Source organism: Peptacetobacter sp. AB845 (genome assembly GCF_047528295.1).
Lineage (GTDB): Bacteria > Bacillota > Clostridia > Peptostreptococcales > Peptostreptococcaceae > Peptacetobacter.
In genome coordinates this window covers 230686-461371 of record NZ_CP180001.1, presented here as the reverse complement: position 1 = coordinate 461371, position 230686 = coordinate 230686, and the positions used below count along the sequence as shown (strand labels likewise).

At 33.4% G+C, this 230686-nt stretch carries 199 protein-coding genes, 51 tRNA genes, 15 rRNA genes, 1 other RNA gene, 1 pseudogene, 1 CRISPR repeat array and 4 other annotated features (2 of these 272 running past the window's edge); of the genes and pseudogenes, 250 read left to right on the top strand and 17 right to left on the bottom strand.

What is annotated here, in order from left to right; translation table 11 throughout:
• The 17 genes from ACK2WO_RS02340 to ACK2WO_RS02260 all read left to right on the top strand — a co-directional run.
• On the top strand, positions 1 to 124 hold the 3' portion of the coding sequence (locus tag ACK2WO_RS02340; RefSeq protein WP_178412378.1) for an anti-sigma factor antagonist. It extends 194 nt beyond the left edge of the window; 124 of the gene's 318 nt are visible here — the last part of the coding sequence; its start codon lies beyond the left edge, outside the window; the stop codon is at positions 122 to 124.
• A gap of 24 nt (positions 125 to 148) precedes the next feature.
• Positions 149 to 535 carry an ATP-binding protein gene (locus ACK2WO_RS02335; protein WP_300528165.1) on the top strand — a complete coding sequence of 129 codons (387 nt, stop codon included), beginning with the start codon at positions 149 to 151 and terminating at the stop codon, positions 533 to 535.
• On the top strand, positions 535 to 1302 hold the full coding sequence (locus tag ACK2WO_RS02330) for a SigB/SigF/SigG family RNA polymerase sigma factor (protein ID WP_178412379.1): 768 nt from the start codon (positions 535 to 537) through the stop codon (positions 1300 to 1302). The genes ACK2WO_RS02335 and ACK2WO_RS02330 overlap by 1 nt, the downstream gene beginning before the upstream one ends.
• Positions 1303 to 1510: 208 nt before the next feature.
• Positions 1511 to 1861: a carboxymuconolactone decarboxylase family protein gene (locus tag ACK2WO_RS02325; RefSeq protein WP_040410701.1), complete on the top strand. Its 351-nt coding sequence runs from the start codon at positions 1511 to 1513 to the stop codon at positions 1859 to 1861.
• 227 nt (positions 1862 to 2088) lie between these two features.
• Positions 2089 to 2205, top strand: a 5S ribosomal RNA gene (gene rrf, locus ACK2WO_RS02320).
• Between the two features lie 6 nt (positions 2206 to 2211).
• A tRNA-Leu gene (locus ACK2WO_RS02315) sits at positions 2212 to 2301 on the top strand.
• Between the two features lie 15 nt (positions 2302 to 2316).
• Positions 2317 to 2393: transfer RNA gene (locus ACK2WO_RS02310), tRNA-Ile, on the top strand.
• Between the two features lie 196 nt (positions 2394 to 2589).
• Positions 2590 to 4092, top strand: a 16S ribosomal RNA gene (locus ACK2WO_RS02305).
• 52 nt (positions 4093 to 4144) lie between these two features.
• Positions 4145 to 4220, top strand: a tRNA-Ala gene (locus ACK2WO_RS02300).
• Between the two features lie 103 nt (positions 4221 to 4323).
• A 23S ribosomal RNA gene (locus tag ACK2WO_RS02295) occupies positions 4324 to 7225 on the top strand.
• A gap of 68 nt (positions 7226 to 7293) precedes the next feature.
• Positions 7294 to 7410 (top strand): 5S ribosomal RNA (gene rrf / locus ACK2WO_RS02290).
• The 16S, 23S and 5S rRNA genes sit together here with 3 tRNA genes alongside, the layout of an rRNA operon.
• 61 nt (positions 7411 to 7471) lie before the next feature.
• Complete coding sequence (locus ACK2WO_RS02285) at positions 7472 to 8278, top strand: mechanosensitive ion channel family protein (RefSeq protein ID WP_414698243.1); 807 nt, start codon at positions 7472 to 7474, stop codon at positions 8276 to 8278.
• 165 nt (positions 8279 to 8443) lie between these two features.
• Positions 8444 to 8657 (top strand) — a binding site (T-box leader).
• A 127-nt stretch (positions 8658 to 8784) separates the two neighbouring features.
• Complete coding sequence (gene serS, locus ACK2WO_RS02280) at positions 8785 to 10056, top strand: serine--tRNA ligase (RefSeq protein ID WP_414698242.1); 1272 nt, start codon at positions 8785 to 8787, stop codon at positions 10054 to 10056.
• Positions 10057 to 10330: 274 nt separating this feature from the next.
• Positions 10331 to 11167, top strand: a complete 837-nt coding sequence (locus ACK2WO_RS02275; protein ID WP_414698241.1) for a transporter substrate-binding domain-containing protein — start codon at positions 10331 to 10333, stop codon at positions 11165 to 11167.
• A 76-nt stretch (positions 11168 to 11243) separates the two neighbouring features.
• On the top strand, positions 11244 to 11918 hold the full coding sequence (locus ACK2WO_RS02270; protein ID WP_414698240.1) for an amino acid ABC transporter permease: 675 nt from the start codon (positions 11244 to 11246) through the stop codon (positions 11916 to 11918).
• Between the two features lie 16 nt (positions 11919 to 11934).
• Positions 11935 to 12681: an amino acid ABC transporter ATP-binding protein gene (locus tag ACK2WO_RS02265; protein WP_414698239.1), complete on the top strand. Its 747-nt coding sequence runs from the start codon at positions 11935 to 11937 to the stop codon at positions 12679 to 12681.
• A gap of 545 nt (positions 12682 to 13226) precedes the next feature.
• Positions 13227 to 14372 (top strand): deaminase, encoded by a 1146-nt coding sequence (locus tag ACK2WO_RS02260; RefSeq protein ID WP_414698238.1) that lies wholly within the window; start codon positions 13227 to 13229, stop codon positions 14370 to 14372.
• 117 nt (positions 14373 to 14489) lie between these two features.
• On the opposite strand, the gene ACK2WO_RS02255 is transcribed toward ACK2WO_RS02260, so the two are convergent.
• On the bottom strand, positions 14490 to 15680 hold the full coding sequence (locus tag ACK2WO_RS02255; protein ID WP_414698237.1) for a hypothetical protein: 1191 nt from the start codon (positions 15678 to 15680) through the stop codon (positions 14490 to 14492).
• 10 nt (positions 15681 to 15690) lie between these two features.
• Positions 15691 to 16902, bottom strand: coding sequence for a hypothetical protein (locus ACK2WO_RS02250; RefSeq protein ID WP_414698236.1), 1212 nt, complete (start codon positions 16900 to 16902; stop codon positions 15691 to 15693).
• Between the two features lie 141 nt (positions 16903 to 17043).
• Here ACK2WO_RS02250 and ACK2WO_RS02245 point away from each other — a divergent pair, with 141 nt between their 5' ends.
• On the top strand, positions 17044 to 18258 hold the full coding sequence (locus tag ACK2WO_RS02245) for a cell wall-binding repeat-containing protein (protein WP_178411307.1): 1215 nt from the start codon (positions 17044 to 17046) through the stop codon (positions 18256 to 18258).
• 335 nt (positions 18259 to 18593) lie between these two features.
• On the opposite strand, the gene panC is transcribed toward ACK2WO_RS02245, so the two are convergent.
• The 3 genes from panC to ACK2WO_RS02230 form a co-directional block, all read right to left on the bottom strand.
• Positions 18594 to 19439 (bottom strand): pantoate--beta-alanine ligase, encoded by an 846-nt coding sequence (panC, locus tag ACK2WO_RS02240; RefSeq protein ID WP_178411308.1) that lies wholly within the window; start codon positions 19437 to 19439, stop codon positions 18594 to 18596.
• A gap of 131 nt (positions 19440 to 19570) precedes the next feature.
• A complete protein-coding gene (gene panB / locus ACK2WO_RS02235) occupies positions 19571 to 20398 on the bottom strand; it encodes a 3-methyl-2-oxobutanoate hydroxymethyltransferase (protein ID WP_270840258.1) in 828 nt (275 codons plus the stop codon).
• On the bottom strand, positions 20398 to 21288 hold the full coding sequence (locus ACK2WO_RS02230) for a Rossmann-like and DUF2520 domain-containing protein (RefSeq protein WP_414698235.1): 891 nt from the start codon (positions 21286 to 21288) through the stop codon (positions 20398 to 20400). Before ACK2WO_RS02230 ends, panB begins: the two co-directional genes overlap by 1 nt.
• A 342-nt stretch (positions 21289 to 21630) precedes the next feature.
• Here ACK2WO_RS02230 and ffs point away from each other — a divergent pair.
• The 5 genes from ffs to ACK2WO_RS02205 all read left to right on the top strand — a co-directional run bounded on the left by ffs (position 21631) and on the right by ACK2WO_RS02205 (position 25015).
• Positions 21631 to 21896: signal recognition particle sRNA large type (ffs, locus tag ACK2WO_RS02225), an RNA gene on the top strand.
• Positions 21897 to 22044: 148 nt separating this feature from the next.
• Complete coding sequence (gene dnaX, locus ACK2WO_RS02220) at positions 22045 to 23727, top strand: DNA polymerase III subunit gamma/tau (protein ID WP_414698234.1); 1683 nt, start codon at positions 22045 to 22047, stop codon at positions 23725 to 23727.
• Positions 23728 to 23859: 132 nt separating this feature from the next.
• A complete protein-coding gene (locus ACK2WO_RS02215) occupies positions 23860 to 24213 on the top strand; it encodes a YbaB/EbfC family nucleoid-associated protein (RefSeq protein WP_178411312.1) in 354 nt (117 codons plus the stop codon).
• Between the two features lie 8 nt (positions 24214 to 24221).
• Entirely contained in the window at positions 24222 to 24821 is a 600-nt protein-coding gene (recR, locus tag ACK2WO_RS02210) for a recombination mediator RecR (protein WP_040410758.1), read from the top strand.
• Positions 24821 to 25015, top strand: a complete 195-nt coding sequence (locus tag ACK2WO_RS02205) for a hypothetical protein (protein ID WP_006441195.1) — start codon at positions 24821 to 24823, stop codon at positions 25013 to 25015. The genes recR and ACK2WO_RS02205 overlap by 1 nt, the downstream gene beginning before the upstream one ends.
• Before the next feature lie 90 nt (positions 25016 to 25105).
• On the opposite strand, the gene ACK2WO_RS02200 is transcribed toward ACK2WO_RS02205, so the two are convergent.
• Positions 25106 to 26350, bottom strand: a complete 1245-nt coding sequence (locus ACK2WO_RS02200) for an MGDG synthase family glycosyltransferase (RefSeq protein ID WP_414698233.1) — start codon at positions 26348 to 26350, stop codon at positions 25106 to 25108.
• Between the two features lie 473 nt (positions 26351 to 26823).
• Between ACK2WO_RS02200 and ACK2WO_RS02195 the strand changes: the two genes are divergently transcribed.
• The 65 genes from ACK2WO_RS02195 (at position 26824) to ACK2WO_RS01875 (ending at position 59872) form a co-directional block, all read left to right on the top strand.
• Positions 26824 to 28326: ribosomal RNA gene (locus ACK2WO_RS02195) — 16S ribosomal RNA — on the top strand.
• 151 nt (positions 28327 to 28477) lie between these two features.
• Positions 28478 to 31379: ribosomal RNA gene (locus ACK2WO_RS02190) — 23S ribosomal RNA — on the top strand.
• Positions 31380 to 31510: 131 nt separating this feature from the next.
• Positions 31511 to 31597 (top strand) — tRNA-Leu (locus ACK2WO_RS02185).
• 12 nt (positions 31598 to 31609) lie between these two features.
• Positions 31610 to 31685: transfer RNA gene (locus ACK2WO_RS02180), tRNA-Met, on the top strand.
• An 11-nt stretch (positions 31686 to 31696) separates the two neighbouring features.
• A tRNA-Glu gene (locus ACK2WO_RS02175) sits at positions 31697 to 31771 on the top strand.
• Between the two features lie 9 nt (positions 31772 to 31780).
• A tRNA-Gly gene (locus tag ACK2WO_RS02170) sits at positions 31781 to 31854 on the top strand.
• 4 nt (positions 31855 to 31858) lie between these two features.
• Positions 31859 to 31934, top strand: a tRNA-Val gene (locus ACK2WO_RS02165).
• An 8-nt stretch (positions 31935 to 31942) separates the two neighbouring features.
• Positions 31943 to 32019, top strand: a tRNA-Asp gene (locus tag ACK2WO_RS02160).
• A gap of 29 nt (positions 32020 to 32048) precedes the next feature.
• A tRNA-Asn gene (locus ACK2WO_RS02155) sits at positions 32049 to 32124 on the top strand.
• 4 nt (positions 32125 to 32128) lie between these two features.
• Positions 32129 to 32204 (top strand) — tRNA-Thr (locus ACK2WO_RS02150).
• Positions 32205 to 32209: 5 nt separating this feature from the next.
• Positions 32210 to 32294, top strand: a tRNA-Tyr gene (locus ACK2WO_RS02145).
• A 13-nt stretch (positions 32295 to 32307) separates the two neighbouring features.
• Positions 32308 to 32391: transfer RNA gene (locus ACK2WO_RS02140), tRNA-Leu, on the top strand.
• A gap of 34 nt (positions 32392 to 32425) precedes the next feature.
• Positions 32426 to 32500: transfer RNA gene (locus ACK2WO_RS02135), tRNA-Gly, on the top strand.
• A gap of 16 nt (positions 32501 to 32516) precedes the next feature.
• A tRNA-Arg gene (locus tag ACK2WO_RS02130) sits at positions 32517 to 32593 on the top strand.
• Positions 32594 to 32596: 3 nt separating this feature from the next.
• A tRNA-Gln gene (locus tag ACK2WO_RS02125) sits at positions 32597 to 32672 on the top strand.
• Between the two features lie 40 nt (positions 32673 to 32712).
• Positions 32713 to 32785 (top strand) — tRNA-Lys (locus tag ACK2WO_RS02120).
• Positions 32786 to 32798: 13 nt separating this feature from the next.
• Positions 32799 to 32887: transfer RNA gene (locus tag ACK2WO_RS02115), tRNA-Ser, on the top strand.
• 3 nt (positions 32888 to 32890) lie between these two features.
• Positions 32891 to 32966, top strand: a tRNA-Phe gene (locus ACK2WO_RS02110).
• Positions 32967 to 32974: 8 nt separating this feature from the next.
• A tRNA-Met gene (locus tag ACK2WO_RS02105) sits at positions 32975 to 33051 on the top strand.
• 9 nt (positions 33052 to 33060) lie between these two features.
• Positions 33061 to 33137 (top strand) — tRNA-Ile (locus tag ACK2WO_RS02100).
• A gap of 13 nt (positions 33138 to 33150) precedes the next feature.
• A tRNA-Pro gene (locus ACK2WO_RS02095) sits at positions 33151 to 33227 on the top strand.
• 6 nt (positions 33228 to 33233) lie between these two features.
• Positions 33234 to 33310, top strand: a tRNA-His gene (locus ACK2WO_RS02090).
• 10 nt (positions 33311 to 33320) lie between these two features.
• Positions 33321 to 33393: transfer RNA gene (locus ACK2WO_RS02085), tRNA-Lys, on the top strand.
• Between the two features lie 6 nt (positions 33394 to 33399).
• A tRNA-Cys gene (locus ACK2WO_RS02080) sits at positions 33400 to 33473 on the top strand.
• Between the two features lie 16 nt (positions 33474 to 33489).
• Positions 33490 to 33576: transfer RNA gene (locus ACK2WO_RS02075), tRNA-Leu, on the top strand.
• Positions 33577 to 33588: 12 nt separating this feature from the next.
• Positions 33589 to 33664, top strand: a tRNA-Met gene (locus ACK2WO_RS02070).
• 11 nt (positions 33665 to 33675) lie between these two features.
• Positions 33676 to 33750, top strand: a tRNA-Glu gene (locus tag ACK2WO_RS02065).
• Between the two features lie 9 nt (positions 33751 to 33759).
• A tRNA-Gly gene (locus tag ACK2WO_RS02060) sits at positions 33760 to 33833 on the top strand.
• 4 nt (positions 33834 to 33837) lie between these two features.
• A tRNA-Val gene (locus ACK2WO_RS02055) sits at positions 33838 to 33913 on the top strand.
• An 8-nt stretch (positions 33914 to 33921) separates the two neighbouring features.
• Positions 33922 to 33998: transfer RNA gene (locus ACK2WO_RS02050), tRNA-Asp, on the top strand.
• 29 nt (positions 33999 to 34027) lie between these two features.
• Positions 34028 to 34103 (top strand) — tRNA-Asn (locus ACK2WO_RS02045).
• Positions 34104 to 34107: 4 nt separating this feature from the next.
• A tRNA-Thr gene (locus tag ACK2WO_RS02040) sits at positions 34108 to 34183 on the top strand.
• Positions 34184 to 34188: 5 nt separating this feature from the next.
• A tRNA-Tyr gene (locus ACK2WO_RS02035) sits at positions 34189 to 34273 on the top strand.
• A gap of 13 nt (positions 34274 to 34286) precedes the next feature.
• Positions 34287 to 34370, top strand: a tRNA-Leu gene (locus ACK2WO_RS02030).
• Between the two features lie 22 nt (positions 34371 to 34392).
• Positions 34393 to 34469: transfer RNA gene (locus ACK2WO_RS02025), tRNA-Arg, on the top strand.
• Between the two features lie 28 nt (positions 34470 to 34497).
• Positions 34498 to 34572, top strand: a tRNA-Gln gene (locus tag ACK2WO_RS02020).
• 14 nt (positions 34573 to 34586) lie between these two features.
• Positions 34587 to 34662, top strand: a tRNA-Lys gene (locus ACK2WO_RS02015).
• Positions 34663 to 34675: 13 nt separating this feature from the next.
• Positions 34676 to 34764, top strand: a tRNA-Ser gene (locus tag ACK2WO_RS02010).
• Positions 34765 to 34771: 7 nt separating this feature from the next.
• Positions 34772 to 34855 (top strand) — tRNA-Leu (locus ACK2WO_RS02005).
• Between the two features lie 29 nt (positions 34856 to 34884).
• Positions 34885 to 34960: transfer RNA gene (locus ACK2WO_RS02000), tRNA-Phe, on the top strand.
• Positions 34961 to 34968: 8 nt separating this feature from the next.
• Positions 34969 to 35045: transfer RNA gene (locus ACK2WO_RS01995), tRNA-Met, on the top strand.
• 9 nt (positions 35046 to 35054) lie between these two features.
• Positions 35055 to 35131 (top strand) — tRNA-Ile (locus tag ACK2WO_RS01990).
• 6 nt (positions 35132 to 35137) lie between these two features.
• A tRNA-His gene (locus ACK2WO_RS01985) sits at positions 35138 to 35214 on the top strand.
• Positions 35215 to 35225: 11 nt separating this feature from the next.
• Positions 35226 to 35298, top strand: a tRNA-Lys gene (locus tag ACK2WO_RS01980).
• Between the two features lie 6 nt (positions 35299 to 35304).
• A tRNA-Cys gene (locus tag ACK2WO_RS01975) sits at positions 35305 to 35378 on the top strand.
• A gap of 29 nt (positions 35379 to 35407) precedes the next feature.
• Positions 35408 to 35481: transfer RNA gene (locus tag ACK2WO_RS01970), tRNA-Arg, on the top strand.
• Between the two features lie 7 nt (positions 35482 to 35488).
• Positions 35489 to 35564 (top strand) — tRNA-Val (locus tag ACK2WO_RS01965).
• A 66-nt stretch (positions 35565 to 35630) separates the two neighbouring features.
• On the top strand, positions 35631 to 36032 hold the full coding sequence (locus ACK2WO_RS01960) for a hypothetical protein (RefSeq protein ID WP_006441222.1): 402 nt from the start codon (positions 35631 to 35633) through the stop codon (positions 36030 to 36032).
• 254 nt (positions 36033 to 36286) lie between these two features.
• Positions 36287 to 37789 (top strand): 16S ribosomal RNA (locus ACK2WO_RS01955).
• Between the two features lie 52 nt (positions 37790 to 37841).
• Positions 37842 to 37917 (top strand) — tRNA-Ala (locus tag ACK2WO_RS01950).
• Positions 37918 to 38020: 103 nt separating this feature from the next.
• Positions 38021 to 40922, top strand: a 23S ribosomal RNA gene (locus ACK2WO_RS01945).
• Positions 40923 to 40990: 68 nt separating this feature from the next.
• Positions 40991 to 41107 (top strand): 5S ribosomal RNA (gene rrf, locus ACK2WO_RS01940).
• A 453-nt stretch (positions 41108 to 41560) separates the two neighbouring features.
• Positions 41561 to 45004 (top strand): pyruvate carboxylase, encoded by a 3444-nt coding sequence (locus ACK2WO_RS01935; protein WP_414698232.1) that lies wholly within the window; start codon positions 41561 to 41563, stop codon positions 45002 to 45004.
• Positions 45005 to 45267: 263 nt separating this feature from the next.
• Positions 45268 to 45768 carry a flavodoxin family protein BilS gene (gene bilS / locus ACK2WO_RS01930; protein ID WP_414698231.1) on the top strand — a complete coding sequence of 167 codons (501 nt, stop codon included), beginning with the start codon at positions 45268 to 45270 and terminating at the stop codon, positions 45766 to 45768.
• Between the two features lie 195 nt (positions 45769 to 45963).
• Positions 45964 to 47889: an elongation factor G gene (locus ACK2WO_RS01925; RefSeq protein ID WP_414698230.1), complete on the top strand. Its 1926-nt coding sequence runs from the start codon at positions 45964 to 45966 to the stop codon at positions 47887 to 47889.
• A gap of 132 nt (positions 47890 to 48021) precedes the next feature.
• Positions 48022 to 49401, top strand: a complete 1380-nt coding sequence (radA, locus tag ACK2WO_RS01920) for a DNA repair protein RadA (protein WP_178411913.1) — start codon at positions 48022 to 48024, stop codon at positions 49399 to 49401.
• Positions 49402 to 49408: 7 nt separating this feature from the next.
• Positions 49409 to 50479, top strand: a complete 1071-nt coding sequence (disA, locus tag ACK2WO_RS01915) for a DNA integrity scanning diadenylate cyclase DisA (protein WP_178411914.1) — start codon at positions 49409 to 49411, stop codon at positions 50477 to 50479.
• Positions 50480 to 50642: 163 nt separating this feature from the next.
• Positions 50643 to 51764 (top strand): PIN domain-containing protein, encoded by a 1122-nt coding sequence (locus ACK2WO_RS01910; protein ID WP_178411915.1) that lies wholly within the window; start codon positions 50643 to 50645, stop codon positions 51762 to 51764.
• 55 nt (positions 51765 to 51819) lie between these two features.
• Positions 51820 to 52668: a transketolase gene (locus tag ACK2WO_RS01905; RefSeq protein WP_414698730.1), complete on the top strand. Its 849-nt coding sequence runs from the start codon at positions 51820 to 51822 to the stop codon at positions 52666 to 52668.
• Complete coding sequence (locus tag ACK2WO_RS01900; protein ID WP_414698229.1) at positions 52668 to 53582, top strand: transketolase family protein; 915 nt, start codon at positions 52668 to 52670, stop codon at positions 53580 to 53582. The genes ACK2WO_RS01905 and ACK2WO_RS01900 overlap by 1 nt, the downstream gene beginning before the upstream one ends.
• A 363-nt stretch (positions 53583 to 53945) precedes the next feature.
• Positions 53946 to 54629, top strand: a complete 684-nt coding sequence (ispD, locus tag ACK2WO_RS01895) for a 2-C-methyl-D-erythritol 4-phosphate cytidylyltransferase (protein WP_414698729.1) — start codon at positions 53946 to 53948, stop codon at positions 54627 to 54629.
• A 147-nt stretch (positions 54630 to 54776) separates the two neighbouring features.
• On the top strand, positions 54777 to 55670 hold the full coding sequence (locus ACK2WO_RS01890) for a radical SAM protein (protein WP_414698228.1): 894 nt from the start codon (positions 54777 to 54779) through the stop codon (positions 55668 to 55670).
• 113 nt (positions 55671 to 55783) lie between these two features.
• A complete protein-coding gene (gene ispF, locus ACK2WO_RS01885; RefSeq protein WP_414698227.1) occupies positions 55784 to 56266 on the top strand; it encodes a 2-C-methyl-D-erythritol 2,4-cyclodiphosphate synthase in 483 nt (160 codons plus the stop codon).
• An 81-nt stretch (positions 56267 to 56347) separates the two neighbouring features.
• Positions 56348 to 56560, top strand: a binding site (T-box leader).
• Positions 56561 to 56636: 76 nt separating this feature from the next.
• Positions 56637 to 58085 carry a proline--tRNA ligase gene (gene proS / locus ACK2WO_RS01880; RefSeq protein ID WP_178411734.1) on the top strand — a complete coding sequence of 483 codons (1449 nt, stop codon included), beginning with the start codon at positions 56637 to 56639 and terminating at the stop codon, positions 58083 to 58085.
• Positions 58086 to 58177: 92 nt separating this feature from the next.
• Positions 58178 to 59872 (top strand): proline--tRNA ligase, encoded by a 1695-nt coding sequence (locus tag ACK2WO_RS01875; RefSeq protein ID WP_414698226.1) that lies wholly within the window; start codon positions 58178 to 58180, stop codon positions 59870 to 59872.
• Between the two features lie 150 nt (positions 59873 to 60022).
• Here the strand turns inward: ACK2WO_RS01875 and ACK2WO_RS01870 are convergent, their stop codons facing one another.
• Complete coding sequence (locus ACK2WO_RS01870) at positions 60023 to 60391, bottom strand: hypothetical protein (protein WP_414698225.1); 369 nt, start codon at positions 60389 to 60391, stop codon at positions 60023 to 60025.
• A 471-nt stretch (positions 60392 to 60862) separates the two neighbouring features.
• Here ACK2WO_RS01870 and gltX point away from each other — a divergent pair, with 471 nt between their 5' ends.
• The 59 genes and pseudogenes from gltX to ACK2WO_RS01575 all read left to right on the top strand — a co-directional run bounded on the left by gltX (position 60863) and on the right by ACK2WO_RS01575 (position 106215).
• A complete protein-coding gene (gltX, locus tag ACK2WO_RS01865; protein ID WP_118549469.1) occupies positions 60863 to 62359 on the top strand; it encodes a glutamate--tRNA ligase in 1497 nt (498 codons plus the stop codon).
• Positions 62360 to 62461: 102 nt separating this feature from the next.
• Positions 62462 to 63856 carry a cysteine--tRNA ligase gene (gene cysS / locus ACK2WO_RS01860; protein ID WP_414698224.1) on the top strand — a complete coding sequence of 465 codons (1395 nt, stop codon included), beginning with the start codon at positions 62462 to 62464 and terminating at the stop codon, positions 63854 to 63856.
• A gap of 3 nt (positions 63857 to 63859) precedes the next feature.
• A complete protein-coding gene (locus tag ACK2WO_RS01855; RefSeq protein ID WP_118549471.1) occupies positions 63860 to 64255 on the top strand; it encodes a Mini-ribonuclease 3 in 396 nt (131 codons plus the stop codon).
• Between the two features lie 181 nt (positions 64256 to 64436).
• Positions 64437 to 65195 carry an FAD-dependent thymidylate synthase gene (gene thyX, locus ACK2WO_RS01850; RefSeq protein ID WP_414698223.1) on the top strand — a complete coding sequence of 253 codons (759 nt, stop codon included), beginning with the start codon at positions 64437 to 64439 and terminating at the stop codon, positions 65193 to 65195.
• Between the two features lie 13 nt (positions 65196 to 65208).
• On the top strand, positions 65209 to 65943 hold the full coding sequence (gene rlmB, locus ACK2WO_RS01845; RefSeq protein ID WP_329982973.1) for a 23S rRNA (guanosine(2251)-2'-O)-methyltransferase RlmB: 735 nt from the start codon (positions 65209 to 65211) through the stop codon (positions 65941 to 65943).
• A complete protein-coding gene (locus ACK2WO_RS01840; protein WP_178411739.1) occupies positions 65943 to 66506 on the top strand; it encodes an NYN domain-containing protein in 564 nt (187 codons plus the stop codon). Before rlmB ends, ACK2WO_RS01840 begins: the two co-directional genes overlap by 1 nt.
• Before the next feature lie 45 nt (positions 66507 to 66551).
• Positions 66552 to 67202, top strand: a complete 651-nt coding sequence (gene sigH, locus ACK2WO_RS01835; protein WP_118549487.1) for an RNA polymerase sporulation sigma factor SigH — start codon at positions 66552 to 66554, stop codon at positions 67200 to 67202.
• 81 nt (positions 67203 to 67283) lie between these two features.
• Positions 67284 to 68477, top strand: a complete 1194-nt coding sequence (gene tuf, locus ACK2WO_RS01830; protein WP_201416580.1) for an elongation factor Tu — start codon at positions 67284 to 67286, stop codon at positions 68475 to 68477.
• Between the two features lie 279 nt (positions 68478 to 68756).
• Positions 68757 to 68906: a 50S ribosomal protein L33 gene (rpmG, locus tag ACK2WO_RS01825; RefSeq protein ID WP_006440482.1), complete on the top strand. Its 150-nt coding sequence runs from the start codon at positions 68757 to 68759 to the stop codon at positions 68904 to 68906.
• Between the two features lie 28 nt (positions 68907 to 68934).
• Positions 68935 to 69153 (top strand): preprotein translocase subunit SecE, encoded by a 219-nt coding sequence (gene secE, locus ACK2WO_RS01820; protein ID WP_178411726.1) that lies wholly within the window; start codon positions 68935 to 68937, stop codon positions 69151 to 69153.
• A gap of 18 nt (positions 69154 to 69171) precedes the next feature.
• The gene (gene nusG, locus ACK2WO_RS01815) at positions 69172 to 69714 is read left to right on the top strand and encodes a transcription termination/antitermination protein NusG (RefSeq protein WP_414698222.1); all 543 of its coding nucleotides are present in this window, start codon (positions 69172 to 69174) and stop codon (positions 69712 to 69714) included.
• A 15-nt stretch (positions 69715 to 69729) separates the two neighbouring features.
• The gene (gene rplK, locus ACK2WO_RS01810) at positions 69730 to 70155 is read left to right on the top strand and encodes a 50S ribosomal protein L11 (protein WP_006440485.1); all 426 of its coding nucleotides are present in this window, start codon (positions 69730 to 69732) and stop codon (positions 70153 to 70155) included.
• A gap of 139 nt (positions 70156 to 70294) precedes the next feature.
• Entirely contained in the window at positions 70295 to 70993 is a 699-nt protein-coding gene (gene rplA, locus ACK2WO_RS01805) for a 50S ribosomal protein L1 (RefSeq protein ID WP_414698221.1), read from the top strand.
• A 56-nt stretch (positions 70994 to 71049) separates the two neighbouring features.
• Positions 71050 to 71176 (top strand) — a sequence feature (ribosomal protein L10 leader region).
• Between the two features lie 42 nt (positions 71177 to 71218).
• Positions 71219 to 71719, top strand: coding sequence for a 50S ribosomal protein L10 (gene rplJ / locus ACK2WO_RS01800; RefSeq protein ID WP_006440487.1), 501 nt, complete (start codon positions 71219 to 71221; stop codon positions 71717 to 71719).
• 100 nt (positions 71720 to 71819) lie between these two features.
• Positions 71820 to 72185 carry a 50S ribosomal protein L7/L12 gene (rplL, locus tag ACK2WO_RS01795; protein ID WP_178411729.1) on the top strand — a complete coding sequence of 122 codons (366 nt, stop codon included), beginning with the start codon at positions 71820 to 71822 and terminating at the stop codon, positions 72183 to 72185.
• A gap of 293 nt (positions 72186 to 72478) precedes the next feature.
• Positions 72479 to 76192: a DNA-directed RNA polymerase subunit beta gene (rpoB, locus tag ACK2WO_RS01790; protein WP_178411733.1), complete on the top strand. Its 3714-nt coding sequence runs from the start codon at positions 72479 to 72481 to the stop codon at positions 76190 to 76192.
• Between the two features lie 122 nt (positions 76193 to 76314).
• Positions 76315 to 79803 carry a DNA-directed RNA polymerase subunit beta' gene (rpoC, locus tag ACK2WO_RS01785; RefSeq protein ID WP_414698220.1) on the top strand — a complete coding sequence of 1163 codons (3489 nt, stop codon included), beginning with the start codon at positions 76315 to 76317 and terminating at the stop codon, positions 79801 to 79803.
• A 237-nt stretch (positions 79804 to 80040) separates the two neighbouring features.
• On the top strand, positions 80041 to 80460 hold the full coding sequence (gene rpsL / locus ACK2WO_RS01780; protein WP_040410588.1) for a 30S ribosomal protein S12: 420 nt from the start codon (positions 80041 to 80043) through the stop codon (positions 80458 to 80460).
• A gap of 162 nt (positions 80461 to 80622) precedes the next feature.
• Complete coding sequence (gene rpsG, locus ACK2WO_RS01775; RefSeq protein ID WP_178411731.1) at positions 80623 to 81093, top strand: 30S ribosomal protein S7; 471 nt, start codon at positions 80623 to 80625, stop codon at positions 81091 to 81093.
• Between the two features lie 63 nt (positions 81094 to 81156).
• The gene (gene fusA / locus ACK2WO_RS01770) at positions 81157 to 83223 is read left to right on the top strand and encodes an elongation factor G (RefSeq protein WP_414698219.1); all 2067 of its coding nucleotides are present in this window, start codon (positions 81157 to 81159) and stop codon (positions 83221 to 83223) included.
• A gap of 122 nt (positions 83224 to 83345) precedes the next feature.
• Entirely contained in the window at positions 83346 to 84539 is a 1194-nt protein-coding gene (gene tuf, locus ACK2WO_RS01765) for an elongation factor Tu (RefSeq protein ID WP_414698218.1), read from the top strand.
• A gap of 384 nt (positions 84540 to 84923) precedes the next feature.
• On the top strand, positions 84924 to 85235 hold the full coding sequence (rpsJ, locus tag ACK2WO_RS01760) for a 30S ribosomal protein S10 (RefSeq protein WP_006440495.1): 312 nt from the start codon (positions 84924 to 84926) through the stop codon (positions 85233 to 85235).
• A gap of 92 nt (positions 85236 to 85327) precedes the next feature.
• Positions 85328 to 85957: a 50S ribosomal protein L3 gene (gene rplC, locus ACK2WO_RS01755; protein WP_178412896.1), complete on the top strand. Its 630-nt coding sequence runs from the start codon at positions 85328 to 85330 to the stop codon at positions 85955 to 85957.
• A gap of 28 nt (positions 85958 to 85985) precedes the next feature.
• Positions 85986 to 86609, top strand: coding sequence for a 50S ribosomal protein L4 (gene rplD, locus ACK2WO_RS01750; protein WP_414698217.1), 624 nt, complete (start codon positions 85986 to 85988; stop codon positions 86607 to 86609).
• Entirely contained in the window at positions 86609 to 86899 is a 291-nt protein-coding gene (gene rplW, locus ACK2WO_RS01745) for a 50S ribosomal protein L23 (protein ID WP_178412897.1), read from the top strand. The genes rplD and rplW overlap by 1 nt, the downstream gene beginning before the upstream one ends.
• Positions 86900 to 86929: 30 nt before the next feature.
• Positions 86930 to 87760: a 50S ribosomal protein L2 gene (rplB, locus tag ACK2WO_RS01740; RefSeq protein ID WP_006440499.1), complete on the top strand. Its 831-nt coding sequence runs from the start codon at positions 86930 to 86932 to the stop codon at positions 87758 to 87760.
• 42 nt (positions 87761 to 87802) lie between these two features.
• Positions 87803 to 88082: pseudogene (gene rpsS / locus ACK2WO_RS01735) on the top strand (30S ribosomal protein S19).
• 24 nt (positions 88083 to 88106) lie between these two features.
• Positions 88107 to 88439 (top strand): 50S ribosomal protein L22, encoded by a 333-nt coding sequence (gene rplV / locus ACK2WO_RS01730; protein ID WP_006440501.1) that lies wholly within the window; start codon positions 88107 to 88109, stop codon positions 88437 to 88439.
• A 17-nt stretch (positions 88440 to 88456) separates the two neighbouring features.
• Positions 88457 to 89248, top strand: coding sequence for a 30S ribosomal protein S3 (gene rpsC / locus ACK2WO_RS01725; protein ID WP_178412898.1), 792 nt, complete (start codon positions 88457 to 88459; stop codon positions 89246 to 89248).
• Between the two features lie 33 nt (positions 89249 to 89281).
• Entirely contained in the window at positions 89282 to 89710 is a 429-nt protein-coding gene (gene rplP, locus ACK2WO_RS01720) for a 50S ribosomal protein L16 (RefSeq protein ID WP_040410589.1), read from the top strand.
• A gap of 1 nt (position 89711) precedes the next feature.
• On the top strand, positions 89712 to 89915 hold the full coding sequence (rpmC, locus tag ACK2WO_RS01715; protein ID WP_006440504.1) for a 50S ribosomal protein L29: 204 nt from the start codon (positions 89712 to 89714) through the stop codon (positions 89913 to 89915).
• A gap of 24 nt (positions 89916 to 89939) precedes the next feature.
• Positions 89940 to 90194, top strand: a complete 255-nt coding sequence (gene rpsQ, locus ACK2WO_RS01710; protein ID WP_040410590.1) for a 30S ribosomal protein S17 — start codon at positions 89940 to 89942, stop codon at positions 90192 to 90194.
• Positions 90195 to 90218: 24 nt separating this feature from the next.
• Positions 90219 to 90587 carry a 50S ribosomal protein L14 gene (gene rplN, locus ACK2WO_RS01705; RefSeq protein WP_006440506.1) on the top strand — a complete coding sequence of 123 codons (369 nt, stop codon included), beginning with the start codon at positions 90219 to 90221 and terminating at the stop codon, positions 90585 to 90587.
• A gap of 23 nt (positions 90588 to 90610) precedes the next feature.
• A complete protein-coding gene (rplX, locus tag ACK2WO_RS01700; RefSeq protein ID WP_006440507.1) occupies positions 90611 to 90916 on the top strand; it encodes a 50S ribosomal protein L24 in 306 nt (101 codons plus the stop codon).
• Between the two features lie 25 nt (positions 90917 to 90941).
• Positions 90942 to 91484 carry a 50S ribosomal protein L5 gene (rplE, locus tag ACK2WO_RS01695; RefSeq protein WP_178412899.1) on the top strand — a complete coding sequence of 181 codons (543 nt, stop codon included), beginning with the start codon at positions 90942 to 90944 and terminating at the stop codon, positions 91482 to 91484.
• 17 nt (positions 91485 to 91501) lie between these two features.
• Positions 91502 to 91687: a type Z 30S ribosomal protein S14 gene (locus ACK2WO_RS01690; protein ID WP_178412900.1), complete on the top strand. Its 186-nt coding sequence runs from the start codon at positions 91502 to 91504 to the stop codon at positions 91685 to 91687.
• A gap of 31 nt (positions 91688 to 91718) precedes the next feature.
• Positions 91719 to 92117, top strand: coding sequence for a 30S ribosomal protein S8 (gene rpsH / locus ACK2WO_RS01685; protein ID WP_178412901.1), 399 nt, complete (start codon positions 91719 to 91721; stop codon positions 92115 to 92117).
• A 29-nt stretch (positions 92118 to 92146) separates the two neighbouring features.
• Positions 92147 to 92689 carry a 50S ribosomal protein L6 gene (gene rplF, locus ACK2WO_RS01680; RefSeq protein WP_178412902.1) on the top strand — a complete coding sequence of 181 codons (543 nt, stop codon included), beginning with the start codon at positions 92147 to 92149 and terminating at the stop codon, positions 92687 to 92689.
• A gap of 44 nt (positions 92690 to 92733) precedes the next feature.
• Positions 92734 to 93102 carry a 50S ribosomal protein L18 gene (gene rplR / locus ACK2WO_RS01675; protein ID WP_178412903.1) on the top strand — a complete coding sequence of 123 codons (369 nt, stop codon included), beginning with the start codon at positions 92734 to 92736 and terminating at the stop codon, positions 93100 to 93102.
• Positions 93103 to 93120: 18 nt separating this feature from the next.
• Positions 93121 to 93627: a 30S ribosomal protein S5 gene (gene rpsE / locus ACK2WO_RS01670; protein ID WP_006440515.1), complete on the top strand. Its 507-nt coding sequence runs from the start codon at positions 93121 to 93123 to the stop codon at positions 93625 to 93627.
• Between the two features lie 14 nt (positions 93628 to 93641).
• Positions 93642 to 93827: a 50S ribosomal protein L30 gene (rpmD, locus tag ACK2WO_RS01665; protein ID WP_414698216.1), complete on the top strand. Its 186-nt coding sequence runs from the start codon at positions 93642 to 93644 to the stop codon at positions 93825 to 93827.
• Positions 93828 to 93860: 33 nt separating this feature from the next.
• Positions 93861 to 94304, top strand: coding sequence for a 50S ribosomal protein L15 (gene rplO / locus ACK2WO_RS01660; RefSeq protein WP_006440517.1), 444 nt, complete (start codon positions 93861 to 93863; stop codon positions 94302 to 94304).
• 43 nt (positions 94305 to 94347) lie between these two features.
• Positions 94348 to 95616 carry a preprotein translocase subunit SecY gene (gene secY, locus ACK2WO_RS01655; protein WP_178412904.1) on the top strand — a complete coding sequence of 423 codons (1269 nt, stop codon included), beginning with the start codon at positions 94348 to 94350 and terminating at the stop codon, positions 95614 to 95616.
• A 24-nt stretch (positions 95617 to 95640) separates the two neighbouring features.
• Positions 95641 to 96282 carry an adenylate kinase gene (locus tag ACK2WO_RS01650; RefSeq protein ID WP_006440519.1) on the top strand — a complete coding sequence of 214 codons (642 nt, stop codon included), beginning with the start codon at positions 95641 to 95643 and terminating at the stop codon, positions 96280 to 96282.
• A 3-nt stretch (positions 96283 to 96285) separates the two neighbouring features.
• Complete coding sequence (gene map / locus ACK2WO_RS01645) at positions 96286 to 97032, top strand: type I methionyl aminopeptidase (protein WP_414698215.1); 747 nt, start codon at positions 96286 to 96288, stop codon at positions 97030 to 97032.
• A 161-nt stretch (positions 97033 to 97193) separates the two neighbouring features.
• On the top strand, positions 97194 to 97412 hold the full coding sequence (infA, locus tag ACK2WO_RS01640) for a translation initiation factor IF-1 (RefSeq protein WP_040410592.1): 219 nt from the start codon (positions 97194 to 97196) through the stop codon (positions 97410 to 97412).
• 27 nt (positions 97413 to 97439) lie between these two features.
• Positions 97440 to 97553, top strand: a complete 114-nt coding sequence (gene rpmJ, locus ACK2WO_RS01635; protein WP_002509257.1) for a 50S ribosomal protein L36 — start codon at positions 97440 to 97442, stop codon at positions 97551 to 97553.
• A 136-nt stretch (positions 97554 to 97689) separates the two neighbouring features.
• Positions 97690 to 98061, top strand: coding sequence for a 30S ribosomal protein S13 (rpsM, locus tag ACK2WO_RS01630; protein WP_040410593.1), 372 nt, complete (start codon positions 97690 to 97692; stop codon positions 98059 to 98061).
• A 47-nt stretch (positions 98062 to 98108) separates the two neighbouring features.
• Complete coding sequence (gene rpsK / locus ACK2WO_RS01625) at positions 98109 to 98507, top strand: 30S ribosomal protein S11 (RefSeq protein ID WP_006440523.1); 399 nt, start codon at positions 98109 to 98111, stop codon at positions 98505 to 98507.
• A 42-nt stretch (positions 98508 to 98549) separates the two neighbouring features.
• On the top strand, positions 98550 to 99173 hold the full coding sequence (gene rpsD / locus ACK2WO_RS01620) for a 30S ribosomal protein S4 (RefSeq protein ID WP_178412907.1): 624 nt from the start codon (positions 98550 to 98552) through the stop codon (positions 99171 to 99173).
• 87 nt (positions 99174 to 99260) lie between these two features.
• On the top strand, positions 99261 to 100208 hold the full coding sequence (locus tag ACK2WO_RS01615) for a DNA-directed RNA polymerase subunit alpha (protein ID WP_178412908.1): 948 nt from the start codon (positions 99261 to 99263) through the stop codon (positions 100206 to 100208).
• A 50-nt stretch (positions 100209 to 100258) separates the two neighbouring features.
• Positions 100259 to 100600 carry a 50S ribosomal protein L17 gene (gene rplQ, locus ACK2WO_RS01610; protein ID WP_006440526.1) on the top strand — a complete coding sequence of 114 codons (342 nt, stop codon included), beginning with the start codon at positions 100259 to 100261 and terminating at the stop codon, positions 100598 to 100600.
• Between the two features lie 470 nt (positions 100601 to 101070).
• Positions 101071 to 101910, top strand: coding sequence for an energy-coupling factor transporter ATPase (locus ACK2WO_RS01605; protein ID WP_414698214.1), 840 nt, complete (start codon positions 101071 to 101073; stop codon positions 101908 to 101910).
• Positions 101895 to 102755, top strand: a complete 861-nt coding sequence (locus ACK2WO_RS01600; protein ID WP_178412771.1) for an energy-coupling factor transporter ATPase — start codon at positions 101895 to 101897, stop codon at positions 102753 to 102755. The genes ACK2WO_RS01605 and ACK2WO_RS01600 overlap by 16 nt, the downstream gene beginning before the upstream one ends.
• Positions 102755 to 103552, top strand: a complete 798-nt coding sequence (locus tag ACK2WO_RS01595; protein ID WP_414698213.1) for an energy-coupling factor transporter transmembrane component T family protein — start codon at positions 102755 to 102757, stop codon at positions 103550 to 103552. Before ACK2WO_RS01600 ends, ACK2WO_RS01595 begins: the two co-directional genes overlap by 1 nt.
• 22 nt (positions 103553 to 103574) lie before the next feature.
• Positions 103575 to 104306, top strand: coding sequence for a tRNA pseudouridine(38-40) synthase TruA (gene truA / locus ACK2WO_RS01590; protein ID WP_414698212.1), 732 nt, complete (start codon positions 103575 to 103577; stop codon positions 104304 to 104306).
• A gap of 122 nt (positions 104307 to 104428) precedes the next feature.
• Positions 104429 to 104857 (top strand): 50S ribosomal protein L13, encoded by a 429-nt coding sequence (rplM, locus tag ACK2WO_RS01585; RefSeq protein WP_178412774.1) that lies wholly within the window; start codon positions 104429 to 104431, stop codon positions 104855 to 104857.
• A 22-nt stretch (positions 104858 to 104879) separates the two neighbouring features.
• Entirely contained in the window at positions 104880 to 105272 is a 393-nt protein-coding gene (gene rpsI / locus ACK2WO_RS01580; protein WP_178412775.1) for a 30S ribosomal protein S9, read from the top strand.
• Between the two features lie 184 nt (positions 105273 to 105456).
• Entirely contained in the window at positions 105457 to 106215 is a 759-nt protein-coding gene (locus tag ACK2WO_RS01575; protein ID WP_414698211.1) for an EFR1 family ferrodoxin, read from the top strand.
• A 116-nt stretch (positions 106216 to 106331) separates the two neighbouring features.
• Here the strand turns inward: ACK2WO_RS01575 and ACK2WO_RS01570 are convergent, their stop codons facing one another.
• A complete protein-coding gene (locus tag ACK2WO_RS01570) occupies positions 106332 to 107192 on the bottom strand; it encodes a LysR family transcriptional regulator (protein ID WP_178411886.1) in 861 nt (286 codons plus the stop codon).
• Positions 107193 to 107541: 349 nt separating this feature from the next.
• On the opposite strand from ACK2WO_RS01570, the gene ACK2WO_RS01565 reads away from it, so the two are divergent.
• From ACK2WO_RS01565 to rrf (ACK2WO_RS01490), 16 genes are all read left to right on the top strand, one after another.
• Positions 107542 to 107814 (top strand): Veg family protein, encoded by a 273-nt coding sequence (locus tag ACK2WO_RS01565; protein WP_178411898.1) that lies wholly within the window; start codon positions 107542 to 107544, stop codon positions 107812 to 107814.
• Positions 107815 to 108028: 214 nt separating this feature from the next.
• Positions 108029 to 108910 carry a 4-(cytidine 5'-diphospho)-2-C-methyl-D-erythritol kinase gene (gene ispE, locus ACK2WO_RS01560; protein ID WP_414698210.1) on the top strand — a complete coding sequence of 294 codons (882 nt, stop codon included), beginning with the start codon at positions 108029 to 108031 and terminating at the stop codon, positions 108908 to 108910.
• Complete coding sequence (locus tag ACK2WO_RS01555) at positions 108894 to 109565, top strand: FCD domain-containing protein (RefSeq protein WP_178411888.1); 672 nt, start codon at positions 108894 to 108896, stop codon at positions 109563 to 109565. Before ispE ends, ACK2WO_RS01555 begins: the two co-directional genes overlap by 17 nt.
• A gap of 27 nt (positions 109566 to 109592) precedes the next feature.
• Positions 109593 to 110396: a glutamate racemase gene (gene murI / locus ACK2WO_RS01550; RefSeq protein ID WP_414698209.1), complete on the top strand. Its 804-nt coding sequence runs from the start codon at positions 109593 to 109595 to the stop codon at positions 110394 to 110396.
• 24 nt (positions 110397 to 110420) lie between these two features.
• Entirely contained in the window at positions 110421 to 110828 is a 408-nt protein-coding gene (locus ACK2WO_RS01545) for a DUF1934 domain-containing protein (RefSeq protein ID WP_414698208.1), read from the top strand.
• A gap of 148 nt (positions 110829 to 110976) precedes the next feature.
• Positions 110977 to 112362, top strand: coding sequence for a tRNA lysidine(34) synthetase TilS (tilS, locus tag ACK2WO_RS01540; protein WP_414698207.1), 1386 nt, complete (start codon positions 110977 to 110979; stop codon positions 112360 to 112362).
• A gap of 27 nt (positions 112363 to 112389) precedes the next feature.
• Positions 112390 to 114405: an ATP-dependent zinc metalloprotease FtsH gene (gene ftsH, locus ACK2WO_RS01535; RefSeq protein WP_414698206.1), complete on the top strand. Its 2016-nt coding sequence runs from the start codon at positions 112390 to 112392 to the stop codon at positions 114403 to 114405.
• Positions 114406 to 114510: 105 nt separating this feature from the next.
• Complete coding sequence (locus tag ACK2WO_RS01530) at positions 114511 to 115500, top strand: biotin--[acetyl-CoA-carboxylase] ligase (RefSeq protein ID WP_414698205.1); 990 nt, start codon at positions 114511 to 114513, stop codon at positions 115498 to 115500.
• 119 nt (positions 115501 to 115619) lie between these two features.
• Complete coding sequence (locus ACK2WO_RS01525) at positions 115620 to 116399, top strand: type III pantothenate kinase (protein WP_178411894.1); 780 nt, start codon at positions 115620 to 115622, stop codon at positions 116397 to 116399.
• Between the two features lie 149 nt (positions 116400 to 116548).
• Positions 116549 to 117517: a tRNA dihydrouridine synthase DusB gene (dusB, locus tag ACK2WO_RS01520; RefSeq protein WP_414698204.1), complete on the top strand. Its 969-nt coding sequence runs from the start codon at positions 116549 to 116551 to the stop codon at positions 117515 to 117517.
• A 113-nt stretch (positions 117518 to 117630) separates the two neighbouring features.
• A complete protein-coding gene (greA, locus tag ACK2WO_RS01515; protein ID WP_414698203.1) occupies positions 117631 to 118110 on the top strand; it encodes a transcription elongation factor GreA in 480 nt (159 codons plus the stop codon).
• Positions 118111 to 118163: 53 nt separating this feature from the next.
• Entirely contained in the window at positions 118164 to 119690 is a 1527-nt protein-coding gene (gene lysS, locus ACK2WO_RS01510) for a lysine--tRNA ligase (protein WP_414698202.1), read from the top strand.
• 659 nt (positions 119691 to 120349) lie between these two features.
• Positions 120350 to 121852, top strand: a 16S ribosomal RNA gene (locus tag ACK2WO_RS01505).
• Between the two features lie 52 nt (positions 121853 to 121904).
• A tRNA-Ala gene (locus tag ACK2WO_RS01500) sits at positions 121905 to 121980 on the top strand.
• 103 nt (positions 121981 to 122083) lie between these two features.
• A 23S ribosomal RNA gene (locus ACK2WO_RS01495) occupies positions 122084 to 124985 on the top strand.
• A 68-nt stretch (positions 124986 to 125053) separates the two neighbouring features.
• Positions 125054 to 125170: ribosomal RNA gene (gene rrf, locus ACK2WO_RS01490) — 5S ribosomal RNA — on the top strand.
• Positions 125171 to 125303: 133 nt separating this feature from the next.
• Here the strand turns inward: rrf (ACK2WO_RS01490) and ACK2WO_RS01485 are convergent.
• The gene (locus tag ACK2WO_RS01485) at positions 125304 to 126491 is read right to left on the bottom strand and encodes a pyridoxal phosphate-dependent aminotransferase (protein ID WP_414698201.1); all 1188 of its coding nucleotides are present in this window, start codon (positions 126489 to 126491) and stop codon (positions 125304 to 125306) included.
• A gap of 484 nt (positions 126492 to 126975) precedes the next feature.
• On the opposite strand from ACK2WO_RS01485, the gene cas9 reads away from it, so the two are divergent.
• From cas9 to ACK2WO_RS01395, 18 genes are all read left to right on the top strand, one after another.
• Positions 126976 to 131118: a type II CRISPR RNA-guided endonuclease Cas9 gene (cas9, locus tag ACK2WO_RS01480; RefSeq protein WP_414698200.1), complete on the top strand. Its 4143-nt coding sequence runs from the start codon at positions 126976 to 126978 to the stop codon at positions 131116 to 131118.
• 3 nt (positions 131119 to 131121) lie between these two features.
• Positions 131122 to 131997 carry a type II CRISPR-associated endonuclease Cas1 gene (cas1, locus tag ACK2WO_RS01475; RefSeq protein WP_414698199.1) on the top strand — a complete coding sequence of 292 codons (876 nt, stop codon included), beginning with the start codon at positions 131122 to 131124 and terminating at the stop codon, positions 131995 to 131997.
• A gap of 4 nt (positions 131998 to 132001) precedes the next feature.
• Complete coding sequence (gene cas2 / locus ACK2WO_RS01470; protein WP_201416593.1) at positions 132002 to 132307, top strand: CRISPR-associated endonuclease Cas2; 306 nt, start codon at positions 132002 to 132004, stop codon at positions 132305 to 132307.
• Complete coding sequence (gene csn2, locus ACK2WO_RS01465; protein ID WP_414698198.1) at positions 132304 to 132984, top strand: type II-A CRISPR-associated protein Csn2; 681 nt, start codon at positions 132304 to 132306, stop codon at positions 132982 to 132984. Before cas2 ends, csn2 begins: the two co-directional genes overlap by 4 nt.
• A gap of 83 nt (positions 132985 to 133067) precedes the next feature.
• Positions 133068 to 134689: a CRISPR direct-repeat array (repeat unit 36 nt; unit sequence GTTTGAGATTGATGTAATTTTAGATGAGTATCAAAC).
• Positions 134690 to 134874: 185 nt separating this feature from the next.
• On the top strand, positions 134875 to 135705 hold the full coding sequence (locus ACK2WO_RS01460) for a formate/nitrite transporter family protein (protein WP_414698197.1): 831 nt from the start codon (positions 134875 to 134877) through the stop codon (positions 135703 to 135705).
• A 466-nt stretch (positions 135706 to 136171) separates the two neighbouring features.
• On the top strand, positions 136172 to 138538 hold the full coding sequence (locus tag ACK2WO_RS01455) for an anaerobic ribonucleoside triphosphate reductase (protein WP_414698196.1): 2367 nt from the start codon (positions 136172 to 136174) through the stop codon (positions 138536 to 138538).
• A gap of 41 nt (positions 138539 to 138579) precedes the next feature.
• Positions 138580 to 139131, top strand: coding sequence for an anaerobic ribonucleoside-triphosphate reductase activating protein (nrdG, locus tag ACK2WO_RS01450; protein WP_414698195.1), 552 nt, complete (start codon positions 138580 to 138582; stop codon positions 139129 to 139131).
• A 369-nt stretch (positions 139132 to 139500) separates the two neighbouring features.
• Positions 139501 to 141003, top strand: a 16S ribosomal RNA gene (locus ACK2WO_RS01445).
• 52 nt (positions 141004 to 141055) lie between these two features.
• Positions 141056 to 141131, top strand: a tRNA-Ala gene (locus ACK2WO_RS01440).
• A 103-nt stretch (positions 141132 to 141234) separates the two neighbouring features.
• A 23S ribosomal RNA gene (locus tag ACK2WO_RS01435) occupies positions 141235 to 144136 on the top strand.
• Positions 144137 to 144204: 68 nt separating this feature from the next.
• Positions 144205 to 144321, top strand: a 5S ribosomal RNA gene (gene rrf / locus ACK2WO_RS01430).
• Positions 144322 to 144360: 39 nt separating this feature from the next.
• Positions 144361 to 145869, top strand: coding sequence for an aminotransferase class I/II-fold pyridoxal phosphate-dependent enzyme (locus ACK2WO_RS01425; RefSeq protein ID WP_414698194.1), 1509 nt, complete (start codon positions 144361 to 144363; stop codon positions 145867 to 145869).
• A 104-nt stretch (positions 145870 to 145973) separates the two neighbouring features.
• Entirely contained in the window at positions 145974 to 146648 is a 675-nt protein-coding gene (locus ACK2WO_RS01420) for a dTMP kinase (RefSeq protein WP_414698193.1), read from the top strand.
• Between the two features lie 116 nt (positions 146649 to 146764).
• The gene (locus tag ACK2WO_RS01415; protein ID WP_414698192.1) at positions 146765 to 147700 is read left to right on the top strand and encodes an ATP-binding protein; all 936 of its coding nucleotides are present in this window, start codon (positions 146765 to 146767) and stop codon (positions 147698 to 147700) included.
• Positions 147697 to 148569: a stage 0 sporulation family protein gene (locus ACK2WO_RS01410; protein WP_414698191.1), complete on the top strand. Its 873-nt coding sequence runs from the start codon at positions 147697 to 147699 to the stop codon at positions 148567 to 148569. The genes ACK2WO_RS01415 and ACK2WO_RS01410 overlap by 4 nt, the downstream gene beginning before the upstream one ends.
• 93 nt (positions 148570 to 148662) lie before the next feature.
• On the top strand, positions 148663 to 149418 hold the full coding sequence (locus tag ACK2WO_RS01405) for a methyltransferase (RefSeq protein ID WP_178412713.1): 756 nt from the start codon (positions 148663 to 148665) through the stop codon (positions 149416 to 149418).
• A 59-nt stretch (positions 149419 to 149477) separates the two neighbouring features.
• Complete coding sequence (rsmI, locus tag ACK2WO_RS01400; RefSeq protein ID WP_178412714.1) at positions 149478 to 150311, top strand: 16S rRNA (cytidine(1402)-2'-O)-methyltransferase; 834 nt, start codon at positions 149478 to 149480, stop codon at positions 150309 to 150311.
• Positions 150312 to 150344: 33 nt separating this feature from the next.
• Positions 150345 to 151067 carry an HD domain-containing protein gene (locus tag ACK2WO_RS01395; protein WP_414698190.1) on the top strand — a complete coding sequence of 241 codons (723 nt, stop codon included), beginning with the start codon at positions 150345 to 150347 and terminating at the stop codon, positions 151065 to 151067.
• Between the two features lie 61 nt (positions 151068 to 151128).
• Here the strand turns inward: ACK2WO_RS01395 and ACK2WO_RS01390 are convergent, their stop codons facing one another.
• Positions 151129 to 151581 (bottom strand): AsnC family transcriptional regulator, encoded by a 453-nt coding sequence (locus ACK2WO_RS01390; RefSeq protein WP_178412716.1) that lies wholly within the window; start codon positions 151579 to 151581, stop codon positions 151129 to 151131.
• 392 nt (positions 151582 to 151973) lie between these two features.
• Positions 151974 to 152198: a binding site (T-box leader), on the top strand.
• Between the two features lie 115 nt (positions 152199 to 152313).
• Here ACK2WO_RS01390 and metG point away from each other — a divergent pair.
• The 10 genes from metG (at position 152314) to ACK2WO_RS01340 (ending at position 161411) form a co-directional block, all read left to right on the top strand.
• Positions 152314 to 154248, top strand: a complete 1935-nt coding sequence (metG, locus tag ACK2WO_RS01385; RefSeq protein WP_178412717.1) for a methionine--tRNA ligase — start codon at positions 152314 to 152316, stop codon at positions 154246 to 154248.
• 16 nt (positions 154249 to 154264) lie between these two features.
• Positions 154265 to 155035: a TatD family hydrolase gene (locus ACK2WO_RS01380; protein WP_040410742.1), complete on the top strand. Its 771-nt coding sequence runs from the start codon at positions 154265 to 154267 to the stop codon at positions 155033 to 155035.
• A 364-nt stretch (positions 155036 to 155399) separates the two neighbouring features.
• Positions 155400 to 155708, top strand: a complete 309-nt coding sequence (locus tag ACK2WO_RS01375) for a PTS fructose-like transporter subunit IIB (protein ID WP_414698189.1) — start codon at positions 155400 to 155402, stop codon at positions 155706 to 155708.
• Between the two features lie 47 nt (positions 155709 to 155755).
• Entirely contained in the window at positions 155756 to 156721 is a 966-nt protein-coding gene (locus tag ACK2WO_RS01370; protein WP_414698188.1) for a type I phosphomannose isomerase catalytic subunit, read from the top strand.
• Between the two features lie 75 nt (positions 156722 to 156796).
• Positions 156797 to 157450, top strand: coding sequence for an HAD family hydrolase (locus tag ACK2WO_RS01365; protein ID WP_414698187.1), 654 nt, complete (start codon positions 156797 to 156799; stop codon positions 157448 to 157450).
• Positions 157435 to 157881, top strand: coding sequence for a PTS sugar transporter subunit IIA (locus ACK2WO_RS01360; RefSeq protein ID WP_414698186.1), 447 nt, complete (start codon positions 157435 to 157437; stop codon positions 157879 to 157881). The genes ACK2WO_RS01365 and ACK2WO_RS01360 overlap by 16 nt, the downstream gene beginning before the upstream one ends.
• Before the next feature lie 181 nt (positions 157882 to 158062).
• Positions 158063 to 159079, top strand: coding sequence for a Gfo/Idh/MocA family protein (locus ACK2WO_RS01355; RefSeq protein ID WP_414698185.1), 1017 nt, complete (start codon positions 158063 to 158065; stop codon positions 159077 to 159079).
• Between the two features lie 36 nt (positions 159080 to 159115).
• A complete protein-coding gene (rnmV, locus tag ACK2WO_RS01350; RefSeq protein ID WP_178412723.1) occupies positions 159116 to 159652 on the top strand; it encodes a ribonuclease M5 in 537 nt (178 codons plus the stop codon).
• Positions 159653 to 159702: 50 nt separating this feature from the next.
• Complete coding sequence (rsmA, locus tag ACK2WO_RS01345) at positions 159703 to 160563, top strand: 16S rRNA (adenine(1518)-N(6)/adenine(1519)-N(6))-dimethyltransferase RsmA (RefSeq protein WP_414698184.1); 861 nt, start codon at positions 159703 to 159705, stop codon at positions 160561 to 160563.
• A 41-nt stretch (positions 160564 to 160604) separates the two neighbouring features.
• Complete coding sequence (locus ACK2WO_RS01340; RefSeq protein WP_414698183.1) at positions 160605 to 161411, top strand: hypothetical protein; 807 nt, start codon at positions 160605 to 160607, stop codon at positions 161409 to 161411.
• 48 nt (positions 161412 to 161459) lie between these two features.
• Here the strand turns inward: ACK2WO_RS01340 and murC are convergent, their stop codons facing one another.
• Positions 161460 to 162827, bottom strand: coding sequence for a UDP-N-acetylmuramate--L-alanine ligase (murC, locus tag ACK2WO_RS01335; protein WP_414698182.1), 1368 nt, complete (start codon positions 162825 to 162827; stop codon positions 161460 to 161462).
• Between the two features lie 208 nt (positions 162828 to 163035).
• On the opposite strand from murC, the gene purR reads away from it, so the two are divergent.
• From purR to ACK2WO_RS01280, 11 genes are all read left to right on the top strand, one after another.
• Complete coding sequence (gene purR, locus ACK2WO_RS01330) at positions 163036 to 163884, top strand: pur operon repressor (protein WP_414698181.1); 849 nt, start codon at positions 163036 to 163038, stop codon at positions 163882 to 163884.
• 92 nt (positions 163885 to 163976) lie between these two features.
• The gene (glmU, locus tag ACK2WO_RS01325; RefSeq protein WP_414698180.1) at positions 163977 to 165380 is read left to right on the top strand and encodes a bifunctional UDP-N-acetylglucosamine diphosphorylase/glucosamine-1-phosphate N-acetyltransferase GlmU; all 1404 of its coding nucleotides are present in this window, start codon (positions 163977 to 163979) and stop codon (positions 165378 to 165380) included.
• Between the two features lie 90 nt (positions 165381 to 165470).
• A complete protein-coding gene (locus tag ACK2WO_RS01320; protein ID WP_118548704.1) occupies positions 165471 to 166421 on the top strand; it encodes a ribose-phosphate diphosphokinase in 951 nt (316 codons plus the stop codon).
• A gap of 428 nt (positions 166422 to 166849) precedes the next feature.
• Positions 166850 to 167011 (top strand): hypothetical protein, encoded by a 162-nt coding sequence (locus ACK2WO_RS01315; protein ID WP_414698179.1) that lies wholly within the window; start codon positions 166850 to 166852, stop codon positions 167009 to 167011.
• 68 nt (positions 167012 to 167079) lie between these two features.
• The gene (locus ACK2WO_RS01310; RefSeq protein ID WP_118548703.1) at positions 167080 to 168234 is read left to right on the top strand and encodes a radical SAM/SPASM domain-containing protein; all 1155 of its coding nucleotides are present in this window, start codon (positions 167080 to 167082) and stop codon (positions 168232 to 168234) included.
• A 4-nt stretch (positions 168235 to 168238) separates the two neighbouring features.
• A complete protein-coding gene (locus ACK2WO_RS01305; RefSeq protein WP_414698178.1) occupies positions 168239 to 168859 on the top strand; it encodes a hypothetical protein in 621 nt (206 codons plus the stop codon).
• Complete coding sequence (locus ACK2WO_RS01300) at positions 168808 to 170679, top strand: ABC transporter permease (protein WP_414698728.1); 1872 nt, start codon at positions 168808 to 168810, stop codon at positions 170677 to 170679. Before ACK2WO_RS01305 ends, ACK2WO_RS01300 begins: the two co-directional genes overlap by 52 nt.
• 37 nt (positions 170680 to 170716) lie before the next feature.
• On the top strand, positions 170717 to 171718 hold the full coding sequence (locus ACK2WO_RS01295) for a radical SAM/SPASM domain-containing protein (protein ID WP_118548701.1): 1002 nt from the start codon (positions 170717 to 170719) through the stop codon (positions 171716 to 171718).
• A 40-nt stretch (positions 171719 to 171758) separates the two neighbouring features.
• Complete coding sequence (locus ACK2WO_RS01290; RefSeq protein WP_118548700.1) at positions 171759 to 173507, top strand: ABC transporter ATP-binding protein; 1749 nt, start codon at positions 171759 to 171761, stop codon at positions 173505 to 173507.
• A 25-nt stretch (positions 173508 to 173532) separates the two neighbouring features.
• On the top strand, positions 173533 to 174201 hold the full coding sequence (locus tag ACK2WO_RS01285; RefSeq protein ID WP_329982132.1) for an ABC transporter ATP-binding protein: 669 nt from the start codon (positions 173533 to 173535) through the stop codon (positions 174199 to 174201).
• 151 nt (positions 174202 to 174352) lie between these two features.
• Entirely contained in the window at positions 174353 to 175552 is a 1200-nt protein-coding gene (locus ACK2WO_RS01280; RefSeq protein ID WP_414698177.1) for a type IV pilus twitching motility protein PilT, read from the top strand.
• A 50-nt stretch (positions 175553 to 175602) separates the two neighbouring features.
• Here ACK2WO_RS01280 and ACK2WO_RS01275 read toward each other — a convergent pair whose 3' ends face one another.
• Positions 175603 to 176073, bottom strand: a complete 471-nt coding sequence (locus ACK2WO_RS01275) for a hypothetical protein (RefSeq protein WP_414698176.1) — start codon at positions 176071 to 176073, stop codon at positions 175603 to 175605.
• Positions 176074 to 176368: 295 nt separating this feature from the next.
• Positions 176369 to 176791: a hypothetical protein gene (locus ACK2WO_RS01270; RefSeq protein WP_329982135.1), complete on the bottom strand. Its 423-nt coding sequence runs from the start codon at positions 176789 to 176791 to the stop codon at positions 176369 to 176371.
• A gap of 394 nt (positions 176792 to 177185) precedes the next feature.
• Between ACK2WO_RS01270 and ACK2WO_RS01265 the strand changes: the two genes are divergently transcribed.
• The 32 genes from ACK2WO_RS01265 (at position 177186) to ACK2WO_RS01110 (ending at position 209966) form a co-directional block, all read left to right on the top strand.
• Positions 177186 to 177848 carry a prepilin peptidase gene (locus ACK2WO_RS01265; RefSeq protein ID WP_414698175.1) on the top strand — a complete coding sequence of 221 codons (663 nt, stop codon included), beginning with the start codon at positions 177186 to 177188 and terminating at the stop codon, positions 177846 to 177848.
• A gap of 71 nt (positions 177849 to 177919) precedes the next feature.
• Entirely contained in the window at positions 177920 to 178480 is a 561-nt protein-coding gene (gene pth / locus ACK2WO_RS01260; RefSeq protein ID WP_006441159.1) for an aminoacyl-tRNA hydrolase, read from the top strand.
• A 131-nt stretch (positions 178481 to 178611) separates the two neighbouring features.
• A complete protein-coding gene (gene mfd / locus ACK2WO_RS01255) occupies positions 178612 to 182028 on the top strand; it encodes a transcription-repair coupling factor (protein WP_414698174.1) in 3417 nt (1138 codons plus the stop codon).
• 101 nt (positions 182029 to 182129) lie between these two features.
• Positions 182130 to 183143, top strand: coding sequence for a peptidylprolyl isomerase (locus ACK2WO_RS01250; RefSeq protein ID WP_414698173.1), 1014 nt, complete (start codon positions 182130 to 182132; stop codon positions 183141 to 183143).
• 222 nt (positions 183144 to 183365) lie between these two features.
• The gene (locus tag ACK2WO_RS01245; RefSeq protein ID WP_414698172.1) at positions 183366 to 184979 is read left to right on the top strand and encodes a putative polysaccharide biosynthesis protein; all 1614 of its coding nucleotides are present in this window, start codon (positions 183366 to 183368) and stop codon (positions 184977 to 184979) included.
• Between the two features lie 32 nt (positions 184980 to 185011).
• Complete coding sequence (mazG, locus tag ACK2WO_RS01240) at positions 185012 to 186610, top strand: nucleoside triphosphate pyrophosphohydrolase (protein WP_414698171.1); 1599 nt, start codon at positions 185012 to 185014, stop codon at positions 186608 to 186610.
• A gap of 225 nt (positions 186611 to 186835) precedes the next feature.
• A complete protein-coding gene (locus ACK2WO_RS01235) occupies positions 186836 to 187114 on the top strand; it encodes an HU family DNA-binding protein (RefSeq protein WP_178411531.1) in 279 nt (92 codons plus the stop codon).
• 144 nt (positions 187115 to 187258) lie between these two features.
• Positions 187259 to 187501: an RNA-binding S4 domain-containing protein gene (locus ACK2WO_RS01230; RefSeq protein WP_178411532.1), complete on the top strand. Its 243-nt coding sequence runs from the start codon at positions 187259 to 187261 to the stop codon at positions 187499 to 187501.
• 19 nt (positions 187502 to 187520) lie between these two features.
• Positions 187521 to 188429, top strand: coding sequence for a Ppx/GppA family phosphatase (locus ACK2WO_RS01225; RefSeq protein WP_414698170.1), 909 nt, complete (start codon positions 187521 to 187523; stop codon positions 188427 to 188429).
• A 488-nt stretch (positions 188430 to 188917) separates the two neighbouring features.
• Positions 188918 to 189835, top strand: a complete 918-nt coding sequence (gene galU / locus ACK2WO_RS01220; protein ID WP_178411534.1) for a UTP--glucose-1-phosphate uridylyltransferase GalU — start codon at positions 188918 to 188920, stop codon at positions 189833 to 189835.
• Between the two features lie 198 nt (positions 189836 to 190033).
• Positions 190034 to 191434 (top strand): transcription termination factor Rho, encoded by a 1401-nt coding sequence (gene rho, locus ACK2WO_RS01215; RefSeq protein ID WP_178411540.1) that lies wholly within the window; start codon positions 190034 to 190036, stop codon positions 191432 to 191434.
• Between the two features lie 102 nt (positions 191435 to 191536).
• Entirely contained in the window at positions 191537 to 191737 is a 201-nt protein-coding gene (rpmE, locus tag ACK2WO_RS01210) for a 50S ribosomal protein L31 (protein ID WP_040410747.1), read from the top strand.
• 192 nt (positions 191738 to 191929) lie between these two features.
• The gene (locus ACK2WO_RS01205) at positions 191930 to 192829 is read left to right on the top strand and encodes a DUF1385 domain-containing protein (RefSeq protein ID WP_414698169.1); all 900 of its coding nucleotides are present in this window, start codon (positions 191930 to 191932) and stop codon (positions 192827 to 192829) included.
• Between the two features lie 52 nt (positions 192830 to 192881).
• Entirely contained in the window at positions 192882 to 193748 is an 867-nt protein-coding gene (gene prmC / locus ACK2WO_RS01200; RefSeq protein ID WP_414698168.1) for a peptide chain release factor N(5)-glutamine methyltransferase, read from the top strand.
• 52 nt (positions 193749 to 193800) lie between these two features.
• Entirely contained in the window at positions 193801 to 194868 is a 1068-nt protein-coding gene (gene prfA / locus ACK2WO_RS01195; RefSeq protein ID WP_006441172.1) for a peptide chain release factor 1, read from the top strand.
• Positions 194869 to 195010: 142 nt separating this feature from the next.
• Entirely contained in the window at positions 195011 to 195694 is a 684-nt protein-coding gene (locus tag ACK2WO_RS01190; RefSeq protein WP_414698167.1) for a ZIP family metal transporter, read from the top strand.
• Positions 195695 to 195798: 104 nt separating this feature from the next.
• Positions 195799 to 196845 (top strand): L-threonylcarbamoyladenylate synthase, encoded by a 1047-nt coding sequence (locus tag ACK2WO_RS01185; protein WP_414698166.1) that lies wholly within the window; start codon positions 195799 to 195801, stop codon positions 196843 to 196845.
• Between the two features lie 129 nt (positions 196846 to 196974).
• Entirely contained in the window at positions 196975 to 197427 is a 453-nt protein-coding gene (gene rpiB / locus ACK2WO_RS01180) for a ribose 5-phosphate isomerase B (RefSeq protein WP_270839822.1), read from the top strand.
• Positions 197428 to 197579: 152 nt separating this feature from the next.
• Positions 197580 to 198029, top strand: a complete 450-nt coding sequence (locus ACK2WO_RS01175) for a deoxycytidylate deaminase (RefSeq protein ID WP_414698165.1) — start codon at positions 197580 to 197582, stop codon at positions 198027 to 198029.
• 514 nt (positions 198030 to 198543) lie between these two features.
• Positions 198544 to 198975: an ATP synthase subunit I gene (locus tag ACK2WO_RS01170; protein ID WP_414698164.1), complete on the top strand. Its 432-nt coding sequence runs from the start codon at positions 198544 to 198546 to the stop codon at positions 198973 to 198975.
• A 3-nt stretch (positions 198976 to 198978) separates the two neighbouring features.
• Positions 198979 to 199731: a F0F1 ATP synthase subunit A gene (gene atpB, locus ACK2WO_RS01165; protein WP_414698163.1), complete on the top strand. Its 753-nt coding sequence runs from the start codon at positions 198979 to 198981 to the stop codon at positions 199729 to 199731.
• Between the two features lie 102 nt (positions 199732 to 199833).
• Positions 199834 to 200079 (top strand): ATP synthase F0 subunit C, encoded by a 246-nt coding sequence (gene atpE, locus ACK2WO_RS01160; protein ID WP_178411376.1) that lies wholly within the window; start codon positions 199834 to 199836, stop codon positions 200077 to 200079.
• 54 nt (positions 200080 to 200133) lie between these two features.
• Positions 200134 to 200634, top strand: a complete 501-nt coding sequence (atpF, locus tag ACK2WO_RS01155) for a F0F1 ATP synthase subunit B (RefSeq protein WP_414698162.1) — start codon at positions 200134 to 200136, stop codon at positions 200632 to 200634.
• Positions 200631 to 201170, top strand: a complete 540-nt coding sequence (locus ACK2WO_RS01150; protein ID WP_178411374.1) for a F0F1 ATP synthase subunit delta — start codon at positions 200631 to 200633, stop codon at positions 201168 to 201170. The genes atpF and ACK2WO_RS01150 overlap by 4 nt, the downstream gene beginning before the upstream one ends.
• 18 nt (positions 201171 to 201188) lie before the next feature.
• Positions 201189 to 202682: a F0F1 ATP synthase subunit alpha gene (gene atpA, locus ACK2WO_RS01145; protein ID WP_414698161.1), complete on the top strand. Its 1494-nt coding sequence runs from the start codon at positions 201189 to 201191 to the stop codon at positions 202680 to 202682.
• Positions 202683 to 203576, top strand: a complete 894-nt coding sequence (gene atpG, locus ACK2WO_RS01140) for an ATP synthase F1 subunit gamma (RefSeq protein ID WP_414698160.1) — start codon at positions 202683 to 202685, stop codon at positions 203574 to 203576.
• Positions 203577 to 203591: 15 nt separating this feature from the next.
• Positions 203592 to 204986 carry a F0F1 ATP synthase subunit beta gene (gene atpD, locus ACK2WO_RS01135; protein WP_178412972.1) on the top strand — a complete coding sequence of 465 codons (1395 nt, stop codon included), beginning with the start codon at positions 203592 to 203594 and terminating at the stop codon, positions 204984 to 204986.
• A gap of 31 nt (positions 204987 to 205017) precedes the next feature.
• Positions 205018 to 205281, top strand: coding sequence for a F0F1 ATP synthase subunit epsilon (locus ACK2WO_RS01130; protein ID WP_178412971.1), 264 nt, complete (start codon positions 205018 to 205020; stop codon positions 205279 to 205281).
• A 333-nt stretch (positions 205282 to 205614) separates the two neighbouring features.
• Complete coding sequence (locus tag ACK2WO_RS01125; protein ID WP_178412009.1) at positions 205615 to 206994, top strand: MFS transporter; 1380 nt, start codon at positions 205615 to 205617, stop codon at positions 206992 to 206994.
• Positions 206995 to 207114: 120 nt separating this feature from the next.
• The gene (locus tag ACK2WO_RS01120) at positions 207115 to 208389 is read left to right on the top strand and encodes a transposase (RefSeq protein WP_414697469.1); all 1275 of its coding nucleotides are present in this window, start codon (positions 207115 to 207117) and stop codon (positions 208387 to 208389) included.
• Positions 208390 to 208479: 90 nt separating this feature from the next.
• On the top strand, positions 208480 to 208707 hold the full coding sequence (locus ACK2WO_RS01115) for a hypothetical protein (protein ID WP_414697468.1): 228 nt from the start codon (positions 208480 to 208482) through the stop codon (positions 208705 to 208707).
• A 239-nt stretch (positions 208708 to 208946) separates the two neighbouring features.
• Positions 208947 to 209966, top strand: a complete 1020-nt coding sequence (locus tag ACK2WO_RS01110) for an FUSC family protein (protein ID WP_178412008.1) — start codon at positions 208947 to 208949, stop codon at positions 209964 to 209966.
• A 67-nt stretch (positions 209967 to 210033) separates the two neighbouring features.
• Here the strand turns inward: ACK2WO_RS01110 and ACK2WO_RS01105 are convergent, their stop codons facing one another.
• On the bottom strand, positions 210034 to 210783 hold the full coding sequence (locus ACK2WO_RS01105; RefSeq protein ID WP_414698159.1) for a GntR family transcriptional regulator: 750 nt from the start codon (positions 210781 to 210783) through the stop codon (positions 210034 to 210036).
• A 403-nt stretch (positions 210784 to 211186) separates the two neighbouring features.
• Here ACK2WO_RS01105 and udp point away from each other — a divergent pair, with 403 nt between their 5' ends.
• From udp to ACK2WO_RS01075, 6 genes are all read left to right on the top strand, one after another.
• Complete coding sequence (udp, locus tag ACK2WO_RS01100) at positions 211187 to 211972, top strand: uridine phosphorylase (RefSeq protein WP_414698158.1); 786 nt, start codon at positions 211187 to 211189, stop codon at positions 211970 to 211972.
• 32 nt (positions 211973 to 212004) lie between these two features.
• Positions 212005 to 213207 (top strand): nucleoside transporter C-terminal domain-containing protein, encoded by a 1203-nt coding sequence (locus ACK2WO_RS01095; protein ID WP_178412005.1) that lies wholly within the window; start codon positions 212005 to 212007, stop codon positions 213205 to 213207.
• Positions 213208 to 213285: 78 nt separating this feature from the next.
• Entirely contained in the window at positions 213286 to 214470 is a 1185-nt protein-coding gene (locus ACK2WO_RS01090; RefSeq protein ID WP_414698157.1) for a phosphopentomutase, read from the top strand.
• 25 nt (positions 214471 to 214495) lie between these two features.
• Complete coding sequence (deoC, locus tag ACK2WO_RS01085) at positions 214496 to 215131, top strand: deoxyribose-phosphate aldolase (protein WP_178412003.1); 636 nt, start codon at positions 214496 to 214498, stop codon at positions 215129 to 215131.
• A gap of 376 nt (positions 215132 to 215507) precedes the next feature.
• Positions 215508 to 215894 (top strand): holo-ACP synthase, encoded by a 387-nt coding sequence (gene acpS, locus ACK2WO_RS01080; protein WP_414698156.1) that lies wholly within the window; start codon positions 215508 to 215510, stop codon positions 215892 to 215894.
• Positions 215891 to 216358 (top strand): CBS domain-containing protein, encoded by a 468-nt coding sequence (locus tag ACK2WO_RS01075; RefSeq protein WP_414698155.1) that lies wholly within the window; start codon positions 215891 to 215893, stop codon positions 216356 to 216358. The genes acpS and ACK2WO_RS01075 overlap by 4 nt, the downstream gene beginning before the upstream one ends.
• Positions 216359 to 216402: 44 nt before the next feature.
• On the opposite strand, the gene ACK2WO_RS01070 is transcribed toward ACK2WO_RS01075, so the two are convergent.
• A complete protein-coding gene (locus ACK2WO_RS01070) occupies positions 216403 to 217047 on the bottom strand; it encodes a 5-formyltetrahydrofolate cyclo-ligase (RefSeq protein WP_414698154.1) in 645 nt (214 codons plus the stop codon).
• A gap of 182 nt (positions 217048 to 217229) precedes the next feature.
• Here ACK2WO_RS01070 and ACK2WO_RS01065 point away from each other — a divergent pair, with 182 nt between their 5' ends.
• The 5 genes from ACK2WO_RS01065 to cobS all read left to right on the top strand — a co-directional run bounded on the left by ACK2WO_RS01065 (position 217230) and on the right by cobS (position 221271).
• Complete coding sequence (locus ACK2WO_RS01065) at positions 217230 to 218384, top strand: S41 family peptidase (protein ID WP_178411841.1); 1155 nt, start codon at positions 217230 to 217232, stop codon at positions 218382 to 218384.
• A 179-nt stretch (positions 218385 to 218563) separates the two neighbouring features.
• Positions 218564 to 218689 carry a hypothetical protein gene (locus tag ACK2WO_RS01060; RefSeq protein WP_414698153.1) on the top strand — a complete coding sequence of 42 codons (126 nt, stop codon included), beginning with the start codon at positions 218564 to 218566 and terminating at the stop codon, positions 218687 to 218689.
• A gap of 127 nt (positions 218690 to 218816) precedes the next feature.
• Positions 218817 to 219863, top strand: a complete 1047-nt coding sequence (gene cobT, locus ACK2WO_RS01055) for a nicotinate-nucleotide--dimethylbenzimidazole phosphoribosyltransferase (RefSeq protein ID WP_178411840.1) — start codon at positions 218817 to 218819, stop codon at positions 219861 to 219863.
• Positions 219864 to 220421, top strand: a complete 558-nt coding sequence (cobU, locus tag ACK2WO_RS01050; RefSeq protein ID WP_414698152.1) for a bifunctional adenosylcobinamide kinase/adenosylcobinamide-phosphate guanylyltransferase — start codon at positions 219864 to 219866, stop codon at positions 220419 to 220421. It abuts the gene before it with no gap.
• Positions 220422 to 220479: 58 nt separating this feature from the next.
• Positions 220480 to 221271: an adenosylcobinamide-GDP ribazoletransferase gene (gene cobS / locus ACK2WO_RS01045; protein ID WP_414698151.1), complete on the top strand. Its 792-nt coding sequence runs from the start codon at positions 220480 to 220482 to the stop codon at positions 221269 to 221271.
• Positions 221272 to 221381: 110 nt separating this feature from the next.
• Here the strand turns inward: cobS and ACK2WO_RS01040 are convergent, their stop codons facing one another.
• On the bottom strand, positions 221382 to 222890 hold the full coding sequence (locus tag ACK2WO_RS01040; protein ID WP_414698150.1) for a helix-turn-helix domain-containing protein: 1509 nt from the start codon (positions 222888 to 222890) through the stop codon (positions 221382 to 221384).
• Positions 222891 to 223102: 212 nt separating this feature from the next.
• Between ACK2WO_RS01040 and ACK2WO_RS01035 the strand changes: the two genes are divergently transcribed.
• The 3 genes from ACK2WO_RS01035 (at position 223103) to hcp (ending at position 228601) form a co-directional block, all read left to right on the top strand.
• The gene (locus tag ACK2WO_RS01035; RefSeq protein ID WP_414698149.1) at positions 223103 to 226123 is read left to right on the top strand and encodes a cell wall-binding repeat-containing protein; all 3021 of its coding nucleotides are present in this window, start codon (positions 223103 to 223105) and stop codon (positions 226121 to 226123) included.
• Between the two features lie 105 nt (positions 226124 to 226228).
• A complete protein-coding gene (locus tag ACK2WO_RS01030; RefSeq protein ID WP_414698148.1) occupies positions 226229 to 226840 on the top strand; it encodes a histidine phosphatase family protein in 612 nt (203 codons plus the stop codon).
• A 126-nt stretch (positions 226841 to 226966) separates the two neighbouring features.
• Positions 226967 to 228601, top strand: coding sequence for a hydroxylamine reductase (gene hcp / locus ACK2WO_RS01025; RefSeq protein ID WP_414698147.1), 1635 nt, complete (start codon positions 226967 to 226969; stop codon positions 228599 to 228601).
• Between the two features lie 21 nt (positions 228602 to 228622).
• Here hcp and ACK2WO_RS01020 read toward each other — a convergent pair whose 3' ends face one another.
• Positions 228623 to 229309 (bottom strand): Crp/Fnr family transcriptional regulator, encoded by a 687-nt coding sequence (locus ACK2WO_RS01020; protein WP_414698146.1) that lies wholly within the window; start codon positions 229307 to 229309, stop codon positions 228623 to 228625.
• A gap of 154 nt (positions 229310 to 229463) precedes the next feature.
• Between ACK2WO_RS01020 and ACK2WO_RS01015 the strand changes: the two genes are divergently transcribed.
• Positions 229464 to 230189, top strand: coding sequence for an ATP-binding protein (locus ACK2WO_RS01015; protein ID WP_414698145.1), 726 nt, complete (start codon positions 229464 to 229466; stop codon positions 230187 to 230189).
• 149 nt (positions 230190 to 230338) lie between these two features.
• On the top strand, positions 230339 to 230686 hold the 5' portion of the coding sequence (locus ACK2WO_RS01010; RefSeq protein ID WP_414698144.1) for a helix-turn-helix domain-containing protein. 237 nt of this gene lie beyond the right edge of the window; 348 of the gene's 585 nt are visible here — the first part of the coding sequence; the start codon lies at positions 230339 to 230341; its stop codon lies off the right edge, out of view.

The window sequence follows — 230686 nt, the reverse complement described above, 5'->3', positions numbered from 1 at the left end:
GGTAGGCGTGCTAAAAAGATTGAAAGTCAATGGTAAGGGTATATACCTTAGTAATCCTAAAAGTAACGTAAGAAAGATATTAGAAATTACGGGACTTGATAAAATTTTTAATGTGGAGGGATAAAAATTGACTTATGAAACTATAAAAATGGAGATAAGTTCAAATCCAGAATATGTGAGTATTATAAGACTTACTACTTCAGGAATAGCTAATAAAATTGGTTTTTCAATAGATGATATAGAAGATATGAAAGTTGCTGTTTCTGAAGCATGTACTAATGCTATAAAGCATAGTGATGATGATAAATTTTTTATAACATTTAAAATGTTTGAATCTGGAATTTGTATAGAGATAAAAGACAACGGAAGAGGTTGTGATGTTGAGGCTATAAAGGAGCCTGATTTAGATATGCCTAAGGAAAGTGGTTTAGGTCTGTTTATAATAAAGACATTAATGGACGAAGTAAGTATAGAATCAATAGAAAATGAAGGTACAGTTATTAGAATGACTAAATATTTAGGAGCTGATATTTAATGAAAAGTGTAGCAGGAGCTGCAAACTACCTGGACATGGATACAAAAGAGCTTTTCAGACTGTACAGCGATAACAAGGATATTGATATAAGAAATATTCTAATAGAAAGACATCTTTATCTAGCTAGAATACTTGCTAAAAAATATATAAATAAGGGTGTAGATTATGAAGATATATACCAAGTAGCTTCACTTGCTCTTATTTATGCAATTGATAGATATGATATTAGTAAAGGGTTTGAATTTTCTAGTTTTGCTACTCCTACTATAATAGGAGAGATTAAAAAGTATTTTAGAGATAAAGTATGGACGATGAGAGTTCCTAGAAGAATTCAAGAACTTAGCAAAAAAATAAGTAATGCTAAAATAGCAATTGAGCAAGAGAAAAAAAGACATCCATCAGTTAAGGATATAGCTGAATATATAGGATGTAGAGAAGAAGATGTTCTTGAAGCTATGGAAGCTTCATATAGTTATCAGCCTGTATCACTTGATGCTTCGGGTGGAGATGATTCTGAGGACGATCTTACTCTTTCAGATAGAGTAGGAGTTGAGGAAAAGAACTTTGGCAGCATAGAACAAAAGGATTTTCTTGATAGATTTATGCAGACTTTAAATGAGCTAGAAGTTAAAATTTTAGAAGATAGATTCTTCCATAATAAAACTCAGTCTGTTATAGCAACAGAACTTAATATTTCGCAGATGACAGTATCGAGATTAGAAAAAAAGGTAGTAGAAAAGTTAAAAAAAGAATATGAAAAAATATAAGAGCTTTTGAGTGCTATTCAGTTAATGGATAGCACTTTTTATTTTATTTTTAATTTTAAAGTAATAATAGGTAAAAAATATAAGTTTTTATCTATATATAAATCGATGGTTATAATTTTAAACTATACTTATGCTAAAGTATTGAAGATAAGGTTTTCAAGTGGTAATTTCATAGTTAGAGATTATAATTTTTTAGGGGGTTCTAACTATGAAAGATGTAAGAGCAATGGCAGAAGCAACATCAAAAGGTATGGCAGATTTTGCAGCTAATAAACCAGAAATAGCACAGGGATTTGGGCAGTTTGCAGGAGCAGTTTTATCAGATGGAGCTGTAGATTTAAAAACTAAAGAACTTATAGCAGTAGGTATAGCAGCTTTCAGTAGATGTGAATACTGTATAGTAGGACATGTAAATAATGCATTTAAAGCTGGTTGTACAAAAGAAGAAATATTAGAAGCAGCTGGTGTAGCTATAGCATTTGGTGGAGGACCTGCTTCAGCATATGTAGCAACTACATTAATGGATGCTGTTAATGAATTTGAAAAAGATTACAAATAAATTAAAACTAGTTAATATGTAATTAATATAAAATATAGGTCAATGTGAAATTAATACTTTACATTGGCCTTCTTATATTATAGAATATATTTCATCACTTCAAATAATTGTAAAAATTAACTTTAAAAATTTTTAAAAAAACTTTTAAAAAAGTATTGACGATTAATAAAGAAGATGATAATATAATACTTGCGACGGCGATAAGTCGCAAAAATAAATAAAGAATATGTGGTTATTATAGAAGAGAGGATACACCTGTTCCCATTCCGAACACAGAAGTTAAGCTCTCTATCGCTGATGGTACTTAGGGCGAAGGCCCCTGGGAGAGTAGGACGTAGCCACGTATATGTGCCGAAGTGGCGGAACTGGCAGACGCACAGGACTTAAAATCCTGCGGGACTTATCCTCCCGTACCGGTTCGATTCCGGTCTTCGGCACCATATTTAATATATAGTGGACCATTAGCTCAGTTGGTTAGAGCGCCCGGCTCATAACCGGTAGGTCTGGGGTTCGAGTCCCTGATGGTCCACCACTTTAAATGAACTTTGAAAACTGAACAGCAGATATATTTAGTTCGAATAAATAATTCGAACGCCATACAAACCATGCCAGATATTTTGAGATAACATCTGAGCGGATTCAACATTGTAGAAATTTTATTTGAGCGATGGATATTTCGAATGAAAATGAGAAATATCATCGGCGACATAAATTTTCTTCGAAAATTTATTTTTGAGAGTTTGATCCTGGCTCAGGATGAACGCTGGCGGCGTGCCTAACACATGCAAGTCGAGCGATTCTCTTTGGAGAAGAGCGGCGGACGGGTGAGTAACGCGTGGGTAACCTGCCCTGTACACACGGATAACATACCGAAAGGTATGCTAATACGGGATAATATATAAGAGTCGCATGACTTTTATATCAAAGATTTTTCGGTACAGGATGGACCCGCGTCTGATTAGCTTGTTGGCGGGGTAACGGCCCACCAAGGCAACGATCAGTAGCCGACCTGAGAGGGTGATCGGCCACATTGGAACTGAGACACGGTCCAAACTCCTACGGGAGGCAGCAGTGGGGAATATTGCACAATGGGCGCAAGCCTGATGCAGCAACGCCGCGTGAGCGATGAAGGCCTTCGGGTCGTAAAGCTCTGTCCTCAAGGAAGATAATGACGGTACTTGAGGAGGAAGCCCCGGCTAACTACGTGCCAGCAGCCGCGGTAATACGTAGGGGGCTAGCGTTATCCGGATTTACTGGGCGTAAAGGGTGCGTAGGCGGTCTTTCAAGTCAGGAGTTAAAGGCTACGGCTCAACCGTAGTAAGCTCCTGATACTGTCTGACTTGAGTGCAGGAGAGGAAAGCGGAATTCCCAGTGTAGCGGTGAAATGCGTAGATATTGGGAGGAACACCAGTAGCGAAGGCGGCTTTCTGGACTGTAACTGACGCTGAGGCACGAAAGCGTGGGGAGCAAACAGGATTAGATACCCTGGTAGTCCACGCTGTAAACGATGAGTACTAGGTGTCGGAGGTTACCCCCTTCGGTGCCGCAGCTAACGCATTAAGTACTCCGCCTGGGGAGTACGCACGCAAGTGTGAAACTCAAAGGAATTGACGGGGACCCGCACAAGTAGCGGAGCATGTGGTTTAATTCGAAGCAACGCGAAGAACCTTACCTAGGCTTGACATCCTTCTGACCGAGGACTAATCTCCTCTTTCCCTCCGGGGACAGAAGTGACAGGTGGTGCATGGTTGTCGTCAGCTCGTGTCGTGAGATGTTGGGTTAAGTCCCGCAACGAGCGCAACCCTTGTCTTTAGTTGCCATCATTTAGTTGGGCACTCTAGAGAGACTGCCAGGGATAACCTGGAGGAAGGTGGGGATGACGTCAAATCATCATGCCCCTTATGCCTAGGGCTACACACGTGCTACAATGGGTGGTACAGAGGGCAGCCAAGCCGTGAGGTGGAGCAAATCCCTTAAAGCCATTCTCAGTTCGGATTGTAGGCTGAAACTCGCCTACATGAAGCTGGAGTTACTAGTAATCGCAGATCAGAATGCTGCGGTGAATGCGTTCCCGGGTCTTGTACACACCGCCCGTCACACCATGGGAGTTGGAGACACCCGAAGCCGACTATCTAACCTTTTGGGAGAAGTCGTCGAAGGTGGAATCAATAACTGGGGTGAAGTCGTAACAAGGTAGCCGTATCGGAAGGTGCGGCTGGATCACCTCCTTTCTAGGGAGAATTATCTGCTGTTCAGTTTTGAAAGTTTATACAAACTTAATATGGGGGTGTAGCTCAGTTGGGAGAGCACTTGCCTTGCAAGCAAGGGGTCAGGAGTTCGAATCTCCTCATCTCCACCATTTGTACTTTGAAAACTACATATATATTATGATATGACATCATTTATTTCCTTAATGTGATAAATAAGGACGACAACCTTATTAAAAAATGTCAAATGTAACTGGTCAAGTTATTAAGGGTGCAGGGCGGATGCCTTGGCACCGGGAGCCGATGAAGGACGTGATAAGCTGCGATAAGCTATGGGGAGTTGCACGTAAACTTTGATCCATAGATTTCCGAATGAGGAAACTCACCATGAGTAATGTCATGGTATCTTCGAGTGAATACATAGCTCGTTGAGGGGAACTCGGGGAACTGAAACATCTAAGTACCCGAAGGAAGAGAAAGAAATTCGATTCCGCTAGTAGCGGCGAGCGAACGCGGAACAGCCCAAACCTAAGAAGTTCGCTTCTTAGGGGTTGCGGACATATCATCAGGAAGAGGTTATTACAGACGAAGAGTTTTGGAAAGCTCCGCCACAGAAGGTAACAGCCCTGTAGTCGAAGTGAGAAGACTTCCGATATGATCCAGAGTACCACGGGACACGTGAAACCCCGTGGGAAGCAGGAGGGACCACCCTCCAAGGCTAAATACTACCCGGTGACCGATAGCGCATAGTACCGTGAGGGAAAGGTGAAAAGAACCCCGGGAGGGGAGTGAAATAGAACCTGAAACCCTGTACTTACAAACTGTGGAAGCACATTTCTTGTGTGACCGCGTACTTTTTGTAGAACGGGCCAACGAGTTACGTTATGCAGCAAGGTTAAGTACTTCATGTATGCAGCCGCAGCGAAAGCGAGTTTTAACTGAGCGTTTAGTTGCATGACGTAGACCCGAAACCGGGTGACCTATCCATGAGCAGGTTGAAGCGAAAGTAAAATTTCGTGGAGGACCGAACCCACGAGCGTTGAAAAGCTCGGGGATGACTTGTGGATAGCGGTGAAATTCCAATCGAACCCGGAGATAGCTGGTTCTCCCCGAAATAGCTTTAGGGCTAGCCTCAGATTCAGAGATACGGAGGTAGAGCACTGAATGTCCTAGGGGGTATTGCACCTACCGAAGACTATCAAACTCCGAATGCCGTCATCTTTTATCTGGGAGTCAGACCGTGGGTGATAAGATTCACGGTCGAGAGGGCAACAGCCCAGACCGTCGGCTAAGGTCCCCAAATGTAGGTTAAGTGGTAAAGGATGTGGGATTGCACAGACAACCAGGATGTTGGCTTAGAAGCAGCCACTCATTCAAAGAGTGCGTAATAGCTCACTGGTCGAGTGATCCTGCGCCGAAGATTTCCGGGGCTAAAACCTACTACCGAAGCCACGGCATCATTTATGATGGGTAGGGGAGCTTTCTTTACTGGGCAGAAGCATGACCGTAAGGACATGTGGACTGTAAAGAAGTGAGAATGTTGGCATGAGTAGCGAGATGTGGGTGAGAATCCCACAGGCCGTAAACCCAAGGTTTCCAGGGGAAGGTTCGTCCTCCCTGGGTTAGTCGGGACCTAAGCCGAGGCCGAAAGGCGTAGGTGATGGACAACAGGTTGAAATTCCTGTACCGCCAATAAGCGTTTGAGAAATGGGATGACACAGTAGGACAGGATGAGCGTGCTGTTGGTTATGCACGTCCAAGCACTGAGGCAGTATCCGGAGGCAAATCCACGGATACAATGCTGGGGTGTGACGGGGAGCGAAATTTAGTAGCGAAGCATCTGCATTCACACTGTCGAGAAAAGTCTCTATCGAGTTTAAAGGCGCCCGTACCGCAAACCGACACAGGTGGGTGAGGAGAGTATCCTAAGGCCAGCGAGAGAACTGTTGTTAAGGAACTCGGCAAAATGACCCCGTAACTTAGGGATAAGGGGTGCCATCGAAAGATGGCCGCAGAGAATAGGCCCAAGCGACTGTTTACCAAAAACATAGGTTTCTGCTAAGTCGCAAGACGATGTATAGGAGCTGACGCCTGCCCGGTGCTGGAAGGTTAAGGGGATCTGTTAGAGCAATCGAAGCAGTGAACTTAAGCCCCAGTAAACGGCGGCCGTAACTATAACGGTCCTAAGGTAGCGAAATTCCTTGTCGGGTAAGTTCCGACCCGCACGAAAGGCGTAACGATTTGGGCACTGTCTCAACAACAGACTCGGTGAAATTGTAATTCCGGTGAAGATGCCGGATACCTGCGACAGGACGGAAAGACCCCATGGAGCTTTACTGTAGCTTGGCATTGGGTCTTGGTACTACATGTACAGCATAGGTGGGAGGCTTTGATTCCAGGACGCCAGTTTTGGATGAGCCACCGTTGGGATACCACCCCTGTAGTACTGGGACTCTAACCAGAGGCCTTGAATCAGGTCTTGGGACACTGTCAGGCGGGCAGTTTGACTGGGGCGGTCGCCTCCCAAAAGGTAACGGAGGCGCTCAAAGGTTCTCTCAGCACGGTCGGAAATCGTGCACAGAGTGTAAAGGCATAAGAGAGCTTGATTGCAAGACATACAGGTCGAGCAAGGACGAAAGTCGGACTTAGTGATCCGGTGGTTCTGAGTGGAAGGGCCATCGCTCAACGGATAAAAGCTACCCTGGGGATAACAGGCTTATCTCCCCCAAGAGTCCACATCGACGGGGAGGTTTGGCACCTCGATGTCGGCTCATCACATCCTGGGGCTGTAGTAGGTCCCAAGGGTTGGGCTGTTCGCCCATTAAAGTGGTACGCGAGCTGGGTTCAGAACGTCGTGAGACAGTTCGGTCCCTATCCGTCGCAGGCGTAGGAAATTTGAGAGGATCTGCCCTTAGTACGAGAGGACCGGGGTGGACGTACCGCTGGTGTACCAGTTGTCTCGCCAGAGGCATGGCTGGGTAGCTATGTACGGAACGGATAAGCGCTGAAAGCATCTAAGCGCGAAGCCAGCCTCAAGATAAGATTTCCCATTCCTCGGAAGTAAGACCCCATGAAGACTACGTGGTTGATAGGTCGGAGGTGGAAGTGCAGTAATGTATGCAGCTTACCGATACTAATAGGTCGAGGACTTGACCAAGTAAATATTTGGTAATTTGATTAATATGTATGTAGTTTTCAGAGTACAATCTCTGAAAATAAAGATTATGTGGTTATTATAGAAGAGAGGATACACCTGTTCCCATTCCGAACACAGAAGTTAAGCTCTCTATCGCTGATGGTACTTGGGGCGAAGGCCCCTGGGAGAGTAGGACGTAGCCACGTAATCTTTTTTTTATGTAAAGAATAGATAGAAAATTTAAAAATTAGAGGAGAAAATTAGACGATGACAAACACGTTACAGGCATTTTTAGACACTGGTATAGAAAAAATACCTTCGCTTATATATGCTATAATATTCTTCCTTATAGGATTAATTATTGCAAAAATATGTAGAAGAACAGTTTCTAAGGTATTAAAAAAATACACTAGTGGAAAAGGATTCACTAACTTTATAGTTTATGGAGTGTATATATCTATAATAGTTGTATCTACATTAAACAGTTTAGAGATGATAGGAATAAAGACAACATCTGTTGTAACTGTTGTAGGGGCTGCAGGGTTCAGTATAGGGCTTGCATTTAAAGAGGTACTATCTAATCTAGCATCTGGATTTTTAATACTATTTTTCCAACCATTTAAAATAGGTGATTATATTCAGACATCGGATACTAATGTAGAAGGTACTGTACATGATATTCAGATATTTAGTACTATACTAAAAACAGTGGATAATAAGACAATAATAATTCCAAACTTCCAGATAACAAGTAATAATATTATTAACTATACTAATCAGAATATAAGAAGAATAGATTTCTCATTTACAGTTGATTACAATACGAATATAGGAGTATTAAAAGGTATTGTAGAAGAAATATTTGAAAAAGATTCAAGAGTATTATCAGATCCTAAACCATTAATAGGTATAAACTCTATGGGAAATAATTCGATGGAATTTGTCAGTAAGCCTTGGGTTAAGACAGAAGATTATTGGGATGCTTATTACGACCTAATGGAGGAAATAAAGAAAAAATTCGATGAAAACCATATTGTTCTTCCGCAGGTTAATGTAGTAATAAAAGGAAAATAAATGTAATAAAAACCAATTAAAAAAATTTTTTGATTGCGAAAATAGATGTAATAAAAATATAAAAAATAATATCAAAAAATTTGTAAGAAAATAAAAATAGACTAAAAATTCTCATTTTCTCTTGAAAAATAGAGATTATTATAATATAATTGGATACATAATAGTGAAAAGGCAATGAAGGAGCTAAGTAAAAAACAGTTCTGTTTTCAGAGAGTGAGTGGTCGGTGTGAACTCATATCAGTGGTTTTTGAATCTACTCTGGAGCTTCTAATCTGAAATAAGTTAGACGTATTCCTACGTTACAGGATTTTGAGAGGAATGTGCTTTTTGGTGCATTCAATTAGGGTGGCAACGCGGATAACAGATTTTCGTCCCTTTTGTAAGGGGTGAAAATCTTTTTTTATACAAAAAAACGCCCCTGAAAAACCAAATCTGTAAATTCAATACAATATAATTGAAAATTTTATATGATTTTCAGAAATTTTTATTTGGGGAGGAGCAGAAAAATGCTAGATATCAAAAGAATAAGAGAAAATTTAGATGAAATCAAACAGGCTATGCAGATAAGAGGAGAAAAAGAATTCGACCTTGATGGAGTTGTAGCACTTGATGACCAGAGAAGAGATTTATTAAAAGAAGTTGAAGTATTAAAACAGGAATTAAATGTAGAATCTAAAAAAATACCTCAGCTAATAAAAGAAGGAAAAGACGTTACAGAAGATAAAGCTAGATTAAAAGAATTATCTGATAAAATAAAAGGAATAGACGTACAGGTTAAAGAAGTAGAAGATAAATTAAACTACACATTAATGAGAATACCAAACGTTCCTCATCCAGATGTACCACAGGGAGAAACTGATGAAGACAACGTAGAAGTTAAAAAATGGGGAGAACCTAGAAAATTTGACTTTGAACAGAAAGCTCACTGGGATATAGGAACTGATTTAGGAATATTAGATTTCGAAAGAGCTGGTAAAATAACAGGATCAAGATTCACATTATACAAAGGTTTAGGAGCTAGATTAGAAAGATCTTTAATAAACTTCTTCCTAAACACTCATACAGCTGATCATGGATATACAGAAGTATTACCACCTTTCATGGCTAATAGAGATAGCTTCTCAGGAACTGGACAGCTTCCAAAATTTGAAGAAGACATGTTCAAACTAGAAGGATTAGAATACTTCTTAGTACCAACAGCAGAAGTACCAGTAACAAACATACACAGAAATGAAATATTAACTGCAGATCAGTTACCAATAAAATACTGTGCATACACTCCATGTTTCAGATCAGAAGCAGGGTCTGCAGGTAGAGATACAAGAGGTCTAGTAAGACAGCATCAGTTCAACAAAGTTGAATTAGTTAAATTTGTATTACCAGAAAACTCTTATGATGAATTAGAAAAATTAACTATGGATGCAGAAGAAATGCTTCAGTTATTAGGATTACCATACAGAAGAGTTAAAATATGTACAGGTGACTTAGGATTTACTGCAGCATTCAAATTTGACTTAGAAGTATGGATGCCAAGCTACGGAAGATACGTTGAAATATCTTCTTGCTCAAACTTCGAAGACTTCCAGGCTAGACGTGCTAACATAAAATTCAAAAGAGATAAAAAGTCTAAAGCAGAATTCGTTCATACATTAAATGGATCAGGACTTGCAGTAGGTAGATGTTTAGCAGCTATACTTGAAAACTATCAGCAGGCTGATGGTTCAGTAGTAGTTCCAGAAGTATTAAGACCATACATGGGTGTAGATGTTATAAAATAATAAAATTTAAAATGTAGTATATAAAGAACTGCCGAGAAATTGGTGGTTCTTTTTTTATTTTTAAGAAAATTACAATAAATTAAAACTATAAAAAGTTTGAATAAGAATTGAGTTGAGAGAAATTAAAAATATTCACTAGATTGTTTGTTATTTATATTAATAGAGTTTATCTATAAAAAAAATTAATTTTATAGATAATAACAATTGGCTATTTTTTGTAATATAAACTACAATTAAAATGTTTAATACTTAATTGAGAGAGAGGAGAAATAAAATGAAAACAAATTTTTTTAAAAAAATTATTAGCATGGGATTAATTGCAATGCTTACAGTTGGATTAACAGCATGTGGTGGAGAGGACACTTCTAAGAAAGACGAAAGTGCAGCGGAAAATAATAAGGAAAAACAAGTAGTTCAAATTGGTGCCTATGGTTCACATGTACCATTTAACTATATGGAAAATGATGAATTAGTTGGTTATGAAGTAGATATTTGGAAAGAAATTGCAAAGAGAAATAATCTTGAATTAAAATATACAATTTCATCTGATGTAGCAGGTCTTTTTACTATGCTTGATACAGGTAAAATAGATACAATTTTATGTCAAGTAAGTGCTACAGAAGAGCGTGCAGAAAAGTATGATTTTACTGAACCATATATGTATAGTCCAGGAGCATGGTTTGTAAAAGAAGATTCAGAAGATGTCAATACAATAGAAGATCTTTATGGGAAAAAAGTTGGTGTAATTGCTGGTGGAGTAGATATTGATATGTATAATGCTGCTGATCCAGAAGGAAAAATTGAGCAGGTTGTATATTCAAATGTAACTGCAGCTTATAAAGATATTGAAGTTGGAAGATTAGATGCAACAGGTGTTTCTCGTCCTCAGGGATTATATCTTATTAAAAAAGGAGATGTAACTGGCTTAAAAGTAACAGGATATAATGGAATTACAGAAACAGATATTTTCCCAATTCTAAAAGGAAAAAATAAAGAATTACTTGAAATGGCTAACAAGACAATTAAGGAAATGAAGGAAGATGGAAGTCTTGCTGAACTAGCAGTTAAATGGTTCGGTGATGATGTTACTGTTAATCCTGATAATAAGTAAATATTATATAAAAGAAATAAAACGGAGTGGCTAGCAACAGTCCTCCGTTTTTTATATGAAAAGGGTGTGAACAACTATGTCTATGTTTGAAAATTTGGATATTGAATTTATGATTGAAACGATGCCTTTATTATTGAAAGCGACACAAATGACATTGTTTTTAGCAATTGTTTCATTAGTTATAGCGTTTGTACTTGGATTAATTATAGCAGCAATACGATATTTTAATATTAAGGTGTTGTCTCAAATTGCTAAGTTTTATGTATCTTTCTTTAGAGGAACTCCATTAATTGTACAGTTATTTCTTATTTACTTTGGTGTTTTTACAATGTACCCTATGTTAACCCAATTACCTGGTACAGTTGCAGCAATTGTTACTTTAAGTTTAAATAGTGCAGCATATATGAGTGAAACTATACGAGCGGCATTTGAATCGGTTGATAGAGGGCAGATAGAAGCAGCATTATCCTTGTGTATGACAAAATTACAATACATGCGTCGTATTGTTTTACCACAATCTATGAGAGTAGCATTACCTTCTCTATTTAATTCTCTGATTGATTTAATTAAAGGAACATCCATTGCTTTTACAATTGGTGTTTCTGAAATGATGGCAATGGGAATTTATGAGGGAAGTAGACAGTTTAATTATTTTGAAATATATTTTGATATAGCAATTATTTATTATATTATGTCTATTATACTTGGATTTTTACAGAAAAAATTAGAATATAAAATGAGCAAATATTAAATGAAAGGAATAAACAATGATACATATTGAACATCTATATAAAAAATTTGATTCGACAGAAGTATTAAAAGATATCAATTTGGATGTTGAGCGAGGAGATGTTGTTGCTATTATTGGACCTTCAGGAACTGGAAAATCAACTCTTCTTCGATGTATTAATTATCTTGTAACACCTTCAAAAGGTAAAATTACAGTAGATAATGTTACAATAGATGCAGCTCAATATACAAAAAAACAAGTTATGAGTTTACGTAGCCATTTATCAATGGTATTTCAAAATTATAATTTATTTAGAAATATGACAGCATTGGATAATGTAATGGAAGCATTAGTGACTGTTCATAAGAAAAGTAAAGAAGAATCAAGAAAAAAAGCTATTCAACTTTTAAAGAAAGTTGGTATGGAAGAAAGAAAAGATTATTATCCATCTGAACTTTCAGGAGGACAACAACAACGTGTTGCTATAGCACGTGCGCTTGCTGTAGAACCAAGTGTTGTGCTGTTCGATGAACCAACATCAGCATTGGATCCGGAGTTGGTTGGAGAAGTTCTTTCAGTAATGAAAAATTTGGCGAATGATGGAACAACTATGATTATAGTTACACATGAAATTGAATTTGCTAGAAATGTAGCAAATAAGGTTGTGTTCATGGATCAAGGAACTATTTCTGAAATAGGAACACCAGAACAAATTTTATCAAACCCAACAAATCCTAGATTGATTCAATTTTTAAATATTGTTAAGCCGGAGGAGATAGTTTAGAGGATATAATTAGCATCAGAATAAAAAATGAGAAGAATTTTTTTAATAGAAGTAATTGATTATATACCTATAAATTCATATATAAAAAATTTTATATGTGTGTTTTGTAATGCTATAAATTTAGTAAAAAGTATTGAGGAAATATTTTACACTAAATGAATTTAGAAATTTAATAAAATAAAGTATGAAAACGTAAAATAGATATTGTTAATTTTAAATAATTTACTATGTTTATTGCATTAAATTAATTAATATGATGTACATTTTTAATTATAATTTTTTAGAAAATATTAATAAATAGGAATTAAAGAGATGTTATATAAATTATAGCATCTCTTTTTAAATATAAATTAATCCACAATAGGTATTGAAATAACATTAAATTTAAACTAAGCTAGATTATATGATTAGTTAAAAGTGTATGAATATGTAGTTAAAAAGTACTAAAATAATAGAAAAAATTAAATATCCAAGTAAAAATAGTGGATAAGTGGATAAAATTTCTGTGTTTTTAAAAATATAAACAAGAAAGGCTGTGGATAGAATTGAATAAATCTAAAATAATATCTTTTGATATGAGCAATCGAGCAAAGGATAAAGAAGTAGAAATAGTTAAAAATAGAGAAGATGAGATAATAAACAAAGAGATTTTAGACATATACAACAAAGATTTTGAAAAGATTGGAACTGCTACAAGAGGAGAAATTCACGAAAAGGGACATATACATAAGGTAGTTCACTGTTGGTTTGAAGAAGATACAGAAGATGGAAAATACTGCTATTTCCAACAAAGAGCGATGTATAAAAGTTACCCAGGGTTATACGGTGTGATGGTCGGTGGGCATATAGATTCTGGAGAGGATGTATTTGAAGCACTTAAAAGAGAAATCTCAGAAGAAGCTGGGATAGTGGCTAAAGAAGAAAATATTTCGTTTATCAATGAGATTTTTGAAAATATAGTGGACGGAGATTTTATAGATAATGAAATTTGTGAGGTATATAGATATAAGGTAGATAAAGATACAGAATTTAATCCTAACAAAGAAGTTGCAAAAGTTGTAAGAATGAATGAAGAAGAGTATAAAAAATGTGTGTTTGGAATAACTGAAACCGTTGAAGCTGAAGTTGTAGCTGTGTCTAATCAGAAGGGAATGAAAGAATATGCAGTAGGTGATAAATTCCTTATAAATACAGAGGATTTCTGCGAGTATGATCGCCAGTATGTAAGAATGGTTACAGGAATGAGGGATGACGAGTATTTTATGATGGAGGCACTTAGAGAAGCTAAGAAGGCCTATGATAAAGAAGAAACTCCAATTGGTGCGATAATTGTAAAAGATGGAGAGATAATAGGAAGAGGACATAATTTAACTGAGCATTTAAAAGATGCAACTGCACACTCTGAAATACTTGCGATAAAGAATGCTGCTAAGAAGTTAAAAGGATGGAGATTGTTTGGCTGCAAGATGTATGTAACTATGGAGCCATGTATAATGTGTTGTGGAGCTATTGTAAATTCGAGAATCAGAGAAGTTGTCATAGGAGCTAAGAGGGTAAAGAATGCCAAGATAGAGAAACAGTCTGACTTTAAGAAGGAGTATTTTGAAGATTCTAAGGTTGAATACAAGTATGGGGTGTTAGAAGAAGAGTGTGCGGGTATGTTAGGAAGTTTCTTTAAGAGATTGAGATAATACTATTATGAGTTTTTTAGAAAAGTAATAATTAAAAAATAGATATAAAGATAAATAAAAAACCACCATAATCTACTAAATTATAATAGTGGATAATGGTGGTTTAAATTTTATATTTTAAGAAACAAAATAGCTTTGGTCAACTGGAGCAAAAGTTTTATCCATTTCTTCAAAAATAGAATCTATTCTATCCTTATGAGAGTGATAATAACTAGATGTAAATGATAAGCTAAAATTAAATATAACAAGCTCATCTACTAGGTAACAAGATAGATAAATTTTATCTGGATTTTCAGAGCTTCTTTGAGCTATATATAATTTTTTACCATTTATTTTACTGTATATTGTTTCTGATAAAGAGCTTAAATAGTTTAAATAAGATTCAGCGGTAAAATCTTCTATAACTTGATTAAAACTATACCCCATATTTACATAAAATTGTTCATCACGAGAAATAAAGTCAATATTTTTACCATTACCAGGAACAAGACCTGGTAGCATAAAATCAGGGTAGTTAATACTTCCACACTCATGATAGACCTTATTATAAGTAATTGGATCATCAATAGTTTTATCGTTTATTATATTTTTACCTAAAATTTTGCAATATTGAAGGTCATAATCTTTTCCCTTAACATAATCACCTAAAAGAATTAGATTTGTAGGGTAAGGTGCGTATTCCCCAGGCTCTCTAGCCTCAATTGTAGCAACTTGCAATCTGTTGTTAGAAATAGTATCATTATTAGAGTTATTTTCTGATACATTATTATTCTGGATATTATTATCCAAATTAGCTACAAAAGCTTTATAAACATTTGTAACTATACTATCAAACTCATCTAAATATTCTATAGGATAAATCATCATAAAACTAAAAATATCACTTCCCAAAAGAATACTAGACTTATAATATTCAAAATTATTATTAGTTCCAGATACACTAAAACGAATATCCTTATAACTATCATAATTAATATTTTTTAGACTCGACATATCATAATTATAAAGATTTCTAAAATTTGTTCCAGGCTTTTCCTTATATACCTTTAAAGATACTGAATTATCTTGAGTAGCTAAAGCAATATAATCATCACCTTCCTTAGAAACTCCTAAAAAACTAGGATAATTAAAGGTTACGCCTTCAAAAGTATAACTATTGTAATCAACATTAGAAAAATCTATATTATCACAAGATTCAACAGAATTAGAGACATCAGATTTTTTAATATCTTTACTTTTGCAAGCTACTAGATTAAAAGATAATGCAAAACAAAGAGTTAATACTGAAAATTTTTTCAAATATTTCATAATCTACCTCCTAAAGCCCACCGTTATGTCTAAATGATGCTTTTATGTTTTCAAAAATATCTAAGAACATTTTTTCATTATTATAATAAAAATCTGGTTCAACAGAAAGTGAAACATAATCATTTTCATTTTCATCTATGTAGTGAATTTTCATAGAAACATGAGAACGTGGTTGAGAACCAGCTTCTATTATATAAAGGAAATTATCTGAAAGCTCTTTTTTTATGATATTTGAATATTTATTATCTGAACAATATTTATTAAAGAAAGCGACCGCATTAGGACATTCAGCTGGTTCTAAATTTTCTGTAGAGATAACAGAAAACTCAGCAAAGCCAGCTTCATTTTCATTAGTTCTAAAATTAATTCCGTATTTGGCATCAGGAACCATTAAGAATTGCAGAAAATCAGGATATTTTACAGAGCAACCAGGTATATTAACTGTATTATATCCAAAATCTCCATCAATATGAGAAGTTCCATATACATTTTTTCCTATAATAGAGCAGTAGTCTATATTATAATTTTTGTTTTTATCATAATCTCCTAAAAACTCCATCTGCTCTTCATCTGAAATAGACAAAATCTTATCTTTCCCATCTAAGCTAGGAAGATTTGATTGACTTTTTTCTTCTTCAATAAATTCATCAGGACCTGCATATTTAACAAAACTATGATAAACTCTAGTAACTATTGGATCAAATTCTTTTTCATATTTTTTAGGATAGACCATCAATAAATTTTGAAGATAGTATCCATCTACACCTTCAAATATAATAGAACATTTGTAGTATACAGTTTTTCCATCATCTCCGGAAATTCTGTATTCATAGTCCTCAAATACATTAAATCCAACATTTTTAGAATTAGCTAAATCCTTGTCATAAATAGTTTTAAAATCAGAAATCTTTCCTGCATATTCTACACTCATATAGCAAGACTTGTTAGCAGTAAAAAATTCGACTTTGTTATCATCTAAAGAATCAGAAGTATACTCTAAAAAATCTGGTATATCAAAAGTAATACCATTAAAACCACCATAGTCATTATAACTTACATTTGAAAAATCAATAGACTCACAGTCAGGATAATTATCATTAGAAGAACTCTGATTTTGTGAGGAAGATTTCTTTGAACCTTTAGAAATATTTTTTGATGCACAAGCAGAAAGATTAAATGCCAAAAGAGCAGCAAGAGAAATTGAAACAAACTTTTTAAACACAAGAATCACCTCTATTTGTAATAATATTGTAATTTAAGGTTATCATATAAAATATTTAATTTCAAACTAAATTACTATAAACATTGAAGAAGAAAATTTTATATGCTATATTTAAATTAAAATAAAAAGGAGGTAATAGATATGAATAAGAAAAAAGTAATTTCATTTTTATTAGCTGGAATGATGATTATTCCAAGTTTCTCAACGCCAATTCATGCTTTGACAAAAGGTGATAGAGAATATATAAGAGAACTAGCAAAACAAGAGGCTGAAAATGAATATGGTAAAAAATATAAATCAGTTATATTAGTAAATGAAAACTCTCTAACATCCGATGGTTTATGTGCTAGTGGATTAGTTGGAGCAACTGAAGGATTATTTATTCCAATAGATGAAAGTAATTTATCTGCTAAAAATTTAGATAAGTCTCTAAAAAAGAATAATAGAAATTTAAAAAATGTATATATTATAGGTGGAGTAAAGGCAATATCAGATAAATATAAAAATGAACTAGAATCTCTAGGATATGAATGTAAGAGAATAGAAGGAAAGGATAGAATAGAAACTAGTTTTAAAATAGCTGATGAAATAAGTAAAATTAGTGAAGTTAAAGAATATGCTGTTGCAAGAGGCTTCAAAGGAGATGCAGATGCTGTAAGTATAGCATTTCAATCCAAACTAAGAAAAATGCCGATAATTCTTTCAAAAGATGGAAAAACATTAAACTATAATACAAAAGGGAAAAAAGTATATGCTATAGGTGGAACAGCTGTTTTATCAGATTCATTAGTGAATAGTTTAAATGCAAAAAGACTAGCTGGAAAAGATAGATTTAGAACTAATGAAGCTATAATAAAACACTTCAAAGAAACAAATATTTGTCCGGTAGATGGAATTAATGAAAGATTAGGAATAGCTATTATGGCATCTAATTATGGGTATGATCAACCAGTATTAATTACAGAAAATAGTTATAAAGGAATGTTTATAGGAAGACATTTTAGTTCAGCATATTTTCCAGATGATAAGAGAAGTATGACGTTACACAACTTGGCAGTACATGCTAGATATGGAACAGATAAATACTTGGATACTTTACATAAAAAAACTAAAGTTAAAAAATATGATTATATTTTTGGAAGAGAAGAGTATCCTATAACTCCTATGCGGAATAGTAAACGTATAAAAGATTTTGAAAAGAATTACTATCCATTTGGATTATATAAGGTTGTAGATTATAAAGCATATTGGGGAGTAGATGAAAATGACAATAGCCGTAGTTATTACCTTGTAAATAAAGAGAATGGAAAAATATATAAATATGATAAAAAGAAAGATACTTTAAGACAGGTATAATAATATAAAGGGTGTTGTTTTTTTACAGCACTCTTTTTTATTAACTATATAATAATTACCTTTTCAAAAAAATAATAAAGCCCCAGGAAAAAATGTGTGGAATTCCCGGAGCTTTGAGAAAAGAAATAAAAAAGAGTTGTATAAAATAATACTAGTACATTATAACATATAAAAAAGGGAAATGTAAACAAAATATAGAAATAGTTTACAGACAAATAAAAAACGAGGAAAACATTGAAATTTCAACAATGTATTGTCCTCGTTAAAAAAATTAAAATAATTATAAAAAAAATATATAACGATAAAAATAAAAATAGTTAAAATTAATTCAGAAGCTAAGCTAATCTAAAAGTAAAATTATCTATAAGTCTAGTCTTACCTATAAACACAGCTATAGCAACAAGAACATCTCCTTCAACAGATTCTACAGGCTGAAGAGTTTCACTATCAACTATTTCTATATAATCTGCTTTAGCTAGAGGTTCTTCCTTTATTTCGCTTTCTATAAGATCTCTTATTTCACTTACACATCTTAAACCACCTTCCATAGCAGCTTTAGCTTTTGTAAGGCTTCTATTAAGTACAAGAGCAGCAACTCTTTCTTCAGCAGAAAGATAAGTATTTCTTGAACTCTTAGCAAGACCATCAGCTTCTCTAACTATTGGGCATCCTACTATTTCAACATCCATGCTTAAATCTCTAACCATTCTTTTTATTATAGCTAACTGCTGTGCATCTTTTTCACCGAAATATGCTCTATCAGGAGTAACTATATTTAAGAATTTAGAAACAACTAAGCAAACTCCACCGAAATGAACTGGTCTTTTAGCTCCACATAAACCTTTTGATAATCCTTCAACATTTACAGTTGTGCATTTATCAGGGAAGTACATTTCTTCTGGTTCTGGATTGAAAACTAAATTAGCTCCAGCATCTGTACAAAGAGCGTAGTCTTTTTCTATATCTCTTGGATAGTCTTCAAAATCTTCATTTGGTCCGAACTGAGTTGGGTTTACGAATACGCTGACAACTACTCTATCATTTTCTGAAACAGCTTTTTCTATTAATGATCTATGTCCTTCGTGAAGGTATCCCATAGTAGGTACGTATCCTACAGTAAGACCTTCTTTTCTCCAAGCTTTAACCTGTTCTCTAACTTCTTTTATTGTATGTACTAACATTTTAATTCTCCAATCTAATTTTTATAAAGTTGTAATTTTATTCCTTATTTTAATTTCAATTAAATAAATTTCTAAATCTAATAATTATATGCTTAATAATATATAACTCAATCAATTTAATTTATATCTAATTAATAAAGTTTTTTAAGTTCTTCTTCATCTATTTTAAAAGTATGTTTCTGTTCTGGGAATGAGCAGTTTTCAACTTCTTCTATATATTCACATATAGCATCTCTCATTACCTTACCAGTATTTGCATACTGTTTAACGAATTTTGGAACGAAGTCATCAAACATTCCAAGCATATCCTGATAAACAAGTATCTGTCCGTCACAATCAACACCAGCACCGATTCCTATAGTAGGTATTGAAACAGCTTCAGTTATTAATTTTGCTATTGCAGCAGGAACACCTTCAAGTACTATTGAGAAAGCTCCAGCTTCTTCAAGAAGTTTAGCATCTTCTATTAATTTTCTAGCTGCTTCTTCAGTTTTTCCCTGAACTTTAAATCCACCAAATGCGTTTACAGACTGAGGAGTAAGTCCTAAATGTCCCATAACTGGTATCTGAGCATCTACTATTGCTTTAACCTGTTTAGCTACTGTTGCACCACCTTCAAGTTTAACTGCGTGTGCGCCGCCTTCTTTAACTATTCTTCCTGCGTTTCTTACAGCATCTTCTATAGATACATGGTAAGAAAGAAATGGCATATCTCCAACTATTAATGCATTTTTAGCACCTTTTTTAACTGCTCTAGTGTGGTAGATTATGTCTTCAACAGTAACTCCAAGAGTATCTTCGTCTCCTTTTATAACCATTCCAAGAGAATCCCCAACTAGTATTCCGTTTATTCCACAGCTATCTATTATTTTAGCCATTGAATAGTCGTATGCAGTTAACATACTTAATTTTTTACCTTCTTCTTTTGCTTTTTTGAATGATAATACAGTGTTTTTCATTATTCTTTACCTCCGAGTAAGTTTAAAAGTTTGCGGTATTTTTCTGATGATTCTACAAGCTTTTCGAGAGAATCTTTGTTTTCACCAAATTCCCTTTCAGCTTTAAGTTTTAATAAATTCATAGAAAGATTTTTATATATTTCTATATCGCTATCCTTTAATACAGATAGATGTTTTTCTACAGGAGATACATCACCTCTAGAAACAGGTCCTGTTAAAGAAAGTCTATATCCTTTTTCTTTTATATTTTGTATATTTCCTGTAATAAGAGGATATAGTGCTTCAAAGGCTTCATCTTCAGAAAGTCCTAAATCTGTTAAATATCCAGTTCCTATATTAAATAGAGATAAAGCTAGATTAGAAACTACTACACTAGCTAAATGGTATTTAGCAGATGAATCTGAGCCTCTAGTGAAGTATTTATTGCCTAAAGAATCCATAAGTTTTATAACATCAGAGTCTTTAGATACATTTTTACCTTCTACTGAGAAATACACGCTATTTAGTTGTTCTAAGTTTGTGAATTTATTAGAAAATGCAAACATTGGATGTATAGAATAGATTGATGCACCTGAATTTTCTGCACTAGAAAGAACATCTGATGGAATAGAGCCACTTGTATGGCAAACTGATTTTCCAGTCAGATTGTATTTTGAAATTTGATTGCTTATTTCTGAAATTATGTCGTCGGGAGTGGTAATTATTATAATATTACTTTTATTGATTAAACCTTCTAAGTCCGAAAAAGATTTTGAGTCTGTTAGACTAGCAGCTTCTTCTAATGATTCTGGATTACGACCGTAAAAACCAGAGATAATTATATTTTTAGTTTTAAAATATCTAGCAAGCGAAACGCCTACTTTTCCAGGTCCGATAAATCCTATGGACATAATGGTATCACCTCCAAAACTAGTGTGATCCTAACCCCGATTTTCAGAAATAAGTTTTTAATGCTTAAAAATAGGTACAGTTCTATAATATAGATACTATCCAAATAATATTTTAGCACCATAATTATTTAATAACAATATGAACAAGTAAAGTAACGTTATCATAAGAAATAATAAATTTATAGGCATATACTTAAAAAATAAATTTTAAAATTTTTCAAAGAAACAAGTTTTTTTATTTTTCTTGATGAAAGTATATCTTTGTGATATTATAGTATAGTAATTCACAATGACATTTTAATAAAAAGTGTTGTTTGAAAATTAAATACGGTTATAATTTTGCTGTACTAGATGGGGAGGTAGCGGCACCCTGTAACCTGCAATCCGCTGTAGCAGGGTTGAACTCCATCTGGAGGATTTGTAATTGAAGTGCAGTCTCTATTTATTTGGTGTTGACGCTCAGGTCCTGGGCAATGGAAGCTCGTGAATCCCGTCAGATCTGGAAGGAAGCAGCGGTAAGCGATCCCTTCTGTGTGACCCAGGGATGCCTTGGCTGAGCTGAGTAGTAGGGCAACGGCTTTGAGGAGAAGACGATAGATGGTGTACAGCTTATTTTTTTAATAGCAAATCCCACATTATATTAATGAAGGGATTTTTTTTTATTCTTATTTTTATAAATTATAAAATCAAAATAGTAAAAAATACAGTTTATAAAATATAAGATTATCAATAAATTATTGTAAAGGGGTGTAGTATATGCACAAGGCATTGTACAGAGAATATAGACCTCAAAAGTTTTCTGATGTTGTAGGACAAGAACATATTATAAGAACTTTGAAAAATGAAATTATGTCAGGAAATATAGCACATGCGTATATGTTCAGTGGAACTAGAGGAACAGGTAAAACTACAGCTGCTAAGATTTTTGCTAGAGCTGTAAACTGTTTAAACCCTCAAAATGGAGAACCTTGTAATGAGTGTGAATCTTGTAAAGCTATATTGAATGATAGTACAGTAGATATTTTTGAAATAGATGCGGCATCAAATAATAGTGTAGATGATGTTAGAGAAATTAGGGAGAGTGTAAAATATACTCCAGCTAATTCAAAATATAAGGTATATATTATAGATGAGGCTCACATGCTTTCTAAGGGTGCGAGTAATGCACTTCTAAAGACTATTGAAGAACCACCAGAATACGTAGTGTTTATTTTTGCTACAACAGAGCCAAATAAGATGATACCTACAGTTCTTTCAAGATGTCAGAGATTTGATTTTAAAAGAATTACTGTTGAAGAAATGAAAGATAGAATGAGATATATCTGTTCTAAAGAAGGGGTAGAGGCTGAAGAAGATGCACTTTCTGTAATAGCTAGAAACTCTCAAGGTGCACTTAGAGATGCACTTAGTATTTTGGATAGATGTATTTTGTTTGGAGATACACATTTAAAATATGATGATGTAGTTGAGATTTTGGGTATTGTAAATATAGATGAAATATTTGGGTTGGCTGATGATATTATAACTCATAATGTAGCAGCTGCACTAAAAAAAATAGATTCGTTTATTTCCAGTGGTAAAGATATAGAGATTTTATCTTCTGAACTGCTTGAGCATATGAGAAGTTTGATGATATGTCTTGCAGCTAGAGATAGTGCTAAAGAAATGATATCTGTATCTGATGATGAATTTGAAAGAATGAAGAAAAGTATATCAAATACAGATATAGATAATATTATAAGAATTATAAATATTTTATCTGAGATTCAGAACAATTTAAAATATGCAACAGATAAAAGAACAATCTTTGAGGTTGGAATTATAAAAACAATTAAGCCTACTTATGATACAAGTAAGGAGGCACTCGAAGAAAGGGTAAAATATTTAGAAAAGGTTATAGAAAGTGGCAAGATAACTGTTTCATCAAGACGTGCTGATTCAATAGATGAGGGTACAGATGAAGCTGATGATAAGTTAGAAGAGGATTCTAAGCCTAAAAAAACTAAAGTATCTCAGAATAAGTCTGGCAATAAGAAATCAAAGAAATACGAAGAGATGAAGAGCGACGACCTTAAAAAAATCGAGCGGCTGTGGGATAAGATTCTTGATAAGATGAAACAAGATAGAAAGATGCCTGTTAGAGCAATGCTTCTTGAAAAGAAAAATCTTAAAGAGCATAATGGTGTGCTTTATATAATTTTTGGCGAAAAATTTGCATTTGCTAAAAAAAGTCTTAGCGACCATGGAAATTCAGAGTATATAGAAAGTGTTGTTAGAGATATTGTACATAAGAATTTTTCTGTTAAAGTAATTTTAGAATCTGAGGCTGATATGATTAATATGGATATTGATAAAGAGGCTGACAAGGGTGAAGAGTTATTAAAGCAGGTTGTAGATCCAGAGCTTATAGAGGTAAGAGATAGCATGGATGATGAATAAAATTTATTATTATTGCTTAAAATATAAATAAGTAATAAAATAAATTATGATTGAATTAGTACTGCTGATAGATTCAGCTTACAAAGAATATAATAAATAGAATAAATAAATTTTAATTAGGAGGAATTTGGAATGGCTAAAAAAGGATTCCCAGGTGGAATGCCTGGTATGGGCGGAATGAACATGAATAAAATGTTAAAACAGGCTCAGAAAATGCAGGAAGATATGGCAAAAGCTCAGAAAGAGTTAGAAGAAAAAGAAGTAGAAGCATCAGTAGGTGGAGGAGCTGTTACTGTTAAAGTAAACGGTAAAAAAGAAGTGGTTTCTATAAGTATAAAAGAAGAAGTTGTAGACCCAGATGATGTGGAAATGTTAGAAGATTTAGTTTTAAGTGCTGTTAATGAAGCTCTTAGAAATATAGACGATCTTCAGGCTAATCAGATGAACAAACTTACAGGTGGAATGAATATACCAGGATTATTCTAGGTGATATGATGCAGGTATATACAGAACCGATTACTAGATTAATAGAAGAATTTTCAAAATTACCTGGAGTTGGAAGAAAGACAGCTCAGAGATTAGCTTTTCATGTTGTTAATATGAACAATAATGATGTTGAAGCATTGGCAAAGGCTATTGTCGATGCAAAGAGAGAGATTAGATACTGCTCGATTTGTTGTAATATAACTGATACAGATCCATGTAGTATGTGCTCAAATAAAAATAGAGATAAAAGTGTTATTTGTGTTGTTGAAGACCCAAGAGATGTAGCAGCTATGGAGAGAACTAAGGATTACAATGGTCTTTATCATGTTCTTCATGGGGTTATTTCGCCTATGGATGGAGTAGGGCCAGATATGATTAAGATAAAAGAACTTTTGGTTAGACTTTCTAATCAGGATGTTAAGGAGATAATCATGGCTACAAATCCAACTGTTGAGGGTGAGGCTACAGCTATGTATATTGCTAGACTCGTTAAGCCAATGGGAATTAAAGTTACTAGAATTGCACATGGGCTACCAGTAGGTGGAGATTTAGAGTATGCAGATGAGGTTACAATTTCGAAGGCGCTTGAAGGAAGAAGAGAGATATAATGAATATCGGAAAAGAATACGATTTTGATGAAGGCTTAGCTATGGATATTATCACTAAAAAGAGAGTGAATAAACCAAAGCAGAAAGCATCTTCTAAGAAGAAGTATAAAAATGTCGAAGGTTCTTTTAGAAATAATGCTAAGAATTATCAATATGATTATGAAGAGGATTATTATGAACCTGAGAATAAATAATTTTTTAGATTTAGATATTATTTAAGATTTAGATATTATTTAAGATATTAAGAAAGGGACTGTTATCTATTAAGATTTCAGTCCCTTTTATTAGTTATTTTGTTCTTTTATTGCTTCTTCATTTTCCATTATTTCCTGAGATAGATTAGCTATGTTTAGAGCTGAATTTACTTTTTTTATAGATTCAATATTTTTCTTTAGTAATTCTACTCTTTCAGGATAATCTAGTAACACTTTTAATAATACAGGCAATGTATATTTTTTAGTTACTCTTATTACAGCGCCACAGTTAGAAAGGAAATCTAGATTTTCTTCTTCTTGTCCAGGTATGTAATAAGGCACTATCATAGGTATTCCTTTTAGCATTGTTTCAGTAGTAGTTAATCCACCAGGTTTTGTTACTATTAAATCTGCAGCGTATAATATGTCGTTCATTTTATCAGTAAATCCTAGAACCTGAACATTTTTATTATGGTCTGCTATTGCGAGTCTTTTGTCTATTTTTTCTTTTAATACTTTATTTCTTCCAGTTATAACTAAAATTTGGAAGTCTCTATTTATTTCTAGAAGCTCGTCCAATGTTTCTTTTATATTTCCCGCTCCGAAACTACCTCCCATTAAAACAATAGTTTTCTTTTCGGGATCTAAGTTTAGTTCTTTTAGAATAGTATCTTTATCTCTATGGAGTAAGAAAGATTTTTCTACTGGTATACCATAAGGTTTTATTTTTTCAGGAGCTTCACCTTCAGATACTAATAATTCTTTTACATATTCGTGTCCAACTATATAATAGTCTATTTCGTTCTGAATATGTGTAGAATGAACAGTATAGTCTGTAAGTATTGAAATTAATGGTGGTATTTCAATGGGTTCCTCTGACCAGTGGAAATAACTAGAAAGTTCTTCAGGTTCATTAATTGAGTTTTCCGCTATTTTTTTATCATTTGCCATTTTTTTCAATTTACATAAAGCAATCATAGGAAATGGATGTGTTCCTATAATTAAATTAGGTTCTTCATTTTTTATTAAAGTTTTTAATTTTCTAGCTAATAAAGATGTTAAAGGATTATCTTTGTATTCATTTTTTGAAACAAGTTCAGAATCTGAAAGTCTATATATACTTCCGTAAGCTTCTGGAGTATACATAGCAGATTTTTCATATCCTCTAGAAATTAGTTTATCTGTAAAGCTATTTATTAACTTTAAGCTGTCTATTATTTTACATTCTATTGGTTCGCCATTTATATTTTTTAACTCAAGTTCCTCTTGAATTGCTTTAGCAGCGCGGTTATGTCCACCACCTGTAGAAGCTGACATAATAAGTACTTTTTTCATAAAATCCTCCTAATTTCAACAAATAGATTAATTTTATAAAAGTATTTGCTGATAAAAAAACTAATATTTTTTCGTTTAAAAATATTTTTATTTATTAATTTCAATATTAATCTAATACATTAATCGAAAAATTACAAGTAATATGAAGGAAATATCATATTGGAAAAAAGATTGTTTTTAAGTTGGAGAAAAATAAATTAAAAAAAATGAAAAAAAGTGTTGACCATAAAAACAAAAGATGATAATATAATACTTGTCCTTGAGAGAGGGCAGTGAAACAAAACAGAAATGAACTTTGAAAACTGAACAGCAGATATATTTAGTTCGAATAAACAATTCGAACGCCATACAAACCATGCCAGATATTTTGAGATAACATCTGAGCGGATTTAACAAACTAATTTTATTTTGAGCAACGGAATTTTGAGCATTAGCGAAAAATTCGTTGGCGATATAAAATTTCGAAGAAATTTTATTTTGAGAGTTTGATCCTGGCTCAGGATGAACGCTGGCGGCGTGCCTAACACATGCAAGTCGAGCGATTCTCTTCGGAGAAGAGCGGCGGACGGGTGAGTAACGCGTGGGTAACCTGCCCTGTACACACGGATAACATACCGAAAGGTATGCTAATACGGGATAATATATAAGAGTTGCATGACTTTTATATCAAAGATTTTTCGGTACAGGATGGACCCGCGTCTGATTAGCTTGTTGGCGGGGTAACGGCCCACCAAGGCGACGATCAGTAGCCGACCTGAGAGGGTGATCGGCCACATTGGAACTGAGATACGGTCCAAACTCCTACGGGAGGCAGCAGTGGGGAATATTGCACAATGGGCGCAAGCCTGATGCAGCAACGCCGCGTGAGCGATGAAGGCCTTCGGGTCGTAAAGCTCTGTCCTCAAGGAAGATAATGACGGTACTTGAGGAGGAAGCCCCGGCTAACTACGTGCCAGCAGCCGCGGTAATACGTAGGGGGCTAGCGTTATCCGGATTTACTGGGCGTAAAGGGTGCGTAGGCGGTCTTTCAAGTCAGGAGTTAAAGGCTACGGCTCAACCGTAGTAAGCTCCTGATACTGTCTGACTTGAGTGCAGGAGAGGAAAGCGGAATTCCCAGTGTAGCGGTGAAATGCGTAGATATTGGGAGGAACACCAGTAGCGAAGGCGGCTTTCTGGACTGTAACTGACGCTGAGGCACGAAAGCGTGGGGAGCAAACAGGATTAGATACCCTGGTAGTCCACGCTGTAAACGATGAGTACTAGGTGTCGGAGGTTACCCCCTTCGGTGCCGCAGCTAACGCATTAAGTACTCCGCCTGGGGAGTACGCACGCAAGTGTGAAACTCAAAGGAATTGACGGGGACCCGCACAAGTAGCGGAGCATGTGGTTTAATTCGAAGCAACGCGAAGAACCTTACCTAGGCTTGACATCCTTCTGACCGAGGACTAATCTCCTCTTTCCCTCCGGGGACAGAAGTGACAGGTGGTGCATGGTTGTCGTCAGCTCGTGTCGTGAGATGTTGGGTTAAGTCCCGCAACGAGCGCAACCCTTGTCTTTAGTTGCCATCATTTAGTTGGGCACTCTAGAGAGACTGCCAGGGATAACCTGGAGGAAGGTGGGGATGACGTCAAATCATCATGCCCCTTATGTCTAGGGCTACACACGTGCTACAATGGGTGGTACAGAGGGCAGCCAAGCCGTGAGGTGGAGCAAATCCCTTAAAGCCATTCTCAGTTCGGATTGTAGGCTGAAACTCGCCTACATGAAGCTGGAGTTACTAGTAATCGCAGATCAGAATGCTGCGGTGAATGCGTTCCCGGGTCTTGTACACACCGCCCGTCACACCATGGGAGTTGGAGACACCCGAAGCCGACTATCTAACCTTTTGGGAGAAGTCGTCGAAGGTGGAATCAATAACTGGGGTGAAGTCGTAACAAGGTAGCCGTATCGGAAGGTGCGGCTGGATCACCTCCTTTCTAGGGAGAATTATCTGTTGTTCGGTTTTGAAGGTTCATTCCTTCAAAACTGTACTTTGAAAACTACATATATATTATGATATGACATCATTTATTTCCTTAATGTGATAAATAAGGAGGATAACCTTATAAAAAAATATCAACTGTAACTGGTCAAGTTATTAAGGGTGCAGGGCGGATGCCTTGGCACCGGGAGCCGATGAAGGACGTGATAAGCTGCGATAAGCTATGGGGAGTTGCACGTAAACTTTGATCCATAGATTTCCGAATGAGGAAACTCACCATGAGTAATGTCATGGTATCTTCGAGTGAATACATAGCTCGTTGAGGGGAACTCGGGGAACTGAAACATCTAAGTACCCGAAGGAAGAGAAAGAAATTCGATTCCGCTAGTAGCGGCGAGCGAACGCGGAACAGCCCAAACCTAAGAAGTTCGCTTCTTAGGGGTTGCGGACATATCATCAGGAAGAGGTTATTACAGACGAAGAGTTTTGGAAAGCTCCGCCACAGAAGGTAACAGCCCTGTAGTCGAAGTGAGAAGACTTCCGATATGATCCAGAGTACCACGGGACACGTGAAACCCCGTGGGAAGCAGGAGGGACCACCCTCCAAGGCTAAATACTACCCGGTGACCGATAGCGCATAGTACCGTGAGGGAAAGGTGAAAAGAACCCCGGGAGGGGAGTGAAATAGAACCTGAAACCCTGTACTTACAAACTGTGGAAGCACATTTCTTGTGTGACCGCGTACTTTTTGTAGAACGGGCCAACGAGTTACGTTATGCAGCAAGGTTAAGTACTTCATGTATGCAGCCGCAGCGAAAGCGAGTTTTAACTGAGCGTTTAGTTGCATGACGTAGACCCGAAACCGGGTGACCTATCCATGAGCAGGTTGAAGCGAAAGTAAAATTTCGTGGAGGACCGAACCCACGAGCGTTGAAAAGCTCGGGGATGACTTGTGGATAGCGGTGAAATTCCAATCGAACCCGGAGATAGCTGGTTCTCCCCGAAATAGCTTTAGGGCTAGCCTCAGATTCAGAGATACGGAGGTAGAGCACTGAATGTCCTAGGGGGTATTGCACCTACCGAAGACTATCAAACTCCGAATGCCGTCATCTTTTATCTGGGAGTCAGACCGTGGGTGATAAGATTCACGGTCGAGAGGGCAACAGCCCAGACCGTCGGCTAAGGTCCCCAAATGTAGGTTAAGTGGTAAAGGATGTGGGATTGCACAGACAACCAGGATGTTGGCTTAGAAGCAGCCACTCATTCAAAGAGTGCGTAATAGCTCACTGGTCGAGTGATCCTGCGCCGAAGATTTCCGGGGCTAAAACCTACTACCGAAGCCACGGCATCATTTATGATGGGTAGGGGAGCTTTCTTTACTGGGCAGAAGCATGACCGTAAGGACATGTGGACTGTAAAGAAGTGAGAATGTTGGCATGAGTAGCGAGATGTGGGTGAGAATCCCACAGGCCGTAAACCCAAGGTTTCCAGGGGAAGGTTCGTCCTCCCTGGGTTAGTCGGGACCTAAGCCGAGGCCGAAAGGCGTAGGTGATGGACAACAGGTTGAAATTCCTGTACCGCCAATAAGCGTTTGAGAAATGGGATGACACAGTAGGACAGGATGAGCGTGCTGTTGGTTATGCACGTCCAAGCACTGAGGCAGTATCCGGAGGCAAATCCACGGATACAATGCTGGGGTGTGACGGGGAGCGAAATTTAGTAGCGAAGCATCTGCATTCACACTGTCGAGAAAAGTCTCTATCGAGTTTAAAGGCGCCCGTACCGCAAACCGACACAGGTGGGTGAGGAGAGTATCCTAAGGCCAGCGAGAGAACTGTTGTTAAGGAACTCGGCAAAATGACCCCGTAACTTAGGGATAAGGGGTGCCATCGAAAGATGGCCGCAGAGAATAGGCCCAAGCGACTGTTTACCAAAAACATAGGTTTCTGCTAAGTCGCAAGACGATGTATAGGAGCTGACGCCTGCCCGGTGCTGGAAGGTTAAGGGGATCTGTTAGAGCAATCGAAGCAGTGAACTTAAGCCCCAGTAAACGGCGGCCGTAACTATAACGGTCCTAAGGTAGCGAAATTCCTTGTCGGGTAAGTTCCGACCCGCACGAAAGGCGTAACGATTTGGGCACTGTCTCAACAACAGACTCGGTGAAATTGTAATTCCGGTGAAGATGCCGGATACCTGCGACAGGACGGAAAGACCCCATGGAGCTTTACTGTAGCTTGGCATTGGGTCTTGGTACTACATGTACAGCATAGGTGGGAGGCTTTGATTCCAGGACGCCAGTTTTGGATGAGCCACCGTTGGGATACCACCCCTGTAGTACTGGGACTCTAACCAGAGGCCTTGAATCAGGTCTTGGGACACTGTCAGGCGGGCAGTTTGACTGGGGCGGTCGCCTCCCAAAAGGTAACGGAGGCGCTCAAAGGTTCTCTCAGCACGGTCGGAAATCGTGCACAGAGTGTAAAGGCATAAGAGAGCTTGATTGCAAGACATACAGGTCGAGCAAGGACGAAAGTCGGACTTAGTGATCCGGTGGTTCTGAGTGGAAGGGCCATCGCTCAACGGATAAAAGCTACCCTGGGGATAACAGGCTTATCTCCCCCAAGAGTCCACATCGACGGGGAGGTTTGGCACCTCGATGTCGGCTCATCACATCCTGGGGCTGTAGTAGGTCCCAAGGGTTGGGCTGTTCGCCCATTAAAGTGGTACGCGAGCTGGGTTCAGAACGTCGTGAGACAGTTCGGTCCCTATCCGTCGCAGGCGTAGGAAATTTGAGAGGATCTGCCCTTAGTACGAGAGGACCGGGGTGGACGTACCGCTGGTGTACCAGTTGTCTCGCCAGAGGCATGGCTGGGTAGCTATGTACGGAACGGATAAGCGCTGAAAGCATCTAAGCGCGAAGCCAGCCTCAAGATAAGATTTCCCATTCCTCGGAAGTAAGACCCCATGAAGACTACGTGGTTGATAGGTCGGAGGTGGAAGTGCAGTAATGTATGCAGCTTACCGATACTAATAGGTCGAGGACTTGACCAAGTAAATATTTGGTAATTTGATTAATATGTATGTAGTTTTGAAAGTACAATACTTTTAAAAAATATATTGACACATTCAATTGGATATGTTAATATAATACTTGTCCTTAACAAGAAAAGAGGACTAAATAAGCCGAAGTGGCGGAACTGGCAGACGCACAGGACTTAAAATCCTGCGGGACTTATCCTCCCGTACCGGTTCGATTCCGGTCTTCGGCACTCAAATAATATCGCGGGGTGGAGCAGTTGGCAGCTCGTCGGGCTCATAACCCGAAGGTCGTAGGTTCAAGTCCTACCTCCGCAACCAAAATAAAATATGGCCCGTTGGTCAAGCGGTTAAGACACCACCCTTTCACGGTGGTAACAGGAGTTCGATTCTCCTACGGGTCACCAACTAAATATGCGGGTGTAGCTCAATGGTAGAGTTCTGGCCTTCCAAGCCAGCTGTGAGGGTTCGATCCCCTTCACCCGCTCCAAAATGGGGTTATAGCTCAGCTGGGAGAGCATCTGCCTTACAAGCAGGGGGTCACAGGTTCGAGCCCTGTTAACCCCACCAAATAAAGTGGCTCGGTAGTTCAGTTGGTTAGAATGCCAGCCTGTCACGCTGGAGGTCGTGGGTTCGAACCCCATCCGAGTCGCCACTTTATAAAAAAATAAATACTAAAAATGTGGGAATATGGCTCAGTTGGTAGAGCAAATGACTGTTAATCATTGGGTCACAGGTTCGAGTCCTGTTATTCCCGCCAATGTGCTGGTGTGGCTCAATTGGTAGAGCAGCTGACTTGTAATCAGCAGGTTGTAGGTTCGAGTCCTATCACCAGCTCCAAATATGGAGGATTTCCCGAGTGGCCAAAGGGGGCAGACTGTAAATCTGTTAGCATCGCTTTCGGTGGTTCGAATCCACCATCCTCCACCAAAATAAAATATACGCGGATGTGGCGGAATTGGCAGACGCACTAGACTTAGGATCTAGCGCCTACGGCGTGGGGGTTCGACTCCCTTCATCCGCACCATGTAAAGTGCATATCAAAAAATATAATATAATGTGCGGGAATAGTTCAGCGGTAGAGCGCGACCTTGCCAAGGTCGAAGTCGCGAGTTCGAATCTCGTTTCCCGCTCCAAAAGCATTGTTGATGTGGGTGCATAGCTCAGCTGGATAGAGCAACGCCCTTCTAAGGCGTGTGTCGAAGGTTCGAATCCTTCTGCGCTCACCATGTTGGGGATTCGCCAAGTCGGTAAGGCATAGCACTTTGACTGCTACATTCGTAGGTTCGAGTCCTGCATCCCCAGCCAATATAATGTTATAAATAAATTAAAAAATGATGATTAATCTGGTTCATTAGCTCAGTTGGTAGAGCACCTGACTCTTAATCAGGGAGTCCTGGGTTCGAGTCCCAGATGAATCACTTTTGTAAATATGGAGAGGTGTCCGAGTGGTTTAAGGAGCTGGTCTTGAAAACCAGTGATGCTTAACGGCACCGTGGGTTCGAATCCCACCCTCTCCGCCAAATGCCCAGATAGCTCAGTCGGTAGAGCAGGGGACTGAAAATCCCCGTGTCGGTGGTTCGATTCCGCCTCTGGGCACCATATAGTGTGGCGGTATAGCTTAGTTGGCTAGAGCGTTCGGTTCATACCCGAAAGGTCACAGGTTCGACTCCTGTTACCGCTACCAAGATAATGAGGACCATTAGCTCAGTTGGTTAGAGCGCCCGGCTCATAACCGGTAGGTCTGGGGTTCGAGTCCCTGATGGTCCACCAAGTAAATATTTTTCGAGGTGTAGCGCAGTTTGGTAGCGCACGTGGTTTGGGACCATGGGGCCGGGGGTTCGAGTCCCTTCACCTCGACCATTTGTGGTGGATGTAGCCCAGTTGGTTAGAGCGCCAGATTGTGGCTCTGGAGGCCGTGAGTTCGAATCTCATCATCCACCCCAAAAAATATATGGTCTATTAGCTCAGTCGGTAGAGCACTTGACTTTTAATCAAGGTGTCCCGCGTTCGAATCGCGGATAGATCACTTTTCGGCGACATAGCCAAGCGGTAAGGCAATGGACTGCAACTCCTTGATCTCCAGTTCGAATCTGGATGTCGCCTCCAACTAAATATGATTTAAGCCGAAGTGGCGGAACTGGCAGACGCACAGGACTTAAAATCCTGCGGGACTTATCCTCCCGTACCGGTTCGATTCCGGTCTTCGGCACTCATACAATATCGCGGGGTGGAGCAGTTGGCAGCTCGTCGGGCTCATAACCCGAAGGTCGTAGGTTCAAGTCCTACCTCCGCAACCAAAATAAAATATGGCCCGTTGGTCAAGCGGTTAAGACACCACCCTTTCACGGTGGTAACAGGAGTTCGATTCTCCTACGGGTCACCAACTAAATATGCGGGTGTAGCTCAATGGTAGAGTTCTGGCCTTCCAAGCCAGCTGTGAGGGTTCGATCCCCTTCACCCGCTCCAAAATGGGGTTATAGCTCAGCTGGGAGAGCATCTGCCTTACAAGCAGGGGGTCACAGGTTCGAGCCCTGTTAACCCCACCAAATAAAGTGGCTCGGTAGTTCAGTTGGTTAGAATGCCAGCCTGTCACGCTGGAGGTCGTGGGTTCGAACCCCATCCGAGTCGCCACTTTATAAAAAAATAAATACTAAAAATGTGGGAATATGGCTCAGTTGGTAGAGCAAATGACTGTTAATCATTGGGTCACAGGTTCGAGTCCTGTTATTCCCGCCAATGTGCTGGTGTGGCTCAATTGGTAGAGCAGCTGACTTGTAATCAGCAGGTTGTAGGTTCGAGTCCTATCACCAGCTCCAAATATGGAGGATTTCCCGAGTGGCCAAAGGGGGCAGACTGTAAATCTGTTAGCATCGCTTTCGGTGGTTCGAATCCACCATCCTCCACCAAAATAAAATATACGCGGATGTGGCGGAATTGGCAGACGCACTAGACTTAGGATCTAGCGCCTACGGCGTGGGGGTTCGACTCCCTTCATCCGCACCATATTTTATTAATTCAGTTTTGTGGGTGCATAGCTCAGCTGGATAGAGCAACGCCCTTCTAAGGCGTGTGTCGAAGGTTCGAATCCTTCTGCGCTCACCAAAACACATAACTTAATATTTACCAATGTTGGGGATTCGCCAAGCGGTAAGGCACATGACTCTGACTCATGCATGCATAGGTTCGAATCCTATATCCCCAGCCATTTTTATTTTTTGTGGTCTATTAGCTCAGTCGGTAGAGCACTTGACTTTTAATCAAGGTGTCCCGCGTTCGAATCGCGGATAGATCACCATTTTTTTATACATGGAGAGGTGTCCGAGTGGTTTAAGGAGCTGGTCTTGAAAACCAGTGATGCTTAACGGCACCGTGGGTTCGAATCCCACCCTCTCCGCCAAGCATATGCGGATGTGGCGGAATTGGCAGACGCACTAGACTTAGGATCTAGCGCCTACGGCGTGGGGGTTCGACTCCCTTCATCCGCACCATACTTTATTTTTATTTTTTGATAAAATATGCCCAGATAGCTCAGTCGGTAGAGCAGGGGACTGAAAATCCCCGTGTCGGTGGTTCGATTCCGCCTCTGGGCACCATATAGTGTGGCGGTATAGCTTAGTTGGCTAGAGCGTTCGGTTCATACCCGAAAGGTCACAGGTTCGACTCCTGTTACCGCTACCAAGATAATGAGGACCATTAGCTCAGTTGGTTAGAGCGCCCGGCTCATAACCGGTAGGTCTGGGGTTCGAGTCCCTGATGGTCCACCATTTGTGGTGGATGTAGCCCAGTTGGTTAGAGCGCCAGATTGTGGCTCTGGAGGCCGTGAGTTCGAATCTCATCATCCACCCCAAAAAATAATATGGTCTATTAGCTCAGTCGGTAGAGCACTTGACTTTTAATCAAGGTGTCCCGCGTTCGAATCGCGGATAGATCACTTCTCGGCGACATAGCCAAGCGGTAAGGCAATGGACTGCAACTCCTTGATCTCCAGTTCGAATCTGGATGTCGCCTCCACTAACTATTTGATAATATAATATTAATATGCGCTCATAGCTCAACCGGATAGAGTGCCTGACTACGAATCAGGAGGTTGCGGGTTCGAGTCCCTCTGGGCGCATTTTTATGGGGTTATAGCTCAGCTGGGAGAGCATCTGCCTTACAAGCAGGGGGTCACAGGTTCGAGCCCTGTTAACCCCACCAGTAAAAGTCTTTAGCGAAAGTTAAAGACTATATTTTTAATAAAAATTTGTTTTGAGGTAAAAGGATATGTATGTAGTTTTTGGTGATGAAGTATTAGATAGTAATGAGATTATAGATTTATTTAATAATGAATCAGATTTTATTGTAGAAACTGATTTGACGAAATCTACTAAAAGAGAAGATGTAATAGCTTTAAAATTAAGAATAGGTGTAGAAGATATATATTCTGATTCTAAATTTGATCAATATAATGAAGATATATTTGAAGAATATTTAGATAATGCAGAGGAAATGATTACAGATTTTGCAGATATTAATTTTGATTATAAAAAAAGGTTTGTAACAAGTGCATATAAATGGGAAGAGCTAAATAATAGTATATATTTAATAGTTGCACTTTCAGATATTAGTCTTCCATTGTTAAAGTTAAATGATGTCCTTAATAGATTGTTAAAACAAAATGATTAAAAATAATAAAAAAAGTGTTGACATTATATAATATGAATGTTATTATATTACTTGTAGATAAGAAATGAACTTTGAAAACTGAACAGCAGATATATTTAGTTCGAATAAATAATTCGAACGCCATACAAACCATGCCAGATATTTTGAGATAACATCTGAGCGGATTCAACATTGTAGAAATTTTATTTGAGCGATGGATATTTCGAATGGAAATGAGAAATATCATCGGCGACATAAATTTTCTTCGAAAATTTATTTTTGAGAGTTTGATCCTGGCTCAGGATGAACGCTGGCGGCGTGCCTAACACATGCAAGTCGAGCGATTCTCTTCGGAGAAGAGCGGCGGACGGGTGAGTAACGCGTGGGTAACCTACCCTGTACACACGGATAACATACCGAAAGGTATGCTAATACGGGATAATATATAAGAGTCGCATGACTTTTATATCAAAGATTTTTCGGTACAGGATGGACCCGCGTCTGATTAGCTTGTTGGCGGGGTAACGGCCCACCAAGGCGACGATCAGTAGCCGACCTGAGAGGGTGATCGGCCACATTGGAACTGAGACACGGTCCAAACTCCTACGGGAGGCAGCAGTGGGGAATATTGCACAATGGGCGCAAGCCTGATGCAGCAACGCCGCGTGAGCGATGAAGGCCTTCGGGTCGTAAAGCTCTGTCCTCAAGGAAGATAATGACGGTACTTGAGGAGGAAGCCCCGGCTAACTACGTGCCAGCAGCCGCGGTAATACGTAGGGGGCTAGCGTTATCCGGATTTACTGGGCGTAAAGGGTGCGTAGGCGGTCTTTCAAGTCAGGAGTTAAAGGCTACGGCTCAACCGTAGTAAGCTCCTGATACTGTCTGACTTGAGTGCAGGAGAGGAAAGCGGAATTCCCAGTGTAGCGGTGAAATGCGTAGATATTGGGAGGAACACCAGTAGCGAAGGCGGCTTTCTGGACTGTAACTGACGCTGAGGCACGAAAGCGTGGGGAGCAAACAGGATTAGATACCCTGGTAGTCCACGCTGTAAACGATGAGTACTAGGTGTCGGAGGTTACCCCCTTCGGTGCCGCAGCTAACGCATTAAGTACTCCGCCTGGGGAGTACGCACGCAAGTGTGAAACTCAAAGGAATTGACGGGGACCCGCACAAGTAGCGGAGCATGTGGTTTAATTCGAAGCAACGCGAAGAACCTTACCTAGGCTTGACATCCTTCTGACCGAGGACTAATCTCCTCTTTCCCTCCGGGGACAGAAGTGACAGGTGGTGCATGGTTGTCGTCAGCTCGTGTCGTGAGATGTTGGGTTAAGTCCCGCAACGAGCGCAACCCTTGTCTTTAGTTGCCATCATTTAGTTGGGCACTCTAGAGAGACTGCCAGGGATAACCTGGAGGAAGGTGGGGATGACGTCAAATCATCATGCCCCTTATGCCTAGGGCTACACACGTGCTACAATGGGTGGTACAGAGGGCAGCCAAGCCGTGAGGTGGAGCAAATCCCTTAAAGCCATTCTCAGTTCGGATTGTAGGCTGAAACTCGCCTACATGAAGCTGGAGTTACTAGTAATCGCAGATCAGAATGCTGCGGTGAATGCGTTCCCGGGTCTTGTACACACCGCCCGTCACACCATGGGAGTTGGAGACACCCGAAGCCGACTATCTAACCTTTTGGAAGAAGTCGTCGAAGGTGGAATCAATAACTGGGGTGAAGTCGTAACAAGGTAGCCGTATCGGAAGGTGCGGCTGGATCACCTCCTTTCTAGGGAGAATTATCTGCTGTTCAGTTTTGAAAGTTTATACAAACTTAATATGGGGGTGTAGCTCAGTTGGGAGAGCACTTGCCTTGCAAGCAAGGGGTCAGGAGTTCGAATCTCCTCATCTCCACCATTTGTACTTTGAAAACTACATATATATTATGATATGACATCATTTATTTCCTTAATGTGATAAATAAGGACGATAACCTTATAAAAAAATATCAACTGTAACTGGTCAAGTTATTAAGGGTGCAGGGCGGATGCCTTGGCACCGGGAGCCGATGAAGGACGTGATAAGCTGCGATAAGCTATGGGGAGTTGCACGTAAACTTTGATCCATAGATTTCCGAATGAGGAAACTCACCATGAGTAATGTCATGGTATCTTCGAGTGAATACATAGCTCGTTGAGGGGAACTCGGGGAACTGAAACATCTAAGTACCCGAAGGAAGAGAAAGAAATTCGATTCCGCTAGTAGCGGCGAGCGAACGCGGAACAGCCCAAACCTAAGAAGTTCGCTTCTTAGGGGTTGCGGACATATCATCAGGAAGAGGTTATTACAGACGAAGAGTTTTGGAAAGCTCCGCCACAGAAGGTAACAGCCCTGTAGTCGAAGTGAGAAGACTTCCGATATGATCCAGAGTACCACGGGACACGTGAAACCCCGTGGGAAGCAGGAGGGACCACCCTCCAAGGCTAAATACTACCCGGTGACCGATAGCGCATAGTACCGTGAGGGAAAGGTGAAAAGAACCCCGGGAGGGGAGTGAAATAGAACCTGAAACCCTGTACTTACAAACTGTGGAAGCACATTTCTTGTGTGACCGCGTACTTTTTGTAGAACGGGCCAACGAGTTACGTTATGCAGCAAGGTTAAGTACTTCATGTATGCAGCCGCAGCGAAAGCGAGTTTTAACTGAGCGTTTAGTTGCATGACGTAGACCCGAAACCGGGTGACCTATCCATGAGCAGGTTGAAGCGAAAGTAAAATTTCGTGGAGGACCGAACCCACGAGCGTTGAAAAGCTCGGGGATGACTTGTGGATAGCGGTGAAATTCCAATCGAACCCGGAGATAGCTGGTTCTCCCCGAAATAGCTTTAGGGCTAGCCTCAGATTCAGAGATACGGAGGTAGAGCACTGAATGTCCTAGGGGGTATTGCACCTACCGAAGACTATCAAACTCCGAATGCCGTCATCTTTTATCTGGGAGTCAGACCGTGGGTGATAAGATTCACGGTCGAGAGGGCAACAGCCCAGACCGTCGGCTAAGGTCCCCAAATGTAGGTTAAGTGGTAAAGGATGTGGGATTGCACAGACAACCAGGATGTTGGCTTAGAAGCAGCCACTCATTCAAAGAGTGCGTAATAGCTCACTGGTCGAGTGATCCTGCGCCGAAGATTTCCGGGGCTAAAACCTACTACCGAAGTCACGGCATCATTTATGATGGGTAGGGGAGCTTTCTTTACTGGGCAGAAGCATGACCGTAAGGACATGTGGACTGTAAAGAAGTGAGAATGTTGGCATGAGTAGCGAGATGTGGGTGAGAATCCCACAGGCCGTAAACCCAAGGTTTCCAGGGGAAGGTTCGTCCTCCCTGGGTTAGTCGGGACCTAAGCCGAGGCCGAAAGGCGTAGGTGATGGACAACAGGTTGAAATTCCTGTACCGCCAATAAGCGTTTGAGAAATGGGATGACACAGTAGGACAGGATGAGCGTGCTGTTGGTTATGCACGTCCAAGCACTGAGGCAGTATCCGGAGGCAAATCCACGGATACAATGCTGGGGTGTGACGGGGAGCGAAATTTAGTAGCGAAGCATCTGCATTCACACTGTCGAGAAAAGTCTCTATCGAGTTTAAAGGCGCCCGTACCGCAAACCGACACAGGTGGGTGAGGAGAGTATCCTAAGGCCAGCGAGAGAACTGTTGTTAAGGAACTCGGCAAAATGACCCCGTAACTTAGGGATAAGGGGTGCCATCGAAAGATGGCCGCAGAGAATAGGCCCAAGCGACTGTTTACCAAAAACATAGGTTTCTGCTAAGTCGCAAGACGATGTATAGGAGCTGACGCCTGCCCGGTGCTGGAAGGTTAAGGGGATCTGTTAGAGCAATCGAAGCAGTGAACTTAAGCCCCAGTAAACGGCGGCCGTAACTATAACGGTCCTAAGGTAGCGAAATTCCTTGTCGGGTAAGTTCCGACCCGCACGAAAGGCGTAACGATTTGGGCACTGTCTCAACAACAGACTCGGTGAAATTGTAATTCCGGTGAAGATGCCGGATACCTGCGACAGGACGGAAAGACCCCATGGAGCTTTACTGTAGCTTGGCATTGGGTCTTGGTACTACATGTACAGCATAGGTGGGAGGCTTTGATTCCAGGACGCCAGTTTTGGATGAGCCACCGTTGGGATACCACCCCTGTAGTACTGGGACTCTAACCAGAGGCCTTGAATCAGGTCTTGGGACACTGTCAGGCGGGCAGTTTGACTGGGGCGGTCGCCTCCCAAAAGGTAACGGAGGCGCTCAAAGGTTCTCTCAGCACGGTCGGAAATCGTGCACAGAGTGTAAAGGCATAAGAGAGCTTGATTGCAAGACATACAGGTCGAGCAAGGACGAAAGTCGGACTTAGTGATCCGGTGGTTCTGAGTGGAAGGGCCATCGCTCAACGGATAAAAGCTACCCTGGGGATAACAGGCTTATCTCCCCCAAGAGTCCACATCGACGGGGAGGTTTGGCACCTCGATGTCGGCTCATCACATCCTGGGGCTGTAGTAGGTCCCAAGGGTTGGGCTGTTCGCCCATTAAAGTGGTACGCGAGCTGGGTTCAGAACGTCGTGAGACAGTTCGGTCCCTATCCGTCGCAGGCGTAGGAAATTTGAGAGGATCTGCCCTTAGTACGAGAGGACCGGGGTGGACGTACCGCTGGTGTACCAGTTGTCTCGCCAGAGGCATGGCTGGGTAGCTATGTACGGAACGGATAAGCGCTGAAAGCATCTAAGCGCGAAGCCAGCCTCAAGATAAGATTTCCCATTCCTCGGAAGTAAGACCCCATGAAGACTACGTGGTTGATAGGTCGGAGGTGGAAGTGCAGTAATGTATGTAGCTTACCGATACTAATAGGTCGAGGACTTGACCAAAAAAATATTTGGTAATTTGATTAATATGTATGTAGTTTTCAGAGTACAATCTCTGAAAATAAAGATTATGTGGTTATTATAGAAGAGAGGATACACCTGTTCCCATTCCGAACACAGAAGTTAAGCTCTCTATCGCTGATGGTACTTGGGGCGAAGGCCCCTGGGAGAGTAGGACGTAGCCACGTAATCTTTTTTTATTCTAAAAATTTAATGAGATTAGAATAAAAATAGTATTTTTATGGGATTGTTAATAAAATGTTATATATTTTTAATATTGGATAAAAAACATAATATTAAAATGATAAAAAGCTTATATATTAAAATGATTAATAATACAAACTCTCTTATCTAAGAGGGTTATTTTTTTTTGAAAATTTCAAAAAAATTATTTATTTATTAATAAATTTAAAAATAAAAGTAAAAAGCCGTTTAATTAGTGTTATAATAAACAAGACACTAAAAAAAATGCTATTTACTTTATTTTTGAAAATATAAATGATATTCTTATAAGAAAGTGAGTAACAAATAACTAATATATAAAAAATTACACTTTAGATTTATATAGTATAATCTAATATTTTATAAAAGGTTAAAAGTGATATTATCAATTTAAGATTAAATAAAGGGGGAATAATCTGATGACTAAAAAGTTTAATAAAATACTTGTGGCTAACAGAGGTGAAATAGCTATAAGAATATTTAGAGCATGTTCAGAATTAGGAATTAAAAGTGTAGGTATATACAGTAAAGAAGATAAATATGGATTATTCAGAACTAAAGCTGATGAATCTTACTTAATAGGAGAAGGAAAAGGTCCTATAGATGCATATCTTGATATTGATGGGATAATAGCTCTTGCTAAAAGAAAGAAAGTAGATGCTATACATCCTGGATATGGATTCTTAGCTGAAAATGCAGAATTTGCTAGAAAATGTGAAGAAAATGGAATAACATTCATAGGTCCATCTTCAGAAATAATGGATCTTATGGGAGATAAAATAAATTCTAAAAAAATAGCTCACGAGGTAAATGTTCAGACTATACCTGGTGTAGAAAAAGCTATAAAATCTACAGCTGAAGCTAAAGAAGTTGCTGCACAAATAGGTTATCCAGTAATGATAAAAGCTTCTAACGGTGGTGGCGGTAGAGGTATGAGAATCGTTCACCGTGAAGAAGACCTAGAATTAGAATATGAAACAGCTTGTAGTGAATCAAGAAAAGCATTTGGTGAAGATATAATATTCATAGAAAAATATATAGAAGATCCAAAACATATAGAAGTACAGATATTAGGTGACCAGTATGGAAACTTAGTACATCTTTATGAAAGAGACTGCTCTGTACAGAGAAGACATCAGAAAATAATAGAATACGCACCAGCATTCTCTTTAAGTGAAAAAACTAGACAGGAAATATGTGCTGATGCAGTAAAACTTGCTAAACACGTTGGATACTCAAGTGCAGGTACATTAGAATTCCTTGTTGATAAACATGGAAATCACTACTTCATAGAAATGAATACAAGAATACAGGTTGAGCACACTGTATCTGAAATGGTAACAGGAATAGATATAGTTCAGAGTCAGATATTAGTTGCAGAAGGATATTCTTTAGATAGCCCTGAAATAGACATAAAATCTCAGGATGACGTACAGCTTAGAGGATACTCTATACAGTGTCGTGTTACTACTGAAGACCCTAAAAACAACTTCATGCCTGACACAGGAAAAATACAGGTATATAGAACTGGTTCAGGATTTGGTATAAGACTTGACGGTGGAAATGGATTTACAGGTGCAAACATAAGCCCATATTACGATAGCTTACTTGTTAAAACTATTTCTTATGATAGAACATTCAAAGGAGCTATAAACAAAACTCTAAGATCTATAAAAGAAATGAGAGTTAGAGGGGTTAAAACAAATGTAGGATTCCTTGTAAACGTACTTAACAACCCTCAGTTTGAAAAAGGTCTATGCTCAACTAAATTCATAGATGAAAACCCAGAACTATTTGATATACAGGAAAGTAAAGACAGAGGAACTAAACTATTACAGTACATAGGAAACGTAATAGTAAATGAAAATAAATGTGCAGAAAAACCAAGATTTGATGCATTGCACGAGCCAGACTTATCAAGAGAAGTTCCTATAATAGAAGGAAGTAAAGCTAAATTTGAAAGACTAGGTAAAAAAGCATACATAGAAGGAATAGCAAACGATAAAAAAGTATTATTAACTGATACAACTATGCGTGATGCTCATCAGTCATTATTAGCTACTAGATTTAGAACTAATGACTTCTTAAACGTAGCAGAAGCAACTGATAAATATCAGAAAGACTTATTCTCACTTGAAATGTGGGGTGGAGCTACATACGATGTTGCATACAGATTCTTAAAAGAATCTCCATGGAAGAGACTTCAGAAATTAAGAGAAGCTATACCGGATATAAACTTCCAGATGTTACTAAGAGCTTCTAATGCTGTTGGATACAAAAACTATCCAGACAATGTAATAGAAGAATTCATAAAAGCATCTGCAAGAGAAGGAATAGACGTATTTAGAATATTCGACTCATTAAACTGGGTAGAAAACATGAAACCATCTATAACAACAGCTCTAGAAACTGGAAAAATAGTAGAAGGTACAATGTGCTACACAGGAGATATATTAGATAAGAGTAAATCTAAATATAACTTAGAATACTACATAAAAATGGCTAAAGAATTAGAAGCATTAGGTTCTGATATAATAGCAATAAAAGACATGTCAGGTCTATTAAAACCTTATGCTGCATATACTTTAGTAAAAGAACTTAAAAAAGAAGTAAAAGCTCCTATACATCTACATACACACGATACAAGTGGAAATGGTGTTGCACTTTGCTTAATGGCATCAGAAGCAGGAGTCGATATAATAGACTGTGCATTAGAATCAATGGCAGGATTAACAAGTCAGCCTTCTCTAAATGCTATAGTTGAAGCATTAAAACACACAGAAAGAGATACAGGAATAGACTTATACGGATATGATCAGCTTGGAAGATACTACAAAGATTTAAGAAAAGTATACAAAAGATTTGAATCAGATCTTACAAACTCTTGTGCAGAAATATACAACTTCGAAATACCGGGTGGACAGTACACTAACTTAAAACCTCAGGCAGACAGCTTAGGATTAGTAGGTAGATTTGATGAAGTAAAAGAAAACTACAAAGTTGCAAATGAAATAGTTGGAGATATAATAAAAGTTACTCCATCATCAAAAGTAGTTGGGGACTTAGCAATATTCATGTCTAAAAACAACTTAACAAAAGAAAACATATACGAAGAAGGAAAACACCTTGCATTCCCAGACTCAGTAGTTGACTACTGCAAAGGTATGATAGGACAGCCAGAAGGTGGAGTACCAAAAGAATTATCAGAAGTAGTACTAAAAGGTGAGGAAGCTATAACTGTAAGACCAGGTTCACTTCTACCACCAGAAGATTTCGATGCTATAAAACAGCACTTAAAAGAAAAATTCGAATTAAAAGAAGTAACAGACCTTCAGGCAATAAGTTATGCATTATATCCAAAAGTATATGAAGAATACTTAACACATATACAGGAATACAATGAAATATCTAAACTAGAAAGTGATGTATTCTTCTATGGATTAAACAAAAATGAAGAATGTGAAGTTGAAATAGAAGAAGGTAAAAACTTAACTATAAGACTTACTGATATAGGAGATGTTAAAGATGACGGATTCAGAACAGTTGATTTCGAATTAAACGGAATGATGAGATCTGTTGAAATCAAAGATAACAACTTCTCAGGAGCTATAAACCATGTTGAAAAAGCTGACATGGGAGACCCACTTCAGATAGGTGCAAGTATACCAGGTAAAGTAGTTAAACTTCTTGTAAAAGAAGGAGATGAAGTAACTAAGAACCAGCCATTAATAGTAATAGAAGCTATGAAAATGGAAACTAACATAGTTGCTAAGACTGATGGTGTAATAAAATCTATCAAAGTTGCAGATGGTGATATGGTAATAGACAAACAGTTACTGATGATAATGAAAGAAGCAGAATAATTTAATAAAAATAATATATCTAGGGGATAAGTTATTAAACTTATTCCCTATTTTTATTTTTTTTGAATATAATATATATAACATTGTCATAAGTAAAACTCAGATAAAAAATAATATATATATATATATATCATAGAAAAACTCAGATAAAAAATAATAATATTATCATAGGTAAAACTTAGATAAAAAGATTTTAAAAAATAATTATTAAAAAGTGATATAATTTAGTTAATAAAATTATTAATAGAAAAGAGGAATTTAATATGAGTTATTCAGTTGTTTATGCGACATCTACAGGAAATACAAAACTATTAGCAGATAATGTAGCAGAGGTACTAGATTCAGAATGTGTTTATTTTGGGCAGCCAGATGAAAAAGCAAAAGAATCAGATGTAATATTTGTAGGATTTTGGACAGATAAGGGAACTTGTAATGAAGAAATAAAAGAATTTATGACAGGTTTAAAAGACAAAAAAGTAGTATTATTTGGCTCAGCTGGTGCTGGAAGTGAAGACTATCTAAATAAGGTGTTAAATAATGTAAAAGACGAATTAGATGAAAGTTGCGAGGTAGTAGCTGAATTTATGTGTCAGGGAAAGATGCAACAGAATGTGAAAGCTAGATACGAACGTATGCTAGAAGAAAAACCAGGAGACGAACAAATACTAAGTTTAATTAAAAACTTTGAAGAAGCTTTAAATCACCCTAATGAAGACGATTTAGCTAGACTTAAAAATACAGTTAAAAAAGCCATTGAGAAATAAAAATTTATTATAAAATAACAAAAAATTAATTGGTAAAAATATTTTTCAAAAAAATTAAAAAATTTTTAAAATAAAAGAGGAAAACGTATTTATATATAGAATTTAATACATTGTAGAGTTGTTCTTCGACTTTATTCAAAAGGCAAATTATTTTATAAAATTAAAAAATTACTATTCTCAAAGGTGGGTGTTCATATGAAAGTATATGATAGCAAAATGATAAGAAATGTAGCAATATTAGGTCACAGTGGATGTGGGAAAACAAATCTTATAGAAACAATATCTCACGTAGCAAACACAAAAAAAATACCTAAACTTACTGCAAAAGCAAATATGACTTATAGTATGGGTCTTATTCCTATAGAATATGACGACTATAAATTCAATTTACTGGACACTCCAGGTTATTCTGATTTCAGTGGTGATGTTATATCAGCTCTAAAAGTATGTGATTTAGCTGTTATAGTAATAGATGCAACAGATCCATTACAGGTAGGAACTGAAAAAGCAATAGAGCTTACTGAAGGAATACCAAAATTAATGTTTATAAATAAAATAGATAATGAAAAAGCTAGATATAAAGACGTTATAGAAATGCTAAACGGAAAATTCGCACATAAAATAATAGCTATGATAAGTCCAATATACAAAGATAAAAAATTCTGTGGACTACACAATGTTTTTGAAAATGTAGATGACTTAGAAGGCGAATTCAAAGAACAGGCAATAAGCATGAAAGAAGCTCTTATGGAATTAATAGCTGAAACTGATGATGAAACTTTAGAAAAATACTTTAGTGGAGAAGAATTAACTAAAGAAGAAATACAGAAAGGTATAATCATAGGAGTTCACAAAGGCGATATAATACCAGTTATATCTGGATCAACTATAAACAATGTAGGAACAAAAGAAATAATAGAAACTATATCAAGTTATATAGAACCTACATATCTTGACAATGAAAGTCCATTTAAAGGACAGGTATTCAAAACTGTAGTAGACCCATTCGTAGGAAAAATGTCTTACATAAAAATAGTTCAGGGTACAGTTAAGAAAGAAACAGAAGTATACAATCTAAACAGAGAAGTTAAAGATAGATTAGCTAATATATACTCTATAAACGGAAGCGAACTTATAGAGCTTGAATCAGCAAAAGCAGGAGATATAATAATAGTTGCTAAATCTCCAACATTAAAAACAGGAGATACTATCTCTACTTGCAAAGATGAAATACCAGAAGATGAAATAAACTTCCCTAAACCACAGATATACTACGCTGTTAGTCCTAAAAATAAAAACGACGATGAAAAAGTTGGAACAATATTATCAAAACTAACAGAAGAAGATCCGACTCTTGACTTCTACAGAAATGCTGAAACAAAACAGGCTCTTCTAGGTGGACAGGGTGAACTTCATCTAAAAACTGTAATAAATAAAATGAAAGATAAATTCGGTACAGAAGTAGAACTTAGCGACCTTAAAGTTGCATATAGAGAAACAATAAAAGGTAAATCAGATGTTCAAGGAAAACATAAAAAACAGTCTGGTGGACATGGACAGTACGGAGATGTAAAAATCAGATTTGAAAGAAGTGATAAAGAATTTGAATTTGATGAAGAAATATTCGGTGGTTCAGTTCCAAAACAGTACATACCAGCAGTTGAAAAAGGACTAAAAGAAAGTATGGTAAAAGGTATACTAGCAGGATACCCAGTATGCAATATAAAAGCTACTCTTTATGATGGTTCTTATCACGATGTTGACTCTTCTGAAATGGCATTCAAGATGGCAGCTTCAATAGCATTCAAAAAAGGTATGGAAGAAGCACAGCCAGTACTTCTTGAACCAATCATGAAACTTACTATAACAATACCAGATGAATACATGGGAGATGTTATGGGAGATATAAATAAGAGAAGAGGTAAAATACTAGGTATGGAACCTACTGACAATGGAAAACAGTTATTAATAGCTGAAGCTCCTCAGGCTGAAACATTCAAGTATGCAATAGATTTAAGAGCTATGACTCAGGGTAGAGGATACTTTGAAATGGAATTTGCTAGATATGCAGAAGTTCCTAACCAGATAGCTGAAAAAATAGTTGCAGCAGCTAAAAAATAAGATAAATATGAATAAAAAACTTGTAGTTTAACATAATATTTTAAGATATTGTCCTATATATATGATAAAATTATATAGGACAATATTTTTTTGTAGAAATATTTGTAGAAATACAGAAGAAGGAAATTTATAATGGCAAAAATAAAAACAAAATACGTATGTCAGTCATGTGGATATGAAAATCCAAAATGGCTTGGAAAATGTCCAGAATGTATGAAATGGAATACATTTGTGGAGGAAATAGAAGATAAAAGTACTAAAAGTAATAATAGAGAAACTTTTGTAATAGATAAATCATCACAGAAACCTGTAAATATAAATTCAATAACAATAAAACACGAGGAGAGATTCTCTAGTGGAATAAACGAGTTAAACAGAGTATTAGGTGGTGGAATAGTTAGAGGTTCACTTGTGCTAGTAGGTGGAGATCCAGGAATTGGAAAATCTACATTACTTTTACAGGTATCTGAAAGTGTTGCACAATCGGGAAAGAAAGTGCTATATATATCAGGAGAAGAATCAGAATCTCAGATAAAAATGAGAGCTGAAAGATTAAATGCTAAATCAGAAAATTTATATATAATGGCAGAAAATAATTTAAATATTATAGAACATCATTTAGAAGGGTTTGACCCAGACCTTATAATATTAGACTCTATACAGACTGTATTTACACCGGATATAGCTTCGGCACCGGGTACAGTGAGTCAGATAAAAGAGGGTACTTCAAGATTTATGAGGATTTCCAAAAAAATGGGAATATCTACATTTGTAGTTGGCCATGTTACAAAAGAAGGCTCTCTTGCAGGGCCAAAAATAATGGAGCATATGGTTGATACAGTACTTTATTTTGAAGGTGAAAGATATAATACATACAGACTTGTAAGAGCTGTAAAAAATAGATTCGGTTCTACTAATGAACTAGGTGTATTTGAAATGAGTGAAAAAGGACTTCAAGAACTTGAAAATCCTTCAAAGGCTCTTATTTCAGAAAAACCAGAAGATGCATCTGGCTCTGTAATAGTATCTACTGTAGAGGGGACAAGACCGATGTTACTTGAACTTCAGGCACTTGTATCTCCTACTAGCTTTGGTATACCTAGAAGAACAGCAACAGGTATAGATTTTAATAGGGTAAATCTATTACTTGCTGTACTTGAAAAAAGAGCAGGAATGCAGATACAAAATCAAGATGTATATTTAAATATAGTTGGTGGAATAAAAATAAACGAGCCATCTATGGATTTAGGAGTGATACTAGCTGTTGCATCTGGATTTAGAAATATACCGATAAGCGGAGAGGTGGCTGTTACTGGAGAAGTTGGACTTACAGGAGAAATAAGAGGTGTAAGCTACATTGAAAAAAGAATATCTGAGTGTAGAAAACTAGGATTTAAAAAAATAATAATTCCAAAATCAAACTATGAATCTGTAAAAGATGTAAAAGGAATAGAAATATGGCCGGTTGAAAATGTAAGACAGGCTATAAATATGGTATTGAGGGGAGAGTAGTTAGTACATGGATGTATATGTAACAGATAAAACAATGAGAAAAGAAGTACTTAAAATGATTTCTCCAGGGACTCCTCTTAGACAGGGACTGGATAATGTCCTAAAGGCTAAAACAGGAGGACTTATTGTAATAGCTAGTGATGAAAGTGTTATGGATTTAGTAGATGGTGGATTTGCTATACATGTTGAATACACACCATCATACCTTTATGAGCTTGCAAAAATGGACGGTGCAATAGTACTAAATTCTGATGTGGATGAGATATTATATGCAAATACGCAGCTTATTCCAGATTATTCAATAAAAACTTCTGAAACAGGGACTAGACATAGAACTGCTGAGAGGGTTGCAAAACAGACTAAGGCAATTGTAATTGCAATATCTCAGAGAAGAAATGTTATATCTGTATATAGAGGAGACCAAAAGTATGTAGTTGAAGATATATCAAAAATATTTACAAAGGCAAATCAGGCACTTCAAACACTTGAAAAATATAAATCAGTATTAGACCAAGCTGTTGCTAGTTTAAATACGTTAGAATTTAATGGATTTGTAACTATATACGATGTGGCATTAGTACTTCAAAAGATAGAAATGGTAATGAGAGTAACGGATATAATTGAAAGTTACCTATTAGAATTAGGAGTAGAAGGTGCACTTATAAAAATGCAGCTTGAAGAACTTATGGGGAGTACAAGAGAGGACCGGGAGCTAGTATTAAAAGACTATGGAACTCAGGTATCATCTAATGAATTTAAGGAAAAATTGGCAAACCTTACAGAAGATGAGCTACTGGACTTAACAAATATAGCTAGACTTCTTGGATATACAGGTGTATCAGAAAATATGGATATGCCTATAAAAACAAAAGGATATAGAGTTCTTAATAAGATTCATAGATTACCTAGAACAATAATAGAAAACCTAGTAAATTATTTTGACAATTTCCAGGATATACTAACAGCTTCAATAGAAGAACTTGATGAGGTTGAAGGTATCGGTGAAATAAGAGCTACTTATATTAAAAATGGACTTGTAAAAATGAAACAGTTAGCATTACTTGATAGACATATTTAATAGTAAAATGAAATTATACAATTTATATTAAAAATGATATAATAGACTGAGTTGGGGAAAAGTGCAACAAATTTGGTGAAATTTTGGTGAAGTTTGCTATTTTTGTTGTACATAAGCAAAAATTTAGTCTATAATAATAAAATATAATAGGGGAGGTGATACATTGATTAAGAAGATAGTAAGATTTTTAATTGGTGGATTAGGTTTAATCGTAGGTTCTTCTACTTACGTATCGGTAACACAGAATTTTCAAATATTAACATACAATAATAAAACATATGAAGCAATAGCGTCAGTTGTAGCTGGTTTAGTAATAGGAATTATATTTTATTTAATTGAGCCTTGGTTTATGAATAAAATCAAGAAAATAGCAAGAGCAGCAGAAAAGGAAATCTCTAGATACCCTCAGGTCGATATATTACTTGGGTCTGTAGGTCTTATAGTAGGTTTTGTAATAGCGTATCTTGTAAGTGGAATTATAAACTCTATACCGATAGTAGGTAAAGTAATATCAGTACTTGTATATCTTGTACTTGGATATTTAGGAGTTAGAGTAGCACTTAAGAGTAAAAATGATCTTGCAAACTTTGGTAAATTAAATAAAAAACTAGCAGCTAGCCTTGCAAAAGAAAAAGAGCAGGAAAAAGAATGCGAAAAATTAAAAGAAGAAGTTAAAGAATGTGGAGCTTCTATTCCTCCAAAAGTATTAGACACAAGTGTAATAATAGATGGAAGAATAGCTGATATATGCCAGACTGGTTTTATAGAAGGTAAGCTTATAATACCAGCATTTGTATTAGAGGAGCTAAGACACATAGCTGATTCTGCTGACGATTTAAAAAGAGTAAGAGGTAGAAGAGGGTTAGATATATTAAATATAATCCAGAAAGAATTAAATATAGAAGTTGAAATAAGCGAACAGGATTTCCCAGAAATAGCTGAGGTAGATAGTAAATTATTAAAATTAGCTCAGGTATTAGGAGGAAAGGTTGTTACAAATGACTTCAATCTAAACAAAGTTGCCCAGTTCCAGGGTGTTGAGGTTCTAAACATAAACGAACTTGCTAATGCAGTTAAGCCAGTTGCTATACCTGGTGAAGATATGGTGGTTCAGGTTGTTAAAGAAGGTAAGGAAGCTCAGCAGGGTATTGCATATTTAGATGATGGTACTATGATAGTTGTCGATGGTGGTAAAAAATACATGGGACAGACTATAAAAGTATTAGTAACATCAGTACTTCAGACTCCAGCGGGAAGAATGATATTTGCAAAACCTAAGAATTAATTGTAAAATAAAAAAGAAAATAGGAAATCGTGTATTCGGTTTTCAAATAGAGAAAATAAAAAAGAGAAAGGAAATTAGTGAAATGAACAATAATGAATTAAAAGCTATTGCAAAAGAAGTAAGAATTGACATTATTAAGTCAGTTTCAGAAGCAAAATCAGGTCATCCAGGAGGATCATTATCAGCAGCAGATATACTAACAGTATTATACTTTGATGCTATGAATATAGACCCTTCTAACCCAAAATGGGAAGACAGAGATAGATTCGTTCTTTCTAAAGGTCATGGTGCACCAGCTTTATATGCAGTATTAGCTGAAAGAGGATATTTCCCTAAAGAAGAATTATTAAAACTTAGAAAATTTGGTGCTATGCTTCAGGGACATCCTGATATGAAAAAAACTCCAGGTGTTGATATGTCAACAGGTTCTTTAGGACAGGGATTATCAGCAGCAAACGGAATGGCTTTAGCAGCTAAATTAGATGGTAAAGACTACAACGTTTACGCTCTTCTTGGAGATGGAGAAGTTCAGGAAGGTATGATATGGGAAGCTGCAATGAGTGCTGCTCACTACAAACTAGACAACATAATAGCTTTCTTAGACCACAATGGTTTACAGATAGATGGTTCTAATGATGAAGTTATGAGTCTTGGAAAAATAGCTAAAAAATTCGATGCATTCGGATGGAATGTAATATCTATAGACGGACATGATTTCGATCAGATAAAAAAAGCTATAGAAATGGCTAAAGAAGAAGAAGGAAGACCTTCTATAGTTATATGTGAAACAGTAAAAGGTAAAGGAGTTTCATTCATGGAAGACCAGGCTGGATGGCATGGTAAAGCTCCAAACGCTGAAGAAACAGCTAAAGCATTAGAAGACTTAGAAGGAGGACTTAAATAATGGAAAGTATAGCAACTAGAGAGGCTTATGGAAAAACACTAGTAGAATTAGTTGAAAATAAAGATATAGTAGTTCTTGATGCAGACTTAGCAGGAGCTACAAAAACTGCAATGTTCAAAAAAGCATGCCCAGAAAGATTCTTCGATATGGGTATAGCAGAAGGTGATATGATGGGTACAGCAGCAGGTCTTGCAGTATCTGGGAAAATACCTTTCGCAAGTACTTTCGCAATATTCGCAGCAGGTAGAGGATTTGAACAGATAAGAAACTCTATATGCTACCCAAATATAAACGTTAAAATAGCTGCTACTCATGCAGGTGTTACAGTTGGGGAAGACGGAGGAAGTCACCAGGCAATAGAAGATATTTCACTAATGAGAAGTTTACCAAACATGGTAGTATTAAACCCAGCAGATGCTGTTGAAGCTAGACAGATGGTATTAGCTGCAGCTGAATACGTTGGACCAATGTACTTAAGATTCGGTAGAGCTGCTACTCCAGTTATACACGACGAATCTTACAAATTCGAATTAGGAAAAGGTGAAGTAGTTAAAGAAGGTAAAGATGTATCTATAATAGCTACAGGTATAATGGTTGCTAAAGCATTAGAAGCTGCTGAAACTTTAAAAGCAGAAGGAATAGATGCAGAAGTAATAAACATATCTACAATAAAACCTTTAGACAATGAACTTGTTTTAACATCAGCTAAGAAAACAGGAAAAGTTGTTACAGCTGAAGAACACAGTATAATAGGTGGATTAGGTTCTGCAGTATGTGAATTATTAGCAGAAGAACATCCAGTAAAAGTAACTAGAATAGGTGTTAAAGATTGCTTCGGACAGTCAGGATCACCAGCTGCATTATTAGAATACTACGGATTAACTGCAGCAGATATAGTTAAAGCTTGTAAATAAATAGTTTAAAATAGAAACGTAAAAAGGAAACGAATTAACGCTCCAGGCAATCAAGTTGCATTGTCGCTGTTAATTTCGTTTCCTTTTTTACGTTCATATTATAAATTATTTACATAATTAAAAAATTAGGTTGGAAATAAGAAAAAGTAGAAAAATATTAATGTTCATGGCTTCGACATGTGCAAAAGCGGAGCTTTTTAGAGGTTGCACATGTCTGCAGATAATCACTATTAATATTTTTCTACTTTTTCTTATTAGTGTGTAATTTTATTAACCGTAGAGGAGTTATAGAAATATATACAATGCTTAATAAATAATGATAAAATAAAGATAGACGATTATGTTTTGGAAAGGATATATGATATGAATACTGTTATGATTGTTGCCGCGGGTAGTGGTAAGAGGATGAATGCAGGGATGAATAAGCAGTTTATAAAGATAAATGATAAAGAGATTGTTGCTCATACAATAGAGAAATTTTATAATTCTCCTCTGATAGATGAGATTGTTCTTTGTATTAAGGAAGAGGAAGAGGATTTTGTTAGGGAGAATATAATAGAAAAGTATGGATTTAAGGATATAGTTATATCTTACGGGGGTAAGGAGAGACAGGATACGATAAACAATGGTCTTGAGAAAGTTAGTCCTGATTGTGATATTTTACTTATCCACGATGGAGCAAGACCTTTTGTTACAGATGAGATTATAGAGAATGCTGTTAATGAAACTAAGAAGTTAAAGGCAACTGTTGTAGGTGTTATGGTCAAGGATACTATAAAGGTTGTCGACGGAAATGAGATAGTAGATACTCCAAATAGGGCAAATCTTTGGGCTGCTCAGACACCACAATCTTTTGATTTTAACTTGATAAAAGAAGCCTATGAGCTTGCATATAGAGATGGTTTCTATGGAACTGATGATGCTATGATTGCAGAACACGCAGGTCATAAGGTGTATATGATTCAGGGAAGTTATGATAATATTAAGATAACTAGTCCTGAGGATCTGCCTATATCAGAAGTTATTTCCCGGAAAATAATTGGATAATGATATAGTAAAAAAGATAAAATATTTTTAAAGAGATAAAATATTAAAAAATAATTTCGAAAGTAGATTTAAAACAAAACGTAAAAATCAAATTCGAAAAATGAAAATAATAAATAAAAAGCTAAGATACTAAAAGTAGGTGATTCTATGAAATACACAGGAACGACTTATAGACCTCCATTTGAAGCTAATTCTCTTTTGCTTCAAGTAACAGCAGGGTGTAGCCACAATAAGTGTACGTTCTGTACTATGTACAAAGATGTTCCTTTTGAAGTGGAAAGTATGGAACAGATTGAAGCTGATTTAAGAGAAGCGAGAGGCAGAAGAAAAAGAATAAAGAAAGTCTTTCTAGAAAATGGAGATCCTTTTGTTTTAAGTGCAGATAAGTTAAAACAGATTGCTGAAAAGATAGAGGAGATTATTCCAGAAGTAGAGAATATCTCCATGTTTGCAACAATAAAGAATATCATTGATAAAACGGATGATGAGTTAAAAGCGCTTAGAAAACTTAAAATAAACAATTTAAATGTAGGAATAGAGTCTGGATTAGAAGAAGCGGTCGAATTTATGAATAAGGGATATACTGTAGAAGTTGCAAAGAGAGAACTTAAAAGACTTGAAAATGCAGGAATGGACTATAGTGTAAACATAATAATTGGCTGTGGTGGAAGCGATAAGAGTAGAGAAAATGCGATAAAAACAGCAGAACTTGTCAACGAATTAAACCCAAAGATAGTATTTGTGGGGAGTATTCACGCTGATGAGGGAAGTAAGTTGGAAAAATTAAAGGCAACTGGAAAATTCAATGAAAATACTCTTAGAGAAAACATAGAAGAAGAAAAATTGTTTATCGAAAAACTAGATGAAAGAGATATAGAATTCTTTGGATTACATCCATCAAATGCTGTAAGGCTACATGGAAACTTATCTAAAGATAAAGAAACTATGATTGAAAAATTAAACAATGCATTAAAAGAAATACCAGATGAAATCTTGGATAAAGTAAGTAAAAGAGGTTTTGAAGGAACAGTAGAATTTTAATAAATATGGAAATGAGTTATACAGAAAAATTAATGTATTTGTTTTGAAGGAAAAGTAGAAATTTTATACACAGAAATGAATGGAAATTTATAAAAAGATAGGAGAGATAATATATGAGAGTTGGAATGGGATATGATGTACATAGACTTGTAGAAGATAGAAAGCTTATAATCGGTGGAGTTGAAATTCCTCACGAAAAAGGATTATTAGGACATTCTGATGCGGATGTACTTACACACGCTGTTATGGACTCAATACTTGGTGCTATGGCTATGGGAGATATTGGTAAACACTTCCCAGACACAGATCCAAAGTTTAAAGGAGCAGATAGCTTAAAACTTATGGAACATGTATATGAAATTATGAAAGAAGAGGGGTATGTTCTTGGAAACATAGACTGTACTATAATTGCACAGGCTCCAAGGATGGCTCCACACATACCACAGATGAGAGAAAACTTTGCTAGAATAATGCACACAGATATAAAAAACATAAACGTAAAAGCTACAACAGAAGAAAAATTAGGATTTACTGGAAGTGGAGAGGGAATTTCTTCTCAAAGTATATGTTTGTTATTGACAGAATCTAATAAATAATATATCATTTAGGGTATAAGTGAAACAAATAACATAATTACAAGTTATAGAATAAAACAATAATTTGTATAGAAAATCTATATAATTGCAATGATAAAGAAGTAGTAGGTAGTGAAAGTCTTACAGAGAGGAAATGACGGTGGAAAGTTTCCAGATAGAAGCAACTGAACCAATCTTTTAGCTTAGAGGGGTAACAACCTCTACGGATGGAGCCGTTATACTCCGGCAAGAGAATCACAATATTTTGTGATTAACTAGAGTGGTACCGCGGAAACTATGCCTTTCGTCTCTATTAAGAGATGAAAGGCTTTTTTTATTATAAAAATAATTATTAAAAATTAATCTATAAAATCAAAAGGAGAGTACAAAGATGGCAAAAAAAGATAAACAGTTCGTTGAAGAAATTACACCTATGGAGGTAGACTTTGCTCAGTGGTATACAGATGTTGTTACTAAAACTGACTTAGTTGATTACGCTCCAGTAAAAGGATTTATGGTTATAAAACCTTATGGATACGCATTATGGGAAAAAATACAGGGATTCTTCGATGCTAAAATAAAAGCAACAGGACACAAAAACTGCTATTTCCCACTATTAATACCAGAAAGTCTATTAACTAAAGAAGCAGAACACGTTGAAGGTTTCGCTCCAGAAGTTGCTTGGGTAACTCAGGGTGGAAACAAAACTTTAGAAGAAAGACTATGCGTTAGACCAACTTCTGAAACAATAATATGTACAATGTACGCTAAATGGTTAAAATCATACAGAGAATTACCATACCTATACAACCAGTGGTGTTCAGTTGTAAGATGGGAAAAAACTACTAGACCATTCTTAAGAACTTCTGAATTCTTATGGCAGGAAGGTCATACTCTACATGAAACATACGAAGAAGCAGAAAAAGAAACATTAGATATACTTCAGATGTACAAAGAATTATGTGAAGAATTATTAGCTATGCCAGTTATAGATGGACAGAAATCTGAAAGTGAAAAATTCGCTGGTGGAGAAAGAACTTACACAATAGAAGCTATGATGCACGACGGTAAAGCATTACAGTCAGGAACAAGTCATTTCTTAGGACAGCACTTCACTAAAGCATTTGATATAACATTTGCAGATAGAGAAGGTGGATTATCTCATCCATACCACACTTCTTGGGGTATATCAACTAGATTAATAGGTGGACTTATAATGACTCACTCTGATAACAGAGGTCTTGTACTTCCTCCAAGAATAGCTCCAACTCAGGTTATGATAGTTCCAATAGCTGCTAACAAAGGTGGAGTAATGGAAAAAGTTGATGAATTATACGCTGCATTAAAAGAAAAAGGTGCTAGAGTAGAAGTTGATGATAGACCAAACTACTCAACTGGATACAAACTAAACGACTGTGAAATGAAAGGTATACCAGTAAGAATAGAAATAGGGCCAAAAGATATAGAAAACAACCAGGCTATGGTATTTAGAAGAGATACATTAGAAAAAGAAGCTATATCATTAGACAACTTAGTTGAACATGTAACTGGATTATTCGATACTATACACAATGATATGTTAGAAAAAGCTAGACAGCACAGAGAAAACAGAACTTCTGTTGCTAAAGATATGACTGAATTCAAAACAGCTCTAGAAGAAAATCCAGGATTCATAAAAGCTATGTGGTGTGGATGCCCAGAATGTGAAGCTAAAATAAAAGAAGAAACAGCTGCTACAATAAGATGTATACCATTCGTACAGGAAGACCTTGGAACAAATAAATGTGTATACTGTGGAAAAGAAGCTAAAGAAATGGTTATAATAGCTAAAGCATACTAAGAATAGAAATTAAATAAAAGCCTGAAAAGTCTGCCGGATTCTTTGATGGCAGGCTTTTTATGTGTGTATAAAATATTATTGAGGTGATGCAAATGAGATTTTCAAAAATGTTTATACCTACAAAAAGAGAAATACCTACAGATGTGGAAATAGAAAGCCACAAACTTATGATAAGATCTGGAATGATAAAAAAATCTGCTTCTGGAATATACAACCGGTTACCTCTAGGATTAAAGGTTGAGAGAAAAATAGAAAGTATAATAAAAGAAGAAGTAGAAAATGCAGATTTTCGGGAAATGCTTTGTTCTGCGCTTATTCCGTCAGAATTATGGCAGGAATCAGGAAGATGGGCTAGAAGAGGAGCAGAAATGTTTAGACTAGAGGACAGAACAGGTAGAGAGTTTTGTCTAGGGCCTACACATGAAGAAGTATTTACAGATATAGTTAGACAGGAAATCAGTTCATATAAGCAGTTACCCGTAAAACTATATCAGATTCAGAGTAAATATAGAGATGAAAGAAAACCTAGATTTGGGACAATGAGAACCAAATCATTTACAATGTTTGATGCATACAGCTTTGATAAAGACGAAGAAAGCTTAAACAAATCTTATGAAGAAATGATAGCATCATTCAAAAGAATATTTGATAGATGTGGTGTTAAATATAGCTTAGTTGAGGCAGAATCAGGAATAGAGGGAGCTCCATCTTCAATAGAATTTATGGTTAAATCTGAAATAGGTGAAGATGAGTTAGCTATATGTTCTGATTGTACTTATGCAGCAAATAGAGAAAGTGCAGAATGTATGCCAAGAGAATTTGAAGCTGAGGAATTAGGTACACTTGAAGAAGTGCACACTCCAGATGCTAGAACAATAAAAGATTTAGAAGAATTCTTTGGCGCTGGAGGAAATAAATTTGCAAAAACAATAATATACTACGCCGATGGAAAAACTGTAACAGTTGTTGTAAGAGGCGATAGAGAAGTAAACGAAAATAAAGTAAAAAGAGCTATTGGTGAAGTGGAAGAATTTGGACTTGCTACAGACGAAATGGTAAAAGATGTAACAGGATCTGAGGTTGGATTTGCTGGGCCAATAGGAATAAACTCTGACATACTACTTATAGATGAAGAAATAGCAAACGGTAAAAACCTAATAACAGGTGCAAATAAAACTGGATACCACTTCAAAAATGCAAACTTTGGAAGAGATTTTGAAGGAACTGTTGGCGATTTTAGAAATGTAAGAGAAGGGGATAAATGCCCTAAATGTGGTGCTCCTTTAAAAATAAGAAGGGGAATCGAAATAGGACATATATTCAAAGCAGGTCAGAAATTCTCTGAAAATATGAACGCAATGTACAGAAGTGAAGAGGAAACTGATGAATATATTCATCTTGGATGCTATGAAATAGGTACAGAAAGACTAACTGCTACAATAATAGAGCAGAACTTTGATGCAGACGGAATAGTTTGGCCACTTAGTGTAGCTCCATTTGAAGTAGAGATAATTCCTGTAAACTTAAAAAATGAGGATGTTGTAAATACTGCTGAAAGAATTTATAAAGAACTTAAACTTATGGGAGTAGATGTACTAATAGACGATAGAGATGCTAGACCGGGAACTAAGTTTAAAGACTCTGATTTAATAGGAATTCCTGTGAGAATAACTGTTGGAAGAGATTTAAAAGAAGGTTTAGTTGAAATGAAGTTTAGAAATAGCGAAGAAAGAGAACTAATATCTGCAGTAGATGCAGCAGAAATAGTAAGAGATAGATTATTATAAGAAAAGAGGGAGTAACTCAACTAACACTTGCGCCTATACAGGCGACGATCGTGTTAGTCGAGTTATCTCCCTCTTTTTGTATAAATCTATACTTTTGGGAGTTTTCTTAAATGTATGTAGATTGAATATAAAACACTTTTGGCTAATATTTTATTCAAGAACTTTTTTAGATTTAATATACAAATATATTGCCATTGGTACTACTAAAACAAGATATATATTTATTATAATTTTTCCTATGAATATATAAGCTATTGAAGCAACTATTCCAAGAATGAGCCAAAACATACAAAGAGAATTATTATTTTTTTCTGAAAATACATTTCTACGAATTATTCCAGATATTATGGAATATGTGATTATTAATAATACATATATATCTACTATTTTAAATGCTATTTTATCTATATTTTTTACATTAAATTTATCTAAAATAAATATAAATACAGGTATTAATATAGCAAGAATTAGTATATAGTAAAGCAATTTTTTGTAATCTTTTTTATTGAAATCTAGCATTGTCTACAACTCCTTAATCATATTTATTTTAAAAACGTTTTTAAGTTGTTTTAATAATACTATTTTTCTATTTTTGCTACAATATAAAACTAATATTTGTAATTATATTGTCATTAATTTAACTAACTATTTTTTTCCTATTTTTATAACTTTAGAATATTTATATCTCTTAATAATAAAGAATTTTATATAAAAAGAAAATGAAAATTTATAGAATAAATTGGCTGTTACAATTAAATGTAGCAGCTTTTTTATTTGGGTGGGAGCTAAGAAGAGGGATTGTGAACTTTTAGAGATGTCATTGCTTTTGCGTCTAGAAAAGAAACTTCTCCTATTTAAAAAAATTACGCAAAATGCGATGCCTCTAAAAGTTTACAACCCTCTCTAGCTCCGATTTATGTTATAATAAACTGTATAATAATGAGATTTTAGGCAATTTTGCCGAATTAGTTTAATTTTAGGAGGAATTTTATGAGCAACGTAAGAGTAAGATTTGCACCAAGTCCAACAGGATTTGTACATATAGGTAGTTTAAGAACAGCTCTTTACAACTATTTATTCGCAAAACACGCAGGTGGAGAATATATACTAAGAGTAGAAGATACTGATAGAACTAGACTTGTTGATGGTGCTATAGAAAACATGCTTAATGCAATGAAATGGGCAGGAGTAAACCACACAGAAGGTGTTATGTTAGATGAAAATGGAAATGTAACACAGAAAGGTGAATACGGTCCATATATACAGTCTGAAAGATTAGACATATACCAGAAATACATAAAAGAACTTTTAGATTCTGGTAAAGCATACTACTGCTTCTGTACAAAAGAAAGATTAGATGCAGTTAGAGAGCAGCAGAAAGAAGCTGGAGAAACTCCAAGATACGATGGACATTGTAGAGATTTAACTCCAGAAGAAGTACAGGCTAAAATAGATGCTGGTGAACCATATGTTATAAGACTTAGATTACCAGAAGACCACAAAATAACATTCACTGACTTAGTAAGAGGTGATATGGAATTTAACACAAATGACTTAGATGATCAGGTACTTATAAAAACTGATGGATTCCCAACATATCATTTTGCAGTTGTTGTAGACGACCATTTAATGAAAATAACTCATATAATAAGAGGGGAAGAATGGGTTTCTTCAACTCCAAAACACGTATACCTATACGAAGCTTTTGGATGGGAAAAACCAGTATTTGTACACCTTCCAAACATATTAAATACAGAAAAGAAAAAATTAAGTAAAAGACAGGGTGACGTAGCTGTTGAAGACTTCAAGAAAAAAGGATACCTTCCAGAAGGTCTTGTAAACTACGTAGCTCTAGTTGGTTGGTCACCAGAAGACAATCAGGAAATATTCTCTATGGAAGAATTAGAAAAAGCCTTCTCTATAGAAAGAGTATCTAAGAGTGGAGGAGTATTCGATACTGAAAAATTAAACTGGGTTAACCACCACTACATGAAAGAAGCAGATGATGCTGTTTTAGCTGAGTTATGTATGCCATACTTAGTAGAAGCTGGATACATAGCAGAAGATGAAAAAGAAGCTAAAATGGATTTAGTTAAAGAAATAGTAAGTGCAGTTAAAGAAAAACTACACTACGCAAAAGAAATAACTGACCACGTTTCTATATTCTTTGGAGATAAATTCGAAATAGAAACTGAAGAAGGTATGGAATTCTTAAAATTAGAACATATACCAACACTATTCGATGCTTTAAGAGAAAAAATAGAAGCAGCAGAAAGCTTTGATGCAGATAGCAACTTCGCTATACTAAAATCAATACAGAAAGAATACAAAATAAAAGGTAAAAACCTATACATGGGATCAAGAATAATGTTAACAGGACAGATGCATGGTCCAGACATCCCAAAAGTTATGGAAGTATTAGGTAAAGAAAACTGCCTAAGAAGACTTGACTATGTAAAAGCTAACGTACTAGACAAATTAAACTAGTATTAAAATAGAGATTAGTTACAATATAAGAAAAGTCTTGATATATTAAAGAATGTTTGGGTATATACTTAGACATAACAAAAAGCCAAAGAGGTGATAAGGATGAAAGTATACAATACATTAACAAATAAAAAAGAAGAATTTGTGCCATTAGAAGAAGGAAAAGTGAAAATGTATGTGTGCGGGCCTACAGTGTACAACTATATACATATAGGTAATGCAAGACCATTCATAATGTTTGATACTTTAAGAAGATACTTAGAATACAAAGGTTATGATGTAACTTATGTACAGAACTTTACAGATGTAGATGATAAAATAATAAAAAGAAGCCACGAAGAAGGAATATCTCCAGAAGAAGTAGCTGAAAAATATATAAAAGAATACTTTGTTGACTGCGATGGACTAGGAATAAAAAGAGCTACAGTTCATCCACAGGTTACACAGAATATTCCACAGATAATAGAATTTATCAAGGAATTAGAAGAAAAAGGATACGCTTATGCAGTAAACGGAGATGTATACTTTGACACTAGAAAATTTGAAGGATATGGAAAATTATCTGGACAGAATATAGACGACCTAGAAGCTGGAGCAAGAATAGAAGTAAATGAACAGAAAAGACATCCAATGGACTTCGTTTTATGGAAAGCTAAAAAAGAAGGCGAACCAGGATGGGATAGTCCATGGGGCGAAGGTAGACCAGGGTGGCATATAGAATGTTCTGTTATGTCTAAGAGATATCTTGGAGAAACTATAGATATACACGCAGGAGGACAGGACTTAACATTCCCTCACCACGAAAACGAAATAGCTCAGAGTGAAGCTAGAAGTGGTAAACCATTTGCTAAATACTGGATGCACAATGGTTATATAAATGTAAACAACGAAAAAATGAGTAAATCAAAAGGAAACTTCTTCACTGTAAGAGATATATCTAAAAAATACGATCTTGAAATAGTTAGATTCTTCCTATTATCAGCTCACTACAAAAGCCCAGTAAACTTCAGCGACGACTTATTAGCACAGGCTGGAGCAGGACTTGAAAGACTTTACAATACTAAAGAAAAATTAGTATTTACATTATCTCACTTAGAAGGTGAAATGACTGATGCAGAAAAAGCATTAGTTGAAGAACTTGACGGATTTAGAAAGAAATTTGTTGAGGTTATGGATGATGACTTAAATACTGCAGATGCTATAACTGCTATATTTGAATTATCTAAATTTATAAACTTAAATGTAGACGAAAATTCTTCTAAAGAATTTGCAGAAAAATGCTTAGCTGAATTTAACGAACTTACAGGAGTTTTAAATATAGTAAATAAAGAAAAAGACAACTCTGTAGATGCAGAAGTAGAAGCTTTAATACAGCAGAGAACTGATGCTAAAAAGAACAAGGATTTCGCAAAAGCAGATGCTATAAGACAGCAGCTTCTTGATATGGGAATCGTTCTTGAAGATACTAGACAGGGTGTTAAATGGAAAAGAGTATAGAAAATGGAAAAAAGTGAATTAATAACTATGTCTCCATTGGTACTTGCTTATCTTGGGGACACTGTGTATGAATCTTATATAAGAGAATATTTAATCAAAAAAAATTGCAATAACAAAGTGAACACTCTTCACAAGCAGGCGATAAAATATGTAAATGCAAACGCTCAGTCTAAGGTTATTCACACTATAGAGAATGATTTAACTGAGGAAGAGATGAGGATCTTTAAGAGAGGAAGAAACCAGAAGTCTAACACTGCTCCAAAGAATATGGATATAGTAGACTACAAACACGCTACTGGTTTTGAAGCTCTGATTGGTTATCTTTATCTTGATAAGCAGATAGATAGACTTGAAGAGATTGTTAGAAGAGGAATTGCGATAATAGAAGAAGATATGTAAATTTTAAAGGTGCTACTAACTAAACATTTTATGTTTATGGTAGCACCTTTTTTATTTGAAAATATACATTTTTTTGGAAGATGTCTTTTATTATTGATTTCTATTTTTATAAAAAACTGCGACAGAATATTATTTTAATGATATAATATAGATTGGACTATTATATTTTAGGGGTGATAAAATGAAAGTTAAATTACTTGCACATACACCTGAACCAGAGAAAGTTGTATCAATGGCTGCAAAGCTTTGTTACTCTAAAGTTGGTGTTGAAGGAATAGAAGAAAATCTTACAGATGAAAAGATAGAAAATTTTTTAAAAATGTTAACTGATATAGGACACGAGTCTCCACTTGAGCATGTGTCATTTACTTTTGGAGTAGAGGGGATATCTAGAGCATGTTCTCATCAGATTGTTCGTCATAGAATAGCTAGTTATTCTCAGCAATCTCAGAGATATGTAAAACTAGATCAGTTTGAATATATAATTCCACCAGAAATAGAAAAATCTGAGGAAGCTAAAAAGATATTTGTAGAAGCTATGGAAAGAGATCAGAAAGACTACGATAGAATAGTAGATATATTATCTGAAAAACATAAAAAAGAATTTATGGAAGAGGGAAAATCAGAAAAAGAAGCAACTAGATTAGCTGAAAAAAAGGCTATAGAAGATGCTAGATATGTTTTCCCAAATGCTTGTGAAACAAAAATAGTAATGACTATGAATGTTAGAAGTCTTTACAATTTCTTTGACCACAGATGCTGCGAAAGAGCTCAGTGGGAAATAAGGGAAATGGCTACACAGATGCTTAAAGAAGTGAAAAAAGTAGCTCCTATAATGTTTAGAAACTGTGGACCAAAATGTGTGAAAGGGCCTTGTCCAGAAGGAAAGATGACTTGTGGTAAGGTTGTTGAGATAAGAGAAAAATTTAAGAATTTATAGGAAGGAAAATATTATGGCTATAATAGAAGGAAGAAATCCGGTAATAGAAGCGATAAAAAACGATAGACATATAGAAAAATTGCTTATATCTAATTCTTCAAAAGAAGGATCTATTAAAAAGATAATAGCTATGGCAAAGGAAAAGAAGATAGTTATTCAGTATGTTGATAGACATAAGCTAGATGAGATGAGTACTAGCCACGCCCATCAAGGTGTTATAGCTACTATAAGCGATTATATCTATAAAGATATAGAAGATGTAGTAAGAGAAGTTAAAGAAAAGGGAGAAGATCCATTTATCATCATATTAGATGAGATAACAGATCCTCACAACTTAGGTTCTATAATAAGAACAGCAGATGCAGTAGGTGCTCATGCTGTTGTAATTCCTAAGAGAAGATCAGTAGACATAACTCCTGTAGTTGCAAAAGCATCTGCTGGGGCAGTAGAGTATGTTCCTGTGTGTAAGGTAACTAATATTGTAAATACTATAAAGATGCTAAAAGAAGAAGGTCTATGGATTGCAGCTGCAGACATGGATGGAGGAGTGTTCTATAAACAGGATTTAACAGGTCCTTTAGGATTAGTAGTAGGAAGTGAAGGATTTGGTATATCAAGACTTGTTAAACAGAACTGTGATTTTGTAGTTAGTATGCCTATGGTAGGTAATGTAACGTCTTTAAATGCATCGGTAGCAGGTGGAATACTGCTTTATGAGGTATTTAGACAGAGAACTTCGGGTAAATAATGGCTGCAAAGTTTAAAAAGAAGAAAAAGAAAAAAATTCTTATAGTTGATGGATACAATATAATTAACGCATGGGATGATTTGAATGAATTATCTAAGATAAACCTTGAAAGCTCTAGAGAGAAGTTAGTAGATTATATGATAGAGTTTTCTAAGTATATGGGATACAAAACAACTATAGTATTTGATGCTTATAATGTAAAGAATTCTGCTGGATATGAAGAAAAGAGATCAGATTCTGTTGAGATAGTATTTACTAAAGAGCATCAGACAGCGGATAGTTATATAGAAAAGTATATTGCAGAGCTGCCTAATAAGGAGTTTATCGACTTAAAGGTTGCTACAAGTGACTACGCTGAGCAGCAGATTGTACTAGGTAAAGGAGCTGCAAGAATTTCTGCTAGGGAACTTCAGTTAGATGTTATGAAGTCTAAGGAGAAGATAGGAGAAAAAAACAGCAGTCATAAGAAAACTATACAGAGAAATACTATAGGTGATAGGTTGAGCCACGAAAACAGAGAGGTTTGGGACAAATTAGAAAGAATGAGAATTAATAAAAAGTAAATAATATATGCCTTTGAATATAAAATATTTATTGGGGGAGATTAGATGGAGCTAGTGGAAGAAAAAAACGTAGAACAGAATGAAAATCAGCAACAAAAAGAAGAATATGAAATAGTTAAAAGAGCAGCTAACGGGGATAGAATGGCTCTTGAGTACATAATGGCAAAATACAAAAATTTTGTAAGGGTTAAAGCGAAGTCTTATTTCCTAATAGGAGCAGATAGAGAAGATATAATACAAGAGGGTATGATCGGACTTTATAAGGCTATTAGAGATTTTGATGAAACCAAAGCTCATTCGTTTAGATCTTTTGCTGAAGTTTGTATAACTAGACAGATAATAACCGCTATAAAGACTGCTACCAGACAAAAGCATATTCCTCTAAATACTTATGTATCATTGAGCAAACCAATATACGATGAAGAGTCAGAAAGAACACTTCTTGATATAATAACAGCTAGTATGGTCACTAACCCAGAAGAGCTTATTATAAGTAAGGAAGAGTTAAAAAATATAGAAGATAAGATAAATAAACTGCTTAGTGAATTAGAGCAGGAGGTTCTTGGATTGTACTTAAACGGCAAATCATATCAAGAAATCGCCGATATAATAGGTAAGGAACCAAAATCTATTGACAATGCATTGCAGAGAGTGAAGAGAAAATTAGAGAAACATCTTGAAAATGTAAATGATTAATAGTAAAATACATAACATAGACATATTGCAACTGCAATAAGGTAAATAAAAAATAATATTATTAAGGGAGGAATTTAGACAATGGCTAAAGCTAAATTTGAAAGAAGTAAACCTCATGTTAATATAGGTACTATAGGACACGTTGACCACGGTAAAACTACATTAACAGCAGCAATAACAAAAACATTATTCGACAGATATCACTTAGGAGAAGCAGTAGATTTCGCTAACATAGATAAAGCTCCAGAAGAAAGAGAAAGAGGAATCACAATATCAACTGCACACGTTGAATACGAAACTCCAAACAGACACTACGCACACGTTGACTGCCCAGGACATGCTGACTACGTTAAAAACATGATAACTGGTGCTGCACAGATGGATGGTGCTATATTAGTTTGTTCAGCAACTGATGGACCAATGCCTCAGACAAGAGAACATATACTATTATCAAGACAGGTTGGTGTACCTTACATAGTTGTATTCTTAAACAAATGTGATATGGTAGACGACGAAGAACTTCTTGAATTAGTTGAAATGGAAGTAAGAGAATTATTAAACGAATATGATTTCCCAGGAGATGATACTCCAATAGTAAGAGGATCTGCATTAAAAGCATTAGAAGATCCATCAAGCGAATGGGGAGACAAAATAGTAGAATTCTTCGAAATGATAGATGAATATATACCAGCTCCAGAAAGAGACGTTGACAAAGACTTCTTAATGCCAGTAGAAGACGTATTCTCTATAACAGGTAGAGGAACAGTTGCAACAGGTAGAGTTGAAAGAGGAGTACTAAAAGTACAGGACGAAGTTGAACTAGTAGGATTAGCAGAAGCTCCAAGAAAAGTAGTAGTAACAGGAGTAGAAATGTTCAGAAAATTACTAGATCAGGCAGAAGCTGGAGATAACATAGGAGCATTATTAAGAGGTGTTCAGAGAAATGAAATAGAAAGAGGACAGGTTCTTGCAAAACCAGGAACAGTTAATGCTCATACAAAATTCACAGCAGAAATATACGTACTTAAAAAAGAAGAAGGTGGAAGACATACTCCATTCTTCGATGGATACAGACCACAGTTCTACTTCAGAACAACAGACGTTACAGGAGCTTGTAAATTACCAGAAGGAACAGAAATGGTAATGCCAGGAGACAACGTAACAATAGAAGTTGACTTAATAAACTCTATATGTGTTGAAGAAGGATTAAGATTCGCAATAAGAGAAGGTGGAAGAACTGTAGCATCTGGTGTAGTTGCATCAATAATAGAATAATTAATTGATAGATAATTACTTAAGTGTTATAGATAAAAGAGAGATCATTACGGTCTCTCTTTTTTTAGAGTTTTTAAAGTGAGAATGTGTGTGTTACGCCAGGATGAGTGTTTACAAAAAAATAACGCAAGAAATTAATAAAATTGTTGACATATACCGCTAGTTTGTGGTAATTTATACAGAGTAATGTTTATGGAAGGTAATGGTATTTCCAAAACACCGGATATATCATATTATTCAATATATATATTTATTGTATAAACAAATGGAGGTGTAACGATGAGAGTAAAAGTTACTTTAGCATGTACAGAATGCAAACAGAGAAATTACAACACTACTAAAAATAAGAAAAACAATCCAGACAGAATAGAACTTAAAAAATATTGTAAATTCTGCAAAAAACATACTCTACATAAAGAAACAAAATAATTTCGTTTTACTTTAAGGGGTGAAATTAATGGCAGAAGAAAATCAGGCTGTTGAAAAGAAAGAAAAAACTGGTCTGTTTGGTTACTTCAGAGAAACAAAAGCTGAGCTTAAAAGAGTAACTTGGCCGACTAGAAAAGAACTATTCCGCAACACAGGTGTGGTTTTAGCAGTAGTTATATTTTCAACTTTAGCAATATGGGGGATAGATACAGTATTATCTGGTGCCCTTGCATTATTGCTAAAGTAAAGTAAAGGAGTAAGAATTATGTCAGAATTACAAGAAGCAAAATGGTACGTTGTTCACACTTATTCAGGACATGAAAATAAAGTTAAAGCTACTATAGAAAGAGCGGTAATAACAAGAGGTATGGAAAATATCATAACTCACGTTGTTGTTCCTACTGAAAATGTAGTAGAAAAAACTCCAAAAGGAAATGAAAAGATAAGACAACGTAAAGTTTATCCAAGTTATGTATTAATAAAAATGATTATAACAGATGAATCTTGGTACGTAGTTAGAAATACTAAAGGCGTTACTGGATTTGTTGGCCCTGGATCAAAACCTGTACCATTAAGCGATGAGGAAGTAATTGCTATGGGAATAGAATTACCTACTCAGGAAGTTGTAGGTGGTGACGTAGATTTTGAACCTGGCGACGTTGTTAAAATCATAAATGGATCTTTTGCAGGCAATATGGGTACTGTAGAAGAAGTTAACGCGGAGAAAAAAGAAGTAAAATTATTAACAGAAATATTCGGTAGAAAGTCCCCAGTAACTATAGGGATTCAAAGTATAGAGAAAATCTAAGGAGGTGCACTTTAAATGGCTAAAAAAGTAATAGGTCAGATAAAATTACAGATACCTGCTGGAAAAGCTACACCAGCACCACCAGTTGGTCCAGCACTAGGACAGCACGGTGTCAACATAATGGGATTCACAAAGGAATTTAATGCAAAAACTGCAGATCAGGCTGGAATGATAATACCAGTTGTTATAACTGTATATCAGGATAGATCATTCAGTTTCATAACTAAAACTCCTCCAGCTGCTGTTTTAATAAAGAAAGCTTGTAATCTTAAATCAGCATCAGGAGAACCTAACAAAAAGAAAGTTGCTAAAATAACATCTGCACAGGTAAGAGAAATAGCAGAATTAAAAATGCCTGACTTAAATGCAGCTAACGTTGAAGCAGCAATGAGCATGATAGCTGGTACAGCTAGAAGTATGGGTGTAGAAGTAGTTGACTAATTATTAGTTGATTAGCTTTTAAACATCAAAGACCGATTTATCGGAAATTAAAAAATATTAAATTAGAAATTAAAACACTTTGTTTTATATGAAGTGGGAGGTCTAAAGACCGAAATTACCACAAGGAGGAAAATTAATAATGGCTAAAAGAGGTAAAAGATACGCAAACGCGTTAAGCAAAATAGACAGAAGTAATTTATACGATGCAACTGAAGCTTTATCATTAGTATGTGAAGTTGCAGAAGCTAAATTCGACGAAACAGTTGAAGCACACATAAGATTAGGTGTTGACTCAAGACACGCAGATCAGCAGGTTAGAGGTGCTGTTGTATTACCAAACGGTACTGGTAAAACTAAAAAAGTTTTAGTTTTCGCTAAAGGTGAAAAAGCTAAAGAAGCTGAAGCTGCTGGAGCTGATTTCGTAGGTGCTGAAGAAATGGTACAGAAAATACAGGGAGAAAACTGGTTCGATTTCGATATAGTTGTTGCTACTCCAGATATGATGGGTGTAGTTGGTAGACTAGGTAGAGTATTAGGACCTAAAGGTTTAATGCCTAACCCTAAATCAGGAACTGTTACATTCGACGTAACTAAAGCTGTTAACGAAATAAAAGCTGGTAAAGTTGAATACAGATTAGACAAAACTAACATAATACACGTTCCAATAGGAAAAGTATCATTCGGTGGAGAAAAACTTGCTCAGAACTTTGCAGTTTTAATGGAAGCTATAATAAAAGCTAAACCATCTGCTGCTAAAGGTCAGTACTTAAGAAGTATATCAGTTGCTTCTTCAATGGGACCTGGTGTAAAAGTTAACCCAGCAAGAGTTACTGATTAATTTTAAAAAACTGTTGACACAGGTTGACAAAAATGATATTATATCATAGTCAATGTAAAAAAAGAATAGATTTGCCGTAGACAGTGGGTGCGTAAGCTTAATTTCCCGCCGAGGTTTTAGATATATTATTTAGAATATTTAAGCCTCTGCGTCCGTCGATACAGAGGCTTTTTAAATGATACGGTAAATAAATAACATCTATTTGATAAGGAGGTGCGCAGATTAATGAGAAAAGCTTTAGAAGTTAAATCATTAGTTGTTTCTGAAATAGTAGAAAAATTAAATAATTCTTCTTCTGCAGTTGTAGTTGACTACAAAGGATTAACAGTTGCTGAAGTTACAGAATTAAGAAAAGTTATGAGAGAAGCTGGTGTTGATTACAAAGTATACAAAAATACTTTAGTAAGAAGAGCTGCTCAGGAAGTAGGAATAGAACAGTTCAACGATGAATTATTAGTAGGAACTAACGCTATAGCATTTGGATACGATGATCCAGTTGCTCCAGCAAGAATACTTAAAAAATTCATAGAAACTCATCCTAAAATGAAATTAAAAATGGGTGTAGTTGAAGGTGAATTCTACGATGAAGCTAAGATAATGGAATTAGCAAACATACCATCAAGAGAAGAACTTATCGCAAAATTACTTGGAAGCTTAAAAGCTCCAGTATCAAACTTCGTATACTTAGTAGATGCGATAGCAAAGAAACAGGAAGAAGAAGCTTAATAGCTGCTTAATCCAAACAAACAAACGGGAAAAAGTCGAAACGACTTACCAGAATATAATTAATTAAATTAACAAGAGAGAAAATTCGGAGGTGCTTAAAATGACAATAGAACAGATATTAGAAGCTATAGAAAACATGAAAGTTTTAGAATTAAATGAATTAGTTAAAGCTGCAGAAGAAAAATTCGGTGTTTCTGCTTCAGCTCCAGTTATGGTAGCTGGTGCAGCTGGTGGAGCTGCTGCTGCAGAAGAAAAAACTGAATTTGACGTAATATTAGCAGATGCAGGATCTTCAAAAATAGGTGTTATAAAAGTAGTTAGAGAAATAACTGGATTAGGATTAAAAGAAGCTAAAGAAGTAGTTGACAACGCTCCTAAAGCAGTTAAAGAAGGAGCTTCTAAAGAAGAAGCTGAACAGATAAAAGAAAAACTAGAAGCTGCTGGTGCAAAAGTAGAAGTTAAATAGTTTTAATTTTACTGAATAATTAACTAGACGACAAAAGTGTCCATAATTTAATGGACACTTTTTTTTTACAAAAAAATAGAGTTTTTTCTGTTATATTGCATTGTAATGAGTTATTATATAGATAAGCATTCTGTATTTTAAAAAATTTTTGATTGAAAAATATCCGTTGTCAAGAATTTTTCGTTCGGAGAAAAAAATACTTGGAAAAAGTTTGAAAATGTGCTATAATCATTAGATGCGTTATAGAATGAACTTTGAATAATAACTTTGAAAAATGAGAGGTGAAGAGTGAAATGCCACATCCTGTCACGATAGGTAAAAGAAAAAGAATGAGCTTTTCTAAGATAAAAGAAATAGCTGACGTGCCAAATCTTATAGAAATCCAGGTGGATTCTTATAAGTGGTTTTTAGAAGAAGGGTTAAAAGAAGTATTCGATGATATTTCACCAATAGAAGATTATACAGGTAATCTTATATTAGAATTTGTCGATTATTCTTTAGATGAAAATCCAAAATATGATATAGAAGAATGTAAGGAAAGAGATGCTACATATTGTGCACCTCTAAAAGTTAAAGTTAGACTTATAAATAAAGAAACAGGCGAAATAAAAGAACAGGAAGTATTTATGGGTGACTTCCCACTTATGACAGAAAGAGGAACTTTCGTTATAAATGGTGCGGAAAGGGTTATAGTCAGTCAGCTTGTAAGATCTCCTAGTGTTTATTACGCTGAAGAAAGAGATAAAACTGGTAAGAGACTAATATCTTCTACTGTTATCCCTAATAGAGGGGCATGGCTTGAATACGAAACTGATTCAAACGATGTTATATCAGTAAGAGTTGATAGAACTAGAAAACAGCCAGTTACTGTATTATTAAGAGCTTTAGGAATAGGAACAGATGCAGAAATAATAGAACTTTTAGGTGAAGATGAAAGATTATCAGCTACACTTGAAAAAGACAACACTAACACTGTTGAAGAAGGTCTTATAGAAATATACAAAAAACTTAGACCAGGTGAACCACCAACAGTAGAAAGTGCGTCTTCACTAATAAATGCACTATTCTTTGATCCAAAGAGATACGACCTTGCAAAAGTAGGTAGATATAAATTTAATAAAAAACTAGCAATATGTTATAGAATAATGAATAGAGTTGCTGCTAGAGATATAGTAAACCCAGAAACAGGTGAAGTATTTGTAAAAGCAGGCGAAACTATAGGATACAATGTTGCTAAAGATATACAGAATGCAGGTATAAATGTTGTTCATCTATTAGTAGATGATGAAAAAGAAATAAAAGTAATAGGTAATAACTTTGTTGATATAGAAGCTCATGTAGATTTCGATATATCAGATCTTAAAATAAAAGAAAAAGTACATTACCCAACATTAAAAGAAATATTAGACAACTACGATGATGAAGAAGAAATTAAAGAAGTTATAAAATCAAGAATGAAAGAATTAATACCAAAACATATACTTCTTGACGATATAATAGCTTCTATAAGTTACGAATTCAACTTATTCTACGGTGTTGGTACTATAGATGATATAGACCATTTAGGAAACAGAAGAATAAGATCAGTAGGTGAATTACTTCAGAATCAGGTTAGAATAGGTCTTTCAAGAATGGAAAGAGTTATAAAAGAAAGAATGACTGTTCAGGACATGGAATCTATAACTCCACAAGCTCTTGTTAATACAAGACCAGTTTCTGCTGCGATAAAAGAATTCTTCGGAAGTTCTCAGTTATCACAGTTCATGGACCAGACTAACCCATTATCTGAATTAACTCATAAGAGAAGATTATCAGCACTTGGACCAGGTGGTCTTTCAAGAGAAAGAGCTGGGTTCGAAGTCCGTGACGTTCACCATTCACACTATGGTAGAATGTGTCCGATAGAGACTCCAGAAGGACCCAATATAGGTCTTATAAACTCACTTGGAACATATGCAAAAGTAAATGAATATGGATTTATAGAATCTCCATATAGAAAATACGACAAAGAAACAGGAAGAGTAACAAATGAAATACATTATCTAACAGCTGATGAAGAAGATTTATTCGTCAGAGCACAGGCAAATGAGCCTTTAACTGAAGATGGTGAATTCATAAACAACAGAATAGCATGTAGAACTGTAAATGGTGCTCTAGAACTTCTATCTCCAGATAAAGTTGACTACATGGATATATCACCTAAACAGGTTGTATCTGTTGCAACAGCTATGATACCATTCCTTGAAAACGACGACGCCAACCGTGCCCTAATGGGATCAAACATGCAGCGTCAGGCAGTGCCTCTAGTAAGAAGAGAAGCTCCAATAATAGGAACAGGTATAGAATACAGAGCAGCAAAAGACTCTGGAGCAGTTGTTGTTGCTAAAAATGGTGGGGTTGTAGATAGAGTATCTGCAGATGAAATAATAATCAAAAAAGAAGATGGTACTAAAGATAAGTACAAACTTCTTAAATTCAAACGTTCAAATGCAGGAACTTGTATAAACCAGACACCTATAGTATCAAAAGGTGAAGAAATAAAAGCAGGGGATGTTATAGCAGATGGACCTGCAACAGACCTTGGAGAAATAGCACTTGGTAGAAACTGTTTCATAGCATTCATGACTTGGGAAGGTTATAACTACGAAGATGCCGTTTTAATAAATGAAAGATTAGTAAGAGAAGATAGATTATCTACTATACATATAGAAGAATACGAATGTGAAGCTAGAGATACTAAGCTTGGACCTGAAGAAATAACTAGAGATATACCAAATGTTGGAGAATCTGCAATTAAGAATCTTGATGACAGAGGTATAATCAGAATAGGGGCTGAAGTTGACTCTGGAGATATATTAGTTGGTAAAGTTACTCCAAAAGGAGAAACTGAGCTTACTGCAGAAGAAAGACTTCTAAGAGCTATATTCGGTGAAAAAGCTAGAGAAGTAAGAGATACTTCACTTAAAGTACCTCATGGTGAATCAGGTATAATAGTAGACGTTAAAGTGTTTACAAGAGAAAATGGAGACGATTTATCTCCAGGTGTAAACGAACTTGTAAGATGTTACATAGCTAAGAAGAGAAAGATAAAAGTCGGAGATAAAATGGCCGGTCGTCACGGTAACAAAGGGGTTATCTCAAGAGTATTACCAGAAGAAGATATGCCATTCATGGAAGACGGAACACCTATGGATATAGTACTTAATCCACAGGGGGTACCTTCTCGTATGAACATCGGACAGGTACTTGAAGTTCACTTAGGTTTAGCAGCTAAAAAACTTGGTTGGTATGTAGCTACATCAGTATTTGATGGTGCAAACGAGTACGACATAATGGATGCTCTTGAAGAAGCTGGATACCCAAGAGATGGTAAACTTACTTTATATGATGGTAGAACAGGTGATTCATTCGACAACAGAATAACTGTTGGTTACATGTATTACTTAAAACTACATCACTTAGTTGATGATAAACTTCATGCAAGAAGTACTGGACCTTACTCACTAGTAACTCAGCAGCCTCTAGGAGGTAAAGCTCAGTTCGGTGGACAGAGATTCGGGGAAATGGAGGTTTGGGCTCTTGAAGCATACGGAGCAGCTCATATCCTTCAGGAAATATTAACAGTTAAGTCAGATGACGTTGTAGGACGTGTAAGAACTTACGAAGCAATAGTTAAGGGTGAAAATATACCTGAACCAGGTATACCAGAATCATTCAAAGTTCTTATAAAAGAACTTCAGTCATTATGTCTTGATGTTAAAGTTCTTACAGCGGAAGATCAGGAAATAGAAGTAAAAGAATCTGTTGATTACGAAGATGACGGTATATCAGTAGCAGATTTCGAATTAGATGTTATACCAGATGACATAGAAGATACTCATGTCATAGAAGAAGTAGAAGACGAATTCGGAGATAATGAAGAAATAGACTTTGATGGTCTATCTGACGGATTCGAAAACGACGATATGGATTATGGTGATGATTCATTCGACGATGACGATATGTAATAACAACTAAAATATAAGCTTTAATTTAATAGTAATTTCAGGATTATAGCTGTCTGGAATTCAGGCAGCTATAATCAAATATAGGAATAAAAATAAATCTCAAATAGAAGGGAGAGAACTCCTTGTTTGAATTAAACAATTTCGAGTCGATAAAAATAGGATTGGCTTCTCCGGAGAAAATAAGACAGTGGTCGAGAGGGGAAGTAAAAAAACCAGAAACTATAAATTACCGTACGCTGAAACCAGAAAAAGATGGTCTTTTCTGTGAAAGAATATTCGGACCTCAGAAGGACTGGGAATGTCACTGTGGGAAATACAGAAGAGTTAGATATAAAGGCGTAGTATGTGATAGATGTGGAGTTGAAGTAACAAAATCAAAAGTTAGAAGAGAGAGAATGGGTCATATAGAGCTAGCAGCTCCAATGTCTCATATATGGTACTTCAAAGGAATACCTAGTAGAATGGGTCTTCTTTTAGATATGTCTCCAAGAGCTCTTGAAAAAGTACTTTACTTTGCTTCATATGTAGTAACAGATCCAAAAGAAACTGGATTAACAGCTAAACAGCTTTTAACAGAAAAAGAATACAGAGATGCTGTAGACAATTACGGATATGGTAGCTTTGAAGTTGGTATGGGTGCTGAAGCTGTAAAAAAACTTTTACAGGATATAGACCTAGAACAGCAGAGTAAAGAATTAAGAGCTGACTTAAAAGATAGTACAGGACAGAAAAGAATAAGAACAATAAGAAGACTAGAAGTAGTTGAAGCATTCAGAAAATCAGGAAATAAACCTGAATGGATGATACTTGATGCTATTCCAGTTATACCACCAGACATAAGACCAATGGTTCAGTTAGACGGTGGTAGATTCGCGACTTCTGACCTAAATGATCTTTACAGAAGAGTTATAAACAGAAACAACAGATTAAAGAGACTTCTAGAATTAGGAGCTCCAGATATAATAGTAAGAAATGAAAAAAGAATGCTTCAGGAAGCAGTTGATGCACTTATAGATAATGGTAGAAGAGGTAGACCTGTTACAGGACCAGGAAACAGACCATTAAAATCTTTATCAGATATGCTTAAAGGTAAACAGGGACGTTTCAGACAGAACTTACTTGGTAAACGTGTTGACTACTCAGGACGTTCTGTTATAGTAGTTGGGCCAGAACTTAAATTCTATCAGTGTGGTCTTCCTAAGAAAATGGCACTTGAATTATTCAAACCATTTGTTATGGATAAATTAGTAGAAGAAGGTTATGCACACAACATAAAGAGTGCAAAATCAATAGTAGAAAAAGTTAAAACTGAAGTATGGGACGTTTTAGAAGACGTTATTAAAAACCATCCAGTTTTACTTAACCGTGCCCCTACTCTACATAGACTAGGAATACAGGCTTTCGAACCAGTACTTGTTGAAGGTAAAGCTATAAAACTACATCCATTAGTTTGTACAGCGTACAATGCCGACTTCGACGGTGACCAGATGGCCGTTCACGTTCCACTATCAGTAGAAGCACAGGCAGAAGCAAGATTCTTAATGCTTTCTGTAAACAATATACTTGCTCCAAAAGATGGTTCTCCAATAACAACTCCTTCTCAGGATATGGTTCTTGGAAGTTACTACTTAACAATAGAAGCACAGGATGGTGCTAAAGGAACAGGTATGATATTCAAAGACTACAATGAATTATTACTTGCTTACTACAATAAAGCAGTTGAATTACATGCTTTAGTAAAAGTTAGAAAAGTTCTTCCTGATGGAAGATCTGCTCTAGTAGAGAGTACTGTAGGTAGATTCATATTCAATGAAGGAATACCTCAGGATTTAGGATTTGTAGATAGAGAAAAAGATCCATTCAGTCTAGAAATAGATGAAGTTGTTACTAAGAAATATCTTGGTAAAATAATAGATAAATGTTTCAGAAAACATGAAAATACAATAACAGCTGAATTACTTGACTATGTAAAAGGTATAGGATTTAAATATTCTACTGTAGGTGGTATAACAGTTGCAGTTGCTGATATGGCGATACCTAAAGAAAAAGAAATATACATATCAGAAGCTGAAAAAGAAGTTGAAAAATTAGGTAAGGCTTACAGAAGAGGTCTTATATCTGATGAAGAAAGATACGAAAAGGTTATAGCTACTTGGACAGAAACAACTGATAAAGTAACTAATGCCCTAATGGATAATCTTGATAGATTAAATAACATATTCATAATGGCTCACTCTGGAGCCAGAGGTTCTAAAAACCAGATAAGACAGCTAGCAGGTATGCGTGGACTTATGGCCAATGCATCTGGTAAAACTGTCGAAATACCAGTTAAATCTAACTTCCGTGAAGGTCTATCAGTACTTGAATACTTCACATCTGCGCATGGGGCTAGAAAAGGTCTTGCCGATACAGCTTTACGTACAGCCGACTCTGGTTACTTAACAAGAAGACTTGTTGACGTCAGCCAGGATGTTATAGTAAGAGATATAGACTGTGGAACTACAGAAACTACAGAAATACTTGCTATAAAAGATGGAAACGAAGTAATAGAAGAAATATACGATAGAATAGTTGGTAGATATACTATAGATCCTATAGTACATCCAGAAACTGGTGAAGTATTAGTTCCTGCAGATTCTATGATAAAAGAAGATGCAGCTGAAAAAATAGTTGCAGCAGGAATAGAAAAAGTAAACATAAGAACAGTTCTTAACTGTAAAACTAAACATGGTGTTTGTTCAAAATGCTATGGTAGAAACCTTGCTACAGGTAAAGAAGTTAATATAGGAGAAGCAGTTGGTATAATAGCAGCTCAGTCAATAGGTGAACCGGGTACACAGCTTACAATGCGTACATTCCATACTGGTGGGGTTGCCGGTGGAGATATAACTCAGGGGCTTCCAAGGGTTGAAGAGTTATTCGAAGCTAGAAAACCAAAAGGACTTGCTATAATAACTGAAGTAAGTGGACAGGTTAAAATAGATGAAACAGGTAAGAGAAAAGAAGTAATCGTTGTTCCAGCTGAAGGTGAAGCTCAGACATATCAGATACCTTATGGTTCAAGAGTAAGAGTTAAAGATGGACAGATGGTAGAAGCCGGAGATCCAATAACTCAGGGCTCTATAAATCCTCATGATATAGTAAGAGTTAAAGGAATCGGTGGGGTTCAGGATTACATAGTTAAAGAAGTACAGAGAGTCTACAGACTACAGGGGGTTGATGTTAACGATAAACATATAGAAGTTATTGTTAGACAGATGCTATCTAAAGTTAAAGTAGAAGATCCAGGAGATACAGATTTACTTCCAGGTGGATATGAAGATGTTCTTGTATACGAAAAATGCAATGAAGATGCAATAGCTCAGGGATTAAGACCTGCAGTTGCTAAGAGAGTTTTACTTGGTATAACTAAAGCATCTCTTGCTACAGAATCATTCTTATCTGCCGCTTCATTCCAGGAAACAACAAGAGTTCTTACAGAAGCAGCTATAAAAGGTAAAGAAGACCACTTAATAGGACTAAAAGAAAATGTTATATTAGGTAAACTTATACCAGCTGGTACAGGAATGAAGAAATACAGAAATATAGCAGTAGAAAAAATTGAAGATTAATCAAAAATGTAAAATATCAATTGTTGACAACTGTTATATTAGGTGATAAAATAATAAAAGTGTGATTTAAAAGTACACTAAGGGCTTTATATAAAGCTCTTAGTGCTTTTAAGTTATAGAGAAAGTAACAAAGAACTAAAAGCATCAAGCTAAAAGCACAGCAAATCAATCGTAAAGAGACGATTGTAGTTGGCGATCACTGAAAGATCGAAAATAAAAAAGAAGGAGGTGCAGATGATGCCAACAATTAACCAATTAGTTCGTAAAAGTAGAAAAGACATACTAAAAAAATCTACTGCTCCAGCTCTACAGAAGGGGTATAACTCATTAAACAAAAAAACAACTGACGCAAGTTCTCCACAGAAAAGAGGAGTTTGTACTTCAGTTAAAACAGTTACTCCTAAAAAACCAAACTCAGCTTTAAGAAAAGTTGCCAGAGTTAGATTAACAAACGGTATAGAAGTATCTGCTTATATACCAGGTGAAGGACACAACTTACAGGAACACTCTGTTGTTCTTATAAGAGGTGGTAGAGTAAAAGACTTACCAGGGGTTAGATACCACATACTAAGAGGTACATTAGATACTGCTGGTGTAGACAAAAGAAGACAGTCTAGATCAAAATACGGTGCTAAGAGACCTAAAGACAAAAAATAAGAAACGTTATATAGTATAACGAAAAAACAAAAACAGACATAGATTATAATGTGATTAAAGAAGTTAGGTGCTTTAAATATAGATATATTTATGGCATCACGGCTGACTATTCGATGTCGAGTACCTATGATTTAAATTTTAATAATTAAGGAGGGAAGCGAAATGCCAAGAAAAGGTAACGTTCCAAAAAGAGAAGTATTACCAGATCCAATGTACGGAAGTAAGGTAGTTACTAAATTAATAAACAATTTAATGTTAGACGGAAAAAGAGGAAAATCTCAGAAAATAGTATACGATGCATTTGAATTAATAGCTGAAAGAACAGGAGAAGACGCTTTAGAAGTTTTCGAAAAAGCTATGGAAAACATAATGCCAGTATTAGAAGTAAAAGCTAGAAGAGTTGGTGGGGCAAACTACCAGGTTCCAATAGAAGTTAGACCAGACAGAAGACAGACATTAGGTCTTAGATGGTTAGTAAGATACACTAGAGCTCGTGGAGAAAAAGGAATGGTTGAAAAGCTAGCTAAAGAAATAATGGACGCAGCTAACAACACAGGAGCTTCAGTTAAGAAAAAAGAAGATACTCATAAAATGGCAGAAGCTAATAAAGCATTTGCTCACTACAGATGGTAGGATTTTAAAATTCGGATTAAATAGAAATCTTCCAATTAAATTCGTAAATTAAGGAGGAAAAAGATGGCTAGAGAATTTTCATTAGAAAATACTAGAAATATCGGGATAATGGCCCATATAGATGCAGGAAAAACTACTACTACAGAAAGAATCCTTTTCTATACAGGGAAAACTCATAAAATAGGAGAAACTCACGAAGGAGCTTCTCAGATGGACTGGATGGAACAGGAAGCAGAAAGAGGTATAACAATAACTTCAGCTGCTACAACTGTTACATGGAAAGGTAATAGAATAAACGTTATAGATACTCCAGGTCACGTCGACTTCACAGTTGAAGTTGAAAGATCTCTAAGAGTTCTTGACGGTGCTGTTGCTGTATTCTGTGCTAAAGGTGGGGTTGAACCTCAGTCTGAAAATGTATGGAGACAGGCAGAAACTTACGGAGTACCAAGAATAGCATTCATAAACAAAATGGATATACTTGGTGCAGACTTCTACAATGCAGTAGATATGATGAAAACAAGATTAAGTGCAAACGCTGTTGTTCTTCAGTTACCAATAGGTAAAGAAGATGACTTTGTTGGTATAGTTGACCTATTAAACATGGACGCTATAATATACAAAGACGACAAAGGTGTTGAAATGGAAGAAACTGATATACCAGAAGATATGAAAGAAATGGCTCAGGAATGGAGAGAAAAAATGGTTGAAGCAGTAGCTGAAACTGACGAAGAGCTAATGATGAAATATCTTGAAGGTGAAGAAATATCAGTTGAAGAATTAAAAACAGCTATAAGAAAAGCTACAATAGCTTGTGAAATGAACCCAGTATTCTGTGGTACTGCTTACAGAAATAAAGGTGTTCAGCCTCTTATAGATGCTATAATAGACTACTTACCAGCTCCAACAGATATACCATCTATAAAAGGTATATTAGAAGATGGAGAAGAATCTGAAAGACATGCTTCTGATGACGAACCATTCTCAGCATTAGCATTTAAAATAATGACTGACCCATTCGTTGGTAAATTAGCATTCTTCAGAGTTTACTCTGGTACTCTTGAATCTGGTTCATATGTATTAAATGCAACTAAGAACAAGAGAGAAAGAATAGGACGTATACTTCAGATGCACGCTAATACAAGAACTGAAATAACTGAAGTTTACGCTGGAGATATAGCTGCAGCAGTTGGTCTTAAAGATACAACTACTGGGGATACACTTTGTGATCCAGCAGCTCCAATAATACTTGAATCAATGGAATTCCCAGAACCAGTTATATCTGTTGCTATAGAACCAGCTTCTAAAGCAGCTCAGGAAAAAATGGGTATAGCTCTTCAGAAACTTGCTGAAGAAGACCCTACTTTCACAGTTAAAACTGATGAAGAAACTGGACAGACTATAATATCAGGAATGGGTGAATTACACCTTGATATAATAGTTGACAGACTTTTAAGAGAATTCAAAGTTGAAGCTAAAGTTGGTAACCCTCAGGTTGCTTACAGAGAAACAATAACTCAGCCAGTTGACGTTGAATACAAATACCAGAAACAGTCAGGTGGTAGAGGACAGTACGGTCACGTTAAAATCAGAGTTAACCCTACTGAACCAGGTGAAGGATATAAATTCGAAAACAAAACTGTTGGTGGATCAGTTCCTAAAGAATACGTTGGTCCAACTGATATGGGTATACAGGGAGCTATGCAGTCTGGTATAGTTGCTGGTTATCCAGTTGTTGACGTTGCTGTTGAATTATACGATGGTTCTTACCATGAAGTCGATTCATCAGAAATGGCCTTCAAAATGGCTGGTTCTATGGCGTTCAAAAAAGCTATGCAGCAGGGTAACGCAGTATTACTAGAACCATACTTCAAAGTTGAAGTTGTTACTCCAGAAGATTACATGGGTGACGTTATGGGTGACTTAAACTCAAGAAGAGGTCTTATACAGGGAATGGAAGCTAGATCAGGTGCTCAGGTTATAAACGCATTTGTTCCACTTTCTGAAATGTTCGGATACTCAACTGACCTAAGATCTATGACTCAGGGTCGTGCAACATACACAATGATATTCGACCACTACGAACAGGTTCCAGCATCAGTTGCTAAGAAAATAGTAGATGGTAAATAATATATAAAACAAAATAAACAAACACACAAATATTAAAAAAGCACAAAATAGAAGGGTGGCAACTTCTTGCCACCCTGATAAATAAATAAAAAATAATAATATTACTAGGGAGGATTTTTAAAATGGCTAAAGCTAAATTTGAAAGAAGTAAACCTCATGTTAATATAGGTACTATAGGACACGTTGACCACGGTAAAACTACATTAACAGCAGCAATAACAAAAACATTATTCGACAGATATCACTTAGGAGAAGCAGTAGATTTCGCTAACATAGATAAAGCTCCAGAAGAAAGAGAAAGAGGAATCACAATATCAACTGCACACGTTGAATACGAAACTCCAAACAGACACTACGCACACGTTGACTGCCCAGGACATGCTGACTACGTTAAAAACATGATAACTGGTGCTGCACAGATGGACGGTGCTATATTAGTTTGTTCAGCAACTGATGGTCCAATGCCTCAGACAAGAGAACATATACTATTATCAAGACAGGTTGGTGTACCTTACATAGTTGTATTCTTAAACAAATGTGATATGGTAGACGACGAAGAACTTCTTGAATTAGTTGAAATGGAAGTAAGAGAATTATTAAACGAATATGATTTCCCAGGAGATGACACTCCAATAGTAAGAGGATCTGCATTAAAAGCATTAGAAGATCCATCAAGCCCATGGGGAGATAAAATAGTAGAATTCTTCGAAATGATAGATGAATATATACCAGCTCCAGAAAGAGACGTAGATAAAGACTTCTTAATGCCAGTAGAAGACGTATTCTCTATAACAGGTAGAGGAACAGTTGCAACAGGTAGAGTTGAAAGAGGAGTACTAAAAGTACAGGACGAAGTTGAACTAGTAGGATTAGCAGAAGCTCCAAGAAAAGTAGTAGTAACAGGAGTAGAAATGTTCAGAAAATTACTAGATCAGGCAGAAGCTGGAGATAACATAGGAGCATTATTAAGAGGTGTTCAGAGAAATGAAATAGAAAGAGGACAGGTTCTTGCAAAACCAGGAACAGTTAATGCTCACACAAAATTCACAGCAGAAATATACGTACTTAAAAAAGAAGAAGGTGGAAGACATACTCCATTCTTCGATGGATACAGACCACAGTTCTACTTCAGAACAACAGACGTTACAGGAGCTTGTAAATTACCAGAAGGAACAGAAATGGTAATGCCAGGAGACAACGTAACAATAGAAGTTGACTTAATAAACTCTATATGTGTTGAAGAAGGATTAAGATTCGCAATAAGAGAAGGTGGAAGAACTGTAGCATCTGGTGTAGTTGCATCAATAATAGAATAATTAATTGATAGATAATTACTTAAGTGTTATAGATAAAAGAGAGATCATTATGGTCTCTCTTTTTTTTATGGACAAAATTTCAAAAATAGTTGACATGTATACAAAAATTTTGTATACTAAGGAAAGTGTTTGAAAGAAAGAAAAGTAGCCAGTAAGATTTTTAAAAATAGATTAAAATAAATTTGAAAAGCACAAAAAAAGTCTTGCAAAAGTTGTTGAGATGAGGTAAAATATACTAGTGTGCTTGAGAGATATATTTAGTTAAAGTTTTGGCTGAACGCTGCAAAATGCTAAAAATGGGTTATGAGAACACCCGGAAGAGTGTATCGGAGGCGGCGGGATATCAAAATTATAATAAATATTTATAGAAGGAGGGAAATCAAGATGGCTAAAAATGAAAAAATAAGAATAAGATTAAAATCATATGATCACAAATTATTAGATTTTTCTGCTGGGAAAATAGTAGAAACTGCTAAAAAAGCTGGTTCTCAGGTTTCAGGTCCTGTGCCACTACCAACAGAAAAGAAAATAGTTACTATATTAAGAGCTGTTCATAAATATAAAGATTCTAGAGAACAGTTCGAAATAAGAACTCACAAAAGACTTATAGATATAGCTAACCCAACACAGAAAACAGTTGATTCTCTAATGAGATTAGATTTACCAGCTGGTGTTGATATAGAAATAAAATTATAAGAACATATAAACCGCCTAAGATAGAAATATCTTAGAATGATTACTCTTTACGAAGGGCAATCCGCTGTAAGAAAATAATAGGAGGTGCTAATATGAAAGGAATATTAGGGAAAAAAGTTGGTATGACTCAGATATTCACTGAAGAAGGTGTTGTTATACCAGTTACAGTAGTAGAAGTTGGTCCAGTTGTTGTAACTCAGGTTAAAACAGTAGAAAATGATGGATACAACGCAATACAGGTTGGTTTTGAAGATGCAAAAGAAAAATCATTAAACAAACCAGCTAAAGGACATTTAGCAGCAGCTAATGTACTTAAAAAACATTTAAAAGAATTCAGAGTAGAAAACGCTGCAGAATATACAGTTGGACAGGAATTAAAAGCTGATATATTTGAAGCAGGTGCTAAAATAGATGTTACTGGAATATCAAAAGGTAAAGGATTCCAGGGACCAATAAAAAGACACGGACAGTCAAGAGGACCAGAAACTCACGGTTCTAGATACCACAGAAGACCAGGTTCAATGGGAGCTTGTTCTTATCCAGGTAGAGTTTTCAAAAATAAAAAACTTGCAGGACACATGGGTAGCGTAAAAGTTACTATACAGAATTTAGATTTAGTAAGAGTAGATGCTGAAAAAAATCTTATGTTAGTTAAAGGTGCTATACCAGGAGCTAAAGGTTCAGTAGTAACAATAAAAGAAGCAGTTAAGGCTTCTAAATAACTACTAAGATAGGAAAGGAGGAACAAAAATGCCAAAGATAAATGTTATGAATATTAACGGACAGAATGTTGGTGAAATAGAATTATGTGATTCTATATTCAACGTTGAAGTTAACGAACATGTGCTTTACGAAGCAGTTAAATGTCAGTTAGCAAATAGAAGACAGGGTACTCAGTCAGCTAAAACAAGAGCAGAAGTTAGAGGCGGCGGAAGAAAACCTTGGAAACAGAAAGGTACAGGAAGAGCTAGACAGGGTTCTACTAGATCTGTACAGTGGGTAGGTGGAGGAGTTGCCTTCGCACCAAAACCAAGAAGCTACAAATACACATTACCTAAAAAAGTTAGAAGATTAGCTATGAAATGTGCTTTATCTTCAAAAGTTCAGAACAACGAAATAATAGTATTAGATGCATTAACAATGGATGCTCCTAAAACTAAAGAATTCGTAGCTATATTAAACAACATAAAAGCTTCAAGAAAAGCTCTAGTTGTAACAGCTGAAAAGAACGAAAACGTAATAAAATCAGCAAGAAACATAGAAGGTGTTCAGACTGCATTAGTTAACACTTTAAATGTATACGATATATTAAATCATGACACATTTGTAATAACTGCAGATGCTGTTAAAAAAGTGGAGGAGGTGTACGCATAATGACTAATCCACATGACGTTATAATAAGACCAGTCGTTACTGAAAAAAGTATGACAGAAATGGCTGACAAAAAATACACTTTTGTTGTAGATAAGAAAGCTAACAAAACTGAAATAAAAAAAGCTGTAGAAGCTATATTCGACGTTGAAGTTGAAAAAGTAAACACACTAAACTATGATGGAAAAATGAAAAGAATGGGTAGAACTCAGGGAAGAACTGCTAGCTTCAAAAAAGCTGTTGTTAAGTTAACAGAAGGAAGCAAAGACATAGAATTCTTCCAGGGAATGTAATATCCTAACTAATTAAGGAGGGAAACAAGAATGGCTATTAAAAAGTTTAAACCTACTTCTCCTGCCTTAAGACAGATGACAGTTTTAGTTTCTGATGAAATAACTACTAACAGCCCAGAAAAATCACTTTTAGTTAACCTAAAAAATAACTCTGGTAGAAATGCTCACGGTAGAATAACTGTTCGTCACAGAGGTGGAAGACAGAAAAGAAAATATAGATTAATAGATTTCAAAAGAAATAAAGATGGTATACCTGCAAAGGTTGCTACAATAGAATACGATCCAAACAGAACTGCTAACATAGCTTTATTACACTATGCAGATGGTGAAAAAAGATATATATTAGCACCAGTTGGAATAAAAGTTGGAGATACTTTACTATCAGGTAAAGGTGCTGACATAAAACCAGGTAACTGCTTACAGTTAAAAGACATGCCAGTTGGTACATTAGTTCACAATATAGAACTTAAACCAGGTAAAGGTGGTCAGTTAGTAAGATCAGCAGGTGTTTCTGCTCAGTTAATGGCTAAAGAAGGAAAAAATGCATTACTAAGATTACCATCAGGTGAAATGAGATTAGTAAGCGTAGAATGTAAAGCTACTATAGGACAGGTTGGTAACATAGAACACGGTAACGTTGTTATAGGTAAAGCTGGTAGAACAAGACATATGGGTATGAGACCTACAGTAAGAGGTTCTGTAATGAACCCTAACGACCATCCACACGGTGGTGGGGAAGGTAGAGCTCCAATAGGTAGACCATCACCAGTTACACCTTGGGGTAAACCTGCTCTTGGATACAAAACTAGAAAGAAAAACAAAGCTTCAAATAAATTAATAGTTTCAAGAAGAACTAAATAGTAATCGTTAATAGATTTATTTATTCGGAAAGGAGGATCATACATGTCAAGATCAACTAAAAAAGGACCTTTCGTGCATAAGGGTCTATTAAAGAATAGAAGCTATGAACGCTAGCGGAAACAGAGAAGTTATAAAAACTTGGTCAAGAACTTCTACAATATTCCCACAGTTCGTTGAAAATACAATAGCTGTACATGACGGAAGAAAACATGTTCCAGTATACATAACTGAAGATATGGTTGGACACAAATTAGGAGAATTCGTTCCAACAAGAACTTTCAAAGGACATAAAGACGACGAAAAATCAAATAAAAGAAAATAATTATGTTGAAAGGAGGACCACGTAATGGAAGCAAAAGCTACTGCTAAATATGTACGTGTTTCAGCAAGAAAAGCAGGACAGATATGCGATCTTGTTAGAGGAAAAAATGTTGATGAAGCTTTAGCAATATTAAAGTTCACTCCTAGAGAGGCAGCTTCAATAATAGCAAAAGTTGTTGCATCAGCAAAAGCAAATGCAGAAAACAACCACGAAATGGATACAGATAAATTATACATAGCATCAATAGTTGCAAACCAGGGGCCAACAATGAAAAGATATATGCCTAGAGCTCAGGGACGTGCATGCGAAATAAGAAAAAGAACTTCTCATATAGAAGTTGTACTTAAAGAAAAATAAGAGAAGGAGGTACAGTAATGGGTCAGAAAGTTAATCCACACGGACTAAGAGTCGGTGTTATAAAAGATTGGGATTCAAGATGGTTCACTAATAATGGTAAAGAGTTCGGAAGCTTCATATTAGAAGACCACAATATCCGTAAATTCTTAAAGAAAAAATTATACTCTGCTGGAGTTGCTAAAATAGAAATAGAAAGATCAGCTAATAAAGTTAAATTAGATTTACATGTTGCTAAACCAGGTGTTGTTATAGGTAGAGCAGGTTCTGAAATAGAAGCTTTAAAAGCTGAATTAGAAAAATTAACTGGAAAAACTGTTATAGTTAACATAGTTGAAGTTAAAAACGTAGATAGAGATGCTCAGTTAGTTGCTGAAAATATAGCTGCTGCTATAGAAAGAAGGGTTGCCTTCAGAAGAGCAATGAAACAGGGAATACAGAGAGCTATGAAATCAGGAGCTAAAGGTATAAAAGTTGCTGCTTCTGGTAGATTAGGTGGAGCTGAAATGGCTAGAACAGAAGGATACAGCGAAGGAAATGTACCTCTACAGACTTTAAGATCTGATATAGATTACGGATTCGCTGAAGCAGATACTACTTACGGTAAAATAGGTATAAAAGTTTGGATATGCAACGGTGAAGTTCTTCCAACTAAACACGTTCCAGGTGCAGATCCAAGACCTGAAAGACCAGGTAGAAGAGACAACAGAGATAATAAGAGAAATAACAGAAGAGGAAATGATAGAAACAACAGAGGAAACAGAAGACCTCAGGGATCAAGACCTCAGAGAACTGAAAATAAAGAAAACTAATTAAAAGGTTCGAGGAAGGGAGGAAAAATACTCATGTTAATGCCAAAGAGAGTTAAACGTCGTAGAGTTCACAGAGGAAGCATGTCTGGGAAAGCTAACAAAGGTAACACAGTAACTTACGGTGATTTCGGTCTAGTTGCTATGGAACCATCTTGGATAACTTCAAACCAGATAGAAGCAGCCAGAGTTGCGATGACAAGATATATGAAAAGAGGGGGAAAAGTTTGGATAAAAATATTCCCTCATAAACCAATAACAAGAAAACCAGCTGAAACTCGTATGGGTGCCGGTAAAGGTTCACCAGAATACTGGGTAGCAGTTGTAAAACCAGGAAGAGTAATGTTCGAAATAGGTGGTGTAGGAGAAGAAAAAGCAAGAGAAGCTATGAGACTTGCTGCTAACAAACTACCTATCAAATGTAAATTTGTTAAAAAAGAAGATCAGGTAAAGGGTGGTGAATAGGATGAAAGCTAAAGAATTAAGAGAATTAACAAGTGAACAGCTTACAGAAAAATTAAACGAATTCAAAAGTGAATTATTTAGCTTAAGATTCCAATTAGCTACTGGTCAGTTAGAAAATACAGCTAGAATCAAATTTGTTAAAAAAGATATAGCAAAAGTTAAAACTGTTCTTGCTGAAAGAAAGTTAAACGAAGCTAGAGCTTAATAATTGGAAGGAGGCTTTTTAAACATGGAAAGAGGAAGAAGAAAAGTTAGAATAGGCCGTGTTGTAAGTGATAAAATGGATAAAACAATAGTTGTTGCTGTTGAAGAATTCGTTCGTCATCCATTATACAACAAACGTGTTAAGAGAACAAAAACATTCAAAGCTCATGATGAAAACAACGTATGTAACATCGGAGATAGAGTTAAAATAATGGAAACTAGACCTTTATCAAAAGATAAAAGATTTAGATTAGTTGAAGTTGTTGAAAAGGTTAAATAGTTTTTTTAAGAAGGAGGGATTACGATGATACAGCAGGAAACTCGTCTAAGAGTTGCAGACAACTCTGGTGCCAAAGAACTATTAACTATACGTGTTCTTGGTGGAAGTAAAAGAAGATATGCTAATATAGGCGACGTAGTTGTTGCTACAGTAAAAAGTGCAACACCAGGTGGAGTTGTAAAAAAAGGTAAAGTTGTAAAAGCAGTTATAGTAAGAAGCAAAAAAGGCGTAAGACGTAACGACGGAAGTTATATATCATTTGATGAAAATGCAGCAGTTATAATAAAAGACGATAAAACTCCAGTAGGAACTCGTATATTTGGGCCTGTTGCAAGAGAATTAAGAGATAATGACTTTATGAAAATAGTTTCTCTTGCTCCAGAAGTTTTATAATTAAGGAGGTGCAATGAGAAATGATGAGAGTTAAAAAAGGTGACACTGTAGTAGTTATAGCAGGAAAAGACAAAGGTAAAAAAGGTACAGTTCTTAACGTAAACCCTAAAGCTAACAAAGTTACTGTTGAAGGAGTTAACGTAATAACTAAACACCAGAAACCATCTGCTATGAACCAGCAGGGTGGAATAATAAATAAAGAAGCTCCAATAGATATGTCTAATGTAATGCCATTCGATCCTGAAACAGGAAAAGGTGTTAGAGTTAGATTCGTAGAAAAAGACGGAGTTAAAGTAAGAGTATCAGCAAAGAGCGGAAAAGAATTATAATAAGTAATGAAAGGAGGGACCTTAAATGGCTTCTAGATTAGAAGAAAAATATATAAAAGAAGTTGCTCCAGCTTTAATGGAGAAATTTGAATACAAAAACGTAATGGAAATACCTAAATTAGTTAAAATAGTTATAAACATGGGGATAGGTGACGCTAAAGAAAATCCAAAAGGATTAGAAAAAGCTGTTGAAGAACTAGAAATAATATCTGGACAGAAACCAGTTATAACTAGAGCTAGAAAATCTGTTGCGAACTTCAAATTAAGAGAAGGAATGCCAATAGGTACAAAAGTTACATTAAGAGATGACAAAATGTTCTACTTCATGGATAAATTAGTTACTGTTTCTTTACCAAGAGTTAGAGACTTCAGAGGTGTAAGTGCAGATTCATTCGACGGAAGAGGAAACTACGCACTAGGAATAAAAGAACAGTTAATATTCCCTGAAATAGAATACGATAAAGTAGACAAAGTTAGAGGAATGGACATAATCTTCGTTACTACAGCTAAAACTGACGAAGAAGCTCGTGAATTAATAAAATTATTAGGAATGCCATTTTCTAAGTAAGTAAAGGAGGGATTCCCGTGGCTAGAAAAGCAATGGTTGTTAAACAGCAGAGAAAACAGAAATATAAAACTAGAGAATACACTAGATGTTCTATATGTGGAAGACCACATGCAGTTTTAAAAGACTTTGGAATATGCCGTATATGCTTTAGAGAATTAGCATACAAAGGTGAAATACCTGGCGTAAGAAAAGCAAGTTGGTAAGATTTGGAAAGAATGGAAGGAGGGCTATAAAATGACAATGACAGATCCAATTGCAGATATGCTTACTCGTATAAGAAATGCGAACACAGTTAAGCATGAAACTGTTGACGTTCCCGCTTCTAACATAAAAAAAGAAATAGCTAGAATACTTCTTGAAGAAGGTTTCGTTAAAGGTTATGACGTTATAGAAGATGGAAAACAGGGAATAATAAGATTACAATTAAAGTACGGAATAGAAGGCGAAAGAGTTATATCAGGACTTAAGAGAATATCTAAACCTGGTATGAGAGTTTACAGCTCTAAAGACGAAATACCAAAGGTATTAAACGGATTAGGTGTAGCTATAATGTCTACTTCTAAAGGTATATTAACAGATAAAGAAGCAAGAAAAGAAAATGTTGGTGGAGAAGTAATCTGCTACGTTTGGTAATAATCGTTAAAAAGTAAGGAGGTGCTACGATGTCAAGAATAGGTGTTAAACCAATAAACGTTCCTGCAGGAGTTGAAGTTGAAATAGCTGAAGGAAACTTAGTTACAGTAAAAGGACCAAAAGGAACATTAGTAAAACAGTTAAGTGATGAATTAACTATAAACAAAGAAGAAAATACAATAGTTGTTACAAGACCAACTGACAACAAAAAACATAGATCTTTACACGGATTAACAAGAACTTTATTAAACAACATGATAGTTGGTGTTAGTGAAGGATACGAAAAGAAAATGGAATTAAAGGGTGTTGGTTACAGAGCCCAGAAAAACGGAAAAACATTAGTTATGAACTTAGGATTCTCTCATCCAGTAGAAATGGAAGATCCAGAAGGTATAACAGTTGAGTGTCCAAACCAGCTAGAAATAGTTGTTAAAGGTACTGACAAACAGTTAGTAGGAAACTACGCTGCTAAAATAAGAGCTTGGAGAAAACCAGAACCATACAAAGGTAAAGGTATAAGATACGTTGATGAAGTAATCATACGTAAAGAAGGTAAAACTGGTAAAAAATAAGTAAAATAGTTACTTAATATACACACTGGAAAGGAGTGAATGAAGTGATAAAAAAAGCTGATAAAAACGCTAAAAGAGTTCAGAGACATAAAAGAGTAAGAAAAAATCTTTCTGGTACAGCTGCTAGACCAAGACTTTGTGTCTTCAGAAGTGCTAATAACATATATGCTCAGATAATAGATGACGTTCAGAGAGTTACTTTAACTGCTGCTTCTTCATTAGAAAAAGAAGTTAAAGAAGCTGTTGGACATACAGGAAACAAAGAAGCAGCTAGAAAAGTTGGAGAATTAGTTGCTAAAAAAGCTATAGAAAAAGGAATCACTGAAGTTGTATTCGACAGAGGTGGATATATATATCACGGAAGAATAAAAGAATTAGCAGACGGAGCTAGAGAAGCTGGTCTTAAATTCTAATAAAAAGGAGGGAAACACATGCTACGTAAACCAATAGATGCATCAGCTCTTGATCTACAGGAAAGAGTTGTTGAAGTTAGACGTGTTACTAAAGTTGTTAAAGGTGGTAGAAACTTTAGATTCGCAGCTTTAGTAGTTGTTGGAGATGAAAACGGACATGTAGGTATAGGTTCTGGAAAAGCAATGGAAGTTCCAGATGCTATAAAAAAAGCCGTAGAAGATGCTAAAAAGAATTTAATAACTGTACCAATGGTTGGTACTACTATACCTCACGAAGTTAACGGACACTTCGGTGCTGGTAAAATACTTATAATGCCTGCTGCAGAAGGTACAGGAGTTATAGCAGGGGGTCCTGCAAGAGCCGTACTTGAATTAGCTGGATTAAAAGACGTTAGAGCTAAATCTTTAGGTTCTAATAACCCAAGAAACATGGTAAACGCAACTATAGAAGGACTTAATTCACTTAAAACAGCTGAAGATATAGCTAGATTAAGAGGAAAAAAAGTTGAAGAATTATTAGGTTAAGGAGGTAGTTAAAAATGGCTAAATTACAGATAAAATTAGTTAGAAGTACAATAGGAACTACTCCTAATCAGAGAAAAAACGTTGAAGCGTTAGGGTTAAGAAAAAGAGAACAGGTAGTAGTTAAAGAAGATACACCTCAGATGAGAGGTATGATAAAAAAAGTTTCTCACTTAGTAGAAGTGACTGAAATAACTGAATAATATCAAAACGGAAATTAAAGGAGGTGCAAAACCATGAAATTACATGAATTAAAACCTGCTAAAGGTGCTGTAAGATCTACTAAAAGATTAGGTAGAGGTACTGCGACTGGACAGGGTAAAACTTCAGGACGTGGACAGAAAGGTCAGTGGTCTCGTTCAGGTGGAGGAGTTAGAGTTGGTTTCGAAGGTGGACAGATGCCTTTATCAAGAAGACTTCCTAAGAGAGGTTTCACTAACATATTCGCTAAAGAATACACTGAAGTAAACGTTAAAGATCTTAACAGATTCGAAAACGGAACTGAAATAACAGCTGAATTATTAAAATCAACTAAAGTTATAAGCAAAATAGCTAAAGATGGAATAAAAATCTTAGGTGAAGGTGAATTAGAAAAAGCTTTAACAGTTAAAGCAGCAAAATTCACTGCTTCAGCTCAGGAAAAAATAGAAAAAGCTGGAGGAAAAGCAGAGTTAGTATAATAACCTGCTGTTCTCCAGGCCAGTCAAGCGGGGTGATTAAAACGTGCTGTCACAGATAAAGCAGGCTTGGAAACTTAAAGAAATAAGAAAAAAACTTCTATATACACTAATGATGGTAGTGGTATTTAGAATAGGTACTACTATACCGGTGCCAGGGATAGACACTAGTATTATAAAACAGATGGTAGAGGGTAATAACCTTTTATCTTTATATAATATGTTTACTGGGGGAGCGTTTAGTAACTTTACACTATTTGCTTTAGGAATAGGACCTTATATCACTGCTTCGATCATCATACAACTTCTTACTGTTGGATTTGAAAGTTTAAAAGAACTTCAGAAATCAGGAGAAGAAGGTAAGAAAAAGATGGATAAGTACACAAGATGTACTGCACTTGCACTAGCATTTGTTCAGGCTATAGGAATAACACTTGGAATTGTTAGAAGTGCTTTAAAATCTGATAATGTATTTTTCATCACAACTGTTATAATAACACTTGTTTCAGCAAGTATGATGGTTATGTGGATTGGTGATAAAATAACAGAAAAGGGACTAGGAAATGGTAGTTCTGTTATAATATTTGTTGGTATAATATCAAGAATACCAATAGATGGAATAGCTATAGCAAACCAAATAAAATCTGGTGCTACACCAATTTGGGCTGCTATACTTCTTGTTGTAGTAATACTTTTAACTATACTAGGTGTTACATTTATACAGGAAGCTACAAGAAAGATACCAGTTCAGTATGCGAAGAGAGTTGTTGGAAGAAAAATGTATGGAGGACAGAGTTCTCATATACCAATGAAAGTTAACCAGTCAGGGGTTATGCCAATAATATTCGCAAGTTCTATATTAGCTATGCCACAGACAATAGCAATGTTCATGGGGACAGATGCTCAACAGTTTGTTCAGCAGTGGTTAAGTGGAGCTACAGAGCAGGGATTCTGGATATATAGATCAATAGAAATATTACTTATAATATTCTTCTCATATTTCTACACAACTATATCTTTTAATGTAGAAGATATAACTAAGAATATGAAAAATGGTGGTGGATTCATACCAGGTATAAGACCAGGTAAACCAACAGAAGACTACCTATCAAGAATATTATCAAGATTAACTTTAGCTGGTGCTGCATTCCTAGGTGTAATCGCTATGATACCAGCACTTATAACTCATTATCTTTCATTACCGATGAGTTTAGCAGGTACTTCACTTCTAATCGTTGTCGGAGTTGCTCTTGAATTAAAGAGACAGCTTGAATCGAATTTAGTAATGAGAAATTACCAGGGATTTTTAAAATAATTTATCGAATTGGAGATGAATAATATGAGAATAATATTACTTGGACCTCCAGGGGCAGGTAAAGGTACTCAGGCAGCAAAAATAGTGGAAAAATACGATATACCTCATATATCTACTGGAGACATATTTAGAAAGAATATAAAAGAAGGCACAGAATTAGGAACAAAAGCAAAAGAATACATGGATCAGGGACTTCTAGTTCCAGATGAATTAACTTGCGGACTTGTTGTTGATAGAATATCTCAGGAAGATTGCAAAAATGGATTTATGCTTGATGGATTCCCAAGAAATATAAATCAGGCTGAACAGCTTGACAAATATTTAAATGAAGCTGGATTAAAACTTGATAAAATAGTTAACATAGAAGTTGATAAGAGTATATTAGTAGGAAGAGCTGTAGGAAGAAGAATATGTAAAGCTTGCGGTGCAACATTCCACGTAGAATTTAATCCAACTAAAGTAGAAGGCGTTTGTGACAAATGTGGAGAACCTCTTCACCAGAGAGCAGACGACAATGAAGAAACTGTTTCTAGAAGAATACAGGTTTATTTAGATGAAACTAAACCATTAGTAGGATACTACTCTGAACAGGGAATAGTAGCCGATATAAATGGGGATCAGGATATAGATAAAGTATTTGCTGATATAGTTGAATCTTTAAGCTAATAAATGATAATTAGAAAAAATGATAGACAAATAGAACTCATGAGAGAAGCGGGAAAAATAGTCGCTGATACTCATGAAGTTCTGAGAAAAGCTATTGCTCCAGGAATATCAACCGAGGAATTAGATAAAATAGCTGAAAATAATATCAGGAAATATAATGCAGAGCCTTCTTTTAAAGGGTATAACGGATTCCCTGCAAGTATATGTGCTTCAGTTAATGAAGAGGTTGTCCATGGAATACCTGGGAAGAGGATACTTAAAGAAGGTGACATTATAAGTATTGATATAGGAGCCTATTATAAAGGATATCATGGGGATGCTGCAAAAACACATGCCGTTGCTGTGATATCTGAAGAAGATAGGAAACTAATAGAAGTTACAAAAGAGAGCTTCTATGAAGGATTAAAATTTGCGAAAGTCGGATATAGACTTTCAGATATCTCGCATGCGATACAAGTACACATACAAAACAACAACTTTTCAGTAGTTAGGTCATATGCTGGTCATGGAGTAGGGAAACGACTTCACGAAGCACCAGAGATACTTAACTATGGTCCACCAGGTAAAGGCCCTAGATTAAAAAAGGGTATGGTGTTAGCCATTGAGCCAATGGTAAATGTCGGGACTTGCCATGTGTTCACTTTATCAAATGGTTGGACTGCTGTTACAGCAGATAAGAAAAAATCAGCTCATTATGAGCACACAATAGCAATTACTGAGGATGAACCTTTGATACTAACAAAGATTTAGTCCAAGGTAAAAAAAGTTAAGCAAATTAGAAACACAGATCTTTTGAGAGATAGTATGAGAGCCAAAATACTATCCTCAGAAGATATGATAGATTCTTTATAAAGCGGAACTTAAGAAGCTGGTAAAACTAGCTTACTGAAATGGAGGTTTGGTTAATTAATATGGCCAAAAAAGATGTTATAGAATTAGAAGGTACAGTTGTTGAAAGCTTACCTAATGCAATGTTTAAAGTAAAACTTGAAAATGGACATGAAATATTATGTCATATTTCAGGGAAGCTAAGAATGAACTTCATAAGAATTCTTGAAGGGGACAAGGTAAATGTTGAACTTTCACCTTACGATCTTACAAGAGGAAGAATCACTTGGCGTAAGAAGTAGACGTTTTAGTCTGAGGAGGGATAAATAATGAAGGTTAGACCATCAGTAAAACCAATATGTGAAAAATGTAAAGTTATAAAAAGAAAAGGTAAAGTAATGGTTATATGTGAAAACCCTAAACACAAACAGAAACAGGGATAAAACTTATAAAATATTACTAGTATTTTAGTCGCTTATGTAGTATAATAATATACTGTGATTGTTAACAGCGGCGTTGAATATTGATAATTATCTAGATACGGAAAATAAATTGAAATCAATTATAGGAGGTGCAATAATGGCAAGAATAGCTGGGGTAGACTTACCTAGAGAAAAAAGAGCAGAAATAGGCTTAACTTATATATATGGTATAGGTAAAGCAACTTCAAATGAAATATTAGCTAAAGCCGGGATAAATCCAGATACAAGAATAAAAGATTTATCAGAAGACGAAGTTAATGAATTAAGAAAAATAATAGATGAAGACTTCTTAGTTGAAGGTGACTTAAGAAGAGAAATAGCTTTAAATATAAAAAGACTTAGAGATATAAAATGCTACAGAGGTATAAGACACATGAAAGGTCTTCCATGTAGAGGTCAGAAAACTAAAACTAATGCAAGAACAAGAAAAGGTCCTAAAAAGACTGTATCTCGTAAAAAGAAAAAATAAATTAAATTAACTATATATTAAAAATATAAAGGAGGGAAACAGTAAAAATGGCAAAAGCTAAAAAGAAAGTAACACGTGTTAGAAGAAAAGAACGTAAAAACATAGAACGTGGACATGCACATATACAGTCTACATTTAATAATACAATAGTAACTTTAACTGACGTACACGGAAACGCAATATCTTGGGCGTCTTCAGGTCAGTTAGGATTCAAAGGATCAAGAAAAGCGACTCCATTCGCATCTCAGATGGCAGCAGAAACAGCTGCAAAAGCTGCAATGGAACACGGTTTAAAAACTGTTGAAGTATTCGTAAAAGGACCAGGTTCAGGAAGAGAAGCTGCAATAAGAGCTTTACAGGCAACAGGTCTAGAAGTAACAATGATAAAAGACGTTACTCCAATACCACACAACGGTTGTAGACCACCAAAAAGAAGAAGAGTGTAATTCGAGAATATATATAGAAATAATCGCAGGAGGTGTAATTTAATGGCAAGATATACAGGTGCATCATGCAGACAGTGCCGTAGAGAAGGAATGAAATTATTCCTTAAAGGTGACAGATGCTATACAGATAAATGTGCTTTAGATAGAAGAAACTACGCTCCAGGTCAGCACGGACAGGGAAGAAAAAAAGTTTCTAACTACGGAGAACAGTTAAGAGAAAAACAGAAAGTTAAAAGAATATACGGAGTTTTAGAAACTCAGTTCAGAAACTTATATGAAAGAGCAGAAAAAATGTCTGGTAAAACAGGGGCTAATCTTTTAAGCTTATTAGAAAGAAGATTAGACAACGTTGTTTACAGAATGGGATTAGCTGCATCTAGAAAAGAAGCTAGACAGTTAGTAACTCACGCTCACTTTACTTTAAATGGTAAAAAAGTTGATATACCATCTTTAACAGTTAATGTTGGTGATGTTATAGCAGTTAAAGAAACATCTAAATCATCAGCTAAATTCAAAGCTTTAGTTGAAAACAACACTAGAATAGCTCCAAACTGGTTAGAAAATAACTTAGATGAAATGTGTGCTAAAGTTGTTTCTCTTCCAACTAGAGAAGATATAGATCTTGAAATAGCTGAACACTTAATCATAGAGTTATACTCTAAATAATAAGAAATTAATTAGCTTAATAACTTATATTAAATTAAAATTTATTTACCCTCAGTGGATTACTGAATGTTAAGGAGGGTTTTATCCATGATAGAAATAGAAAAGCCAAAGGTAGATATAATAGAACTTAGCGAAGATTTCAGATATGGTAAATTCGTTGTTGAACCTCTTGAAAGAGGATACGGAATAACTATAGGAAATGCACTAAGAAGAATACTGTTATCTTCATTACCAGGTGTTGCAGTTAACGCTGTTAAAATAGAAGGAGTTCTTCATGAATTCTCTACTATACCTGGAGTAAAAGAAGATGTTACAGAAATAATATTAACTTTAAAAGAACTTTCAGCTACTATAGACGGTGAAGGAAACAGAACACTTAAAATAGAAGCTCAGGGTCCTTGTACAGTAACAGGTGCAGATATAATCTGCCCACCAGATGTTGAAATAATAAGCAAGGATCTTAAAATAGCTACATTAGACGAAGGTTCTAAGCTTAATATGGATATACATGTTGACAAAGGCAGAGGATATGTTCCTGCTGAAGAAAACAAATCAGAAAATATGCCAATAGGTGTACTACCTGTTGACTCAATATATACTCCTGTAGAAAAAGTAAACTATCATGTTGAAAATACAAGAGTAGGTCAGAAATCTGACTATGATAAATTAACTTTAGAAGTTTGGACAAATGGAAGTATAAATCCTCAGGAAGGAATATCTCTAGCTGCCAAAGTTCTAGTTGAACATCTTAAACTATTCATAGATTTAACAGAGCATGTAAGCAATGTTGAAATAATGGTAGAAAAAGAAGAAGACCAGAAAGAAAAAGTTCTTGAAATGACAATCGAAGAATTAGATTTATCAGTAAGATCATACAACTGTTTAAAAAGAGCGGGTATAAACACAGTAGAAGAGCTAGCTAATAAATCTGAAGACGATATGATGAAGGTTAGAAACCTAGGTAAAAAATCACTAGAAGAAGTTATACAGAAACTAGATGAATTAGGACTAGGATTAAAACCTAACGAAGAATAATAGACTTTCGAATATAAATAAATTTATAAACTCGAAAAGGAGGGGACAGAATGGCAACTTACCGTAAATTAGGTCGTGAAACTGCTCACAGAAACCTTATGTTAAGAAACTTAGTAACTGACTTACTAAGAGAAGGAAGAATAGAAACTACAGTAACTAGAGCAAAAGAAACTCGTAGAATGGCTGAAAAGATGATAACTCTTGCAAAAAGAGGAGATCTTCACGCTAGAAGACAGGTTTTAGCTTATGTTCTTGATGAAACTGTTGTTAGTAACTTATTCACAGAAATAGCTCCAAAATATGCTGAAAGAAATGGTGGATATACTAGAATAATCAAAAAAGGACCAAGAAGAGGCGACGCTGCTGAAATGGCCTTCATAGAATTAGTATAATTACTGTATTGATAAATAAATGCTATGGTGTTTTATATGCCATAGCATTTTTAGAATTAAAAACAAGTTTCAAAAAAACTAAGAAAATTATAATAAATTGACTTTATAAAAAATATCTGAGGAAATAAAACTTTAATTTAATATAAGAAAAAAGAGCTACTAGAGGATAAATATCTAGAGGGAATGTTAAACTGGGGATACAGGCTGTGAGACTTTACAGTCTGTTTTTTTATGCAAAATTTAAAAAATATAGAATAAAAGAATAATAAATATCAATGTATGGATATAATCTATAAATTTATTTAATATTCGAAAACTTATAGATATAGTATATAAAATCCTCTATAATTGTAACTATCGTGTATTAATTGTATGATATAATAAACTATTATAATGTTTTATAGAATTTGGTGTTTTATAGAATTTAGGCAATAAAGATTTAAATGTATAGGAAAAAAGGGGTGTAAATAATGGAAAATCTCATACAAATAAAAAATCTTTCCTTTTGCTATGAAAATGAAGAGGGCGACAAGTACAAAGCTATAGATGATTTTAATTTAGATATAAAAAAAGGTGAATTTGTTGTAATAATAGGGCACAATGGTTCTGGGAAATCGACACTTTCAAAGAATATGAATGCAATACTAAAGCCTACTGAAGGGGATATAATTGTAAATGGAATGAATACAAAAGATACAGACAAGATGTGGGATATAAGACAGACTGCAGGAATGGTATTTCAGAATCCAGACAACCAGATAGTTGCTACAATAGTTGAAGAGGATGTAGCTTTTGGGCCAGAAAACTTAGGAATAGAGCCGTCAGAAATAAGAAGAAGAGTAGAAGAATCTTTAAAAAGCGTAGGAATGTACGAATTTAAAGATAGACAGCCACACTTACTTTCTGGAGGACAGAAACAGAGAGTTGCAATAGCTGGGATAATAGCTATGAAGCCTGAATGTATAATATTCGATGAGGCTACAGCTATGCTAGATCCATCTGGTAGAAAAGAAGTAATGAAAACAATAAAGAAATTAAACAAAGAAGAAAATATAACTGCAATACATATAACTCACTTTATGGAAGAGGCTGTAGAAGCTGATAGAGTTATAGTTATGGAAAAGGGTAGAAAAGTATTAGAAGGGACTCCACGAGAAGTATTTAAAGAGATAGATAGACTTAAAAAAATAGGTCTTGATGTGCCTTGTATGACAGAAATATCTCACATGCTAAACAAAGAAGGATTAAAAATAAGAGAAGATATATTAACAGTGGATGAGATGGTGAATGAATTATGTCTATTAAAGTAAGAAATTTAACATACATATATGATGAGGGGATGCCATTTGAAAATAGAGCTCTAGACGATATAACGTTTGATATAGAGGATAATGACTTTGTTGGACTAATTGGACACACAGGCTCAGGGAAATCTACACTTATACAGCATTTAAATGGACTTCTAAAGCCTTCATCAGGCAGCATATACATAAATGACTTTGAAATAACTCAGAAGGATATAAATCTAACTGAAATAAGAAAAAGAGTTGGGGTAGTATTTCAGTATCCAGAGTATCAGTTATTTGAAGAAACAATAGAAAAAGATATAGCATTTGGTCCAGGAAATATGGGACTAGATCAAGAGGAAATAACTAAAAGAGTAAAAGCTTCTATGGAAGCTGTTGGACTAGATTATGAAAAATATAGAGAAAAATCTCCATTTGAATTATCTGGTGGGCAGAAGAGAAGGGTTGCAATAGCAGGAGTAATAGCTATGGATCCAGAAGTATTAATACTTGATGAGCCGACTGCAGGACTAGATCCAGGTGGTAGAGAAGAAATATTTGAACTTATAAAAAAACTACACAGGGAAAGAAATATAACAGTAATACTATCATCTCACAGCATGGATGATATGGCTAAATTAGTAAAAACGCTTATAGTAATGAATAAAGGAAAAATAGAATTTATGGGAAATCCTAGAGAGGTATTCAACAACAATGCTCATAGGCTAAAAGAAATAGGTCTGGATATTCCTCAAGTTCTAGAATTAGCTATAAAATTAAGAGAAAAAGGCTTTGATATTAGACAGGATATAATAACTCCTGAAGAAGCTAAAGACGAAATACTAAGAGTGATAGGAGGTAGAAAATAATGTTAAAAGATATAACTGTCGGTCAGTTTTACCCGGCTTCGTCTCCTATACATAAATTAGATGCAGGTCTAAAATTAATAGCTACGATATTATTTATGATTTCTATATTTATGATAAATAAAATGCCTGTGTATATAGGAGTATTTGTTGTCTTATTAATACTTACTGTAATGTCAAAGATACCGGTAAAATTTATACTAAAGGGGTTAAAACCTCTTAAATGGATAATATTATTCACATTTATCGTGAATATGTTCTGTATACCTGGTGAAAAAATATGGTCATTTGGATTTTTAGCGATAACTAAAGAAGGTATCAGACAGGCTATATTTATGTCTATAAGACTTGCTATGCTTATAGTAGGAACATCTTTATTAACGCTTACAACATCTCCTATAGCGCTTACAGACGGAATAGAGAGGGTATTAAATCCATTTAAGAAAATAGGTCTACCGGTGCATGAACTTGCAATGATGATGACTATAGCCTTAAGATTCATACCAACACTACTAGACGAAACTGATAAGATAATGAAGGCTCAGATGTCTAGAGGCGCGGATTTTGAAAGTAAGAAGCTAATAAACAGAGCTAAGAGTCTTGTTCCTCTTTTAGTACCGCTATTTGTAAGTGCATTTAGAAGAGCTGACGAGCTTGCTATGGCAATGGAGGCTAGATGCTACAGAGGTGGAGATAATAGAACAAAAATGAAAGAAACTGTAATAGGTAAAAGAGAGTATGTAGCTACATTCTTCATAATACTTTATATGGTTGCTGTAGCAGCTACAAGATACATATAAATTTACCTATTTGGAGGATTAAATGAGAAATATAAAAATAACTGTTCAATACAATGGAGAAAAATATTGTGGATGGCAGGAACAGCCAGATTCTCCGGGAATACAGGGAAATATTGAATATGCAATAAAAGAAATAACAGGTGAAAAAGTAAAAATAAACGGATCTGGAAGAACAGATGCAGGAGTGCATGCACTTGGACAGGTGGCTAATTTTAAAATAGAATCTCAAATACCTGTAAACAGAATACCAGATGCGTTAAACTCTAAGTTACCCAAAGACATATCTATAATAGAAGCAGAGGAAGTCGATGACGATTTCCATGCTAGATATAGTGCAAAGGGTAAAATATACAGATATTTGGTGTATAATAACAGATACCGCAATCCTATTTTAAAAGACATATCGTATCAAGTAAAATACGATTTGGATTTTGAAAAGATGAATAAAGAAGCAAAGTCGCTTATTGGAACTTATGACTTCTGTGGATTCATGAGCAGCGGTTCATCTGTAAAAGATACTGTAAGAACGATAAGAAGCGTAAAAATAGAAAAAGAAGGAGATTTAATAGTATTTGAGTTTGAAGGAAATGGATTCCTTTACAACATGGTTAGAATTCTTTCTGGTACGCTTATAGATATCGGAAGGGGTAGAATAACTGAAAGCATGGAAGATATAATAAAATCTAAGGATAGGTCAAAAGCCGGTCATACGGCTCCAGGACACGCATTATTCCTCAAAAAAGTTTTTTATTAATCTTGACACTTTTCGGTTATAGTCGTATAATATACAAGAATGTGTTAATAAGTCCACTTTGCCCCGGACTTGACATAAACGGAAAAATATTTTTAAAGGAAAAAAGTTAAGGAGGGACAGATATGAAAAGTTATATAGCTAAACCAGCAGACGTTAAAAGAAACTGGTACTTAGTTGACGCTGAAGGAAAAACTTTAGGTCGTTTAGCAACTGAAGTTGCAACATTATTAAGAGGGAAACATAAACCAACATTTACACCACACGTGGACGGAGGAGACTTCGTAGTAGTTGTAAATGCATCAAAAGTAGTTTTAACAGGTAAAAAATTAGATCAGAAATACTACAGATACCACACAGGTTATGTAGGTGGTTTAAAAGAAATATCATACAGAGAAATGATGGCTAAAAAACCTGAAGAAGTTGTAGCTCACGCAGTTAGCGGTATGTTACCAAAAAATAAATTAAGAAGCAGAATGATGACTAGATTAAGAGTATTCGCTGGTGCTGAACATGATCATGCAGCTCAGAATCCAGAAGTAATAGAATTTTAATTAGGTGAAAGGAGGAGTTATCATGGCAAATGTACAGTACATAGGAACAGGAAGAAGAAAACATTCTGTAGCTAGAGTTAGATTAGTTGCAGGTGAAGGAAATATAACAGTAAATGGTAGAGCGTTAGAAGAATATTTCAACTACGAAACATTAATAAGAGACGTTAAACAGCCATTAGTATTAACTGAAACTGAAAATAAATTTGACGTTATAGTAAAAGTTGAAGGTGGAGGATTCACTGGACAGGCTGGTGCTATAAGACACGGTATATCTAGAGCTTTATTAAAAGCTGACGAAGATTTAAGACCTGCTTTAAAGAAAGAAGGATTCTTAACTAGAGATGCTAGAATGAAAGAAAGAAAGAAATACGGTTTAAAAGCTGCCAGAAGAGCTCCACAGTTCTCAAAAAGATAGTTTTTACGTATTATATTGTGCAAGAAATCCCGAGATATTTTATCTCGGGTTTTTTTATGTCTAGAAAACCCTCAGTTTTACTAGAGGTTCTTTTTTAATGTATATATAATTTGCTTATTAAAATATAAAATATAAAAGAGTATAATTAAAATTAAAGAAAATATTGTAGAAGGGAATGATTATAATGTTATATTCAATCTATTTTAGTCCTACAGGTGGAACAGAAAAAGTAACAAAACTACTTTCATCAGCTTGGAAAGAAACAAAAGACCTAGATATAAGCGACTTACACTTCAACTATGAAGATGTAAACATAAAACCTGAGGATATGTGTATAATTTCAGTGCCTTCATTTGGAGGAAGAATACCAACTGTAGCTGTGGATAGAATCAATAAAATAAAAGGAAATGGAGCAAAAGCTGTTGCAGTTGTAGTTTACGGAAATAGAGATTACGACGACACACTACTAGAGTTAAAAAATGTTCTTGAAGAAAATGGATTTGTAGTTGGAGCTATGGTAGCTGCTATAGCAGAACATTCAATAGCTAGAAATCTAGCAGCAGGTAGACCAGATAAATCAGATGAGGAAGAATTAAAGAAATTCTCAGAAGAAATAAAAGCTAAATTTGAAAGTGGAGAAATAAATACAGAATTAATGCCTAAAGGAAATATTCCATACAAAGAATGGAAAGGCTCTGCATTAAAACCAGAAGCTAATGAAAACTGTGTAGAATGTGGATTATGTGCAAAAAAATGTCCAGTAGGTGCAATACCTATGGATAAGCCTAAAACTGTGGATAAAGACGTATGCATGGCTTGTATGAGATGTATATCAGTATGTCCAACAGGTGCTAGAATATTAGATGAAACTATGAAGGCAGGTCTTGTTGAAAAGCTTACAACAATGTGCAAAGAAAGAAAAGAAAATGAACTTATGATATAAAAGTAAAGGTTATAAATAAAAAATAATTGAATAAAGCGATAAGATAATAAATTGATAAAAGAAAAAACACCCTCTATAAAGAAGGTGTTTTTCTTATTATTTCAAAAGTAATTAACTTAAAGATTGTTTAGCAATTGAGTAAGTACCCAATTATTATGATTTTTTAAATAATAAATTCCCTGGTTTGCAGTAATAACACTATCAGAAACCTCTCTAAAAGTCATAGAAGCATTGTGGAATTCATCAGCTTCATGTCTAGTAGTAAAAATAATGGATTTGTTGATAGATCCTGTTATTAAAAGAAGTTCCATATCATCCTCTGATTTTATTCTAGAATGGGCTATATCAGTATGTTTTTTCATATAGCTGATATGCGTATCTAGTACGTATACGTCTTCTTTTGCGTTTACAATATCATTCATTGTCACAGTATCTTTTTCGGCTAGCTCATGTGTTTTTGGAATTAGAATTCCAAGTGGGCATGAACGAACAAGCTTACTATCTATACTATCTGGTAGTTCTAATGTTGATGAGACATAAGCCAAAATAACATCGTATTTACCACTTAATAGATAGTCCGCATAATAAGCGTCTTGACATCTGTCAAAAATTATATCGACATTTGGATATTTTGACTTCAATGCAGATACCGCTGAATCTAAGATATTTAAAGAGCTAAAACCGTACATACCAATAGTCAATTTACCTTTTGAGTACATTGAGCTAAATTTTGTTTTCATAACCGCGTCTTCATAAGCTTTTAAAATTTTCACAACTTCTTTGTAGAAAATTTCTCCTTGAGGAGTCAGTGATACATTTCTACTATTTCTAATAAATAATTCTGTACCCAATTCCTCTTCAAGGTTTTGAATATGATGACTTATTGCGGGCTGAGCGATGTGACATTCTTTAGCTGCCTTTGTAAAATTTTTGTTACGTGCGACACTTTCAAAATAATGTAGTTTCTCAATTTTCATACCTAATCACCAATTAAAAAATTTATTTTATAGTAACTGTTCAGATAACTATTTAAACACCCTATAAATTTAAGATAGTTATCTATAAGAAAACATATATACTATTAATTATAAATGAAAGTATGAGAAAATACAAAAGGATTTTAAGTATAATAGAAAAAATCGAATATATATATGTTATAAATAAAAAATTCATAGACGAAAGTAAAAGAATATAATAGAATACTGTATAATATCGAAAATTATATTGACAAAATTGAAAAAAATATATAAAATAATTAGTTTAGGCTTGACGAAAAACTGTGTTTGTGGTATTATGTAAACATAGAAAAATTGGGAAGGTGATATGATGGCAACAGTTCAGACTTTAGAAAATATAAAATCTACTCTTGAAAAACACATAGGTAAAAGAGTACAGCTAAAGGCTAATAAGGGAAGAAAACAGATTGTCACAACAAGAGGGGTACTTGAAGAGGCATATCCAAGTGTATTCATAGTAAGAGTAGACGATGGTTCTAATGGTACATCTAGAATTTCTTATAGTTATTCAGATTTACTTACTTCTAGTGTAAAACTACAGGTAATAAAAGGAAAATCTGAAGAAGAACGTAAAGTAAGTTAGAGAATAATAAAAATTAATAGAGTAGAATCTTACAGTATAATACGACTTATACTGTATAATTTTTTTTGAGAAAAGTTAATTAATGGAATTTGATTCAAATTAAGAGAACAGGTAATTGTATATTATATACACAATTACCTGTTTTTTGTAGTATAATTAATAATGTGATAATATGAACTAATTTTTTTGCAAAAATATGTCGGAGGATAATAAAATGAAGGTTAAATGTAGAGCTAAAATAAATTTATCTATAGATGTACTTGGTAAGCTTCCAAATGGATACCATCTTGTTGAAATGATAATGCAGTCTATCGATTTATACGATATTCTCGACATAACAGAGCGAAACGATGGGAAAATAATACTTAAAAGTAAAAGTAAAGAAATACCGCTTAATGAAAATAATATAGTATATAAAGCAGCACAACTCCTAAAAGAAAAAACTGGGGTAAAAAAAGGAGCTGAGATTTTTATAGATAAAAGAATACCTGTTGCAGCAGGTATGGCTGGGGGAAGTACAAATGCAGCAGGTACTTTAGTGGCTTTAAACGATATGTGGGAATTAGGACTTAATGAAGAAGAGTTAAAAGAAATTGGATTTGAACTTGGAGCAGATGTTCCATTCTGTATATCTGGAGGAGCAGTACTTGCGGAAAATTTAGGTGAAAAATTAACTAATATAAAAGGTCTAAATAACGATGTTTTTGTATTAGTGTGTAAACCGGAACTATTTGTATCTACAAAAGAAGTATACAATAAATTTGATAATTCAAATGTATCTAAAAGACCAGATAATAAATATCTTATAGAATGTCTTAAAGAAGATAGAATAGATGAACTTGCAAAAAATATGTGTAATGTCTTAGAATCTGTAACATCTTTAATGCATCCAGAGATAGAAGATATAGAAAATATTATGAAAAGAAGTGATGTCTTAGGAACTATGATGAGTGGAAGTGGACCTACAGTATTCGGACTGTTTGATTCACAGGATGAGGCTGAAAAAGCTAAGAAAGAATTACTAGATAAATATAAGCAAGTTTACCTTGTTAGAAGTGCTGAAAGGGGAATTGAATTAAATGGAAAATTTAACTAAATTAAATTTAGATAACTATAAACCACTTAGAGATGTTGTTTTTGAAAGTTTAAGAAAGGCTATTGTGGAAGGAAGTCTAAAACCTGGAGAAAGACTTATGGAAGTTCAACTAGCAGAACAGCTAGGAGTTAGTAGAACACCTGTAAGAGAGGCTATAAGAAAGTTAGAGCTAGAGGGCTTTGTTATAATGCTTCCTAGAAAAGGTGCATATGTAGCTGATATGTCTGTTAAAGATATAATAGACGTACTGGAAGTAAGATCTGCACTAGAAGGGCTAGCAGCTAATTTAGCAGCTGAAAGAATGGACGAAAAAGAAATAGAAGAGCTTAAAAAAATATCAGAATCTCTTAATGTAGCTATGGAAAATGGAAATCTTGATGAGATACTTAAAAAGGACGTAGAGTTCCACCAGTGTATATTTGAAGCAGCTGGAAATAAAAGGCTTACTCAGATGATAAACTCTCTTTGGGAACAGGTATACAGATTTAGAGCAGGATATATGTCTGACAACAATGCTATAAGGGGAATAAAAGAAGAACACGAGCATTTAATAGAAGCTATAGTAAGTGGAGATGGTAATAAGGCATCTAAATGTGCAAAAGAGCATATAGAAAGAGCAGAACAGTACATGATAGATAAGGCTGATAGAATATAAGGTTGTTAATCGATAAGGAGATTTATTATGGATAAAAGAGGAATCGGAGTTTTTGATTCTGGATTAGGAGGACTTACAGTATTAAAAGAGATTAAAAAAATACTACCCAATGAAGATTTAGTATATTTTGGTGATACTGCCAGAGTTCCATATGGTCCTAGATCTAAGGAAACGATAATGAAGTATACTTTTCAAGCTATAAACTTTTTACTAACAAAAAATGTTAAAGCTATAGTAATAGCATGTAATACAGCTACTGCTAGAAGTTTAGTTGAAGCACAGGAAAAGTATGATGTGCCTATAATAGGAGTTATTGAAGCTGGGGCTAGAACAGCAGCAGCATCTACAAAAAATGGAAAAGTTGGAATTATAGGGACTGAAGGAACTATAAAATCAAAGGCTTATAATACTGAAATTAAAAAAATAGACAAGAATATAAAAGTATACGGAAAGGCATGTTCTTTATTTGTCCCTATAGTAGAAGAAGGATGGGCAAATACAGAAGTTGCAAGACTTACAGCCAAAGAATATCTAAAAGAACTTGAGGATAAAGGTGTAGATTCTATAGTTCTTGGATGTACTCATTATCCATTGTTAAAAAGAACAATAGGTGAAGAAGTAGGTATTGAGGTTAAGCTTGTAAATCCAGCTAGAGAAACGGCAATAGATTTAAAAAATATACTAATAGAAAAAAATCTTCTAAATACAAAAGAAGAGCCGGGAGAATGTGACTATTTTGTATCTGATATAAATGTAAAATTCCCATCTATAGCTAGAGAATTTTTAAAGACTAAGATAGAAGTTGAAAAGGTAGAGATACAGAGATATTAAATTTATTATAAGCGAGGAAATATAGTGAGTAATAAAATAATAATAAAGACAAAACAATACGATGTCGATGGAAATATGGATACCATAGAATTAAAAGTATATGGAAAATTAATAGAAAAAAACGATAGTATATATATAAAATATAACCAAAGAGAAGAAGATATGGAGGTTAAAAACACTATAAAAATATCAAAAGACTGCATAAAAGTTATAAAAAGTGGAAGTGTAAACTCGACAATGACATTTGTTAAGGGTGAAAAACATACTAACAGATATGCTACTCCTCAGGGAATATTTTTAATAGATACTAAAGTAAATGACTTTAAAATTTCAAATGGAGAAAAGAAATTAGAGGTTCATTTAGACTATATGATAGAAATTCAGAATATGTTTGCTGGAAGAAATAAGATAGTTATAAAAGCTGAAAAATAATTAAATTAAAAAATTAATAGAATAATTTTTATAAGGTAGCGAAAAAGCTACCTTTTCTTAGATTTATTTGGTATTATTATACTTAGGCGATTTGTTTAATAAAATAAAAGCTTTAGTTACTATAAAAACTAAAAAAGAGGTAATAAATATGATATTTAATAGAGTTGTTGATACTATAGATAAACACAATATGATATCGTATGGAGATAAAATAATAGTTGGACTTTCAGGAGGGCCGGATTCAGTTTGCCTTCTTCATATATTAAATAGATTAAAAGAATCTAGAAATTTAAAAATATATGCAGCACATCTAAATCATCAGATAAGGGGAATTGAGGCACAGAAGGATGCATTATTTGTATCTGAGCTTTGTGATTCTCTTGGAATTCCAGTGTTTATAAAATCTGTAGATGTACCAAAATATTGTGAAGAAAATGGACTTTCTTTGGAAGAAGGTGCTAGAAATATAAGATATGAAATGTTCTATGAAATAAAAAGAAGAACTGGTGCTAATAAAATAGCAATAGGACATAATATGAATGACCAGGCTGAGACTGTTATGATGAGAATTATGAGAGGAACAGGCCTTCAAGGATTAAGAGGGATAGAATATACTAGAGAAAATGGTATAATTAGACCTATACTAGATATAGAAAGAAAAGATATAGAAGCTTATTGTGAGCAGTATGATTTAAATCCTAAGATAGATCAAACTAATCTAGAAAGTATCTATACAAGAAATAGAATTAGACTGGAACTACTACCATATATGCGGGAACATTTTAATAGCAATGTAGTAGAATCAATAGTTAGGCTTAGCAATAGCATGAAGAGTGATGGAGATTTTATAGACTCTGAGGCAACTAAGGCATACGAGGAAGTAGCTTTAAAAGATGGAGCAGCAGTAGAGATAAATGTAGAAAAATTATCCTCATATCATGAAGCTATACAAAATAGAATAATAAGATATGCTATAAAGGATGTACTTGGAGATACAAACTTTGTAGACCAGAAGCATATAGAAGATGTTATTCAGCTTATAGATGCTTCAAAAAATGGTAAAATGTTAAATCTTCCAAGGGGAGTATTTGCATATAGAAAAATAGATAGTATACTATTTACGTTAGAAGAAATAAAAGATGAAGAAATAGAATATAGCTACAGTGTACCAAAAGATGGTTTTATAAAAATAAAGGAACTAGGCGTATTAGTAGACGCTGATGTTATAAGCATAGAAAAATATAGAAGTCTTAAAAAAGATTCATCTATAAAAGCTATTGATTTTGATAAAATAAAAGGGGGTATAACTGTAAGGAATAGGCAGCCAGGGGATAAGATTAAACTAAAAGGTGGAACTAAAAAAATAAAAGATTTATTCATAGACCTTAAAATACCTAGAGCGATGAGGAATAGGGTACCAATTGTGGCTGACGAGGAAGAAGTAATTCTTGCTGGTGAGTACAGAATGAGTGAGAATTATAAGATAGATGAAAGTACAAAAAAAGTACTTAAACTAAGCATAAAAAAACTGTAGGACCTTAAAGAGGGGAGGAAATTTAATTTGAAAAAAATGCTAAAAGGAATGGTATTTTACGTTCTAATGTTAGCTATAATAGTCGGCGTTATCCAGTTTACTGGAAAAGAAGTAGAAGAAGTAAAAGAAATTCCATTTTCAAAAGTATACCAAGAACTTAATGAAGGGGATATAGCCTCAATATATTTTGTGGATGATACATCTGTTGAAGGTGTACTAAAAGATAAGACAAAATTTAAATCTTATATACCATCAGAAGTAAAGAGCGAACAATTCGCAGATAAAGTTTTAGAACAGTCAAAACAGAATAAGTTAGTAATAGATGGTGAGCCAGAACCTACAACACCTTGGTTCATATCAATGCTTCCAACATTTATTATGCTTATATTCTTAGGAATACTTTGGTTCAGTTTTATGAATCAGTCTCAGGGCGGCGGTGGCAAAGTTATGAACTTTGGAAAATCTAAAGCCAAATTACACAAAGATGGAGAAGGAGAAAAAGTAACATTTGCGGATGTTGCAGGTCTTCAAGAAGAAAAAGAGGATTTACAGGAAGTTGTAGACTTCTTAAAAAATCCTAAAAAATACACACAGCTTGGAGCTAGAATACCAAAAGGTATCCTTATGGTTGGGCCTCCAGGAACAGGTAAAACATTCTTATCAAAAGCAGTAGCCGGAGAAGCTGGAGTACCATTCTTCAGTATAAGTGGTTCTGATTTCGTTGAAATGTTTGTTGGGGTAGGTGCATCTAGAGTTAGATCATTATTTGAAGATGCTAAGAAAAATGCTCCAGCGATAATATTCATAGACGAAATAGATGCTGTTGGTAGAAAAAGAGGTGCTGGTCTAGGTGGAGGACACGATGAAAGAGAACAGACACTTAACCAGTTACTAGTTGAAATGGATGGTTTCGGAATTAATCAGGGTATAATAATAATGGCTGCTACAAACAGACCTGACATACTAGACCCTGCACTTTTAAGACCAGGCAGATTTGATAGACAGGTTGTTGTTGGAACACCTGATGTTAAAGGTAGAGAAGCTATATTTAAAGTTCATTCAAGAAAGAAACCTCTAGCAGATGATGTTAGATTAGATGTATTAGCTAAGAGAACTCCAGGATTTACTCCTGCAGATATAGAAAACCTTATGAATGAAGCAGCTATATTAACTGCGAGAAAAGGTGAAAAGAAAATAAGAATGGCTACAATAGAAGAATCTATAACTAAGGTTATAGTTGGTGTAGCTAAAAAATCAAGAGTAATAAGCGACAAAGAAAAGAGACTTACTGCATACCACGAAGCAGGACATGCAGTTTGTGCACACTTACTTGAAAATGTAAGTCCGGTACATCAGGTAACTATAATACCTAGAGGTATGGCAGGTGGATTTACAATGCAGCTACCTGTAGAGGACAAATACTTTGCTACTAAGAGAGATATGGAAGAAAATATAATAGTTATGCTTGGTGGTAGGGTTGCTGAAGAGTTAGTTCTTAAAGATATATCTACTGGAGCTTCTAACGACCTTGAAAGAGTTAGTCAGACAGCTAGAGATATGGTTAAGAAATACGGTATGAGTGCTAAGATAGGACCTATGACATTTGACAGTGAAGGTGAGGTATTCTTAGGAAATAGCATATCAAACACTAGAACATACTCAGAAGAAGTTGCAAATGAAATCGACGTAGAAATAAGAAATATAATACTTGGTGCATACGAAATGACTAAGAAAATCCTATCAGAAAATATGGATAAATTAGAAAATGTTGCACAGGCGTTATTAGTATACGAAACATTAGATGCAGAAGAATTTATAAAAGCTATAGATGGAAATCTTCCATTAGATTTAGACTTAGATGAAATAGAAGAAAACAGAAAGAAAGAAGCAGGAGTAGTAGACTATGAAGCTGATTTTGTAGAAGTTAAAGATGAAACTTCTGAAACAGAAGCAACTGCAGAAATAGAATCTGATGATGAGTCTAAAATAGAATCTTCTAATGAATCAGAAAAAGTAAAAAATATTTTTGATGAGGAAGAATAATATTTATAAATAAAAAGATAAACTAGGGGGAAGGTGGATACCTTCCCTTTTTTATAATCTAAGTTTTAGATATTGGTATATAGTTTGTGGAAAGGAAGAATGAGCATGCCTAAAGATAATAGAAAGAGAATAATAGAAATGCTATCTAATTCTGGAGAAGAATTTATATCTGGAGAAAGTATTTCTAAAGAACTTGGAATTTCTAGAGCTGCTGTGTGGAAGCATATAAATTATCTAAAAGAAAATGGATATGATATAGAAGCGATAAATAAAAAAGGATATAGAATTGTAGATGTAAATTCAGATGTAATAATTCCAGAGCAGATAACTGCGAATTTAGATACGAAATTTGTAGGTCAAAATATAAAATATTTCCAAGAGATAGATTCTACAAATAATTATGCAAAAGATAATTTTGAATCTCTAAAAGATGGAACACTTATCATATCTGAGTATCAATCTGCTGGAAAGGGCAGACTCGGAAAAAACTGGCAATCAAATGTAGGAGAAGGTATATGGATGAGTCTGATGTTAAAACCAGATATACCAGTATATAAGGCTCCGTTTTTAACATTAGTTGCAGGTGCATCTATATTAAATGCGTTTAGAAATTTAGGTGTAGATGCTGAGATAAAATGGCCAAATGACATTGTATTGAACGGGCAAAAGATATGTGGAATACTTACAGAAATGGTCGCTGAGGTAGAAAAAGTTGGCTGTGTAGTTATAGGTATGGGAATAAATGTAAATACTATGTTATTTCCCGGGGAATTATCTAAAAAAGCAACATCTCTAAAAAAAGAAGGATTTGATATTAAAGGAACTGATATAATAAGGGAAATTATGAAAGAATTTGAAGAGTTATACAATTTATATATTGAAGATGGAAGCAGAGAGGATATAATAGGAATCTGTAGAAAATATTCAGTTCTTATAGGTAAAGATGTATACCTAATAAAAAAAGATCATAGAGAAAAAGTATACTGCATGGATATAAGCAATGATGGAAACCTTATAGTAAAACATAACGACGGAGAAATAGAAGAAATAATATCTGGAGAAGTATCTGTTAGAGGTCAAAATGGATATATTTAATTACTTTGTATACAATATTATTGACACATATATTTCAAGTTGTTAAAATAACTATGCTAGGGAGATATATAAGAGAAAATAATCTGATATAAATTAGAATACGAAAGAAGGAAAGATTTATGTTATTGGTGTTTGATGTGGGAAATACAAACATGGTACTAGGACTATACAATGGAGATAAACTTGAAAAACATTGGAGAATTCATACAGATAAATACAAAACTTCAGATGAATATGGAATGCTTATAAAAGATTTATTTAGACATTATGATTTAAAAATAGAGGATATAGACGATGTTATAATATCTTCTGTTGTTCCAGATGTTATGCATTCTTTAGAAAATTTTGCTAGAAAATACTGCGATAAAGAAGCTATGGTAGTAGGTCCTGGAATAAAGACAGGTCTTAATATAAAATATGATAATCCAAGACAGGTTGGAGCAGATAGAATAGTAAATGCTGTTGCAGCTATAGAAAAATACGGTTATCCATTAATAATTGTTGATTTTGGAACTGCTACTACATTCTGTGCAATATCAGAGACAGGAGAGTACTTAGGGGGAACAATAGCTCCAGGAGTTAAAATTTCAAGTGAGGCGCTATTCCAGAGAGCATCTAAGCTACCAAGGGTAGAACTTATAAAACCAGGGACTGTAATAGCTAAAAATACTGTTTCTGCAATGCAGGCAGGACTTATATATGGATATGTAGGACTTGTAGATAAAATAATTGAAATGATGAAAGATGAACTTAAAAATCAAGATGTTAAGGTAGTTGCTACTGGAGGTCTTGCAGGACTTATTTCATCGGAAACAGATAGTATAGATGAGATAGATAAATTCCTTACTTTAGAAGGACTTAGAATAATATACGAAAAAAATAAAAATAACGAATTATAAAATCAAACTTTTAAAAATAGAGGTGCTTTTAGTGCCTCTAATTTTTTTGTAGACTTGAGGGCTGTCTTATTGAAGAAGGGTAGAGTTTTGTGTTAATATAATACCATTGACTTTATGAATTTTAGATTTAAATAGAAAGGAAGTGTAATATGAGAATAGGCGATGTAGTACTTGAAAATGAAGTGTTTTTAGCACCTATGGCTGGAGTTACCGACTTAGCATTTAGACTTATTTGCAAGGAGTATGGTAGTGGCCTTTTATATACAGAGATGATAAATGCAAAGGCTCTTTGCTACGATGATGAAAAGACAAAGGGCATGCTTAAAATAGAGGAAGAAGAACATCCTGTCGCAGTTCAGATATTTGGATCTGAGCCAGAATTTATAGCAGGGGCGACAGAGATTTTAAATGAACATTCAAATGAGATATTAGATATAAATATGGGGTGTCCTGCTCCTAAAGTTGTAAAAAATGGAGATGGATCAGCATTAATGAAGACTCCACAGCTTGCAGCAAAAGTTATAGAGGCAGCAGCGAAAAAATCTAAAAAACCTGTTACAGTTAAGTTTAGAAAAGGTTGGGATGATGATAGTATAAATGCAGTAGAATTTGCAAAAATGGCAGAGGCTAGTGGTGCTCAGGCTATAACTATTCACGGAAGAACAAGGGCACAGTATTATTCTGGAACAGCGGATTGGGACATAATAGAGGAAATAAAAAATGCGGTCAAGATTCCTGTTATAGGAAATGGAGATATAGTTACAATCGAGGATGCTATAAATATAAGAAAAAAAACAGGATGCGATGCTATAATGATAGGTCGTGGTGCACAGGGAAATCCTTGGATATTTAATAGAATAAATCACTATATGAAAACAGGAGAAATACTTCCCGAACCAACAGCAGAAGAAAAAATAAGAACTGCAATAAAGCACTTCAATCTTGCAATTAAAGAAGATGGAGAGTATGTAGCTGTAAGAGAAATGAGAAAACATTTGGGTTGGTACTTAAAGGGAATGAAAAAATCTGCAAGGCTTAGAGACGAAATAAATAAGCTAGAATCAGCTGATGAAGTGGTAGGTAGATTAGAGGCTTATATAGCTGAATCCTTGACATAATGCGAATATTAGCCTATAATATAGCGGATAAAGTAAAATAATGGCGATTTAATACCCATTTAAAATAAATAGAAAATTTAATAACATTTACGAGAAGGAGTTTAATAAGAAAAATGGAAGCAAATAAAGAAATATTATTAACTCAGGAAGGTTTTGACAAACTAGAAGCTGAGCTTGAAGAATTAAAAATAGTTGGTAGAAAAGATGTTGCTGAAAAGCTAAAAGTAGCTATATCATACGGAGATTTATCAGAAAATGCTGAGTACGATGAAGCTAAAAAAGAACAGGCTGAATTAGAAGAAAAAATATTAAAAATAGAAAACATGATAAGAAAGGCAACTATAATAGATGAAGAATCTATAGATTTAAGTAAAGTAACTGCAGGATCAATAGTAAAACTTTACGATTATGATTTTGAAGAAGAAGTTACTTATACTATAGTTGGTTCAACAGAAGCAGATCCATTTGCAGGTAAAATATCAAATGAATCTCCAATAGGAAAAGCTATACTAGGAAAATCTGAAGGTGATGAAGTAGAAGTTCAGATTCCAGATGGAGTAGCTAAATACAAAATACTATCAATAAGCAGATAATAAATTTATAAATAGTAAATATAAGTAATAAAAAATATAAATGGAGGTGCACTATGAGCAATAATAAAAATACTGAAGCAAATGTAGAAATGACTAATGAAGAATTAAGTGAAGTGCTTCAGGTAAGAAGAGACAAACTAGCTAATTTACAGGAAATGGGAAGAGATCCATTCAAAGAAAGTAGATACGATAGAACACATTATTCTGTACAGGTAAAAGAAGGATTCGAAGCTTTAGAAGGGGAAACTGTTAAAATTGCTGGACGTATGATGAGCAAGAGAATACAGGGTAAAGCAGGATTCATAGATATACAGGATGCTGAAGGAAGAATACAGTCTTACGTTAGAAAAGATAGACTAGGTGATGAAGAATACGATATATTCAAAACTTATGATATAGGTGATATAGTTGGTATAGAAGGTGAAGTATTCATAACTAAAAGAGGAGAAATATCAGTAAAAGCAAATAAAGTTACTTTATTATCTAAATCTTTACAGATACTACCAGAAAAATACCACGGATTAAAAGACCAGGAATTAAGATATAGACAGAGATATGTTGACCTTATAGTTAATCCAGAAGTTAAGGATGCTTTCATAACAAGAACTAAAGCTCTTAAAGCTTTAAGATCTTACTTAGATGATAGAGGATTCTTAGAAGTTGAAACTCCAATATTAAATACAATAGCTGGTGGAGCAAATGCTAGACCTTTCATAACTCACCACAATACTTTACATATACCAATGTATTTAAGAATAGCTAACGAATTATACTTAAAAAGATTAATCGTTGGTGGATTTGATAAAGTTTACGAAATGGGAAGAATGTTCAGAAATGAAGGTATGGACATGAAACACAACCCAGAGTACACAGCTATAGAATTATACCAGGCTTATGCTGACTTTACAGATATGATGGAAATAGCTGAAAATCTTATAGCTCATATGGCAGAAGTTGCTACAGGAAGCACAAAAGTAGTTTACCAGGGTAAAGAAATAGACTTCAAACCACCTTGGAAGAGAATGACTATGATAGAATGTGTTAAAGAATATTCTGGAGTAGACTTTAATGAAATAAATACTGATGAAGAAGCTATAGCTATAGCTAAAGAAAAAGGTATAGAAGTTAAACCGGGAATGAGAAGAGGGGAAATAATAGCTGAATTCTTTGAAGAATTTGGTGAAGATAAATTAGTGCAGCCTACATTTATAACACACCATCCAGTTGAAATATCTCCATTATCTAAGAGAAATAATGAAGATCCAAGACTTACTGACAGATTTGAAGCATTTGCTAATGGTTGGGAGCTTGCTAATGCATTCTCTGAACTTAACGACCCAATCGACCAGAAAGGTAGATTTATGGACCAGTTAAGAAAGAAAGAGCTTGGAGATGACGAAGCTTGTGATATGGACGAAGATTTCTTAAATGCTCTTGAAGTAGGTCTTCCTCCAACAGGTGGACTAGGAATAGGTATAGATAGAGTTATAATGCTTCTTACTGATTCAACATCAATAAGAGACGTATTATTGTTCCCTACTATGAAACCAATAGAAAAACAGGAAGAATCTGCTGAATAATATATTTTGGATTTAAATTTGTATATTATTTTTAGAATTGTTTTAGAAAAGTAGAATATTTTTTGATGATAATTACGAAGGACTATTTAATTTTATGATTAGATAGTCCTTTTTTAATTTTTATATAGCCTTTATATGACAAATTTAAATGATAATATTTTGGTTGAAATATATATTTTAGCGAGTAAAATGCAAAAATTAGTGAGTAGAATATAAAAAAATATGTGAATTTAAATAAATTAAATTTATATATTGTTATATCGTGAAATTGAAAAATACGAACAAAGAATTAAATTTATTTTTAAATATAAATAGTGATATGAAATATAAAAGTATATTAAAAATTAATGAACGTAAAAAATATAAAAGTAAAAAAATATTAAAAAAAAGTTTAAAAAAGTGTTGACGATATAAATTAAAGGTGATATTATAATACTTGTCCTTGAGAGAGAGGGCAGTGAGATAGAAAATGAACTTTGAAAACTGAACAGCAGATATATTTAGTTCGAATAAATAATTCGAACGCCATACAAACCATGCCAGATATTTTGAGATAACATCTGAGCGGATTCAACATTGTAGAAATTTTATTTGAGCGATGGATATTTCGAATGAGAATGAGAAATATCATCGGCGACATAAATTTTCTTCGAAAATTTATTTTTGAGAGTTTGATCCTGGCTCAGGATGAACGCTGGCGGCGTGCCTAACACATGCAAGTCGAGCGATTCTCTTCGGAGAAGAGCGGCGGACGGGTGAGTAACGCGTGGGTAACCTGCCCTGTACACACGGATAACATACCGAAAGGTATGCTAATACGGGATAATATATAAGAGTCGCATGACTTTTATATCAAAGATTTTTCGGTACAGGATGGACCCGCGTCTGATTAGCTTGTTGGCGGGGTAACGGCCCACCAAGGCGACGATCAGTAGCCGACCTGAGAGGGTGATCGGCCACATTGGAACTGAGACACGGTCCAAACTCCTACGGGAGGCAGCAGTGGGGAATATTGCACAATGGGCGCAAGCCTGATGCAGCAACGCCGCGTGAGCGATGAAGGCCTTCGGGTCGTAAAGCTCTGTCCTCAAGGAAGATAATGACGGTACTTGAGGAGGAAGCCCCGGCTAACTACGTGCCAGCAGCCGCGGTAATACGTAGGGGGCTAGCGTTATCCGGATTTACTGGGCGTAAAGGGTGCGTAGGCGGTCTTTCAAGTCAGGAGTTAAAGGCTACGGCTCAACCGTAGTAAGCTCCTGATACTGTCTGACTTGAGTGCAGGAGAGGAAAGCGGAATTCCCAGTGTAGCGGTGAAATGCGTAGATATTGGGAGGAACACCAGTAGCGAAGGCGGCTTTCTGGACTGTAACTGACGCTGAGGCACGAAAGCGTGGGGAGCAAACAGGATTAGATACCCTGGTAGTCCACGCTGTAAACGATGAGTACTAGGTGTCGGAGGTTACCCCCTTCGGTGCCGCAGCTAACGCATTAAGTACTCCGCCTGGGGAGTACGCACGCAAGTGTGAAACTCAAAGGAATTGACGGGGACCCGCACAAGTAGCGGAGCATGTGGTTTAATTCGAAGCAACGCGAAGAACCTTACCTAGGCTTGACATCCTTCTGACCGAGGACTAATCTCCTCTTTCCCTCCGGGGACAGAAGTGACAGGTGGTGCATGGTTGTCGTCAGCTCGTGTCGTGAGATGTTGGGTTAAGTCCCGCAACGAGCGCAACCCTTGTCTTTAGTTGCCATCATTTAGTTGGGCACTCTAGAGAGACTGCCAGGGATAACCTGGAGGAAGGTGGGGATGACGTCAAATCATCATGCCCCTTATGCCTAGGGCTACACACGTGCTACAATGGGTGGTACAGAGGGCAGCCAAGCCGTGAGGTGGAGCAAATCCCTTAAAGCCATTCTCAGTTCGGATTGTAGGCTGAAACTCGCCTACATGAAGCTGGAGTTACTAGTAATCGCAGATCAGAATGCTGCGGTGAATGCGTTCCCGGGTCTTGTACACACCGCCCGTCACACCATGGGAGTTGGAGACACCCGAAGCCGACTATCTAACCTTTTGGGAGAAGTCGTCGAAGGTGGAATCAATAACTGGGGTGAAGTCGTAACAAGGTAGCCGTATCGGAAGGTGCGGCTGGATCACCTCCTTTCTAGGGAGAATTATCTGCTGTTCAGTTTTGAAAGTTTATACAAACTTAATATGGGGGTGTAGCTCAGTTGGGAGAGCACTTGCCTTGCAAGCAAGGGGTCAGGAGTTCGAATCTCCTCATCTCCACCATTTGTACTTTGAAAACTACATATATATTATGATATGACATCATTTATTTCCTTAATGTGATAAATAAGGACGATAACCTTATAAAAAAATATCAACTGTAACTGGTCAAGTTATTAAGGGTGCAGGGCGGATGCCTTGGCACCGGGAGCCGATGAAGGACGTGATAAGCTGCGATAAGCTATGGGGAGTTGCACGTAAACTTTGATCCATAGATTTCCGAATGAGGAAACTCACCATGAGTAATGTCATGGTATCTTCGAGTGAATACATAGCTCGTTGAGGGGAACTCGGGGAACTGAAACATCTAAGTACCCGAAGGAAGAGAAAGAAATTCGATTCCGCTAGTAGCGGCGAGCGAACGCGGAACAGCCCAAACCTAAGAAGTTCGCTTCTTAGGGGTTGCGGACATATCATCAGGAAGAGGTTATTACAGACGAAGAGTTTTGGAAAGCTCCGCCACAGAAGGTAACAGCCCTGTAGTCGAAGTGAGAAGACTTCCGATATGATCCAGAGTACCACGGGACACGTGAAACCCCGTGGGAAGCAGGAGGGACCACCCTCCAAGGCTAAATACTACCCGGTGACCGATAGCGCATAGTACCGTGAGGGAAAGGTGAAAAGAACCCCGGGAGGGGAGTGAAATAGAACCTGAAACCCTGTACTTACAAACTGTGGAAGCACATTTCTTGTGTGACCGCGTACTTTTTGTAGAACGGGCCAACGAGTTACGTTATGCAGCAAGGTTAAGTACTTCAAGTATGCAGCCGCAGCGAAAGCGAGTTTTAACTGAGCGTTTAGTTGCATGACGTAGACCCGAAACCGGGTGACCTATCCATGAGCAGGTTGAAGCGAAAGTAAAATTTCGTGGAGGACCGAACCCACGAGCGTTGAAAAGCTCGGGGATGACTTGTGGATAGCGGTGAAATTCCAATCGAACCCGGAGATAGCTGGTTCTCCCCGAAATAGCTTTAGGGCTAGCCTCAGATTCAGAGATACGGAGGTAGAGCACTGAATGTCCTAGGGGGTATTGCACCTACCGAAGACTATCAAACTCCGAATGCCGTCATCTTTTATCTGGGAGTCAGACCGTGGGTGATAAGATTCACGGTCGAGAGGGCAACAGCCCAGACCGTCGGCTAAGGTCCCCAAATGTAGGTTAAGTGGTAAAGGATGTGGGATTGCACAGACAACCAGGATGTTGGCTTAGAAGCAGCCACTCATTCAAAGAGTGCGTAATAGCTCACTGGTCGAGTGATCCTGCGCCGAAGATTTCCGGGGCTAAAACCTACTACCGAAGTCACGGCATCATTTATGATGGGTAGGGGAGCTTTCTTTACTGGGCAGAAGCATGACCGTAAGGACATGTGGACTGTAAAGAAGTGAGAATGTTGGCATGAGTAGCGAGATGTGGGTGAGAATCCCACAGGCCGTAAACCCAAGGTTTCCAGGGGAAGGTTCGTCCTCCCTGGGTTAGTCGGGACCTAAGCCGAGGCCGAAAGGCGTAGGTGATGGACAACAGGTTGAAATTCCTGTACCGCCAATAAGCGTTTGAGAAATGGGATGACACAGTAGGACAGGATGAGCGTGCTGTTGGTTATGCACGTCCAAGCACTGAGGCAGTATCCGGAGGCAAATCCACGGATACAATGCTGGGGTGTGACGGGGAGCGAAATTTAGTAGCGAAGCATCTGCATTCACACTGTCGAGAAAAGTCTCTATCGAGTTTAAAGGCGCCCGTACCGCAAACCGACACAGGTGGGTGAGGAGAGTATCCTAAGGCCAGCGAGAGAACTGTTGTTAAGGAACTCGGCAAAATGACCCCGTAACTTAGGGATAAGGGGTGCCATCGAAAGATGGCCGCAGAGAATAGGCCCAAGCGACTGTTTACCAAAAACATAGGTTTCTGCTAAGTCGCAAGACGATGTATAGGAGCTGACGCCTGCCCGGTGCTGGAAGGTTAAGGGGATCTGTTAGAGCAATCGAAGCAGTGAACTTAAGCCCCAGTAAACGGCGGCCGTAACTATAACGGTCCTAAGGTAGCGAAATTCCTTGTCGGGTAAGTTCCGACCCGCACGAAAGGCGTAACGATTTGGGCACTGTCTCAACAACAGACTCGGTGAAATTGTAATTCCGGTGAAGATGCCGGATACCTGCGACAGGACGGAAAGACCCCATGGAGCTTTACTGTAGCTTGGCATTGGGTCTTGGTACTACATGTACAGCATAGGTGGGAGGCTTTGATTCCAGGACGCCAGTTTTGGATGAGCCACCGTTGGGATACCACCCCTGTAGTACTGGGACTCTAACCAGAGACCTTGAATCAGGTCTTGGGACACTGTCAGGCGGGCAGTTTGACTGGGGCGGTCGCCTCCCAAAAGGTAACGGAGGCGCTCAAAGGTTCTCTCAGCACGGTCGGAAATCGTGCACAGAGTGTAAAGGCATAAGAGAGCTTGATTGCAAGACATACAGGTCGAGCAAGGACGAAAGTCGGACTTAGTGATCCGGTGGTTCTGAGTGGAAGGGCCATCGCTCAACGGATAAAAGCTACCCTGGGGATAACAGGCTTATCTCCCCCAAGAGTCCACATCGACGGGGAGGTTTGGCACCTCGATGTCGGCTCATCACATCCTGGGGCTGTAGTAGGTCCCAAGGGTTGGGCTGTTCGCCCATTAAAGTGGTACGCGAGCTGGGTTCAGAACGTCGTGAGACAGTTCGGTCCCTATCCGTCGCAGGCGTAGGAAATTTGAGAGGATCTGCCCTTAGTACGAGAGGACCGGGGTGGACGTACCGCTGGTGTACCAGTTGTCTCGCCAGAGGCATGGCTGGGTAGCTATGTACGGAACGGATAAGCGCTGAAAGCATCTAAGCGCGAAGCCAGCCTCAAGATAAGATTTCCCATTCCTCGGAAGTAAGACCCCATGAAGACTACGTGGTTGATAGGTCGGAGGTGGAAGTGCAGTAATGTATGTAGCTTACCGATACTAATAGGTCGAGGACTTGACCAAGAAAATATTTGGTAATTTGATTAATATGTATGTAGTTTTCAGAGTACAATCTCTGAAAATAAAGATTATGTGGTTATTATAGAAGAGAGGATACACCTGTTCCCATTCCGAACACAGAAGTTAAGCTCTCTATCGCTGATGGTACTTGGGGCGAAGGCCCCTGGGAGAGTAGGACGTAGCCACGTAATCTTTTTTTATTGTAATGAATTCTTGAATTATATGATTCAAGGAAAATATAAAGATATAAATATAATAATGAATAAAAAAATCCTCTTGATAAAAACAAGAGGATTTTTTATTCTATTTAATAATTATTTACTAAGCAAATATAGATTTTACAAATTCTTCTAGTCTATCCATTGCAGACATGAAAGTTTCTTCGCTACAAGCATAAGATATACGCATATAGTTGTCTAATCCAAATGCTATACCAGGAACTCCAGCGACATGATATTTATTAAGAAGCTCTTCACAGAACTCTATTGAGAAACTTTCTTTCCAATCGTATTTTTCTGCAACTTCACTTAAATCTATGAACATATAGAATGCTCCAGATGGCTGTATGTATGAAACATGGTCTATAGCGTCAAGTCTTTCAACAAGCATATCTCTTCTTGATTTGTAAACACTTACCATGTGTTTTATATCTTCTTCGCACTCAACTAATGCTCCATATCCTATATACTGAGCAGTTAGACAAGGATGAGAAACTAAATGTCCCTGTATAGAGCTCATAGCTTTTGCAACTTCTTTATTAGATGCAGTGTATCCAAGTCTAAGACCTGTCATAGCAACTGATTTTGCAAATCCATTTATAGTTATTGTTATGTCTTTTGCTTCTTCAGAAAGAGATGCTACAGAAGTAAATCCATCGACATAGCAAATTCTTTCGTATATTTCGTCTGCTAATATGAATATTTCTTTTTCAATACATACATTAACTATGTCTATTAACTCTTCTTTTGTATATACGTTTCCTGTTGGATTAGAAGGGTTAGTAAGGATAAGCATTTTTGATTTTTCAGTTATAGCAGCTTCTAATTCTTCTTTAGTTAGTTTAAATCCATTTTCTCTTTTTGTATCTATGAATTTTGGAACTGCACCAGTAAGTTTAACCATTTCTGGATAACTTACCCAATATGGTTTAGGGATAAGAACTTCCTCTCCTGGGTTAGTTACTGCAAGAAGTGCATTAGCTATAGAGTTTTTTGCACCACTAGATAATACTATTTCATCTATTGTGTAATCACAATTATTTTCTCTTTTTAGTTTTTTTACAATTTCTTCTCTAAGTATTTTAAGTCCTGGAACAAGATCGTATTTAGTGCAATCTTCATCTAATGATTTTTTTCCGTATGCTTTTGCTTTTTCTGGTACTGTGAAGTCTGGTTCACCGATGCTTAGGTTTAGTACGTCTATTCCATTTGCTTTCATTTCTTTTACTTTTGAACTTATTCCTATCGTAAACGACGGTGTTAGTGTGTCTAATTTTGTTGCTAGTTTCATTTTAACTTCCTCCTTTATGATAAGCAGCCTTATTTTTAGTTTTAGTTTATTTTGTTATGTTTTATGTAAATTTTTGACTGTTTATTTTGTTTTTTAAAAATTTGCTTACTTTATATAATATATTATTTTAAGGGATATATCTATAGTTTGGGAAATTTTTTTGAAATATAAGGAAATTTGTAACCTAGAGAATAAAATAAAAAGAAGTGAAAGTGTTTTTTAATGAATAAACAGATAGATTTTTCAGAAAATATGTAATATAATAAAACTAAATAGTGTTTGTAAAAAAATTAAAATGGGCAAAAAAATAACTTGCCTAAAAGCAAGTTTATAATTTTATTTTGCTGCACAATGCAGGCAAACGATTTGAAAAAATTTTATTTGAACTTTTGATGTAATTTTAGATACTTTTAGTATATATTATATTGCGTTAGATGTCAAATAGAAAAATGGATTATCATTAAAAATAGAAGGGGGAAGAAAGATGGCTAAAGAATATTTCTTAGGGTTAGATATTGGAACTAGTTCACTTGGTTGGGCAGTTACCGATACAAATTATAAGATATTAAGAGCTAAAGGAAAAAATCTAATAGGTGTAAGATTATTTGAAGAAGGAAAAACAGCAGAAGAAAGAAGGCTATTTAGATCTAGCAGAAGAAGAACTGCCAGAAGAAAAGAAAGAATAAAACTTTTACAAGAATTATTTGCTGAGGAGATAAATAAGATAGACCCAACATTCTTCCAAAGACTAAAAGAGAGTAAATATTATTTAGAGGATAAAACTGATAAAGATTGTCCGTTTGCATTATTTAATGACGAAGGATTTACAGATAAAGAATATCATGAAAAATACCCTACAATATATCATCTTCGCAAAGATTTAATTGAAAGTGATGAAAAGAAAGATATTAGACTTATATATCTGGCAATACATAATATCATAAAAAATAGAGGTCATTTCTTATTAGGAGATAAGAATATAGATGCTGTAAAAAGCTTTGAAGATGCTAAGAATAGTTTTGTAGAAGCATTTGCAGAAATAGGGATAGAAATAGAGATTTTAAATGAAGATAGATTTGAAAATACACTAAAAGATAGTTCTCTAAATAAAAGGGATAAATTTAAAAATTTAAATGATGATATAGCTATAAAGTATGAAGATAAAATAGAGCTAAAAGATAAGGAAAAGAAAGTAAAGGAATTATTAAAACTATTAACTGGTCAAAATACTAATATAAAAAAAGGATTTGATAATGAAGAGCTAGTTAATGAATCTGGAAAAGATATATCAATAACATTTGATAGTGATAGTTATGAACAGGATTTAGAAGAAATAGAAAATTTACTTACTGAAAGTGAAATGAACTTCTTAGAAGGAATTAAAAAAACTTATGATTGGTCTATATTAGCTAATATATTAAATGGGGAAAGTTATTTATCTGATGCAAAAGTTGCTACTTATGAAAAACATAAAAAAGACTTAGAAGATTTAAAAAATGTAATAAAAAAATATGCACCAGATGAATATAAAAAAATGTTCTCTGAACTAGATGATAAAAAAGCAAATTATGTAAGATATACAGGTCATTATATAGTAAATAAAAAGAAAGTATATCCAGGGAAAAAAGTAACACAAGAAGAATTTTGTAAAAATGTATTATCAATATTAAAGAAAATAAAGCATAAAGATCCTATTATAGATAGGATAATGGATGAATGTGAAAAACTTACATTTATGCCAAAACAAATAGATAAAAGAAATGGAGTACTTCCATATCAACTTCATCAGGAGGAGTTAAAAAAGATAATTACAAATGCTGAGAAGTACTACAATTTTTTAAATGAAAAAGATAGCAATGGCTATGTAACAAAAGAAAAGATAGAAAAATTGCTAACATTTAGAATACCATATTACGTTGGGCCTTTAAATGACAAGCATAAAGAAAGTGGATTCTGTTGGATAGAAAAGAAATCAAACGAAAAAATATATCCATGGAATTTTGATGATGTGGTAGATAAAGATAAGAGTGCAGAAAACTTTATTATGAGAATGACTAATAAATGTACTTATTTAGTAGGGGAGGATGTGCTTCCTAATCAATCTATTTTGTATAGTAAGTTTAGAGTATTAAATGAATTGAATAACTTAAAAATAAATGGTGAAAAGCCAGATGTTGAAGTTAAAAAGAAAATTTATAATGAACTATTCCTTACAGGAAAATCTGTAACTACTAAAAAGATAAAATCTTTTTATAAGAAAGAATTTGGAATAGATGTGGAAGTATCTGGTATAGATGGAGATTTTAAAAATAAAATGGATTCGTATGCAAAGATGAAGTCTATACTAGAAGACTTAGACTCAAATTTAGAAACATTAAAAATGGCAGAAAATATAATTTTATGGTCTACAGTTCTTGGTAGCGAAAAGAAAATGCTTAGAAAGAAAATAAAAGCAACTTATCCAGAATTAGAAAAAGAGGATAAAAAATTAGAAAAATTAGTGGCAATTAACTTTACAGGTTGGGGAAGATTATCTAAAAAATTCCTAACAGGAATTAAAGCAAATATAGATGGAAATAACGATATAAGTATAATAGAAGCTATGGAGGAAACAAATTACAATCTAATGCAGCTATTATCAAATCAGTTTGAGTTTATAGAAATTATAAATAAACACAATAATAATTTAAATGAAGATTTAGATATAAATAATTTAGATTATGATAGTTTAATGGAAGATTTATATGCATCTCCAGCGGTAAAAAGATCTATATGGCAGACAATTTTAGTAGTCAAGGAAATACAGGAAGTAATGGGTTGTGAACCAAAGAGAATATTTGTAGAAATGCCTAGACAAGAAGGAGATAAGAAAAGAACAGAATCAAGAAAAAATGCGTTTATAGAGTGCTACAAAAAATGTAAAGAAGAAGAACATGAATATATAAGAGAATTTAAAAGTAGTGGAATGATTGAAAAATTAGAAACTATGGAAGAAAGTAGATTAAGAAGTAAAAAACTTTATTTATATTACACTCAGATGGGAAGAGATATGTATACAGGAGAAAGAATAGAATTATCTCAGCTATTTACAACTGATTACGATATAGACCATATCTATCCTAGATCTAAAACAAAAGATGATAGTATAACTAAAAACTTAGTATTAGTTAAAAAAACTGAGAATAGTAGAAAATCTGATGAATATCCTCTAAAAGCTGAAGTACAAAACAAACAAAAGGCATTTTGGGATATTTTAAAATCAAAGGGACTAATAACATCAGAAAAATACAAGAGATTGACAAGAAAAGATGCACTTACTAGTGAAGAACTAGCATCTTTCATAGAGAGACAGATAGTATTTACAGGACAGAGTACAAAAGCTGTTGCAAGCATACTAGGTAAGATAATGAAAGAATGTGAAATAGTTTATACAAAGGCAGAAAATACATCTGATTTTAGAAAAGAAGTAATTGATTTTGTAAAAGTAAGGGAACTTAATGACTTACATCATGCTCATGATGCGTATCTAGCTATAGTAGTTGGAAATGTGTATCATGTTAAATTTACTAGAAATGCATTGAGATTTATAAACTCTAGAGGAAAATATAATCTTTATAGAATGTATGATTATGATGTTAAGACAAAAGATGAGGTGGCTTGGATTGCAGATAGAAAAGATGAAAATGGTAATGTAATTGAAGGAACTAAAAAAACAGTAAGAGAGATGCTATCTAAAGGTGGAATACTATTTACTAGATATTCATACGTTGTAAAAGGTGGATTATTTGATCAAAATATAATAAATAAAGGTCAAAGTGGAAGTGGTAAAGGATATTTACCTATAAAATCTAATAAAAATGAGTATTTATCTGTTGAAAAATATGGTGGATATAATAAGGCAACAGGAGCTTTCTTTGCTTACGTAGAAAGTGATGATAAAAAAGGCAATAAAATGAGAACTCTAGAAAGTATACCATTATATGTTGTTATGAATTCAAAAGATGAGCTTAAAGATATTAAAGAATATATAAAAGGAAATGAAGAACTGAAAAATCCAGTAATACTTATTCCTAAGATAAAAATAAATAGTTTGTTTGAAATAGATGGTTATCCACTTCATATATCTGGAAGAATGGTGGATAGAATTGTATTAAAGAGTGCTGTACAATTACGAGTTGATAATGAAACTGGAAATTATTTAAAACAAATTATAAAATATGCTAATAATACAAAAGTAGATTTAAATATGGAAGAAAAACTAAAAATTGAATATATAAAAAATATAGATATATACAATGAATTATATCTTAAATTAAAAAATACCGTCTACTCAAAGAGACCTTCTGTAAAAAAAGCTATAGAATCATTAGAAAAAGGTAAAGAAAGATTTAAGGAACTTAGTATTTATAATCAATGTATATTATTAAAAAACTTACTAAAAATATTTACAACAACAGGAGAAGGAATTGATTTAAGGTTAATAGGAGCTTCAAAAGAAACAAGTAAATTAACAATACTTAAAAAATTATCTAATAATGAAAAAGTAATACTAATAAATCAATCTCCAACAGGACTTTTCGAAAGAAGAATAGACCTTCTACAGGATACAGAGAAATTCTTTAAATAAAAAATGAGTTGGCGAACAGTTGTAATAACTAGCAGAGCAAAACTGGATTTAAAACTAAACTACATGGTTATAAGAGGGGATGGTATAACTAGAATATTTCTAGGGGAACTATCCACTCTTATAATTGAATCTACAGAAGTTTCAATAACTGCCTGCTTGTTATGTGAATTAGCTAAAAGAAAAGTAAAAGTAATATTTTGTGATGAAAAAAGAAACCCTTGCTTTGAAGCAGTTCCATATAATGGTTCACACGATACAAGTGCAAAGATAAGAAAACAAATAAAATGGGATAAAAAAGCAAAGGATTCTGTATGGACAGATATTGTAACGGAAAAAATAAATCAGCAGATGATATTCTTAAAATATTTAGGATTAGAAGAGTATAGGCTACTTGAAGATTATATTGAAAATATAGAATATCGAGATGAAACAAATAGAGAGGGACATGCATCTAAGGTATACTTTAATGCATTGTTTGGTAAAGGATTTACCAGAAATGATGAATCAACAATAAATGCAGCTCTTAACTATGGATATACGATTTTATTATCTGCTTTTAATAGAGAAATTGTTGCAAGTGGATATCTTACACAAGTTGGAGTATTCCACGATAATATGTTCAACTACTTTAATCTTAGTTCTGATTTAATGGAGCCATTCAGAATCTTAGTAGACAAGGAAGTGTATAAAATGCTGGATGTAAATAAGTTTGAAAAAGATGAGAAAATGAGACTAGTTAATATACTAAATAAAGAGGTAGTGATAGATGGAAAAAGAAACTATGTAAATAATGCTATAAAAATATACTGCAAAAGTGTGTTTGAAGCAATTAACGAAAACGATACATCTCTTATAAAATTTTATCGAGATGAGTTATAGATTTATGAGAAGCATAGTATTTTTTGATCTACCAACAACTACTTCAGCAGATTTAAAAGAATATACTAGGTTTAGAAAATTTCTATTAAAAAGTGGATTTATAATGATGCAAGAGTCTGTTTACAGCAAAATATCACTAAATACAACAGCAGCTAATATTTTATTGGATAATATAAAAAAGAATAGTCCTAAAGATGGTCTTGTTCAAGTTCTTACAGTAACAGAAAAGCAGTATTCTAAAATGGAGATGATTATCGGAGAGAAAAAATCCGATGTATTAGACAGTGATGAAAGGTTGGTAATAATATGAAATTAGTACACCCAGAATTTAATTATCAAATTGAATTTAAAGAAAATATAGTTGACTTAATAGTTATAGAAGATAAAAAAGTTTTTAGAGAGTATATTGGAGAGTTATACTCTCAATGTATGGATTTGAATGATTCTGGAAGATTTGTGTTGAGCAATGAAGAAAAAGAAATTAAGTTATCTAAAAAAGTTGAGATAATTTTAGACTTTTATTCTTTAGACATCAATAATAAGAAAATAATTACAAAGGTGCACAATAAATTAAAAGAAATTTCTACAGAGGAAGATATGTATGTAGAAACAGGGAAGATTAATTCTGAGATAGTTAGATATGTCGATAAAATTGTCGACATATCTGATTATCCTTTGGAATTTTCTATTGATATAGATATTGTAGATCTTTTTAAGATGGCAAATGTAAAATTTTTAAAAGATTATACAAGTGAATTAGATAGAATTTGTGATTATATAAGTGTGGTAAATGAAATTACAGGTAAAGATATTTTTATATTTGTTAATTTTAGAGACTTCTTTAAGTTAGAGGAGTTAGAAGAATTTTATAAGTTTGTAGCGTATAAAAAAATTTTTCTGATAATGATAGAAAATGAGGTAAATGATGTTTGTAACGAGTTTGAAAAAGTATTTGTTTTAGATAAAGATTTATGCGAGATTTATTGATTTTTCAATCTTTTAATGATATATTTTAATTAAGATTATCTAAAGTTACCCATGCTGTGATGGGCGTGTTTCTCGAATTTGAGGTTTGAGATTGATGTAATTTTAGATGAGTATCAAACTCATTAACTTTACTTATTGTCTGAGGATCTGTTTGAGATTGATGTAATTTTAGATGAGTATCAAACCATTTTTTCGAATACATCCATGTATCTATCGTTTGAGATTGATGTAATTTTAGATGAGTATCAAACCCTTTCTTATTTTTAAAACAATGCAAAATGGTTTGAGATTGATGTAATTTTAGATGAGTATCAAACAGAAGAACCTAAAGAATGTGGTGGTAACATGTTTGAGATTGATGTAATTTTAGATGAGTATCAAACGAATAGTTTTCTGTTAGTATCATTCTTTTTGTTTGAGATTGATGTAATTTTAGATGAGTATCAAACAGATGAAGTTACTGTTCAAAAAGGAGATATAGTTTGAGATTGATGTAATTTTAGATGAGTATCAAACTTTATAAACTGGTATAATAAAGATATAATCGTTTGAGATTGATGTAATTTTAGATGAGTATCAAACAGTTGAAAAATTTGATACTATCTGTGTCTGGTTTGAGATTGATGTAATTTTAGATGAGTATCAAACGTTCGTAACTGTAAAAGTTGGAGATGCTTGGTTTGAGATTGATGTAATTTTAGATGAGTATCAAACAGATATATTGATAATGATTTTGTAATCTGTGTTTGAGATTGATGTAATTTTAGATGAGTATCAAACATTTAACTCAACTGCAATACAGAATGCTATGTTTGAGATTGATGTAATTTTAGATGAGTATCAAACTTTGGAGGTGAGCTAGATGAGAGTGAAGATGTTTGAGATTGATGTAATTTTAGATGAGTATCAAACCAAGGAGCGTATGAGCGAATTAAATGGCATGTTTGAGATTGATGTAATTTTAGATGAGTATCAAACTGATGAGCAACTGCATATTAGTTATGTACGGTTTGAGATTGATGTAATTTTAGATGAGTATCAAACTTCACTTATCATTACAGTAGGGTAGCTACTGTTTGAGATTGATGTAATTTTAGATGAGTATCAAACATATAAAGAAGGGGAGAGAGTCAACCGACGGTTTGAGATTGATGTAATTTTAGATGAGTATCAAACTTATTAATTCTTCTATCTTCAAAGGCTTTAGTTTGAGATTGATGTAATTTTAGATGAGTATCAAACTATTTAAACTACAAAGAGTTAGATGTTAGGGTTTGAGATTGATGTAATTTTAGATGAGTATCAAACGCGTCTGTGCTTACTTCAACGCAAGTGTCAGTTTGAGATTGATGTAATTTTAGATGAGTATCAAACATTCTTAAGCACTTTTGGAGAAACAGATTTGTTTGAGATTGATGTAATTTTAGATGAGTATCAAACTGTGTAGATACATTACTGCAAAAACAGTTAGTTTGAGATTGATGTAATTTTAGATGAGTATCAAACTCAAAGTCTTTACCGAAGTTGTTAGTACCTGTTTGAGATTGATGTAATTTTAGATGAGTATCAAACAGATTTTATATAAAGATAGACTAAATTAAAAGTTTGAGATTGATGTAATTTTAGATGAGTATCAAACGACGCAACAAGTGTTATGTATGTTATAGGCGTTTGAGATTGATGTAATTTTAGATGAGTATCAAATGTTCCAATTATTCAACATAAATAAATATTTGTTTGAGATTGATATAATTAGAAAAATTTCAAAAGTACAAAGCATTCTATATCACATAGAATGCTTTTTATAATTTAAAAACTAAACCATATTGACAAAAATACAAACTCCTTCTAACATAAAAATAAACAAACGAAAAACAAGGAGTTGAAATAATGGGATTCCAAACCATAACAGAAGTAATAGAACAAAATATCCAAAACGGAATAAAAAAAACAAACCTAACAACAAAAAAACTAATCCTTCTTGGAATAGCAGCTGGATTTTTCATAGGAATTGGTGCAGAAGCAAGTAGCCTTGCAATGCATGGAATATCAAATGTGGGACTAGCAAGAACTGTAGCTGGAGCAGTGTTCCCAATAGGTCTAATGCTAATCGTCCTACTAGGTGGAGAACTATTCACAGGAAACTGTCTAATATCAATGGCGGTATACGACAAAAAAGCAAAACTAAAAGGAATGATTAGAAACCTAACAATAGTCTATATAAGCAACTTTATCGGAGCAGCTCTAATGGCATGGATGATAAACAACTGTGGCCAGTTAAACTTTAGCGATGGTGGTGCTGGAGCATTTACGATAAAGGTAGCTTTAGGAAAAGTTGGAATAGATCCTATTCAGGCGATAGTTTCAGGAATACTATGCAACGTATTAGTATGTTTGGCAATATTTATGGCAGCTACAGCAAAAGATGTCGCTGGGAAATGTATAGCAATATTCTTCCCAATATTTGTATTCGTAATATCTGGATTTGAGCACTGTGTAGCAAATATGTACTATATTCCAGCAGGAATATTTGCATCTCATAACCCATTATATGCTGCAAAAGCTACAGAATTATATGGAATAACTGCAGAGCAATTATCTGGGTTAAATTTTGGAACTATGTTTTCTAATTTAATACCAGTTACGATAGGAAATATAATCGGAGGAATGGTGTTTGTTGGACTATTATATTGGTATTTATATCGGAAAAAAGAATCGTAGTTTGCATATTATATAAGATTAGTACACTATACAGATAATATAAAAATAATTTTGCTCTTTATCAAAATGATAGAGAGCATTTTTTATTGAGTAGATTATGGAATATTTTGTTTTTATGGAAAAATTTAAATATGCGAACTGTATAAAAATGTTTGTATAATATTATAAAGTAAATAAAAAACATAATAACCACAAAAATACTTTATTAAACAAGAAATTACAAAAAAAGCAAAAAAAGTTACCGCTTGTATAAACATTGCAAACACTACACTTCAAAAAAACGGACAAGCAATTTCAATGCTTACAGTGTGTTTGACGAAAATATATAAATTTGATAACATTTAACATATAAGTTATGAGATGCCCTTTGACGTTGTTAAAGGGAATTTTTTTAGATTTTAAACACTATATATAGTGGTTAGAAAAAATACACATACTATATATAGTTGTTTGAGGGGGAATTATAATGATTGAATTTATAAAAAAGAGAGATGGCAGAACGATACCATTCAATGAAAATAAAATAACTAGAGCTATCTTTCTAGCAGCTTCAGATGTTGCTAAAAAAGAAGGAAAAGCTCCAGATTTTAAAATGGCAGAAGATTTAACACAGGAGGTTATAGCTTTATTAGAAAGAAGATTCGGTGAAGAAGTGCCTAGTGTTGAAGATGTACAGGATGCTGTTGTAAAAGTACTTATAGAAACAGGACACGCTAAGACTAGCGAAGAATATATACTTTATAGAGCGGAAAGAACTAGAGTTAGAAATTCTAAGACTAGACTAATGAAGGCGATAGAAAAGATAACGTTCTCTGATGCGGGTGATGCAGATATAAAAAGAGAAAATGCCAATATAGATGGGAATACAGCAATGGGAACAATGCTACAGTATGGTAGTGCTGTTTCAAAGGAATTCTGCAAAACAAATGTGTTAAAGCCAGAACATGCAATGGCTCACGATTCAGGTGATATACATATACATGATATGGACTTTTTAAATATGGGAACACTTACTTGTTGCCAGATAGATGTTGAAAAATTATTCGAAGGTGGATTTTCAACAGGACATGGGTTCTTAAGAGAGCCAAACGATATAATGAGCTACGGAGCATTAGCAGCAATTGCTATACAGAGCAACCAGAACGATCAGCATGGTGGACAGAGTATACCATTCTTTGATTATGGTTTAGCTGAAGGTGTTCACAAAACATTTAGAAAGTTATATATATCTAACTTAACTAAAGGACTTGTTCTTTTAGATGAATTAGATGATGAGTCAACAAACGAAATTGTAAAAGAGATAGTTTACAATGTAGAAAAAGAAACTAATATAAAAGCAAGCCTTGATATAAATAAAAGTGAAGAATTTACATCTAGGGTGATAGAAAAATTAGCAGCTAAATTCTCTATTACTGTAGTAGAAGCTACTAAAATAGAAAAATTTGCATATAAGGAAGCGTATAAAGAAACTGATAGAAAAACTTATCAGTCAATGGAAGCATTTATACACAACTTAAATACAATGCATTCTAGAGCTGGTGCACAGGTACCATTCTCTAGTATAAACTTTGGTACAGATACTTCTTCAGAAGGTAGAATGGTAAGTAAGAACCTTCTTCTTTCTCAGGAAAAAGGTCTTGGAAATGGAGAAACTCCAATATTCCCAATACTTATATTTAAAGTTAAGGAAGGGGTAAATTTAAATCCAGGAGATCCTAACTACGATTTATTTAAATTATCTTGCAGGGTATCTGCCAAGAGATTATTCCCTAACTTTAGTTTCTTAGACGCACCATTTAATGCTAAATATTATGTTCCAGGAAACCCTGAAACAGAGGCTACTTACATGGGATGCAGAACTAGAGTTATAGGCAATGTTTGTGGGCCAGAAACAGTTAGCGGAAGAGGTAATTTATCATTCACTACTATAAATTTACCAAGATTAGGTATAATACATGGATGTGTAGATGGTTCAAATCCTGATATAGATGGATTCTTTAAAGATCTTGATGAAAAGATAGATTTAGTTATAGATCAGTTATTAGAAAGAATGGAAATACAAGGTAAGAAGAAAATGAAAAACTTCCCATTCCTTATGGGACAGGGAGTTTGGATGGGTTCTGATGAACTTGGTCCAGAAGATGAGTTAGAAGAGGTTATTAAACAGGGTACTTTAACAGTTGGATTTATAGGTTTAGCTGAATGTTTAATAGCACTTATAGGTAAGCATCATGGAGAAGGTGAAGATGCCCAGAAGCTTGGTTTAGCTATTATTTCTCATATGAAAGATAGAATGGACGAGGCTACAGAAAAATACGGACTTAATTTCTCTTTAATAGGTACTCCTGCAGAAGGTTTATCTGGTAGATTTACTGAGATAGATAAGAAAAAATATGGAGAAATAAAAGGTGTTACGGATAAGGAATATTATACAAATTCATTCCATGTGCCAGTTTATTATAAGATAAGTGCATTTGAAAAGATAAATATAGAAGCTCCTTATCATGAGTATACAAATGGTGGACATATTACTTATGTTGAGTTAGACGGGGATCCAACTAATAATTTAGAAGCATTTGAGTCAGTTGTTAGAGCAATGAAGGATGCTGGAATAGGATACGGAAGTATAAACCATCCTGTTGATAGAGACCCAGTTTGTGGATATTCTGGAATAATCAATGGAGATATATGCCCAGCATGTGGACGTAATGAAAAGGATAGCGATATAAAATTTGAAAGAATTAGAAGAATAACTGGATATCTCGTTGGTACTGTTGATAGATTCAACAATGCCAAGAGAGCAGAGGTTAGAGATAGAGTTAAACATATGTAATTTTTTATATGTTTAGGGATTAAAAAAGGAAGTGTAAATTTATGGATATAAGGATAGCTTCAGATGTTACTTTTGATAGCATAGTCGATGGTCCTGGTTTGAGAGCAGTGGTGTGGACACAAGGATGTAAGCATAATTGTATAGGGTGCCATAATCCTCAGACTCACAGTATAATGGGTGGAAAAGTTGTAGATACAGAAGAGATTATAGATAAAATTAAATCTAAAAAGCTTCAGAGTGGGGTGACTCTATCTGGAGGGGAGCCATTTTTACAGCCAGAAGCAGTTGGAGAAATTGCAGTTGCTGTTAAAGGAATGGGTATGAATGTATGGTCTTTTACTGGATTTACATTTGAGCAGCTTATAGATAAAAAGAATAAGAATTATTTTAGTAATTTAAGACTGCTTAATAATATAGATGTTCTTGTAGATGGTAAATTTGAAATAGATAAAAAAGATATTTCTTTAAAATTTAGAGGATCATCTAATCAAAGAATAATAGATGTTCAGAAAAGTTTAAAATGTGGAAAGGTTGTTATACGGGAAGAGTATACAGAAAATTACGTAGACACATTTTTACCAATGGCAAAATAAATTTAAAATATTTGAGTGTAGTAGATATTACTGCACTCTTTTTTTTATAAGTATTGTAAATGCTCATAAATTGAAGTGGATTTTTAATTATAAAAGTAGAATAAATAAGGGTTTAAAGAGATGTTAAAAAGTATAAAAATTATCTGAGAGATAAAAAAATAAAAAAAGTTTTAAAAAAGTGTTGACGATGAAAATAAAAGATGATAATATAATACTTGTCCTTGAGAGAGGGCAGTGAAACAAAATAAAAATGAACTTTGAAAACTGAACAGCAGATATATTTAGTTCGAATAAATAATTCGAACGCCATACAAACCATGCCAGATATTTTGAGATAACATCTGAGCGGATTCAACATTGTAGAAATTTTATTTTGAGAGTTTGATCCTGGCTCAGGATGAACGCTGGCGGCGTGCCTAACACATGCAAGTCGAGCGATTCTCTTCGGAGAAGAGCGGCGGACGGGTGAGTAACGCGTGGGTAACCTGCCCTGTACACACGGATAACATACCGAAAGGTATGCTAATACGGGATAACATATAAGAGTCGCATGACTTTTATATCAAAGATTTTTCGGTACAGGATGGACCCGCGTCTGATTAGCTTGTTGGCGGGGTAACGGCCCACCAAGGCGACGATCAGTAGCCGACCTGAGAGGGTGATCGGCCACATTGGAACTGAGACACGGTCCAAACTCCTACGGGAGGCAGCAGTGGGGAATATTGCACAATGGGCGCAAGCCTGATGCAGCAACGCCGCGTGAGCGATGAAGGCCTTCGGGTCGTAAAGCTCTGTCCTCAAGGAAGATAATGACGGTACTTGAGGAGGAAGCCCCGGCTAACTACGTGCCAGCAGCCGCGGTAATACGTAGGGGGCTAGCGTTATCCGGATTTACTGGGCGTAAAGGGTGCGTAGGCGGTCTTTCAAGTCAGGAGTTAAAGGCTACGGCTCAACCGTAGTAAGCTCCTGATACTGTCTGACTTGAGTGCAGGAGAGGAAAGCGGAATTCCCAGTGTAGCGGTGAAATGCGTAGATATTGGGAGGAACACCAGTAGCGAAGGCGGCTTTCTGGACTGTAACTGACGCTGAGGCACGAAAGCGTGGGGAGCAAACAGGATTAGATACCCTGGTAGTCCACGCTGTAAACGATGAGTACTAGGTGTCGGAGGTTACCCCCTTCGGTGCCGCAGCTAACGCATTAAGTACTCCGCCTGGGGAGTACGCACGCAAGTGTGAAACTCAAAGGAATTGACGGGGACCCGCACAAGTAGCGGAGCATGTGGTTTAATTCGAAGCAACGCGAAGAACCTTACCTAGGCTTGACATCCTTCTGACCGAGGACTAATCTCCTCTTTCCCTCCGGGGACAGAAGTGACAGGTGGTGCATGGTTGTCGTCAGCTCGTGTCGTGAGATGTTGGGTTAAGTCCCGCAACGAGCGCAACCCTTGTCTTTAGTTGCCATCATTTAGTTGGGCACTCTAGAGAGACTGCCAGGGATAACCTGGAGGAAGGTGGGGATGACGTCAAATCATCATGCCCCTTATGCCTAGGGCTACACACGTGCTACAATGGGTGGTACAGAGGGCAGCCAAGCCGTGAGGTGGAGCAAATCCCTTAAAGCCATTCTCAGTTCGGATTGTAGGCTGAAACTCGCCTACATGAAGCTGGAGTTACTAGTAATCGCAGATCAGAATGCTGCGGTGAATGCGTTCCCGGGTCTTGTACACACCGCCCGTCACACCATGGGAGTTGGAGACACCCGAAGCCGACTATCTAACCTTTTGGGAGAAGTCGTCGAAGGTGGAATCAATAACTGGGGTGAAGTCGTAACAAGGTAGCCGTATCGGAAGGTGCGGCTGGATCACCTCCTTTCTAGGGAGAATTATCTGCTGTTCAGTTTTGAAAGTTTATACAAACTTAATATGGGGGTGTAGCTCAGTTGGGAGAGCACTTGCCTTGCAAGCAAGGGGTCAGGAGTTCGAATCTCCTCATCTCCACCATTTGTACTTTGAAAACTACATATATATTATGATATGACATCATTTATTTCCTTAATGTGATAAATAAGGATGATAACCTTATAAAAAAATATCAACTGTAACTGGTCAAGTTATTAAGGGTGCAGGGCGGATGCCTTGGCACCGGGAGCCGATGAAGGACGTGATAAGCTGCGATAAGCTATGGGGAGTTGCACGTAAACTTTGATCCATAGATTTCCGAATGAGGAAACTCACCATGAGTAATGTCATGGTATCTTCGAGTGAATACATAGCTCGTTGAGGGGAACTCGGGGAACTGAAACATCTAAGTACCCGAAGGAAGAGAAAGAAATTCGATTCCGCTAGTAGCGGCGAGCGAACGCGGAACAGCCCAAACCTAAGAAGTTCGCTTCTTAGGGGTTGCGGACATATCATCAGGAAGAGGTTATTACAGACGAAGAGTTTTGGAAAGCTCCGCCACAGAAGGTAACAGCCCTGTAGTCGAAGTGAGAAGACTTCCGATATGATCCAGAGTACCACGGGACACGTGAAACCCCGTGGGAAGCAGGAGGGACCACCCTCCAAGGCTAAATACTACCCGGTGACCGATAGCGCATAGTACCGTGAGGGAAAGGTGAAAAGAACCCCGGGAGGGGAGTGAAATAGAACCTGAAACCCTGTACTTACAAACTGTGGAAGCACATTTCTTGTGTGACCGCGTACTTTTTGTAGAACGGGCCAACGAGTTACGTTATGCAGCAAGGTTAAGTACTTCATGTATGCAGCCGCAGCGAAAGCGAGTTTTAACTGAGCGTTTAGTTGCATGACGTAGACCCGAAACCGGGTGACCTATCCATGAGCAGGTTGAAGCGAAAGTAAAATTTCGTGGAGGACCGAACCCACGAGCGTTGAAAAGCTCGGGGATGACTTGTGGATAGCGGTGAAATTCCAATCGAACCCGGAGATAGCTGGTTCTCCCCGAAATAGCTTTAGGGCTAGCCTCAGATTCAGAGATACGGAGGTAGAGCACTGAATGTCCTAGGGGGTATTGCACCTACCGAAGACTATCAAACTCCGAATGCCGTCATCTTTTATCTGGGAGTCAGACCGTGGGTGATAAGATTCACGGTCGAGAGGGCAACAGCCCAGACCGTCGGCTAAGGTCCCCAAATGTAGGTTAAGTGGTAAAGGATGTGGGATTGCACAGACAACCAGGATGTTGGCTTAGAAGCAGCCACTCATTCAAAGAGTGCGTAATAGCTCACTGGTCGAGTGATCCTGCGCCGAAGATTTCCGGGGCTAAAACCTACTACCGAAGCCACGGCATCATTTATGATGGGTAGGGGAGCTTTCTTTACTGGGCAGAAGCATGACCGTAAGGACATGTGGACTGTAAAGAAGTGAGAATGTTGGCATGAGTAGCGAGATGTGGGTGAGAATCCCACAGGCCGTAAACCCAAGGTTTCCAGGGGAAGGTTCGTCCTCCCTGGGTTAGTCGGGACCTAAGCCGAGGCCGAAAGGCGTAGGTGATGGACAACAGGTTGAAATTCCTGTACCGCCAATAAGCGTTTGAGAAATGGGATGACACAGTAGGACAGGATGAGCGTGCTGTTGGTTATGCACGTCCAAGCACTGAGGCAGTATCCGGAGGCAAATCCACGGATACAATGCTGGGGTGTGACGGGGAGCGAAATTTAGTAGCGAAGCATCTGCATTCACACTGTCGAGAAAAGTCTCTATCGAGTTTAAAGGCGCCCGTACCGCAAACCGACACAGGTGGGTGAGGAGAGTATCCTAAGGCCAGCGAGAGAACTGTTGTTAAGGAACTCGGCAAAATGACCCCGTAACTTAGGGATAAGGGGTGCCATCGAAAGATGGCCGCAGAGAATAGGCCCAAGCGACTGTTTACCAAAAACATAGGTTTCTGCTAAGTCGCAAGACGATGTATAGGAGCTGACGCCTGCCCGGTGCTGGAAGGTTAAGGGGATCTGTTAGAGCAATCGAAGCAGTGAACTTAAGCCCCAGTAAACGGCGGCCGTAACTATAACGGTCCTAAGGTAGCGAAATTCCTTGTCGGGTAAGTTCCGACCCGCACGAAAGGCGTAACGATTTGGGCACTGTCTCAACAACAGACTCGGTGAAATTGTAATTCCGGTGAAGATGCCGGATACCTGCGACAGGACGGAAAGACCCCATGGAGCTTTACTGTAGCTTGGCATTGGGTCTTGGTACTACATGTACAGCATAGGTGGGAGGCTTTGATTCCAGGACGCCAGTTTTGGATGAGCCACCGTTGGGATACCACCCCTGTAGTACTGGGACTCTAACCAGAGGCCTTGAATCAGGTCTTGGGACACTGTCAGGCGGGCAGTTTGACTGGGGCGGTCGCCTCCCAAAAGGTAACGGAGGCGCTCAAAGGTTCTCTCAGCACGGTCGGAAATCGTGCATAGAGTGTAAAGGCATAAGAGAGCTTGATTGCAAGACATACAGGTCGAGCAAGGACGAAAGTCGGACTTAGTGATCCGGTGGTTCTGAGTGGAAGGGCCATCGCTCAACGGATAAAAGCTACCCTGGGGATAACAGGCTTATCTCCCCCAAGAGTCCACATCGACGGGGAGGTTTGGCACCTCGATGTCGGCTCATCACATCCTGGGGCTGTAGTAGGTCCCAAGGGTTGGGCTGTTCGCCCATTAAAGTGGTACGCGAGCTGGGTTCAGAACGTCGTGAGACAGTTCGGTCCCTATCCGTCGCAGGCGTAGGAAATTTGAGAGGATCTGCCCTTAGTACGAGAGGACCGGGGTGGACGTACCGCTGGTGTACCAGTTGTCTCGCCAGAGGCATGGCTGGGTAGCTATGTACGGAACGGATAAGCGCTGAAAGCATCTAAGCGCGAAGCCAGCCTCAAGATAAGATTTCCCATTCCTCGGAAGTAAGACCCCATGAAGACTACGTGGTTGATAGGTCGGAGGTGGAAGTGCAGTAATGTATGCAGCTTACCGATACTAATAGGTCGAGGACTTGACCAAGAAAATATTTGGTAATTTGATTAATATGTATGTAGTTTTCAGAGTACAATCTCTGAAAATAAAGATTATGTGGTTATTATAGAAGAGAGGATACACCTGTTCCCATTCCGAACACAGAAGTTAAGCTCTCTATCGCTGATGGTACTTGGGGCGAAGGCCCCTGGGAGAGTAGGACGTAGCCACGTAATCTTTTTTTTTACAAAAAATTAAATGAGGAAAAATCTATGAATAAAAATAATAATGTACTTTTTATAAATGATGGACTAAATAGGATATTAGAAGAAAATGTAGTATCATTTCATATGCCAGGACATAAAAACGGAAAAATTTACAATAAATTAAAATATACTAATATTTTAGAGAACCTTTATAAGACAGATACTACAGAAATTCCAGGAACGGATAATTTACATTCACCAGAGGATATAATAAAAAACAGTATACTAAAGGCTCAGAGAGTATTTAATAGTGGAAAGACATATTATTTAATAAACGGTAGTACTTGTGGGATTGAAGCTGCTATAATGGCAGTTTGCTCACCTAAAGATAAATTAATTCTTAGCAGAGATTCTCATCAGTCTGCGGTAAATGGATGTATATTGGGAGATATAACTCCTATATATATAAAATCACAAATAGACAAATATACAAACATTCAAAGAGGAAATCTACTTGAGGATGTAAAAAGTTCAATCTCTGAAAATAAAGATGCAAGAGCTATTTTATTAACTTATCCAACATATTATGGAATAACATTTGAACTTGAAGAAATGATAAAATACGCTCACGATAATGGATTAATAGTTATTATAGATGAAGCACATGGAGCACACTTGGGACTTAGTGAAAAGCTTCCTAGAACAGCTCTAGAATGTGGTGCAGATATAGTTATACAGAGTACGCATAAAACACTACCTGCATTTACACAGTCATCTATGATGCATATATCAGAAGAGGCTATAGAAACTCAAAGAGTAGACAATGATAGAATAGAAAAAATGCTTAAAATGACGGAAACATCAAGTCCATCATATATACTTATGCAATCTTTAGAAATTGCTGTAGATATATATGAAAAGTATGGGAAAGAATTGATGGAAGAGCTTATAGATAATATAAATAAATTTAAACTAAGAATTGAAAAAATAAGTGAAGATATACACAGAGAGTGTACAAATAAATTAGAAAATAAAAACCTAGAGTTTTTTAATATATATAATGAAGATGATCTTACAAAAGTATTTATATCTAGCTTAGAAGTTGGATTAACAGGTTACGAATTTGAGGAAATACTTAGAAAAGAACATAATATACAAGTCGAGTTATCAAACTACTCTGGAGCGCTTATGATAACTACTATAGGAAATGAAAAAGAAGACTTTGAAAAACTTGAAAAAGCACTTGTAGAAATATATAAAAAATCTCTATTAGAAGAACGTAAAAAGATAGAGCCTGTTGACTATCCTTATGAGATTATTCCACAAATGTCACTAACTCCAAGAGAGGCCTTCTATTCAAGAAAGAAGAAAAATGTTAAAATAGAAGATGCAATTGGAATGATATGTGGAGAAAATATAGTCCCATATCCACCGGGAGTATGCATGATTGCTGCGGGAGAAATAATCCCTAAAGAAATAATGAATTACTTAAAATATTGTAAACAAAAGGGTATGGAAATTACAGGTGTAAAAGATTCTAATTTTGAATATATCCAAGTTATAGACAGTATTTAATAAGTAATAAGTACTTTTATTATCATTAAAAAAGTACGTTCATTATTAAGTTTTTATAAACTTTCAAAAAGCAGGCTCCTAATAAAAAGATGGAGATGCTAGAAATGAAAGGAAAACTAATAATAATAGAAAGTGGTTCTGATGCTAGTGGAAAGGCTACACAGTCTGAAGAACTTTTAAAAAAATTAACTGCAGATGGATATAACGTTAGAAAAGTAGAGTATCCAAACTACAAATCTGAATCATCTACACTTGTAAAAATGTATTTAAGAGGTGATTTTGGGAAAAATGCCGATGATGTTGATGCATATATAGCTTCTACATTCTTTACAGCAGATAGATATGCCTCATTCAAGACTGAATGGGAGGATTTTTACAATGCTGGTGGAATAGTAATTGCAGATAGATACACAACATCTAATATGGTTCATCAGGCTTCTAAAATGGAAATAAATGAACGAGATAAGTATTTAGATTGGTTAGAGGATTACGAATATAACCTATTCAAAATTCCTAGACCTGATGAGGTTATTTTCCTAAATGTTCCAGTAGATTATAGCATAAAGCTTATGGAAAATAGAAAGAATAAATTTACAGGCGAAGAAGAAAAAGATATACACGAAAGTGATAAAAATTATCTTAGAAAAACATATAAAAACTCTCTTTATATAGCAGATAAATACAACTGGAAAAGAGTAGAGTGTGTAGAAAATAATAAGCTTAGAACTATAGAAGATATAAGCGATGAGATATATGAGATAGTTAAAAAATCATTATAAATATAATGCAATGTGTAAATAAAAGTATGTAGGTAAAAGTATATATGAAAATATGTATTATACATGAAAAACATATTATAAATAAATATGTATAAATAAAATGGAGGTGAGCTCGATTGTATTTTGAACAAATAAAAGGACAAGATTTTGCAAAAAGATATATAACAAATGCCATAGATAAAAATATGCTAAATAATGCGTATATATTTGAAGGAATAAAAGGTATTGGTAAAAAGACTTTTGCTAGAGAATTTGCCAAAATACTTATAGGAGTATCTCCAGAAAATAGCCCAGATTTCAATATAATAGCTAAAGAAGAGGGCGCACACAGAATAAAAATAGAAAAAATAAGAAAAATGAAAGAGGATGTCTACGAAAAACCCCTTTCAGATTATAAAATATATGTAATAGAAAATGCAGAACTTATGAGTGAAGAAGCTCAGAATGCTATTTTAAAAACAATAGAAGAACCACCAGAATACGCTATATTTATTTTGATAGCGGAAAACAAAGAAGCTCTTCTTAGTACTATTAAATCTAGATGTGACATAGTAAAATTTGTTCCACTTTCTAATGAGATAGTAAAAAATCATCTTGTTGATAATTTAGGGTTGGATGAGGAGTACGCAAAAATGTGTGCTAATTTTTCTAAAGGAAGCATAACTAGGGCTATAGAGCTTGCAAATGATGAGGAATTTAAAGAGATGAGGGAATTTATACAGAATTGTATATCTGTTATATCTGATAAAAAGAAGCTAGACATAGAGATGCTAGCTGATTCAGTAGAAAAATATGAAAATCAGATTATGAATTTCCTAGATATTATGGTAAACTATTTTAGAGATATAATAATGTTAAAAGAAGGAATTAATCTTTTAACAAATACCGATAGAATAACATTTATTGAGAATATGTCTGATAAAATAAATGGTTCTCAAGTGGCTAATATTATTGATATAATAGAAGATACTAAAAAGAAACTCAAAGGATTTTGTGGATTTAAAATGAGTATTCAGGTTATGTTTTTAAATATATATGAGGTGATTAAATGATAAAAATAGTAGGTGTAAGATTTAAAAAAGCTGGCAAAATTTATTACTTTGATCCAGCTGGACTTGATATAGAAGTAAATCAGGATGTAATAGTTGAAACAGCTAGAGGTCTTGAATTTGGACATGTTGTAGTAGGTGGCAAAGAAATAGCGGAAGAAGAACTTGTATCTCCGTTAAAACCAATTATAAGAATTGCAACAGAAGAAGATAAAAAAATATACGATGAAAACAAAGAAAAGGCAAAAGATACTTTTGTATTGTGCCAAGAAAAAATAAAAGAACATGGACTTACAATGTGCCTTATAGATTGTGAATATACATTTGATAGAAATAAGCTAATATTCTACTTTACCGCAGAAGGAAGAATAGACTTTAGAGAGCTTGTAAAGGATTTAGCATCTATATTTAAAACAAGAATAGAATTAAGACAGATAGGTGTTAGAGATGAAGCTAAATCAATAGGTGGACTTGGACCTTGTGGAAGAAAACTTTGTTGTTCTGCTTGGTTAGGAGACTTCCAGCCAGTTTCTATAAAAATGGCAAAAGACCAGAGTTTATCTCTAAATCCAACAAAAATATCTGGAATATGTGGAAGATTATTCTGCTGTTTAAAATATGAACACGATGTATATGCAGAAGCGCTTGAAAAATTACCAGTGGTTGGAGCATTAGTTCAGACTGCAGAAGGAAAAGGTAAGGTAATAGAGGTAAATCCTCTTCTTGAACAGGTAAGAGTTGAATTCCAGGATAAGACTATAAGAGTTTATCTAAAAGATGATGTTCAGACATTAAAAGAGCCAAGAAGAGATAGAAGCGGCGAATATATAGATGCCGAAACAATGAAAGAATTAAAAAGACTAGAAGACTAGTTTACGGATTTAAAACTGCCCAAAAGAGAATACTCTTTAAATTTGGGCAGTTTTTTTAAACTAAAAATAAATTTGTGAAAGGAAAACTTTTCAATGAAAGTTGAGATAAAAGAACAGGAGAGAATAGACGACCTTCAGTTAAAAGGTCTTAAAATAATTCAAAATACAGATGGATTCTGTTTTGGAACAGATGCAGTACTTCTTGCGAATTTTGCTAAAGTAAAAAATGGAGCGAGAGTTGCTGATTTAGGTACTGGAACAGGAATAATACCGCTTATAATATATGGAAAAAATAATGTAGAAAAGATATATGGTGTTGAAATACAGGAAGAAGTCTTTGAAATGGCATCAAGAACTGTTAAAATGAATGAAATAGAAGAAAAAATTGAGATAGTAAATGCGGATTTAAAAGAAATAAAAAATGTACTACCTCAAAATACGTTTGATGTAGTAACATCAAATCCACCATATATGCACAGCGATGGTGTTAAAAATCCAAACGATAAAAAAATGATTTCTAGACATGAAGTGAAATGTAACCTAGATGATGTTATAAAAGCAGCCTCGATTTTATTAAAAGAAAGAGGAAAATTCTTTATGATACATAGACCTACAAGACTTATAGATATTGTAACTATAGGCAGAAAGTACAGATTAGAGCCAAAAGTAATGAGATTTATACATCCTAGAGCAGATAAGGCTCCAAATTTATTATTAGTAGAGTTTACAAAAGGAGGAAAGCCAGATTTAAAAATAATGGATCCTCTATACGTATACGATAATGAAGGAAATTATACGCAGGAAATACTGGACATCTACTCAGAAGATTATAAAACTCCAAGTAGATAGTGCCAATTTTATAAATATAGAAATTTTAAATAAATAAACTTATCCAAAAGGAGAAAAATATGGCAGGAAAATTATATATATGTCCCACACCAATCGGGAATTTAGAAGATATAACATATAGAACATTGAGAATACTAAATGAAGTAGATTTAATAGCAGCAGAGGACACAAGACACAGTCTACAGCTTTTAAATCATTTTGATATATCAAAACCTCTTACAAGCTACCATGAGCATAATAAGGACTCAAAGGGAGGCTATCTAATAACAAAATTATTAGAAGGAGAAAATATAGCACTAATAAGTGATGCTGGAATGCCTGGAATATCAGACCCAGGACAGGATATAATAGGTGAAGCTATAGAAAATAATATAGAAATAGAAGTTCTTCCGGGAGCAACAGCATTTGTAACAGCACTTGTTGGCTCTGGAATGGATACACATAAATTTGTATTTGAAGGCTTTTTAGATAGAGATAAAAAACTTAGAAGAAAAAGATTAGAAGAAATAAAAAATGAAAAAAGAACAATAATATTCTATGAATCTCCACATAGATTAAAAGATACTCTAAAAGATATGTTGAAATATCTTGGAAATAGAAAAATATCAGTAAACAGAGAACTTACTAAAAAATACCAAGAAATCATCAGAGAAGATTTAGAGACTGTAATAGAAATATTCAATAATAGAGATGTAAAAGGTGAATTTGTTTTAATTGTAGAAGGATTTTCTGGAGAAGTAGAAGAAATAGGAAAATACGACGAGTTAAACGAAAGAGAATATGTTATTCAGTTGATGGAAGAGGGTATAAACAAAAAAGACGCTATAAAAATAGTATGTAAGGATAGAAAGTTAAAGAAAGATATAGTCTATAAACAGGTACTAGATTTATAAAATAAACCGTCGAACACGATTTGAGGTGGTTTTATGGATACAATAAGAAGAAAATTTATTGAAGCATTGAAGGCAACGAATACTTCTGAAATTATAGAGCAGATGGATAGAGATGGAGAACTAGAAAAAATATTTCCTCATATATTGGAAATGAAAAAAATTGGGAAATGTAGATTCCATGTTGTAGATAGTTTTACGCACTCTATGAATGCACTTAAAGAACTTGAAAAAGTAATAAATGAAAAATTTTTCCCTAATCATCTTGTAGAATTTGTAAGAGATGATATATATACACAGGTTGACGATGAGTTTAAAAAGGTTGAACTTTTAAAACTAGCGACATTTTTACATGATATGGGAAAACCTAGAAGTATGACTGTAGGAGAAGATGGGAATGCTCATTTTAAAGGACATGAAAAAATAGGGGCTGATATGCTTCATGATGTGATAGCTGAATTTAAAATAAGTGAAAAAGCAGAGGAAATAGTGCACAAATACATAGAATACCATATGATGTTATTAGAGTTTTATAAAAATGATAACATGGGCAAAAAGGTACTATACAAGGCGTTTAGGAAGGTAGGGCCAGATATTGCAGGAGTTATGATTATAGGATATTCTGATGTTGTATGCACAAGAAGGTTGATTTATGAAAATGAAAATTACGGCGTACTTAGAACGTATATAGATTATGCTTTGACGAGTTATTACTACAGATTTGATGAAGAAATAAGTACTGAGAATCAAATATACTAAAATTTAATAAAAATAAAAGCTGATGTTTTTTCATCAGCTTTTTTAATATCAAAATAAATTATTATAGAATTGATTTTGCCTGTATAGGAGTTGATAATATAACAGATGTTTTTGTTGAACCTATTTTCTTTATACTGTCTATAACACTTTCTAATTCCTGCATATCGCTAACAAGAACTTTAAGAAGCGAGCAGTCATCTCCTGTTATATGGTGGCATTCTACTATTCTTGGATCATTTTTTGCATTTTCTAAAAATTCAGCATAGCTCTGGCTTCCTGGAAGAGAAATGTGTATAAATGCTTTTATGTTTCTTCCAAGAGCATCTGGATTTATTATTGCTTTATAACCAGATATTATACCGCAGTTTTCAAGTCTTTTTATTCTTTCTGAAACTGCTGGAGAAGTTAAGCCTATAAGCTTACCTAAGTCCTTCATAGAAATTCTACCATCTTCCTGAAGTATTTCAATTATCTTTCTATCTGTTTCGTCTAATTTTCTAACTGTGTTTTCCATAAACACTCCCCCTTTGTATAATTTATATACCTATAATATCTTTTAACATTGTCCTTTGATTTATAAAGCTTTAATATGCAAAAATAAATAAAAGATAGATAAATTAAGTATTTATTGTTAGATAAATAAAAAAAGTAACTCCTATAATTATAATAAAGCATAATATTTATAAACTTTCAAGAGAAAATTGAATAAAAAAGTAAAAAAATTTAAAAAAATATCAAAAAATCTTTGGAATGACAAGCATTTGATTAGAAAATAGAAATTTTGAAAAAAAATATTCATTTTTAAAAGAATAAGTATTTTAATTTTGCACGTATATAAAGATAAATAAATTGACAACTGTTGTTAAATTGGATAAAATTAAAGTAATTGTATAAGAATTCAATAAATTAAATGCTATGAAGAGAAGAGTAAGAATATAGTCATTCTACAGAGAGCCAGAAAAGGTGAAAGCTGGTGTTTCGATGATATTCTGAATATGGACTTGGAGCATTTAGGTTGAGCAAGATGTAAGGCCTAAACGATTAGACCCGTTATAGTCTATTTGAGATATCCACTATTTGTATATATTGTGGATAAATTAGGGTGGTACCGCGAATACAATCGCCCCTATGAGAAATCATAGGGGTGTTTTTTATTTTAGCGATATAAATTTTTGTAGATAAATCTAAGAAAATTTATATTATTCTCGAAAACGAAAAAATAAAAATAATATACAGGAGGACAATTATGAGCAAACCAACTTTTTATGTAACAACACCAATATACTATCCAAGTGGTAAATTACACATTGGACATACTTACACTACTGTTGCAGCAGATGCAATAGCTAGATTTAAACGTTTCTGTGGATACGATGTTAAATTCCTTACAGGAACAGATGAACACGGAGAAAAAATACAGAAAAAAGCTAAAGAAGCAGGAATGACTGAAATAGAATACCTTGATGGTATGATAGCTGATATAAAAGCTTTATGGAAAAAATTAGACATATCTTATGATGATTTCATAAGAACTACTGAACCAAGACATACAGAAATAATACAGAAAATATTCACTAAATTATATGAACAGGGAGATATATACAAAGGTACTTACGAAGGTAGATACTGTACTCCATGTGAAAGTTTCTGGACTGAATCTCAGTTAATAGATGGAACAAAATGCCCAGACTGTGGTAGAGAAACTTACGTAGCAAAAGAAGAAGCTTACTTCTTCAAACTATCTAAATACGAAGATAGATTAAAAGAATTATTCAAAAGAGATGACTTCTGTCTACCATTATCAAGAAGAAATGAAATGGTTTCTAACTTCTTAGACAAAGGACTAGAAGACTTATGTGTAACTAGAACTACATTTGACTGGGGTATACCAGTACCATTCGATGAAAAACATGTTATATATGTATGGGTTGACGCTCTTTGCAACTATATAACAGCTTTAGGATATATGACTGATAACGACGAAGAATTCAAAAAATACTGGCCAGCATCAGTACATCTAACAGCTAAAGAAATAACAAGATTCCATACAATAATATGGCCAGCTATACTTATGGCACTTGGTTTAGAAGTACCAAAACAGGTATACGGACATGGATGGATATTATTCGACGACGATAAAATGAGTAAATCAAAAGGTAATGTTGTTTACCCAGGTCCAATGATAGAAAGATATGGAGTAGATGCATTAAAATACTTCTTACTAAGAGAATTCTCATTTGGTCAGGATGGAAGCTATACTAACAGAAACTTCATAAACAGAATAAACTCTGACTTAGCTAACGATTTAGGAAACTTAGTAAGCAGAACTGTTGCAATGGTAGAAAAATACAATGAAGGTTTAATACCAGAAGCTACAGTAGCTACTGAATTTGATGAATCATTAAAAGAACAGGCTGCATTATCAGCTAAAGACTTTGAAGCTCAGATGGATGCATTACAGTTCCATGAAGCATTGGAATCAGTATGGAAATTAGTAAGAAGAACTAACAAATATATAGATGAAACTATGCCTTGGGCTTTAGCTAAAGATGAAGCTAAAAAAGAAGAATTAAACACAGTATTATATAACTTATGTGAATCTATAAGAATAATAGCAACACTTATAAACCCAATAATGAATACTACTGCTAACAGAATATACGATCAGTTAGGAATAGCTGGACAGGAAGATATAACTAATTGGGAAAGTGTTAAATCATTCGGCTTAATAAAAGTTGGAACAAAAGTACACAAAGGTGAAGCTTTATTCCCAAGATTAGATGTTGAAAAAGAAATAGAAGAATTAGAAAAAATGTTCGCTCCTAAAAAAGAAGAAGTAAAACCTCTAGAACATAAAGAACAGATAACTATAGACGACTTTGATAAAGTAGAGCTTAGAGTTGGGGAAATAGTTAAATGTGAAAAACATCCAAAAGCAGACAAATTATTAGTATCTCAGGTTAATTTAGGTGCTGAAACAAGACAGATAGTATCTGGAATAGCTAAATGGTACAAACCAGAAGAAATGGTTGGTAAAAAAGTAATAGTTGTTTGCAACTTAAAACCAGTTAAACTTAGAGGAGTAGAATCTGCAGGAATGATACTTGCTGCAGGAGATGACGGAGACGATCTTGTAATACCAACAGCTCAGGATGCAAAACCAGGCTGTGAAGTATGCTAATGAAAGGAAATTAAAAATGTTATTTGACTCACATGCACATTTAAATGACGAAAGCTTCGATGAAGATAGAGAAGAAGTGATAGCGTCTTTAAAAGAAAAAGGACTAGACTATGTAGTTAACCCAGGTGCTGATATGGAAACATCTAAAACTGCAATAGAACTAGCCAATAAACACGACTTTATATACGCTGCTGTTGGAGTACATCCACACGACGTTGAAAATATGACTGAAGCAGATATAGAATTATTAAGAAAATATGCTTTAGAAAATGAAAAGGTAGTTGCTATAGGGGAAATAGGCTTAGATTATTACTATGATTTATCTCCTAGAGAAACTCAGAAAAAATGGTTCAAAAGACAGATTGAACTTGCCAATGAATTAAAATTACCATTTATCGTACATGATAGAGATGCTCATGGGGATACAATGGAAATAATAAAATCAACAAAGGCAGCTGAAACAGGATGTCTACTTCACTGCTACAGTGGAGAAGTTGAACTTGCGAGAGAATATGTGAAAATGGGATGCTATCTTTCAATACCGGGAACTGTTACTTTCAAAAACAATAGAAAGACAGTTGAGGTAGTTAGAGAAATTCCTCTTGAAAGACTTATGATAGAGACAGATTCTCCATATATGGCTCCAGTTCCTCATAGAGGAAAGAGAAATGACCCTTCATTAGTAACTTTTGTAGCTGAAAAAATAGCTTATGAAAAAGGAATATCTTATGAAGAGGTATGTAGAGTAACAAAAGAAAATGCAATGAAATTCTTCGGAATTAAATAAAACTAAGGCTGTTTATTGCCAATAGAAAAAGACTAGTTAACCTTAGGCTCCAGGCTTCGACGCTTGACTTTGTTCTTGTAACACATTTAGAAGAAGTCAAGCGTCTCCAGATTGTCGCTAAAGGTTAAACTAGTCTTTTTCTTTGCCGATAGTAAACCACAATTTAATTTTATTTATATTCCGAGCGAATTTCTGTAATATGCTAGGAGTTTGAGGAATTGTCGATGCAAATTAATTTGTTGTTTCAAAAATTGGAAACGTTATACTATTTATAAATATCTAGGATGTGTAGAAAAAAGGGCTTGTTAGAGGTATAATAGTTTAGATAGTATAATAAGATAATTGAGATAGGAGAGATATTTGTATGAAGGTTGTGGCAGTGACTGCGTGTTCATCTGGGATAGCTCATACTTATATGGCAGCTGAGGCATTAGAGGTAGTTGCGAAGAGAAATGGTATTGATATATCTGTTGAGACACAGGGTGCTATGGGTATAGAGAATGAATTGGCTCCAGAAGATATAAAAGAAGCTGTATGTGTTATTCTTACAAATGATATGCGGATAATCAATGAGCATAGATTTGAAGGCAAGAAAGTTATTAGAATGAGTACATCTGATGTCATTAAAAAAGCAGATATTATAATGAAAAAAATCATAAGTACGTTTAAGTAATTATATGAAATAAATTATATTAAAATAAATACAAAGGAGAAATGGCCATGTTAAAACCAGTAAAATTAAAACCAGCATTTCAGGATTATCTATGGGGTGGTACAAAGTTAAGAGATGAGTACAATAAAGACTGTGATTTTGATAAGATAGCAGAAAGCTGGGAATTATCAAATCACAAAAATGGACAGAGTATAGTAGACTCTGGAGAATTTAAAGGATTAAAATTTGGAGAATATGTAGAAAAATTAGGTGCTAAAGGATTAGGAACTAATTGTGATAGTTTTGAATTCTTCCCAATACTTATAAAATTTATAGATGCTAAAGGATCTCTTTCTATACAGGTTCATCCAGATGATGAGTATGCATTAAGAGTTGAAAAAGAATACGGAAAAACAGAAATGTGGTATGTACTAGAAGCTGAAGAAGGTGCTTCTTTATATTACGGTGTAAATAAAGAAATAAGCAAAGAAGAATTTGCAGATAGAATAAAAAACGATACAATACTAGAAGTGTTAAACAAAGTTGAAGTTAAAAAAGGTGATGTATTCTTCATAGAAAGTGGAACAATACACGCTATAGGTGCAGGTCTTGTAATATGCGAAATACAGCAGAATTCAAACACAACTTATAGAGTATACGACTTTGGTAGACTTGGAGCAGACGGAAAACCAAGAGAATTACACGTAGACAAAGCAATAGATGTAACAAACCTTACTCCAAATGCTAAGAGTGCAGAACCAATGGGAGAATTAGAAAAATTAGACGGATATACAAGAGTATTATTAAGTGAATGTAAATACTTCACTACTTTAAAATATGAAGTAGAAACTAAAGCAGAAGTAGAAATAGACGAAAAATCATTCAACTCTGTAATCATAACAGAAGGAAACGGAAAACTAGTTATGGGAGATACAGAATTAGACTTTATAAAAGGAGATAGTATATTCATACCTGCTCAGAATGGAAAATATTCAGTAGAAGGAAAATGTGAATTTATACTATCAAGAGTATAGGAAAATAGTATATAAACATTGGAATCTCCCTAATATCATAGATACTAGGGAGATTTTGTTTAGAGAGGTGATAATATGAAAGATGTAAAAGGTGTAATATTCGATATGGACGGTGTAATCATCGATACAGAAAGCCTATCTCTTGTATTTTGGGAGAAAATCCTAAAAAAACATGGCATACAAATGGATAGAGAGGCCCAAATTTCACTTATGGGAAAAGGCAGAGATGATACTATAGAAGGTTTAAAGGAAGCTTATGGTAGAGAACTTCCAATGGAAGATTATTATATGGAAAAAGGTCAAGCTGTAATAGACTATCTAGAGGAGAATAAGCCTGGGGTTAAAAAAGGTTTTGAAAGTCTTTTAAAATATCTGATAGAAAATGGATATAAAACTGCAATTGCAACATCTACAGTTAGATGGAAAATGAAGAATAGAATGAAGTTTTTACATTTTGATGATATGGTAGATGATGTTGTTTGTGGAGATGAGGTAAAAAAATCAAAACCGAATCCAGAGATATTTTTAAAAGCAGCTCAAAAGTTAAACCTTACTCCTGAAGAATGTATAGTGATAGAAGATTCAAAGGCTGGGGTTGAGGCAGCGTACAAAGGCGGATTCAGATGCATAATGGTTCCAGATTTTGTAAAACCAGATGATGATTTAAAGAAAAAAACACTTAAAATAGTGGATTCTTTAGAAGAGGTAGAAGAATGGCTGAAAAAGTAGATTTTTTAATAGTATCTGATTTAGAAGTTGATTCAAAAGAAGAAGGGATAAAAACTCTTATAGAAAAATTAGACCAAGAAAATTATCTAAATGATAAAGATGAGTTTTTTAAAGATGTTATAGAAAGAGAAGGAAAGTTTCCAACTTATATAGGTTATGGAATAGGGCTGCCTCACAGCCAAAGCAATGTAGTATACAAACCTTGTGTAGCAATAAGTAGACTAAAAAATAGTATAGAATGGACCTCTGAAAAAGAAAAAGTTGATACAGTATTTCTAATTGCTGCTCCAAAAGATAACAAAGACAATCTTCATTTAAAAATATTATCAAAGTTAGCTAGACTATTGATGCATGAAGATTTTAGAGAATGTGTGAAAAATTTAAAAGAAAAAGAGCTTTTAGAGTTGTTAAATAAAAAAATAGAAGAATAGATTAATCACCTGTTGTTAGATTTACAACTACAGCAGGTGATTTCTTATTTTTTGCTAAAGAAAACAATAAATAAATACTTCAAATAGCGTACAAGTGTTATAATATAATAATGTAACTAAAAAGATTGACGGAAATTAAAAAACTAAAATAAATAATAAATATCAAAAATGGAGGATAAATATGACAACAGTTAGATTTGGTGTGGTTGGAACTAGTGCTATAACAGAGTGGTTTATAAAAGCTGGGAAAAAACTAGATGGATTTGAATTAAAGGCTGTTTACTCAAGAAGCATGGAAAAAGCAGAAGAATTTGGTAAAAAGCATGGAGCAAAGTTATTCTTTGATGATTTAGATGCAATGTCAAAATGCGATGAAATAGATGCGATATACATAGCTTCACCAAACTTTATGCACAAAGAACAAGCGATACTATGTATGAACAACGGAAAAAATGTACTATGTGAAAAACCATTTGCTACAAATAAAAGAGATGCGGAAGAAATGGTGAAATGTGCAAAAGAAAACAATGTTTTACTTATGGAGGAAATGAGGCTTACTTGTACTCCTAATTTCCAAAATGTAAAAAACAACTTAGATAAACTAGGAAAGATAAGAAGATATTCTGCAAATTTCTGCCAGTATTCATCAAGATATGATAAATTCAAAGAAGGTATAGTTTTAAATGCATTCAAAAAAGAATTATCAAATGGAGCACTTATGGATATAGGGGTGTATTGCATACATCCTATGGTAAATTTATTTGGTAGACCAAATAATATAAAAGCAAATGCGGTAAAATTATCTACAGGTGTAGACGGAGAAGGAAGTATAATTCTTGAATATGACGATATGCTTGCAGATATAAGATATTCAAAAATTACTCAGTCTAATATACCAACAGAAATCCAGGGAGAGGATGGAAGTATAATAGTAGATAAGATGAGTACATTTTCAGATGTTAGAATAGAGCACAGAAAAGGTGGAGTAGAAGATATAACAGCGGAATTTGAAGTTGAAAAGGATGAAAAATTTGAAGTAGATAGTATATATTTTGCTGTTAAAGAATTTATGAAATCTTTAGGAGAAGGAAAGAAAGAGTCTGATATAAACACATTAGAAAATACTTTAATTGTTATGGAGATAATGGATGAAGTTAGAAGACAGATAGACTTAGTATATCCTGCAGACGAAAATTAATAGTCGATAAAAAAATAAGATAGTAAGGAAGAAAATATGATAAAAGAAATAATAGTAGTAGAAGGAAGAGATGATGTAACTGCTGTAAAGAGAGCAGTAGATGCTGAGCTTATTACAACTGGTGGTTTTGGATTTCCAAAAGGAGTAATGGAGAGAATTAAAGAAGCTCAGAAAAGAAGAGGAGTAATAATATTTACAGATCCAGATTTTGCTGGAGAAAAAATTAGAAAAACAATAACAGCTGAAGTTCCAGGATGTAAGCACGCATTTTTACCTAGAGAAGAGGCTAAAAAAGACGGAGATATAGGTATAGAAAATGCTACTCCAGAGAGCATAAGAGCTGCACTTGAAAGAGTTAGAACTGAAAGCACAGAAAATAGAAGTGAATTTTCACAGAAGGATCTACTTTTAAATGGGCTAATAGGAAATGACGATGCATCATTTAGAAGAGATAAAATGGGGCAGCTTTTAGGAATAGGTTACGGAAATGCAAAACAGTTCTTGAGTAGATTAAACAACTACGGTGTTACAAGAGAAGAATTTGAAAAAGCATTAGAAGAAATAGAAAAATAATCAGAGATTGTTCAGAATAAGGACAAAATTTATAAAAATTAGGAGGAATTATGGATAGACTTTCATCGCATAGAGCGACAAAAGATATAGTAGACAAACATGGATTTAAATTTTCAAAATCATTAGGACAGAACTTTTTAATAGACGATAACGTAATAGACAAGATAATAGACGGAGCTAGAGTAAAAGAAGGAGATAAGGTAATAGAAGTAGGGCCAGGAATAGGTACACTTACTAGAGAAATGGCTAAAAGAGCTGAAAAAGTTGTAGCTGTTGAAATAGATAAAAACCTTATACCTATATTAAAAGAGACTTTAGCAGATTTCGACAATACAGAGGTAGTAAATGAAGACATATTAAAAGTCGATATAAACAAACTAGTAGACGAAAAACTTTCTGGAGATCCTGTAAAATTAATTGCAAACCTTCCATATTACATAACTACTCCAATAGTTATGAAATTCCTAGAGGAAGATATACCTGTTACAGATATAGTTGTAATGGTTCAGAAAGAGGTTGCTGATAGAATGAATGCAGTACCATCTACAAAGGATTACGGAGCATTATCTGTTGCAGTTCAGTACTACTGTGATACTGAAATAGTTGCAAAAGCTCCAAGACATATGTTTATACCACAGCCTAAGGTAGACTCTACAGTTATAGGTCTTCATATAAGAGAAGAGAAAAAATACAAGGCTGATAATGAACAATTATTCTTCAAAACTGTAAAAGCAGCTTTTGGTCAGAGAAGAAAAACTCTTTTAAATTCATTATCTAGTATGGGAGTTTTAGATAAGGCTAAGATAAAAGAAGTACTTGCAGAAGCTGGAATAGATGAAAAAAGAAGAGGGGAAACTCTTAGCATAGAAGAATTTGCGCACCTTTCTAATATAATAAACAAAAATATATAGTACTCTAAAAAAGGACACTTTTTAGAAAGGGGGTAGAGTTATTGGCGACTAAAAAGAAATCAAAGTTAAGGTTTTATATTGTTTTAGGTGTAATAGCATTCTTTGTTATATATATAGTGGGATTCTTTGCAGCTACTAAATATGAAACTAACGAGGCGGAAGAAGATAATAAATTGGTTCGGGAGGAAAATGTAGCCGACAATACATTACCTCTACTATCTCAATTAAAAGCTAGTGGGAAAGTTTATATTTCAGATAAAAAGACGGACACTAGCATAAAGATTGAAAAAGATAGATGGACAGATTATAAATATTATTTAAATGAATTTAGAAAGGTTAGAAATGCTATTTCATTTGATCCAATTTATAGCGGATATTCTTCAACAGGGATAAAATTTTCTACAGATTTAGACTTTTTAAAAGTTTACACTGTTGAAAAAGAAGAATACTATAAAATTCCTGTTTCTCAAAAGAAGGATTTTGAAAAGGTTATAAATGAAAGTATATATACATCTTTTGACTTTGCTATAAATGATAATAAATGGAAAAGTGTACACATTTCTAAAGGAGAAGATGTAAAAACTCTACGCAAATGGAACTACAATAATCTAGTTAGTAAAATGAGGTACAAAAGACACGTTGGAAAAGTTCAACCAGAAAAAGCTAGAGAAAAAAGTAAATATAACTATAGTGTCTATATAGATGGGGAAGGCTTTAGTATAAGAATTGACACTATGGGACCTAATTATATAAAAATTATCTCTGGGGAAAAAGGCGAATACGTGGCTTACTATGAAGTGTACAATGATATGTACAAATACATAAAAGAGAATATATTTAAAGAGTAATAAAAAAGGAGTAATCGAAAAATTCGATTGCTCCTTTAATTTTTTATACTATTTGTTTTTATTTCCTTTAGCAACAAGAGCTTCAGCAACTTTGAATATAGGACCAGCACCTGCAGTTATTACAAAATCGTCTGGTTCTACATTGTCAGCAAGATATTCTACTATATCGTCGAATTCTTTTATGTACTTAGCATCTATATTGTTGTGGTATAATTTTTCAACTAAATCTGTAGAGTGAATATCACCAGGGTCAGTTTCTCTAGCTGCGTATATATCAGTTACGATAACTTTATCAGCTGCGAAGAAAGCATCTGAGAATTCATTAAGTAGTGATTTAGTTCTTGAATATGTATGAGGCTGGAATATGCACCATAATCTATTCTTTTTAATTCTCTTAGCTGTAGAAAGAGTAGATTTTAGTTCGGTTGGATGGTGAGCGTAGTCATCTACAACAGTTGCTCCGTTGTATTTTCCTTTAAACTCAAATCTTCTTCCAACACCTCTATATTTCTTAATATTTCTTTTTATAGTTTCTACATCTATACCAGATACTATAGAAGTTATTATTGCTGCAACAGCATTGTATATGTTGTGAAGTCCCCGAACAGATAATTCAAATTTGCCTAAATCTTCTCCATTGTAAACTAATTCGAATATACCGCATCCAAGTTCATCAAATTCTATATTTTTGATTACAGCATCGTTATCTTTATTGCTACCGTATTTTATAACTGTAGCCTTTACATCGTAAAGTATATCAGCTGTGTTTTCATCATCTCCATTTATTATGAAGTATCCATCAGGAGGTAAAAGCTTACCAAATTTATTGAATGAAGCTTTGATTTCATCTATTCCTGAGAAATAGTCAAGATGGTCTTCTTCTATATTTAAAACTATAGATATTTTTGGATTGAAGTTTAGGAAACTATCTACGTATTCACAAGCTTCTGTTATAAAGTGATTAGAATGTCCTATTTTGACATTACCACCTATCATACTTAGGTTACCACCTACAAGTATTGTAGGATCTAAGTCTGCGTATTCAAATATAGCTGAAAGCATTGATGTTGTAGATGTTTTTCCGTGAGTACCAGATACTGCGATAGAGTTTTTATACTCTCTCATTATCTGTCCTAAAAAAGCAGCTCTATTTACAATTAGTTTATTTTTCTTTCTAGCAGCCATAAGCTCTTCATTATCAGGGTGTATAGCAGCTGTATAAACAACCATGTTTACATCGTCAGAAATATTTTCTTTTCTCTGTCCTATAAATATTTCAGCACCTTGATTTCTAAGTTTTTCTGTCATAGGTGATTCCTGAGAGTCAGAACCTGAAACATGATATCCTTTGTTAAGGCAGATTTCAGCTAATGCACTCATACTGATTCCGCCGATTCCTATGAAATGTATATTCATGATAAAAACAACCCTTTCTTTTATATAAAGTAATACAATATGAACGTTTTTGTGATATAATAAGATAATGTGCGATATTTCTCGAACACACGAAATTATACAACAAAAGACAAAACTGTATTATCAACATAGTAATTATTATATCACAAGTAAATTTGTTGTGCATCAGTTTTAACGGCGATTAAGAAGCAGCAGGGGGAAATAGATTATGAAATTTAAAAGAACGGAAAGAATAGGAGCGATAGTTAAGACACTATCTGATAACCCGAACAAAATATACACTCTTAGCTATTTTACAAATCAGTTTAATGCAGCTAAGTCTACAATAAGTGAAGACCTTCTTGTTGTTAAAAGTGTATTTGAAAAACTACATTTAGGAAAAGTAATAACAATATCAGGAGCGGCTGGTGGAGTAAAATACATACCAAAAACATCTAAACAAGAAAATGCAGAATTTTTAATGGAACTTTGTAACAGAATTAAAGATGAAGGAAGAATATTATCAGGTGGATTTTTATACCTAATAGACCTTATCTATGATCCTGGAACTGTTTCAAAAATAGGAAAGATATTTGCCTCTAATATAGATTATACTGATGCTGATTATGTTGTTACAATGGAAACTAAAGGTATTCCAATGGCTCTTATGACTGCAAATGCTATGAACTTACCATTAGTAATCATAAGAAAAGACATAAAGGTATCAGAAGGACCTACACTTAGTATGACATATGTCAGCGGAAATAGTGGGAAATTAGAAAGTATGAGCTTACCTAGAAAAGCTCTAAAACCAGATAGCAAGGTTATCATAATAGATGACTTCATGAGAGGTGGAGGAACTATAAAAGGTATGATAGACCTAATGAAAGAATTTAGTGCGGAAGTAATTGGAATCGGTGTATTTATATCTACTATGAAACCGGAAGAAAAAATGGTTGATGACTATATATCATTAATACAGCTTGATGTTCAGGGAAATGAGATAATAGTAGAGCCAAATAGAGAAATTTTGGCTGATACTGAAACAGAAGAAGATACGGAAGATATGTACATTTAGCCTAAAAAGTGATATATTTAAAGATAATAATGTAATTTTTTATTAAATTAAATCTTAAAAAATAAACGAATTAGTCAATGGAGAGATGTTAAATGAAATTTAAGTCAATAATACTTGCTGCGGGCAAGGGAACAAGAATGAAATCAAAATACCCAAAAGTAATACATAAAGTATGTGGTAAAGAGATGGTAAACCATGTAGTTGATACTTCTAAAAAATCAGGAGTAGAAGAAACTATAGTAGTTCTTGGGCATGGAGCTGAAGCCGTAATAGAAAGACTTTCAGACGATATAATAACAGTTATGCAGACAGAACAGCTAGGAACAGCACATGCTGTAAGAATGGCTGAAGAATATATAGAAGATGAAGATACTATAGTAGTATTATGTGGAGATACTCCACTTATAAAAGAAGATACTCTTAAAAAATTATTCGAATACCATGTAGAAAACAACTGTCATACTACAGTTCTTTCAACAATAGTAGACGACCCTACAGGATATGGAAGAATAATAAGAGATGAAAATGGTGACCTACTAAAGATAGTAGAACAGAAAGATGCTAGTGAAGAAGAAAAACTAGTAAAAGAAATAAACTCAGGAATATACTGCTTCAACGGTAAAAGCCTAAAAGAAGCTTTAAAAGAAATAAACAACGACAACGCTCAGGGAGAATACTATCTTCCAGATGCTATAAAAGTAATGAGAGAAAAATCTCTAAAAGTTGGAGCATTTGCAGGTTCTTCAATAGAAGAATTAATGGGAGTAAACTCAAGATTACAGCTTTCTCAGGCTGAAAAAGCTATGAGAAAAAGAATAAATGAATTCCACATGGCAAATGGTGTAACTATGATAGACCCTGATACTACATACATAGAAGCTGATGTAGAAATAGGAAATGATACAATAGTATACCCAGGAGTTAATTTAGTTGGTAAAACAAAAATAGGTTCTGACTGTATAATAGGTATGAATTCATCAATAACTGATTCAATAGTTGGAAATGGAACAGAAATAAAAATATCTACTTTATTAGAAGCTAAAGTTGGAGAAAATACAAAAGTTGGACCATACGCATACCTAAGACCTAAAGCAGATGTAGGAAATGGATGTAAGGTAGGAGATTTCGTTGAAATCAAAAATGCTAAATTCGGCGATGGCTCTAAAGCATCACACTTATCTTACATAGGAGATGCTGAAGTAGGTAAAAATGTAAATGTAGGATGTGGAGTTGTATTTGTAAACTACGATGGTGTACATAAATTCAGATCAGTAGTAAAAGACAATGCATTCATAGGATCAAACTCAAATCTAGTAGCTCCAGTTACTGTTGAAGAACAGGGATATATAGCTACTGGTTCTACAATAACAGATGATGTTCCAGGAAGAGCACTTGCAATAGCAAGACAGAGACAGTGCATAAAAGAAAATTGGATGGATAAAAAAGAAGCTAGAGATAAGAAATTATCTGAAGAAAAAGCAAAAAATAAAAAATAATATCTTGGGATATTAATTAAACTTGATTTCTTTTTAAACTTTTGGTTTAAATAGTTATATATTGTAAAAAATGTTTGGAGGGTTAACTAAATGAATACTAGCGGTAGCGAAATCAAAATACTTGCCGGTAACGCATCTAAAGAGTTAGCTGAAAAAATAGCTAAACAGTTAAACGTACCAGTTCTTGACTGTGAAGTTGGAACATTCAGCGACGGTGAAATATGTGTTAACATGAACGAAACTGTAAGAGGTTGCGACGTTTTCGTTGTTCAGTCTACTAACAGTCCGGTAAACAACAACTTAATGGAATTATTAATAATGATAGATGCACTTAAGAGAGCATCTGCAGGAAGAATAACTGCTGTAATACCATACTATGGTTATGCAAGACAGGACAGAAAAGCGAAAGCAAGAGATCCAATCACAGCTAAATTAGTTGCTAACTTAATAGTAGCAGCTGGCGCAGATAGAGTCTTAACTATGGACTTACATGCATCTCAGATACAGGGATACTTCGATATACCTCTAGATCACTTACTAGGTGGTCCATTACTATCTGAATACTTCAATGAAAAAAATATAGAAGATTTAGTAGTAGTATCTCCTGACCTTGGTAGTGTTACAAGATCTAGAAAATTTGCTAATTCATTAAATGGTGAAGTGCCTATAGCTATAATAGACAAAAGAAGACCAAGACCAAATGTATGTGAAGTTATGAACTTAATAGGTGAGGTTGAAGGTAAAAACGTAATACTTCTTGACGATATGATAGATACTGCAGGAACAATAGTAAATGCAGTTGAAGCAGTTAAAAAATTCGGTGCTAAAGATGTTTACGTTTGCTGTACACACGCTGTTTTATCAGGTCCAGCTATAGAAAGAATAGAAAATTCTTCAATGAAAGAATTAGTTGTTCTTGATACTATACAGTTACCAGAAGAAAAACAGATAGAAAAAATAAAAGTTAAATCAGTAGCTCCTATATTTGCAGAAGCTATAGATAAAATATTCAGCAACAAATCAGTAAGTGAATTATTCTAATTGAATATAAGTAGAAAGAGGAGTAACTCTAATAGTGCTTGAGCTTATTCAGGTGACAGGCGTACTATTTGGAGTTAGCTCCTCTTTTTTGTTTTTTGGAATTTATATGTAAAATTCATTCTAATAATAAAAAATAATCATTATTAATGTTACAATAACGAAATTTTATGTTAATAAAAAAACAAAATAGGGTTATAGAAACATTGGTTAATTTATTAAAAATTAAAATAATTAATGAAAAATAAATATAAAAATAAAAAAATAAAATAAAATATTCATTATTTAATATTAAATTTAATAAAATATAAAAATAAATTAATAAAATATTGACAATGTGTATTTTTGATATTATACTTGAGAAAACGTAATCACAGAAATATATTCATATAATTATATGTTTATATAAAAAATAATAGGAGGAAAAGTCTATGGAACTAAAGAAAATAAAAAACAAAAATGTTAAAGCCTCAAAAACAAATAAGCAGAAATGCTATGTTGTGGGAAAATCAAATCGCTACTTAGGTTCAGATTGTAGTAATGATTGTAGTGCTTATGGTAAACCACCTTCTTGGAAAAGTGCTTATATGTAAGATGTTTTAAAATTAAAATAAAGAGGATGTAAAATTAACATCCTCTTTATTTATTTAAGGAGATAGAAATGGGAATGTTAAATAATTTAAAAATAATAGAAAATGATAGTAAAGTAATACTAATCAATAATAATAATGGAAAATGGATAAAAATATCTTATGAAGTATATAAAATTTTATTGGATTTAGAAAAAAGAAATATTAGTATAAACGATTTTGAAAATGAAGATAGAATCTTTTTAAAAAATATAATAAAGGAAACTAATAATATAAGAAAAAATGACATTGAAAAATTTATAGGATATGAAATAACAGATAAATGTAATTTATTGTGTAAACATTGTTGTTTTAGTTATGGATTAAATGATAAAGTTATTGATTTAGAAAAAATATATAAAATATTGGATAAAATCTTAGAATTTAATCCAGATGTAATACAGATAAGTGGTGGAGAACCAATGATGTTAGATAATATAGAAGCATATTTAAAATACTTAAAAGATAGAGGGCATTGTAAAATAATTTTATCTACAAATGGAACTTTGTTTAATGATAATAATATAAAAATAATAACAAAATTAGTGGATCAAATAGATATAAGTATAGATGGTTACGATGAAGTAAGTTGTTCGAAAATAAGAGGTAAAGGAGTATTTTCTAAAGTAATAAATAATATAAAAAAGATAAAATCAGCAGATTTTGAAAAAATAACAGTTTCTATGGTATTTTCGGAAAAAAATTATAATGAACAAGCAAAATTTATTGAATTTTGCAAAGATATAAACGTTTATCCGCAAACAAGATATTTTTCTGAAAGTGGTAGAGGAAAGGAAAATATAGAATTATTCAAAAATAATAAAGATATATTTTTTATTCCAGAAGATTTTTTTGAAAAAAAATGGTATGAATTAAATGCTAGAAAGTGTTTAGCAGGTAAAAGTGAGTTTTTTATAAAAGAAAATGGAGATGTTTATCCATGTCCTCAATTTACAGAGGAGGAGTTTTTATTAGGAAATATTTTACAAAATGATTTAGAAAGTATGAAAATAAAAAAGCAAATTGATGTAAATGAAAAATTTTTGGATGATTGTAAAGATTGTAAAGTTGAACCATTTTGTTGGACGTGTCCAGGAAGTAAAAAAGAGATAAAAAATAAATATATGAAAGATAATATGTGTAATAAAATTTATAGTCATCTTTATAAAGAAATATGGGAGGATTAAATTTATGAAATTAAATGTTATAAATAATTTAACACTCACAAAAATAAAAAGTAATAAATTGATGATATTTATTTTAACTATAATTTTTTCCATATTATTTATTTCATTAAATATCAAAGAAACTATGAACTATTACAGATTAAAAGATGCTGAACGCTATAGTGGAGAATTTAATTTACTAATAAAAAACATTGATAATGAAGAATATCAAAAAATCAAATCATATAAAAATATAAAAAATATATCGTATTCAAATACAAAGTCAATTATAAAAATAGGTGAAAAAGTATTTCCTGTAGAAGAAATAAACAAAAATTATCTAAATAATTTTGAAACGTCTATATTAGATGGAAAACTTACAAATGGCGTAGTAGTAGAAAAATGGGTTGCAAATCTTATGAATGTAAATGTAGGAGATACCATAAATATAAAAACAATATCAGTAAATAAATCAGCACAAGAAAGAATAAAGATAGGTGCTGTAATATCTGATATTGCACCAAATAAAATTAGAGCAAGTTGTATTATATATGATATCAATGAAAAAGATAAAATATCTAAAAATTCTGAGATATTAATAAAATTAAAGGACACGAAAGATATAAAAAACTTAAAGGCTATTTAATTAATAAATGTAAAATAAAGCAAGATGACATACACGAAAATAAAAATGTTAATGGAATAATTGAAGAAAGTACAATCTTTTCAAAAGAATACATAACATCTTATATAATATTATTTTTCTCTTTAACATTTATAATAGCTATGATTTCAAATGTAAATTTAATATATAGAAAAAATGAATATAAAATAATGGATGTGTTAGGAATGAAAAAATATACATTTTCAAATATGCTTCTAAAAGAAATGAGTATTTCTATTTTATTATCAGAAATATTTTCAATATTAATATCAATCATTGTAACAAATCTTTTAAAAAAATATATGTATTTATTTAATCAAAATTTAATAGGAAATAACATTAATACAATAGAATACAACAAAGCGATTCTTATTTTTTTAGTAATAGGAATTTTGGCAGCGATTGTATCTTCAAAAATAGATTATTATATTATTTCTGGAAATAAAAATAAACAAAATATTAGAGAATTTAAACATATAAAGATTATAGATAAATTATCTAATAAAAAAGATGTAATGAAGAAAATTTCTTTAAGATATTCTATAAGAAATAAAAATATACTAATAGCAATGTCGGTTATAATTATACTGTCAAATACAATATATTTCTCTCAAAATTATTATTCAAAAATGATGGATTATCACAATAAAAAACTTATAAATGATTATACAAATGGATATAACTACGATATATTGGTTGAAAGTAGCGACTTTAATTTCGATGGAATATCTGAAAATGATTATAATAAAATAAAAAATATGAATGTAGATAATAAAAATATTGTAAGTAATATGCTTGTGTCGGCTCAGCATATGGGAGATATCAAATTAGAAAAGAAAAATATGAGTGAAAAAAGCATAAACTATTTGAGAAATTTAACTGATGAAATAAATGAAAATTATACAACATCGATAAAAGGTGGAATAAAAGAGGAAAAAGATTTATTTATTATAAAAGGTTCTGTATTTTCATTTGATGATGAAACAGCGAAAAAATATGGAATAGATAATAACAAATCTGAAGCTACGATATATATTCCTATAGAGTGGATAGAAAATATGAATAAAGATTTTATAGGAAAATATGTAGATTTTGGATATGGAAAAATAAATGAATACTCTCAAAATGAGATATACAATTTTGGTAAAAATGAAAATAATATAAAAATACCTATAAAAAAACTTTCAAATGAATATACTTTTTCAGGGGATTATTATACAAAAGATGATTTACCACAAATTATTGTAAGTAGAGATATGTATAAAAAGATATTTAAAAAGGTAACATATAACACAATGAGTATCAATATATCTGATAAATTATCAATAAATACTGTAGTGGAAGGTATAAACAATATATTGAATGCTTATAATGTCAATATTGTAGATAAGCATGAAGAAAGGGAAGCTTTAAAAAATAGTTCGGATATACAAGGGCTGGCGTTAGAAGCTGTGAGTATAATCATCTACATATCGTCAATATTATTATTTGTTCTTTTATATAATAAATTTTTGAGAATAAGAACTGATGATTATGAAATGATGAGAATTTTGGGTGTTAGTAGAAGAAAGATAAAAGAGATTATAGAGCGAGAAATTAATATAGTTGTTATAACAAGTATAATTATAACAGTGATGATATGTATACTAAGTCAATGTTCTATATATAATTATTTCTACAAAATGGGATATTCTGTAAATAATTTTAAATTTGAAGTTTGTAAATTAATGCTTATTTGTTTTGTAAATATTGTTGTTTATATTATTTTAAACTTGAAAAATAATATGAATATTAAATTATAAAAAGTAGAATTATACTAGAAAGGATATTTAAAAGATTATGGGTATATCTATCACAATAACTGAAAAATGTAATTTAAAGTGTAAATATTGTTATGAAACAAATTGTAAAAATAATAATACTATAAGTTATGAAAATATAGATAAATCTCTTGAATTTTTAAAAGAAGAGTTAAAAGTGAGAAAAAAAATATCTATTCATGGAGGAGAACCATTTTTAGAAATTGATAAACTAAAGTATTCTATAAAGAAAATAAGAGATATAGAATCAGAAATAAATGAAAAAATAATTATAACAACAACATCAAATGCTACAATCTTAAATGAGGATATATTATCAATTGTATCAAAGGATATTGATGGTTTAACTATAAGTATTGACGGAAATGAAGAAGCACATGATAAGTTTAGAGTGTTTAAAAATGGAGAAGGAAGCCATAATAAAGTATTAAAGAATGCAAAAATTTTTAATGATATAGTAGATAATTTAAGAATCAGAATGACATTTAATAAGGATACAGCAAGTTTATTATATGAAAGTTTTTCATTTCTTGTGGAAAATGGATTTAAAACTATAGTTGCACATCCTGATATGAACGATAAAAACTGGGATGAGGAAGATTTAGAAGTATTATTTAAAAATGTATTGAAAATAAAAGATAGTTATTCGGAAAGAGATATAAATTCTAATTTATTAGAAAAAGACTTAACTTTATTAGGAAATTGTGAAATAGGCATGAACATATATCACGATGGAACAATATATCCCTGTATTGGAGTTATTGGTAATGAAGAAATGATTATAGGGAATGTAAATGAAGGAATATATAAAGAAAAGATTGATAGGATAATTCATGAAAATAAAAAAGTTATTTCTAGTTGTAGGAATTGTGATTTATATGATTATTGTGAAGGAACGAGATGTAAAATTATAAATAAAACTGTAACAGGTTCTTTCGAGTTACCATCACCAATAGTATGTAGATTTAATGGGATACTTTTTCAAACTAATGAAATAAGTTTAAAGAACAAAAATTTTTAATAAAATAATAAATATTTAAAGGAAGGAAAATAAATTTGTAATGAAAGATAATAAAAAAACAAAATTATTTTCTAGGTTTGTTCGTATTTTAGTCAAAGGAAATAAATATTTAATAGCAATATTGTTTTGTATTATGTTGACTATTGCAGGACTTGATCTTATAGAACCACAAATAACAAGAACTATAATAGATAATGCTATAGGATTAAAAAATACCAATTTACTTATAAAGTCTATACTTTTATATACGTTGGTAATAATTATATCAGCAATTTTAAATATAGTACTAACTTATTTAGAATCTATTATGAAAAAAAGAATTGCTATTAAACTTAAAAATAGATCTTTAAAACATTTATCAAAACTATCTGGAAATTATTATAGCAATATAAAAACAGGAAATATAATAAGTATTTTAAACTCTGATATATTTAATATAGAAAATTTTGGTATAGAAATATTACTCTCAATAGTAATTGATATAATTACAGCTGTAGCAACACTTATAATATTAATAAACTTGCAACCAGATTTATTAATAATTGTATTAGTAATACAATTAATTATAATTGTTATTCAAACAAAATTTTCAAAAGAATTGTCAAATAAAACAAAAGAAATAAGACAAAAAGATGGAGATATTTCAAATTTAATTCAGGAATATGTATCAAATATTATGAATATAGTGATATCGAAGTCAAAACAAAACTTTTTTAAAAGATATACAAAAGAGCAAAGAATACTTACGAATAAATGTATTAACTTGGATTTGAAAATAGCTAAAAATACATCAGAAATAAATGTTATGAGTGGGCTTATTATTATAAGTATATTTGGTTATGGTGGATTAAAAATAATAAATAATGAATTAAGTTTAGGAGAGCTAATATCTTTTCAACAATATATAGGACTACTTATAATGCCTTGTACAAGGATAGTAAATTCAAATACAAGGATACAACAAGCACTCGTATCAGCAGAAAGGATATTTGAACTCATTGATGAACCAATAGAAATACAACAAAATAATGTTGGAAAAAAGATAGAAAAAGATGATAATTGTACAATAAAATTTGAAAATGTATCATTTTCTTATACTAAAGAGTATAAAAATTTGGATGGTATAAATATTGTATTTAAACCATATGAAACAACTGCATTAGTGGGAAGTAGTGGAAGTGGTAAATCTACTATTATAAATTTGATTTTTAGAATGTGGGATGTCGATGATGGAGAAATATATATAAATAATGTAGATATAAGAGAATATAATCTAAAAAACTTGAGAAAAAATATATCAATAGTTACACAAGATTCATTGCTATTTGACGATACAATAAAAAATAATATACTTTTGAATAGAAAGAATATAGAAGAAGGCAAATTTATAAATCTTTGTAATAAATTGAGAATAAACGAATTTGTAGATGATTTGGAAGATGGATTTGATACAATTATTGGTGAAAATGGGGTTAAACTATCTGGAGGTCAAAAGCAAAGGCTATCAATAGCTAGAGCTTTACTAGGTAATGAAAAAATAATAATATTTGATGAAGCAACCTCTGCATTAGATAATATATCTCAAAAAATAGTTTTAAAAACAATAAAAGAATTTACAAAAGAAAAAACAGTTATATTTATAGCTCATAGAATTTCTACTATTGTAGATGCTGATAAAATATATGTGTTAGAAAATGGAAAAGTTATAGAAGAAGGAAATCACATAGAATTATTAAAAAATAATAAAGTATATAGGAAAATGTTTGTTCAAGAAGATACAATTAAATAAAAGAATCTGGAAAGAGGTGTTGATTATGAAAGAATCTCGTTTGGAAGTAATAAACTTAAAAAAATATTATGGTAAAAATGAAAATATAGTCAAAGCAGTAGATGGAGTTAGTTTAAAAATAGAAGATGGAAAATTTACAGCGATAATAGGGACATCTGGATCTGGAAAGAGTACGTTACTTCATTGTATGGCAGGACTAGATAAACCTACAGATGGAACAGTCATTTTAGATGGTAAAAATATATATGATTATAATGATGAAGAATTATCAGAAATAAGACGTAAAAAATTTGGTTTCATTTTCCAATCTTTCAACCTTATACCTGTTATAAATGTGTATGACAATATAATATTGCCTATACTTTTAGATGGAAGTAAACCAGATGAAGAATATATAAATAGCATAATAAAAGCAGTTGGTCTTGAAGAACAGATAAAAAAATTCCCAAATGAATTATCTGGAGGTCAGCAACAGAGAGTGGCAATAGCTAGAGCTTTATCAAATAAACCAGCTATAATATTTGCTGATGAACCTACAGGAAATCTTGATTCAAAAACTACACAAGATGTTATGAGTTTATTAAAAAATACTGTAAAAGAATTTAATCGGACGTTGCTTATGATAACACATGATCAAAGTATTGCAGATAGTGCGGATAGAATAATAACAATAAGTGATGGAAAAATTGTATAAAAAGTAAAGCTTAAAAAGTATAAAAGGAAACAATTTAGTTATATACGGTGTGTATAATAATTAAAATTGTTTCCTTTTTTGTTTTGATAAATAAATATACTATATCTTGTAAATAATAATTATAGAAATATAATTTATAGGAGATGATTTTTTGAATATAAAAGAAGTAATTTTAAATGCTAAGAGATTTAATGCATCTGATATTCACATAATTTGTAATGATTATATAACTTTTAGAATTGATGGAGAGCTAACGAGATATTCATCAAAAGTTGTAGATAGTTATAATTGTAGGGAATTTTGTGATGATTTAATAGGAAGTGAAGAAACTAAGCTCAAGAAGAGATATGAAAAATATTTGGACGAAGAATGTGGAGAAATAGATTTTTCTAGGAATTTAAATTTTGTAGATTTAGAAAATGAAATAGAAAATAACGATACAAAAGATAATAAGATTATAGGAAATGATATAAATAGATATATAAAAGAGGGTGTTAAAGAATATAGTTTTTACAATGTAGAACTTAATAAAACTAAAGTAAATAAAGAAGACGAAAATTTTTTTAGAATAAGAGTTAATATCTATAGACGGAATGGGGGAGATTGTATATCAATTAGGTTGATTCCAGGTCATGTAAAAACAGCAAAGGAATTGAATATTCCAGATATAGTATGTAATTCTGGTGATTTAAAAAGTGGAATAATATTGATAACAGGAGCTACAGGAAGTGGAAAAAGTACTACTCTTGCTGCAATAATAGATAGAATAAACAAAACATCAAAGAAACATATTATCACTTTAGAAGAGCCTATAGAATATTTGCATAAGAGTGATAAAAGCATAATAAGTCAAAGAGAATGTGGAAAAGATACCGTAGATTTTTTATATGGATTGAAATCATCTTTAAGACAAGATCCAGATGTTATAATGATTGGAGAAATAAGAGATAAAAAGACTGTTGAAACTGCTCTCTCTGCATCTGAAACAGGACATCTTGTACTATCTACAGTTCACACATCTAAAGCATCTGAGGCGATAGATAGGATAGTGAATCTGTTTGAGTCTGAAAGACATAAAGAGATAAGGGGACTTTTGGCTAATCAGCTTAGATATGTATTTTCTCAAAGACTTATAAAAGCAAATAATGGACGAAGAGCTATATTTGAAATTATGAAAAATACAAACTCAATAGCTGCTATGATAAGAGAAGGAAAAGATGAGAGTATCGATGATATGATAAAAACTGGAAAGAAATACGGAATGCAGATGTTTGAAGAGCAGATAGAAACATTGTATCGAGAAGGAATTATTTCCGAGGAAATATATTTAGATGAAATAAATAATAGATAAGAAAAGACCAACGGATTAAAATCGATAATCTGTTGGTCTTTTTAAATGTATTATTCTTTTTTATCAGAACGTTTTAAGTCTATATAAGCTAATATGTAAGAAAATACTATACATGCAAATATTTTAAAATATGATAATGGTTCGTATGGTTTTAAAAGTGATAAATCTTTAAAAATCATAGCTACTAAAGAACTGACTGGAAGATATATTAAAATAATAGCTTCCCAATGAATTAAGAGGACAGTATTCCAATTGATATTACTATCATCTCTATAAGGTTCATTTTTGATTGCAGTATAAGATAAGATACAGCAAAATACAAAAAGCATAAAAATTTTTAAATATGCTATAGGGCTATTGATTTTTAGTATTAGTGATTTATCGCCAGAAAGAATAGATATAAAAATTGCTAGTGGAATGTATGCACTCATAGCCCAGATAGCAATTTTAAATACACTTTCAAAATTTATTTTATCTATATATTTTTCGTTTATTTTATCAAAAAATTTTTCAAACAACATGAACTATCACTCCGTATCTTTTAAAGAAAATCTATCTTTAAATTCAATAAATACTATAATAATGAAAAATAGTATATCAAAAGTTAAATTATCTAAAGAAATAGAGGATAAATTTAATAAGTTAAAATTATTATCAAATACTACGTTTGCAGCAGCAAAGATAAGATAAAGTTGTATAAATCGAAAAATAAATTTTAAAATTAAATTAATACAATTATTCTTTTTCAAAAAAATCAATCCTTTCTATAAATTGATTAAAATTTTTACTTTAATAAATGAATATTATTATAGTATTTTAATTTTTATTAATAATCTTTGTAAAAAATCCGATAATAAATAAAAAATCTATAAAAATATAAAAATAATCAATTTTATTAAAAATCAATGCTGATACTATATCTAAAATCAATAATAAAATTATACAAATTGAAATAACTTTTTCATTTATATGTATTGAATTTATATTCATTTTCATAAATATAAATCTAATAATATCATTAATGCAAGAAATTATAATTAAACTTAATAAAATAAAATTAAAAAATTTATTTTGGAATGACCAAACATTTTCAATTAATAGATTAATATTATATGAAAAAATAAAACGAAGAATAATAAATAAAATTATCACAGATACTATAAAAGAATTAGTAATTTTTTTTACTTCATCAGGGGAATTTAATTTTACATCATTAGCATCTTTTAAAAATAATTTCATAAATAATCACCAATTTCTTTATTTTTAAGGTTCATAGTGCAAATCCTCCTTGAAATTTATTTTTTATGATTATAGCATAGATTGAAATAAAAATAACAAAAAAACGATTTCTGTAAATGTTATGTAACTACAAAATAAATATACTAAAAAATTACTATTATTTTGTAACAAAATATAAATAAAAATGAAATAATAATGTAGATATAGTGTAATTTGTATGAAAAAATAAACAAGATAGTAAATTATATATTAAAAATATAATGAGATATAATTATTTTAATAAATAATAAAATATAAAATAAAAGTATTAAATTAAAATATATTGTAAATAATATTGATAGAAGTATTTATTAGTATAGAAAGTAAATTAAATATAAGGAGAGAAAATTCAAAGATGGATTTAGAAAAGTTTGAGATTTTATTTTTATCATTTTTATTTGCAATAATAATTTCTACAATCGTACAAAAAGTTGTAAAAGCTTTTATCGAAAAAGAGGATTACACAAAAATCAATATAAAAAAATTGAAGATATTCTTAATAATATCTACATTTATATACATCATCTCTATTTTTAAAATTTATCCAAATAATTTGGATAGAATCAGTTATTTTATATTTTTTGTTTTAGCAATTATTATAAGTTTAATAGATTATTATACAATGTATGTGTATGATATTCTTGTTTTTAGTGGTATAATAATTCAGAGTGTAGTTAAAATTTTAAATGGAAATGTTGAAATCTTAGTAGATAGTGTGTTGGCAGGGTTGCTATGTGCTTTGGTTTCATATTTAATAGTAAAGGCGACCAATATGATGGGAACGGGAGATATAGGTGTGTATGCTCTTTGTGCTATGACTATTGGATTTGAAAGTTCGTTATCGTTGATACCGGGCTCTTTTCTTGTTTCTGCAATCTTTTTGATTATAAGATTTATATGTGGAAACAGGGATAAAAAAATTGCTTTTGCTCCATATATAATTATTGCAGCTATATTGAATATTCTCGGATTTGATATATTAAGGTGCTACCTCGATATAATTGAGAAAATAATTTAGGATAATATAAAAATAAATTAGACTAATTGCAAAATTAAATTGAATAATTAATTAAAAAAAGGAGAGAAAAAATGTATATAATAGTAGGACTTGGAAATCCTGGTCAGAAATACGCAAAGACTAGACACAATGCAGGATTTGAAGTAATAGACAGATTAGCAGATGAATACGGAATAAGTGTTACAAAGATAAAACACAAGGCTTTAATAGGAGAAGGAAGAGTTGGGACAGAGAAGGTTGTTCTTGTAAAACCTACAACTTATATGAATTTAAGTGGGGAGTCTGTAGTTAGCCTTTATCAGTTCTATAAACCAGATTTAGACAAATTAATAGTGATATACGATGATATAGATTTAGATGTAGGAAAACTTAGAATAAGAAAAAAAGGAAGCCCTGGTACACACAATGGTATGAGATCTATAACTCAGTGCTTAGGAACTAAAGATTTCCCAAGATTTAGAGTAGGTGTTGGAAAGCCAGATAAAGGAAGAGATTTAGCTGATTTCGTTCTTTCAAGAGTGCCAAAAGAACAGGACGAAGCTATGAACGAAGGGTTTGAAAAAACTGCAAAAGCTATAGATTCTATGATAAGAGAAGGAATCGACATGGCTATGAATAAATACAACGGATAATAAATTTATTTAAAGTTAAATATCAATTTTAAAGTTGAGTAGTAATTTTTTTAATAAATATATACTTAATAAGCTAGAGTTAAGGAAAATAATTTAATATAGAATATAGAGAATTAAAGGAGCGAAGGAAAATGGGAGATATATTTTTTAATCCGCTTCAGAATTCAAAGGAATATATAAAACTTAAAGAAAAACTTGATGTAGAGGGAAGATGTCTGCTTTTAAATGGGTTAAATCAAGCTCAAAAAGCTCACATATCTTCATCTCTATTCAAGGATCTTTCAAGGCCTATTATTTTTATAGGTTCGACTGAATATGAAGCGAGAAAGATTTACGAAGATTTAAAATTCTACGTTAAGGATAAGGTAGAGCTTTTAACTTCAGATGAGATAAGATTTTATTACTTAGATGCTAAAGATAGAAAGCAGGAAGCGAAAAGAATAAAGACGCTGCTTAAATTAGCAAAAAAAGAAAAGTTAATACTAGTTACAACTGCAGATGCGGTACTTAGAAAGTACTTACCTAAAGAGGTATTATTAGATAATACTTTTAAATACAAGGTAGGGGATATAGTAGATATAGAAGAGCTATCTTCAAAGTTAGTTTCGTTAGGATATGAGAGAGTGTCAAAGGTAGAGGGGTTTGGACAGTTCAGTGTTAGAGGTGGAATTGTTGATATATTCTCACTTGAATATGAAAACCCTATAAGAATTGAGTTCTTTGATGATGAAATCGACTCAATAAGAACTTTTGATGTATTTTCTCAGAAATCTATAGATAAGCTGAAAACGTTTATACTTACTCCTTCTAGGGAATTTATATACCCTGAAAATGTTGAAGAGACAGTTTCTAGGATGAAAAAAGATAGAGGAAAAGTGTGTAGCGACGATGTAGAAGCTGTTATAGATAAAATTGAGAGAAAAGAGTACTTTGATGGAATAGAAAACTATATAGACTACTTCTATCCAGATGTAGAGAAGAGTATTTTTGAATACTTAGATAAAAATGCGATAGTATTTATAAATGATATATCTAGAATGAAGGAAAGATGCGAGAATTTTGCTGAGGAATTTAAAGACAGTTATAAGATGAATTTGGAAAGAGGAACTGCACTAAAATCTCAGGGAAATTTAGTCTACAATTATATAGATTTAGAGTACTGTATAGGAGATAGAAATATAGTGATAAACTCTCTACTACCAAAGGCTGTTAAAGGATTTAATGTAAAGGAAATACTGAATTTTGACAGTAGAGAAGTTCCATCATTTAATGGAAAGATAGATATTCTTGCAGATGAGCTTCAGAGATTAAAATATTCTGGGCATAAGATTATCCTTGCAGTAAACAGCTCAGAAAGAGCAAAAAAATTAAAAGAAGCTTTATTTGAATACGATGTTGAAACTTCGATAGCTAAAAAAAGAGATACAGAGATAAAATCATCTCAAGCTATAATAATGGAAGCTGCAATTAGCGAAGGGTTCCAGTATAGAGATATTAAGTTCACTGTTATAACTGACAAGGAAATGATCGGAGTTCAGAGAAGTGGACTAAAATCTAAAAAGAAGAAAAAGAAAAATACAAATGCACAGAAAATAGACTCATTCCTAGACTTAAATCCTGGAGATTATGTAGTTCACGAAAATAGCGGTATAGGTAGATATACAGGTATAGATCAGATAACTGTCGACGGAATTAAGAAAGACTACATGAAGATAGTCTATAGAGATGGAGATAATTTATATGTGCCTATTGACCAGATGGACAAGGTTCAGAAATATATCGGAGCTGAGGCTGAGAAGGTCAAACTTAGTAGACTTGGTACACAGGAATGGACAAAGGCAAAGGCTAAGGTTAGAAAAGAAATCGAGGATATGACTGAGGAACTTATCAACCTATATGCTAAAAGGGAAAAAATCAAGGGATATAAATTCTCTAAAGATACTGTTTGGCAGAAGGAATTTGAGGATAAATTCCCATATCAGGAGACAGATGACCAGCTTAAAGCTATAAAAGATACTAAAAAGGACATGGAATCTCCAAAAGTTATGGATAGATTAATCTGTGGAGATGTTGGATACGGAAAAACAGAAGTCGCTATAAGGGCTGCATTTAAGGCTTGTATGGATGGAAAACAGGTTGCTGTACTTGTTCCTACGACTATACTTGCACAGCAGCATTACAACACATTTAGTGAAAGATTTGCAGATTATCCAATAAGAGTTGAGGTTCTTAGTAGATTTAAGACTCCTAAACAGCAGAAAAAAATCATAGAAGATGCTAAAAAAGGAATGGTAGATGTACTTATAGGTACACACAGAATAATTTCTAAAGATATAGAGCTTCCAAAGCTTGGACTTGTTGTAATAGATGAGGAGCAGAGATTTGGGGTTAAGCACAAAGAAACTTTAAAGAAAGTAAAAAATACTGTAGATGTTCTTACTCTATCTGCAACACCAATTCCGAGAACTCTTCATATGTCATTATCTGGAATAAGGGATATGACTGTAATAGAAGAGCCACCACAGGAAAGACATCCAGTAATAACCTATGTTACAGAAGCTAGAGATAGTATTATTCAGGATGAAATTGAAAAAGAAATCTCAAGGGGTGGACAGGTATTCTTCGTCTACAATAGAGTAGAGGGAATAGAAGGAATTGCAGACAAGGTTAGAAAATTAGTTCCAGATGCTAGAGTTGCTGTTGCACATGGTAGAATGAGCTCAAAGACTCTTGAAGATATTATAATAGCATTTATGCAGAAGGAATTTGATGTGCTTGTATGTACTACTATAATAGAAACGGGTATGGACATTGCAAATGCCAATACAATGATAATTTACGATGCAGATAAGATGGGACTTGCTCAGCTTTATCAGCTTAGAGGTCGTGTTGGTAGAAGTACTAGACAGGGATATGCGTTCTTGATGTACGAGAGAAATAAGAGCCTTAGTGAAATAGCAGAGAAGAGATTAAAAGCTATAAAAGAATTTACAGAGTTTGGATCTGGATTTAAGATAGCTATGCGTGACCTTGAGATAAGAGGTGCTGGAGATGTCTTAGGTGCTCAGCAGCATGGACACATGGCTGTAATAGGTTACGATTTATATGTTAAGATGCTAAACGAAGCTATTAGAAAAATTAAGGGCGAGCCTGAAATAGTAGAGGTAGATGTAGAAATAGACCTTCCTGTTGATGCATATATACCAGATAGATATATAGAAGATGAAATGGCTAAGATTGAAATGTACAAAAAAATTGCTTCAATCGACAGCAAAGAAGATATGTACGAGGTTCAGGAAGAATTAGAGGATAGATTCTCTGATATACCAAGACCTACTCAGACACTATTATCTATAGCGTATATAAAATCTCTTTGTAAAAAACTTAAAATCGAAAAAGTATATCAAATTAAGAATGAAGTATTCTTAAACCCTTACATGAGATATAGAGTAAAATCTAAGGTTGGATATAAGGTTGTTGAAGAAATACAAGAATTGTTAGAAGAATATGTGGAAAAATTTGAAAAAGAAGACGAAGAGAAAAAATAGAAAAACGAAAAAATAAAGATAAGTAGCAATAAAAATCACTACATGATAAGATATAGATGTATGATGATTAACTAAAATTAAATTAGAAAAGGGGTGTCGATTTGAAAAAATTGATGACGGTTGTACTTGCAGGGCTAATGAGTTTATCTCTAGTTGCTTGTAAGCAGAAAGACTTAAATGAAGCTGTTGCAGATGTAAATGGGAAAAAAATAACTTTAGGACAGTATGAATTCATGCTAAAAATGAACAAAGATTCTGTAGAAGCTAATATAGGTGGAGCTGATAAATGGGAAGAAAAAGACCAGACAGGAGTTTCATACAAAGATAAATATAAAAGATTAGTACTAGATCAGATGATAAATGCAGAAGTTCTAGCTCAGGATGCAGAAAAAGAAGGATTAAAGCCAACAGATAAAGAAATACAGGCTTCTTATAACGATTTAAAAACTTTTGTTAATTCAAATGAAGATTTAAAAGGAGCAGCTAAAGAGCTAGGTGTAACTGATGAATTCTTAAAAGAACAGGCTAAATTAAGTTTATTAATACAGAAATCTCAGGAAAAATTCTATAAAGAAGAAAAAGTTACAGATGCTGAAATGAAAAAATACTATGATGAACATATAGACGAGTACAAAAAAGATGAGGTTGAAGCATCTCACATACTTATAAAAACTACAGATGACCAGAATAAACCTCTTCCAGAAGCAGACCAGAAAAAAGCTAAAGCTAAGGCTGAAAAAGTTTTAAAAGAAGTAAAAGCTGGTGGAGATTTTGCAGAACTTGCTAAAAAATATTCTGATGACCCAGGTAGTGCTGCACAGGGTGGAGCTTTAGGAGCATTTGGAAAAGGTATGATGGTTCCAGAGTTTGAAGCAGCGGCATTTGGTATGGAGCCAGGAGAAATATCAGACCTTGTAAAAACTGATTTTGGATACCATATAATAAAGGTAACAGATAGAATAAAAGAAACTACTAGCTTTGAAGAAGCTAAAGAAGGTATAAAAGAAGAGATAATAAAAAATAAATATGGTGAAAAAATAGCAGCACTTCAGAAAAAAGCTAAAATAGAAAAATTTGATAAAGTAATAGAATCTGCAGAATTTGTAGAAAAATAATATAATTTAAGAAGAATAATTTTTTAAAACACAATATAAACTGTTTTCTTGATAAAAAAATTGAGAAAACAGTTTATTTTTTTGTAAAAAATCGAATAAAAAATGTTTTAGAAAACTCTGAGAACGTTAGAAATTCAAAGAAATTAATGCGTAAACTTGAATATTTAACTTGAAATATGGTATAGTAAAATCTGTTATATAAAATAAAGATGGAGGAAAATTATGAGTAAAGATAAAACTAAAGACTCTTTCTTGAAAGGAGCACTTATTCTAGGGATAGCTGGTGTTGCCGTTAAAATAATCGGTGCATTCTTCAGAATACCTCTAGGAAATATGATAGGATCGACAGGGATGGGGTATTATCAGTCCGCCTATCCAGTATATACATTATTTTTAACGCTAGCTACAGCAGGATTCCCAACTGCGGTTGCGAAACTAGTTTCTGAAAAGTTAGCGATAGGAGATGAAAGAGGAGCGAACAAGGTATTTAAGGTATCTAGCAAGGTGCTTTTCATAACTGGTATAATTTCGTTCTGTATATTCTTCTTCGGTGCGGAATGGATAGTTACTAAATTTATAAAAAATCCAGATGCGCTAAATTCAATGAGAGCCATAGCTCCAGCCCTAATAATAGTACCTCTTATGTCAGCATATAGAGGATATTTCCAGGGTCAGAAAGATATGACTAAGATTGCCATATCTCAGATAGTAGAACAGATATTTAGAGTTGTTCTAGGTTTAGGACTAGCTTATATGCTTATGAAATCAGCTGGGCCAACTATGGGGGCAGCAGGTGCAATATCTGGGGCAGCTATAGGGGCTTTAGCATCAATAATTTACTTACTTGCTGCATTTGCAAGAGGTGCTAAAGACAGAAGAGAAAGATTAGAAAAAAGTAAAAGATTTGAAGAAGAAAGCTTTAGTATAATATTTAAAAACTTATTAGCTGTTGCAATTCCAATAACTATAGGGGCATCAGTTATGCCACTTGTAAATATGGTAGACAACGGTATAGTTATAAGAAGATTAATTGTTGCTGGATATAGCCTAAAAGAAGCAAACTCTATGTTTGGTCAGCTTACAGGTATGGCTATGTCTATAATAAACCTTCCAGCAGTTATAACTACTGCTATGAGTATGAGTTTAGTTCCATCTATATCTCAGGCTTATGCATTAGGAAACAAGGAAAAAGCTAGAAAAGATACACTAAGTGCTGTAAAAGTTACTTTAATAATAGTATTACCATGTGCGTTTGGTATGGCTTCACTTGCTGGACCAATAATGAAATTATTATTCCCAGCAGAACCTGCAACAGTAGGTACAATACTATTTACACTTACTCCTTGTGTAATATTCCTTGGATTAATACAGACATTAACAGGAATACTTCAGGGAATGGGTAAAGCTATAGTTCCAGTTATAGCTTTAATAGTTGGTATGACATTTAAAATAACTATAAGTTATACATTAACTGCAATACCTTCAATAAACGTACTTGGATCTGCAATAGGTACAGTAACTGCATATACAGTTGCAGCTATAATAAATATAGCTTTCGTTAAAAAAGCAATGGGCGTAAAATTCTCTAAGAGAGAATTCATAATAAAACCTTTAATAACTGTTATATCAATGTTTGCAGCTGTTAAGTTAGCATACTTTGTAACATCTCCAATGTTAGGAAATACAATAGCTACACTACTATCTATAATAGTAGGTGCTGTAGTATATGTTGTAGTTCTTTTAGGAATTGGGGCAATAACAGAGGAAGAAATAAAAACTATGCCTAAAGGCGATAAAATATATAAATTACTTAAAAAAGTTAGACTTATAAAATAAAACGATTATAAATTTATAAAGGGTGGTAGATTATGATAAAGATAGTTGGTTTAGGGCCTGGAGATTTATCTTTAATAAGTTATGGTGCAATAGAAGCTCTTAAAAATTCTAAAAAAGTATTTTTAAGAACAGAGAAACATCCTGTAGTAAAAGATCTTGAAAAATTGACAAAATTTGAATCACTAGACCATTTTTACAATGAAAATGATGACTTTGATGATGTTTATAGAAAAATATCTGAGTTTATAGTTGAAGAAGGTAAAAGTGAAGACGTGGTTTATGCTGTTCCTGGGCATCCTAGAGTTGCAGAAAAGACAGTAGATATGATTGAAAAATTAGCTGAAGAGAACAATATAGATGTAAATGTTGTGGCTTCAATGAGTTTTGTAGATGCTATGTTTGAAGCTTTAGCATTTGACCCTTCAAATGGATTTAGATTAGTAGATGCATTTGAAATGCAGACATCTTATATAGATACTGACATAAATCTAATAGTTACTCAGGTATACGATGAGTTTATAGCTTCAGAAGTTAAGTTATATCTTATGGATAGATACGACGATGAGCAAGAGGTTTATATTGTAAGAGGAGCTGGAATAAAGGGAGAAGAATTCATTAAAAAAGTTAGACTTTGTGAGTTAGACTGGGCTGAAAATGAATTCGATTACTTAACAAGCCTTTATGTTCCTAAGGTAGAAAATAAAAAATATAATACAGTTCACGATTTAGAGCTTATAATGGATAAATTAAGAGCTCCAGATGGATGTGATTGGGATAAGAAACAGACTCATGAATCTCTAAAGAATTCTGTTATTGAAGAAGCTTATGAGCTTTACAATGCAATCGAAAATGACGATATAGACGAGATGATAGAAGAATTAGGTGATGTACTTCTTCAGGTAATATTCCACTGCCAGATTGGTAAGGAAGAGGGAATGTTTGACCTAGGCGAAGTTGCTAATGGAATATGTACAAAGCTTATAACAAGACATCCGCATATATTTGGTGATGCAAATATAAATAGAGAAGAGTTTGAAAAAACTTGGGAAGAAATAAAGAAAAAAGAAAAAGGCGAAAGTACAATTACAGAGGGAATAAAGAGAATACCTGTTTATCTTCCTGCATTGATGAAAGCAGAAAAAGTACAGCATAAGGCTGCCTTAGTTGGCTTTGATTGGGATGATATATACGATGTATTTTCTAAGGTTGAAGAGGAATACGAAGAAGTAAGAGAAGCGTATGAACTTGATTTTGAAGGATTTGTTGCAGATGAATACCCTGAAAAGCTTAAAGAAATATCAGAATGTATAAATTCAGTTGACGATATAGAAAATAAAGAGTATGTTTTAGAAAAAATCAGAGAAGAAAATGCCGAATTGCTTGACGAATACCATAGAATAAAGATACAATACATAAAGGAAGAATTGGGAGATTTATTATTCTCAATAGTTAATCTTGCAAGATTCCTTGATGTCGATACAACAGAGGCTTTAAATACTACAACAGATAAATTTGTTAATAGATTTGGATTTGTAGAGGAAAAAATAATAGAATCTGGTAAGACTTTTGATGAAATGTCTCTTGAAGAAATGGATAAGTTTTGGGATCAGGCAAAGGAATTAGAAAGATAATACAATAAAAAGTAAAAATAAAGTAGATTTATAATAATCTACCAACAAATAATTATAAAAAAATAGATTAATAAAGCGTCTATCTATTGCAATTACAAGGTAGCTACGTTATTATTATAGAATAGCCTTTGATTTGAGGTAGTATAAAAATCGAATCCTAGAAGGAATATAATTAAGATACTAGGAGAACGATGAATATATAAATAAACTTAGGAGGTAGATACTGTGAATAAAGCTGAATTAGTATCAAAAATGGCAGAAAAAAGTGAGTTAACTAAAAAGGAAGCAGAAGCAGCATTAAATGCTTTTATGGAATCTGTTGAAGAAGCATTAGTTTCAGGGGAAAAAGTACAGTTAGTAGGATTCGGAACTTTCGAAACTAGAGATAGAGCCGCTAGACAGGGAAGAAACCCAAGAAACCCAGAAGAAGTTATAGATATACCAGCTTCTAAAGCTCCAGTATTCAAAGCTGGAAAAGGATTAAAAGATAAAGTTAATGCATAATAATACGCAATTATAATAGAAAGTGCAGCTTCTGCTGCACTTTTTGCGTATACGGAAAAATAAAAGATAAATTGATTTTTAAATTATTAAATACTATACAATGGGTATTGTATTTAAATTTATATAGACGAGGAGATTGATAAAATGAGATTAGACAAATTTCTTAAAGTTTCTAGAATAATAAAAAGAAGAACAGTAGCTAAAGAAGCCTGTGATAAAGGAATAGTTAAAATAAATGGAAAAGTAGCTAAATCATCTAGTGAAGTAAATATAGGAGATGAATTAGAAATAACATTTGGCGAAAAGGTAATGAAATTTAAAATAAATGAAATAAGAGAACATGTTTTAAAGAATGATGCTAAAGAGCTTTACGAGCAGATTAATTAATTTGTAAGGGGGAAGAAAATTGAAAATAGGTGCTATAGACATAGGAACAAATTCTATGAGACTTCTTACTACAGATTTAATAGACAATAAGCTTACTAACAGAAAAAAATATGTTAATACTACTCGAATAGGCCAAGGTGTCGATGAAAATGGCTTTATAACTGAAGAGGCTATGGAAAGAAATATAAACGCACTAAAAGAATACCACGATAAATGTTTAGATTACGGATGTGAAAAAATTTATTGTATGGGAACTTCTGCACTTAGAGATAGCAAAAATAGAAGTGAGTTTATAAAAAGAGCTAAGGATGAAGCCGGAATAGATGTAAATGTTGTAGACGGTGAAATAGAAGCTAAGCTTGGATTTTCTGGTGTTACAAATGGAATAGACAAAGAAGGCGATATTTTAGTTATAGATATAGGCGGAGGATCTACAGAGTTTATATTTGGAAATAAAGAAGGAATAGAAAGAAATGTAAGTATAAACATAGGAGCGCTTAGACTTACAGAAAAATACTTATCTGAAGGTTATAGTGATTCAGCTTTTTCTGATATGAGGGAGTTTATAAACGAGCAAATAAAAGATATAGTATCATATCTTAATGAAAAAGAAATAGAATGTGTTTGTGGAATAGGTGGAACTATAACATCTCTTTCTGCTGTAAATCAAAATCTAGAAGTATATTCTATGGAGAAAGTACATGGAAGTGTAATAACTAGAGAAGAAGTACAGAAAATGATGGATAAATTTGTTAGTTGCTCTGATGAGGAAAGAAAGCATATAAACGGACTACAACCTAAAAGGGCAGATATAATAGCTGCTGGAACAGAAATTTTAATATGTATAATGGACAATCTATCAAAAAAAGAGGTTGTAGTAAGTGAGTATGATAACTTAGAGGGTATTGCGTACTCAAGTATATTATAAATGATATACTTAATAAGCGATAGACTGTTAATAAATGGTTGATAAGTTAAAAGTTATCAACAAAATGTGTATAAATCTCTTGATAAATTGTTGATAAAAGTATAAAAAATGTTGATAAAATATGTTTTAAAAAAGAAATTTTGGGTAAAGTAAATAATTAAGCCTCAAAAAATAGAGGAATATTAGTAAAAATAACATGTGGATATGTTGATTGTTTTGTGGATAATATATAATATGCATTATTATATATAAGATAATATAATTAAGGTATATTGTATAAATAATATACTATATAATATGGATTTATTTGTATATTTATAGAGATTCTAAAAAATAAATAAAAATAAATCTATGTCATTAAGAAAATATGAATTTTTAATAAAAAAACGCATATAAGATGGCAAAATAAGTATATCAGTGTTAAAATATACAATGATACTTTATAGGATATTTTAAATAGACACTATTTATCAATGGAGGATAAGAATATGCAGAAAAAAGTAAGAAAAGCTGTTATACCAGCAGCGGGTCTTGGTACAAGATTCCTTCCTGCAACAAAAGCACAGCCGAAAGAAATGTTACCAATAGTTGATAAACCAACTTTACAGTATATAATAGAAGAAGCTGTGGCTTCTGGAATAGAAGAAATTCTTATAATAACAGGAAGAAATAAAAAATCAATAGAGGATCACTTTGACAAATCTGTTGAACTTGAATTAGAGCTTGAACACAAAGGAAAGACAGAATTACTAGAAATCGTTCAGAATATATCTAATATGATAAATATACACTACATAAGACAGAAAGAGCCAAAAGGTCTTGGAGATGCTGTGTACTGTGCTAGACACTTTATCGGTGATGAACCTTTTGCTGTAATGCTAGGAGATGATATAGTAGACAATAACGAACCATGCTTAAAACAGCTTATGGATGCTTATGATGAGTATAGAACTACTATATTAGGAGTACAGAAAGTAGCTAAGGAAGATACAAATAAATATGGTATAATAGATGCTAAATTTATAGAGGATAGAGTTTACAAAGTTAAAGACCTTGTTGAAAAACCTGATGCTGACAAAGCTCCATCTAACTTAGCTATACTAGGTAGATATATAATAACACCAGAAATATTCGATATACTTTCAGATTTACCCCCAGGAAAAGGTGATGAAATACAGCTTACAGACGCCTTAAAAGAATTATCTAAAAAAGAAGCTATGTATGCGTATGATTTTGAAGGAAAAAGATATGATGTAGGTGATAAATTAGGATTCCTTGAAGCAACTGTAGATTTTGCGCTAAAAAGAGAAGAGTTAAAAGATGGATTCCTTGATTATTTAAGAAAAGTGTGCAAAAAACACGATGAAGAACCTAAAAAAGTGGTAAAAACAAATACTAATAAATAATTATATAAATTAAAATATAATTTATTAATTTTAGAAATAAAAGGTGATAATATTGGCAAAAAAACAAAAGATGATGACAAAAGTAATAGCAATAGGTGCCGCTGGAGTAATGGTACTTACTAGTATAACAGTACTTTTATCTTTAATAGCTGGATTATAGTAGCTATTGAATAGGAGGTTTTAAGATTGAGTATAAATATGCAGCTAGAATCAAAAACTCTAAATGAGCTTAGAGAAACTGCTAAGGAAATGGGAATAAAATCAGTTACAAAATATAAAAAAATAGAGCTAATAGAAAAAATTCTAGAAAAAGTTAGAGAAGAAGGCTCTAAAAATGAAAGCATTGAATGTATAAATTTAGAAAAAAATACAAACGGTGTTGAAGAAAATAACAAAAATCAAAAAAATAATAATAACTATCAAAGACAAAACAATAAAGACAATAAAAACCTAGATGCAAAGTCAAAAGAAGACTATAGAACTCCTGAAGAGGACAAAGAAGATGCAGAGGGAGTTTTAGAAATATTACCAGATGGATTTGGATTTTTAAGAGGATCTAATTATTTATCTACAGAAAATGATGTTTATGTATCTCCATCACAGATAAGAAGATTTAATCTAAAGACAGGGGATAAAATAATGGGTATAACAAGAAGCCCTAAGAGTGGAGAAAAATTTAGAGCGCTTATATATGTAAAAAAAGTAAATGATGAAAATCCTGAAACATCTATAAGAAGAAGAAACTTCGAATTACTTACACCGATTTATCCTGAAGAAAAACTTACTCTTGAAACTACACAGAATAATATAGCTACTAGACTTATAGATCTTATATCTCCAATAGGAAAAGGTCAAAGAGGATTAATAGTTGCGCCACCTAAAGCTGGTAAAACAATGCTTTTAAAGAGTATAGCTAATAGCATAACTAAAAATCATCCAGACGTTGAGCTGATAGTTCTTTTAATTGATGAAAGACCAGAGGAAGTAACAGACATGAGAGAGTCTATAGAAGGGGATGTAATTTATTCTACCTTTGACCAGGTAGCAAGCCATCATGTTAAAGTTGCAGAAATGGTACTTAATAGAGCGGAAAGATTAGTTGAACATGGTAAGGATGTTGTGATATTATTAGATAGTATCACTAGATTAGCTAGAGCTTACAACCTAACTATTTCTCCAACAGGAAGAACACTTTCAGGAGGGTTAGATCCTGGTGCACTTCATGGGCCTAAAAAGTTCTTTGGTGCAGCTAGAAATATAAGACAGGGAGGTTCTTTAACCATACTTGGAACTGCACTTGTTGAAACAGGGTCTAGAATGGATGATGTAATATATGAAGAGTTTAAAGGAACTGGTAATATGGAGCTTCATCTTGATAGAAAACTAGCTGAAAAAAGAATATTCCCAGCAGTGGATATATACAAATCAGGAACTAGAAGAGAAGATTTACTTCTTACAGAAGAAGAAAAATCTACTCTATGGACACTGAGAAGACAAATGAGCAATGAATCTGTGCTAGAAGTTACAGATAAAGTGTTAGAATTGCTAAAAAGAACAAAAAATAATAGTGAATTCATAAGTATGTTAAAGTCATTATAAAATCTTCTTGAATCGTTTGTTTAATTATGATATAATGATGTAGTTGATATTGTAAAAGACAAGTTTACATACTTATTAAAAATAAAGAAAGAGGTGAAACAAATGAAAAAAGATATACAGCCAAACTACAAACCAGTTGAAGTTAGATGTGCATGTGGAAACACTTTCATAGCTGGATCAACTAAGGACGAAATAAGAGTTGAAATATGTTCAGAATGCCACCCATTCTACACTGGAAAACAGAAAAACATAGAAAAAGGTGGAAGAATCGACAAATTCAAAAAAAGATTCAACATGGAATAAGAAAAATAGACACATTAGCTATTATAAGGCAGGTGTTTATATGTTTTCAATTTATATTGAAGATATATAAACATCTGCCTTTTTTATTTGTGTTATAATTTAAAATACAAAAATAAAAAAAATAAAATAACTTATGTTATAATACATTAAGATATATTATAAAATAAGTTATATTATAAAAGGGGGGATTTCATGTCTTATAAAGCAGTAGGCGGACAGGCAGTAATTGAAGGTGTCATGATGCAAGGCGATAAAAAGAAAGCTGTAGCAGTTAGAACACCAGACGGAGAAATAAAAGTAAAAACAGAGAGAATAAATAGTTGGGTTAGAAATAAACATATAGATAAGATACCTTTTTTAAGGGGGATGTTCATACTTTTTGAAACTATGATAGATGGTATGAAGAGTTTAAATTATTCTTCTGATATTTATATGGAAGAAACAGGAGAAGAGGAAGAAGATGCTATAGATAGATTTATTAAAAAAATGTTTGGAGATAAGGCAAATGATGTTTTAATAATGGTATCTATGGTAATAGCAGTGATATTATCTGTTGGACTGTTTGTAATGCTTCCAACATTTGCTGGTGGATTTTTTGCTAAATTTATTAATAATGATGTTGTACTTAACCTTATAGAAGGGGTTATAAGGATTTTAATACTATTTGCTTATATTTACGCTATATCTAAAAATAAAGATATAGAAAGGGTATATCAGTATCATGGAGCAGAGCACAAAAGTATACACTGTTATGAAAGTGGAAAAGAGCTTACAGTAGAAAATGCTAGAGAATTTAAAAGATTACATCCTAGATGTGGGACAAACTTCTTATTTATAGTAATGGCTACTTCTATAATACTATTTGCCTTCTTTGGATGGCCAAACCCACTTATGAGAATACTTATGAGAATAGTATGTATACCTGTAGTAGCTGGAATAGCTTATGAAATAATAAGGATACTTGGGAAATACGATAATGCTTTTACAAGAATGATAGCTTATCCTGGTATGATGTTACAGTATTTAACTACAAAAGAGCCAGATGATGAGCAGCTAGAAGTTGCAATTGCTTCATTAAAGGCTGTGTTATAAAAGCATATATTACAAACAGAATATGTTTATAAAAATTAAAAAAGGTGATTCGATGACGATAAGAGATATTATTATAAAATATACAGATGAGTTTGCGGATATAAGTGATAGCCCAAGATTAGATGTCGAAGTAATGCTTATGAAAGTTCTTGGAGATGTCGATAAATTATATCTACACATGAATCTGAATAAAGAAATAGACGAGGATAAATTAACTGAATTTAAAAAAATGGCAGAGGACAGAAAATCAGGTAGACCAGTTGCATATATAGTGGGAAATAGAGAATTTATGGGACTCGATTTTTATGTACAGGAAGGTGTCTTAATTCCTAGACCTGATACTGAAACATTGGTTGATGAGATTATAAACATCTGCTCAGCAAAAGAATACAAAGAAAAAGATAGAATAGATATACTAGATATAGGAACGGGATCTGGAGCTATTACAGTAAGTTTGGCTTACTATATAAAGAATAGCTTTTTAAAATCATTTGATATATCTGATATAGCGCTTGAAATAGGTGCTAAAAATGCAAAATCTAATGGAGTAGATGATAGAACTGAATTTATAAAATCAGATGTATTTTCTGCATTGGAAGGAGAAGGGGAGATATTAGATATAATTGTATCTAATCCTCCATACATAAGAAAAGATGTAATACCTACACTTCACACACAGGTTAAGGACTACGAGCCGTATAATGCCTTAGAAGGTGGAGATGATGGTTTAGATTTTTATAGAAGTATAACTGAAGGGTCTGTAAAATATTTAAAAAAAGGTGGAATACTTGCCTATGAAGTAGGACATGACCAGGCAGAAGATGTTTCTAATATAATGAAAAGTTATGGATACGAAAAAATATATACAAAGAAGGATTTACCAGGTATTGATAGAGTTGTTATAGGCACAAAACTATGATATAATGATAAATTGACGGAATACGAGAATAATTGACGAGGTGAATATATAAATGCTTAAAAAACTAGGTGTATTAGAGGATACATATAAAGATTTAACAGAAAAAATATCTGATCCAGAAATAATAAACGATCAGAAAGTTTGGCAGAAATACATGAAAGAACATGCAGATTTAGAGCCAATTATAATGAAATACAGAGAATATAAAGCTGTATTAGATGCTATAGCTGAATCAAAAGAAATACTTCAGGAAGAATCAGATGAAGAATTAAGAGAATTAGCTAAAATGGAATTATCTGATATGGAAAGTCAGGTAGAACCATTAGAAGAAGAATTAAAACTACTTCTTGTACCAAAGGACCCTAACGATGAAAAGAACGTTATAGTCGAAATAAGAGGTGGAGCTGGTGGAGACGAAGCAGCTCTATTCGCAGGAGACTTATTAAGAATGTACTCAAGATATGCAGAAAGAAAAGGATGGAAAGTATCTATGCTAAGTTCAAATGAAACTGGTGTTGGTGGATACAAAGAGGTTTCATTTATGATAAAAGGTAAAGGTGCATATTCTAGATTAAAATATGAATCAGGAGTCCATAGAGTTCAGAGAATACCTTCTACTGAATCAGGAGGAAGAATACATACTTCTACAGCTACAGTTGCCGTATTACCAGAGGTAGAAGATGTTGAAGTAGAAATAAATGACAATGATATAAGAATAGACGTTTTCAGAGCTTCTGGAAACGGTGGACAGTGTGTCAATACTACTGACTCTGCAGTAAGAATAACACATCTTCCAACAGGAGAAGTTGTATCATGTCAGGACGAAAAATCACAGCTTAAAAATAAAGAAAAAGCTATGAAAGTTTTAAAAGCTAGATTATACGATAGAGCTCTTGCAGATCAGCAGAAAGAAATATCAGCAGAAAGAAAGAGCCAGGTTGGTACAGGAGATAGATCTGAAAGAATAAGAACTTACAACTTCCCTCAGGGAAGAATAAGTGACCACAGAATAAATCTTACTCTATACAAATTAGATTCATTCCTTGATGGCGACATAGATGAAATGATAGATGCTTTAATAACAGTTGACCAGACTGAAAAAATGACTGCTATAAACTAATTTAAAGTAGAATTATCATAGATTAGATTTAGTATAAAAATGAATGAGAAAGTGTCTTATTATTGAATTGAATTCGAGGATAAGACACTTTTTTAAATACTTTTTAATTGTGTTTAGAGAAAATAGAGGAGGCGCAGGGATTTTGATTTTAAAAATCACTCTAATTGGTTTAATTGTAGGAGTAATTGGTACAGGAATAGGAGGAGTTCTTGCTGTATTATTCAATGAAAAAGCTTCAAAATATATGAGCTTTTTTATGGGATTATCTGGAGGAATAATGCTTTCACTGGTTATGTTTGATTTGGTTGAGGAAGCTATTGAAAGCATAGGGATTTTGTACGCGGTTATATTGATACTCTTAGGAGCTTTAGTTACAAAAATTCTTAAGGAAAGAGTTAAAATCAATGGAGAAAATTCATCTGGATATTTAATGCTTATGAGTATAATAATGCATAATTTACCAGAAGGACTTGCAATAGGTACTACCTTTTTAGCAGAACCAAAACGGGGAATTGCTATGGCAGCTGCAATAGGTATGCATAATTTACCAGAAGGATTGGCACTTGCACTTGGATTTATATGCAACAAGGCAAGTGGTAAAAGAGCTGTTATAATGTCTATGATAGCTGGACTTCCAATAGCTATCGGGTGTTTTATAGGTTCTAGTTTTGGAGAAATTTTTTCTGCAATTACAGGAGTACTACTTTCTATCGCAGCAGGTATGATGTTGTATGTAGTTATGGACGAGATGATTCCAGAATCTAAGAGTATTTATACTATAATAGGGGTAATATGTGGAATCATGATAGTAAAATCTATAGCTTAAAAAGTATGTATTAATAGTGAAATCTATAGTCTAGTTATAGAAAATATTGTATATTATTTATAACTAGATTATAGAAAAATATTCAATAGAGAGTTGGTGGATTTATGGAAACAGTTATAAAGAAAATAGATGAAAATAATATAGATATAGATATAATCAAAGAAATGGCCGAGAAAATTAGAAATGGAGAAACTGTTATATTTCCAACTGAGACAGTATATGGATTAGGTGCAAATGCAATGGACGAAAATGCAACTAAAAAAATATATGAAGCTAAAGGGCGTCCAAGTGATAACCCCCTTATAGTTCATATAGCGGATGTTGAAGAAGTTGATAAGATAGCTTTAGAAGTAGGTGAAAAAGCTAGAAAAGCTATGGATGAATTTTGGCCGGGTCCACTTACTATAATACTTAAGAAGAAGGAAATTGTTCCAAATGTTACCAGTGGAGGACTTTCAACAGTAGCAATTAGAATGCCTTCAAACAAAATTGCTAATGCACTTATAAGAGAATCTAAAACTCAAATAGCTGCACCATCAGCTAATATATCTGGTAGACCATCACCAACAAAGGCGGAACATGTTGTTAAGGAGATGAGTGGAAGGGTTTCTGGAATAATTATGGGAGGAGACTGCGACTTTGGATTAGAGTCTACAGTTGTAGATTTTAGTGAAGATAAACCTATGATACTTAGACCTGGAAGTATTACAAAAGAAATGCTTGAAGAAGTACTTGGAGATGTTAGTATAGATCCGTCTTTAAGTAAAAAAGAAGATAATATAAAGGCAAAGGCTCCAGGTATGAAGTATAAACACTACTCACCAAATGCACAGGTATATATAGTAAAAGGTGAAGAAAATAATGTAATTGTAAAAATGAATGAATTATCTAAAAAAAATCATGCAGAAAATAAAAAGACAGGAATAATGTGCATGAGCAAAGATGTAGATAAATTTGAATGCGATTATATTGTAGATTTAGGTAAAGATTATGATGAAGTAGCATCAAATCTTTTTGATGCACTTATAAAAATGGACGAAGCAAAAATGGATATAGTTTATTCAGTATGCTTTGAAAGTTGTGGTGTTGGACAGGCAATAATGAATAGACTTTTAAAATCTGCTGGATACAGAATAATCAATGCAGATTAATGTATATAATATAAACTCTTTAACTAGTTTCTAATGTACTATAAAATAGATTAATGTTATAATATAATAGATAAGTCCTTAATAGGACGTAAAATTTATAAAATTTACATCGAGACGGAGGATTTTAAAATGAAAATAGCATTAGCTTGTGACCACGGTGGATATGATTTAAAAATGACTATAATAGCTCACCTTGAAAAAAGAGGGATAGAAGTAATGGATCTTGGAACTAACAACGCAACAGATTCAGTAAACTACCCAGAATATGGAGAAGCTGCAGCACTTAAAGTTGCTAACGGAGAAGCAGACTGCGGAATATTAGTATGTGGAACAGGAATAGGTATATCTTTAGCAGCTAATAAAGTTCCTGGAATAAGATGTGCTGTTGTAAGTGATACTTTCTCAGCTAGAATGACTAAAGCTCATAACAATGCAAACATGCTTGCAATGGGTGGAAGAGTAGTTGGACCAGGTCTTGCTCTTGATATAGTAGATGCATACCTTGATACAGAATTCGAAGGTGGAAGACATCAGACTAGAGTAGATATGTTAATGGATATAGAAAAAAAATACACAAAATAAATCCATTTTGATTTAGAGATAACTACTGCCTTTTTATAATTTATATAAAAGGGCAGTTTTTTTATAAAAATTTTTTATAAAATCATTATATTAAAAAATAATAAAGATTTATTATTTAAAGATTATAATTGCTTAAAAAGGAGTGATTTACAATGAGACCTTCATGGGACGAATATTTCATGGAAATTGCAGAGGTAGTAAAGAAAAGATCTACATGTATAAGAAGACAGGTCGGAGCTATAATTGTAAAAGACAAACAGATACTTACTACAGGATATAACGGAGCGCCCAAAAATTTAGAGCATTGTCAAAATATTGGATGTAAAAGAGAACAGATGCACATACCATCTGGAGAAAGACATGAGCTTTGTAGAGCGTTACATGCAGAACAGAATGCTATAATACAGGCTGCTTACAATGGAGTTAGTATAAAAGATGCAACTTTATACGTAACTACTAGACCATGTGTACTATGTGCAAAGATGTGTATAAATGCTGGAATTAAAAAAATAATATACAAAGGAGATTATCCAGACGATTTATCAACACAATTATTAGAAGAAGCAGGAGTAGAGATGATAAAATATCCTGAAGAGATATAAGAGAATACATATAAGATAATCCCGAAAAATTATGTTAAGTAGTTTTTTGGGGTTATTTTTTTTATTTAAACATAAGAAAAGCTTATCAAAAGACCTTTGATGGATATGAAATTAAAGGAAAAAGTTTTTTACAGGCGTTGCAATAACTAGCATAGACAGTTGAGTATGTGAAAAAACTTAGAGCAAGAAGAATTTAAATTGAAATTTTGTAAAAAGGACAAAATAAGGTTGATAACTTTAAAAAAATATTCTATAATGAGTTAGTTTTTAAAAATATACAAAATACAAAGGTAAAAATCATGCATCTTTCAAATTATTCAGATATTGACTTAATTAAAAAAGATAGCTTTATTGTAAAAAATCAATAGTTTAAATTAATAATAAACAAAATTTTAATTTATTATTTTAAAAAAATGGATAAAAATAAATAATACACTGTGTTACTTATCCCATTATTAGGGTATAATTGATTAATATGATGAAAAAATAATTTCAAAAAAAGGGATGTGATCTGATGGACCCAAATGTAAAGAGTCAGATTAAAGCTGTTGTAAAAGGAATAATTATTTTTGACATAGTTGTTATTATAGCTTTACTGATATGTTCCAAATTATCTCTAGATAGAGATAGTATTATGGGTAGTGTTTTGAATTTAGATGTTGCAGCTGTTCTAGGACTAGTAATAGGAAGTGCAGCTTCAATATTTAATTTTTGTATGCTTGCATCATCTACAGAGAATATGGTGAATCAAGCAGGTAAAACAATGGTTCAATTAAAATTTGCGGGAGGATATTTCCTTAGATTCGCAATATATGCAGTAGTTTTACTACTAGCAGCTAAATTGGACTTTTTAAGTATGGTTACTGCTGCGCTAGGACTTTTGAGTACACAAATAGTCTTATTGGCACAGAAGTTGACAGCTATTTTTTCGAGAAAGGAGGCATAATGGATGAATACTCAGGCAAGATGGTTAGTAGATATTCATGGGTTTAGACTTAGCGAAACAGTAATAGTTAGCTGGTTGATAATAGCAGGTCTTGCCATAGCGTCTTATCTTCTAACGAGAAATCTAAAGAAGGTTCCAGAGAGTAAGGTACAGGTATTCCTCGAATATGCTGTTCTCAAACTTTACAACTTAGTCGAGACGACAATGGGGAAAGAATTGGTAGAGAGAATACCAAACATAGTTCCGTATATAGGAAGCTTATTCTTATTCTTCTTGTGTTCTAACTTAGTTCCATTGATCGGTCTCAGGTCGCCAACAGTCGACTTAGATACTACATTAGCACTATCTACAATAACAGTAATACTAATATATGCAGTATCTATCAGATTCAACGGTGGAGCATGTTTCAAGGACATGATAGAACCGACACCGATATTACTACCAATAAATTTGGTCGGAGAAATAGCAAGACCTATTTCATTAAGTTTCCGTCCATTCGGTAATATAATGGGTGGTACGCTTATAATGATGTTATTCTATAAGCTTATGGCATTTATTTCAGAGTTGATTCCTGGAGTTAAAATACCTTTTGCACAGTTTTTAATTCCGGTACCACTTCATTTATACTTTGATATATTTGCAGGTACAATTCAGGCATTTATATTTATAATGCTTACAATGGTATTCATAAGCAACGCGGTAGATATTAGTCTACTTAAAAAAAGAGAAGCTAAAAAATTAGCAAAATCAAAATAAAATTTTAAAGGCAAAAATCAAAATTAATATAAATAATATTAAAAAATAAAATCAAAAGAAAATTTATAGGGCAAGAGGCCAAAGGAGGAAATTATTATGGATATGGCTACAGCAATAGCAGTTGCAGGATCAGCAATAGGAGCAGGTATAGCAGTATTTACAGGTATAGGAGCAGGTTTAGGACAGGGTTACGCAGCAGGTAAACTAGCAGAAGCAGTTGGTAATCAGCCAGAAGCTAAGAGTGAAATAATGTCTTCATTCATAGTTGGGGCTGCCATAGCAGAATCAACAGCTATATACGGACTTATAATAGCGATAATTCTTATATTCGTTAATCCTTGGTTATAGGACGGAAAGAACGTGTTATACTGTGATGATATTCACAGAAAGGAGGGATAGAGTATGGAATTAAAACCGTTAGTTACATTAACGTATGAATACTTTTTCCAGCTAGCTAATGCGGTTGTAATCTTTCTAATACTTAAACATCTCTTATTTAAACCGGTTATGGCTGTTATAAAAGCTAGAGAAGAAGATATAGCAATGGATATACAGGAAGGTAAGAAGATAAGAGAAGAAGGAGAAGCCTTCAAGAGAGAATACGAAGAAAAAGTTGGAAAAGCAGAAGAAGAAGGAAGAAATATAATAAATTCAGCAGTAGAAGCGGCAAAAGAAAAATCTTATATGATTAAAGACGACGCAAAGAGAGATGCTGAGATAATTAAGGAAAGAGCAAAACGAGAAATAGAGGAAGAAAGAATCCAGGCTATGAACGATATGAAGGACGAGATGTCAGATCTTGTTATCCTTGCAGCATCTAAAGTTATAGAAAAAGAAATAGATAAGGATAAACATAAGGAACTGATAGACGAATTTATAGATAGAACAGGAGACGTAGTATGATAGATGAATCAGCTCCAATATATGCAAAAGCTATGTTTGACGTAGCTGAGGAAACTGAAACTACAGACGAGGTTTTATCTCAGTTTTCAGAAGTTGTAAAAACTATCAAAGAAAATAAGGATCTTTCGGATGTATTAAAAACACCTTTTATATTAGCCGATGATAAAAAGGCTATTCTCGAAAAAATCTTTTCTGATACAACTGATATATACCTTATAAATTTTTTAAAGGTTCTAATAGATAGAAAAAAAATTAGATATATAGATGATGTATACCACAGATTTGTTAAATTAGTAAACGACAAGAAAACTCTAGAAAAAGGAACAGTCTATAGTGTAGTTGCATTATCTGATGAAGAGATAAAAGAGCTAGAAGCTAAGATGTCTAAGAAATTTAGTAGAGTTGTTAAGTTAGAAAATAAAATAGACGAATCTCTAATGGGAGGAGTCTTTATAAAGATTGGAAACAAGGAAATAGACGGTACTGTAAGAAGTAGAATAAACGGACTTAAAAAAGAACTGTCTAAAATGATATAAGGAAACGGCGGTGAGAATATGGGTTTAAATCCTGAAGAAATAAGTTCGATAATCAGACAGCAGATAAAAGACTACGATAACAGGGTCGAGCTATCTGATACAGGAAAAATATTCAACGTAGGTGATAATATAGCGAGTATTTACGGACTTGATGATGTAATGGCTGGCGAACTTCTTGAATTCCCAGGTGGAGTATATGGGATGGCTCTAAATCTAGAGAAAGAAACTGTCGGGGCAGTTCTTCTTGGAGATGAAGAGGGAATAAAAGAAGATGATATAGTTAAAAGAACTGGAAAAATAGTTGAAGTTCCAGTAGGAGATGCTCTAATAGGTAGAGTTGTGGATCCTCTAGGTAATCCAATAGACGGAAGAGGAAGCATAAAAACTGATAAAACAAGACCTATAGAAGCAGAGGCTCCAGGAATAATGGATAGAAGATCTGTATATCAGCCACTTCAGACTGGTATAAAGGCAATAGATGCAATGGTTCCAATAGGTAAAGGACAGAGGGAACTTGTAATAGGTGATAAACAGACAGGTAAAACATCTATACTTACTGATACAATACTTAACCAGAAAGGTAAAGATATAATCTGTATATATGTTGCTATAGGACAGAAAAAATCTACTGTTGCGCAGTTAGTTAGCTCACTAAGAGATTATGGGGCAATGGACTATACAATAGTAGTATCTGCTACAGCATCAGAATCAGCACCACTACAGTACTTAGCACCATATGCAGGTACTGCAATGGGTGAAGAATTTATGTATCAGGGAAAAGATGTATTAATAATATACGATGACTTAAGTAAACACGCGGTTGCTTATAGAGAAATGTCTTTATTATTAAGAAGACCACCAGGACGTGAAGCTTATCCTGGGGATGTATTCTATCTTCATTCAAGACTTCTTGAAAGATCTGCAAAACTTTCAGATGAGCTTGGTGGAGGTTCAATGACTGCAATACCAGTCATAGAAACTCAGGAAGGTGACGTTTCTTCATACATACCAACAAACGTAATATCTATAACAGATGGACAGATATATCTTCAACCTGAATTATTCCACTCAGGAATAAGACCAGCGGTTGACCCTGGTATATCAGTTTCGAGAGTTGGTGGGGCAGCCCAGATAAAATCTATGAAGAAATTAGCATCAGAATTAAAACTAGCTTATTCTCAGTATAGAGAATTAGCAGCTTTCTCTCAGTTTGGTTCAGACTTAGATGCAGATACTAAGGCTAGACTAGAACAGGGTGAAAGAATAGTAGAAATACTAAAACAGGATGAACATAAACCATTACCAGTAGAGGAACAGGTAGTGACAGTTTATTCTGTACTTAATGGATTATTCGACGATGTAGAGATAAATGAAATACATAATTTTGAAAAAGAATTATGTTTCTATATAAGAAAAAATAAACCAAGTATATATGAAAAAATTCTTAATGGAGAAGACTACGGAAAAGAACTCACTGAATTAGTAGAAAACTTTAAAAAAGAGGTGAGATAAATGGCAGGAGTCGGAACTAAAGAGATAAAAAGAAGAAAAGCAAGTATAGAGAGTACTAGACAGATAACTAGTGCAATGAACCTTGTTTCTTCTTCTAAATTGATGAAGGCTAGAGAAAAAGCAGAAAGATCAAAACCATATGCGTATGAATTATACGATATGATGATTAGAACTGCAGCAGATGTAAAATCATCTTGTAAAGAATTTGTCGAAAAAAGAGAAGTTAAAAGAAGATGTTTTATAGCTGTTGCAGGAGATAGAGGTCTTGCTGGTGGATACAATGTAAATATATTCAAATCTGTAATGGAACTACGGAATCCTGAAAAGGATATGGTTGTTCCTGTTGGTAAAAAAGCTTGTGAGTATTTTACTAAAAAAGGATTTGAAATACCTTTCAAAATAGAAAGCACAGAGCACTGCGTATTTGATGAAATGCATGAGATAACTCAAAATCTTATACAATTATACGAAGATAAAGAAATAGACGAGATATATTTTATATATACAAAATTTAGATCAGCTCTTGTACAGACAGTAAGAGAAAAAAGATTATTTCCAGTAGAGCTTGAAATGCTTAAACAGGATGAAAAGAAATTAGACGAAAGAGAAAGAAGAAATAATCCTAAAAAGGTAGAACCTAGAAGACAGTATCTTCCTTCTGCAGAGGCTATATTTAAAAGACTAATTTCTGAGTACACAGCATCTCAGGTTTACAATGGAATAAGAGAATCTTTTGCATCTGAGCAGGCTTCTAGAAGAAATGCTATGCAGTCTGCAACAGATAGTGCGGATGAAATGTTAAATAAATTAGAGGCAGAATACAACAGAGCAAGACAGTCATCTATAACACGGGAAATAACAGAAATAGCCGGTGGAGCAGAGGCTCTTAAATAAGGAGGTCATAATCAGATGGCGAATAAAGGTAAAGTAGTGCAGGTAATAGGTGCCGTAATAGACGTTAAGTTTAATAGCGGTAGAGAACTTCCAAACCTATTTAATGCAATTGAAATAGAAATGAAAGATGGCCATAAAGTTGTAGCAGAGGTTACACAGCACGTAGGAGACGATGTTGCTAGATGTATATCTATGAATGCTACAGATGGTATGGTAAGAGGAGCAGTAGCTGTAGATACAGGTGCTCCAATAAGTGTACCAGTAGGTAAAGAAACTCTAGGAAGAGTATTCAACGTATTAGGAAATGCAGTTGATAGAAAAGGAGAACTTGAAGGCGTAAAAAGAATGCCTATACACAGACAGTCTCCAGATTTTGATGAACTAGAAACACATGCAGAAATACTAGAAACAGGAATAAAAGTAGTAGACCTTTTAGCGCCATACCTAAAAGGTGGAAAAATAGGTCTATTCGGAGGTGCCGGTGTTGGTAAAACAGTACTAATACAGGAACTTATAAACAATATAGCTAAGCAGCATGGTGGTATATCAGTATTCTCAGGAGTTGGAGAAAGAACAAGAGAGGGTAACGACTTATATCAGGAAATGACTGAATCAGGGGTTATAGAAAAAACTGCGATGGTATTCGGTCAGATGAATGAGCCACCTGGTGCCAGAATGAGAGTTGCATTAACAGGTCTTACAATGGCAGAACACTTTAGAGATGAAGAACATCAGGATGTACTTTTATTCATAGATAATATATTCAGATTTACCCAGGCAGGTTCAGAAGTTTCAGCACTTCTAGGACGTATGCCTTCAGCAGTTGGTTATCAGCCAACACTAGCTACAGAAATGGGTGCTCTACAGGAAAGAATAACATCTACAAAAGATGGTTCTATAACATCAGTTCAGGCAGTATACGTGCCAGCCGATGACCTTACTGACCCAGCTCCAGCTACAACATTCTCACATCTAGATGCTAAGACAGTTCTTTCAAGACAGATATCTTCTCAGGGTATATATCCTGCAGTTGACCCTCTTGAATCAACATCTAGAGTACTAGATCCTAAAATAGTTGGAGAAGAACACTACAAAACAGCTAGGGAAGTTCAGTCTATACTTCAGAGATATAGAGAACTTCAGGATATAATAGCTATATTAGGTATGGATGAATTATCAGATGAAGATAAATTAACTGTTGCAAGAGCTAGAAAGATACAGAAATTCCTTTCTCAGCCATTTGCTGTTGCTGAACAGTTTACTGGAAAAGAAGGTAAATATGTTCCGATAAAGGAAACAGTTAGAGGATTCAGAGAAATATTAGATGGAAAACACGATGACATTCCTGAATCAGCATTCTTATTTGCTGGAACAATAGATGATGTAACTGCTAGAGTGCAGAATGCATAGTAAAATCTAGTCGGTGAAGGCAGGTGGAATAATGGAAAATTCATTACATTTAAAAATAATTACTCCAAACAAAACTTTCTATGACGGAGATATTGATTCTGTTATAGTAAAAACAACTGGAGGAGAAAGACAGATTTTAAAAAATAGACGTCCATTTACAGCCGAAATAATTGAAGGAAATATAAAAATAAAATCAGAAAAATCTACTGAGTTAGTATATTCTACTGGTGGATTTATAAGTTCTGAATATGGAAATGTGGTTATTCTTACAAAAATGGCTAAAAATGCAGACTAGAATAAAATAAACCGGTATTAAATATTTGTTTAATAATAAGTATTTAATACCGGTTTTTTCTTTTTATAAAATTCAATAAAACTTCAAATACTCTTTAAAAATAAAGTTTTAAAAAAGTAAATATATAATAATATCATAGTTTTTTAATATTGATTAATTTAAAAAAAGTCAGAAAAAAGTAACAAAAAGATAACAAAAAACTTGATTATTGGATATGCAATGTTATATAATAAAAAAGTAGCAACGTTAGAGAAAAAATATATATCTAAAAGTTGCTATTAACAAGAAAAGCAAACGCTTTTATAAAAAAATAAATATAGGAGGATTTCAAAAATGGGAAATGATTCAGTAAAACACCCTAAAGGGTTATACGCATGTGGATTAGTATTCACTTGTGAAAGATTCGCTTACTACGGATCAAAATCGCTATTATTATTATTCTTAGCTACAGCCGTTGTTGAAGGTGGTCTTGGATTAGATCCTGCTGATGCAGCAGTAATCGGGGCTAACTTAATGGCATTCACTTACCTAGCACCAGTTATAGGTGGGGTAATATCAGACAGATGGTTAGGAGCTAGATACTGTGTTGTTATAGGTGCTCTTATAATGGCAGGTGGATGGTTCATAGGATACTTTGCAACATCTGTTATGCACGTTCATGCGTTAATCGCAGTAGTTTCAATAGGAACAGGTTTATTCAAAAACCAGTTAAACGCAATGGTTGGAGAATTATATACAGATGCTAGTCAGAAAGACTCTGCATTCTCTATATTATATTCATTCGTAAATGTTGGTTCATTCTTCGGATCATTAATATTAGCATACTTATGTGCTAACACATTTGCAACAGAAGTTAACGGAACACTAGTTCAGGGATTCCAGAAATGTTTCGCTTTATCAGGAGTAATGATGTTAGTAGCTACAGTAGTATCTGTTCTTGGATGGAGAGTATTAGGTGATGCTGGTAAATTACCACAGAAAATGCTTAGCCATGGTGATGAAGGTCAGAAAGTTCTTTCAGCTGAAGAAGCAAATAGAGCTTTAACATCTGATGAAAAGAAAAGAGTTATAGCAATAACTATAATATCTGCATTTACAATAATATTCTGGACTGCTTACTATCAGGCTTCTACTTCAGTTCTTCTTTACATGAATACATATGTAAATATGAATGTTGGTAGCTTTGCAGTTCCACCAGTATGGATAGAAACTACTCTTAATGGATTACTTTGTATATTACTTGGACCTGTTATGGCTGCTATATGGAGTAAATTATCTAATAGACCTCAGGGTGACTTAACTATGATACAGAAAGTTTCTTTAGGATTTATATTCCTAGGTGTAGCATTCGTATTCATGGTAGGTGCAGAATTTACAAGAGGAGTTGGTGCTCCAGAAACTGCTAAAGCTTCAGTTGTATGGTTAATAGGATTCACAGTATTCCAGACTATAGGTGAAATGTGCTTCTCTCCACTAGGAAACTCAATGGTTTCTAAACATGCTCCAGCTAAATACTTAACAGTATTAATGGGTGTTTGGACATTAGCAACATTCGCTGCTTCTAAAGCTTCAGGATACGTTCAGGGTATAATGGAATCAATGGGTATGATGCAGGTATTCATAGCTATACCAGTTATACTAATAGTATCAGCTGTTATACTTCTTGTATTCGATAAAAAACTTGAAAAAATGCTTACAGCAGGACAGAAATAATCTTCGGGTTATAATTGAGATCAGAAATTTAAAGTTTATATAATGAAAACTGTCACACATTTGTGTGACAGTTTTTTTATTCCTAAGGAAATTATAATAATTTAAAATTGTGGAAAACTTATGTACAATAGTAATATGAATGTATTGAAGAAACAAAAAGATGAAAAAATCATTAAGAAAATATTAAAAAATCACTTTGAAGAATTCAAACTAAAATATTGGAATAAAGTTAGAAGAGAAATGAGAGATCAGATAGAAAATACTGTAATAAAGGCTTTAAATTGTGGAAATATAGAGAACGGATATATAAAACACAAATGTATAGACTGTGGAGAAGAGTATATCCAAGGGTTCACTTGTAAAAGTAAGTTTTGTACAAAGTGTGGAAGAAAATATTCTATGGAATGGGCAGAAAAACAGGTAGAAAATATGCTTGATGTTTCTCATAGACATGCAGTTTTCACAATTCCGGAGGAGTTGAGAGTTTATTTCTACAGAAAGCGAGAGCTTTTAAAAGATTTACAAGATGCTACATATGAGGTATTAGATAGTTTTCATAAAAATAAAACAAAGGGAAATTATGAATTAGGGGTAATTGCTGTAGTACACACCTTTGGTGGAGATTTAAAATGGAATCCTCATATACACGCCTTATACACCGAAGGTGGAATAGATAGAAATAATAAGTGGTTCAAAAAATTAGATTTCATACCATATACATATATGAAAAAGGTATGGCGAAAGTTGGTACTAGATATAATAAAAAACAATTTTAGCGATAGAAAAACTAAAAATTTGATAAATAAGCTATATAAGAAAGAATTCTATGTAAATGCAGAAAGACGTTTAACTAATATAAAACAGGCAACTCAATATATAGGTAGATATTTGGCTAGACCAGCTATCGCTGAATATAGAATAATTAATTACGATGGAAAAAATGTAACTTACTGGTATGAAAACAAAAAACCTAAGGAAAAAAGAGAAATAACTGTAAATGTATTAGAATTTATAGGTAAAATAACCCAACATATTCACCCGAAGGGTTTTAGAGTTGCAAGAAGATACGGTCTATATTCAAGAATAAAAAATAAATTAAGCATAGAAATATTGAAGTTATATAACTTTATGAGACACAGAAATATATCTAAGCTGATAAAAAAGAAGAATACAGTAAAGAAAAATTTTAAAGATAGATTGATAGAATCATTTGGAGTAAATCCTTATATTTGTAAAAATTGTGGAAAAGACATGATTCTATGGGAAATATGGCATTATAAATATGGATTAATATATAATGCACTAGATAAATCAAATTATAAAAGAATAATCTACGAAGAAATTATAGAAAAAGAAATTTCTTTGAATACAACAACACAAATAGAATTATTTTAAAAGTCTATTAATAAATAGGCTAGCTTTGCTATACTCAAATATAAATAATAGTGTATAATTAGTGTAATTAAAATTATTAGGAGAAATAGTATGTTAAAAGAATTAGAAGAAATGAGTAAAGGACAAAAGTTATATAATTATGAATGTAAGTCTTGTGGATTTGAAAAAGGAGTACCAGAATTTATAGTAGAAGAATTAAGACAAGATGCATTCTTTTCATCAGGAGCGATAGCTTCGCTAAATGAAAAAAATATGCCAGAATTAATTTGTCCTAATTGTGGAGCTAAATTTGAATACAAAAAAACTGACGACCGTTAGGTGTCAGTAAAGGTACTGTCACAAGAACACCTTTTAAAGGTGTTCTGTGGCAGTATTTTTTTATGCTTAATTTTATGTAATATATTTCATAATTGTAGCCTCTGACACAAAATTAACAGAAATATGAATATGATTGCAATTTTTTTGAAAAATATTCGTTTTTTAGCAATAAATTGATGAAAAATGAAGGATTATATGTTATTATATTCATTGTGTCAAAAAAAGGGAGGTTATTTATATTGAAGAAAAAAAATAGAGAAAATAGCAAACTTATAGGAAAAATTAAACATAATACATTTAGATTTATAGCGATGATGGGATTCATAATGGCATATATGACAATTTTTGGTGAAGAAAATACTCTACCTGGAGTTGCGATATATGTAGGGATAATGATGTTCCCTAAGATGAATACAGGTATAAAACTTTACGATATGCTTATTATGATAGCTACACTATTTATAGGATCAGGAATAGTTGCTCAGATTGGGGTAATATCTCCTTGGCTTGCATTGCCGCTTAATATTATATATATATTTATAACTATGATAGTTACAACAGAACCAGCACCATACAAGATGAATATGGTATTTTTATTACCTCTTTTATTCTGTCAATCTGTTCCGGTGTCAATTGATTTATTCCCTAAAAGAATGGTTGGAATATTAATAGCTACAGGAATAACTGTTGCTGTAACATATATAGAATGGAAAAAAAGAGGTTACGGTGAAGAAGGAAGAACTTTAAAAGAGCAGATAAAAGAAGGTATGAAATACGTAGATGTATCTGCGAGAATGGCTTTTGGAGTTTCTATAGCAATACTTATTGCAGCACTTATGAATTCTGCAAAACCACTATGGGTTAGTATAGTTGTAATGTCTTTAACGCAGATAGATACAAGTGATATGGTAGATAGAATAAAATACAGAACTATAGCTACAGTTTGTGGAATATTCTTCTTCTCAATAGTATTTGGATATATATTCCCTGTTGAGTATGCAGCTATATTAGTTATGATATTAGGATATGTAGGATTCTTTATAGATGAATATAAGTATAAACAGTTTATAAACTTTATATCATCAATAAATGCATCTTTAATAATATTTAATGCAGAAACTGCTATGGTAAATAGATTTATAGGACTATTTATGGGGATAGTAATAGTACTAACATTACACATAATAAGCAGTGGAATAAGATTCTTAGTAGAAAAGATAAGAGATAGAGAAATGGATATATTCGATGCAGAATATTAAAAATAAAAAAGAGCTTAATTTCTCTCTTAAGGTGATTTACACTTAAAGAGGAAATTGAGCTCTTTTTTTATTCATTTAATTTGTTTATTACATTTAGATGCATTCTAAACATTGTAAGTGGGATATAGTGTTTAGTAGAAATTATTACATTTCCATTGTTGTTATAAAGTGTTTCTAATATTAATATAAACATCTCATCATGTGATAATTCATATTTTATAGCTGTAAAGTTTCCAGTAGTAGTAAAACTAAATTCGCAATTACTCTTGGAAACAATAGAATAAACTCTATTTTCCATAAAATCTTTTAAACTATCTATATCATTTAAATCTACATCGTATTCAGAAATAGTCTCTATAGGTATAAAGCTAAGAGAATAACCTTTAGTTATACCATTAAATTTATACCATCTGTCTGATATAACAACCGCAGCAGTTTTTCTTTCTAAGTTTTTTGAAATTGCATCAGTTGCAGGCTCTATTCTAAATTCTATTTCTAAATCATCTATCTCTTCATCACAGCAAGCGTAAAAAGGATGTTGAATTTTTTCCATTCCAAAATTTCTACTTATGGTGTGTAGTTCCTTTATATAATTTCCTTTTCCTTGAATATTAGAAATAAGACCATCCTCTTGTAAAAGAGCGAGGGCTCTTCTAAGTGTCATTCTACTAACGCCCATCTGTTCAGCTAGGTTTGGTTCTGATGGAAGCTTTGAGCCAGGAGGATAAACACCATCCTGTATTTTTTTAAATAATTGGTCGTAAACTTTTACATGTTTTAATTTTTTTTCTTTTTCAGATGAAATCTCTGGTATCATTTTCCCCCTCCTATCCATTAGATTATACAAGTTGTATTATAAGTTTGAAACTGTGTATTGTCAATAGATAAGAAAGTTAGAGAAATAGGAAGAAATTGGTAAGATTATAAAAATTAGACAAGTACACAACTTGTCTAATTGTAAAATGCCGAAAAAAGTATAAAATACACATGAAAATGATAGGAAAAGGTTATATTTTGGTAAAAATTTGGTTAAAAATTACAGAAAACGTATTGCAGACTAGACAAGTATATGATATTATACAACTAAAGACAGAGAGTTATATAAAAAGACAAATAATTATACAAATAATTAATGGAAGATAAAATAGCTCAAAGAAAGTAATAATTAAAAGTAATAAATTAAGAAAAATAAAATTCATAATGAAAAGGAGAGAGCAATTATGCAGAATTATTCAGGAGAAGTAGGATTACAGTATCATTTACAGATAAGACCAGGAGATGTTGGACGTTATGTTATACTTCCAGGAGATCCAAAAAGATGTGAAAAAATAGCAAAACATTTCGATAATCCAGTACTAGTTGCTGATAGTAGAGAATATGTTACATACACAGGATACCTTGATGGGGAAAAAGTAAGTGTTACATCAACAGGTATAGGTGGTCCATCAGCATCAATAGCAATGGAAGAACTTAGACTTTGCGGTGCAGATACATTTGTAAGAGTTGGTACTTGTGGAGGAATAGATATAGATGTAAAAGGTGGAGATATAGTAGTAGCCACTGGTGCTATAAGAATGGAAGGTACTTCAAGAGAATACGCTCCAATAGAATTCCCAGCAGTTGCAGATTTAGAAGTAACTAATGCTTTAGTTACAGCAGCTAAAAAATTAGGATATACATATCATGCAGGAGTTGTTCAGTGTAAAGATGCATTCTACGGACAGCATGAACCAGAAAGAATGCCAGTTAGTTATGAACTTTTAAATAAATGGGAAGCTTGGAAAAGATTAGGATGTAAAGCTTCAGAAATGGAATCAGCTGCATTATTTATAGTAGCTAGTCATTTAGGTGTTCGTTGTGGTTCTAACTTCTTAGTTGTAGGAAATCAGGAAAGAAATGCAGCAGGATTAGAAAACCCAATAGTACACGATACAGAAAGTGCTATAAAAGTTGGTATAGAAGCACTTCGTATATTAATAAAAGAAGATAAAGAAAATAATAAATAGGCTGATTTTCAGTAAATAGAGGAGAAAAACGGATGAAAGCAATATTAAATTTACTGGGAATTGTAGTAGTACTAGGAATACTTTGGTTAATATCTTGGAAAAGAAAAGATGTATCATTCAAAATGCTTTTAAAAGGTATGATAGCTCAGTTTATCATAGCTTTAGTACTTGTAAAGGTTCCAGCAGGTAGAATGGTAGTTTCAAAAATATCGGATGCTGTAACAGGAGTTATAAACTGTGGTTCAAATGGATTATCTTTTGTATTCGGTTCATTAGCAGATAGTTCAGCACCAACAGGTATGATATTTGCAATACAGGTATTAGGAAATATAGTTTTCTTATCAGCACTTGTAAGTTTACTTTACTATATAGGTGTACTTAACTTTGTAGTTAAATGGATAGGTAAAGCAGTTGGCTGGATAATGGGAAGTTCAGAAGTTGAAAGTTTCGTAGCAGTTGCCAACATGTTCTTAGGTCAGACAGACAGTCCAATACTTATAAGTAAATATCTAAATAAAATGACAGATAGTGAAATCATGGTCGTACTAGTATCTGGAATGGGAAGTATGTCTGTTTCAATATTAGGTGGATATACGGCACTTGGAATTCCAATGGAATACTTATTAATAGCAAGTGCATTAGTTCCAATAGGAAGTATAATGGTTTCAAAAATAATATTCCCTCAGACAGAAGAAATTCACGAGGTTGGGGATATAAAAATGGATAATAAAGGTAACAATGCAAATGTAATAGAAGCTATTTCAGAAGGTGCAGTAACTGGTATGCAGATGGCATTATCAATGGGAGCTTCTTTAATAGCAATGGTTGCATTAGTTGCATTAATAAATAAAGGCTTAGGTATATTCGGAATAAGTCTAGAACAGATTTTCTCTTATGTATTTGCACCATTTGGAGCACTTATGGGATTAGACCCATCAGAAATACTAATGGAAGGAAATCTTTTAGGAAGCAAACTTGTAATAAATGAATTCGTAGCATTTGAACAGTTAGGTAAAATAATATCTGGTATGGATCCAAGAACTGCAATAATGGCTACAATATCACTTTGTGGATTTGCTAACTTCTCAAGCTTAGGTATATGTGTATCTGGTATAGGTATACTTTGCCCAGAGAAAAAAAGCACACTAGCTAGATTAGTTTTCAGAGCTATGATAGGTGGGGTTGCAGTAAGTTTACTAAGTGCAATGGCAGTAGGATTTATAATGTTATTCTAATTGGGAAAAAAATAAACTATAATAGTAGTAAATAGAGAAATCTAAATAAGCAATAAATATAAAAGGGGTGAATGTAAAATGAGTAAATATAAACGTATATTTGTCGTTGTAGTAGATTCACTTGGAATAGGAGAAATGGCAGATGCAGCTAATTATGGAGATAGTGGAGCAGATACTTTAGGTCATATAGTTGAAAATGAAGGAACAAATATGCCTAATCTTCATAAACTAGGTATTGCCAATCTTAAAGAATTAAAAGGACTAGCTCCTGTAGAAAATCCAATTGGAAGATACATGGCTCTAAATGAAAAAAGCGTAGGTAAAGATACTATGACAGGTCATTGGGAAATGATGGGGTTAAATGTTGAAACACCATTTAAGACATTTACAGAGACAGGATTCCCTGATGAACTTATAAAAGAGCTTGAAAAAAGATGTGGTAGAAAAATAATAGGAAATAAAAGTGCAAGTGGAACAGCTATAATAGAAGAACTAGGAGAAGAAGAAATAGAAAAAGGTCACCTAATTGTCTATACATCAGCAGATTCTGTATTACAGATTTGTGGAAATGAAGAGACAATGGGACTTGAAAATCTCTATAAATACTGTGAAATAGCTAGAGAACTTACATTAAAAGATGAATGGAAGGTCGGAAGAGTAATAGCTAGACCATATACAGGTATGAAAAAAGGAGAATTTAAAAGAACTTCTAATAGACATGACTATGCGCTAAAACCATTTGGAAAAACAGTTTTAAATCAGTTAAAAGACAACGGATATGATGTAATATCTGTTGGTAAAATAAATGATATATTTGATGGAGAAGGGATAACTGAATCAAATCGCTCAAAATCATCTGTTCATGGAATGGAGCAGACTATAGAAATAGCAGATAGAGATTTCAATGGACTTTGCTTTGTAAATTTAGTTGATTTCGATGCATTATGGGGACACAGAAGAAATCCAAAAGGATATAGTGAAGAGATAGAAAGATTTGATGAAAAGTTAGGAGAACTTTTACATCATTTAAAAGAGGACGATTTACTTATAGTAACAGCAGACCATGGTAATGATCCTACATTTAAAGGTACTGACCATACAAGAGAAAGAGTTCCATTTATAGCGTATTCACCAAAATTTGAAAATGGTGGAAAAATGGAAGATGCAAGTACATTTGCTGTAATAGGTGCGACTATAGCAGACAACTTTGATGTAGAAATGCCAGAAAATACTATAGGATACTCAGTATTAGAAAATCTTTAGAGGAAAGCCAAAAAGGAGAAAAACAATGGAACAGAGCAAAATAATAAACATAGTAGACCACACTCTATTAAAACAGACATCAACATGGGAACAGATAAAATTATTATGTGATCAGGGAATGGATAAAAATGCAGCTTCTGTGTGCATACCTCCATACTTTGTAAAAGCAGCTAAAGAATATACAGAAGGTAAATTACCAATATGTACAGTAATAGGATTCCCTAATGGAAATATGACTACAGCTGTAAAAGTATTTGAAACTGAAGATGCAGTTAAAAACGGTGCTGATGAAATAGACATGGTAATAAACATAGGTCTAGTTAAAGAAGGAAAATATGACGAAGTGCTAAAAGAAATAAATGAAATAAAAGCAGCTTGTCATGGAAAATTATTAAAAGTAATAATAGAAACTTGCCTTCTAACAGAGGAAGAAAAAATAAAAATGTGCGAAGTAGTTACAAAATCAGATGCAGAATATATAAAAACATCTACTGGTTTCTCAACAGGAGGAGCTACAATAGAAGATATAAAATTAATGAAAAAATATTGTGGAGCTGATTTGAAAATAAAAGCTGCTGGTGGAATAAAATCTTTTGAAGATGCAGAAGAATTTATAAAAGCTGGAGCAGACAGACTAGGAACAAGTAGACTAGTAAAATAATAAAAGATTAGTAGTAAAATAAAGAAAACAAGAAGTAAATAAGTTAATAAATTCCAAAATGATAATAAAATTCCAAAAAATAAGTGTAAATAATTTAAATTAAAAATAATGTAGTAAAAATGATATCGCCAATATCATAAAAGTTAACCTTATAAAATTATAAAAAATAAAATGAGAAAACAGGACATCGAGTAAGAGGGATGTCCTGTTTTTTGTTGCTTAAAAAATTATTAGAATACATCAATAAAAAGTATGAAAAATAAAAATATTTAATTAATTTTATAAAAATAAAGGATATAATTAAGTTTTGTAGTATAATTATATTATAGAAATAGTTATATATTAAAAAATTTAAAGAGTCAAAAGTAGGATTAATATGGAAATATTTGGAATAGGTACAGATATAATAGAAATAAGTAGAATAAAGAAAAACCTAGAAAGTGAGAGATTTTTAAAAAGAATCTTCACTGATAATGAAATAAAATATTTTGAAAGTAGGGGAATGAAGCGGGAGAGTATAGCAGCTACATTCTCAGCTAAAGAGGCAATAAGCAAAGCGGTTGGAACAGGTATAAGAGGATTCAATTTTAATGATATAGAAGTATTGAGGGATGAAAAAGGTAGACCGTATGTAATTGCACATAGAAATTTTAAAAAGCTCTGTTCAGATAATAATATCTGTGAAATAAAAGTATCACTATCACATTGCAGAGAATATGCTGTTGCGAATGCTATGGCTATAACAAGGAGTGAAGACGTATGATGAATGATTTAAAAGCGAAAGAAATAATGACAGTTGATGTTAAAACAGTAAAGAAAGACGATACAGTATCTGATGTAGCAAAAATGCTTATTCAGGATAAGATAGGTGGGCTTCCTGTTGTCGATGAAGATAACAAAGTTATAGGCATAATTTCCGAGACAGATATACTTAAAAAGGAAAAATATATAGAACCACCTCGGGTAATAAATTTCCTACAGGGATTAATATTCCTTGACGATATGAAAAATCTTGAAAAAGATTTAAAGAGAATTGCTGCATATAAGGTAGAAGATCTTATGACAGAAGATATAGTTACTGTTCACGAAGATGATAAATTCGACGATGTAGCAAATGTTATGATTAAGAAGTCTATAAATAGAGTTCCTGTTGTCGACGATGAAGGAAAGATTAAGGGAATTATTTGTAGATATGATATAATAAAATCTCTTTACGGAGATAAATAATAAAATAAGTCAAATAAAATGAGGCTGTTGCAATTTTGCAACAGCTAGTTTTTTTGATTTAAAAAAAGTATATTTTTTTCAGTTATTATAAAATCCATTTTCTTATCGTGCTTTTCAGGAAAAACATCGTCTACAAGTTGAAAATCAAAACATACTCCTACCCTTATTGCACTTGTTTCTTCTAAAAATCTATCATAAAATCCGCCACCATAGCCAGTCCTATATCCACTTTTATCAAACACAGAACCAGGAACAACGACAACATCTAAAAAAGAAGGATTAATAGACGGAGCATCTAAACTAGGCTCTAAAATTCCATAAGCTCCAGAAACTAAATCATCTAATGAAAAAATCCTTTTAGGTATAAGTTCCTTCTCATCTTTTAAAGTAACTGGAAGATATACTTCTTTACCGAGGCTTAAAAGTTTAGAAATAATTCCTTTTGTTGCAACCTCATTTCTAAAATCTACATATAGCATAAATTTTGAAGAGTCTTGTATTTTTTCAATAGATAAAAAACTATTGAAAATATCTTCAGACATCGAAATAATATCTTTTTTATCCAAAGAATTTCTAAAAGAGAGGACAGTTTTTCTCAAAGAATCCTTTGTATTTGCATCTTTAATCGAATTAATAAAATCTAAAGAATAAATAATATTCGCATCCTTTCCAAAATAAAAATATTTCATAAAAAATTCTACAATATATGGTAAAATTAATTTATTGTATATTGACTATTTACTAAAAAATCTACTCAAAAGATAATATAGATAACAAATTTGAGATTGTCAACAATAAAGGATAATTGGTAAAAGAATAGTACTATACACGTGGAGAAAATATAAAAAATTATTTGAAAGGGATGTTAAGGGTGAAGTCTAAATTCAATAAAAAGACTATAATAACTGTAATTTTAACTATTGTTATAACAGTAGCAGCTACACTTGTTGGGGAAGTGGGATTAGGACTAGTTAGTGTAATTCCAAGAAGAGATTACGAAAAGTATAAGAAGTTTAATAAACTTATAGCTATGGAAGAAATGATAAAGGAAACATATTATAAGGATGTAAAAGAACAGGATCTTATAGATGGTGCAATGAAAGGGCTATTTATGGGAACTGGCGACCTTTATTCAGGATATTTTACAGAAGAAGAAATGCAGAGTGTAATGGATTCATCTACAGGAAGCTTTGTTGGAATAGGTGTTACTATATTATCTAATCCAGAAAATGGAGTTGTTACAATAGCTAAGGCTTGGGAAACAGGTCCTGCATATAAATCAGGAATAAGAGCAGGAGATATACTTTATAAAGTAGACGATCTATATGTAACATACGATACAGTGGATAAAGCAGTGGCAATAATGAAGGGCAAAAAGGATACTTATGTAAATGTATCTGTAAAAAGAGATGGAGAAATAAAAACATTTAAAATAAAAAGAGCTAAGGTTTCTGAGCCTAGTGTAAGTGGAAAAATGCTTAAAGATAATATAGGCTATATAGAATTATCTACATTTGTAGAAAAAACTCCTGAAGACTTCAATAAAGAATTAAATAAACTTAAAAAACAACATATGAAGGCTTTAATTATAGACTTAAGAGATAATGGTGGTGGATTAGTAGATAAATGTTGTGAAGTTGCCGATACACTAATAGGTGAAGGAACAATAGTTTATACAGAAAATAGAGACGGAGATAGAAAAACTCAGACATCAGATGCTAAAAAACTTGGAATACCTATAGTTTTACTTACTAATGAAAATACAGCATCATCAGCAGAAATACTAACTGGTGCAATATTAGGAAATAAAGCGGGTATATCTATAGGAACAAAAACATTTGGTAAAGGTATAGTACAGTCTGTAATAAGTTTAAAAGACGGTTCAGGATATAAGCTAACTACTGAGCAATACTTCACTCCAGACGGAAAAACAATACATAAAAAAGGTATAAAACCTACTATAGAAGAAAAAGATACAGAAAAACAGCTTCAAAGAGCCATAGATTATATAGAAAATGGAAAATAGTAATAAAAAAATCATTATAAAAAATAAATTTTAAAATGATACATAAAATAAAAGGTTATTTCTCAAATATATAGAATATCAACTATAAAGGGATAAAATATAGTGCAGAAGGATTTGTTCTGAAAAAATAAGAAAAAATATCCTATTAGTTAATCTAATATGAAATGGGAAGTGATCTTATGAAAGAGTCCGAGAATAAGATTGTATATTTCAAGGATTATAAGAAAAAGCAAAATAAGAATAACTCTGAGGTAGACAGAAAAGAGCTACTAGAGCTTTTAAAAAAGTATATAGCTACTAAATAAAAAGAGAACTGTCGGCATATTAATGCGTGGCAGTTCTTTGATTTATTGTTATAATAAATATATATCAATAAATATATATTATTAATAAAAATAAGAATAGAGAATAATTATTTTAGAGGTGGAGAAAATGAATTTACTGAGCAGTATTTCAAGAAATATTTATCCTCTTAATAAGAGGAGTATGGATGCAGCCCAGGATAGATGGAATAATCTTATTCATCCAAAAGGAAGTCTAGGAAGGGTTGAGGACATTTGTGTACAGATGGCAGGTATATATGAGACAGAAAAGTTTGATATACCTAAAAAAGCAATAATAGCTTTTGGTGCAGACCATGGTGTATACGAAGAAGGTGTTGCACCTAATTCACAGGAAATTACAAAAATACAGTTCCCTAATTTTGCAAAGGGATTATGCGGAGTTGGAGCGCTTTCTAGATATGCAGGAGCTGATATGGTTGCTGTAGATGTGGGGATTAATTGCGACGAACCTCTTGAGGGAATAATAAACAGAAAGATTAGAAAAGGAACTTCTAATATGGCTAAAGGGCCTGCTATGACTAGAGAAGAGGCGGTAGAGTCTATAGAAATAGGAATAGAAATAGCGGAAGAATGTATAGTTAAGGACTATAGAATAATTGGAATTGGTGAGATGGGTATAGCAAATACTACTCCAAGTACAGCGATAATTTCTGTTATGACAGGAAAGCTTCCTGAAGAGATAACAGGAAGTGGATCTGGTTTATCAGAAGAAAAGATAAAACATAAAGCAAAAGTTATAGGAAAGGCAATAGAGTTAAACAACCCTAATCCAACAGATGGTATAGAAGTACTTGAAAAGATAGGTGGGTTTGAAATAGGTGCTATGACTGGAGTTATAATGGGATGTGCTGCAAATAGAATACCAGTAGTTATAGATGGATATATATCTTATGCGGCTGCACTTATAGCATACAAAATAAATCCTGGAACAAGAGATTATCTAATAGCCTCTCATAAATCAGATGAGCCAGGAAGTGACGCGGCACTTGAACTATTAAAGCTTGAGCCTATTTTAAATATGAATATGAGACTTGGAGAAGGTAGTGGTGCAGCATTAGCATTTAATGTTATAGATGCATCTATCTATACTTACAATAATATGGCTACATTTGAGGAAGTAGGTATGAAAATTTAAATGAGTAATATAGTTTTTATAACAGGAGGGGCAAAGTCTGGGAAAAGTGCTTTTGCAGAATCTTTATGTATAGAAAAGGACAATAGAACAGGATACATAGCTACATCAATTCCTTTTGACGATGAGATGAAAGAAAAGGTTAGATTACATAAAGAGAGAAGACCTTCTAATTGGACAACATACGAGCTTTACGAGGATGTATTTAAAATAATAGAAAATGTATCAGAAGAATGTGATACAGTTATGCTTGATTGTATAACACTTATGGTAAATAATTTAATGTTTAAATATGATATGAATCCACAGGATCTTTCAAATGAAGAATTAGAAAAGATGGATGAGTATATATTCAACCAGTTTGAAAAGCTAATTGAAGAAATACGAAATACAGAGCTATACTTTGTATTTGTAACTAATGAAATCGGAATGGGTGTAGTTCCAGCCAATAAACTTAGCAGAATATATGCAAATACTGCGGGAAAAATTAACCAATATGTAGCATCAAATAGCGATGAAGCATATTTAGTAATTAGCGGAATCCCTGTTAAGATAAAATAAAGGTTGAGGTGTTAGACTTATTCACAAAACAAAAGAAATTTGAAAGGTTGGGATAGATATGAAAAGATTTTTAGGAACTTTAGGGTTCTTGACCAGAATACCTGTAAAAACTGGTGGAGAATTTGATGAAGAATTCCATAAAGGTATGTATTATTTTCCACTAGTTGGATTTATTATAGGGATAATAACTTATCTTGTAAGTCTTCTAGTTGGAATAATGTTTCCAAGTGATGCCCTTGTAATAGCTATAATAGCTGTATTTACAGAGGTATTCCTAACAGGAGCACTACATTTAGATGGACTAGGAGATACAGCAGACGCATTTTTCAGCAATAGAGATAAGGATAGAATGCTGGAAATAATGAAGGATTCTAGACTAGGAACAAATTCTCTACTTGCCATTATGTTTACAATACTTATAAAAATAGGTGTTATCGTTACATTTTTAAACCGGGGAATGTCTTATATGATAGCGATAATGCCAATGGTTTCGAGATTGGTTGTAATTTTACTTGCTAGAAAGACTGAAAGCCCTAGAGAAAACGGAATGGGAAATGTATTTATTGGAAAAGCGACAATGCCAATGATTATAGTTGGTTTAGTATACACTTTAATTCTATCAGCAGGATTTTTATATATAATAAATGGAATGAGTGTAGCTGGTATGTATGCACCTATGGGATGTATATGTATAGGTATAGTTGTTGCAGCTATTGCAATGCTTCTAATTAAGAGAAGTTCTAATAGGAAGATAGGTGGAATAACTGGCGATGTACTAGGATGTGGAATAGAAGTAGCAGAAGTTGTATTTATACTAGTTGTGTATTTTACAGCAGTACTTCTTTTCTAAATATAAATTGATAAGTAAAAGCAAGATAATAAATTAAAAAAGTATATCATTGTAAATAAGAGCTTACTAAAATTTTAGTATTTTAATTATAGTAAGCTCTTATTTTTATATCAACTATTTTTTATAAAATCTAAAAAAATATTTTTCTCAGAGATACTAATTGATTTTTGGATAAAAAACATTTCAAAACCAGTCATTTCAACAGTAATGCCAATAATTGTATTTGAAGAATCTAAATTTAAAGACTTTAACATAGGCTCAAATTTTTTATGTGTAATAATAACACTATTCTTTTGAGTAATTAAAAAATTTATATTCTGAGCATTTATAAGTGTAGGATTTATATGTATTCTATCTTTTGAAAAAGTTCTATTAAGGTATAGACTCATAATTTCTAATTCAGCATTTAAGTCAGATAAGATAAATACTTCTACAGGTTTCATATATTGCCGAATAATAAATTTAAGCTGAAGTGATAAATATATTATATGTTCTTTATCTATAGTATATTTAATATTATTAACTTTTCTCCAACTAGTTAATAAATTAGAAAGTCTATTTATTATTGTGTTAGTTAGTGGATCCTGTTCAGAAAAAACAAAGAAATTCTTATCAGGAATAATACATTGTAGCTCAAATAAACATTTTTTAAAGAAATAAATTATAGAAACCTTTAAAGCATGGGAATCTTCAAGATATAATCCAAATTCTTTAGCAATCATATATAATAAATTAGAAAAAGAGCTATTACTAAAAACAATTTTATGAACTTGAGAAATAGCTTCATTTGTCCATTTATCAGCAAAAATACAACTATTTGTACATAAATAAACTAGAAAAATATAGTCATAATCATCATTTGAAAAAGTTATATTAAGACTTGGTTCAATAATATTCTTAATTTTATCTATAATAGAATTATATATAAATAAATGCTTTAGATTTTCAAAAGTTTTATTATAAGGTATTTTTAGATAATAATCTTTTCTTTTCCAAGATAAAATTAATAAATATTCAAAATAACCATACTCATTTGTTGTTTGTTCAATATAATTTAAATCAATAACATCATTAGTAGATAGAATAAACTTTCTAACTATGTCTAAAGAATAATCATATATATTATAAAAATTCAAACCATATTTATAATGTAGAAGAGCAATTAAAAATCTAATTCTATATTCATCACCGTAAACTCTATTATTTTTTATATCTAAACCAATTGCATTTAAATAACATTTACATTCTTTTCTGATTCTATAAGCAACAGACTTTGTAATAAATTCACTATCAATAAAAGAATAAAATGAAATCTCATCATCATTCAAAATTAAAAATTTTAAACAACGTAGAACAATAGAATTTTTATATATTGTATGAGATAACCGAAAGAAATCTACATTATCGTATTTGGAAAGTGATATATAAGAATGTGAGTTCTCAATAAAAGCTAATCCATCAAAATCAATATTCATTTCATTAATTAAAGAGATTAAGCTAATTTTACTTACTTTAACTGAATTCAAAACTTCATCAATAGAAACAGTATTTTTAGAATGAAGTGTAGAAAGTAAATCTAGTTTATTTTTGATTTTTTTTTCTAAAAAACTATTTAACATGAGTTCCTCCTTATTCAATAAAATAATTAATAATAATTATAATTAATATAAACTTAACTTTCAATATATTAAAACATATTCCCCAAATTAAGGATATAAAAATAAAAAAATAGGGAAAGTAGTAATAAAAAAATATGTTAATCTTCTATTGAAGTAATGCTATTTTACTAAAAAATACTAGATTAATATATTTTTATGAAAGGAAGGTTTTTATGAGAAAAGTTATTGAGAAAATTTTATTAATAAGTATGTTGGTTTCTTTGATAATAGGAACAAATCAGAATGGTATGATGATTAGTGCTTTAGAAGAAAATAATAATCAAAATAAAATATATGAAGTGACTTATGAAAAAGGTGTAGAAAATGAAACTTGGTATAGACATTTTATAAATTATGATAATAACAAACTTTTATTATTTTCAATGAATAATGCAGGAAAAATATATTGGCCACATATTTCAAATGAAGTTGGCATAACAGATATTCCTAAATATCAAGAAGATGACTTTAAAAAGAATTTAAAAAATAATGAAATGTATAATGAATTTATGAGAAAGCTTTCAAAAATATTATTTGTAGGATATCCACATAATGCTAAAAATATGTATAAAATAATAGAAACAGGAGATAGGGAAGTACCTACAGATGAAGAATTTAATAGTATGATTAGAGTTCCGAAAGAGCTTGCAGGCTCATTTCCTCAATTAGCACATCATGTTTTTAAAATATCCGATTTAAATAATGAAGATAAAGAATCTAAGAAACACATAGATATTCTTAAAGACTTTGTCAATGAAGTTGGAAAAATGTATCCAAATGGAACTAGTCAAGATAATAAACTAACATATAGTGATATTACAGCTACTGATTTCTATAAAGCAGCGTCTAGTATGGTTTTATATGAGGGTAATGATCCAAAGGAAATATATTCAATGCTATATCCTGGGGATTATCTGGTTGAAGAGTTTCAAGCATTTAATGCAACACAACTTGCGATATGTAAGCTTATGAATGACTATGGGATACCTAATAATGATCATCCAGATTTAAATTCATCAAATCTTTCTAATAAGATATACAATTATGCTCAAAAGGGAAATATTTTAGAAGAAGAACCAAAAGAAGAAGATATAAAACTAGAGGGTTCTTTAAATTTTGATTATAATCCAAAAGATGGTATGTGGCATAGTGGAAAGTTAAAAATAGTAGAACAAGAAACATATGAAGGAAGATATAAATTGAGATTACCTAAAGGTGTAACAGCACTTTGTGATAATTTAGAGTATGTCTATGCTAATGAAGAATATGAGCTAATATCAGATCATCAACCTAAAGAAAGTGAAACTTTTGCTATAGAGGCAGAAATTCCTTGGCTAAAAAATTATAAGTGTTTTTCTCCGATTGAAGAAAAAAATGGCAAAAAATTTATGAGTATGACTGGCTCTAAATCTGAAAAAACAACAGTAAGTAAAGAAATAAAAGGGTTAACAAGTAATGGCTTGGGCTCATTAAAAATAGAATGTAACCTAAGTTCTGGGGATAAAAAAAGACATATAGAATTTAAGATAGAAATATTAGATGATAAAGGGAATATCAATAATAAATTTAATGGCAAATATGGAAATTTAACATTTAACAACGGTATTTCAGATGATATTATTTTAAGACATGGAGAATCAAAAATAATTACTCATTTACCAGCAGGAACAAAGTTTAGAGTTAGTAAAATCAATAAAGGCGAATTTGATGAATTAGAGGAGTTTGAAGGGGTAATTGCCGAAGATGAAAGAGAAGAAGTGATTTTTGTTAATAGGGAATTACCAGATATAACAATAAATAGCATTTTATCGGATGATTTAAAGAAAGAAGATAAAAATAAAAAGCTTACTTTTGAAATAGAATTGAAAGATAAAAATGGGAAAAATATAAATGAAAGTTATGATTATATTGGATTCATAAAGCATGGTTGCAATACTGAATTTGATAAACCAGAAGATGTAACAATAGTGTTTAAGGATGGAAAGGCAGAAATTTCTCTTTTACATGGACAGCAAATAACAATAAGAAATCTTCCTTATGATAGCGAATATACTATTAAGAAGAAAGACGATTATGGTTGTAATACATTATATAATGGTTCTAAAAATATTCCAAAGGGAGAACTTTCAAAGAATTTAATAATAGAAGTGGTTAACGAAAAAAGGAACGATTCCAATGCTGATTTAGATAATAATAATTCTAGTGGAAATACAAATTCTAATGGAAATGTAAACGATTCAAATATTGATAGAATAGAAGGTAATGATAGAATAGAAACTGCAATAGATGCAAGTAGGGAGCTATTCCTAAAAGGAACAAATGCTATAGTATTAGCTAACTGTGAAAGATTTACAGATGTTCTTACAGCAAATCCATTTGCAGTACAAGAAAATGCACCAGTACTTTTAACATATAAGAATAATTTACCTAAGAAAACATTACAGGAAATAGATAGATTAAAAGCAAAAAAAATATATATATCTGGAGGATATGAGGCTGTTTCAAAAAATATAATAGATCAATTATCTAGTATGGGATATGAAATATTTAGATTTGATGGAAAAGATAGGTATGATACAGCTAGAAAGATAGGTATAAAAATAAGAGAAAAAGGAAATAAAAATTCAGTTGAATTGGTATCAGGTGAAGATTTTCCAGATGCATTGTGTATGACATCTATGGCAATAAAAGAAAAAGCACCAATACTTTTAACTAAAAAGGATACAATACCTATGTATACTAAAAAAGCACTATCTGATTGGGACGTGGAAAATATAAAGATAGCTGGGCTGCATAAAGCAATATCAAAAAACGTTGAAGACAGTATAGAAAAAGGATTTAGTATAAAAGAAGAAAATAAAGAAGATACTAATATATATGAAGGGGCAAAAAATATAGAAAGAATTGGAGGAAAAGATAGATATGAAACAGCTATAAAAATTGCTTCAAAATCATATCCAGAATCAAAATTAGGTGTATATGCAACAGGTGAGGATTTCCCAGATGCTTTAATTGCAGCCAATTATGCAGGTAAAAAACAGGCACCAGTTCTTTTAGTTAAGAGGGATACAGTACCTGAAGATATAAAAAAATATACAGAAAAATCTAAAATAGAAAAGGCCATTATAGTAGGTGGAGAAAAAGCTATTAGCGAAAAAGTATTCAATCTAATTAAGAGCTATATAAAAAGATAAAATAATAATAAATCTAAAAGCTGTTATAAGATATTTGTTTTATATGTCTTATGACAGCTTTTTGTGTTAAAGTTATTACTGAAAGTAATTATTTTGAGGTGAGCTATGAAGAGATTAGTTTTGATTAGACACGCATCTACTGTAGCCAACGAGAATGGACTACTTTGTGGAAGTATGGAAACTGATATAAGTGAAAAAGGTAGACTTGAGATAGATTGTCTAAAAGAAAGAATAGAAAGACTAAAAAAAGAAGAGAATTGGAAGTTATCAAAGGTGTATGTTTCAGAGTCTAAAAGAACAGAAGAAACAGTTAAAGATATAGCCGATATAGAGAATTTAGAGATTATAAAAATTAAAGATCTTGGAGAGATAGATTTTGGTGATTTTGAAGGAAAAACTTTTGAATGGATAAAAAATGAATATCCAAAAGAATACGACAAACTTTGTATTGAAGGGTTTGACTATAGATATCCAAATGGAGAAAATGCAATTGAAGCGTATGAAAAGAATAAAAGAGCTGTAGAGTATATTTTAAAAGATATGGAAGATGATAGCACAGCTATAATTTGTGCACATGGTGGAAGTATTAGAAATATACTTTCTTATATGCTTTGTGGGAAGTTGGAAAATCATTGGAACTTTAAAATAGAAAATGCTAAAATTACTGTTTTAGAATACGATTATGGATTTTCAGTACTTACAAAATTAAATTACTAAAATAAATATAGCCTATAGAAATTTATATATAGAAAAATAAAAATTAAAAGCGTTGTAAAAACAACATAAATAATTTCCTTGTTGATGTAAGATAAGAGTACATTCAATACAGAGGAGGAATAGATTATGAATAAAATGTTTTGCTTCCAGTGTCAAGAAACTGCTGGATGTTCAGGATGTACTATAAATGGAGTTTGTGGAAAGAAGGCAGCTACTGCAAATCTTCAAGATTTACTTATATATACAACAAAGGGAATCTCTGAGGTTACTACAAATCTTAGAAAAGAAAATAAGGAAGTTGATGTAGAGGTAAATAGAATTATAAGGGATGCGTTATTTACAACGATAACAAATGCAAACTTTGACGACAAAGTTATATTAAATAAGGTTAAATCTATTATGGATATAAAAGAAGAACTTATATCTAAATTAGACGATAGAAGTGTACTTTCAGAGTATGCAGTTTATTATTCAAAAGATGAGGCTGAACTAAGAGAAAAATCAGAGAATGTCGGAGTTTTAGATACGGAAAACGAAGATATTAGAAGCCTTAGAGAGCTTATAATATACGGATTAAAAGGTATGGCTGCGTATTTAAAACATGCAGGTGTTTTAGGTTTTGAAAATAGTGAAATAGACGCATTTCTACAGAAGGCACTTACAGCTACAACAGATGATAACTTAACTTTACAGGATTTAATAGATTTAACTATGGAAACAGGTAAGTTTGGAGTAGATTCAATGGCACTTTTAGACAATGCAAATACTATATCTTATGGAAATCCTGAGATAACAAAAGTTAATATAGGTGTTAGAAGTAATCCAGCTATACTAGTTTCTGGACATGATTTAAAAGATATGGAACAACTTTTAAAACAGACTGATGGAACAGGAGTAGATGTTTATACTCATTCAGAAATGTTACCAGCAAATTATTATCCAGAGTTTAAAAAGTATGATCACTTTGTTGGAAATTATGGAAATGCTTGGTGGAAACAGAAAGAAGAGTTTGAATCATTCAACGGTCCAATACTTCTTACAACAAATTGTCTAGTGCCACCGAGTGAAAGTTATAAGGATAGAGTATATACAACTGGTGCAGTAGGTTTTGAAGGATGTAAACATATAGAAGGTGGATACGGAGAAGAAAAAGATTTTAGCGAAATAATAGAACATGCGAAAAGATGTAATTCTCCAAAAGAAATAGAAACTGGGGAAATAGTTGGTGGTTTTGCACATAATCAGGTAATAGCACTTGCAGATAAGATTGTAGATGCTGTTAAATCAGGAGCAATTAAAAAATTCGTTGTTATGGCAGGATGTGACGGAAGACAGAAAGGAAGAAGCTACTATACAGAATTTGCAAAATCTCTACCTAAGGATACTGTGATTTTAACTGCTGGATGTGCTAAGTATAGATACAATAAATTAAATTTAGGAGATATAGGTGGAATACCGAGAGTGCTAGATGCAGGTCAGTGCAACGATTCATATTCTTTAGCAGTTATAGCTATGAAATTGCAGGAAGTATTTGGTTTAGATGATATAAATGAACTTCCAATAGTTTATAATATAGCTTGGTATGAACAAAAGGCTGTAATAGTATTACTTTCATTACTATATCTTGGAGTAAAAAATATACACTTAGGACCAACATTACCAGCATTCTTATCAGAAAATACTGCTAAATTCTTGGTTGAAAACTTTGGAATTGCAGGGATAGGAACAGTTGAAGAAGATATAGAAAAATTAATAAAATAGATATAAAAAGGGAGCAGAATTTTACTGCTCTCTTTTTATATGTAGTGTAAATTTATTTTTCTTATACGATATTAATCCATCTGCTTGCATTTTAGATAATTCTGATGATAGTGCACTTCTCTCAACAGATAAGTAGTCTGCAAGTTGCTGACGATTAAATGGAATTTCAAAAGAATTAGATCCAAACTTTGAGGACATGTAATTTAGATAAGAGAGTACTTTTTCTCTAGTATTCTTTTGAGTGATATGCTCTATCTTTCTAGTGAATGCGATATTTTTCATTGCAAAAACAGAAAGCATATTTTTTATTAATTTATTATGGAAGTTGCAAGATGAGGGACATGTAGTCATAACTTTATTCATATTCATAGTTAGAATTACACAATCTGATGAGGCTATAGCATCAACCATAAGAGGTTCGTTGGTAACACAGGCATAACTCTCGGCAAATATATCGCTTTTAGTCAGTTCAGACATTATTTTTCTATTTCCCCAAATATCTATGTTTTCTATCCTTACAGATCCAGAGATAATTAGACAAACAAAGTCGATGTACTCTCCTTGATTTAATATATAAGAGCCTTTTTTATATGATTTTTTTGTTGGAGAAAGACATCCAAGCATGGGAAGAATATCTTTTTCGTCTATATCTTTGAATATAATTGAGTTTTTTATAGCATTTATATCAGGGTTAGTTATTGTGTTCATAATATTAATTCCTTTCAAATTATAAAATATTTGTTATGTGTTGTAAAAACAACATAACTATTTAATGAATTCTATTATAATATACCCATAAAATCAAATAACTAAATTTGAAAATGTAGATTAAAAAAATAATATAAAATTTGGAGGAAAAATTATGATAAGAAGAATAATAAATATAAACGAAGAAAAATGTAATGGGTGTGGACTTTGCGCAGATGAATGTCATGAGGGCGCAATTGGAATGATTGACGGAAAGGCAAAACTTTTAAGAGACGATTATTGTGACGGTTTAGGTGATTGTTTACCTGTTTGCCCAACTGGAGCTATAAGTTTTGAAGAAAGAGAGGCTGCTGCGTACGACGAGGTAGCGGTTAAAAAGAGAATAGAAGATATGAAAAAACAGAAAGAAAAATTACCTTGTGGATGTCCTGGAAGTCAGAGTAGGGAAATAAAAAGAGAACATAATATACATAAGATAGAATTTGGTGGAAAAAAAGATATGTTAAGAGAATCCGTTAGTTGCTTATCTCAGTGGCCAGTACAGATAAAATTAGCACCAATAAATGCACCGTATTTTAATGGAGCAAAATTACTTATAGCAGCTGATTGTACAGCCTATGCTTATGCAAAATTCCACGAAGACTTCATAAAAGGGCATGTTACATTAATAGGATGTCCTAAACTAGATGAAGGTGATTATTCAGAAAAACTTACTGAGATAATAAAGAACAACGATATAAAAAGTGTAAAAATAGTTAAGATGGAAGTTCCTTGTTGTAAGGGAATAGAAATAGCTGCTATTACTGCGATGAAAAATAGTGGAAAATTCCTTCCTTGGCAGGTTGTAACTATAAGCACAGATGGATTCATAGTAGAGTAGTTTTTACAGATAGATTTATAGCAGAGTAGTTTTCAAAGAATAAATTTATATAACTAAAAGAGAAAAATAATAAGAGTTTTTCAAACTCTACGGAGCGTTTATTGAATTGTGTTTATTTTCCTATTAATATATTTGTAGGAGGAAGAGATATGGATGCAGAAAAAATTGGAAAAGTTATAAAAGATTGTAGAAAAGAAAAAGGTATGACTCAAAAGGAGCTTGCAGAAAAACTTATGATAAGTGACAAGACTATTTCAAAATGGGAGAGAGGTCTTGGATGTCCTGATATATCTTTTTTAACAGAGCTTTCAAAAATATTAGGTGTTAATATTGAAAATATATTAAAAGGAAATATTGAAATAAATGACTTTATAGGAGGTAATATGAAAAATTCGAAATACTATGTTTGCCCAGTTTGTGGGAATGTGACTGTATGTACAGGAAATGCGGAGATTTCTTGCTGTGGGAAAAAATTAGAAGCTTTAGAGCCTAAAAAA

Bases quoted from the DNA above. Each gene is read 5' to 3' on its own strand.
- ACK2WO_RS02335 (WP_300528165.1), top strand. From the start codon at position 149: ATGGAGATAAGTTCAAATCCAGAATATGTGAGTATTATAAGACTTACT.
- ACK2WO_RS02330 (WP_178412379.1), top strand. From the start codon at position 535: ATGAAAAGTGTAGCAGGAGCTGCAAACTACCTGGACATGGATACAAAA.
- ACK2WO_RS02325 (WP_040410701.1), top strand. From the start codon at position 1,511: ATGAAAGATGTAAGAGCAATGGCAGAAGCAACATCAAAAGGTATGGCA.
- ACK2WO_RS02285 (WP_414698243.1), top strand. From the start codon at position 7,472: ATGACAAACACGTTACAGGCATTTTTAGACACTGGTATAGAAAAAATA.
- serS (WP_414698242.1), top strand. From the start codon at position 8,785: ATGCTAGATATCAAAAGAATAAGAGAAAATTTAGATGAAATCAAACAG.
- ACK2WO_RS02275 (WP_414698241.1), top strand. From the start codon at position 10,331: ATGAAAACAAATTTTTTTAAAAAAATTATTAGCATGGGATTAATTGCA.
- ACK2WO_RS02270 (WP_414698240.1), top strand. From the start codon at position 11,244: ATGTCTATGTTTGAAAATTTGGATATTGAATTTATGATTGAAACGATG.
- ACK2WO_RS02265 (WP_414698239.1), top strand. From the start codon at position 11,935: ATGATACATATTGAACATCTATATAAAAAATTTGATTCGACAGAAGTA.
- ACK2WO_RS02255 (WP_414698237.1), bottom strand. From the start codon at position 15,680: ATGAAATATTTGAAAAAATTTTCAGTATTAACTCTTTGTTTTGCATTA.
- ACK2WO_RS02245 (WP_178411307.1), top strand. From the start codon at position 17,044: ATGAATAAGAAAAAAGTAATTTCATTTTTATTAGCTGGAATGATGATT.
- panC (WP_178411308.1), bottom strand. From the start codon at position 19,439: ATGTTAGTACATACAATAAAAGAAGTTAGAGAACAGGTTAAAGCTTGG.
- panB (WP_270840258.1), bottom strand. From the start codon at position 20,398: ATGAAAAACACTGTATTATCATTCAAAAAAGCAAAAGAAGAAGGTAAA.
- ACK2WO_RS02230 (WP_414698235.1), bottom strand. From the start codon at position 21,288: ATGTCCATAGGATTTATCGGACCTGGAAAAGTAGGCGTTTCGCTTGCT.
- dnaX (WP_414698234.1), top strand. From the start codon at position 22,045: ATGCACAAGGCATTGTACAGAGAATATAGACCTCAAAAGTTTTCTGAT.
- ACK2WO_RS02215 (WP_178411312.1), top strand. From the start codon at position 23,860: ATGGCTAAAAAAGGATTCCCAGGTGGAATGCCTGGTATGGGCGGAATG.
- recR (WP_040410758.1), top strand. From the start codon at position 24,222: ATGCAGGTATATACAGAACCGATTACTAGATTAATAGAAGAATTTTCA.
- ACK2WO_RS02205 (WP_006441195.1), top strand. From the start codon at position 24,821: ATGAATATCGGAAAAGAATACGATTTTGATGAAGGCTTAGCTATGGAT.
- ACK2WO_RS02200 (WP_414698233.1), bottom strand. From the start codon at position 26,350: ATGAAAAAAGTACTTATTATGTCAGCTTCTACAGGTGGTGGACATAAC.
- ACK2WO_RS01960 (WP_006441222.1), top strand. From the start codon at position 35,631: ATGTATGTAGTTTTTGGTGATGAAGTATTAGATAGTAATGAGATTATA.
- ACK2WO_RS01935 (WP_414698232.1), top strand. From the start codon at position 41,561: ATGACTAAAAAGTTTAATAAAATACTTGTGGCTAACAGAGGTGAAATA.
- bilS (WP_414698231.1), top strand. From the start codon at position 45,268: ATGAGTTATTCAGTTGTTTATGCGACATCTACAGGAAATACAAAACTA.
- ACK2WO_RS01925 (WP_414698230.1), top strand. From the start codon at position 45,964: ATGAAAGTATATGATAGCAAAATGATAAGAAATGTAGCAATATTAGGT.
- radA (WP_178411913.1), top strand. From the start codon at position 48,022: ATGGCAAAAATAAAAACAAAATACGTATGTCAGTCATGTGGATATGAA.
- disA (WP_178411914.1), top strand. From the start codon at position 49,409: ATGGATGTATATGTAACAGATAAAACAATGAGAAAAGAAGTACTTAAA.
- ACK2WO_RS01900 (WP_414698229.1), top strand. From the start codon at position 52,668: ATGGAAAGTATAGCAACTAGAGAGGCTTATGGAAAAACACTAGTAGAA.
- ispD (WP_414698729.1), top strand. From the start codon at position 53,946: ATGAATACTGTTATGATTGTTGCCGCGGGTAGTGGTAAGAGGATGAAT.
- ACK2WO_RS01890 (WP_414698228.1), top strand. From the start codon at position 54,777: ATGAAATACACAGGAACGACTTATAGACCTCCATTTGAAGCTAATTCT.
- ispF (WP_414698227.1), top strand. From the start codon at position 55,784: ATGAGAGTTGGAATGGGATATGATGTACATAGACTTGTAGAAGATAGA.
- proS (WP_178411734.1), top strand. From the start codon at position 56,637: ATGGCAAAAAAAGATAAACAGTTCGTTGAAGAAATTACACCTATGGAG.
- ACK2WO_RS01875 (WP_414698226.1), top strand. From the start codon at position 58,178: ATGAGATTTTCAAAAATGTTTATACCTACAAAAAGAGAAATACCTACA.
- ACK2WO_RS01870 (WP_414698225.1), bottom strand. From the start codon at position 60,391: ATGCTAGATTTCAATAAAAAAGATTACAAAAAATTGCTTTACTATATA.
- gltX (WP_118549469.1), top strand. From the start codon at position 60,863: ATGAGCAACGTAAGAGTAAGATTTGCACCAAGTCCAACAGGATTTGTA.
- cysS (WP_414698224.1), top strand. From the start codon at position 62,462: ATGAAAGTATACAATACATTAACAAATAAAAAAGAAGAATTTGTGCCA.
- ACK2WO_RS01855 (WP_118549471.1), top strand. From the start codon at position 63,860: ATGGAAAAAAGTGAATTAATAACTATGTCTCCATTGGTACTTGCTTAT.
- thyX (WP_414698223.1), top strand. From the start codon at position 64,437: ATGAAAGTTAAATTACTTGCACATACACCTGAACCAGAGAAAGTTGTA.
- rlmB (WP_329982973.1), top strand. From the start codon at position 65,209: ATGGCTATAATAGAAGGAAGAAATCCGGTAATAGAAGCGATAAAAAAC.
- ACK2WO_RS01840 (WP_178411739.1), top strand. From the start codon at position 65,943: ATGGCTGCAAAGTTTAAAAAGAAGAAAAAGAAAAAAATTCTTATAGTT.
- sigH (WP_118549487.1), top strand. From the start codon at position 66,552: ATGGAGCTAGTGGAAGAAAAAAACGTAGAACAGAATGAAAATCAGCAA.
- tuf (WP_201416580.1), top strand. From the start codon at position 67,284: ATGGCTAAAGCTAAATTTGAAAGAAGTAAACCTCATGTTAATATAGGT.
- rpmG (WP_006440482.1), top strand. From the start codon at position 68,757: ATGAGAGTAAAAGTTACTTTAGCATGTACAGAATGCAAACAGAGAAAT.
- secE (WP_178411726.1), top strand. From the start codon at position 68,935: ATGGCAGAAGAAAATCAGGCTGTTGAAAAGAAAGAAAAAACTGGTCTG.
- nusG (WP_414698222.1), top strand. From the start codon at position 69,172: ATGTCAGAATTACAAGAAGCAAAATGGTACGTTGTTCACACTTATTCA.
- rplK (WP_006440485.1), top strand. From the start codon at position 69,730: ATGGCTAAAAAAGTAATAGGTCAGATAAAATTACAGATACCTGCTGGA.
- rplA (WP_414698221.1), top strand. From the start codon at position 70,295: ATGGCTAAAAGAGGTAAAAGATACGCAAACGCGTTAAGCAAAATAGAC.
- rplJ (WP_006440487.1), top strand. From the start codon at position 71,219: ATGAGAAAAGCTTTAGAAGTTAAATCATTAGTTGTTTCTGAAATAGTA.
- rplL (WP_178411729.1), top strand. From the start codon at position 71,820: ATGACAATAGAACAGATATTAGAAGCTATAGAAAACATGAAAGTTTTA.
- rpoB (WP_178411733.1), top strand. From the start codon at position 72,479: ATGCCACATCCTGTCACGATAGGTAAAAGAAAAAGAATGAGCTTTTCT.
- rpsL (WP_040410588.1), top strand. From the start codon at position 80,041: ATGCCAACAATTAACCAATTAGTTCGTAAAAGTAGAAAAGACATACTA.
- rpsG (WP_178411731.1), top strand. From the start codon at position 80,623: ATGCCAAGAAAAGGTAACGTTCCAAAAAGAGAAGTATTACCAGATCCA.
- fusA (WP_414698219.1), top strand. From the start codon at position 81,157: ATGGCTAGAGAATTTTCATTAGAAAATACTAGAAATATCGGGATAATG.
- tuf (WP_414698218.1), top strand. From the start codon at position 83,346: ATGGCTAAAGCTAAATTTGAAAGAAGTAAACCTCATGTTAATATAGGT.
- rpsJ (WP_006440495.1), top strand. From the start codon at position 84,924: ATGGCTAAAAATGAAAAAATAAGAATAAGATTAAAATCATATGATCAC.
- rplC (WP_178412896.1), top strand. From the start codon at position 85,328: ATGAAAGGAATATTAGGGAAAAAAGTTGGTATGACTCAGATATTCACT.
- rplD (WP_414698217.1), top strand. From the start codon at position 85,986: ATGCCAAAGATAAATGTTATGAATATTAACGGACAGAATGTTGGTGAA.
- rplW (WP_178412897.1), top strand. From the start codon at position 86,609: ATGACTAATCCACATGACGTTATAATAAGACCAGTCGTTACTGAAAAA.
- rplB (WP_006440499.1), top strand. From the start codon at position 86,930: ATGGCTATTAAAAAGTTTAAACCTACTTCTCCTGCCTTAAGACAGATG.
- rplV (WP_006440501.1), top strand. From the start codon at position 88,107: ATGGAAGCAAAAGCTACTGCTAAATATGTACGTGTTTCAGCAAGAAAA.
- rpsC (WP_178412898.1), top strand. From the start codon at position 88,457: ATGGGTCAGAAAGTTAATCCACACGGACTAAGAGTCGGTGTTATAAAA.
- rplP (WP_040410589.1), top strand. From the start codon at position 89,282: ATGTTAATGCCAAAGAGAGTTAAACGTCGTAGAGTTCACAGAGGAAGC.
- rpmC (WP_006440504.1), top strand. From the start codon at position 89,712: ATGAAAGCTAAAGAATTAAGAGAATTAACAAGTGAACAGCTTACAGAA.
- rpsQ (WP_040410590.1), top strand. From the start codon at position 89,940: ATGGAAAGAGGAAGAAGAAAAGTTAGAATAGGCCGTGTTGTAAGTGAT.
- rplN (WP_006440506.1), top strand. From the start codon at position 90,219: ATGATACAGCAGGAAACTCGTCTAAGAGTTGCAGACAACTCTGGTGCC.
- rplX (WP_006440507.1), top strand. From the start codon at position 90,611: ATGAGAGTTAAAAAAGGTGACACTGTAGTAGTTATAGCAGGAAAAGAC.
- rplE (WP_178412899.1), top strand. From the start codon at position 90,942: ATGGCTTCTAGATTAGAAGAAAAATATATAAAAGAAGTTGCTCCAGCT.
- rpsH (WP_178412901.1), top strand. From the start codon at position 91,719: ATGACAATGACAGATCCAATTGCAGATATGCTTACTCGTATAAGAAAT.
- rplF (WP_178412902.1), top strand. From the start codon at position 92,147: ATGTCAAGAATAGGTGTTAAACCAATAAACGTTCCTGCAGGAGTTGAA.
- rpsE (WP_006440515.1), top strand. From the start codon at position 93,121: ATGCTACGTAAACCAATAGATGCATCAGCTCTTGATCTACAGGAAAGA.
- rpmD (WP_414698216.1), top strand. From the start codon at position 93,642: ATGGCTAAATTACAGATAAAATTAGTTAGAAGTACAATAGGAACTACT.
- rplO (WP_006440517.1), top strand. From the start codon at position 93,861: ATGAAATTACATGAATTAAAACCTGCTAAAGGTGCTGTAAGATCTACT.
- ACK2WO_RS01650 (WP_006440519.1), top strand. From the start codon at position 95,641: ATGAGAATAATATTACTTGGACCTCCAGGGGCAGGTAAAGGTACTCAG.
- map (WP_414698215.1), top strand. From the start codon at position 96,286: ATGATAATTAGAAAAAATGATAGACAAATAGAACTCATGAGAGAAGCG.
- infA (WP_040410592.1), top strand. From the start codon at position 97,194: ATGGCCAAAAAAGATGTTATAGAATTAGAAGGTACAGTTGTTGAAAGC.
- rpmJ (WP_002509257.1), top strand. From the start codon at position 97,440: ATGAAGGTTAGACCATCAGTAAAACCAATATGTGAAAAATGTAAAGTT.
- rpsM (WP_040410593.1), top strand. From the start codon at position 97,690: ATGGCAAGAATAGCTGGGGTAGACTTACCTAGAGAAAAAAGAGCAGAA.
- rpsK (WP_006440523.1), top strand. From the start codon at position 98,109: ATGGCAAAAGCTAAAAAGAAAGTAACACGTGTTAGAAGAAAAGAACGT.
- rpsD (WP_178412907.1), top strand. From the start codon at position 98,550: ATGGCAAGATATACAGGTGCATCATGCAGACAGTGCCGTAGAGAAGGA.
- ACK2WO_RS01615 (WP_178412908.1), top strand. From the start codon at position 99,261: ATGATAGAAATAGAAAAGCCAAAGGTAGATATAATAGAACTTAGCGAA.
- rplQ (WP_006440526.1), top strand. From the start codon at position 100,259: ATGGCAACTTACCGTAAATTAGGTCGTGAAACTGCTCACAGAAACCTT.
- ACK2WO_RS01605 (WP_414698214.1), top strand. From the start codon at position 101,071: ATGGAAAATCTCATACAAATAAAAAATCTTTCCTTTTGCTATGAAAAT.
- ACK2WO_RS01600 (WP_178412771.1), top strand. From the start codon at position 101,895: ATGTCTATTAAAGTAAGAAATTTAACATACATATATGATGAGGGGATG.
- ACK2WO_RS01595 (WP_414698213.1), top strand. From the start codon at position 102,755: ATGTTAAAAGATATAACTGTCGGTCAGTTTTACCCGGCTTCGTCTCCT.
- truA (WP_414698212.1), top strand. From the start codon at position 103,575: ATGAGAAATATAAAAATAACTGTTCAATACAATGGAGAAAAATATTGT.
- rplM (WP_178412774.1), top strand. From the start codon at position 104,429: ATGAAAAGTTATATAGCTAAACCAGCAGACGTTAAAAGAAACTGGTAC.
- rpsI (WP_178412775.1), top strand. From the start codon at position 104,880: ATGGCAAATGTACAGTACATAGGAACAGGAAGAAGAAAACATTCTGTA.
- ACK2WO_RS01575 (WP_414698211.1), top strand. From the start codon at position 105,457: ATGTTATATTCAATCTATTTTAGTCCTACAGGTGGAACAGAAAAAGTA.
- ACK2WO_RS01570 (WP_178411886.1), bottom strand. From the start codon at position 107,192: ATGAAAATTGAGAAACTACATTATTTTGAAAGTGTCGCACGTAACAAA.
- ACK2WO_RS01565 (WP_178411898.1), top strand. From the start codon at position 107,542: ATGGCAACAGTTCAGACTTTAGAAAATATAAAATCTACTCTTGAAAAA.
- ispE (WP_414698210.1), top strand. From the start codon at position 108,029: ATGAAGGTTAAATGTAGAGCTAAAATAAATTTATCTATAGATGTACTT.
- ACK2WO_RS01555 (WP_178411888.1), top strand. From the start codon at position 108,894: ATGGAAAATTTAACTAAATTAAATTTAGATAACTATAAACCACTTAGA.
- murI (WP_414698209.1), top strand. From the start codon at position 109,593: ATGGATAAAAGAGGAATCGGAGTTTTTGATTCTGGATTAGGAGGACTT.
- tilS (WP_414698207.1), top strand. From the start codon at position 110,977: ATGATATTTAATAGAGTTGTTGATACTATAGATAAACACAATATGATA.
- ACK2WO_RS01530 (WP_414698205.1), top strand. From the start codon at position 114,511: ATGCCTAAAGATAATAGAAAGAGAATAATAGAAATGCTATCTAATTCT.
- ACK2WO_RS01525 (WP_178411894.1), top strand. From the start codon at position 115,620: ATGTTATTGGTGTTTGATGTGGGAAATACAAACATGGTACTAGGACTA.
- dusB (WP_414698204.1), top strand. From the start codon at position 116,549: ATGAGAATAGGCGATGTAGTACTTGAAAATGAAGTGTTTTTAGCACCT.
- greA (WP_414698203.1), top strand. From the start codon at position 117,631: ATGGAAGCAAATAAAGAAATATTATTAACTCAGGAAGGTTTTGACAAA.
- lysS (WP_414698202.1), top strand. From the start codon at position 118,164: ATGAGCAATAATAAAAATACTGAAGCAAATGTAGAAATGACTAATGAA.
- ACK2WO_RS01485 (WP_414698201.1), bottom strand. From the start codon at position 126,491: ATGAAACTAGCAACAAAATTAGACACACTAACACCGTCGTTTACGATA.
- cas9 (WP_414698200.1), top strand. From the start codon at position 126,976: ATGGCTAAAGAATATTTCTTAGGGTTAGATATTGGAACTAGTTCACTT.
- cas1 (WP_414698199.1), top strand. From the start codon at position 131,122: ATGAGTTGGCGAACAGTTGTAATAACTAGCAGAGCAAAACTGGATTTA.
- cas2 (WP_201416593.1), top strand. From the start codon at position 132,002: ATGAGAAGCATAGTATTTTTTGATCTACCAACAACTACTTCAGCAGAT.
- csn2 (WP_414698198.1), top strand. From the start codon at position 132,304: ATGAAATTAGTACACCCAGAATTTAATTATCAAATTGAATTTAAAGAA.
- ACK2WO_RS01460 (WP_414698197.1), top strand. From the start codon at position 134,875: ATGGGATTCCAAACCATAACAGAAGTAATAGAACAAAATATCCAAAAC.
- ACK2WO_RS01455 (WP_414698196.1), top strand. From the start codon at position 136,172: ATGATTGAATTTATAAAAAAGAGAGATGGCAGAACGATACCATTCAAT.
- nrdG (WP_414698195.1), top strand. From the start codon at position 138,580: ATGGATATAAGGATAGCTTCAGATGTTACTTTTGATAGCATAGTCGAT.
- ACK2WO_RS01425 (WP_414698194.1), top strand. From the start codon at position 144,361: ATGAATAAAAATAATAATGTACTTTTTATAAATGATGGACTAAATAGG.
- ACK2WO_RS01420 (WP_414698193.1), top strand. From the start codon at position 145,974: ATGAAAGGAAAACTAATAATAATAGAAAGTGGTTCTGATGCTAGTGGA.
- ACK2WO_RS01410 (WP_414698191.1), top strand. From the start codon at position 147,697: ATGATAAAAATAGTAGGTGTAAGATTTAAAAAAGCTGGCAAAATTTAT.
- ACK2WO_RS01405 (WP_178412713.1), top strand. From the start codon at position 148,663: ATGAAAGTTGAGATAAAAGAACAGGAGAGAATAGACGACCTTCAGTTA.
- rsmI (WP_178412714.1), top strand. From the start codon at position 149,478: ATGGCAGGAAAATTATATATATGTCCCACACCAATCGGGAATTTAGAA.
- ACK2WO_RS01395 (WP_414698190.1), top strand. From the start codon at position 150,345: ATGGATACAATAAGAAGAAAATTTATTGAAGCATTGAAGGCAACGAAT.
- ACK2WO_RS01390 (WP_178412716.1), bottom strand. From the start codon at position 151,581: ATGGAAAACACAGTTAGAAAATTAGACGAAACAGATAGAAAGATAATT.
- metG (WP_178412717.1), top strand. From the start codon at position 152,314: ATGAGCAAACCAACTTTTTATGTAACAACACCAATATACTATCCAAGT.
- ACK2WO_RS01380 (WP_040410742.1), top strand. From the start codon at position 154,265: ATGTTATTTGACTCACATGCACATTTAAATGACGAAAGCTTCGATGAA.
- ACK2WO_RS01375 (WP_414698189.1), top strand. From the start codon at position 155,400: ATGAAGGTTGTGGCAGTGACTGCGTGTTCATCTGGGATAGCTCATACT.
- ACK2WO_RS01370 (WP_414698188.1), top strand. From the start codon at position 155,756: ATGTTAAAACCAGTAAAATTAAAACCAGCATTTCAGGATTATCTATGG.
- ACK2WO_RS01365 (WP_414698187.1), top strand. From the start codon at position 156,797: ATGAAAGATGTAAAAGGTGTAATATTCGATATGGACGGTGTAATCATC.
- ACK2WO_RS01360 (WP_414698186.1), top strand. From the start codon at position 157,435: ATGGCTGAAAAAGTAGATTTTTTAATAGTATCTGATTTAGAAGTTGAT.
- ACK2WO_RS01355 (WP_414698185.1), top strand. From the start codon at position 158,063: ATGACAACAGTTAGATTTGGTGTGGTTGGAACTAGTGCTATAACAGAG.
- rnmV (WP_178412723.1), top strand. From the start codon at position 159,116: ATGATAAAAGAAATAATAGTAGTAGAAGGAAGAGATGATGTAACTGCT.
- rsmA (WP_414698184.1), top strand. From the start codon at position 159,703: ATGGATAGACTTTCATCGCATAGAGCGACAAAAGATATAGTAGACAAA.
- murC (WP_414698182.1), bottom strand. From the start codon at position 162,827: ATGAATATACATTTCATAGGAATCGGCGGAATCAGTATGAGTGCATTA.
- purR (WP_414698181.1), top strand. From the start codon at position 163,036: ATGAAATTTAAAAGAACGGAAAGAATAGGAGCGATAGTTAAGACACTA.
- glmU (WP_414698180.1), top strand. From the start codon at position 163,977: ATGAAATTTAAGTCAATAATACTTGCTGCGGGCAAGGGAACAAGAATG.
- ACK2WO_RS01320 (WP_118548704.1), top strand. From the start codon at position 165,471: ATGAATACTAGCGGTAGCGAAATCAAAATACTTGCCGGTAACGCATCT.
- ACK2WO_RS01315 (WP_414698179.1), top strand. From the start codon at position 166,850: ATGGAACTAAAGAAAATAAAAAACAAAAATGTTAAAGCCTCAAAAACA.
- ACK2WO_RS01310 (WP_118548703.1), top strand. From the start codon at position 167,080: ATGGGAATGTTAAATAATTTAAAAATAATAGAAAATGATAGTAAAGTA.
- ACK2WO_RS01305 (WP_414698178.1), top strand. From the start codon at position 168,239: ATGAAATTAAATGTTATAAATAATTTAACACTCACAAAAATAAAAAGT.
- ACK2WO_RS01295 (WP_118548701.1), top strand. From the start codon at position 170,717: ATGGGTATATCTATCACAATAACTGAAAAATGTAATTTAAAGTGTAAA.
- ACK2WO_RS01290 (WP_118548700.1), top strand. From the start codon at position 171,759: ATGAAAGATAATAAAAAAACAAAATTATTTTCTAGGTTTGTTCGTATT.
- ACK2WO_RS01285 (WP_329982132.1), top strand. From the start codon at position 173,533: ATGAAAGAATCTCGTTTGGAAGTAATAAACTTAAAAAAATATTATGGT.
- ACK2WO_RS01275 (WP_414698176.1), bottom strand. From the start codon at position 176,073: ATGTTGTTTGAAAAATTTTTTGATAAAATAAACGAAAAATATATAGAT.
- ACK2WO_RS01270 (WP_329982135.1), bottom strand. From the start codon at position 176,791: ATGAAATTATTTTTAAAAGATGCTAATGATGTAAAATTAAATTCCCCT.
- ACK2WO_RS01265 (WP_414698175.1), top strand. From the start codon at position 177,186: ATGGATTTAGAAAAGTTTGAGATTTTATTTTTATCATTTTTATTTGCA.
- pth (WP_006441159.1), top strand. From the start codon at position 177,920: ATGTATATAATAGTAGGACTTGGAAATCCTGGTCAGAAATACGCAAAG.
- mfd (WP_414698174.1), top strand. From the start codon at position 178,612: ATGGGAGATATATTTTTTAATCCGCTTCAGAATTCAAAGGAATATATA.
- ACK2WO_RS01245 (WP_414698172.1), top strand. From the start codon at position 183,366: ATGAGTAAAGATAAAACTAAAGACTCTTTCTTGAAAGGAGCACTTATT.
- mazG (WP_414698171.1), top strand. From the start codon at position 185,012: ATGATAAAGATAGTTGGTTTAGGGCCTGGAGATTTATCTTTAATAAGT.
- ACK2WO_RS01230 (WP_178411532.1), top strand. From the start codon at position 187,259: ATGAGATTAGACAAATTTCTTAAAGTTTCTAGAATAATAAAAAGAAGA.
- galU (WP_178411534.1), top strand. From the start codon at position 188,918: ATGCAGAAAAAAGTAAGAAAAGCTGTTATACCAGCAGCGGGTCTTGGT.
- rho (WP_178411540.1), top strand. From the start codon at position 190,034: ATGCAGCTAGAATCAAAAACTCTAAATGAGCTTAGAGAAACTGCTAAG.
- rpmE (WP_040410747.1), top strand. From the start codon at position 191,537: ATGAAAAAAGATATACAGCCAAACTACAAACCAGTTGAAGTTAGATGT.
- ACK2WO_RS01205 (WP_414698169.1), top strand. From the start codon at position 191,930: ATGTCTTATAAAGCAGTAGGCGGACAGGCAGTAATTGAAGGTGTCATG.
- prmC (WP_414698168.1), top strand. From the start codon at position 192,882: ATGACGATAAGAGATATTATTATAAAATATACAGATGAGTTTGCGGAT.
- prfA (WP_006441172.1), top strand. From the start codon at position 193,801: ATGCTTAAAAAACTAGGTGTATTAGAGGATACATATAAAGATTTAACA.
- ACK2WO_RS01185 (WP_414698166.1), top strand. From the start codon at position 195,799: ATGGAAACAGTTATAAAGAAAATAGATGAAAATAATATAGATATAGAT.
- rpiB (WP_270839822.1), top strand. From the start codon at position 196,975: ATGAAAATAGCATTAGCTTGTGACCACGGTGGATATGATTTAAAAATG.
- ACK2WO_RS01175 (WP_414698165.1), top strand. From the start codon at position 197,580: ATGAGACCTTCATGGGACGAATATTTCATGGAAATTGCAGAGGTAGTA.
- ACK2WO_RS01170 (WP_414698164.1), top strand. From the start codon at position 198,544: ATGGACCCAAATGTAAAGAGTCAGATTAAAGCTGTTGTAAAAGGAATA.
- atpB (WP_414698163.1), top strand. From the start codon at position 198,979: ATGAATACTCAGGCAAGATGGTTAGTAGATATTCATGGGTTTAGACTT.
- atpE (WP_178411376.1), top strand. From the start codon at position 199,834: ATGGCTACAGCAATAGCAGTTGCAGGATCAGCAATAGGAGCAGGTATA.
- atpF (WP_414698162.1), top strand. From the start codon at position 200,134: ATGGAATTAAAACCGTTAGTTACATTAACGTATGAATACTTTTTCCAG.
- ACK2WO_RS01150 (WP_178411374.1), top strand. From the start codon at position 200,631: ATGATAGATGAATCAGCTCCAATATATGCAAAAGCTATGTTTGACGTA.
- atpA (WP_414698161.1), top strand. From the start codon at position 201,189: ATGGGTTTAAATCCTGAAGAAATAAGTTCGATAATCAGACAGCAGATA.
- atpG (WP_414698160.1), top strand. From the start codon at position 202,683: ATGGCAGGAGTCGGAACTAAAGAGATAAAAAGAAGAAAAGCAAGTATA.
- atpD (WP_178412972.1), top strand. From the start codon at position 203,592: ATGGCGAATAAAGGTAAAGTAGTGCAGGTAATAGGTGCCGTAATAGAC.
- ACK2WO_RS01130 (WP_178412971.1), top strand. From the start codon at position 205,018: ATGGAAAATTCATTACATTTAAAAATAATTACTCCAAACAAAACTTTC.
- ACK2WO_RS01125 (WP_178412009.1), top strand. From the start codon at position 205,615: ATGGGAAATGATTCAGTAAAACACCCTAAAGGGTTATACGCATGTGGA.
- ACK2WO_RS01120 (WP_414697469.1), top strand. From the start codon at position 207,115: ATGTACAATAGTAATATGAATGTATTGAAGAAACAAAAAGATGAAAAA.
- ACK2WO_RS01115 (WP_414697468.1), top strand. From the start codon at position 208,480: ATGTTAAAAGAATTAGAAGAAATGAGTAAAGGACAAAAGTTATATAAT.
- ACK2WO_RS01105 (WP_414698159.1), bottom strand. From the start codon at position 210,783: ATGATACCAGAGATTTCATCTGAAAAAGAAAAAAAATTAAAACATGTA.
- udp (WP_414698158.1), top strand. From the start codon at position 211,187: ATGCAGAATTATTCAGGAGAAGTAGGATTACAGTATCATTTACAGATA.
- ACK2WO_RS01095 (WP_178412005.1), top strand. From the start codon at position 212,005: ATGAAAGCAATATTAAATTTACTGGGAATTGTAGTAGTACTAGGAATA.
- ACK2WO_RS01090 (WP_414698157.1), top strand. From the start codon at position 213,286: ATGAGTAAATATAAACGTATATTTGTCGTTGTAGTAGATTCACTTGGA.
- deoC (WP_178412003.1), top strand. From the start codon at position 214,496: ATGGAACAGAGCAAAATAATAAACATAGTAGACCACACTCTATTAAAA.
- acpS (WP_414698156.1), top strand. From the start codon at position 215,508: ATGGAAATATTTGGAATAGGTACAGATATAATAGAAATAAGTAGAATA.
- ACK2WO_RS01075 (WP_414698155.1), top strand. From the start codon at position 215,891: ATGATGAATGATTTAAAAGCGAAAGAAATAATGACAGTTGATGTTAAA.
- ACK2WO_RS01070 (WP_414698154.1), bottom strand. From the start codon at position 217,047: ATGAAATATTTTTATTTTGGAAAGGATGCGAATATTATTTATTCTTTA.
- ACK2WO_RS01060 (WP_414698153.1), top strand. From the start codon at position 218,564: ATGAAAGAGTCCGAGAATAAGATTGTATATTTCAAGGATTATAAGAAA.
- cobT (WP_178411840.1), top strand. From the start codon at position 218,817: ATGAATTTACTGAGCAGTATTTCAAGAAATATTTATCCTCTTAATAAG.
- cobU (WP_414698152.1), top strand. From the start codon at position 219,864: ATGAGTAATATAGTTTTTATAACAGGAGGGGCAAAGTCTGGGAAAAGT.
- cobS (WP_414698151.1), top strand. From the start codon at position 220,480: ATGAAAAGATTTTTAGGAACTTTAGGGTTCTTGACCAGAATACCTGTA.
- ACK2WO_RS01040 (WP_414698150.1), bottom strand. From the start codon at position 222,890: ATGTTAAATAGTTTTTTAGAAAAAAAAATCAAAAATAAACTAGATTTA.
- ACK2WO_RS01035 (WP_414698149.1), top strand. From the start codon at position 223,103: ATGAGAAAAGTTATTGAGAAAATTTTATTAATAAGTATGTTGGTTTCT.
- ACK2WO_RS01030 (WP_414698148.1), top strand. From the start codon at position 226,229: ATGAAGAGATTAGTTTTGATTAGACACGCATCTACTGTAGCCAACGAG.
- hcp (WP_414698147.1), top strand. From the start codon at position 226,967: ATGAATAAAATGTTTTGCTTCCAGTGTCAAGAAACTGCTGGATGTTCA.
- ACK2WO_RS01020 (WP_414698146.1), bottom strand. From the start codon at position 229,309: ATGAACACAATAACTAACCCTGATATAAATGCTATAAAAAACTCAATT.
- ACK2WO_RS01015 (WP_414698145.1), top strand. From the start codon at position 229,464: ATGATAAGAAGAATAATAAATATAAACGAAGAAAAATGTAATGGGTGT.